This is a genomic window from Enterobacter sp. WI-ESBL-E8 (assembly GCF_053364895.1).
In genome coordinates this window covers 515,193-739,044 of record NZ_JBRWXJ010000001.1, presented here as the reverse complement: position 1 = coordinate 739,044, position 223,852 = coordinate 515,193, and the positions used below count along the sequence as shown (strand labels likewise).

The 223,852-nt window shown below is 55.7% G+C and carries 220 protein-coding genes, 4 tRNA genes and 1 pseudogene (1 of these 225 running past the window's edge); 106 read left to right on the top strand and 119 right to left on the bottom strand.

Features of this window, described 5'->3' with window-relative positions:
• Positions 1-84: 84 nt before the first annotated feature.
• From deoD to deoC, 4 genes are all read right to left on the bottom strand, one after another.
• Positions 85-807: a purine-nucleoside phosphorylase gene (deoD, locus tag ACWHWP_RS03595; RefSeq protein ID WP_010427122.1), complete on the bottom strand. Its 723-nt coding sequence runs from the start codon at positions 805-807 to the stop codon at positions 85-87.
• Positions 808-911: 104 nt separating this feature from the next.
• Entirely contained in the window at positions 912-2,135 is a 1,224-nt protein-coding gene (deoB, locus tag ACWHWP_RS03590) for a phosphopentomutase (protein WP_447855072.1), read from the bottom strand.
• Between the two features lie 52 nt (positions 2,136-2,187).
• Positions 2,188-3,510 carry a thymidine phosphorylase gene (gene deoA, locus ACWHWP_RS03585; RefSeq protein ID WP_059312624.1) on the bottom strand — a complete coding sequence of 441 codons (1,323 nt, stop codon included), beginning with the start codon at positions 3,508-3,510 and terminating at the stop codon, positions 2,188-2,190.
• Between the two features lie 109 nt (positions 3,511-3,619).
• Complete coding sequence (gene deoC, locus ACWHWP_RS03580; protein ID WP_003856543.1) at positions 3,620-4,399, bottom strand: deoxyribose-phosphate aldolase; 780 nt, start codon at positions 4,397-4,399, stop codon at positions 3,620-3,622.
• A gap of 262 nt (positions 4,400-4,661) precedes the next feature.
• On the opposite strand from deoC, the gene ACWHWP_RS03575 reads away from it, so the two are divergent.
• Both ACWHWP_RS03575 and ACWHWP_RS03570 read left to right on the top strand, forming a co-directional pair.
• Positions 4,662-6,209 (top strand): YjjI family glycine radical enzyme, encoded by a 1,548-nt coding sequence (locus ACWHWP_RS03575; protein ID WP_447855071.1) that lies wholly within the window; start codon positions 4,662-4,664, stop codon positions 6,207-6,209.
• Entirely contained in the window at positions 6,184-7,044 is an 861-nt protein-coding gene (locus ACWHWP_RS03570; RefSeq protein WP_447855070.1) for a YjjW family glycine radical enzyme activase, read from the top strand. The genes ACWHWP_RS03575 and ACWHWP_RS03570 overlap by 26 nt, the downstream gene beginning before the upstream one ends.
• Here ACWHWP_RS03570 and ACWHWP_RS03565 read toward each other — a convergent pair.
• The 8 genes from ACWHWP_RS03565 to ACWHWP_RS03530 form a co-directional block, all read right to left on the bottom strand.
• Positions 7,039-7,821: a TatD family hydrolase gene (locus ACWHWP_RS03565; protein WP_447855069.1), complete on the bottom strand. Its 783-nt coding sequence runs from the start codon at positions 7,819-7,821 to the stop codon at positions 7,039-7,041. The genes ACWHWP_RS03570 and ACWHWP_RS03565 overlap by 6 nt on opposite strands.
• On the bottom strand, positions 7,818-8,870 hold the full coding sequence (locus ACWHWP_RS03560) for a patatin-like phospholipase family protein (RefSeq protein WP_447855068.1): 1,053 nt from the start codon (positions 8,868-8,870) through the stop codon (positions 7,818-7,820). The genes ACWHWP_RS03565 and ACWHWP_RS03560 overlap by 4 nt, the downstream gene beginning before the upstream one ends.
• Before the next feature lie 120 nt (positions 8,871-8,990).
• Positions 8,991-9,152, bottom strand: a complete 162-nt coding sequence (locus tag ACWHWP_RS03555) for a DUF1328 domain-containing protein (protein WP_003856556.1) — start codon at positions 9,150-9,152, stop codon at positions 8,991-8,993.
• Positions 9,153-9,279: 127 nt separating this feature from the next.
• Positions 9,280-9,897: a molecular chaperone OsmY gene (gene osmY, locus ACWHWP_RS03550; RefSeq protein WP_028015434.1), complete on the bottom strand. Its 618-nt coding sequence runs from the start codon at positions 9,895-9,897 to the stop codon at positions 9,280-9,282.
• A 299-nt stretch (positions 9,898-10,196) separates the two neighbouring features.
• A complete protein-coding gene (gene prfC / locus ACWHWP_RS03545) occupies positions 10,197-11,786 on the bottom strand; it encodes a peptide chain release factor 3 (RefSeq protein ID WP_047346286.1) in 1,590 nt (529 codons plus the stop codon).
• A 91-nt stretch (positions 11,787-11,877) separates the two neighbouring features.
• Positions 11,878-12,555 (bottom strand): pyrimidine 5'-nucleotidase, encoded by a 678-nt coding sequence (yjjG, locus tag ACWHWP_RS03540; RefSeq protein WP_047346285.1) that lies wholly within the window; start codon positions 12,553-12,555, stop codon positions 11,878-11,880.
• Between the two features lie 19 nt (positions 12,556-12,574).
• Positions 12,575-13,018 (bottom strand): ribosomal protein S18-alanine N-acetyltransferase, encoded by a 444-nt coding sequence (rimI, locus tag ACWHWP_RS03535; protein WP_047346284.1) that lies wholly within the window; start codon positions 13,016-13,018, stop codon positions 12,575-12,577.
• A complete protein-coding gene (locus ACWHWP_RS03530; protein ID WP_028016588.1) occupies positions 12,987-13,400 on the bottom strand; it encodes a DNA polymerase III subunit psi in 414 nt (137 codons plus the stop codon). Before ACWHWP_RS03530 ends, rimI begins: the two co-directional genes overlap by 32 nt.
• 102 nt (positions 13,401-13,502) lie before the next feature.
• On the opposite strand from ACWHWP_RS03530, the gene rsmC reads away from it, so the two are divergent.
• The 4 genes from rsmC (at position 13,503) to ACWHWP_RS03510 (ending at position 15,023) form a co-directional block, all read left to right on the top strand.
• On the top strand, positions 13,503-14,531 hold the full coding sequence (gene rsmC, locus ACWHWP_RS03525) for a 16S rRNA (guanine(1207)-N(2))-methyltransferase RsmC (protein WP_047346282.1): 1,029 nt from the start codon (positions 13,503-13,505) through the stop codon (positions 14,529-14,531).
• Positions 14,532-14,703: 172 nt separating this feature from the next.
• Positions 14,704-14,790, top strand: a tRNA-Leu gene (locus tag ACWHWP_RS03520).
• A 28-nt stretch (positions 14,791-14,818) separates the two neighbouring features.
• Positions 14,819-14,905, top strand: a tRNA-Leu gene (locus tag ACWHWP_RS03515).
• Positions 14,906-14,937: 32 nt separating this feature from the next.
• A tRNA-Leu gene (locus ACWHWP_RS03510) sits at positions 14,938-15,023 on the top strand.
• Positions 15,024-15,061: 38 nt separating this feature from the next.
• Here ACWHWP_RS03510 and ACWHWP_RS03505 read toward each other — a convergent pair.
• Entirely contained in the window at positions 15,062-15,331 is a 270-nt protein-coding gene (locus tag ACWHWP_RS03505; protein WP_074170343.1) for a DUF1435 domain-containing protein, read from the bottom strand.
• 215 nt (positions 15,332-15,546) lie between these two features.
• On the opposite strand from ACWHWP_RS03505, the gene ACWHWP_RS03500 reads away from it, so the two are divergent.
• Both ACWHWP_RS03500 and fhuF read left to right on the top strand, forming a co-directional pair.
• A complete protein-coding gene (locus tag ACWHWP_RS03500) occupies positions 15,547-16,611 on the top strand; it encodes a GGDEF domain-containing protein (protein WP_059312633.1) in 1,065 nt (354 codons plus the stop codon).
• Positions 16,612-16,705: 94 nt separating this feature from the next.
• Positions 16,706-17,494: a siderophore-iron reductase FhuF gene (gene fhuF / locus ACWHWP_RS03495; RefSeq protein ID WP_063429574.1), complete on the top strand. Its 789-nt coding sequence runs from the start codon at positions 16,706-16,708 to the stop codon at positions 17,492-17,494.
• Positions 17,495-17,589: 95 nt separating this feature from the next.
• Here fhuF and ACWHWP_RS03490 read toward each other — a convergent pair whose 3' ends face one another.
• Positions 17,590-18,936 carry a PTS sugar transporter subunit IIC gene (locus ACWHWP_RS03490; RefSeq protein WP_059312635.1) on the bottom strand — a complete coding sequence of 449 codons (1,347 nt, stop codon included), beginning with the start codon at positions 18,934-18,936 and terminating at the stop codon, positions 17,590-17,592.
• Between the two features lie 328 nt (positions 18,937-19,264).
• On the opposite strand from ACWHWP_RS03490, the gene ACWHWP_RS03485 reads away from it, so the two are divergent.
• Positions 19,265-19,723: a YbaK/EbsC family protein gene (locus ACWHWP_RS03485; protein ID WP_008502085.1), complete on the top strand. Its 459-nt coding sequence runs from the start codon at positions 19,265-19,267 to the stop codon at positions 19,721-19,723.
• Positions 19,724-19,761: 38 nt separating this feature from the next.
• Here ACWHWP_RS03485 and bglJ read toward each other — a convergent pair whose 3' ends face one another.
• Both bglJ and ACWHWP_RS03475 read right to left on the bottom strand, forming a co-directional pair.
• Positions 19,762-20,397 (bottom strand): DNA-binding transcriptional activator BglJ, encoded by a 636-nt coding sequence (gene bglJ, locus ACWHWP_RS03480; RefSeq protein WP_063957445.1) that lies wholly within the window; start codon positions 20,395-20,397, stop codon positions 19,762-19,764.
• Positions 20,394-21,131 (bottom strand): helix-turn-helix transcriptional regulator, encoded by a 738-nt coding sequence (locus ACWHWP_RS03475; protein WP_063429570.1) that lies wholly within the window; start codon positions 21,129-21,131, stop codon positions 20,394-20,396. Before ACWHWP_RS03475 ends, bglJ begins: the two co-directional genes overlap by 4 nt.
• A gap of 413 nt (positions 21,132-21,544) precedes the next feature.
• Between ACWHWP_RS03475 and ACWHWP_RS03470 the strand changes: the two genes are divergently transcribed.
• The 18 genes from ACWHWP_RS03470 to ACWHWP_RS03385 all read left to right on the top strand — a co-directional run bounded on the left by ACWHWP_RS03470 (position 21,545) and on the right by ACWHWP_RS03385 (position 36,761).
• Positions 21,545-22,321 carry a threonine/serine exporter family protein gene (locus ACWHWP_RS03470; RefSeq protein WP_063429568.1) on the top strand — a complete coding sequence of 259 codons (777 nt, stop codon included), beginning with the start codon at positions 21,545-21,547 and terminating at the stop codon, positions 22,319-22,321.
• A complete protein-coding gene (locus ACWHWP_RS03465) occupies positions 22,312-22,785 on the top strand; it encodes a threonine/serine exporter (protein ID WP_020885295.1) in 474 nt (157 codons plus the stop codon). Before ACWHWP_RS03470 ends, ACWHWP_RS03465 begins: the two co-directional genes overlap by 10 nt.
• Positions 22,786-22,852: 67 nt before the next feature.
• Positions 22,853-23,494, top strand: a complete 642-nt coding sequence (locus ACWHWP_RS03460; protein WP_059312639.1) for a TetR family transcriptional regulator — start codon at positions 22,853-22,855, stop codon at positions 23,492-23,494.
• Between the two features lie 41 nt (positions 23,495-23,535).
• Complete coding sequence (locus ACWHWP_RS03455; RefSeq protein WP_059312714.1) at positions 23,536-23,988, top strand: MarR family winged helix-turn-helix transcriptional regulator; 453 nt, start codon at positions 23,536-23,538, stop codon at positions 23,986-23,988.
• 83 nt (positions 23,989-24,071) lie between these two features.
• Positions 24,072-24,500 carry an organic hydroperoxide resistance protein gene (locus tag ACWHWP_RS03450; RefSeq protein WP_023310299.1) on the top strand — a complete coding sequence of 143 codons (429 nt, stop codon included), beginning with the start codon at positions 24,072-24,074 and terminating at the stop codon, positions 24,498-24,500.
• A 148-nt stretch (positions 24,501-24,648) separates the two neighbouring features.
• Entirely contained in the window at positions 24,649-25,194 is a 546-nt protein-coding gene (gene dnaT, locus ACWHWP_RS03445) for a primosomal protein DnaT (RefSeq protein WP_047346273.1), read from the top strand.
• Positions 25,191-25,928: a DNA replication protein DnaC gene (gene dnaC, locus ACWHWP_RS03440; protein ID WP_063957442.1), complete on the top strand. Its 738-nt coding sequence runs from the start codon at positions 25,191-25,193 to the stop codon at positions 25,926-25,928. Before dnaT ends, dnaC begins: the two co-directional genes overlap by 4 nt.
• Before the next feature lie 84 nt (positions 25,929-26,012).
• Positions 26,013-26,495 (top strand): DUF2501 domain-containing protein, encoded by a 483-nt coding sequence (locus ACWHWP_RS03435; RefSeq protein WP_059312642.1) that lies wholly within the window; start codon positions 26,013-26,015, stop codon positions 26,493-26,495.
• Positions 26,496-26,765: 270 nt separating this feature from the next.
• Positions 26,766-29,057 (top strand): phosphatidylglycerol--membrane-oligosaccharide glycerophosphotransferase, encoded by a 2,292-nt coding sequence (gene opgB / locus ACWHWP_RS03430; RefSeq protein ID WP_063957513.1) that lies wholly within the window; start codon positions 26,766-26,768, stop codon positions 29,055-29,057.
• A gap of 179 nt (positions 29,058-29,236) precedes the next feature.
• The gene (locus ACWHWP_RS03425; protein WP_447856624.1) at positions 29,237-29,875 is read left to right on the top strand and encodes an EAL domain-containing protein; all 639 of its coding nucleotides are present in this window, start codon (positions 29,237-29,239) and stop codon (positions 29,873-29,875) included.
• Positions 29,872-30,414 carry a helix-turn-helix transcriptional regulator gene (locus tag ACWHWP_RS03420; RefSeq protein WP_447855067.1) on the top strand — a complete coding sequence of 181 codons (543 nt, stop codon included), beginning with the start codon at positions 29,872-29,874 and terminating at the stop codon, positions 30,412-30,414. Before ACWHWP_RS03425 ends, ACWHWP_RS03420 begins: the two co-directional genes overlap by 4 nt.
• A 32-nt stretch (positions 30,415-30,446) precedes the next feature.
• Positions 30,447-30,944 (top strand): Csu type fimbrial protein, encoded by a 498-nt coding sequence (locus ACWHWP_RS03415; protein ID WP_023334404.1) that lies wholly within the window; start codon positions 30,447-30,449, stop codon positions 30,942-30,944.
• A gap of 2 nt (positions 30,945-30,946) precedes the next feature.
• The gene (locus ACWHWP_RS03410) at positions 30,947-31,723 is read left to right on the top strand and encodes a fimbrial biogenesis chaperone (protein WP_059312645.1); all 777 of its coding nucleotides are present in this window, start codon (positions 30,947-30,949) and stop codon (positions 31,721-31,723) included.
• Positions 31,644-33,935 carry a fimbria/pilus outer membrane usher protein gene (locus ACWHWP_RS03405; protein ID WP_447855066.1) on the top strand — a complete coding sequence of 764 codons (2,292 nt, stop codon included), beginning with the start codon at positions 31,644-31,646 and terminating at the stop codon, positions 33,933-33,935. Before ACWHWP_RS03410 ends, ACWHWP_RS03405 begins: the two co-directional genes overlap by 80 nt.
• A gap of 11 nt (positions 33,936-33,946) precedes the next feature.
• Positions 33,947-34,882, top strand: coding sequence for a Csu type fimbrial protein (locus ACWHWP_RS03400; protein ID WP_447855065.1), 936 nt, complete (start codon positions 33,947-33,949; stop codon positions 34,880-34,882).
• A 127-nt stretch (positions 34,883-35,009) separates the two neighbouring features.
• The gene (locus ACWHWP_RS03395; RefSeq protein ID WP_059312648.1) at positions 35,010-35,750 is read left to right on the top strand and encodes a winged helix-turn-helix domain-containing protein; all 741 of its coding nucleotides are present in this window, start codon (positions 35,010-35,012) and stop codon (positions 35,748-35,750) included.
• A 1-nt stretch (position 35,751) separates the two neighbouring features.
• A complete protein-coding gene (locus ACWHWP_RS03390; RefSeq protein ID WP_059312649.1) occupies positions 35,752-36,225 on the top strand; it encodes a hypothetical protein in 474 nt (157 codons plus the stop codon).
• 29 nt (positions 36,226-36,254) lie between these two features.
• A complete protein-coding gene (locus ACWHWP_RS03385) occupies positions 36,255-36,761 on the top strand; it encodes a GNAT family N-acetyltransferase (protein ID WP_447855064.1) in 507 nt (168 codons plus the stop codon).
• A 92-nt stretch (positions 36,762-36,853) separates the two neighbouring features.
• Here the strand turns inward: ACWHWP_RS03385 and tsr are convergent, their stop codons facing one another.
• The 6 genes from tsr to ACWHWP_RS03355 all read right to left on the bottom strand — a co-directional run bounded on the left by tsr (position 36,854) and on the right by ACWHWP_RS03355 (position 44,767).
• Positions 36,854-38,518, bottom strand: a complete 1,665-nt coding sequence (gene tsr / locus ACWHWP_RS03380; protein ID WP_063429554.1) for a methyl-accepting chemotaxis protein — start codon at positions 38,516-38,518, stop codon at positions 36,854-36,856.
• 117 nt (positions 38,519-38,635) lie between these two features.
• Positions 38,636-39,646 (bottom strand): Ldh family oxidoreductase, encoded by a 1,011-nt coding sequence (locus tag ACWHWP_RS03375; protein ID WP_059312652.1) that lies wholly within the window; start codon positions 39,644-39,646, stop codon positions 38,636-38,638.
• 11 nt (positions 39,647-39,657) lie between these two features.
• Entirely contained in the window at positions 39,658-41,259 is a 1,602-nt protein-coding gene (locus ACWHWP_RS03370) for an APC family permease (protein ID WP_063957436.1), read from the bottom strand.
• An 11-nt stretch (positions 41,260-41,270) separates the two neighbouring features.
• The gene (locus ACWHWP_RS03365; RefSeq protein WP_063957435.1) at positions 41,271-42,878 is read right to left on the bottom strand and encodes an aldehyde dehydrogenase (NADP(+)); all 1,608 of its coding nucleotides are present in this window, start codon (positions 42,876-42,878) and stop codon (positions 41,271-41,273) included.
• Positions 42,879-42,892: 14 nt separating this feature from the next.
• Positions 42,893-43,813 (bottom strand): dihydrodipicolinate synthase family protein, encoded by a 921-nt coding sequence (locus tag ACWHWP_RS03360; RefSeq protein WP_047346257.1) that lies wholly within the window; start codon positions 43,811-43,813, stop codon positions 42,893-42,895.
• A gap of 138 nt (positions 43,814-43,951) precedes the next feature.
• Complete coding sequence (locus tag ACWHWP_RS03355) at positions 43,952-44,767, bottom strand: AraC family transcriptional regulator (RefSeq protein ID WP_047346256.1); 816 nt, start codon at positions 44,765-44,767, stop codon at positions 43,952-43,954.
• Positions 44,768-45,075: 308 nt separating this feature from the next.
• Here ACWHWP_RS03355 and ACWHWP_RS03350 point away from each other — a divergent pair, with 308 nt between their 5' ends.
• From ACWHWP_RS03350 to ACWHWP_RS03335, 4 genes are read left to right on the top strand one after another with little or no spacing between them, the layout of a single operon-like run.
• Complete coding sequence (locus ACWHWP_RS03350; RefSeq protein WP_447855063.1) at positions 45,076-46,017, top strand: 4-hydroxyproline epimerase; 942 nt, start codon at positions 45,076-45,078, stop codon at positions 46,015-46,017.
• Complete coding sequence (locus ACWHWP_RS03345) at positions 46,014-47,117, top strand: NAD(P)/FAD-dependent oxidoreductase (RefSeq protein ID WP_447855062.1); 1,104 nt, start codon at positions 46,014-46,016, stop codon at positions 47,115-47,117. Before ACWHWP_RS03350 ends, ACWHWP_RS03345 begins: the two co-directional genes overlap by 4 nt.
• Positions 47,114-47,368 carry a 2Fe-2S iron-sulfur cluster-binding protein gene (locus tag ACWHWP_RS03340; RefSeq protein ID WP_063429542.1) on the top strand — a complete coding sequence of 85 codons (255 nt, stop codon included), beginning with the start codon at positions 47,114-47,116 and terminating at the stop codon, positions 47,366-47,368. Before ACWHWP_RS03345 ends, ACWHWP_RS03340 begins: the two co-directional genes overlap by 4 nt.
• Positions 47,355-48,611: an FAD-dependent oxidoreductase gene (locus tag ACWHWP_RS03335; protein ID WP_447855061.1), complete on the top strand. Its 1,257-nt coding sequence runs from the start codon at positions 47,355-47,357 to the stop codon at positions 48,609-48,611. The genes ACWHWP_RS03340 and ACWHWP_RS03335 overlap by 14 nt, the downstream gene beginning before the upstream one ends.
• 1 nt (position 48,612) lies before the next feature.
• Here the strand turns inward: ACWHWP_RS03335 and hpaR are convergent, their stop codons facing one another.
• Entirely contained in the window at positions 48,613-49,056 is a 444-nt protein-coding gene (hpaR, locus tag ACWHWP_RS03330) for a homoprotocatechuate degradation operon regulator HpaR (protein ID WP_047346251.1), read from the bottom strand.
• A gap of 270 nt (positions 49,057-49,326) precedes the next feature.
• Here hpaR and hpaG point away from each other — a divergent pair, with 270 nt between their 5' ends.
• Genes hpaG through ACWHWP_RS03310 form a run of 4 tightly spaced genes read left to right on the top strand, consistent with a single transcriptional unit; the run spans position 49,327 to position 53,311 of the window.
• Positions 49,327-50,604, top strand: coding sequence for a 4-hydroxyphenylacetate degradation bifunctional isomerase/decarboxylase (gene hpaG, locus ACWHWP_RS03325; protein ID WP_447855060.1), 1,278 nt, complete (start codon positions 49,327-49,329; stop codon positions 50,602-50,604).
• Positions 50,601-52,067, top strand: coding sequence for a 5-carboxymethyl-2-hydroxymuconate semialdehyde dehydrogenase (gene hpaE, locus ACWHWP_RS03320; protein WP_059312660.1), 1,467 nt, complete (start codon positions 50,601-50,603; stop codon positions 52,065-52,067). Before hpaG ends, hpaE begins: the two co-directional genes overlap by 4 nt.
• A gap of 2 nt (positions 52,068-52,069) precedes the next feature.
• Entirely contained in the window at positions 52,070-52,921 is an 852-nt protein-coding gene (gene hpaD / locus ACWHWP_RS03315; RefSeq protein WP_059312661.1) for a 3,4-dihydroxyphenylacetate 2,3-dioxygenase, read from the top strand.
• A 9-nt stretch (positions 52,922-52,930) separates the two neighbouring features.
• Positions 52,931-53,311, top strand: coding sequence for a 5-carboxymethyl-2-hydroxymuconate Delta-isomerase (locus ACWHWP_RS03310; RefSeq protein WP_059312662.1), 381 nt, complete (start codon positions 52,931-52,933; stop codon positions 53,309-53,311).
• On the opposite strand, the gene ACWHWP_RS03305 is transcribed toward ACWHWP_RS03310, so the two are convergent.
• Positions 53,304-53,507 (bottom strand): hypothetical protein, encoded by a 204-nt coding sequence (locus tag ACWHWP_RS03305; RefSeq protein ID WP_447855059.1) that lies wholly within the window; start codon positions 53,505-53,507, stop codon positions 53,304-53,306. The two genes, ACWHWP_RS03310 and ACWHWP_RS03305, sit on opposite strands and share 8 nt — an antisense overlap.
• Between ACWHWP_RS03305 and hpaH the strand changes: the two genes are divergently transcribed.
• From hpaH to yjiA, 10 genes are all read left to right on the top strand, one after another.
• Positions 53,506-54,309 carry a 2-oxo-hept-4-ene-1,7-dioate hydratase gene (gene hpaH, locus ACWHWP_RS03300; RefSeq protein ID WP_042717304.1) on the top strand — a complete coding sequence of 268 codons (804 nt, stop codon included), beginning with the start codon at positions 53,506-53,508 and terminating at the stop codon, positions 54,307-54,309. The genes ACWHWP_RS03305 and hpaH overlap by 2 nt on opposite strands.
• A 9-nt stretch (positions 54,310-54,318) precedes the next feature.
• Complete coding sequence (gene hpaI, locus ACWHWP_RS03295; protein ID WP_447855057.1) at positions 54,319-55,116, top strand: 4-hydroxy-2-oxoheptanedioate aldolase; 798 nt, start codon at positions 54,319-54,321, stop codon at positions 55,114-55,116.
• 21 nt (positions 55,117-55,137) lie between these two features.
• A complete protein-coding gene (gene hpaX, locus ACWHWP_RS03290; RefSeq protein ID WP_447855056.1) occupies positions 55,138-56,490 on the top strand; it encodes a 4-hydroxyphenylacetate permease in 1,353 nt (450 codons plus the stop codon).
• A complete protein-coding gene (gene hpaA / locus ACWHWP_RS03285) occupies positions 56,462-57,352 on the top strand; it encodes a 4-hydroxyphenylacetate catabolism regulatory protein HpaA (protein ID WP_042717310.1) in 891 nt (296 codons plus the stop codon). Before hpaX ends, hpaA begins: the two co-directional genes overlap by 29 nt.
• Before the next feature lie 218 nt (positions 57,353-57,570).
• The gene (hpaB, locus tag ACWHWP_RS03280; RefSeq protein WP_049007416.1) at positions 57,571-59,133 is read left to right on the top strand and encodes a 4-hydroxyphenylacetate 3-monooxygenase, oxygenase component; all 1,563 of its coding nucleotides are present in this window, start codon (positions 57,571-57,573) and stop codon (positions 59,131-59,133) included.
• Positions 59,134-59,150: 17 nt separating this feature from the next.
• Positions 59,151-59,660 carry a 4-hydroxyphenylacetate 3-monooxygenase reductase subunit gene (locus ACWHWP_RS03275; protein ID WP_059312716.1) on the top strand — a complete coding sequence of 170 codons (510 nt, stop codon included), beginning with the start codon at positions 59,151-59,153 and terminating at the stop codon, positions 59,658-59,660.
• A 180-nt stretch (positions 59,661-59,840) separates the two neighbouring features.
• Complete coding sequence (locus ACWHWP_RS03270) at positions 59,841-60,758, top strand: helix-turn-helix transcriptional regulator (protein ID WP_047346242.1); 918 nt, start codon at positions 59,841-59,843, stop codon at positions 60,756-60,758.
• A gap of 191 nt (positions 60,759-60,949) precedes the next feature.
• Entirely contained in the window at positions 60,950-63,103 is a 2,154-nt protein-coding gene (locus ACWHWP_RS03265) for a carbon starvation CstA family protein (protein ID WP_059312666.1), read from the top strand.
• A 96-nt stretch (positions 63,104-63,199) separates the two neighbouring features.
• A complete protein-coding gene (locus ACWHWP_RS03260) occupies positions 63,200-63,403 on the top strand; it encodes a YbdD/YjiX family protein (RefSeq protein ID WP_003856610.1) in 204 nt (67 codons plus the stop codon).
• A 10-nt stretch (positions 63,404-63,413) separates the two neighbouring features.
• Positions 63,414-64,367 carry a GTPase gene (yjiA, locus tag ACWHWP_RS03255; RefSeq protein ID WP_447855054.1) on the top strand — a complete coding sequence of 318 codons (954 nt, stop codon included), beginning with the start codon at positions 63,414-63,416 and terminating at the stop codon, positions 64,365-64,367.
• An 87-nt stretch (positions 64,368-64,454) separates the two neighbouring features.
• On the opposite strand, the gene ACWHWP_RS03250 is transcribed toward yjiA, so the two are convergent.
• A complete protein-coding gene (locus tag ACWHWP_RS03250) occupies positions 64,455-65,813 on the bottom strand; it encodes an esterase-like activity of phytase family protein (protein ID WP_447855053.1) in 1,359 nt (452 codons plus the stop codon).
• A 410-nt stretch (positions 65,814-66,223) separates the two neighbouring features.
• On the opposite strand from ACWHWP_RS03250, the gene ACWHWP_RS03245 reads away from it, so the two are divergent.
• A complete protein-coding gene (locus ACWHWP_RS03245) occupies positions 66,224-66,769 on the top strand; it encodes a YfaZ family outer membrane protein (protein ID WP_063428749.1) in 546 nt (181 codons plus the stop codon).
• Positions 66,770-66,937: 168 nt separating this feature from the next.
• Here ACWHWP_RS03245 and ACWHWP_RS03240 read toward each other — a convergent pair whose 3' ends face one another.
• Positions 66,938-68,308, bottom strand: coding sequence for an NAD-dependent succinate-semialdehyde dehydrogenase (locus ACWHWP_RS03240; RefSeq protein WP_447855052.1), 1,371 nt, complete (start codon positions 68,306-68,308; stop codon positions 66,938-66,940).
• A gap of 151 nt (positions 68,309-68,459) precedes the next feature.
• Here ACWHWP_RS03240 and ACWHWP_RS03235 point away from each other — a divergent pair, with 151 nt between their 5' ends.
• The gene (locus ACWHWP_RS03235) at positions 68,460-69,203 is read left to right on the top strand and encodes an AraC family transcriptional regulator (RefSeq protein ID WP_059312671.1); all 744 of its coding nucleotides are present in this window, start codon (positions 68,460-68,462) and stop codon (positions 69,201-69,203) included.
• Between the two features lie 48 nt (positions 69,204-69,251).
• Positions 69,252-69,878 (top strand): LysE family translocator, encoded by a 627-nt coding sequence (locus tag ACWHWP_RS03230; RefSeq protein WP_059312672.1) that lies wholly within the window; start codon positions 69,252-69,254, stop codon positions 69,876-69,878.
• 42 nt (positions 69,879-69,920) lie between these two features.
• Here the strand turns inward: ACWHWP_RS03230 and ACWHWP_RS03225 are convergent, their stop codons facing one another.
• Positions 69,921-70,223 (bottom strand): BrnA antitoxin family protein, encoded by a 303-nt coding sequence (locus ACWHWP_RS03225; RefSeq protein ID WP_025912101.1) that lies wholly within the window; start codon positions 70,221-70,223, stop codon positions 69,921-69,923.
• Between the two features lie 170 nt (positions 70,224-70,393).
• Here ACWHWP_RS03225 and ACWHWP_RS03220 point away from each other — a divergent pair, with 170 nt between their 5' ends.
• Positions 70,394-71,665 (top strand): DUF445 domain-containing protein, encoded by a 1,272-nt coding sequence (locus ACWHWP_RS03220; protein WP_021240620.1) that lies wholly within the window; start codon positions 70,394-70,396, stop codon positions 71,663-71,665.
• Here ACWHWP_RS03220 and ACWHWP_RS03215 read toward each other — a convergent pair.
• The 7 genes from ACWHWP_RS03215 to ACWHWP_RS03185 form a co-directional block, all read right to left on the bottom strand.
• The gene (locus ACWHWP_RS03215; protein WP_447855051.1) at positions 71,662-72,738 is read right to left on the bottom strand and encodes a DUF2955 domain-containing protein; all 1,077 of its coding nucleotides are present in this window, start codon (positions 72,736-72,738) and stop codon (positions 71,662-71,664) included. The two genes, ACWHWP_RS03220 and ACWHWP_RS03215, sit on opposite strands and share 4 nt — an antisense overlap.
• Positions 72,728-73,795 (bottom strand): HlyD family secretion protein, encoded by a 1,068-nt coding sequence (locus ACWHWP_RS03210; protein ID WP_123138629.1) that lies wholly within the window; start codon positions 73,793-73,795, stop codon positions 72,728-72,730. The genes ACWHWP_RS03215 and ACWHWP_RS03210 overlap by 11 nt, the downstream gene beginning before the upstream one ends.
• Positions 73,792-74,262, bottom strand: coding sequence for a MarR family winged helix-turn-helix transcriptional regulator (locus tag ACWHWP_RS03205; RefSeq protein ID WP_059312675.1), 471 nt, complete (start codon positions 74,260-74,262; stop codon positions 73,792-73,794). The genes ACWHWP_RS03210 and ACWHWP_RS03205 overlap by 4 nt, the downstream gene beginning before the upstream one ends.
• Before the next feature lie 327 nt (positions 74,263-74,589).
• Positions 74,590-75,285 carry an ArsR/SmtB family transcription factor gene (locus ACWHWP_RS03200; RefSeq protein WP_447855050.1) on the bottom strand — a complete coding sequence of 232 codons (696 nt, stop codon included), beginning with the start codon at positions 75,283-75,285 and terminating at the stop codon, positions 74,590-74,592.
• Positions 75,260-75,655 (bottom strand): amino acid-binding protein, encoded by a 396-nt coding sequence (locus ACWHWP_RS03195; protein WP_447855049.1) that lies wholly within the window; start codon positions 75,653-75,655, stop codon positions 75,260-75,262. The genes ACWHWP_RS03200 and ACWHWP_RS03195 overlap by 26 nt, the downstream gene beginning before the upstream one ends.
• Entirely contained in the window at positions 75,648-75,971 is a 324-nt protein-coding gene (locus ACWHWP_RS03190; RefSeq protein ID WP_447855048.1) for an antibiotic biosynthesis monooxygenase family protein, read from the bottom strand. Before ACWHWP_RS03190 ends, ACWHWP_RS03195 begins: the two co-directional genes overlap by 8 nt.
• Before the next feature lie 152 nt (positions 75,972-76,123).
• Positions 76,124-77,539 (bottom strand): aldehyde dehydrogenase family protein, encoded by a 1,416-nt coding sequence (locus tag ACWHWP_RS03185; RefSeq protein ID WP_447855047.1) that lies wholly within the window; start codon positions 77,537-77,539, stop codon positions 76,124-76,126.
• Between the two features lie 100 nt (positions 77,540-77,639).
• Here ACWHWP_RS03185 and ACWHWP_RS03180 point away from each other — a divergent pair, with 100 nt between their 5' ends.
• Positions 77,640-78,542, top strand: coding sequence for a LysR family transcriptional regulator (locus ACWHWP_RS03180; RefSeq protein ID WP_063957414.1), 903 nt, complete (start codon positions 77,640-77,642; stop codon positions 78,540-78,542).
• On the opposite strand, the gene ACWHWP_RS03175 is transcribed toward ACWHWP_RS03180, so the two are convergent.
• Positions 78,529-79,008: a carboxymuconolactone decarboxylase family protein gene (locus ACWHWP_RS03175; RefSeq protein WP_008501331.1), complete on the bottom strand. Its 480-nt coding sequence runs from the start codon at positions 79,006-79,008 to the stop codon at positions 78,529-78,531. The genes ACWHWP_RS03180 and ACWHWP_RS03175 overlap by 14 nt on opposite strands.
• Before the next feature lie 102 nt (positions 79,009-79,110).
• On the opposite strand from ACWHWP_RS03175, the gene pdxR reads away from it, so the two are divergent.
• The gene (gene pdxR, locus ACWHWP_RS03170) at positions 79,111-80,499 is read left to right on the top strand and encodes a MocR-like pyridoxine biosynthesis transcription factor PdxR (RefSeq protein ID WP_447855046.1); all 1,389 of its coding nucleotides are present in this window, start codon (positions 79,111-79,113) and stop codon (positions 80,497-80,499) included.
• An 86-nt stretch (positions 80,500-80,585) separates the two neighbouring features.
• Here the strand turns inward: pdxR and ACWHWP_RS03165 are convergent, their stop codons facing one another.
• On the bottom strand, positions 80,586-80,747 hold the full coding sequence (locus ACWHWP_RS03165; RefSeq protein WP_059312683.1) for a DUF1127 domain-containing protein: 162 nt from the start codon (positions 80,745-80,747) through the stop codon (positions 80,586-80,588).
• A gap of 176 nt (positions 80,748-80,923) precedes the next feature.
• On the opposite strand from ACWHWP_RS03165, the gene ACWHWP_RS03160 reads away from it, so the two are divergent.
• On the top strand, positions 80,924-82,339 hold the full coding sequence (locus ACWHWP_RS03160) for an aminotransferase-like domain-containing protein (protein WP_447855045.1): 1,416 nt from the start codon (positions 80,924-80,926) through the stop codon (positions 82,337-82,339).
• A 98-nt stretch (positions 82,340-82,437) separates the two neighbouring features.
• On the opposite strand, the gene foxA is transcribed toward ACWHWP_RS03160, so the two are convergent.
• Together foxA and ACWHWP_RS03150 are read right to left on the bottom strand one after the other, a co-directional pair.
• A complete protein-coding gene (foxA, locus tag ACWHWP_RS03155; RefSeq protein ID WP_447855044.1) occupies positions 82,438-84,528 on the bottom strand; it encodes a ferrioxamine B receptor FoxA in 2,091 nt (696 codons plus the stop codon).
• 139 nt (positions 84,529-84,667) lie between these two features.
• Positions 84,668-85,621: a helix-turn-helix transcriptional regulator gene (locus ACWHWP_RS03150; protein WP_063428705.1), complete on the bottom strand. Its 954-nt coding sequence runs from the start codon at positions 85,619-85,621 to the stop codon at positions 84,668-84,670.
• A gap of 258 nt (positions 85,622-85,879) precedes the next feature.
• Here ACWHWP_RS03150 and ACWHWP_RS03145 point away from each other — a divergent pair, with 258 nt between their 5' ends.
• Positions 85,880-86,065, top strand: a complete 186-nt coding sequence (locus tag ACWHWP_RS03145) for a hypothetical protein (protein ID WP_010427252.1) — start codon at positions 85,880-85,882, stop codon at positions 86,063-86,065.
• Between the two features lie 38 nt (positions 86,066-86,103).
• On the opposite strand, the gene ACWHWP_RS03140 is transcribed toward ACWHWP_RS03145, so the two are convergent.
• The gene (locus ACWHWP_RS03140; protein ID WP_010427254.1) at positions 86,104-87,225 is read right to left on the bottom strand and encodes a ribosomal protein uL16 3-hydroxylase; all 1,122 of its coding nucleotides are present in this window, start codon (positions 87,223-87,225) and stop codon (positions 86,104-86,106) included.
• A 136-nt stretch (positions 87,226-87,361) separates the two neighbouring features.
• Positions 87,362-87,964, bottom strand: a complete 603-nt coding sequence (locus ACWHWP_RS03135) for an ATP-dependent Clp protease proteolytic subunit (protein ID WP_008501342.1) — start codon at positions 87,962-87,964, stop codon at positions 87,362-87,364.
• An 88-nt stretch (positions 87,965-88,052) separates the two neighbouring features.
• Between ACWHWP_RS03135 and ACWHWP_RS03130 the strand changes: the two genes are divergently transcribed.
• Both ACWHWP_RS03130 and ACWHWP_RS03125 read left to right on the top strand, forming a co-directional pair.
• Positions 88,053-88,439 (top strand): VOC family protein, encoded by a 387-nt coding sequence (locus ACWHWP_RS03130; protein WP_010427256.1) that lies wholly within the window; start codon positions 88,053-88,055, stop codon positions 88,437-88,439.
• A 185-nt stretch (positions 88,440-88,624) separates the two neighbouring features.
• Positions 88,625-89,242 (top strand): response regulator transcription factor, encoded by a 618-nt coding sequence (locus tag ACWHWP_RS03125; protein ID WP_447855043.1) that lies wholly within the window; start codon positions 88,625-88,627, stop codon positions 89,240-89,242.
• Positions 89,243-89,245: 3 nt separating this feature from the next.
• Here the strand turns inward: ACWHWP_RS03125 and ACWHWP_RS03120 are convergent, their stop codons facing one another.
• The 5 genes from ACWHWP_RS03120 to ACWHWP_RS03100 form a co-directional block, all read right to left on the bottom strand.
• A complete protein-coding gene (locus ACWHWP_RS03120) occupies positions 89,246-94,828 on the bottom strand; it encodes a trifunctional serine/threonine-protein kinase/ATP-binding protein/sensor histidine kinase (RefSeq protein ID WP_447855042.1) in 5,583 nt (1,860 codons plus the stop codon).
• A 9-nt stretch (positions 94,829-94,837) separates the two neighbouring features.
• Positions 94,838-95,218 (bottom strand): response regulator transcription factor, encoded by a 381-nt coding sequence (locus tag ACWHWP_RS03115; protein WP_010427261.1) that lies wholly within the window; start codon positions 95,216-95,218, stop codon positions 94,838-94,840.
• 23 nt (positions 95,219-95,241) lie between these two features.
• Positions 95,242-95,502 carry a XapX domain-containing protein gene (locus tag ACWHWP_RS03110; RefSeq protein ID WP_023334358.1) on the bottom strand — a complete coding sequence of 87 codons (261 nt, stop codon included), beginning with the start codon at positions 95,500-95,502 and terminating at the stop codon, positions 95,242-95,244.
• The gene (locus ACWHWP_RS03105; RefSeq protein ID WP_447855041.1) at positions 95,499-95,720 is read right to left on the bottom strand and encodes a DUF1427 family protein; all 222 of its coding nucleotides are present in this window, start codon (positions 95,718-95,720) and stop codon (positions 95,499-95,501) included. Before ACWHWP_RS03105 ends, ACWHWP_RS03110 begins: the two co-directional genes overlap by 4 nt.
• Before the next feature lie 61 nt (positions 95,721-95,781).
• A complete protein-coding gene (locus tag ACWHWP_RS03100; protein ID WP_447855040.1) occupies positions 95,782-96,468 on the bottom strand; it encodes a hydrolase in 687 nt (228 codons plus the stop codon).
• A gap of 217 nt (positions 96,469-96,685) precedes the next feature.
• Between ACWHWP_RS03100 and ACWHWP_RS03095 the strand changes: the two genes are divergently transcribed.
• Genes ACWHWP_RS03095 through ACWHWP_RS03080 form a run of 4 tightly spaced genes read left to right on the top strand, consistent with a single transcriptional unit; the run spans position 96,686 to position 101,432 of the window.
• Positions 96,686-98,557: an amidohydrolase gene (locus tag ACWHWP_RS03095; protein WP_447855039.1), complete on the top strand. Its 1,872-nt coding sequence runs from the start codon at positions 96,686-96,688 to the stop codon at positions 98,555-98,557.
• Complete coding sequence (locus ACWHWP_RS03090; protein ID WP_447855038.1) at positions 98,557-98,964, top strand: DoxX family protein; 408 nt, start codon at positions 98,557-98,559, stop codon at positions 98,962-98,964. Before ACWHWP_RS03095 ends, ACWHWP_RS03090 begins: the two co-directional genes overlap by 1 nt.
• A complete protein-coding gene (locus tag ACWHWP_RS03085) occupies positions 98,961-100,580 on the top strand; it encodes an MFS transporter (protein WP_447855036.1) in 1,620 nt (539 codons plus the stop codon). Before ACWHWP_RS03090 ends, ACWHWP_RS03085 begins: the two co-directional genes overlap by 4 nt.
• A gap of 30 nt (positions 100,581-100,610) precedes the next feature.
• Entirely contained in the window at positions 100,611-101,432 is an 822-nt protein-coding gene (locus ACWHWP_RS03080; protein ID WP_023293378.1) for an alpha/beta fold hydrolase, read from the top strand.
• A 41-nt stretch (positions 101,433-101,473) separates the two neighbouring features.
• Here the strand turns inward: ACWHWP_RS03080 and ACWHWP_RS03075 are convergent, their stop codons facing one another.
• Entirely contained in the window at positions 101,474-102,868 is a 1,395-nt protein-coding gene (locus ACWHWP_RS03075) for an MFS transporter (RefSeq protein WP_447855034.1), read from the bottom strand.
• Positions 102,869-102,918: 50 nt separating this feature from the next.
• Positions 102,919-104,007, bottom strand: coding sequence for a cellulase family glycosylhydrolase (locus tag ACWHWP_RS03070; RefSeq protein ID WP_447855032.1), 1,089 nt, complete (start codon positions 104,005-104,007; stop codon positions 102,919-102,921).
• A 185-nt stretch (positions 104,008-104,192) separates the two neighbouring features.
• Here ACWHWP_RS03070 and ACWHWP_RS03065 point away from each other — a divergent pair, with 185 nt between their 5' ends.
• Positions 104,193-105,200 (top strand): LacI family DNA-binding transcriptional regulator, encoded by a 1,008-nt coding sequence (locus ACWHWP_RS03065; protein WP_447855031.1) that lies wholly within the window; start codon positions 104,193-104,195, stop codon positions 105,198-105,200.
• Here ACWHWP_RS03065 and fosA read toward each other — a convergent pair.
• On the bottom strand, positions 105,186-105,611 hold the full coding sequence (gene fosA / locus ACWHWP_RS03060; protein ID WP_023303023.1) for a FosA/FosA2 family fosfomycin resistance glutathione transferase: 426 nt from the start codon (positions 105,609-105,611) through the stop codon (positions 105,186-105,188). The genes ACWHWP_RS03065 and fosA overlap by 15 nt on opposite strands.
• Positions 105,612-105,810: 199 nt before the next feature.
• Between fosA and trpS the strand changes: the two genes are divergently transcribed.
• Positions 105,811-106,812: a tryptophan--tRNA ligase gene (gene trpS, locus ACWHWP_RS03055; protein ID WP_447855029.1), complete on the top strand. Its 1,002-nt coding sequence runs from the start codon at positions 105,811-105,813 to the stop codon at positions 106,810-106,812.
• 86 nt (positions 106,813-106,898) lie between these two features.
• Here trpS and ACWHWP_RS03050 read toward each other — a convergent pair whose 3' ends face one another.
• The 3 genes from ACWHWP_RS03050 to ACWHWP_RS03040 form a co-directional block, all read right to left on the bottom strand.
• Positions 106,899-107,162, bottom strand: a complete 264-nt coding sequence (locus ACWHWP_RS03050; protein ID WP_063957403.1) for a hypothetical protein — start codon at positions 107,160-107,162, stop codon at positions 106,899-106,901.
• Entirely contained in the window at positions 107,137-107,667 is a 531-nt protein-coding gene (locus tag ACWHWP_RS03045) for a DUF2778 domain-containing protein (RefSeq protein WP_063957402.1), read from the bottom strand. The genes ACWHWP_RS03050 and ACWHWP_RS03045 overlap by 26 nt, the downstream gene beginning before the upstream one ends.
• A gap of 167 nt (positions 107,668-107,834) precedes the next feature.
• Positions 107,835-108,302: a SymE family type I addiction module toxin gene (locus tag ACWHWP_RS03040; protein ID WP_447855028.1), complete on the bottom strand. Its 468-nt coding sequence runs from the start codon at positions 108,300-108,302 to the stop codon at positions 107,835-107,837.
• Between the two features lie 300 nt (positions 108,303-108,602).
• Here ACWHWP_RS03040 and ACWHWP_RS03035 point away from each other — a divergent pair, with 300 nt between their 5' ends.
• Both ACWHWP_RS03035 and ACWHWP_RS03030 read left to right on the top strand, forming a co-directional pair.
• Entirely contained in the window at positions 108,603-109,472 is an 870-nt protein-coding gene (locus ACWHWP_RS03035; RefSeq protein WP_447855027.1) for a phosphorothioated DNA-binding restriction endonuclease, read from the top strand.
• A gap of 368 nt (positions 109,473-109,840) precedes the next feature.
• Positions 109,841-112,177 carry a UvrD-helicase domain-containing protein gene (locus ACWHWP_RS03030; protein WP_029497367.1) on the top strand — a complete coding sequence of 779 codons (2,337 nt, stop codon included), beginning with the start codon at positions 109,841-109,843 and terminating at the stop codon, positions 112,175-112,177.
• Positions 112,178-112,251: 74 nt separating this feature from the next.
• Here ACWHWP_RS03030 and ACWHWP_RS03025 read toward each other — a convergent pair whose 3' ends face one another.
• From ACWHWP_RS03025 to hxsD, 7 genes are read right to left on the bottom strand one after another with little or no spacing between them, the layout of a single operon-like run.
• Positions 112,252-112,956, bottom strand: coding sequence for a hypothetical protein (locus tag ACWHWP_RS03025; RefSeq protein ID WP_023279396.1), 705 nt, complete (start codon positions 112,954-112,956; stop codon positions 112,252-112,254).
• Positions 112,946-113,860: a hypothetical protein gene (locus ACWHWP_RS03020; RefSeq protein ID WP_223332485.1), complete on the bottom strand. Its 915-nt coding sequence runs from the start codon at positions 113,858-113,860 to the stop codon at positions 112,946-112,948. Before ACWHWP_RS03020 ends, ACWHWP_RS03025 begins: the two co-directional genes overlap by 11 nt.
• A 47-nt stretch (positions 113,861-113,907) precedes the next feature.
• On the bottom strand, positions 113,908-114,357 hold the full coding sequence (locus tag ACWHWP_RS03015; RefSeq protein WP_000841452.1) for a hypothetical protein: 450 nt from the start codon (positions 114,355-114,357) through the stop codon (positions 113,908-113,910).
• An 18-nt stretch (positions 114,358-114,375) separates the two neighbouring features.
• Positions 114,376-115,011: a His-Xaa-Ser repeat protein HxsA gene (gene hxsA / locus ACWHWP_RS03010; RefSeq protein ID WP_097410502.1), complete on the bottom strand. Its 636-nt coding sequence runs from the start codon at positions 115,009-115,011 to the stop codon at positions 114,376-114,378.
• Positions 115,008-116,120, bottom strand: coding sequence for a His-Xaa-Ser system radical SAM maturase HxsC (hxsC, locus tag ACWHWP_RS03005; RefSeq protein WP_097410503.1), 1,113 nt, complete (start codon positions 116,118-116,120; stop codon positions 115,008-115,010). Before hxsC ends, hxsA begins: the two co-directional genes overlap by 4 nt.
• Complete coding sequence (hxsB, locus tag ACWHWP_RS03000; RefSeq protein WP_007705390.1) at positions 116,113-117,501, bottom strand: His-Xaa-Ser system radical SAM maturase HxsB; 1,389 nt, start codon at positions 117,499-117,501, stop codon at positions 116,113-116,115. The genes hxsC and hxsB overlap by 8 nt, the downstream gene beginning before the upstream one ends.
• Complete coding sequence (hxsD, locus tag ACWHWP_RS02995; protein WP_172911671.1) at positions 117,501-117,773, bottom strand: His-Xaa-Ser system protein HxsD; 273 nt, start codon at positions 117,771-117,773, stop codon at positions 117,501-117,503. The genes hxsB and hxsD overlap by 1 nt, the downstream gene beginning before the upstream one ends.
• A 766-nt stretch (positions 117,774-118,539) precedes the next feature.
• Between hxsD and ACWHWP_RS02990 the strand changes: the two genes are divergently transcribed.
• Positions 118,540-118,839, top strand: coding sequence for a DUF3223 domain-containing protein (locus tag ACWHWP_RS02990; RefSeq protein ID WP_028014135.1), 300 nt, complete (start codon positions 118,540-118,542; stop codon positions 118,837-118,839).
• Positions 118,840-118,919: 80 nt separating this feature from the next.
• Here ACWHWP_RS02990 and ACWHWP_RS02985 read toward each other — a convergent pair whose 3' ends face one another.
• Entirely contained in the window at positions 118,920-120,488 is a 1,569-nt protein-coding gene (locus tag ACWHWP_RS02985) for an SIR2 family protein (protein ID WP_447855025.1), read from the bottom strand.
• A 207-nt stretch (positions 120,489-120,695) separates the two neighbouring features.
• Between ACWHWP_RS02985 and ACWHWP_RS02980 the strand changes: the two genes are divergently transcribed.
• The gene (locus ACWHWP_RS02980) at positions 120,696-121,514 is read left to right on the top strand and encodes a hypothetical protein (protein ID WP_097410466.1); all 819 of its coding nucleotides are present in this window, start codon (positions 120,696-120,698) and stop codon (positions 121,512-121,514) included.
• Here ACWHWP_RS02980 and ACWHWP_RS02975 read toward each other — a convergent pair.
• Positions 121,495-121,671 carry a hypothetical protein gene (locus ACWHWP_RS02975; RefSeq protein WP_157918888.1) on the bottom strand — a complete coding sequence of 59 codons (177 nt, stop codon included), beginning with the start codon at positions 121,669-121,671 and terminating at the stop codon, positions 121,495-121,497. The two genes, ACWHWP_RS02980 and ACWHWP_RS02975, sit on opposite strands and share 20 nt — an antisense overlap.
• Positions 121,672-121,943: 272 nt before the next feature.
• Here ACWHWP_RS02975 and ACWHWP_RS02970 point away from each other — a divergent pair, with 272 nt between their 5' ends.
• The 3 genes from ACWHWP_RS02970 (at position 121,944) to ACWHWP_RS02960 (ending at position 124,563) form a co-directional block, all read left to right on the top strand.
• The gene (locus tag ACWHWP_RS02970; RefSeq protein WP_010617511.1) at positions 121,944-122,327 is read left to right on the top strand and encodes a hypothetical protein; all 384 of its coding nucleotides are present in this window, start codon (positions 121,944-121,946) and stop codon (positions 122,325-122,327) included.
• A complete protein-coding gene (locus tag ACWHWP_RS02965; RefSeq protein ID WP_097410465.1) occupies positions 122,324-123,592 on the top strand; it encodes a relaxase/mobilization nuclease domain-containing protein in 1,269 nt (422 codons plus the stop codon). The genes ACWHWP_RS02970 and ACWHWP_RS02965 overlap by 4 nt, the downstream gene beginning before the upstream one ends.
• A 305-nt stretch (positions 123,593-123,897) precedes the next feature.
• The gene (locus tag ACWHWP_RS02960) at positions 123,898-124,563 is read left to right on the top strand and encodes a hypothetical protein (protein ID WP_032739152.1); all 666 of its coding nucleotides are present in this window, start codon (positions 123,898-123,900) and stop codon (positions 124,561-124,563) included.
• Positions 124,564-124,620: 57 nt separating this feature from the next.
• Here ACWHWP_RS02960 and ACWHWP_RS02955 read toward each other — a convergent pair whose 3' ends face one another.
• The 6 genes from ACWHWP_RS02955 to ACWHWP_RS02930 form a co-directional block, all read right to left on the bottom strand.
• Complete coding sequence (locus tag ACWHWP_RS02955) at positions 124,621-125,034, bottom strand: hypothetical protein (RefSeq protein WP_023329948.1); 414 nt, start codon at positions 125,032-125,034, stop codon at positions 124,621-124,623.
• 97 nt (positions 125,035-125,131) lie between these two features.
• The gene (locus tag ACWHWP_RS02950) at positions 125,132-125,530 is read right to left on the bottom strand and encodes a hypothetical protein (RefSeq protein ID WP_023329949.1); all 399 of its coding nucleotides are present in this window, start codon (positions 125,528-125,530) and stop codon (positions 125,132-125,134) included.
• Positions 125,531-127,162 (bottom strand): DNA-binding protein, encoded by a 1,632-nt coding sequence (locus tag ACWHWP_RS02945; protein ID WP_097410464.1) that lies wholly within the window; start codon positions 127,160-127,162, stop codon positions 125,531-125,533.
• Complete coding sequence (locus ACWHWP_RS02940; protein WP_097410463.1) at positions 127,159-128,472, bottom strand: tyrosine-type recombinase/integrase; 1,314 nt, start codon at positions 128,470-128,472, stop codon at positions 127,159-127,161. Before ACWHWP_RS02940 ends, ACWHWP_RS02945 begins: the two co-directional genes overlap by 4 nt.
• 1 nt (position 128,473) lies before the next feature.
• Entirely contained in the window at positions 128,474-129,679 is a 1,206-nt protein-coding gene (locus tag ACWHWP_RS02935; RefSeq protein ID WP_097410462.1) for a tyrosine-type recombinase/integrase, read from the bottom strand.
• 381 nt (positions 129,680-130,060) lie between these two features.
• Positions 130,061-130,264 (bottom strand): helix-turn-helix transcriptional regulator, encoded by a 204-nt coding sequence (locus tag ACWHWP_RS02930; RefSeq protein WP_016190490.1) that lies wholly within the window; start codon positions 130,262-130,264, stop codon positions 130,061-130,063.
• A 422-nt stretch (positions 130,265-130,686) separates the two neighbouring features.
• On the opposite strand from ACWHWP_RS02930, the gene ACWHWP_RS02925 reads away from it, so the two are divergent.
• A complete protein-coding gene (locus ACWHWP_RS02925; protein ID WP_029497377.1) occupies positions 130,687-131,112 on the top strand; it encodes a hypothetical protein in 426 nt (141 codons plus the stop codon).
• Between the two features lie 16 nt (positions 131,113-131,128).
• Here the strand turns inward: ACWHWP_RS02925 and ACWHWP_RS02920 are convergent, their stop codons facing one another.
• From ACWHWP_RS02920 to rraB, 8 genes are all read right to left on the bottom strand, one after another.
• Complete coding sequence (locus ACWHWP_RS02920; protein ID WP_007705344.1) at positions 131,129-132,085, bottom strand: sce7725 family protein; 957 nt, start codon at positions 132,083-132,085, stop codon at positions 131,129-131,131.
• Positions 132,086-132,131: 46 nt separating this feature from the next.
• On the bottom strand, positions 132,132-132,986 hold the full coding sequence (locus ACWHWP_RS02915; RefSeq protein WP_032679532.1) for a sce7726 family protein: 855 nt from the start codon (positions 132,984-132,986) through the stop codon (positions 132,132-132,134).
• A gap of 161 nt (positions 132,987-133,147) precedes the next feature.
• Complete coding sequence (locus tag ACWHWP_RS02910) at positions 133,148-134,017, bottom strand: DUF6387 family protein (RefSeq protein ID WP_097410461.1); 870 nt, start codon at positions 134,015-134,017, stop codon at positions 133,148-133,150.
• Between the two features lie 111 nt (positions 134,018-134,128).
• Positions 134,129-135,376: a tyrosine-type recombinase/integrase gene (locus tag ACWHWP_RS02905; RefSeq protein WP_029497379.1), complete on the bottom strand. Its 1,248-nt coding sequence runs from the start codon at positions 135,374-135,376 to the stop codon at positions 134,129-134,131.
• A 189-nt stretch (positions 135,377-135,565) separates the two neighbouring features.
• Positions 135,566-135,650: transfer RNA gene (locus ACWHWP_RS02900), tRNA-Leu, on the bottom strand.
• A 106-nt stretch (positions 135,651-135,756) separates the two neighbouring features.
• On the bottom strand, positions 135,757-136,479 hold the full coding sequence (locus ACWHWP_RS02895) for a topoisomerase II (protein WP_447855022.1): 723 nt from the start codon (positions 136,477-136,479) through the stop codon (positions 135,757-135,759).
• Between the two features lie 30 nt (positions 136,480-136,509).
• Positions 136,510-137,268: a tRNA isopentenyl-2-thiomethyl-A-37 hydroxylase MiaE gene (gene miaE / locus ACWHWP_RS02890; protein WP_447855020.1), complete on the bottom strand. Its 759-nt coding sequence runs from the start codon at positions 137,266-137,268 to the stop codon at positions 136,510-136,512.
• A 46-nt stretch (positions 137,269-137,314) separates the two neighbouring features.
• A complete protein-coding gene (rraB, locus tag ACWHWP_RS02885; RefSeq protein WP_029739283.1) occupies positions 137,315-137,740 on the bottom strand; it encodes a ribonuclease E inhibitor RraB in 426 nt (141 codons plus the stop codon).
• 99 nt (positions 137,741-137,839) lie between these two features.
• Here rraB and argL point away from each other — a divergent pair, with 99 nt between their 5' ends.
• The 3 genes from argL (at position 137,840) to xynR (ending at position 139,838) form a co-directional block, all read left to right on the top strand.
• Positions 137,840-137,935 (top strand): putative translational regulatory protein ArgL, encoded by a 96-nt coding sequence (gene argL, locus ACWHWP_RS02880; protein WP_213014347.1) that lies wholly within the window; start codon positions 137,840-137,842, stop codon positions 137,933-137,935.
• Entirely contained in the window at positions 137,905-138,909 is a 1,005-nt protein-coding gene (gene argF / locus ACWHWP_RS02875) for an ornithine carbamoyltransferase (protein WP_447855019.1), read from the top strand. The genes argL and argF (ACWHWP_RS02875) overlap by 31 nt, the downstream gene beginning before the upstream one ends.
• 170 nt (positions 138,910-139,079) lie before the next feature.
• Entirely contained in the window at positions 139,080-139,838 is a 759-nt protein-coding gene (xynR, locus tag ACWHWP_RS02870) for a DNA-binding transcriptional repressor XynR (RefSeq protein ID WP_063957393.1), read from the top strand.
• A 4-nt stretch (positions 139,839-139,842) separates the two neighbouring features.
• Here the strand turns inward: xynR and ACWHWP_RS02865 are convergent, their stop codons facing one another.
• From ACWHWP_RS02865 to ACWHWP_RS02845, 5 genes are all read right to left on the bottom strand, one after another.
• Positions 139,843-141,453, bottom strand: coding sequence for a glycoside hydrolase family 43 protein (locus ACWHWP_RS02865; protein ID WP_447855017.1), 1,611 nt, complete (start codon positions 141,451-141,453; stop codon positions 139,843-139,845).
• 11 nt (positions 141,454-141,464) lie between these two features.
• Entirely contained in the window at positions 141,465-142,847 is a 1,383-nt protein-coding gene (locus ACWHWP_RS02860; RefSeq protein ID WP_063957391.1) for an MFS transporter, read from the bottom strand.
• A gap of 226 nt (positions 142,848-143,073) precedes the next feature.
• Positions 143,074-145,041, bottom strand: coding sequence for a xylonate dehydratase YagF (gene yagF, locus ACWHWP_RS02855; protein WP_447855015.1), 1,968 nt, complete (start codon positions 145,039-145,041; stop codon positions 143,074-143,076).
• Positions 145,042-145,055: 14 nt separating this feature from the next.
• Entirely contained in the window at positions 145,056-145,964 is a 909-nt protein-coding gene (gene yagE, locus ACWHWP_RS02850; RefSeq protein ID WP_447855014.1) for a 2-keto-3-deoxygluconate aldolase, read from the bottom strand.
• Between the two features lie 238 nt (positions 145,965-146,202).
• Positions 146,203-146,655 carry a YhcH/YjgK/YiaL family protein gene (locus ACWHWP_RS02845; protein WP_447855013.1) on the bottom strand — a complete coding sequence of 151 codons (453 nt, stop codon included), beginning with the start codon at positions 146,653-146,655 and terminating at the stop codon, positions 146,203-146,205.
• Between the two features lie 675 nt (positions 146,656-147,330).
• On the opposite strand from ACWHWP_RS02845, the gene arcA reads away from it, so the two are divergent.
• The 5 genes from arcA to ACWHWP_RS02820 all read left to right on the top strand — a co-directional run bounded on the left by arcA (position 147,331) and on the right by ACWHWP_RS02820 (position 152,577).
• A complete protein-coding gene (gene arcA / locus ACWHWP_RS02840) occupies positions 147,331-148,551 on the top strand; it encodes an arginine deiminase (RefSeq protein WP_042717403.1) in 1,221 nt (406 codons plus the stop codon).
• Positions 148,552-148,561: 10 nt separating this feature from the next.
• Positions 148,562-149,473: a carbamate kinase gene (gene arcC, locus ACWHWP_RS02835; RefSeq protein ID WP_063431751.1), complete on the top strand. Its 912-nt coding sequence runs from the start codon at positions 148,562-148,564 to the stop codon at positions 149,471-149,473.
• 89 nt (positions 149,474-149,562) lie between these two features.
• Entirely contained in the window at positions 149,563-150,567 is a 1,005-nt protein-coding gene (gene argF / locus ACWHWP_RS02830) for an ornithine carbamoyltransferase (protein WP_447855012.1), read from the top strand.
• 46 nt (positions 150,568-150,613) lie between these two features.
• Positions 150,614-152,017 (top strand): YfcC family protein, encoded by a 1,404-nt coding sequence (locus ACWHWP_RS02825; RefSeq protein ID WP_447855011.1) that lies wholly within the window; start codon positions 150,614-150,616, stop codon positions 152,015-152,017.
• Between the two features lie 80 nt (positions 152,018-152,097).
• On the top strand, positions 152,098-152,577 hold the full coding sequence (locus tag ACWHWP_RS02820) for an arginine repressor (protein ID WP_059311914.1): 480 nt from the start codon (positions 152,098-152,100) through the stop codon (positions 152,575-152,577).
• A gap of 3 nt (positions 152,578-152,580) precedes the next feature.
• On the opposite strand, the pseudogene ACWHWP_RS02815 reads toward ACWHWP_RS02820, so the two are convergent.
• Positions 152,581-152,698, bottom strand: a pseudogene (locus tag ACWHWP_RS02815) (hypothetical protein).
• Here ACWHWP_RS02815 and ACWHWP_RS02810 point away from each other — a divergent pair.
• The 4 genes from ACWHWP_RS02810 to ridA all read left to right on the top strand — a co-directional run bounded on the left by ACWHWP_RS02810 (position 152,678) and on the right by ridA (position 154,683).
• Positions 152,678-152,782: a pyrBI operon leader peptide gene (locus ACWHWP_RS02810; protein ID WP_022646880.1), complete on the top strand. Its 105-nt coding sequence runs from the start codon at positions 152,678-152,680 to the stop codon at positions 152,780-152,782. The pseudogene ACWHWP_RS02815 and the gene ACWHWP_RS02810 sit on opposite strands and share 21 nt — an antisense overlap.
• A gap of 34 nt (positions 152,783-152,816) precedes the next feature.
• Positions 152,817-153,749, top strand: coding sequence for an aspartate carbamoyltransferase (gene pyrB, locus ACWHWP_RS02805; protein WP_447855010.1), 933 nt, complete (start codon positions 152,817-152,819; stop codon positions 153,747-153,749).
• Positions 153,750-153,761: 12 nt separating this feature from the next.
• The gene (gene pyrI, locus ACWHWP_RS02800; protein ID WP_028016502.1) at positions 153,762-154,223 is read left to right on the top strand and encodes an aspartate carbamoyltransferase regulatory subunit; all 462 of its coding nucleotides are present in this window, start codon (positions 153,762-153,764) and stop codon (positions 154,221-154,223) included.
• Positions 154,224-154,296: 73 nt separating this feature from the next.
• On the top strand, positions 154,297-154,683 hold the full coding sequence (ridA, locus tag ACWHWP_RS02795; protein ID WP_003863373.1) for a 2-iminobutanoate/2-iminopropanoate deaminase: 387 nt from the start codon (positions 154,297-154,299) through the stop codon (positions 154,681-154,683).
• Positions 154,684-154,734: 51 nt separating this feature from the next.
• On the opposite strand, the gene ACWHWP_RS02790 is transcribed toward ridA, so the two are convergent.
• Together ACWHWP_RS02790 and mgtA are read right to left on the bottom strand one after the other, a co-directional pair.
• Positions 154,735-157,119: a beta-N-acetylhexosaminidase gene (locus ACWHWP_RS02790; protein ID WP_447855009.1), complete on the bottom strand. Its 2,385-nt coding sequence runs from the start codon at positions 157,117-157,119 to the stop codon at positions 154,735-154,737.
• A gap of 202 nt (positions 157,120-157,321) precedes the next feature.
• The gene (gene mgtA, locus ACWHWP_RS02785) at positions 157,322-160,030 is read right to left on the bottom strand and encodes a magnesium-translocating P-type ATPase (RefSeq protein ID WP_059311883.1); all 2,709 of its coding nucleotides are present in this window, start codon (positions 160,028-160,030) and stop codon (positions 157,322-157,324) included.
• 390 nt (positions 160,031-160,420) lie between these two features.
• Between mgtA and treR the strand changes: the two genes are divergently transcribed.
• The 5 genes from treR (at position 160,421) to nrdG (ending at position 167,712) form a co-directional block, all read left to right on the top strand.
• Complete coding sequence (treR, locus tag ACWHWP_RS02780; RefSeq protein ID WP_447855008.1) at positions 160,421-161,368, top strand: trehalose operon repressor TreR; 948 nt, start codon at positions 160,421-160,423, stop codon at positions 161,366-161,368.
• A gap of 127 nt (positions 161,369-161,495) precedes the next feature.
• Positions 161,496-162,914 (top strand): PTS trehalose transporter subunit IIBC, encoded by a 1,419-nt coding sequence (gene treB / locus ACWHWP_RS02775; RefSeq protein WP_447856621.1) that lies wholly within the window; start codon positions 161,496-161,498, stop codon positions 162,912-162,914.
• A 51-nt stretch (positions 162,915-162,965) separates the two neighbouring features.
• Entirely contained in the window at positions 162,966-164,609 is a 1,644-nt protein-coding gene (treC, locus tag ACWHWP_RS02770) for an alpha,alpha-phosphotrehalase (RefSeq protein WP_447855007.1), read from the top strand.
• Between the two features lie 376 nt (positions 164,610-164,985).
• Entirely contained in the window at positions 164,986-167,124 is a 2,139-nt protein-coding gene (gene nrdD, locus ACWHWP_RS02765; protein ID WP_059311886.1) for an anaerobic ribonucleoside-triphosphate reductase, read from the top strand.
• A 123-nt stretch (positions 167,125-167,247) separates the two neighbouring features.
• Positions 167,248-167,712, top strand: coding sequence for an anaerobic ribonucleoside-triphosphate reductase-activating protein (gene nrdG / locus ACWHWP_RS02760; RefSeq protein ID WP_447855006.1), 465 nt, complete (start codon positions 167,248-167,250; stop codon positions 167,710-167,712).
• 3 nt (positions 167,713-167,715) lie between these two features.
• On the opposite strand, the gene ACWHWP_RS02755 is transcribed toward nrdG, so the two are convergent.
• The 12 genes from ACWHWP_RS02755 to ACWHWP_RS02700 form a co-directional block, all read right to left on the bottom strand.
• Positions 167,716-168,000, bottom strand: coding sequence for a type II toxin-antitoxin system RelE family toxin (locus ACWHWP_RS02755; protein WP_447855005.1), 285 nt, complete (start codon positions 167,998-168,000; stop codon positions 167,716-167,718).
• Positions 167,990-168,232, bottom strand: coding sequence for a type II toxin-antitoxin system RelB/DinJ family antitoxin (locus tag ACWHWP_RS02750; RefSeq protein WP_025759087.1), 243 nt, complete (start codon positions 168,230-168,232; stop codon positions 167,990-167,992). Before ACWHWP_RS02750 ends, ACWHWP_RS02755 begins: the two co-directional genes overlap by 11 nt.
• 77 nt (positions 168,233-168,309) lie before the next feature.
• Positions 168,310-170,220 carry a BglG family transcription antiterminator gene (locus ACWHWP_RS02745; RefSeq protein WP_063431769.1) on the bottom strand — a complete coding sequence of 637 codons (1,911 nt, stop codon included), beginning with the start codon at positions 170,218-170,220 and terminating at the stop codon, positions 168,310-168,312.
• Between the two features lie 19 nt (positions 170,221-170,239).
• Complete coding sequence (locus tag ACWHWP_RS02740) at positions 170,240-171,376, bottom strand: lactonase family protein (RefSeq protein ID WP_447855004.1); 1,137 nt, start codon at positions 171,374-171,376, stop codon at positions 170,240-170,242.
• Between the two features lie 124 nt (positions 171,377-171,500).
• A complete protein-coding gene (gene dagF, locus ACWHWP_RS02735) occupies positions 171,501-172,241 on the bottom strand; it encodes a 2-dehydro-3-deoxy-phosphogluconate aldolase (protein WP_063431771.1) in 741 nt (246 codons plus the stop codon).
• On the bottom strand, positions 172,238-173,356 hold the full coding sequence (locus ACWHWP_RS02730) for a DgaE family pyridoxal phosphate-dependent ammonia lyase (protein WP_059311891.1): 1,119 nt from the start codon (positions 173,354-173,356) through the stop codon (positions 172,238-172,240). The genes dagF and ACWHWP_RS02730 overlap by 4 nt, the downstream gene beginning before the upstream one ends.
• A complete protein-coding gene (locus ACWHWP_RS02725) occupies positions 173,340-174,473 on the bottom strand; it encodes an amidohydrolase/deacetylase family metallohydrolase (protein WP_059311892.1) in 1,134 nt (377 codons plus the stop codon). The genes ACWHWP_RS02730 and ACWHWP_RS02725 overlap by 17 nt, the downstream gene beginning before the upstream one ends.
• Before the next feature lie 42 nt (positions 174,474-174,515).
• The gene (locus tag ACWHWP_RS02720) at positions 174,516-175,157 is read right to left on the bottom strand and encodes a DUF4310 family protein (protein ID WP_014068673.1); all 642 of its coding nucleotides are present in this window, start codon (positions 175,155-175,157) and stop codon (positions 174,516-174,518) included.
• A gap of 13 nt (positions 175,158-175,170) precedes the next feature.
• Entirely contained in the window at positions 175,171-175,947 is a 777-nt protein-coding gene (locus tag ACWHWP_RS02715; protein ID WP_024907277.1) for a DUF4311 domain-containing protein, read from the bottom strand.
• A 22-nt stretch (positions 175,948-175,969) separates the two neighbouring features.
• Entirely contained in the window at positions 175,970-176,269 is a 300-nt protein-coding gene (locus tag ACWHWP_RS02710) for a DUF4312 family protein (protein ID WP_006810338.1), read from the bottom strand.
• 2 nt (positions 176,270-176,271) lie between these two features.
• Positions 176,272-176,634, bottom strand: a complete 363-nt coding sequence (locus ACWHWP_RS02705; RefSeq protein WP_023293430.1) for an SFCGS family glycine-rich protein — start codon at positions 176,632-176,634, stop codon at positions 176,272-176,274.
• Positions 176,635-176,644: 10 nt separating this feature from the next.
• Positions 176,645-176,983: a glycine dehydrogenase gene (locus tag ACWHWP_RS02700; protein WP_088208733.1), complete on the bottom strand. Its 339-nt coding sequence runs from the start codon at positions 176,981-176,983 to the stop codon at positions 176,645-176,647.
• Between the two features lie 418 nt (positions 176,984-177,401).
• Between ACWHWP_RS02700 and ACWHWP_RS02695 the strand changes: the two genes are divergently transcribed.
• Positions 177,402-177,557: a Hok/Gef family protein gene (locus ACWHWP_RS02695; protein ID WP_059311894.1), complete on the top strand. Its 156-nt coding sequence runs from the start codon at positions 177,402-177,404 to the stop codon at positions 177,555-177,557.
• Positions 177,558-177,627: 70 nt separating this feature from the next.
• On the opposite strand, the gene cybC is transcribed toward ACWHWP_RS02695, so the two are convergent.
• On the bottom strand, positions 177,628-178,014 hold the full coding sequence (cybC, locus tag ACWHWP_RS02690; protein WP_008501412.1) for a cytochrome b562: 387 nt from the start codon (positions 178,012-178,014) through the stop codon (positions 177,628-177,630).
• A gap of 38 nt (positions 178,015-178,052) precedes the next feature.
• A complete protein-coding gene (gene pmbA / locus ACWHWP_RS02685; protein WP_063430236.1) occupies positions 178,053-179,405 on the bottom strand; it encodes a metalloprotease PmbA in 1,353 nt (450 codons plus the stop codon).
• A gap of 95 nt (positions 179,406-179,500) precedes the next feature.
• Between pmbA and yjgA the strand changes: the two genes are divergently transcribed.
• The gene (yjgA, locus tag ACWHWP_RS02680; RefSeq protein WP_023334300.1) at positions 179,501-180,052 is read left to right on the top strand and encodes a ribosome biogenesis factor YjgA; all 552 of its coding nucleotides are present in this window, start codon (positions 179,501-179,503) and stop codon (positions 180,050-180,052) included.
• A gap of 102 nt (positions 180,053-180,154) precedes the next feature.
• Here the strand turns inward: yjgA and mpl are convergent, their stop codons facing one another.
• A complete protein-coding gene (gene mpl, locus ACWHWP_RS02675) occupies positions 180,155-181,534 on the bottom strand; it encodes a UDP-N-acetylmuramate:L-alanyl-gamma-D-glutamyl-meso-diaminopimelate ligase (RefSeq protein WP_047346167.1) in 1,380 nt (459 codons plus the stop codon).
• 196 nt (positions 181,535-181,730) lie between these two features.
• Here mpl and fbp point away from each other — a divergent pair, with 196 nt between their 5' ends.
• Entirely contained in the window at positions 181,731-182,729 is a 999-nt protein-coding gene (fbp, locus tag ACWHWP_RS02670) for a class 1 fructose-bisphosphatase (RefSeq protein WP_023310178.1), read from the top strand.
• Between the two features lie 150 nt (positions 182,730-182,879).
• On the top strand, positions 182,880-183,236 hold the full coding sequence (locus tag ACWHWP_RS02665) for a helix-turn-helix domain-containing protein (RefSeq protein WP_047346166.1): 357 nt from the start codon (positions 182,880-182,882) through the stop codon (positions 183,234-183,236).
• On the opposite strand, the gene ACWHWP_RS02660 is transcribed toward ACWHWP_RS02665, so the two are convergent.
• The 5 genes from ACWHWP_RS02660 to ytfQ form a co-directional block, all read right to left on the bottom strand.
• Complete coding sequence (locus tag ACWHWP_RS02660; protein WP_059311896.1) at positions 183,208-184,779, bottom strand: methyl-accepting chemotaxis protein; 1,572 nt, start codon at positions 184,777-184,779, stop codon at positions 183,208-183,210. The two genes, ACWHWP_RS02665 and ACWHWP_RS02660, sit on opposite strands and share 29 nt — an antisense overlap.
• Before the next feature lie 93 nt (positions 184,780-184,872).
• The gene (gene yjfF / locus ACWHWP_RS02655; RefSeq protein WP_059311897.1) at positions 184,873-185,874 is read right to left on the bottom strand and encodes a galactofuranose ABC transporter, permease protein YjfF; all 1,002 of its coding nucleotides are present in this window, start codon (positions 185,872-185,874) and stop codon (positions 184,873-184,875) included.
• Positions 185,861-186,886: a galactofuranose ABC transporter, ATP-binding protein YtfT gene (gene ytfT / locus ACWHWP_RS02650; RefSeq protein WP_447855003.1), complete on the bottom strand. Its 1,026-nt coding sequence runs from the start codon at positions 186,884-186,886 to the stop codon at positions 185,861-185,863. Before ytfT ends, yjfF begins: the two co-directional genes overlap by 14 nt.
• A 10-nt stretch (positions 186,887-186,896) precedes the next feature.
• Complete coding sequence (gene ytfR / locus ACWHWP_RS02645; protein WP_063430244.1) at positions 186,897-188,399, bottom strand: galactofuranose ABC transporter, ATP-binding protein YtfR; 1,503 nt, start codon at positions 188,397-188,399, stop codon at positions 186,897-186,899.
• A 104-nt stretch (positions 188,400-188,503) separates the two neighbouring features.
• Positions 188,504-189,460 (bottom strand): galactofuranose ABC transporter substrate-binding protein YtfQ, encoded by a 957-nt coding sequence (ytfQ, locus tag ACWHWP_RS02640; protein WP_014882271.1) that lies wholly within the window; start codon positions 189,458-189,460, stop codon positions 188,504-188,506.
• 309 nt (positions 189,461-189,769) lie between these two features.
• Between ytfQ and ppa the strand changes: the two genes are divergently transcribed.
• Positions 189,770-190,300 (top strand): inorganic diphosphatase, encoded by a 531-nt coding sequence (gene ppa, locus ACWHWP_RS02635; RefSeq protein ID WP_010427397.1) that lies wholly within the window; start codon positions 189,770-189,772, stop codon positions 190,298-190,300.
• Positions 190,301-190,433: 133 nt separating this feature from the next.
• Here the strand turns inward: ppa and ACWHWP_RS02630 are convergent, their stop codons facing one another.
• The 3 genes from ACWHWP_RS02630 to tamA are packed head-to-tail and all read right to left on the bottom strand — an operon-like array spanning position 190,434 to position 196,287.
• Positions 190,434-190,778 carry a gamma-glutamylcyclotransferase family protein gene (locus ACWHWP_RS02630; RefSeq protein WP_024907288.1) on the bottom strand — a complete coding sequence of 115 codons (345 nt, stop codon included), beginning with the start codon at positions 190,776-190,778 and terminating at the stop codon, positions 190,434-190,436.
• A gap of 2 nt (positions 190,779-190,780) precedes the next feature.
• The gene (gene tamB, locus ACWHWP_RS02625) at positions 190,781-194,557 is read right to left on the bottom strand and encodes an autotransporter assembly complex protein TamB (protein ID WP_447855002.1); all 3,777 of its coding nucleotides are present in this window, start codon (positions 194,555-194,557) and stop codon (positions 190,781-190,783) included.
• On the bottom strand, positions 194,554-196,287 hold the full coding sequence (tamA, locus tag ACWHWP_RS02620; RefSeq protein ID WP_063957376.1) for an autotransporter assembly complex protein TamA: 1,734 nt from the start codon (positions 196,285-196,287) through the stop codon (positions 194,554-194,556). Before tamA ends, tamB begins: the two co-directional genes overlap by 4 nt.
• Before the next feature lie 224 nt (positions 196,288-196,511).
• Between tamA and msrA the strand changes: the two genes are divergently transcribed.
• The gene (gene msrA, locus ACWHWP_RS02615; RefSeq protein ID WP_045355646.1) at positions 196,512-197,153 is read left to right on the top strand and encodes a peptide-methionine (S)-S-oxide reductase MsrA; all 642 of its coding nucleotides are present in this window, start codon (positions 196,512-196,514) and stop codon (positions 197,151-197,153) included.
• Here the strand turns inward: msrA and ACWHWP_RS02610 are convergent, their stop codons facing one another.
• Positions 197,154-198,212: a LacI family DNA-binding transcriptional regulator gene (locus tag ACWHWP_RS02610; RefSeq protein ID WP_047346156.1), complete on the bottom strand. Its 1,059-nt coding sequence runs from the start codon at positions 198,210-198,212 to the stop codon at positions 197,154-197,156.
• A gap of 192 nt (positions 198,213-198,404) precedes the next feature.
• Between ACWHWP_RS02610 and ACWHWP_RS02605 the strand changes: the two genes are divergently transcribed.
• From ACWHWP_RS02605 to ACWHWP_RS02580, 6 genes are all read left to right on the top strand, one after another.
• Complete coding sequence (locus tag ACWHWP_RS02605) at positions 198,405-199,556, top strand: Gfo/Idh/MocA family protein (protein ID WP_063430253.1); 1,152 nt, start codon at positions 198,405-198,407, stop codon at positions 199,554-199,556.
• A gap of 16 nt (positions 199,557-199,572) precedes the next feature.
• Entirely contained in the window at positions 199,573-200,757 is a 1,185-nt protein-coding gene (locus tag ACWHWP_RS02600; RefSeq protein ID WP_447855001.1) for a Gfo/Idh/MocA family protein, read from the top strand.
• Complete coding sequence (locus tag ACWHWP_RS02595) at positions 200,754-201,821, top strand: Gfo/Idh/MocA family protein (protein WP_447855000.1); 1,068 nt, start codon at positions 200,754-200,756, stop codon at positions 201,819-201,821. The genes ACWHWP_RS02600 and ACWHWP_RS02595 overlap by 4 nt, the downstream gene beginning before the upstream one ends.
• 12 nt (positions 201,822-201,833) lie before the next feature.
• The gene (locus ACWHWP_RS02590; RefSeq protein ID WP_447854999.1) at positions 201,834-202,856 is read left to right on the top strand and encodes a Gfo/Idh/MocA family protein; all 1,023 of its coding nucleotides are present in this window, start codon (positions 201,834-201,836) and stop codon (positions 202,854-202,856) included.
• Between the two features lie 78 nt (positions 202,857-202,934).
• Positions 202,935-204,482, top strand: coding sequence for an MFS transporter (locus ACWHWP_RS02585; RefSeq protein WP_063430261.1), 1,548 nt, complete (start codon positions 202,935-202,937; stop codon positions 204,480-204,482).
• Between the two features lie 194 nt (positions 204,483-204,676).
• Complete coding sequence (locus ACWHWP_RS02580; protein WP_047346150.1) at positions 204,677-206,014, top strand: hemolysin family protein; 1,338 nt, start codon at positions 204,677-204,679, stop codon at positions 206,012-206,014.
• Positions 206,015-206,091: 77 nt separating this feature from the next.
• Here ACWHWP_RS02580 and ACWHWP_RS02575 read toward each other — a convergent pair whose 3' ends face one another.
• Positions 206,092-206,298, bottom strand: coding sequence for a DUF1107 domain-containing protein (locus ACWHWP_RS02575; RefSeq protein ID WP_008501430.1), 207 nt, complete (start codon positions 206,296-206,298; stop codon positions 206,092-206,094).
• Positions 206,299-206,621: 323 nt separating this feature from the next.
• Here ACWHWP_RS02575 and ACWHWP_RS02570 point away from each other — a divergent pair, with 323 nt between their 5' ends.
• On the top strand, positions 206,622-207,179 hold the full coding sequence (locus ACWHWP_RS02570; protein ID WP_059311908.1) for a YtfJ family protein: 558 nt from the start codon (positions 206,622-206,624) through the stop codon (positions 207,177-207,179).
• Here ACWHWP_RS02570 and cysQ read toward each other — a convergent pair.
• Positions 207,173-207,913 (bottom strand): 3'(2'),5'-bisphosphate nucleotidase CysQ, encoded by a 741-nt coding sequence (cysQ, locus tag ACWHWP_RS02565; RefSeq protein WP_047346148.1) that lies wholly within the window; start codon positions 207,911-207,913, stop codon positions 207,173-207,175. The two genes, ACWHWP_RS02570 and cysQ, sit on opposite strands and share 7 nt — an antisense overlap.
• Before the next feature lie 190 nt (positions 207,914-208,103).
• On the opposite strand from cysQ, the gene ACWHWP_RS02560 reads away from it, so the two are divergent.
• On the top strand, positions 208,104-210,047 hold the full coding sequence (locus ACWHWP_RS02560; protein ID WP_063957373.1) for a bifunctional 2',3'-cyclic-nucleotide 2'-phosphodiesterase/3'-nucleotidase: 1,944 nt from the start codon (positions 208,104-208,106) through the stop codon (positions 210,045-210,047).
• An 83-nt stretch (positions 210,048-210,130) separates the two neighbouring features.
• On the opposite strand, the gene ACWHWP_RS02555 is transcribed toward ACWHWP_RS02560, so the two are convergent.
• Positions 210,131-210,517, bottom strand: coding sequence for a winged helix-turn-helix transcriptional regulator (locus tag ACWHWP_RS02555; RefSeq protein ID WP_059311910.1), 387 nt, complete (start codon positions 210,515-210,517; stop codon positions 210,131-210,133).
• 84 nt (positions 210,518-210,601) lie between these two features.
• Here ACWHWP_RS02555 and ACWHWP_RS02550 point away from each other — a divergent pair, with 84 nt between their 5' ends.
• The 3 genes from ACWHWP_RS02550 (at position 210,602) to ACWHWP_RS02540 (ending at position 213,397) form a co-directional block, all read left to right on the top strand.
• Positions 210,602-211,450 (top strand): SDR family oxidoreductase, encoded by an 849-nt coding sequence (locus tag ACWHWP_RS02550; RefSeq protein ID WP_063957372.1) that lies wholly within the window; start codon positions 210,602-210,604, stop codon positions 211,448-211,450.
• An 81-nt stretch (positions 211,451-211,531) separates the two neighbouring features.
• Entirely contained in the window at positions 211,532-212,356 is an 825-nt protein-coding gene (locus tag ACWHWP_RS02545; RefSeq protein WP_059311912.1) for an AraC family transcriptional regulator, read from the top strand.
• A gap of 75 nt (positions 212,357-212,431) precedes the next feature.
• Complete coding sequence (locus tag ACWHWP_RS02540) at positions 212,432-213,397, top strand: DMT family transporter (RefSeq protein ID WP_063957371.1); 966 nt, start codon at positions 212,432-212,434, stop codon at positions 213,395-213,397.
• A gap of 87 nt (positions 213,398-213,484) precedes the next feature.
• Here ACWHWP_RS02540 and ACWHWP_RS02535 read toward each other — a convergent pair whose 3' ends face one another.
• A complete protein-coding gene (locus ACWHWP_RS02535) occupies positions 213,485-215,134 on the bottom strand; it encodes a methyl-accepting chemotaxis protein (protein ID WP_063957370.1) in 1,650 nt (549 codons plus the stop codon).
• A gap of 244 nt (positions 215,135-215,378) precedes the next feature.
• On the opposite strand from ACWHWP_RS02535, the gene ytfE reads away from it, so the two are divergent.
• Positions 215,379-216,041 (top strand): iron-sulfur cluster repair protein YtfE, encoded by a 663-nt coding sequence (gene ytfE / locus ACWHWP_RS02530; RefSeq protein ID WP_429054784.1) that lies wholly within the window; start codon positions 215,379-215,381, stop codon positions 216,039-216,041.
• 85 nt (positions 216,042-216,126) lie between these two features.
• Here ytfE and cycA read toward each other — a convergent pair whose 3' ends face one another.
• Both cycA and fklB read right to left on the bottom strand, forming a co-directional pair.
• Positions 216,127-217,536, bottom strand: coding sequence for a D-serine/D-alanine/glycine transporter (cycA, locus tag ACWHWP_RS02525; RefSeq protein ID WP_032662435.1), 1,410 nt, complete (start codon positions 217,534-217,536; stop codon positions 216,127-216,129).
• A gap of 311 nt (positions 217,537-217,847) precedes the next feature.
• A complete protein-coding gene (gene fklB / locus ACWHWP_RS02520; protein ID WP_008502892.1) occupies positions 217,848-218,468 on the bottom strand; it encodes an FKBP-type peptidyl-prolyl cis-trans isomerase in 621 nt (206 codons plus the stop codon).
• Positions 218,469-218,701: 233 nt separating this feature from the next.
• On the opposite strand from fklB, the gene ACWHWP_RS02515 reads away from it, so the two are divergent.
• On the top strand, positions 218,702-219,340 hold the full coding sequence (locus tag ACWHWP_RS02515) for an OapA family protein (RefSeq protein WP_063430271.1): 639 nt from the start codon (positions 218,702-218,704) through the stop codon (positions 219,338-219,340).
• Between the two features lie 45 nt (positions 219,341-219,385).
• Here the strand turns inward: ACWHWP_RS02515 and ACWHWP_RS02510 are convergent, their stop codons facing one another.
• The 5 genes from ACWHWP_RS02510 to rpsF all read right to left on the bottom strand — a co-directional run bounded on the left by ACWHWP_RS02510 (position 219,386) and on the right by rpsF (position 221,906).
• Entirely contained in the window at positions 219,386-220,315 is a 930-nt protein-coding gene (locus ACWHWP_RS02510; protein WP_059311872.1) for a DMT family transporter, read from the bottom strand.
• 151 nt (positions 220,316-220,466) lie between these two features.
• Positions 220,467-220,916, bottom strand: a complete 450-nt coding sequence (gene rplI, locus ACWHWP_RS02505; RefSeq protein WP_059311871.1) for a 50S ribosomal protein L9 — start codon at positions 220,914-220,916, stop codon at positions 220,467-220,469.
• Between the two features lie 41 nt (positions 220,917-220,957).
• Positions 220,958-221,185 (bottom strand): 30S ribosomal protein S18, encoded by a 228-nt coding sequence (gene rpsR / locus ACWHWP_RS02500; RefSeq protein ID WP_000135199.1) that lies wholly within the window; start codon positions 221,183-221,185, stop codon positions 220,958-220,960.
• A gap of 4 nt (positions 221,186-221,189) precedes the next feature.
• Positions 221,190-221,504, bottom strand: a complete 315-nt coding sequence (priB, locus tag ACWHWP_RS02495) for a primosomal replication protein N (RefSeq protein WP_008502895.1) — start codon at positions 221,502-221,504, stop codon at positions 221,190-221,192.
• A gap of 6 nt (positions 221,505-221,510) precedes the next feature.
• Entirely contained in the window at positions 221,511-221,906 is a 396-nt protein-coding gene (gene rpsF / locus ACWHWP_RS02490; RefSeq protein WP_014068637.1) for a 30S ribosomal protein S6, read from the bottom strand.
• Between the two features lie 341 nt (positions 221,907-222,247).
• Between rpsF and yjfY the strand changes: the two genes are divergently transcribed.
• Positions 222,248-222,523, top strand: coding sequence for a DUF1471 family protein YjfY (gene yjfY, locus ACWHWP_RS02485; protein ID WP_047346137.1), 276 nt, complete (start codon positions 222,248-222,250; stop codon positions 222,521-222,523).
• Between the two features lie 140 nt (positions 222,524-222,663).
• Here the strand turns inward: yjfY and ACWHWP_RS02480 are convergent, their stop codons facing one another.
• Together ACWHWP_RS02480 and ACWHWP_RS02475 are read right to left on the bottom strand one after the other, a co-directional pair.
• A complete protein-coding gene (locus ACWHWP_RS02480; protein ID WP_447854998.1) occupies positions 222,664-223,350 on the bottom strand; it encodes an L-ribulose-5-phosphate 4-epimerase in 687 nt (228 codons plus the stop codon).
• Positions 223,343-223,852: the 3' portion of an L-ribulose-5-phosphate 3-epimerase gene (locus tag ACWHWP_RS02475; protein WP_047346135.1), read on the bottom strand. Its footprint extends 351 nt past the window's final position; 510 of the gene's 861 nt are visible here — the last part of the coding sequence; its start codon lies off the right edge, out of view; the stop codon is at positions 223,343-223,345. The genes ACWHWP_RS02480 and ACWHWP_RS02475 overlap by 8 nt, the downstream gene beginning before the upstream one ends.

Below are 223,852 nucleotides of genomic sequence, written 5' to 3'. Positions count from 1 at the left end.
TAAAAAGCCCGCTGGCGCTACGCTTAGCGGGCCTACAAAACCGTAGGCCGGGTCAGGCGAAGCCGCCACCCGGCACAACAGCTCTTACTCTTTATCGCCCAGCAGAACGGATTCCAGCGCGATTTTGATCATGTCGTTGAAGGTGGTCTGACGCTCGGCAGCGGTAGTCTGCTCGTGAGTACGGATGTGGTCAGACACGGTGCAGATGGTCAGCGCTTTCGCACCAAACTCAGCCGCTACGCCGTAGATACCCGCCGCTTCCATTTCCACGCCCAGAATGCCGTATTTCTCCATCACGTCGAACATCTCGCCGCCGTCCGGTGCATAGAACAGGTCAGCAGAGAAGATGTTACCCACGCGAGCCTCAACGCCCAGCGCTTTCGCCGCGTCAACCGCGTCACGCACCATGCCGAAGTCTGCAATGGCAGCGAAGTCATGGTCTTTGAAACGCATACGGTTAACTTTGGAATCGGTGCAGGCACCCATACCGATAACGATGTCGCGCAGCTTAACGTCCATGCGCACCGCGCCGCAGGAGCCAACGCGGATGATTTTCTTCACGCCGAAATCGGTGATCAGCTCTTTGGTGTAGATAGAGCAGGATGGGATACCCATACCGTGGCCCATTACGGAGATTTTGCGGCCTTTATAGGTACCGGTGAAGCCCAGCATGCCGCGAACGTTGTTCACTTCACGCACGTCTTCCAGGAAGGTTTCTGCAATGTGCTTCGCGCGCAGCGGGTCGCCCGGCATCAATACGACGTCAGCGAAATCACCCATTTCTGCATTAATGTGAGGAGTTGCCATCTTCAGTTCCTTTTCATTTGAATTTTTTTGCCCGGTGGCGCTTCGCTTACCGGGCCTACGGTTTTGTAGGCCGGGTAAGGCGCAGCCGCCACCCGGCAATGACCTCAGAACATAGCCTTGCCATATTCCATGTCAGACGTACCAAAGTATTTCGCGATAGTCTGGCCGATGTCCGCGAAGGTTTCACGGTGACCCAGCGAGCCCGGCTTCACTTTCGGGCCGTACACCAGCACCGGAATGTGCTCACGGGTGTGGTCGGTGCCGGTCCAGGTTGGGTCGCAGCCGTGGTCCGCAGTCAGGATCAGAATGTCATCTTCACCCACCAGCTCCATCAGCTCCGGCAGACGGCGGTCAAACAGCTCCAGACCGGCAGCATAGCCCGCGACGTCGCGACGGTGGCCCCACGAGGAGTCGAAGTCCACGAAGTTGGTGAAGACAATGGTCTTGTCGCCCGCTTCTTTCATCTCTTTGATGGTGGCATCGAACAGCGCATCCAGACCGGTGGCTTTCACTTTTTTGGTGATGCCGCAGTTAGCGTAGATATCCGCAATTTTACCCACGGACACCACGTGACCGTCTTTCTCTTCGACCAGCTTCTGCAGCACGGTGGGTGCCGGTGGCTCAACGGCCAGGTCGTGACGGTTACCGGTACGCTGGAAATTACCCGCTTTGTCACCGATAAACGGACGTGCGATCACGCGTCCAATGTTATAGCCGCCTTCGGTCAGCTCTTCACGGGCGATTTCGCACAGCTCGTAGAGTTTATCCAGGCCGTAGGTCTCTTCGTGGCAGGCAATCTGGAACACGGAGTCAGCAGAGGTGTAGAAAATCGGCTTACCGCTTTTCATATGCTCTTCGCCAAGCTCATCCAGAATCACGGTACCGGAAGAGTGGCAGTTACCGAGGTAGCCCGGCAGGTTGGCACGCTTAACCAGCTTGTCCAGCAGCTCCTGCGGGAAGCTATTCTCGTGATCGGAGAAATATCCCCAGTCAAACAGTACCGGCACACCGGCGATTTCCCAGTGTCCAGACGGGGTATCTTTACCGGAAGAGAGTTCGTGAGCCCAGCCGTAGGCGCCCACCACTTCCGCGTTGCCGTCCATACCGGCTGCGATTTTACCGGTAGAACCTTCATGTGCTTTCACCAGACCGAGGCGGGTCAGGTTAGGTAGAGTCAGAGGGCCTTTACGACCGTTGTCCGCTTCGCCTTTCGCACAGGCTTCCGCGATGTGACCCATGGTATCGGAACCCACGTCACCAAAACGTTCTGCATCTTCGGTTGCGCCGATGCCGAATGAGTCCAGCACCATAATAAATGCACGTTTCATAATTGTTCTCCGTACGTAGTGCTTAAAAATGATTGATCAGATCAGTATACCGCTATTCGGTGATACGGCGATAGACGGTCGGTGTGGTTTCTGGCGCTTTATCATCAAGCGCAATGGCCGCCTTCACCGCTTTCGCCGCTTCCTGCCAGCTGGCTTCGTCTTTGGCGTGGATCACCGCCAGCGGACGTTGGCCGTCAACGCTGTCGCCCAGGCGGGCCATATCGGTGAAGCCGACGCTGTAATCAATGGTGTCTGATGCCTGACGACGGCCGCCGCCCATCGAGACCACCGCCATACCCAGCGCGCGGGTGTCCATGGCGGAGACAAAACCTTCAGTGTCCGCATAAACGGCTTTGCTGAGCATCGCTGTTGGCAGGTATTTCGCGTAGTTTTCCACGAAGTCGGTCGGGCCTTTCTGCGCCGCGACCATGCGGCCGAAGATCTCCGCCGCTTTGCCGTTGTCCAGCACCGCCTGCAGCTTCGCACGCGCGTCAGCATCGTCTTTCGCCAGCTTGCCGGAAATCAGCATCTCTACGCACAGCGCCATGGTGACGTCGAACAGGCGCGGGTTACGGTATTCACCCGTCAGGAACTGCACGGCTTCACGCACTTCGACCGCGTTACCGGCGCTGGAGGCCAGCACCTGGTTCATGTCGGTCAGCAGCGCGGTGGTGCGCACGCCTGCGCCGTTGGAGACGCCAACGATCGCTTCGGCCAGCGCTTCAGAGAGTTCATAGGTTGGCATAAATGCGCCGCTGCCCACCTTCACGTCCATCACCAGCGCGTCCAGCCCTTCTGCCAGCTTCTTCGCCAGGATAGAGGCGGTGATCAGCGGGATGGAGTCAACGGTTGCGGTGATATCGCGGGTCGCGTAGAAACGCTTGTCTGCCGGAGCAAGAGAGCTGGTCTGGCCGATAATCGCCACGCCAACGTCTTTAATAATGTCGCGGAAGCGGTTGTCATCCGGGAAGATATCGAAGCCCGGAATGGCTTCCAGCTTGTCGAGCGTGCCGCCGGTGTGGCCCAGGCCGCGCCCGGAGATCATCGGGATGTAACCGCCGCAGGCTGCCACCATGGGGCCGAGCATCAGGGAGGTTACGTCGCCCACGCCGCCGGTGGAGTGTTTATCGACAATCGGGCCGTTAAGGTTGAGGCTCTTCCAGTCCAGAACGGTTCCTGAATCTCGCATTGCCATGGTCAGCGAGACACGCTCAGGCATCGACATATCGTGGAAGAAGATGGTCATCGCCAGAGCCGCAATCTGCCCTTCTGAGACGGTGTTATCACGAATGCCGTTGATAAAGAAGCGGATCTCTTCGTCGCTTAATGCATGACCATCACGTTTTTTACGAATAATTTCTTGTGCGAGAAACACGGTAACCTCCATGCGGAATCGGGGGAGTTGTGGCGGGTGGCGCTACGCTTACCCGCCCTACGATCCTGTAGGCCGGATAAGCGAAGCGTCATCCGGCATTGTCTGGCAATCAGTAGCTGCTTGCGCTCTTACCGTCGCCGTGACCCAGCGCTTTCAGCAGGCTGGCCAGCAGGCTTGACGCGCCGAAGCGGTAGTGACGGGAATCGGCCCAGTCGGCACCAAACAGCTCGTCGGCAATCGCCAGGAACTGCTGCGCGTCTTCAGCGGTACGCACGCCGCCAGCCGGTTTGAAGCCCACGGTTTTGGACACGCCCATATCGCGGATCACTTCCATCATGATGCGCGCGCTTTCCGGGGTCGCGTTCACCGGCACTTTACCGGTTGAGGTTTTGATGAAATCGGCACCGGCTTTGATGGAGATTTCAGAGGCTTTACGAATCAGCGCCTCTTCTTTCAGCTCGCCGGTTTCGATGATCACTTTGAGCAGCACGTTTGCCGCCGCGCAGGCGTCTTTACAGGCTTTCACCAGGTCAAAACCGACCTGCTCGTTGCCCGCGATCAGCGCGCGGTACGGGAACACCACGTCCACTTCGTCTGCACCGTAAGCAATCGCCGCGCGGGTTTCTGCCAGCGCAATCTCGATATCGTCATTGCCGTGCGGGAAGTTAGTCACGGTTGCAATGCGCACGTCCGGGGTGCCCTGCTCTTTCAGCGTCTTGCGGGCAATCGGGATAAAGCGCGGGTAGATACAGACGGCGGCGGTGTTACCGACGGGCGTTTTCGCCTGATGGCACAGGGCGATGACTTTTTCATTGGTGTCGTCATCGTTCAGGGTGGTCAGGTCCATCAGTTTCAACGCGCGCAGGCTGCTTGCAGTTAAATCGGTCATAACATTCTCCAACGGCAGTGCCGTATAAATTTTACCTTGCGGGTCTGTGAGTATTCTAACATCCACCCGCATCCACACTTCGACATTCATCACAGTTAATGAAAACTGCGTACAAATTTGCATTACTGTAATGCGATCTTCTTCAAACTTTATCGCGCTAACTGCTGACTAAAGCAGCGATACCCCCTGTCGGATCAAAAGCCCCAACAGGCTGGCTTTCTACAATCTGTTCATCATCCGCAGAATACTAAAGGAAGCGAACATGCCCCACGCCAGCCTCGACGCCCTGCAACAACGTTGCCAGCACATTGTGACAAGCCCGGTGTTAACGCCTGAGCAAAAACGTCATTTTCTGGCGCTGGAAGCGGAAAACGATCTGCCCTATCCCGCCCTGCCGCAGGCGGCACGCGCCGCGCTGGACGAGGGTTTTATCTGCGACATGTTCGAAGGCCATGCGCCCTACAAGCCTCGTTACGTTCTGCCGGATTATGAAAAATTCCTGGCTAACGGTTCAGAGTGGCTGGAACTGGAAGGCGCAAAAGATCTGGATGACGCCCTCTCGCTGTTAACCATCCTCTACCATCATGTTCCGTCCGTCACATCGATGCCGGTCTATCTCGGCCATCTCGATGCGCTACTGCAACCGTATGTTAGAATTCTAACACAAGAAGAAATCGATAGCCGAATAAAACGTTTCTGGCGCTATCTCGACCGTACGCTGCCGGATGCCTTTATGCACGCCAACATTGGGCCGGAAGATACGCCCATCACGCGGGCGATACTGCGTGCAGATGTAGACCTGAAGCAGGTCGCACCGAATCTGACGTTTATTTACGACCCCGAAATCACGCCGGAAGATTTGCTGCTTGAGGTGGCCAAAAACATTTGTGAATGCAGCAAACCGCATATTTCTAATGGTCCTGTGAATGATAAAATTTTCACAAAAGGACGTTATGGCGTGGTGAGCTGTTACAACTCCCTGCCGCTGGCAGGCGGTGGCAGCACCCTGGTGCGCCTTAACCTCAAAGCCATTGCCGAACGCAGCGTCTCCATCGACGACTTCTTCACCCGCACGCTTCCGCACTACTGCCAGCAGCAACTTGCCATCATCGATGCCCGCTGCGATTTTCTGTATCAACAGTCCGGCTTCTTTGAGAATAGCTTCCTGGTGAAAGAGGGGCTGATTGATGCCGATCGGTTCGTGCCGATGTTTGGCCTGTACGGCCTGGCGGAAGCGGTCAATACGCTCTGTGAAAAAGCAGGCATTGCAGGGCGTTACGGCAAAGATGAGCAGGCCAACGCGCTGGGGTATCGCATCAGCGAGCAGCTTGCGGCATTTGTTGAAAACACACCGGTGAAGCACGGCTGGAAGCAGCGCGCGATGCTGCACGCGCAGTCGGGGATCAGCTCTGATTCGGGCACCACGCCGGGCGCGCGTCTGCCCTACGGCGACGAGCCGGATCCGATAAGCCACCTGCTGGCCGTGGCTCCTCACCACAAACACTACTCTTCAGGAATAAGCGACATATTGACGCTGGATGAGACGGTAAAACGCAACCCGCAGGCGGTGGTTCAGCTGTGCCTCGGCGCCTTCAGAGCGGGTATGCGGGAATTTACGGCTAACATAGCGGGTAACGATCTGGTCCGCGTGACCGGCTATATGGTGCGATTATCGGATCTGGAGAAATACCGGGAAGCGGGTTCGAGAACCAACACCACGTGGCTGGGTGAAGAGGCCGCACGCAATACCCGTATCCTGGAACGTCAGCCGCGCGTGATAAGCCATGAACAGCAGATGCGCTTTAGTTAGTCAGGTCATTCCTTTTTCCTGCGTGGACGGGCCGGGCAGCCGCCTGGCCCTGTTCCTGCAGGGCTGCAACCTGCGCTGCAAAACCTGCCACAACCCGTGGACTATCGGCCGCTGCAACGACTGCGGAGACTGCGTCCCCCGCTGCCCGCACGACGCGCTGACCCTTCAGGCCGGGCGCGTCTGGTGGCAGGAGAGCCATTGTCAGCAGTGCGATACCTGTCTGCACCTGTGCCAGCAGCAGGCAACGCCCATGGCACACCGCCTGAGCGTGGAGGAGATCCTTTCGCAGATCCGCAAGGCCGCACCCTTTATTGAAGGCATCACCGTGAGCGGCGGTGAAGCCACGACCCAGCTGCCGTTTTTGATCGCCCTGTTCAGCGCGATCAAAGCGGATCCCGCCCTGCGTCATCTGACCTGCCTGGTCGACAGCAACGGTCTGTTAAGCGAAACCGGCTGGCAAAAGCTGCTGCCGGTACTGGATGGCGCGATGCTGGATCTGAAAGCGTGGGGGAATGAGCATCACCGCTTCCTGACCGGACGCGAAAACACGCAGATCAAGCAGAGCATCCGCTGGCTGGCAGATCGCCACTGTTTGACGGAACTCCGCTTATTGGTCATCCCAGAGCAATGTGATTATCTGGAACATCTCAAACCGCTGACGACATTTATTCACGGGCTTGGAAACATTCCTGTGCGAATCAACGCATTTCACGCGCACGGCGTTTATGGTGAGGCGGCCTCATGGCGTAGCGCGACGCCGGACGACGTGGAACCGCTGGCTGTGGCGCTGGAAGAAAAGCGGATCGCCGTGATCCGCCCGTCGCTCTATCTATAGCGTGATGCCAAATAGCGTACGCGTGTTCTCAAGCAGCGCATGGGCAATCACCGCCGCTGGCTCCGGACGCAGTTCACACAGCGCAGTAAACACACGTGCAGCCTGTTCAGGACGATTAGGCTGCCCCTGAAAACCATTCAGCGGCATATCGGGCGCATCCGTTTCCAGCAGCAGCGCTGATAGCGGCAGCCGTGCCATCACGTCACGGGTTTTACTGGCGCGCGGATAGGTAATAGTACCGCCGACGCCAATGTGATAGCCCAGCTCGATAAAACGCTGCGCCTGCTGCAGGCTGCCGGAGAAACCGTGTACGACGCCCCTGCGCGGCAGATCGATGCGTTTCAGGTGCATCGCCAGCTTATCGTGCGTGCGTCTCGAATGGAGGATCACTGGCAGATCGTGACGCTTCGCCAGCCTGAGCTGCGCGTCGAGGATCGTCTGCTGGCGCTCGAACTGCGGGTTCTCGCGATAAAGATCGAGGCCGATCTCACCGATGGCAACCAGTTTATTCTCCGCCGTCTGCAAAACAACGTCCAGCCTGTCGAGATGTTCCTCCAGATGATGTTCGATGACGATAGGATGCAAACCCAGTGCGGCATACAACGCGTCGTGACGGCGGGCGAGATCGAGCACGCGTTCGAAATACGCCGCTTCAATCGCGGGCACAATAATCGCGTCGACGCCCGCCCGTGCGGCGCGATCGATGCTCGGCACCTCGTCGCCGGTGAAGGGGGGAAAATCAAAGTGACAATGGGTATCGACAAAGCGGTGCGTCACGCCAGATCCTCGTTATCCAGTGGAACATCGTTCGCCTGGGGAATATCCACCAGCGGCATTGTCAGCGGGTCGTTGGCGACAATCGCTGGCGGGGTGATAATGCGTTTATGCCGATGCAGAGGCGGCTGTTCAGCCAGCATTTTCCCCACCGTCGCCAGGAAGTAACGTCCGCACAGTCGTCCCGTCTTGTAATCCATGCGCAGCGCAGGAATACGGCTGCCGAGCGCCATGCTCAGCAGCGGCTTCGGAGGATAAATTTCGAAGATACGCAGTTTTCCAGGCGGTTTTTCAATGAAGCGCTGCATCGCGCCGTAGGTGGTTTCATGCTGCTTCGCGATGTTCACCAGCGGCTGCAGGCTGCTGTCGCCCAGCCAGCGCTCCATGCGTTTGAACCACTGCGGCGTGTAATACATTTGCGACGGTACGGTTCGGATCACCACGATGGTTTTCGCCCCGCGTCGGGCGGCCTCCTGTACCGGCACCGCGTCACTGATGCCCCCGTCAAGATAGCTAATGCCGTCCAGCAGCGCACCGGTACGATAGAAACCGGGGATCGCGCTGGAGGCGCGGATGATATCCAGCCAGTTCTCCTTCTGCGGAGAAAAATAGCCCGGCGAATAATCATCGCCCCGGCTGGCGCACATCCAGAATTCTTTACCGCTATCAAACAGGCGTGCGGCGGAGTCCATGGCCAGCGGCATCTGGCTGGAGGTCGCTTCCAGCAGCCAGTCGAGATCGATCAGGTTGCCACCGCGCACAAAACGTATCGGGTTGAAAAATTCTTTCGCCGTGGTGTAGCGCATAATGACCTTTCGCGCGTAGCCGGGCTGGTTGCAGACATAGGCAGAGAGGTTCTGCGCCCCGGCAGACGTACCGAAGTAAAGGTTAAACGGGTTGAACTGCGCGCGCATAAATTCATCCAGCACGCCTGCGGTGAAAATGCCGCGCTGTCCGCCGCCCTCGCACACCAGCGCGAGTTGACCTGCGCGAAACGGTTTTAACGTCAGCGGCGCAATATTGCCGAGCGTAACGGGAATTCGTTGCCCCACCTCTGCTTTCCTGTTCTGGTTATTTTATGACACCACAGTAACGCACCCGGCCTGCAACGCAAATAAGAAAAAGCCAGTCGCAGTGACTGGCTTTTTTTTGTTGAAGGAATATTGCGTTTGCTACGGACGTCTACGTCCCGTAAACAGGCTGACCAGGAACAGAATAATACCCACAACGAAGACAATTTTAGCTGCCCATGCCGCTGTACCTGCCAGTCCACCAAAGCCCAATGCGGCGGCAATTAACGCGATAACCAGAAATATAATGCCCCAACGAAACATAAGCTTCTCCTTTACCATAGTTAATGTCGGCCGCTAAACGTGAGCGCTCAGGTCACTCACCGGCGTTTTTCCAGAGTCGTTCTTATTTCGCCCGCAGGCCTCAGCCTGACGGGCGAATGGTCCAGATTTACTTCGTTTTCAGATCGTTTTTAACGCTTTTCACACCATCAATGGCTTTCGCAATTGACTCGGCACGTTCACTTTGCGCCTGGGAATCTACCGTACCGGAAAGCTGAACCACACCGTCGGTGGTTTCCACTTTCACCTTACGGGACGGCACGATGTCATCCGCTAAAAGTTTAGCTTTGATTTCGCTGGTCGTAGCGGCATCACCGGCATAACCTTTCACCGACGCGTTTTTACCGTCACGTACGTGCAGTTTATCGCTTACGGATGCGACACCTTCGACACCCTTCGCCACTTTCACTGCCTGTTCGGCCTGAGCCTGGCTTTCAACAAAGCCGCTCAGTGTGACGACCTTCTTGTCGGTCTTAACGGAAATGTCGGTGCTCTTGATGGCTTCATCATCCACCAGTGCGGCTTTCACTTTTGCTGTGATTGAACTGTCATCCATAAAGTTGCCGACTTTATTCATAGAGCTATCGATTTTTTGCCCTGCGGTATCGGCCGTGGACTGTGCTTTATCCATGGTGCTGCTTTCCGCCAGAGCGGAGCCGCTCACCAGAACGCTACCCAGAGTTACAGCCAGCAGAGTTTTAGAAATCTTCAGTCTTGTCATATTCATCGATCTATTCCTGTGTTGACCCGTTATTCGGGCTACATACTTCCTTAGTAGTTATATATATTGCGAATAAACACACGGGCAAAATGGATAACCTAAAGTCATGCATTGAACAGTTAATTTATCCACGCCCGGTGCTAAACACTGAGTTAAATATAGATCACTCTCACAGAGCCGCTTTCGGATTCGGGTAAAAAACGAGCAAAAAGCGCGAAAATGCAGTGAATTAAGAACATTCCGCAAGGGATTAATAAGACAGGAATTAAAGAAGAGCACGGCGGGCGCCGTGCTCTGAGCGGGGATTAATGCTCGCGCGTTTTGCGGAACTGGACGTCAGGATAACGTTCCTGCGTCAGGTTGAGGTTTACCATGGTTGGCGCGATATAGGTCAGGTTATCGCCGCCATCCAGCGCCAGCTGAATTTCATTCTTACGCTTAAATTCTTCGAATTTCTTCACGTCAGAACACTCAACCCAGCGCGCGGTCGCAACGTTCACCGATTCGTAAATCGCTTCCACGTTGTACTCGCTCTTCAGACGCGCGACGACCACGTCGAACTGCAGCACGCCGACGGCCCCCACGATAAGGTCGTTGTTCGCGATTGGGCGGAATACCTGCACCGCACCCTCTTCGGAGAGCTGAACCAGGCCTTTCAGCAGCTGTTTCTGCTTAAGCGGATCGCGCAGGCGAATACGGCGGAACAGTTCCGGCGCGAAGTTCGGAATACCGGTGAACTTCATCATTTCACCCTGGGTGAAGGTATCGCCAATCTGGATGGTGCCATGGTTGTGCAGACCGATGATGTCGCCCGGGTACGCCTCTTCAACGTGCGAACGGTCGCCCGCCATAAAGGTCAGCGCGTCGGAGATCACCACATCTTTACCGATACGCACCTGGCGCAGCTTCATGCCCTTTTCATATTTACCGGACACCACGCGCATAAAGGCCACGCGGTCGCGGTGTTTCGGGTCCATGTTGGCCTGAATTTTGAAGACGAAGCCGGTGAATTTCTCTTCTTTTGCTTCCACTTCACGGGTGTCGGTTTTACGCGGCATTGGACGCGGCGCCCACTCCACCAGACCGTCGAGCATATGGTCCACGCCAAAGTTACCTAATGCGGTACCGAAGAAGACCGGGGTTATTTCACCGCTCAGGAACAGCTCTTTGTCGAATTCGTGAGACGCGCCCTTCACCAGCTCCAGCTCGTCGCGCAGCTGCGCGGCCAGCTCTTCACCAACCGCCGCGTCCAGATCCGGGTTGTCCAGACCTTTCACGATGCGCACTTCCTGAATGGTGTGGCCTTTACCGGTCTGATACAGGTAAGTTTCGTCTTTATAGAGGTGATAAACCCCTTTGAACAGCTTACCGCAGCCAATTGGCCAGGTGATTGGCGCACAGGCGATCTTCAGCTCGTTTTCCACTTCATCCATCAGCTCCATCGGATCGCGGATGTCACGGTCGAGTTTGTTCATGAAGGTGAGGATCGGCGTATCGCGCAGACGGGTGACTTCCATCAGCTTACGGGTACGGTCTTCTACACCTTTCGCGGCGTCGATCACCATCAGACAGCAGTCCACCGCCGTCAGGGTACGGTAGGTATCTTCGGAGAAGTCTTCGTGGCCCGGGGTGTCCAGCAGGTTCACCAGGCAGTCGTGATACGGGAACTGCATCACGGAGGTGGTAATCGAAATACCACGCTGCTTTTCCATCTCCATCCAGTCAGATTTTGCATGCTGGCTGGAACCACGACCTTTAACGGTACCCGCAGTCTGGATCGCCTGTCCGAACAGTAACACCTTCTCGGTGATGGTCGTTTTACCGGCATCCGGGTGCGAGATAATGGCAAAAGTGCGGCGCTTGGCCACCTCTTGCAGATAAGGAGACAACGTCATAATTAAATCTTCTTTTATAAGCGCGGCAGCACGCCACGCATCATGGAATACGAATTTGCGGCTATTTTACCCATCAATGGGGGGCAGGCAATCATTGTTTACACAGGAGTTGCTCCAGTTCGTTCAACGACGTCACGGTCCAGGTCGGCTCGATGCCTTCAGGCTTCACGCGGCCATGCGCATTAAGCCAGACGGTCGACAGACCGGAATTCATGCCACCCAGAATATCTGACTCTGCGGTATCACCCACCATCAGTACGCGATCGCGGTCAGGATTGCCGGCCTGCGCCAGCGCATAATCGAAAATACGCGGATCCGGTTTCGGCACGCCGACCTCTTCCGAGATCACCAGCGCGTCAAAATGATCGCGCAGGCCTGTGCGCTCAAGGCGGATCTGCTGCAGGGCGGTAAAACCGTTGGTAATGATCCCCAGTTTCACCTTGCCTTTCAACGCATTCAGCAGGGAAACCGCGCCCGGCAGTGGCGCGCAGATATCGGCCATGGCGTTCAGGAAGGCCTCGTTCAGCGTTCCAGGACTGACCTTTAAGCGTTCCGCCCAGACGTCAAAGCGCTGGTGTTGAAGCTGTAACGCGGTGATGGCACCGTTCTGGTAATCCACCCACAGCGGTTTGTTTACCGCCTGATAGTCCTGAAAATCCTCAGCGGTGAACGTCACGCTATAATCGAGAAACATCCGCTGTAGACCACCGAACGAATCGAACGTAAACAGCGTTTCGTCGGCATCAAAGAAAATCCAGTCCCATTTCATCGTTACAACCTTATTTTCGTTATCCAATCGGCAGAGCCATTATGATGGCGTCTTCACGTCCCTCTGCGGTGGGGTAGTAGTTACGGCGGATTGTCGCCTCGTTAAAGCCTAAGCTTTCATAGAGCGCGATGGCGGCGGCATTCGATGCGCGCACTTCCAGCCACAGGGTGAAAACGTCACGGGTTTCGAGCTCACGGATGAGGTGCTCAAGCAATTCTCTTCCCAGCCCGCGGCGCTGAAACGCGGGATCAACCGCGATATTAAATAGCGTCGCTTCATCAAGAACAACCTGCGTAATGGCGAAGGCGGCCATGGTGCCGTCAACGTCCAGGCGATAGTTCAGATACCGTTCGCCCTGATTGCTGGCGAAGGTCTTTTCGCTCCACGGAAACGCGTGGGCGCGTGTTTCAATCGCGAACGCTGTGGTCAGGTCAGGCGTCGTGAGGGAAGAAATCGTGTTCATATTCGCAGATTTGTTGCCATAGCGCGCTTCGCGCTTTTGGGTTGGCTTTCAGTTCGTCCAGCGCTGGCGTGCAGATCTGGCTTCCCTGAAGGGGGATCTCATTCGTCTCTCCGATACGCCAGCTGTTACAGCGGCTATCGGGAGGAAGCATAGCGACCCGTTCTGGCGTCAGCTGTAACACCTGGTCGGCCGTCAGCTTCAGGCTGCGAAGGACATCACCGATCAGGGGTTCATTCAGGGCAGGCAGTTCTTCCGCCACCATCACCAGGCGAACGTGTGCCGGGATGGAGATAGCGATTTCGCCCTGCAACGCCGTCGGGCGACGCAAAGCCCACTGGGTAATGCCCAGCTGCTGCAACTGCCAGTCTCGTCGGGATGTCATAGGGAAAACTCCTGTCTCTCAGGCGCGCAAATATAGCAAATGTGTCGAAACTGCGCCATCTACCTACTATAATCCCCGCCTGAGTTTATTGAGGAACAATTCATGTCTGCATTTACCCCGGCAAGTGAAGTCTTGCTGCGTCACAGTGATGATTTCGAAGAAAGCCGTATTCTGTTTGCCGGAGATATGCAGGATGACCTGCCTGCGCGTTTCGACTGTGCTGAAAGCCGTGCCCACACCCAATACTACCACCACTGGCAGGTGCTGAGCCGCCAGATGGGCGAGCGCGCGCGCTTTAGCCTGGTGGCAGAGCAGAGCGATATCGCCGACTGCGATACGCTGATCTACTACTGGCCGAAGAACAAACCGGAAGCCCAGTTCCAGCTGATGAACCTGCTCTCCCTGCTGCCGGTCGGCTGCGATATTTTCGTGGTGGGCGAGAACCGCAGCGGCGTGCGCAGTGCAGAACAGATGCTGGAAGCTTACGCTCCGCTGAACAAAGTCGACAGCGCGCGCCGCTGTGGTCTGTACCATGGCCGCCTGGAAAAACAGACAACATTTGATGCCAGTACCTTCTGGGATGAATACACGCTTGACGGCCTGACCATTAAAACCCTGCCGGGCGTATTCAGCCGTGACGCGCTGGATACGGGCAGCAAGCTGCTGCTTTCCACCCTGACGCCGCACACAAAAGGGAAAGTACTGGACGTAGGCTGCGGCGCGGGCGTGCTGGCAACCGTGCTCGCCAGCCATTCACCTAAAGTCCGTTTAACCCTGTGTGACGTCAGCGCGCCAGCGGTTGAAGCCAGCCGTGCAACGCTTGCAGCAAACGGCATTGAAGGCGAAGTCATTGCCAGCAACGTCTTCTCTGACGTGACGGGTCGCTTCGACATGATCATCTCTAACCCGCCGTTCCACGACGGCATGGAGACCAGCCTGGAAGCCGCACAAGCGCTGATCCGTGGCGCAGTGCGTCACCTTAACAGCGGCGGTGAGCTGCGTATCGTCGCTAACGCCTTCCTGGCGTACCCGAAAGTGCTGGATGAAACCTTCGGTTTCCACGAAGTGATCGCCCAGACCGGCCGCTTTAAGGTCTACCGCACCGTAATGACGCGCCAGGCCAAAAAGTAATCGTCATTCCTGTTTGCCGGATACGCGCAAGCGCCATCCGGCAAACAGGCGTCTCTGCTCCGACCATTTTTGCAGCAATCAATAAAACGTGCGCACTTTTCTGTTGACGTAAAGCTGAAAACATCTAGAATGCGCCTCCGTGGTTACGATACTTTTACAGTATCGATGGTATGCGAAGGTGGCGGAATTGGTAGACGCGCTAGCTTCAGGTGTTAGTGTCCTTACGGATGTGGGGGTTCGAGTCCCCCCCCTCGCACCATAAATCACGATGATATTGCTCGCACTGGGCGAAGGTGGCGGAATTGGTAGACGCGCTAGCTTCAGGTGTTAGTGTCCTTACGGATGTGGGGGTTCGAGTCCCCCCCCTCGCACCAACGAGGCAATATCAAACCAGTAAGATGACTGTGCGAAGGTGGCGGAATTGGTAGACGCGCTAGCTTCAGGTGTTAGTGTCCTTAGGATGTGGGGGTTCGAGTCCCCCCCCTCGCACCAATTATCTTACATCCCCTCTGATGTATCTTCTTTACCTGTTATTTCAAACTCATCAGTATCACCAGAATTCCACTGACCAGTGCGACACACGACGGCAATAAAACAAAGTGGCGCAGTTGTTTATGCCAGATCATGCCTGCGGTAACTAACAGCCCTGAGACAATGATGGCTTTCCAGATTTCAAGGGAGAGATCGGCAAACATCAAACCACCAAGAATGGCTCCCGGTAGCAATACCCCCCAACCACTTCCCAGCGCCCTGTTCAACATGCTCTGCCCTCTTACAACGATAATGATAACCAATATCATATGACAGGCGTTATCATTTGTCAGCTGAATGAATCAAAAACCGTCGACCTTTACCTTTCCCGTAATGACAGGAATTGCCTAAGGTGATAAATTGCCCACCTGTTAACTGCGTCTAAAGATTTTCTGATAATTACTCTTTGAGTTTTTTGCATATTTTATTGCGAAACAACACCTACTTATTTGTTTTAATTAAATTTTAATAAAAACGCACGACTATGACATCACAATCCTGGCGGTCTTTGGTCCACAGCAAATATCAATTATCGTTACGTTTATTTTTATTTCTGAACGCAACTTCGGCAGTGTTCTCGGTAACAAATCCGCTCAATTCTGTACGCCTGTTATCAGCTCCGCTGATTGCTATTTTCGCCATCAGCACCGGCCTGTTCGTCTGGCACTGGAGAAAAAGAGCGCGGAAGATAAATATTCCTGTTGTTTCAGGGATCTTCGGTATTTTGTGGGCCTGGCAAATTGACTCGAAGTTCGCCTTAATTACCCACGACCATGGTACGTATTTGTTAATTGCCCTATTAACGGTGCTTTTTATTGGAACGCTGGCATTCGCCAGTAATATCAAAGCATTTATCCTGCACTCATTGCCCGCCTTTATTGTCTGCCTGTTGCTAAGCGAACACGATATATGGCTGAGAATGTCCTATTCTTTCGCACTTCCTGTGGTGGCAATCGCTATTCATAACATTTTGCAAAGGCGTAACGATCGTTTCGCTCAGGAGCTGCTTTCACGCTTGCTGGAAGAACGAGAAACCCTTACCGATCTCAGCATGATGGACCCTCTAACCGGGCTCTATAATCGCCGCGGTCTGCAAAGCCGTCTGGAGAACCTGCCGGCGGTAGAAAATGGCGAGCACTTTGTCCTGCTGATGGATATCGACCACTTCAAAGCCTATAACGACCATTACGGCCATATGATGGGCGACCAGGCATTGAAACGCGTCTCTGCGGCAATCCGCGACGCCGTGCGTTCTCGCGATATCGTGGCGCGCTTTGGCGGGGAAGAGTTTATGGTGCTGCTGACAAATATTTCACTTGAGCATGCCCGCCAGACGGCAGAGCGGATCCGTCAGAAAGTCTACGATTTAAAAATCCCGCATCTGTTTAACGAAAGCGTCGCGACAAATGTCACCATCAGCATAGGCATTGCCATTTTCGAGGATGAAGACGCAGAGGGCGCGCTGGAAAAAGCGGACAAAGCCCTCTACGAAGCAAAGCATATGGGGCGCAATAACATTCTGTTGAGCGAAGAGCTGCAGACGGCATAAACATCACGGCACTGTCGCCAGGAAAAAGTCTTGCCATTGGTTTGAGCAATAGTTAGGATTGGCAATCATTATCATTTAGATTTCTATCTATACTATGGCCACGCATACCGCACACATTGTCGAACCCCTCCTCTGGCGAGCGCCCCTCACCAGCGGGAATGTTTCGCTTGCGGATGCCATACGGGACAAGATTGCGGAAACGCGTGCCCACCTGCTGGACTTTATCCGGCTTGATGAAGCGCACCCGCACCACGCCATGACGCTCTCAGAGTGGCGTCAACCGTCAAAACTGCAATCGCTGCTGGCCACCTATTCCGACCATATCTATCGTAATCAGCCCGACCTTACGCGGGAAAATAAACCCCTGCTCTCCCTCTGGGCGCAGTGGTATATCGGGCTGATGGTGCCTCCCCTGATGCTGGCGCTGTTAACGCAAAAAAGCATGCTGGAACTTTCGCCGGATAATTTCCACGTCGAGTTTCACGAAACCGGGCGTGCAGCCTGTTTCTGGATCGATCTCCACGAAGACCAGAACGCAGAGCATCTTACCGCTCAGGAACGAATGGAGCAGCTTATCACTCAGGCCCTGATCCCGGTTGTGGACGCGCTTGAAGCGACGGGAGAAATTAACGGGAAGCTTATCTGGAGCAATACCGGCTATTTAATCCACTGGTATTTAACGGAAATGAAGCCACTTCTCGGTGATGAGAACGTTGACGCCCTGCGTCAGTCCTGTTTCTTTGCAAAACAGCTTTCCGATGGCCGTGACAACCCGCTATTCCGTACCGTCGTACTACGTGATGGGCTTCTGGTACGTCGCACCTGCTGTCAGCGCTATCGTCTGCCGGACGTTAAGCAGTGCGGGGATTGCACGCTGAAGTAGTCAGGACCGGCCTGATGCCCTCACCCTGCCCCTCTCCCACAGGGAGAGGGAAAAAACACTATAAACGGCAACTTATGTTGCCGTTTTGCTTTTACCTAGGCCACCTGTTGATTTTCCTCTTCCGCGTTACGCTGCGCTTCCTCCGCTTCCTGCTCCAGCAGTTGCTTCTCGTACACTTTGAAGAACGGGTAGTAGATGATCGCCGATACGCAGGCCAGCACCACAACCAGGATGGCCGCGCGGAAATCCCAGCCCAGGGCCCACGCGGCACCTATCGGCGCCGGTGCCGTCCAGGGTACCACGGAGATGACGCGGCCAATCAGATCAAATGTCATCGCCGCCCAGGCCAGCACGGCGTTAACCATCGGAGCCAGCAGGAAGGGAATAAAGAACACCGGGTTCATGACAATCGGCGTACCGAAAATGACAGGTTCGTTGATGTTAAAGAAGCTGGGCACCACGCTCAAACGCCCAATAGAACGTAAATGCGCTGAACGGCTACGCAGATAGCAAATCACCAGCCCCATCGTGGCGCCCGACCCGCCAATCACGATAAAGAACGTCCAGAACGCTTCCATAAAGATATGCGGCAGAGGCTGGCTGGCGGCCAGCGCGGTCTGGTTAGCGCCCAGATTTGTCAGCCAGAACATCTGCAGCATCCCGGAGACGATAGCCGCCCCGTGGATCCCGGCGAACCACAGCAGATGACCAATCAACACCGCCAGCAGAATCGCAGGCAGCGAATCCGCCGCGGAAACCAGGGGTTTAAAGACCGACATAATCGCCTGCGGGATCAGCATGCCAAACTGCGACTGAATCACCAGGCTCAGCGGATAGAGCGTCAATACCACCACCAGCACCGGGATCAGCAGATCAAAGGAGTTTTTGATCATCGGCGGGACCTGGTCCGGCAGGCGAATACCGATGTTATGCGATTTGAGGAAACGCATCATCTCAACGCAGTAAATTGCCACCAGAATCGCAGTAAAAATGCCCGTCCCCCCCAGGCTGTCGACGGGAAGCGTGCCTTTGGTTTTCGGTGCCGCGACAAGCAGAAACGCCATCAGCGACAGCATGGCGCACATAAACGGATCCAGCTGATGCGATTTGACGTAGTGTTTACCCAGGTTATAGGCAATGGCCGCACAAATATAAATGGACATGATGCCCATCGTCATATCAAACGGCGTCAGGATCTGGCCCTCAAACTGTTTCGCCATATCCAGCCAGGCGCGCGCGAAACCCCAGGTGGTATCAGGCGAAAACGGAGGGTAAGCGAACACCAACAAAAATGAGCCCACGATCATAAACGGCATCGCGGAGATGAATCCATCGCGGATGGCCATGACGTGACGCTGGGAAGAGATCCGCCCGGCAATCGGGCTGACATAGTTTTCAACAAAACGGAATATCAGGTTAAACGCAGCATGGTTGGCAGACATGGCAGATCTCCTGTCAGACGTTTGTTACAGGCACATTTGCGCCGCACGTTGTTCCATAAATCAGCTTCACAACCTTGCTGGCTTGTGTACCCGCGGTACTGCTCAGACGAAATGGTTTCATAATTGGCTCTTATTATTGGATACAGGGGACGTTACGTACTCAGTATTAATCTACGCACCACGCTCTGCAACCGGTTACTGTAACCGGTTTCTGTGATTGTGAAGGGGATCCAGAAATTAGCCGTTCGGGATATTTGTTACCGAAGAGATATTTACAGAGCATAAATTCTTATGACAGATTACGCAGGATATTTGTCAGGAGGAAACAATGAGTTTGCAGTCCGTACAGCAGTTTTTTGCCGACAACGCGCCGGATATAGACGTTATCGAGCTTAGCCAGAGTACCGCTACTGTTGCGTTGGCTGCTGCCGCCCATCGCGTTGAGCCGGGACAAATCGCCAAAACCTTGTCGCTGAAGGTTAAAAATGAGGTGATTCTGGTGGTGGCGAAAGGCGATGCGCGTCTGGATAACAAAAAGCTGAAAGACACCTTTGGTGCGAAAGCGCGCATGCTCAGCAGTGATGAAGTGGTGACCATCACCGGCCATCCCGTTGGCGGTGTGTGCCCGTTCGGACTAGAAAACCCGCTCGCGGTTTACTGCGATATCTCTTTAAAGCAGTACGCTGAAGTGCTGCCTGCCGCAGGCGCAATTCACAGTGCCGTGCGTATTTCACCTGACAGAATGGCAGAGCTGACTTCCGCAAAATGGGTGGATGTTTGCATCTGATTGAAGCGCCAGAGTGCATCTGGCGCGTAAAAGGCAGGTTATAAAAATGTGGGCTTACCGAGTGCCAGACTTTGCGGATCTCTTGCCGGAAGATGCGTAAGAATATCCGCCGCATCAAGCAACCCTACGTCAGAATTCACTCCCAGCTTCACCATCGCATTAAACTTATGTGCCCGGATGGTCTTAATATTACGTTCAAGCTGTGCCGCGATTTCAGGAATGGAATATCCGCAGGACATATACCGCAGAATAGCCCGCTCGGTTGGACTTAACATCCTGTTTCTATTGCAGTACCAGTGGTTCAGCATATTGTCATTGATGCGCAGCGTTTCGCTCAGCAGCTCAAGGAGTTCCTTCTGCAAATGCTCAAGCGTCACCGATTTACTGACCACACCGTGCAGGCGTGACGGCGAAAGATGGCTAATGAGCCGTGCTTCTGTCTCGTCAGAAACGAGTATGATGCGCTGGATATGACCATGCGTAAACGCAAGGTCACGCAGGTGCGCCAGGCAGTTACGGCGCTCCTCTCGGGCATCGGCAAGTGAATAGATCAGCGAGAAAAAATTAACGTGATGCAGTGTACGCTTAAAGCTGTCAAATTCACTAAACAGATGAAGTTGATACTGGCTCAGGGCGGACATCGCAAAAAGATGCTGTAACCCAACAGCACTCATCGTGCAATTTTCGATGATGGCGATATGCCTTGTTGAATCGGTTTTTTCCATTCCTCGAACTCTCCATAGGCTGATATAAGACTCAGCTCTCTCATTCCCTGTGTACTGTTGATCCAGGCGTACATATCGGCGTTACTCCGTAACGACAGCCGTCGCATCGCACTGTTTTTCTGCGCACTTATCGTTTTATTGCTCTTCTTGAGCAATGTGGCGATTTGGTTAATCCCCCATCCCTTGCCTAACAGGCGTAATACCTTGCGTTCGGAGTGTGTGAGCGCGATAAAAGGTTCATCTTCATCTTCCACGCTCTGAGGTTCCGGGGTTAACAGCGTCTGGCTTATCCGCTCTGCCCGCTCGCGCCCGGCCCGGATAGCCTTGACCACGCCTTCAATCGGCTCCATATCTGAAAGCAACGTGCTTTCCGGCCGCATAAGCAACTCAACCGCAATAGGGTAAAGCGGACGCGAGACTAAGAAGATCCAGTGAGTTTCCCGGTATTGATTCAGTAAAGCGTAATACTCTTCAAGCGTGCCCCGAGGATTTCGGTATTCACCTGAAATATCAGCAATAATGACGTCTGCGCGGCGTAACTGAAGCAGGGTTAACTCCTGCAATGAGCGGCAATAGGTCAATTCAACATCGGGGAAATGGCGTGCTATAACGCCCCCCAACCCGTTTTGCATTACGGGTATCCGGCTAATGACAACGCCATGCTTACCATGCAATGACAACATAGACCCTCCGTGTCCATTTTTCATATGATGAGTAACGTTAAAACGCATCAATGTATAAGTGTTTTCGTCCCTGAGTGTAAAACTGATTAATACAAGCAGAAGATGAGAAATGTTTTTAATTTAAGAAATGCCTAAAACAGCGTTAATATCTCATAAAGCGCAAATAAATTTAATTCCGATGCCGTTAAAATAATAACAATATAAAATTAGAATAACTAAATACTAATATTCTATATTTCCGCATTAACAATTCACCACATTAATAAATGAACCCAATACCCTAACGCGACACGGGGCTGAAACTGTTTGCATAAACCTTGATCTGACCCACAGCAAGAGACACTGCACTTTGTGCTAAAAGTAATCGTTATGGGCCAGGCGGCAACTCTCCATCTTCTTCTTCAGGACAAGACATGCAGGCAGATCGGTCAACGCAGCGTGCTATCACGCGGCTATGTATAAAGTGCGGGCTTTTTCTGCTCCAGCACGGCGCAGAGAGCGCGCTGGTCGAGGAGCTTTCAACCCGGCTGGGGCTGGCGCTGGGTATGGACAGCGTTGAGAGCGCCATCTCATCCAACGCCATTGTGCTGACTACGATCAAAGACGGTCAGTGCCTGACCTCCACCCGCAAAAACCATGACCGCGGCATTAACATGCACGTCGTGACCGAAGTGCAGCATATCGTCATCCTTGCTGAACATAAGCTTCTCGATCTCAATGAGATTGAAAAGCGGTTCAACCAAATCAAGCCACTGCGTTATCCGCGCTGGCTTGTCGTGCTGATGGTGGGGCTGTCGTGCGCCTGCTTTTGTAAGCTCAATAAAGGCGGCTGGGACGGTGCGATCGTCACCTTTTTCGCCAGCAGCATCGCCATGTATGTTCGCCAGCTGCTGACACACCGGCAGCTGCACCCGCAAATTAACTTCTGCATCACCGCGTTTGTCGCCACCACGGTTTCCGGCCTGCTGCTGCGCCTGCCGCAGTTTGCCAACACCCCGACGATTGCCATGGCCGCCAGCGTGCTGCTGCTGGTCCCGGGCTTCCCCTTGATCAACGCCGTCGCCGACATGTTTAAAGGGCACATCAATACCGGTCTGGCACGCTGGGCCATCGCCAGCCTGCTCACGCTGGCGACCTGCATCGGCGTGGTCATGGCTATGACGCTATGGGGGTTACGCGGATGGGCGTGATAGATTTTCTGCTGGCGCTGGCGCAGGACATGCTTCTGGCCGCCATTCCTGCCGTCGGCTTTGCGATGGTGTTTAACGTTCCGCAACGCGCTCTGCCGTGGTGTGCGCTGCTCGGCGCGATAGGCCATGGCTCGCGAATGGTCATGATGACGGCAGGTTTTAACATCGAATGGTCGACATTTATGGCTTCCATGCTGGTCGGCAGTATCGGCATCCAGTGGTCGCGCTGGTATCTGGCGCACCCCAAAGTGTTCACCGTCGCCGCGGTGATCCCGATGTTCCCCGGCATATCGGCCTATACGGCGATGATATCCGCGGTGAAAATCAGCCATTTTGGCTACACCGAGCCTCAGATGATCCTCCTTCTGAGCAACTTTCTTAAGGCCTCGTCCATTGTCGGCGCGCTCTCCATCGGGCTTTCGATCCCCGGGCTGTGGCTGTACCGTAAGCGCCCACGCGTTTGATATTTGTGTTATTTCGCTGCCATGGAGATAATCTTTCTGGACCGTCTGGTGAAAATAAGGAAAGGATGTGGCTAACCCCGGCAGCGAACACCCCGAGCACAGTGAAGAATCCAGCCTGAAAGAGAAAATTTTTCAGAGCGCTATCGCGCTTTTTGCCGAATATGGATTGAACGGTGCCCGCATGGAGCAGATCGCGGAGAAAGCAGGCACCACCAAACGCATGGTGGTTTACCATTTTAAGAATAAAGAGAATCTCTATCTCCTCGTTCTGGAACATGTTTACACCCAAATTCGCGCCAGTGAAAAAGCGCTCAGCCTGTCGGGAATGCCGCCCGTCGAAGCGCTGGTCAGTCTGGTTGAAGCCACCTTTGACTATCATGCCGACCACCCGGATTACATCCGCATTATCTGCATGGAAAACATGCAGCGCGGCCGCTTTATGCAGCAGTCGAGCTATCTCCGCCAGGTCAACCGTAGCGCGCTCGACCTGCTGGAAGAGATCCTGCGCCGGGGTAAAGAAAAACAGCTGTTCAGCCAGACGGTTGACGCCCGCGATCTTCATCGCCTGATAAGCAGCTTCAGCTTTCACTACGTAGCCAACAGCTATACCTTTACGCTGCTGTTTGAAGACGGTGCAGACGAGCAGGCCCAGCGCCAGCACTATCGTAAAATGGCCGTTCAGGTGGCCCTGCGTTATACCTGCCCATAAAATTGCTTGCAATTAAATCGCACGCTACTTATATTCATCTCATGAACGCGAAAACACACGACCTAAACGCTGCGCTTAAGCTGGATAACCAGCTCTGCTTTGCCCTCTATTCGGCAAATCTGGCGCTTAATAAGCTGTACCGGCAGCTGCTGGCACCGCTGAACCTGACCTACCCGCAATACCTGGTGATGCTGGTGCTGTGGGAGCAGGATGACGTCACGGTGTCGGACATCGGTGAGCGGCTGTTTCTGGACTCTGCAACCCTGACGCCGCTGCTGAAACGTCTGGAAAGTGCCGGACTGATAAATCGTCAGCGCTCGCGCAAGGATGAACGTCAGGTCGCCGTCACCCTGAGTGAAGCGGGACGTGAACTTCAGCAGCAGGCAGCGGGTATCCCCCATGCGGTAGGATGCGCAGCGCAGTGTGATACCGACACGCTGCTCGCGCTTAAGCAGCAGCTGGAGCTTTTGCGACAACATATTCAGCACGCGTAAGGCTATACTTTACGCGTCTTTATTTAGCCCTATATATCGCACGCTATTTAATAGCACGTATTAATGAAAATGAGGAACCTGCCATGTCTTTAGAAAAAGTTGTTTATACCGCCAAAGCAAAAGCAACCGGTGGCCGTGACGGCCGCGCGACCTCTTCCGATGGCGTACTGGATGTAAAACTGGGCGTGCCAAAAGAGATGGGCGGCATGGGCGGAGAAGTGACCAACCCTGAGCAGCTGTTTGCGGCGGGCTACTCTGCCTGCTTCCTGGGCGCGATGAAGTTCGTGGCCGCACGCGACAAATTTACCCTGCCAAAAGACGCCTTTATTGAAGGCGAAGTGGGTATTGGCCCGCTGCCAACCGGCTTTGGTATTGAAGCAAAACTGAACATCCACGTTGAAGGTATGGATCCCGCGGAAGCCAAAAAGCTGGTGGATGCCGCACACATCGTTTGCCCGTACTCTAACGCGACCCGCGGCAACATCGACGTGACCCTGAATATCATCGCGTGATAAATGCCTGATGGCGCTGCGCTTATCTGACCTACGACTGTAGCCCCGGTCAGCGCAGCGCCACCGGGGAAATCCCCTCTATTCCCTCATCCTCTCTGTGCTACCATAAGCCCATATCACGCCCGTCGTTATCAGTAGAGTAAGCGTTATGTCCTCCAGAATTCTGACCACCAGCATTGCTGGTATTGATGCCTTTATGCGCGACCCGCGCGGTGTGTTGACCCACGCCGACGGTGGCACGGTTGCGGTTTTTGCCGACAACGCTCCGGCGTTTTACGCAATCACACCGGAACGTCTGGCACAGCTTTTGGAGATAGAAGCGCAGCTGTCGCGCCCGGCGAGCGATATCACGCTGGACAACCAGTTCTTTGATGAGCCGGTTAACGTCCCCGTGACCGTGCCGATGGGAAAATTTGCCCTGTACGCGGGCTGGCAGCCGGACGCGGATTTCCAGCGTCAAGCCGCGCTGTGGGGCATTGCGCTCACCCAGCCGGCCACCGCGGAAGAGCTCGCCGCGTTCACCGCCTGGTGGCAGGCGGAAGGGAAAGTCTTCACCCACATTCAGTGGCAGCAAAAGCTCGCGCGTCATCTTCAAATCACCCGCGCCGGCAACAATGGGCAGCCAAAACGCGATATCAACGCGTTTTCCGAACCGGATAAACAGATCCCCAGTGGATTCCGAGGTGCGAAATGAAGAACGTCGGCGACCTGATGAAACGACTGCAAAAAATGATGCCTGCCAACGTGAAGCCCGCTTTCACGACGGGGGAAGAGCTGCTGGCGTGGCAAAAAGAGCAAGGAGAGATCCGCGCCGCCGCGCTCGCCCGCGAAAATCGGGCGATGAAAATGCAGCGCACCTTTAACCGTTCCGGTATTCGTCCCCTGCATCAGAACTGCTCGTTTGATAACTACAAAATTGAGACCAACGGGCAGATGCGCGCGCTCGCCGCCGCACGCCAGTACGTTGATGAATTCGACGGCAACATCGCCAGCTTCATCTTTAGCGGCAAGCCGGGCACCGGTAAAAACCACCTCGCCGCCGCTATCTGCAACGAACTGCTTCTGCGCGGGAAATCGGTCCTCATCATCACCGTGGCCGATATCATGTCCGCGATGAAAGACACCTTCAGCAACCGCGAAACCAGCGAAGAGCAGCTGCTTAACGATCTGAGTAATGTGGATCTGCTGGTCATCGATGAGATTGGCGTTCAGACGGAATCCCGCTATGAAAAGGTGATCATAAACCAGATTGTCGATCGCCGCTCCTCGTCCAAACGCCCTACCGGCATGCTGACGAACCACAATATCGACGAGATGACTCGCCTGCTGGGGGAACGCGTCATGGACCGCATGAAGCTGGGTAACAGCCTGTACGTCATTTTCGACTGGGAAAGTTACCGCAGCCGCGTCACCGGCAAAGAGTATTAAGACAGTTCCAGGAATCGCCGGCCGGGTAGAGGTATATACTGGAACCCTTTCCGGCCCAAAACGGACCTTTTTGAGAAAGCCATTATGAAAAAACAGATTGTTATCAGCACCTTTTTAGGCGCCCTGCTGGTTACCGGCGCAGCGCAAGCGGCATCCTGGCAGGAGTCCCTCTCAAGCGCGGCAAACGAGCTAAGCAAAGAGAGCAGCAGCTCTCAGGGCGGGCTTTCCGCCTCTTCCCTCACCAGCCTGCTGGGCAACAGCAGCCAGAGCCTGAGCGCGGGCACGATGAACAACGCGGCGGGAATTCTGGAATATTGCGCTAAGCAAAAACTGGCTTCCGTAACCGACGCGCAAAACGTGAAAAACCAGGTGCTGGGTAAACTGGGTCTGGATACCCAGGAGCAGAAAGCGGATACCAACTATATGGACGGTATTCAGGGTCTGCTTAACGCGCAGAACGGCCAGCAGCTTAACCTGAGCACCCTCGGCAACTCTTCTCTTGCGAAACAGGTGAAAACCAAAGCCTGCGATCTGGTGCTGAAACAAGGCGTTAATTTCCTCTCCTGATCCGCCCCATTTTCTGCCACAACACGCCGCGTTTAATGCGATAGTCTTGCACCGCGGCGTTAAATGAGCGTTTTACCCACCTGCCACCGTCTCAGCGTCCGTTTGTCAGGATGCGACCTTCTTCATAAAAACGATTTTCTAAACCAAATCCTAACAACAGCACACTTTCGTGACACTAAAATTGCAGCTTAACGACATCGCAATTACAGTGTATGACCCAAAAAATAAACAGTTAGCCAGCGAAGCACCTGGCGTCATGAGGATATGCTGTTGTCAGAACTAATGTCCCTTATCCTTTTTCTGGCTTCCGTCGGCGTCTATGCCTGCAAAGCCGGCCGCAACACCTGGTGGTTTATCGCCACGCTGGTGGTGCTCGGCATTTTTATTATTTTAAACATTACTCTATACGCCAGCGATTACTTTACCGGCGACGGCATTAACGATGCCGTGCTCTACACCCTGACGAACAGCCTGACGGGCGCGGGTGTGGGTAAGTACATACTTCCGGGGCTGGGGCTCGTCATCGCGCTGGTGACGATTTTTGGCGCGCTGGCCTGGGTGCTGCGTCGACGTCGCCATCATCCGCACCATCATGGCTACAGCCTGCTGGCGCTATTCCTGGCGCTGGCCTCCGTCGACGCCAGCCCGGCGTTCCATCAGATCACCGAACTGGTGAAATCCCAGTCCCGCGACGGCGATCCGGATTTCGCGGCCTACTACAAAGAGCCGTCGAAAACGATCGCCAACCCGAAGCTCAATCTGGTCTATATCTACGGTGAAAGCCTGGAGCGCACGTACTTTGATAACGACGCGTTTCCAAACCTGACGCCAGACCTGGGCACACTGAAAAACGAAGGCCTCGATTTCAGCCACACCATGCAGCTGCCGGGCACGGATTACACCATCGCCGGGATGGTTGCCTCCCAGTGCGGCATCCCGCTGTTCGCGCCTTTTGAAGGTAACGCCTCAGCCTCGATGTCGACGTTCTTCCCACAGAATATTTGCCTCGGCGATATCCTGAAAAACTCCGGCTACGAAAACTATTTTATGCAGGGGGCAAACCTGCGCTTCGCCGGAAAAGACGTGTTCCTGAAATCCCACGGCTTCGATCACCTGTATGGCTCAGAAGAGTTAAAAACGACGGTTGCCGATCCGAGCTACCGCAACGACTGGGGCTTCTATGACGATACGGTGCTGGACGAAACCTGGAAGAAATTCGAGGAGCTCTCCCGCACCGGCAAACGCTTCTCGCTCTTTGCGCTGACGGTGGACACCCACCATCCGGACGGGTTCGTCTCGCGCAGCTGCAAACGCAAAAGCTATGATGTGGACGGCAAAAACAACAAATCCTTCAGCGCCGTGACCTGCAGCCAGGAGCACATCGCCGCGCTGGTCGAAAAAATCAAAGCCTCGCCCTGGTTTAAAAACACCGTCATCGTCGTTTCTTCTGACCATCTGGCGATGAAAAACAGCGCGTGGGACCAGCTCAGCAAGCAGGATCGCAGCAACCTGTTCTTCGTGCTGCGCGGCGACCAGCCGCAGCAGGAGGTCATCGCCACCAAACGCAACTCCATGGATAACGGCGCAACCGTGCTGGACATTCTGGGCGGCGACAACTTTATTGGCCTTGGCCGCAGCACGCTGTCGGGGCAATCCCTGTCGGAAGTGTTCCTCAACATGAAGGATAAAATCCTCGCCTGGAAACCCGACATCATTCGCCTGTGGAATTTCCCGAAAGAGATGAAAGACTTCACCATCGATCGGGATAAAAACACCATTGCCTTCTCGGGCAGCAATTTCCGTCTGCCGCTGCTGTTGCGCGTGTCGGAGGGCCGCGTCGAGCCGCTGCCGGAAAGCGAGTATTCCGCGCCGCTGCGCTATCAGCTGGCCGATTTTGCCCCCCGCGATAACTTCGTCTGGGTGGACAGGTGCTACAAAATGGGCCAGCTCTGGTCGCAGCCGCTGGCGCTCTCAACCGACTGGTGCGTCTCTCAGGGCCAGCTTGGCGGGGAGCAAACCGTGCAGCACGTGGACAAAGCCCAGTGGAAAGGCAAAACCGCGTTTAAAGATACGGTAATTGATACCGCGCGCTATCAGCACAACGTCGACATGCTGAAAGTCGTCGACAACGATATTCGCTACAAGGCGGACAGCTTTATCTTTAACGTGGCCGGCGCGCCGGAAGAGGTGAAGCAGTTTAGCGGCATCTCGCGTCCGGAGTCCTGGGGACGCTGGTCCAACGCGCAGCTGGGCAACGAGGTGAAAATTGAGTACGCCCATCCCCTGCCTGAACAATTTGATCTGGTGATCACGGCCAGAGCGTACGGGCCCAACGCCAACAAGCCCGTGCCGGTCCGCGTGGGCGATCGGGAGCAGACCCTGACGCTTGGAAACGACGTGACCACGCACACGCTGCATTTTGAAAACCCATCGCGCAGCAATACGCTGGTGATTGTGCCGCCAGACCCGCAGTCGACCAATGAGGGGAATATCCTGGGGCATTCACCGCGCGAGATCGGGATTGGCATGGTAGAAATCAAAATCGTCGGTACACAGGGCTAACGCGCGCGTGCCCGGCATTCCGCCGGGCACTTTTGAAAATAAATAATTCTATATAACCATTATAAATTAGATAAAAACGCTTTATATAAGCCAGTTTAATTTATAAATATCCCGCAAAAAGACAAATCCATAACATGTGCAGCTCCATGAATCACCACGGAGCATTACGCACTTTTATCATGCTAACCGGCTATAAGTTCGAATCCATCCGGGCACTGCGCAGCGAAAATGTGATTGCCTGGGAGGTACTGTCCACGGCAAAGCCCCACGTCGATCTCGAAGACTACTTTGGCTCGATGTCCCCGACGCAGCGTAAGACGCACTTCTTTGCGCAGCTTCGTCATGCCATGTTTTGCGAGGAGAGAGAAAAGTATTATCTCAACGCAACATCGGATTTGCTGCTGGAAACGGACTTCCTCGACAGGCTAAAAGAAGAGACCCCCTGCCCGGAGAGGCTTGCTATCGAGGTCACCGACCTCGATACGCTGGTACAGCTCGACGACGCGCAAAGCCGGGCTCTGCGGATATGTATCGCGACGCTCCATAAGTGGGGGATCGAAGTGTGGGCTGACGATGTCTGCGAAGATATTCTTCCCGACCTTCTGACCAGCCAAATCCGCTTCTGCGGCGTCAAAATTGACAAACATACCTTCTGGAGCGGGCGCACCGAGCAGGCGAAGTTCCTGCACCTCACCCGCCAGTGCAAGCGCGTCGCCAGCAAGGTGCTGATAGAAGGCATTGAAACCGCGGGGGATTTCGCGCTGGCCCGCGCCAGCGTGGCCGACTACGGCCAGGGCTATCTGTGGGGCAAAAAATGACGCCCTTCATTCCTAATGCTGGCTATCAGGTCATCGTTCTGAGCGACAATGCTTTTTTATGGCTTGGCCTCCATTCGATGATTTCGGCGGCCGTGACGCCCCGTCCTGAAATGTATTGGATCAACAGCGTTGATCCGCACGGGCTTACCCGCCTGCAGGAACGGCTGCTCGACACGCCCGCCGCACAGAACTGGCTGATTTTTACGGATGCTGCCTGGGTCAGCGACATAAACGCCTGGCTGCGCAGTGAGCGGGTCAGAGTGGTCGCGGACAACCTGTCTCTTGCGCAGCTGAGCCGCTGCTTTAGCGACACGACATTTTCCTTCGAAAACGCCGCCACGCTCTCGTATCAGGAGATGCGGGTTTGCATGCTCTTACATAAAGGATTCAGCCCGGTTCGTATCGCAAAAATTCTCAATAAGTCACCTAAAACGATCTACACCCACAAGCGTAACGCGATGAACAAATTTTGCTGTCACAGCCTGGCGGAATTCCATCGAAAACTCTGCCTGCTGGACGCTCAGTCATTCTCTTTGTAATTGCACTGTTACTCACGTCAGGAAATAAGATCATGAAAATTATCACCACTGCTGTATGTTGTTCCGCTCTCCTGCTTCCTGCCGCCGCTATCGCCGCGGACAGTACCGCAAGCGCGACGATGCACGTCTCACTTGAGGTCGTGAAGTCGTGCACCCTCAAAGCCAACGACCTCAATTTCGCGCGCCACGGCTCGGATGAATCAAGCGAAATCCAGGCCAGCACGCAGGTTGATATCGTCTGTACCAACGGTACCCCGTTCACTCTTTCCGCCACCAGCAACGACAGCAGCGAGAACGGCACCTTCTGGCTGAAGCCGGAAAACGGCGAAACGGGCGCACAGAAGATTGCCTGGAAACTCTTTGCTGACGAGGGCAAACAGACGCAAATCACCAGCACCGATGGGCTAACCGACACCGGCAACGGTCAGGAGCAGAAAGAGACGCTCTATGGCGTGATTGACGCAGGCGCCCTGACGACCGCACAGGCAGGGGCCTACAGCGACGACATCACCTTAAACCTGGTGTACTGATCGTGCGTCGTTATCTTCCCTGCCTCATTCTGTGGCTCACGATGCTGGCGCTGCTGTCGCGCTACGCGCTGGCCGCCACGCTGCAGGTGGCGCCCGTCACGCTCGATCTGCAAAGCGGCCAAAGAGCGACAGCGGTCACCCTCACCAACAGTGGAAAAGCGGCCATTCACGCGCAGATACGGGTATACGAATGGACCCAGAAAAACGGTCAGGATGTCTTAGCCGCCACCGATGAGGTCGTCAGCAGCCCGGCGATGACCGCGCTGGCGCCGGGTCAGCAGCAGCTGGTACGTATCATCGTCATGCAGCCGGGCATCGATGACCGGGAGCAAAGCTACCGGCTGGTCATCGATGAGCTGCCGGATACCCTTTCCCGCGCGGCCAATCCCAACGGCGTGCACTTCCTGCTGCGCTATTCGATTCCGGTATTCATTGCCGGAACCCAGAATGCCCCCGTCGGCCACGATGCCCTGAGCTGTGAACAGGCGGATAGCCCGGCGACGATCCGCTGCTATAACGCCGGAAACAGCCATATTCGCCTGAGCCATCTTGAGGCCCTGACGGCCAGTGGGCAGGTTGCGGGCTCGGTTAAAGGACTGGCGGGCTATGTACTGCCAGGACAGACCGCTCTTGTAAAACTTAAGCAAGCGTCACGCCATACGCTCAGCGCGTTACGCGTCTACCTCAACGATGACCACCATGCCAGCCAGCTACCCCTGCGCCCGCTCGCTACTCGCGCTCCTGCTTTGGCTACCGCTGATGCTGTCAGCCCGCACTGAAGGACCCGCCGACACCGTACAATGGCTGGCCATCACCGTGAATCACGCCCCGCGTGGGGATCTGTGGGCCTGCCGGGTGGTGGAAGATGCGCTGTGGATTAGCGACAGCGACATCAAAAAACTGGGGCTCCGTGCCCCGGACGATCGCAGCGGCTGGGTAGAACTGACGGCCCTGCCGGGCCTGAAGGTTGATATCGACCTGCTTGCCCAGCAGGTGTCGATTACGGCCGAGGCAAAGGCGCTCGAGGGACAGCAGCATCTGACGCTCGAAAAATCGCCCCCGCAGTACGCCTATCCTGAGGCCCAGCCCATCAGCGCGTTTACGCTCGGCTACGCCCTCTACGCCAGCGATGCGCAGGGTAAACGCCAGCTGAATGCCCAAACCGAGCTGACCGCGTCCGGGGTGCTGCCCGGGACGCTCAGCAGCAGCTTTTCAAGCCATGCCGGGGAGGAAAACAGTGCCGCCCGGCCCACCCATACGCGTCTTGAAACCCGCTGGCAGTGGGACAATACCGATTCGCTGACCACCCTGGCGCTGGGAGACAGCATCACCACGGGCACGCGCTGGAGCCGCCAGGTTCGCTTTGGCGGCCTGCACTGGGCGCGTAATTTTGAACTCGATCCGCAGCTCAATACCGAACCCCGTAGCCGCTACAGCGACACGGCGGTCCTGCCTTCAACGGTCGATCTTTACATAGACGGGCTCAGGCAGAGCAGCCAACGCGTCACGCCGGGAGCATTTACGCTGGATACTCTGCCGGCCTTCACCGGAAGCGGGCAGGCGCAGGTGGTCATTACCGACATCAACGGCCAGCGTCGCACCGTACAGCTCGACGTGTACGGCGCACCGGGAATGCTGGCCGAAGGGCTCAGCAGCGGCTCGCTGGATATCGGCTGGATGCGGCAAAACTACGCCCAGCGTTCCGACGACTATGCCGCATCGCCAATGCTCGACGCCGGCTGGCGCTATGGGGTCAATAACCACCTGACGATGGCGCTGCATACGGAGCAGCAGCGCAAGCTGCGCAATCTCGGAACGGGCGTTGACTGGTTGATATCCCCCGGTGCAGGCATTGTCAGCCAGCACGTCGCGGCGAGCGACAGTCCCTACGGTCAGGGGATGCAGTGGGGCCTTGGCTGGCAGTGGAACGGCGGCGGGACGGGCATTTCCGCCAGCACCGTGCGTACCGATGCCGCCTTCGCCGATAATGCCCGCATGAGCGGTGCCGTGCCCGTCAGGCGCAGCGATAGCGTGTGGCTGAGCCATTCTTTCTCCCATGTCGGTACGCCAGGCGTAGGCTGGGTACAACAAGACATTCAGGGCAACAAACAACGCTACCTCAATGCCTCCTGGTCCGTTTTGTTACCGGCGCATCTCGCCGCCACGCTGAGCTATACCCGCTCGTTTACGGACGCGTCGAGCAACGTTCAGCTTATGCTCTCCCTCCCGCTGGGCCGCCAGGACACCCTCTCGCTTCAGGCCAGCCAGGACTCGCCGCGCATGGACTATCGCCATCAGCCGGACGACCAGACCGGCGGCTGGTCATGGCAGCTGGGGCAAAGCGTTGGTGAACGCCGGGAAAAGTATGCTGACGTGGGCTATCTGGGCCACGCCGGAGAGTGGCATGTGGGGCTGGAGCAAGGCGCTAACGTGGGCAATCGGTATGCCTCAGCCGAAGGCAGCCTGACGCTGCTGGATAATAGCCTGCACGCCCTGCGCTACAGCGAGCAGGGCCTGGCACTGGTCTCAACGCGCGGTATCGGGCACGTGCCGGTGATGCTGGAAAACCGCCCGGCAGGCGAAACCGACGAGGAGGGGTATCTTCTGCTGACCGACCTGCCGCGCTACCACAACAGCAAAGTCACCATCAATCCGCTGGATCTGCCTTCCGATGTGATTGCCCCGGTCACCGACATGTATGCCAGACCGGATAACGGCAGCGCGGTAAAAGTCGATTTTAACGTCCATCACGCTGTGACGGTTCAGGCCAGGCTGATCGACGGCCGCGGCACGCCGCTTCCGCTGGGCAGCATCGTGTCAACGCCTCACGGCGCCACCATCGTGGGGCGCGACGGGTTTATCTGGCTTGAAGACCCGCCCCTGCCGGGTGAACTGGTGGTGAAAACCGGTCAGGGAGAATGTCGGGTGACGCTTCCGGCGCCCCGGAAGGCATCATCCGTACTAAATATTGGAGAACAACTGTGCCATTAAGAGCCTCGATAATGTTGCTGCTATTGCTGTCCCTGAAGACGATGGCGGCCGCCTGCTGGATAACCTCGCCTGCCGTCATCAACTTTGGCGCTATCGCGGCGGGCAATGCGGCCTCGACCCACGCCGAGGTCAAATTCAGCTGCCAGGCGGACAACCTCGGTACGACAGAGTATATCAATGTCTGCCTGAGCAGCATCGACGCTCCGCCCTTTCAGATGGTCTCGCCGGGGGACCAGGAGGGTAAACAATACACCCTGATTTTTCGTATTCTCAACGGCGTCGCGCGCTCCCAGGAGCTGGGTCCCGCCAGCCGCGGGGATCTTATCCAGCAGACCCTGACCGCCGACAGCAATGCCAATATCAGCGGCAGCTTTCCGCTTATCGCCACCCTCCCGGCAGGGCAAAGCCAGCTCCCGGCGTACCACTATTACAACTACAACATGAATCTGCGCATAGCGTGGCACAGCGCCTCCCGTCAGGATGCCCTGCAGAACTGTTCAGACGGCTCCGCCGAGGGCGAACAGGTGCAGGGCGGAAGCAACGCGCAGGCCGAAATTCGCGAGGGATGTTACATAGAGCACGTCACCCCGCTTAACTTTGGCACCCTGACCAGCACCGCCACGCTGCGCCCGACGCGCTCCACGGCCACCCTCACCACGAGCTGCCCGGCCGGCACCGCGTTCACGCTCGCGATGGGAAAAGGCAATCATGCCAGCGGCAACCAGCGGCAGCTGTGCAACGATGAAGGCCAGTGCCTGCGCTACGGCCTCTGGCAGGATGCGGGGACCACGCAACGCTGGGGCGACCAAAGCAGCGGCGATGCGATGCAGGTCACCAACCCCGCGGGCGGGACGCAGAATTTCACCGTCTACGGAGACGTCCCGGCGCAGCCCCTGAGCGGCACGGGGGAATTCAGCGATGACGTGATAATCACGCTGACTTATTAAACAGCGCAAAATCCTGCCTGGATCAATGTTATCGGTAACAATGGCGCTAAAATAGCCAACAGCTCTGCTTAATCAGGCGAAAGGCCTGTTCTTTTATTCGTTATCTCTGTCTGTATTACAACAACTTATGAAATACCTGCTTGCTGACGCCCTCGTCTACAACGACGAGGACGGTTCTGTTTCTCTTATCAATGCGCCGGATGAGGATGCGCAGATCCTCACCTGCACGGCCAATACCATCATGAAGCTGCTGGTGCAGCATCATGGGAACGTGGTCGAACGAGAGACGCTTCTTCAGGAGGTCTGGGACAGGCGCGGGCTGCAGGGGTCGAACAATTCGCTAAACCAGTACATCAGCATCTTACGCAAATTGCTGGCAAGCCTGCTTCCCGACGTGCTGTTTATCGTCACCGTACCTAAAACGGGCTTTATGCTCAGCGCAGACGTCACGGTCACCGCGCTGGAGGAGCCGTGTCCGGCAGCCAAAACGGCGACATCCGTAAGGCGCGTTCGACCGGATGTGCTGTTCTGCGGTGCGCTCACGCTGGCGATCGTTGCGCTGTGCATCTGGATAACGGTAATCAAGCCGGCAACCCAGCAGCGGGAGATCCACCTGCTGACCCATATTGGCACGTGTCCGGTCTACACCTTTACGCCGCTGGCGGACGTGTTCCATGAGAAGGCGATTGGGCTGGCGCAGAGTCTTCAGCAGGATGGCCATCTTCCGTGCCTGAAAAATTCTATTTTCTACATGCACATTCAGAGAACGCTTTTCTACGGCCACGAAGGGCGGCTGGTGCTCTCCCAATGTTCCCTCACGCGGGGTAAAGCCAGCGCCTGTCGTACGCTTTACTATTACGAGTGGTGATATGAGACACAAAAAAGTTTGGCTGATTCTGATCCTCAACCTGCTGCTGCTGGGCGCCGCGCTGGCGTGGTACTTTTACACGCCCCCGCTGTCGGTGGCATGCGACGGAAACCTGACCTTTTCCGACAGGCGCGACAGCCACGACTTCACCTTTGACGGCGAGATCATTATGCGTTTTCATCCCGACAAAACGGGGTACATCACGCTAAACGGCAGCGTGGTGAACGCGCCGCGCAGCTGGGAGGTTTCCCGCCAGGAGATGTTTAAATGGCGTCACGTTGAGGGCGAACTGTATGAGATTGTCATTCAAAAAGTGGAGCGTTTTAGCCACGATGCCATGCCGCCAGGGGTCTTTGAAAAGTACGTCGCGGGCCTGACGCTGGGCAATAAAAGGCTTCTGACGATAGAGCGCACGCCGGAAGACGCGCTGGTGATCAGCAATTTTTACTCACCGGTGCTGATCTGCTCGGAATAACGTCGACGGGTCAGGCTATACTTGCCGCCATGCACATTCATATTCGCCCCACTGCCCCTAGCGACGTTACCGCCCTGCCCGCCATTGAGCGCGCGGCGGCCGGACGTTTTCGTGACGTCCCGGCACTCGCCTGGCTTGCCGGGGGTGAGGTCATTTCCGTAGAACAGCACCTCGGGTATGTCGAACGCGGGCTAAGCTGGCTGGCAGCGGCGAACAATCGCCCCGTGGGGTTTATCCTCACAGAAGCGCACGCGTCGTCGCTGTTTATTGTGGAGCTCTCGGTCGATCTGGACTGGCAGGGAAAAGGAATTGGCCGGCAGCTCATCGCCCGTGCGGCTGACCATACCCGTAAGGCAGGGCTGGCGTCGCTGACGCTGACGACGTTCCGGGACGTCGCGTGGAACGCGCCGTTCTATGCACGGCTGGGGTTTGAATACGTCACCGATCTCACGCCTGAACTGCGTCAGAAAAGAGAAGAAGAGGCAGCGCACGGCCTGGCGTATGAAACGCGCTGCGCCATGCGCCTGCCTCTGTAATATCGCCCGGTGGCGCTGCGCTTACCGGGCCTACAACACCCTGAACCGTAGGCCGGGTAAGGCGCAGCCGCCACCCGGCACAACGCACAGAGTTAGAACGTTTCCCAGTTATCGCCTGAATCGACGGTCGCCGTTTTACGCGCCATCACCGGCGTGGAAACCGCTTTAGACGCGGCGAACTCGCGCGCCTTCATCTGCTCCTGCTGAATGCGGAACACTGCCACGGCCTGAGTCAGGCGGCTCGCCTGCTCTTCCAGCGCGGCCGCTGCCGCCGCAGACTCTTCAACCAGCGAGGCGTTCTGCTGGGTCACGCGATCCATCTCGGCCACCGCCAGCCCCACCTGGTCGATACCGCGGCTCTGCTCGTCAGACGCAGAGGCGATTTCACCCATGATGTCCGTTACGCGGGTGACCGCATTCACGATTTCACCCATGGTTTCACCGGCACTTTCTACCAGCGTTGAACCGACTTCCACGCGGCCCACAGAGTCTTCAATCAGGCTCTTGATCTCGCGTGCTGCCTGGGCGCTGCGCTGCGCCAGGTTGCGGACTTCACCTGCCACCACCGCAAAACCGCGGCCCTGCTCGCCCGCACGCGCCGCTTCTACCGCTGCGTTCAATGCCAGGATGTTGGTCTGGAAGGCAATACCGTCGATCACGCTGATAATGTCGGCAATTTTCTGCGAACTGCCCGCGATATCGCGCATGGTCTGCACCACGTTATCCACCACTTTACCGCCTTTCTGCGCGGTTTCAGAGGCGCTCAGCGCAAGATGGCTCGCCTGGCGGGCGTTCTCGGCGTTCTGCTTAACGGTTGCCGTCAGCTGCTCCATGCTGGCTGCGGTCTCTTCCAGGGAAGCGGCCTGCTGCTCGGTACGGGAGGATAGGTCGTTATTGCCCATCGCGATTTCGCTCGCGCCGCTGTAGATAGCATTCGCGCCGTTACGCACGTCGCCAACGGTACGCACCAGCTCGCCCTGCATATGACGCAGCGAGTCGGCCAGTTCACCCATTTCGTTCGCGCCTTCAACTTCAATGCGCTTCACCAGGTCGCCGCTGGCGATATGGCGAATGTTGTCGATCAGACGCGTCAGCGGGGAGATCAGCGCCTGCTTGATGCCCAGCCAGACGGCCACGATCACCACCAGCACCGCAATCAGCACGCTAATCAGCACCCAGATGGCCTGGCTGAAGGAGCTGTTGCTGTCCTCAACCGCAATCTGGTACAGCCTGTCGTTCTGCTGCAGGTAGCTCACATACTGCTTCTCAAAACCGTCCTGATAACTCTGGGTCGGCTGGTCGAAGAAGGCGTTGATTTTGCCTGCGCCCAGCAGCTGAATCAGCTCCGCCAGCGCGCCGTGGTAAATATCGTAGTTACGCTTGATCTCCATGGCATCCGCGTCGCTTTGACGCGGATCGCGCGGCAGGGCCTCGTAGGCAGCCCAGTTTTTTTCCGCCTGCTTCAGAGACGCAGACGCGATTTGCATCAAATCGTTAACGGTCGCGCCGCTGCCGATATTGCTCTGATCCATCATGTAGCGGATACCCGCACGGTTCAGGGTATTACGGGTTTGCAGCAACGCTACCCAGCTGCCGTTCAGCGTGGACTGTTGCTGGCGAATGGTTTGCAGAACGGTGAAATTCTCTTTGTCATGCTTAAGGGCATTGAAGAAAAGACCACCGGAGGTGAGTTGTAAAAGGCCAAATATCGCTAAAACCAGCATTAAGCTGGTGACAATCTTGATACGGTTTAACATGTTTTCTCTTTCCATCAGACAGATAACAGAATTTTCGGCCTGGAAATGGAAAACTTTACGAAAAACGTACTGGCAGGAGGGACATAATCCCTCCTGATATGTTGATGAAGCCGGCTATTATTTCGTCAAAGAGGATATATCCCTGAAAAGTGAACGGGTTATCTCCACACCTTCCCGCACAGCGCGCTCGCGAGAAACATAGCGACGCTCGCCCGGCAAACGCGCGCCCTGCTGCTGCATCCCGGTAAAAAGCGTTTCGGCACGCGCCAGGTGCTCAGAGGCGTCATGGCCGAGGAACCGGGCCGGATCCAGCGCCAGAATCAGCTCGCCGCCGTAGGGTAAACCGCCGGCGCCCTCATCCCACGACAGCGACTCCGCGCTCGTCATATCGCCAATCAGCGGCCCGGCGAGCAGTTCCACCATGGCCGCCAGCGCCGAGCCCTTATGTCCGCCAAACGTCAACATCGCGCCGTCAAGGATCGCCTGGGCATCTGTCGTCGGTTCGCCCTGAGAATCGATGCCCCAGCCTTCCGGCACCGCTTTTCCCGCCCGCTGATGCAGCTGGATCTCACCGCGCGCGGCCGCGCTGGTGGCCATATCGAAAATAAACGGCGGCTTGTCGCCCCGCGGCCAGCCAAAGGCAATCGGATTCGTACCAAATAGCGGCCGGGTGCCTCCCGCCGGGGCAACCCACGCATGGCTTGGCGTGGTCGCCAGCGCCACCAGACCGGCCTGCGTCAGCGGCTCGACGTCGGCAAACAGCGCTGAAAAGTGCACGCAGCGGTTGATGGCCAGCGCGGCGATACCGCAGTGCCGCGCCTTTTCCATCAACAGCGGCAGCGCGCGTTCAAATGCCAGCAGGGAAAACGCCCCGCCGGCATCCGCCTTCACAATCGCAGGGGCGGTATGGGTGATAACCGGCTCCGCGTCGGGGGAGACCTTGCCTTTGCGCAGCGTCTCAACGATCCCGAGCAGCCGCCACAAACCGTGCGAGGCACAGCCGTCGCGCTCGCCGTGCGTCACGTTTTCCGCCACCGCGGCGGCATGCGCCTCGCTGAATCCGTTCTCGCGCAGCACCTGATGCGCCAGCGCATAAGCCTCTGTTAACGAGAGATTTACCATCTCCATTCGCGACTCCTCTACTCTTCTTCGTCTCCGGTAAAGTTAGCCTGTGGCAGGCAGGTTCGCTCGCCCCAGTAATAAATACCCAGCGACATTACCGCTACCACAACCGTATCCCACGGGTGGCCGATCGTCCCCGTTCCCCCAAAGCTGCCAAGCCAGGAGAAAAGCATAATCAGCGCGTAGAAGGCAATGAGCCACAGGGACGATTTCACCTGCTGCGCCAGGCTCACGGCGTGCACCGGCACTTTTGATTTGCACAGCACGTAGACGACAAACATCACAATTTGTAGCCCCAGCAGCCATGACAGCGTCCCCCAGCCGGACCAGAACACAATCAGCGCGGAAATCACAAACGACACCGGGCCAATGATTCCGAAGGCGCGCACGCGGAACGGGCGCGGCAGATCCGGCGCATTACGGCGCAGCCCTGCCGCCGTGACCGGGGCGATGGCATAGCTCAGAACCAGCGCCGCGGACACCACGCTAATCAGTTGCTCCCAGGACGGGAACGGCAGCGTCCAGAAGATAGACAAGGCGAAGGTCAGCCACAGCGCAGGGCGCGGAATGCCGGATTCTTTATCAATGTGGGTAAAGGCCTTAAAGAAGGTCCCCGCTTTCGCCCAGCCGTAAATCACGCGCGGTGTCGCGTTCATGTAAATATTGCCGGTGCCGCTGGGAGAGACGATCGCGTCGCACACCACCATAAACGCCAGCCAGCCCATGCCGAGCGTAATGGCGATATCGCGATACGGCAGCGAGAATTGCTTGCTGATTTCCGCCCAGCCGCCCCCCAACATCCCGGTCGGAATACTGCCGAGAAACGCCAGCTGCAGCAGCACATAGATAATGGTCGACAGCACCACCGATAAAATCAGCGCCACCGGAATCGTCCGCTGCGGATTCTGTACTTCACTCGCCACCGAGATAATCGGCGTCAGCCCCAGGTAGGCAAAGATGATCCCGCCCGCGCTGATCGCGGCCTCAACGCCCGACATGCCAAACGGCGCGAATCCCTGAACGTGCAGGTTTTCCGGTTTAAAAAAGGTAAACAGGGTCACGACGACCGCCAGCGGCACCAAAAACTTCAGAATACTGATGATGTTGTTGGAGCGGGCAAAGGTCTTCACGCTGTAGTAATTCAGACCAAAGAAGAAACAGAGCAGCAAAAACTGCACCACCCACCCCAGCAGCGTCGGGGCGCTTGAGCCGGGCTGAGTCAGCATCGGGAACCATGCTGCCGCATACTGGCGCGCGGCAACTATTTCGATGGAGATCAGGCTGGAAAACGCAATCAGCGTAATAAACCCCAGCAAATACCCCATCAGCTCGCCGTGGGAGAAGACCGGATAGCGGATAATCCCCCCGGCGCGGGGCAGCGCCGCCCCCAGTTCGCAATAGACAATCCCCAGCAGCAGAACGGCAATGCCGCCGATGACCCAGGAGGCAATGCCTGCCGGCCCGGCAATGGACGCCACATGGCTGGCGGCAAACAGCCAGCCGGAACCAAAGATGGCCCCGAGACCAATAAACGTCAGGTCGGTTAGCGTCAGCTGCTTTTTAAATTTCCCCGACTCAACAACGCGGGACGATGTGTGATGCGTAGAGTGAATCGTCATGGTCATGCCCTTCAGTCAACAGAGGGGGAAACGGCTTCCCGGGTCCACTGCCCGTTAATCAGGCGCAGCAGGTTCAGAGGGTTAGCGTCCTGGACAGCAGGCGGCAGCAGTGCGGCAGGCACGTTTTGCAGGCACACCGGGCGTAAGAAACGTTCGATGGATTGGGTTCCGACCGAGGTGCCGCGTGCATCGGTGGTGGCAGGCCACGGACCGCCGTGCACCATGGCGTCGCACACTTCTACGCCGGTCGGATAACCGTTGAACAACACGCGTCCCGCCTTTTCACTGAGCGCAGGCAGCAGGCGCTGCGCCAGCGGCCCGTCATCCGACTCAGCGTGAACCGTAGCCGTTAGCTGGCCCTGAAGGGCGCGCAGGATGGACTGCAGCTCGGCCTCGTCAGCCACCTCCACCAGCACCGCCAGGGGGCCAAACACCTCGTGCTGCAACAGCGGATCCTGCGCCAGCAGCAGCGAAGCCGGGGCCTGATAGAGGCGAGCCTGCGCGCGTCCGCTGATAAACTCATCAGCCCCTGCCAGCCGCTGAATATCCGGATGCGCCTCAAGCGCGCGCACGTCCTCTTCGTAGTGAGCAAGGGTCGGGGCATTGAGCATTGTCTGCGCCGGCGCCGGGTTCACCGCATCCTTCAGCGCCTGAGTGAAGCGGGAAAAGCCTTCCCCTCGCAGCGCCAGAATCAGCCCCGGCTTGGTGCAAAACTGCCCGCAGCCGAGGGTGAAGGAGGCCACCAGCTCCTTCGCCAGCGTCTCCGCCCGGGAGGCTAACGCCTGGGGTAGAATAATCAGCGGATTAATGGCCGACATTTCCGCAAAGACCGGGATCGGCCGTGGACGCTGCTGCGCAATCTGCCAGAGCGCCTTACCGCCGCGCAGCGAGCCGGTAAACCCGACCGCCTGAATCGCCGGGTGACGGACCAGCTCGGCGCCAATATCGGTACCGAAAATCATGTTAAATACGCCCGCAGGCAGCGCAGATTTCTCCACCGCACGCGCTATCGCCCGGGCGGTTAACTCTGCCGTCGCCATGTGGCCCGGATGCGCTTTCACCACCACCGGGCAGCCCGCCGCCAGCGCGGAGGCCGTGTCCCCGCCTGCCGTAGAAAAGGCCAGAGGGAAATTGCTGGCGCCGAATATCGCCACCGGCCCCAGGGCGGTCAAATACTGACGCAGATCCGGGCGCGGCAGCGGCTGACGCGCGGGGAGCGCGGTATCAATACGCACGCCGAAAGCATCCCCCCGGCGCAGCAGGCCGGCAAACATGCGCAGCTGATGGCTCGTTCGGCCGCGCTCTCCCTGCAGCCGCGGCAGCGGCAGGGCCGTCTCCTGGTGGGCTATCGCGAAAAAGTCCTCGCCGAGTAAATCCAGCTCGTCGGCGAGGGTATCGAGAAAGCGGGCGCGAACCTCGGGCGACGTCTGTGAATAGAGCGGAAATGCCTGCTCGGCCGCCACCGCCGCCGCCGCGGCCTCTTCGCGGGAGGCCGGGTAAAAACGGTATCCGGTCGGCTGGTTGTCAGCGGCACGCAGGCTCGGTAGCGTCGCCTCACCGCTTGCGACGCGGCGTCCGGCGATGAACTGCTGGCCTGAAACAGTGAGAGATAAAGTCATCGTCACTCCTGCGCTTAAAGGCCAACGTCGGGCAGCTGCGGACGGGTCGCCAGCGCCTTCTCAACAATCGCAACCACTTCCGCACGGGTTTCCCCTTCCAGCGCCAGACGCGGCGGTCGGGTGACGGCGCTGCCGCGTCCCAGCAGCTCTTCGCACAGCTTGATGCACTGCACCAGATCCGGGCGCGCATCCAGATGCAGCAGCGGCATAAACCAGCGGTAAAGCGCCATCGCCTCTTCATAGCGCTGCTGTTTCGCCAGGCGGAACAGCGTCTCCCCTTCACGCGGGAAGGCGTTCGACATTCCGGAAATCCAGCCTTCCGCCCCAACGGCGATGCTCTCGACCACCACGTCATCCAGCCCGGCAAACAGTACAAAGCGGTCGCCAACGGCGTTACGCAGGTCGATAAAACGGCGGGTGTCGCCGGAAGAGTCCTTGAAGCAGACGATGTTGTCGCAGTCCGTAAGCGTCGCCAGGATGTCCGGCGTCACGTCGTTTTTGTAGATGGGTGGGTTGTTGTATACCATGATCGGCAGGTCGGTGGCGGTGGCCACGCTGCGGAAGTGCGCCGCCGTCTCGTGCGGCTTTGAAGAGTAAACCAGCGCCGGCATCACCATAATGCCGTCGACCCCCACGCGCTCGGCCTCTTTCGCCATCTTCTGCGCAAACGCGGTGGTAAATTCCGCAACGCCGGCGATAACCGGGATCTGGCCGCCCGCCGCGTCTTTCGCCACTTCGATAATCTGCAGCTTTTCCTGAGTGGTCAGAGAGGTGTTTTCCCCCACGCTGCCGCACACCACCAGGCCGGAAACACCATCCTTAACCAGGTTTTTCATCACCGCATGGGTGGCATCCAGATCGACGGAGTAATCGCTGCGAAACTGGGTGCTGACTGCCGGGAATACACCGCTCCAGTGAATGGCTTTCTTGCTCATGTTCGGTTCCTTGTCGTCAATTTGTTAAATCAAAGTGAATGAATGGTGAATATTCACTGACAGATTGACGTTTCAGGCGGCCGACGGCTTGGTGGTTTTCCTCCCCTTTGATGACGAAATTAGCACAATGCGCTGGGCTTACCCGGCCAGCGTGAGGCGAAAATCACGCGGCGTAGAGCCGGTCAGGGCCTTGAACTGGCGGCTAAAGGCGCTGTGATCGGTATAGCCGCACTGCAGGGCAATATCGGTAATCGGCGTATCACCCGCCAGCAGCTCGGTGGCTTTTTCCAGCCGGACTTTGTGTATCATCTGACGCGGGGTGAGATGAAAAATACGCTTACAGTAGCGTTCGATTTGCGCCACCGACATCCCGCTCAGCGCGGTAAGTTCCTCCATCGCGATCGGCCGGTGATAATGTTTGCGGATATGCTCGTCGACGATCGCCAGCCGCTGCCAGGCCGGGTGACGCGCCTGCGCTTCCTGCAGGTCGTGTGAAATTCCCGCCATGCCGATCACCTGACCCTGCGCATCCCGCAGCGCCAGCTTCTGGGTTAAACACCAGCCGCGCTCGCGACCGTTGTAAAGATGCATCTCCAGCTGGTCGCGCAGCGTCACGCCCTCACGCAACACCCGCATATCCTGCTCGGTATAGCCTTTCCCCAGCGCGGACGGGAACACATCGGCAGAGGTTTTCCCCAGCAGAGAAACAACGGTTTTAAACCCGCAGCGACGCGCCAGCGTCATGTTGACCATCAGATACCGGGCCTGCACGTCTTTGACAAAAAAGACCACGTCAGGAATGGCGTTGAGCAGCGGCGCAATCAGGCCCATCGCGTGCAGCAACGTCTGAATATTGTCCGGACGCTGGCGCGCCAGCCCTTCACAGATCTGGCTGAGTTCAGCCACTTCCAGCGCCGGCGATGGAGCCAGCCCGTCATCAATCACACAGGACATCATGCTTCCTCCCGATAGGTGAGCTGGATCTTTATTAACTTTTTATTAACTCATCAAGTGCCCTTACTGCGTTTTGCGATCCTGCCACAGGTTTATGATTTCCCCCGTTTCATCCACTGGCGCAGTTGCCTGATTTGGTTTACCACAGCAACAACAGAATGATTAATAAGAAATAAATATGAATTTCGCTTAAGGACAAAACCCGCTACTGTGCCGATTTCGTCATTTCTGGTGATGAAAGCGATCAAGCGGGAACGCCGGGTATGCGCCAGCATCTGGCAACAAGATGTTAACTTTCCGGAGATCCCATGACAGCGCAGCACAGTGAACTGAGAGTAATTGACTCCCACACCGGCGGCGAACCCACCCGCCTGGTTATCGACGGTTTTCCGGATCTGGGAACAGGCAGCATGGCCGAGCGCCGGACGCGCTTCGCCCGCGACTACGACGACTGGCGCAAAGCCATTATTCTTGAGCCGCGCGGTAACGACGTGTTGGTCGGAGCCCTGCTCTGCGAGCCGGTTTCACCGCAGGCCACCGCGGGGGTTATCTTCTTCAATAACAGCGGTTTTCTGAACATGTGCGGACACGGCACCATCGGGCTTATCGCTTCGCTGGCCTGGCTGGGACGCATTCAGCCCGGCAAACACGTGGTTGAAACGCCGGTCGGCGACGTGACCGCTACACTGCACGACGACGGCAGCGTTTCGGTAGAAAACGTTCCGGCTTACCGCTGGCGCAAGCAGGTGCGGGTTGAAACCGCTCACGGCCCGGTTATCGGCGACATCGCCTGGGGCGGCAACTGGTTTTTTCTCGTCAACGATCATCCCTTTGCCGTCACGCCTGCAGCTATCCCCGACCTGACGGCGTATGCCTGGGCTATCCGGGATGGGTTAGAACGTGCCGGCATTCGCGGTGAACATGACGGCATTATCGATCATATCGAACTGTTTGCTGACGATGACCGTGCGGACAGCCGCAGCTTTGTCCTGTGCCCGGGAAAAGCCTGGGATCGCTCGCCCTGCGGCACCGGCACCAGCGCCAAGCTGGCCTGCCTGGCCGGGGACGGCAAGCTCGGGGCGGGGGAAACCTGGCGCCAGGCGAGCATTATCGGCAGCGAATTTACGGCCAGTTTCGTGGCGCACGGCGACCGGATAGTCCCGACGATCCGCGGAGAAGCCTGGGTCTGCGGCGATAACCGGCTGATCCTTAATCCCGACGATCCGTTCCGCTGGGGGATTGCGCTGTGACCGAAAGCGACGTCATTGTCATCGGTGCCGGGATCGTCGGTGCGGCCTGCGCCTGGCAGCTCGCAAAGCGCGGGCAGCGGGTCACGCTGATTGACGACGGCAGTGCAGGGGCCACCGCGGCGGGGATGGGCCATCTGGTGTGTATGGATGACGATCCCGCGGAGCTCGCCCTTTCCGCCTGGTCGCTGTCGCGCTGGCGGACGCTGACGCCACGGATGCCGGAAAGCTGCGCCTGGCGCGGTTGCGGCACGCTGTGGCTGGCAGAAACGCCGCAGGAGCTGGCGCTGGCAGAGGAAAAAAAGCAGCGGATGGCGCAATACCAGGTCACCAGCGAAATGCAGACCCGTAGCCAGCTGGCCGCCCGGGAGCCCTTGCTGACCTCCCGGCTCGCCGGCGGGCTGTGGGTGCCCGGAGACGGCATTGTCTACGCCCCGAACGTCGCCCGCTGGCTTATTGACGATGCCGACATAACGCCTCTGCGGGATAGCGCCGTCTCCGTCGAGGCGCCTTTTGTCACGCTGCGAAGCGGAAAACGCCTGCGCGCAAGCGCAATCGTCATTGCCTGCGGCCTGGGCACCAACGCGCTTCTTGGCGAGAAATGGCTCCGGGCGAAAAAAGGCCAGCTGGCGATCGCCGATCGCTACGGCCCGCTGCTCAGCCATCAGCTCGTGGAGCTGGGATACGGCGCCAGCGCGCATGCGGGCGGTACCTCGGTCGCGTTTAATATCCAGCCACGCCCTACCGGACAGCTGCTGATTGGCTCTTCCCGCCAGTTCGACAACACCGACCGCGAGGTCGATTTCCCCCTTCTGGCCAGCATGCTGGCGCGGGCGCGTCATTTTTTACCCTCGCTGGAGAGCCTGAATATTATCCGCTGCTGGAGCGGTTTTCGCGCCGCATCGGCAGACGGCAACCCGCTCATCGGCCCGCACCCCACGCGCCAGGGAGTCTGGCTGGCGATCGGGCATGAAGGGCTGGGCGTCACCACCGCCCCCGCGACCGCCGAACTGCTCTGCGCCCAAATCCTGGGCGAAAACCCACCCGTTGCGCCGGATGCCTGGCTTCCCGCCCGGCTGTACAAGCAGGAGGCCATTGCATGACGACACTCAGCATCGTTATCGACGGTGAACCCTGCGACGTGCCTGCAGGCATCAGCGTTGCGGCGGCGCTGGCGTTAGCGGGCAATGGCGTGACCCGCAGCTCGGTCAGCGGCGAGCGGCGCGCCCCCTTCTGCGGAATGGGCGTCTGTCAGGAGTGCCGCGTCACGGTAAACGGACGCCGGATGCTGGCCTGCCAGACGGAATGTCAGCCCGATATGGTGATTGAAAGGAGCCAGCATGCGAACGTTTGACTGTGAGATCGCGATCCTCGGCGCAGGGCCCGCAGGGCTATCGGCGGCGCTGGCCGCCGCGCGCTGCGGAAAATCAGTGATAGTTCTCGACGACAATCCGCGCCCCGGCGGGCAAATCTGGCGCGACGGCCCGCAGGTTTCGCTGCCTCAGCGCGCCTTACGCCTGCGCCAGGCGGTCGCGGAACAGCCGCGCATTACCCTGCTTAGCGGTGCCCGACTGATTGCCCGCCCTGACTCCCAAACGATTATTTTTGAAACCGCCGACGGCTGCGGCCAGATACGCTGGCAGCGGCTCATTTTATGCTGCGGCGCACGGGAGCTCTCTCTGCCGTTTCCCGGCTGGACCCTTCCCGGCGTGACGGGAGCCGGAGGCCTGCAGGCCCAGATTAAGCACGGCCTGCAGCTCAGGGGGGAACGCGTGGTCATTGCGGGCAGCGGGCCGCTGCTGCTGGCGGTCGCCGGCACGGTGAAACGCGCAGGCGGAAATATCGTGGCCATCGTTGAACAGGCGCCGATGAACGCGCTGGTTCAGTTCGCAGCCGGGCTCTGGCGCTGGCCAGAAAAACTGCTCCAGTTCGGCGAGCTGTTCCCGGCCCGCTACCACCCGGCAAGCCAGGTTATTCGCGCCGGGGGGGAATCACAGCTCCAGTCCGTCACCGTGCGCCGCAGGGGAAACACCCGGGAGATTGGCTGCGACAGGCTGGCGATCGGCTACGGGCTGGTGCCGAACCTGGAGCCTGGCGCGCTCTTTGGCTGCAAAACGGAAAATCAGGCCATTTGGGTCGACGCAGAGCAGCGCACCAGCGTGAAGGATATCTACGCCGCCGGAGAATGCACCGGCTTTGGCGGCAGCGAACTGGCGCTGGCGGAAGGGGAAATCGCCGGTTATATCGCGGCGGATAACCCCGGAAAGGCAGAAAAAGCCCTCTCAGACCGCACGCGCTGGCAGCGTTTTGCCCGGGCGCTGCACGACACGTTCGCGCTGCCTGAGACGCTTAAAGAGGCGGTTACGCCAGTGACGCTGCTGTGCCGCTGCGAGGACGTGCGCTGCGGTGATGTGCAAAACGCCGAAGGCTGGCAAGCGGCGAAGCTGGCCTCACGCTGCGGAATGGGCGCCTGTCAGGGCAAAATCTGCGCCACCAGCGCGCGCTGGCTGTACGGCTGGCCGCTGCCGCAGCCGCGCGAGCCGCTCTCCCCCGCGCGTCTCGACACGCTGGTCCAACTGGCAAAACCGGAGGAGTGAATCACTCCTCTTCCCCGCGCCCGGCGACATGGCGGTTGCCGAGCGCAATAAACTCTTCCAGCAGCGCGGTTAGCTGCTTCATCTTCTCCGGCGTAAATTCCGCCTCAATCTGCTGATACGCCTCCTCCACCTGCGCCTGGGCGTGCTCGTACAGGGCGTTGCCCTCTTTGGTCAGCGAGACGTACAGCTTGCGCTGGTCGTTCATGGGCTTCAGGCGCAGCACCAGGCCATCGCGCTCCATCCGCGTCAGAATGCCCGTCAGGCTCGGGCGCAAAATACAGGTGCGAAACGCCAGGTCGTGAAAATCCATCGACGGATGCTCAGCCAGCACGCGCACAATCCGCCACTGCTGCTCGGTCAGGTTATGTCGCTTCACAATCGGTCGGAAGTACGACATCGCCGCTTCCCGCGCCTGCAACAGCGCGATGGTTAATGAGTCATGCATAGCCTCTCCCAGCCAGTCATTAACAGGTAAACAATCACTAAAAGATGTTTTTATAAACAACAGCTTTTCTGCCAAAAAGTCTAACAGAAACCCGTCAATTTTATTAACACCATGATTTATCTATCAATAAAAACCATTATGTAAATTTATTGTTATTCATATCACAAATTCTTCACTTCTGATTGCGAAATAAACAGCAAAAGCATAAAAACAGATCATTAACATATTAATGAAATCACAACCCGGACCGCCGGGGTGAGGAGTATGTGAATGAAAGGTACTGTTTTTGCCGTGGCGCTGAATCATCAAAGCCAGCGTGAAGCCTGGCGTCAGGCGTTCGAAAAAGCCCCCTACAACACCCCGCCGAAAACGGCGGTATGGTTCATTAAGCCGCACAATACCGTGATTCGTGCCGGCGAGCCGATTCCGTTCCCGCAGGGGGAAACGGTGCTAAGCGGCGCGACGGTCGCGCTGGTCGTGGGGAAAACCGCCAGCCGGGTGCGCGTGGAAGATGCCGCCCAGTACATCGCGGGATACGCGCTGGCCAACGAGGTGAGCCTGCCAGAAGAGAGCTTCTACCGCCCGGCCATCAAGGCCAAGTGCCGGGACGGGTTTTGCCCGCTCAGCGAACTTGTCGCCGTTGATAGCGTGGATAACCTGACCATCATCACCGAAATTAACGGACGCGAAGCGGACCACTGGAACACCGCCGAACTGCAGCGCAGCGCCGCCGAGCTGCTGAGCGCCCTGAGCGAATTCGCCACCCTGAATCCTGGCGATGCGATCCTGCTTGGCACCCCGCACGCCCGCGTGCCGCTGCAGCCGGGCGATCGCGTGCGCGTTCTGGCGGAAGGTTTTCCGCCGCTGGAAAACCCGGTGGTGGACGAGCGCGACGTGGCCACCGCTCACGGCGCGCATCCGCACCCCACGCTGTTTGCCCTAGGCCTGAACTACGCCGATCACGCCAGCGAGCTGGACTTCAAGCCGCCGACCGAGCCGCTGGTGTTTATCAAAGCGCCGAACACCTTCAACGGCGACGGCCAGACCTCGGTCCGCCCGAACGACGTGGAGTACATGCACTACGAGGCGGAGCTGGTGGTGGTCATCGGGAAGACCGCGCGCAAGGTCAGCGAAGCCGACGCGATGGACTACATTGCGGGCTACACGGTCTGCAACGACTACGCCATTCGCGACTATCTCGAAAACTACTACCGCCCAAACCTGCGGGTCAAAAGCCGCGACGGGCTGACGCCCATTTCCCCCAACATCGTGCCGAAAGCGGCCATTCCCGACCCGCATAACTTAGCCCTGCGCACCTTCGTGAACGGCGAGCTGCGCCAGGAAGGGACCACGGCGGATCTCATCTTCAGCATCCCGTTCCTGATTGCGTACCTGAGCGATTTTATGACCCTGCAGCCGGGCGACATGATTGCCACCGGCACGCCGAAGGGGCTGTCCGACGTGGTGCCGGGCGATGAAGTGGTCGTGGAAGTGGAAGGCGTGGGCCGCCTGGTGAACCGAATTGTCAGCGAGGAGACTGCAAAATGAAAAAAATTAACCACTGGATCAACGGTAAGAACGTCGCGGGAAGCGACTACTTCCACACCACCAACCCGGCCTCCGGCGAGGTATTAGCGGAAGTCGCCTCCGGCGGTGAAGCTGAAATCCATCAGGCCGTCGCCGCCGCCAAAGAGGCCTTCCCGAAATGGGCTAACCTGCCGATGAAGGAGCGCGCGCGCCTGATGCGTCGTCTGGGGGATCTGATCGACCAGAACGTCCCGGAGATCGCCGCCATGGAAACCGCCGATACCGGCCTGCCGATCCACCAAACCAAAAACGTCCTCATCCCGCGCGCCTCGCACAACTTCGAGTTTTTCGCCGAGGTGTGCCAGCAGATGAACGGCAAAACCTACCCGGTTGACGACAAGATGCTGAACTACACCCTGGTGCAGCCGGTGGGGGTTTGCGCGCTGGTGTCGCCGTGGAACGTGCCGTTTATGACCGCCACCTGGAAGGTCGCGCCGTGCCTGGCCTTAGGCAATACCGCGGTGCTGAAGATGTCTGAACTCTCCCCGCTCACCGCCGACCGCCTGGGCGAGCTGGCGCTGGAGGCGGGCATTCCGGCGGGCGTGCTGAACGTGGTGCAGGGCTACGGCGCGACGGCGGGCGACGCGCTGGTGCGCCATCACGACGTGCGCGCCGTCTCCTTCACCGGCGGTACCGCCACCGGGCGCAACATCATGAAAAACGCCGGGCTGAAGAAGTACTCCATGGAGCTGGGCGGCAAATCTCCGGTGCTCATTTTTGAAGATGCCGACATCGAGCGCGCGCTGGACGCCGCCCTGTTCACCATCTTCTCCATCAACGGCGAGCGCTGCACTGCCGGCTCGCGCATCTTTATCCAGCAGAGCATCTATCCGGAATTCGTGAAGCGCTTTGCCGAGCGCGCCAACCGCCTGCGCGTGGGCGACCCGACCGACCCGAACACCCAGATTGGCGCGCTGATCAGCAAGCAGCACTGGGAAAAAGTCTCCGGCTATATCCGCCTCGGCATTGAAGAGGGGGCAACCCTGCTGGCGGGCGGCCCGGACAAACCGACCGACCTGCCCGCGCACCTGAAGGGCGGCAACTTCCTGCGACCAACCGTGCTGGCGGACGTCGACAACCGCATGCGCGTGGCGCAGGAGGAGATCTTCGGGCCGGTGGCCTGCCTGCTGCCGTTTAAGGACGAAGCGGAAGGCCTGCGCCTGGCCAACGACGTGGAGTACGGCCTGGCGTCGTACATCTGGACCCAGGACGTCAGCAAGGTGCTGCGCCTGGCGCGCAGTATCGAAGCCGGCATGGTGTTCGTCAACACCCAGAACGTGCGCGACCTGCGACAGCCGTTTGGCGGCGTGAAGGCCTCCGGCACCGGGCGCGAGGGCGGCGAGTACAGCTTCGAGGTGTTCGCGGAGATGAAGAACGTCTGCATCTCCATGGGCGACCATCCGATTCCAAAATGGGGGATCTGATCATGGGTAAACTGGCGTTAGCGGCAAAAATCACCCACGTGCCGTCAATGTATCTCTCCGAGCTGCCGGGCAAAAACCACGGCTGCCGACAGGGCGCCATCGACGGGCATAAGGAGATCAGCAAGCGCTGCCGCGAGCTGGGCGTGGACACCATTATCGTGTTCGACACCCACTGGCTGGTGAACAGCGCGTACCACATCAACTGTGCGGACCATTTTTCAGGCGTCTACACCAGCAACGAGCTGCCGCACTTTATCCGCGACATGACCTACGACTACGACGGCAACCCGGCGCTGGGCCAGCTGATTGCCGACGAGGCGGTGAAGCTCGGCGTACGCGCCAAAGCGCACAACATCCCGAGCCTCAAGCTGGAGTACGGCACGCTGGTGCCGATGCGCTACATGAACGCGGATAAGCACTTCAAGGTGCTCTCCATCTCGGCGTTCTGCACGGTTCACGACTTCGCCGACAGCCGCAGGCTAGGCGAGGCCATCGTCAGCGCCATTGAAAAATACGACGGCACCGTGGCGGTGCTCGCCAGCGGCTCGCTGTCGCACCGCTTTATCGACGACCAGCGCGCCGAGGAAGGGATGAACAGCTACACCCGCGAGTTCGACCGCCAGATGGACGAGCGCGTGGTGAAGCTGTGGCGCGAGGGCCAGTTCAAAGAATTCTGCAGCATGCTGCCGGAGTACGCCGACTACTGCTACGGCGAGGGCAACATGCACGACACGGTGATGCTGCTGGGCATGCTCGGCTGGGACAAATACGACGGCAAGGTGGAGTTTCTCACCGAGCTGTTCGCCAGCTCCGGCACCGGCCAGGTTAACGCCGTTTTCCCCCTGCCCGCGTAAGGAGCCACCATGCCGCACTTTATTGCTGAATGCACCGACAACATCCGCGAGCAGGCCGACCTGCCGGGGCTGTTCGCCAAAGTGAACGAGGCGCTGGCCGCCACGAGCATCTTCCCCCTCGGCGGCATCCGCAGCCGCGCCCACTGGCTGGACACATGGCAGATGGCCGACGGCAGGCACGATTACGCCTTTGTGCATATGACGCTCAAAATTGGTGCCGGGCGCAGCCTGGAGAGCCGGGAAGAGGTCGGTGAAATGCTGTTTGCGCTGATCAAAACGCACTTCGCAGAGCTGATGGCGAGCCGCTATCTGGCGCTGTCCTTTGAGCTGGACGAGCTGCACCCGACGCTCAATTACAAGCAAAACAACGTGCACGCGTTGTTTACGTAGCCGTCTGCTCGCCCGGTGGCGCTTCGCTTACCGGGCCTACAACGGCCCCGAACGTAGGCCGGGTAAGCGAAGCGCCACCCGGCAACAGCAGCACCAAACCGTAGGCCGGGTAAGCGAAGCGCCACCCGGCAACAGCAGCACCAAACCGTAGGCCGGGTAAGCGCAGCGCCACCCGGCAAAAACAGGATATCGCCATGCTCGATAAACACACCCATACCCTGATCGCCCATCGCCTGCATCAGGCGGAGCAGTCCCGGGAGCAGATCCGCGCGATCTCGCTGGAATACCCGGAGATCACGATTGAAGACGCCTACGCCGTCCAGCGCGAATGGGTCAGCCTGAAGATCGCCGAAGGCCGCGTGCTGAAGGGCCACAAGATCGGCCTCACGTCTAAGGCGATGCAGGCCAGTTCGCAGATCAGCGAGCCGGACTACGGCGCGCTGCTGGACGACATGTTCTTCCACGACGGCAGCGACATCCCCGTGGATCGCTTTATCGTCCCGCGCATCGAGGTGGAGCTGGCGTTCGTGCTGGCAAAACCGCTGCGCGGCCCGAACTGCACGATCTTCGACGTCTACAACGCCACGGATTACGTGATCCCCGCGCTGGAGCTGATCGATGCCCGCTGCCACAACGTCGACCCGGAGACCCAGCGCCCGCGCAAGGTCTTCGACACCATCTCCGATAACGCCGCTAACGCGGGGGTGATCCTCGGCGGCCGTCCGATTAAGCCCGACGCGCTGGATCTGCGCTGGATCTCCGCCCTGCTCTACCGCAACGGCGTGATCGAAGAGACCGGCGTGGCCGCAGGGGTGCTCAACCACCCGGCGAACGGCGTGGCGTGGCTGGCGAACAAGCTGGCCCCTTACGACGTGCAGCTTGAGCCGGGGCAAATCATCCTCGGCGGCTCGTTTACGCGCCCGGTGCCCGCCAGCAGAGGCGACACCTTCCACGTAGACTACGGCAATATGGGCTCCATTAGCTGCCGCTTTGTTTAGGAGAGAACGATGCAAAACGCATTCAAAGCGGCGCTGCAGGCAGGCCGCCCGCAAATTGGCTTATGGCTGGGGCTGACCAGCAGCTACAGCGCGGAGCTACTGGCCGGAGCAGGCTTCGACTGGCTGCTGATCGACGGCGAACACGCGCCGAACAGCGTGCAGACCGTCTTAACCCAGCTGCAGGCCATCGCCCCTTATCCAAGCCAGCCGGTGGTCCGCCCGTCGTGGAACGATCCGGTGCAGATCAAACAGCTGCTGGACGTGGGGGCACAAACCCTGCTGGTGCCGATGGTGCAAAACGCCGATGAAGCGCGTCTGGCGGTCCGTTCTACCCGCTACCCGCCCGCGGGCATCCGCGGCGTCGGCAGCGCCCTCGCCCGCGCCTCGCGCTGGAACCGCATCCCGGATTATCTGCAGCAGGCTAACGACGCAATGTGCGTGCTTGTGCAGATCGAAACCCGCGAGGCGCTGAAAAACCTGCCGCAGATCCTGGACGTGGACGGCGTCGACGGCGTGTTTATCGGCCCGGCGGATCTGAGCGCCGACATGGGCTTTGCCGGTAATCCGCAGCACCCGGAAGTCCAGGCAGCCATCGAGCAGGCGATCGCGCAGATACGCGCCGCCGGTAAAGCGCCCGGCATCCTGATGGCGAACGAGCAGCTGGCAAAACGCTACCTTGAACTCGGCGCGCTATTTGTTGCCGTCGGCGTTGACACCACCCTGCTCGCCCGCGGCGCGGAAGCGCTGGCAGCACGCTTTATCGAAAAACCGGTTACGTCAGTTAATAACAATAAATCCGTCTACTAAACGTAAGATCTGGAGCGCACCATGACGACCTCTACCCTGCAAACCCATGATAATAAAGCTGTTGAACATCGCGTCATTAACAAACTGTTCCGGCGCCTGATCGTCTTTCTCTTTATCCTGTTTGTCTTTTCGTTTCTCGATCGCATCAACATCGGCTTTGCCGGGCTGACGATGGGCAAAGATCTGGGCCTCACCTCCACCATGTTTGGCCTGGCCGCGACGCTGTTTTACGTCACCTACGTGCTGTGCGGGATCCCGAGCAACATCATGCTGGCGAAGATCGGCGCGCGCCGCTGGATCGCCGGGATCATGGTGGTGTGGGGCGTTGCCTCCACCTGCACCATGTTCGCCACCAGCCCGCACACGCTCTATGTCTTACGCATGCTGGTGGGGATTGCCGAAGCCGGCTTCCTGCCGGGGATCCTGGTCTACCTCACCTGGTGGTTCCCGGCGTATCACCGCGCCCGCGCCAACGCGCTGTTTATGATTGCCATGCCGGTGACCATGATGCTCGGCTCGATCCTCTCCGGCTACATCCTGGCAATGGACGGGCTGTGGAACCTGAAGGGCTGGCAGTGGCTGTTCCTGCTGGAGGGGCTACCGTCGGTGGTGCTTGGCGTGGTGACCTGGTTTTACCTTAACGACACGCCGGACCAGGCCACCTGGCTGGACGACGACGAAAAGCAGGCGCTGAAAACGATGATCGCCCGCGAGCAGGAGGTCGCCGTTGCCCGGCCCGTCACGCCGAAATCCACGCTGCGCGAGGTGCTGACCCCGGCGGTGCTGCTCTACACGCTGGCCTACTTCTGCCTGACCAACACGCTCAGCGCGATCAACATCTGGACGCCGCAGATCCTGCAAAGCTTCAATACGGGGAGCAGCAACATCGTCATCGGCCTGCTGGCGGCGATCCCGCAGTTTTGTACCATCCTCGGCATGATCTGGTGGAGCCGCCGCTCCGACAGGCTGAAAGAGCGAAAAAAGCACACCATCCTGCCGTACCTGTTCGCCGCGGCGGGATGGATGCTGGCCTCCGCGACGGATCACAGCCTGATCCAGCTGCTTGGCATTATTATGGCCTCAACCGGATCCTTCACCGCCATGGCCATATTCTGGACCACGCCGGATCGGGTGATTAGCCTGCAGTCACGCGCCGTGGCGCTGGCGGTGATCAACGCCATTGGCAACGTGGGTTCTGCCGTCAGCCCATTGCTGATTGGGATCCTGCGCGACGCGACCGGCAGCTTCAGCTCCGGGCTGTGGTTCGTGGCCGGGCTGCTGGTGGTCGGCGCGCTGGTGCTGACGCGCATTCCGATGACGCAGCGGGATCAACAGAGGAACGATCGTGTGCCAGAGCCCTATCGCCAACATTGATATCAGCAAGGAGTACGACGAAAGTCTGGGCACCGACGATGTGCACTACCAGTCGTTCGCCCGCATGGCGGCCTTTTTTGGCCGCGACATGCAGGCGCATCGTCACGACCAGTACTTTCAGATGCACTTTCTCGATACCGGGCAGATTGAGCTTCAGCTCGACGATCACCGCTACTCGGTGCAGGCCCCGCTGTTCGTCCTCACGCCGCCGTCGGTGCCGCACGCGTTTATCACCGAATCCGACAGCGACGGGCACGTGCTGACGGTGCGCGAGGATCTGATCTGGCCGCTGCTGGAGGTGCTCTACCCCGGCACGCGGGAAGCGTTTGGCCTGCCGGGGATCTGCCTCTCGCTGGCCGACAGGCCGGACGAGCTGGCGGCCCTGAAACACTACTGGCAGCTGATTGCCCGGGAATCCACGGAGCAGCTGCCGGGGCGCGAGCATACCCTGGTTCTGCTGGCCCAGGCGGTCTTCACCCTGCTGCTGCGCAACGCGAAGCTCGACGACCACGCTTCGGGCGGCATGCGCGGCGAGCTGAAGCTGTTCCAGCGCTTTACCCAGCTGATAGATGCCCACTACCACCAGCACTGGACGGTGCCGGAATACGCCAGCGAGCTGCACCTGACCGAATCTCGCCTGACCGATATCTGCCGCCGCTTCGCCAACCGCCCGCCGAAGCGGCTGATCTTCGACCGGCAACTGCGCGAGGCCAGGCGGCTGCTGCTCTTCTCCGACAGCGCGGTCAGCGAGATTGCCTGGCAGCTGGGGTTTAAGGATCCGGCCTATTTTGCGCGGTTTTTTAACCGCTTAGTGGGGTGCTCGCCGAGCGCGTACCGGGCGCAGAAAGTACCGGTGTCGTAATTCCCCGGTGGCGCTACGCTTACCGGGGCTACGGTCCGTAGGGCGGGTAAGCGCAGCGCCACCCGCCGAAAAGCCGCACAGATCACAAAACCACATCCCACCCGAAAAGTACCCGCCGTTGTCCCAAACGTCCCTTCACGTTCCGCCCCTCTCAGGCTTCAATTAAACAACAAAAACAAAACATAAATTTAACAACACTATTCCGATACGAGGTCCCTATGAAGCCTGAAGATTTCCGCACTGATGCCAAACGCCCGTTAACCGGTGAAGAGTATTTAAAAAGCCTGCAGGACGGTCGCGAGATTTACATCTACGGCGAGCGCGTCAAAGACGTCACTACCCATCCGGCGTTTCGCAACGCGGCAGCCTCCATCGCGCAGATGTACGACGCGCTGCACAAGCCGGACATGCAGGACACGCTGTGCTGGGGCACCGATACCGGCAGCGGCGGCTACACCCATAAGTTCTTCCGCGTGGCGAAAAGCGCCGACGACCTGCGCCAGCAGCGCGACGCCATCGCCGAGTGGTCACGCCTGAGCTACGGCTGGATGGGCCGCACGCCGGACTACAAAGCCGCGTTCGGCTGCGCGCTCGGCGCTAACCCGGCCTTCTACGGCCAGTTCGAGCAGAACGCCCGTAACTGGTACACCCGCATTCAGGAAACCGGCCTGTACTTCAACCACGCCATCGTTAACCCGCCAATCGACCGCCACAAGCCGGCGGACGAAGTAAAAGACGTCTACATCAAGCTGGAGAAAGAGACCGACGCCGGGATCATCGTCAGCGGCGCGAAAGTGGTGGCCACCAACTCGGCGCTGACCCACTACAACATGATCGGCTTTGGCTCCGCGCAGGTGATGGGCGAAAACCCGGACTTCGCGCTGATGTTCGTCGCGCCGATGGATGCCGAAGGCGTGAAGCTGATCTCCCGCGCCTCTTACGAGATGGTGGCAGGCGCAACCGGCTCCCCGTATGACTACCCGCTCTCCAGCCGCTTTGACGAGAACGACGCCATTCTGGTGATGGATAACGTGCTGATCCCGTGGGAAAACGTGCTGATCTACCGCGATTTCGACCGCTGCCGTCGCTGGACGATGGAGGGCGGCTTCGCCCGCATGTACCCGCTGCAGGCCTGCGTGCGCCTGGCGGTGAAGCTCGACTTCATCACCGCCCTGCTGAAAAAATCGCTCGAGTGCACCGGTACCCTGGAGTTCCGCGGCGTGCAGGCGGATCTCGGCGAAGTGGTGGCGTGGCGCAACATGTTCTGGGCGCTGAGCGACTCCATGTGTTCCGAAGCCACCCCGTGGGTCAACGGCGCGTATCTGCCGGATCACGCCGCGCTGCAAACCTACCGCGTGATGGCGCCAATGGCCTACGCCAAGATCAAGAACATCATCGAGCGTAACGTGACGTCCGGCCTGATCTATCTCCCGTCCAGCGCCCGGGATCTGAACAACCCGCAGATCGACCAGTATCTGGCGAAATACGTGCGCGGCTCCAACGGCATGGATCACGTCGAACGCATCAAGATTTTGAAACTGATGTGGGATGCCATCGGCAGCGAGTTTGGCGGCCGTCACGAGCTGTATGAGATCAACTACTCCGGCAGCCAGGATGAAATTCGCCTGCAGTGTCTGCGCCAGGCGCAGAGCTCCGGCAACATGGACAAGATGATGGCGATGGTCGACCGCTGCATGTCCGAATACGACCAACACGGCTGGACGGTGCCGCACCTGCACAACAACAGCGATATCAACATGCTGGATAAGCTGCTGAAATAATGCAGCGGGAGGTTTTCATGCAATCAGAACAACGCCTGCGTTTTCGCGACGCCATGGCCAGCCTGTCGGCCGCGGTCAATGTGGTCACCACCGAGGGCGAGGCGGGCCGCTGCGGCATTACCGCCACCGCCGTCTGTTCGGTCACGGACACTCCGCCGTCGGTGATGGTGTGCATCAACGCCAACAGCGCCATGAACCCGGTATTCCAGGGCAACGGCAGGCTGTGCGTTAACGTGCTGAACCACGAGCAGGAGATCATGGCTCGCCACTTCGCCGGGATGACCGGCATGGCGATGGAGGAGCGCTTTGCCCTCTCCTGCTGGCAGAAAGGCCCGCTGGCGCAGCCGGTGCTCAAGGGGGCGCTGGCCAGCCTTGAGGGCGAGATTAGCCAGGTGCAAACCATCGGCACGCATCTTGTTTATCTCGTTGAAGTTAAAAATATCATCCTGAGTGACGCGGGACACGGCCTGATCTACTTCAAACGCCGTTTCCACCCGGTCATGCTGGAGACGGAAGTCGCCGTGTAATTCCCCCCCTCGCGCTGGCCTTTTTCCCGGCCAGCGCCGCTTTCTGCAAAAACTCCTAAGGTTTCCGCTAAATCACGCCGTTATATACCCATAAGAGAAATTTTCTGTGCCTGAATACTGACGCCGCATGTCAGTGCACCCGCATCATTCAGCGCATACCTAAATATACAGGATGACCTTATGGCTAAAACGACGCGGAGCCGCTCGGCTGAACGTCTGGTCGATATTCTCCTTGAGCTACATTTAAACGGTGTGGTCAACCGCAGTGCGCTAATGGAAAAATTTAAAATTACCGAGCGCACCGTTTATCGGGATTTAAATGCCCTCTCTCCCATTGTTGAACATACCGGTAACGGGTTATATCGGCTGATCCATTCTGCTCAATCGCCCGGTGGGCAAGGCTTACATCACACCCTTGCTAACTTCCTGAATGCCGACAGCTTTTTCCCTGACAGAAATACGGAATTTTGGCAGAAGCTGGAAGCGCGCGTTGACGAAAACCATATTCTTATTCTTGCTAATGAAGCCGAACACACGGTACAGCGCGATATTCGCCGTCATTTAACGAAAATCGAAAAATCGATTAAAAACCATAATGTTTGCCAGATAGTTTATAAGGGTAAAACCCGCCTGATTAATCCCTATAAACTCATTAACAAAAAAAATATATGGTATTTACAAGCCACCGAAAATAGCCGCCTGAAATCCTTCTCGCTGAGCCAGATTAGCTGGTTTGATATTCAGAAAACGACATTCACCCCGGAAGAAAATGTCCTCGAGCTGTTAGAAAAAAGCCTCGATCCCTGGGTGTCTGAAGATACTTTCGCGGTGAAAATATTCATCAAAGATAATATTTCACATTACTTCCTGCGCCGCGATCTTCTACCGGAACAGGAGCTGCTGGAGGAGCAGCAGGACGGCGTCACGCTGCGCTGCCAGGCGGCGCACGAGAACCAGATCCTGCCGCTGCTGTTCTACTGGCTGCCGAATATCCAGATTCTGGAGCCGAGCTGGCTGAAGGAGAAACTCATCAGGACGCTGGAGGGCTATCTGGCCGTGGAACGCAACCCGAATAATCAAGTGATCTCAATCACATAATTTTCCCCACCGGCGGCGAGCCGAAACCGCTCGTCGCCCCCTTTGACCGCTCACCCGGTACTTTCAACCACTCATTCATTTACCTTCCTTTACACGCGCGTGGATCTGGCACGATCGCTCCAGCATTAATCAATACCTCCTCACAACGAACCCTGACCCTTTTTTCTTTACATAAAAAACCAGGTCTTACTATGGATACTAAAAAACTACTGAAGCACGTGCCCTGGGCCTTACTCGGGATCCTCGGCGCTTTTTGTCTGGCGGTTGTCGCATTACGCCGGGGCGAACACGTAAGCGCCCTGTGGATCGTGGTCGCGTCCGTTTCCGTCTATCTTGTGGCTTATCGCTACTACAGCTTGTACATCGCGCAGAAGGTCATGAAGCTCGACCCGACGCGCGCCACGCCGGCGGTCATTAACAATGACGGCCTGAACTACGTGCCAACCAACCGCTACGTGCTGTTTGGTCACCACTTTGCCGCTATCGCCGGTGCAGGCCCGCTGGTCGGCCCGGTGCTGGCCGCGCAGATGGGCTACCTGCCGGGTACCCTGTGGCTGCTCGCCGGCGTGGTGCTGGCGGGTGCGGTGCAGGACTTTATGGTGCTGTTTATCTCTTCTCGCCGTAACGGCGCGTCTCTGGGTGAGATGGTCAAAGAAGAGATGGGCCGCGTGCCGGGGACTATTGCCCTGTTCGGCTGCTTCCTGATCATGATCATCATCCTCGCGGTGCTGGCGCTGATCGTGGTGAAAGCGCTGGCCGAAAGCCCGTGGGGTGTCTTCACCGTCTGCTCTACCGTGCCGATTGCGCTGTTCATGGGGATCTACATGCGCTTCCTGCGTCCGGGACGCGTGGGTGAAGTGTCGGTGATTGGTATCGTGCTGCTGGTGGCCTCCATCTACTTCGGCGGCGTGATTGCGCACGACCCGTACTGGGGACCGGCGCTGACCTTCAAGGACACCACCATCACCTTCGCGCTGATCGGTTACGCGTTTATCTCCGCGCTGCTGCCGGTCTGGCTGATTCTGGCCCCGCGTGACTACCTGGCGACCTTCCTCAAAATCGGCGTGATCGTCGGTCTGGCGATCGGCATCCTGGTGATTAACCCGGACCTGAAAATGCCGGCAGTGACCCAGTACATCGACGGTACCGGCCCGCTGTGGAAAGGCGCCCTGTTCCCGTTCCTGTTCATCACCATCGCCTGCGGTGCGGTCTCTGGCTTCCACGCCCTGATTGCCTCCGGTACCACGCCTAAGCTGCTGGCGAACGAGAAAGACGCGCGTCTGATCGGCTACGGTGCCATGCTGATGGAGTCCTTCGTGGCGATCATGGCGCTGGTTGCAGCCTCCATTATCGAACCGGGTCTGTACTTCGCGATGAACACGCCTCCAGCAGGCCTGGGCATTACCATGCCAAACCTGCACGAGATGGGCGGTGACAACGCGGCGCTGATTATGGCGCAGCTGAAAGACGCAAGCGCACACGCGGCGGCGACCGTCAGCTCCTGGGGCTTCGTGATTTCGCCTGAGCAGATCATGCAGACCGCGAAAGACATCGGCGAACCGTCCGTGCTGAACCGCGCCGGTGGCGCACCGACGCTGGCCGTGGGTATCGCACACGTGTTCCACAAGGTGCTGCCGTGGGCGGACATGGGCTTCTGGTACCACTTCGGTATTCTGTTCGAAGCGCTGTTCATCCTCACCGCGCTGGATGCGGGTACCCGTGCGGGCCGCTTTATGCTGCAGGACCTGCTCGGTAACTTCGTGCCGTTCCTGAAGAAAACCGACTCTCTGGTCGCCGGTATTCTCGGTACCGCGGGCTGCGTTGGCCTGTGGGGCTACCTGCTGTATCAGGGCGTTGTCGACCCGCTCGGCGGCGTGAAGAGCCTGTGGCCGCTGTTCGGTATCTCTAACCAGATGCTCGCAGCCGTTGCTCTGGTACTCGGTACCGTGGTCCTCGTGAAGATGAAGCGCACCAAATACATCTGGGTTACCGTGGTGCCCGCGCTGTGGCTGCTGCTCTGCACCACCTGGGCGCTTGGCCTGAAGCTGTTCAGCGCCAACCCGCAGCTGGAAGGCTTCTTCTTCATGGCCAACCAGTACAAAGAGAAGATTGCCGCAGGCGGCGCGGATCTGACCGCGCAGCAGATTGCCAACATGAACCATATCGTGGTGAACAACTACACCAACGCGGGTCTGAGCATTCTGTTCCTGGTGGTGGTGTACAGCATCATCTTCTACGGCATCAAAACCTGGCTGAAGGTGCGTAACGCCGAAGGTCGTACGGATAAAGAAACCCCGTACGTGCCGGTGCCGGAAGGCGGCGTGAAGACCTCTTCACACCATTAAAACAATGGCGGGTGGCGCTGCGCTGACCCGCCCTACAACGGTACTGTAGGCCCGGTAAGCGTAGCGCCACCGGGCTTTTTCTTATCAGGACACGTTATGTTTGGTAACTTAGGCGAAGCAAAAAAATACCTCGGTCAGGCGGCGAAAATGCTGATTGGCATTCCGGACTATGACAACTACGTTGAGCATATGAAGACCAACCATCCGGATAAGCCGTACATGACCTACACCGAATTCTTCCGCGAGCGTCAGGAAGCGCGCTACGGCGGAAGTGGAGAAGGCGGCGTCCGCTGCTGCTAAAGGAGAGACCATGACCCCGATTGCCGTTACCCTGCTGACCGGTTTCCTCGGCGCCGGTAAAACCACCCTGCTGCGCCACATCCTGAACGAGCAGCACGGCTTCAAAATCGCCGTCATCGAAAACGAGTTCGGCGAAGTCTCCGTTGACGACCAGCTGATTGGCGATCGCGCCACCCAGATCAAAACCCTCACCAACGGCTGCATCTGCTGTACCCGCTCTAACGAGCTGGAAGACGCCCTGCTGGACCTGCTCGACAGCCGCGATCGCGGTGAAATCGACTTTGACCGTCTGGTGATCGAGTGCACCGGCATGGCCGACCCCGGCCCGATTATTCAGACCTTTTTCTCGCACGAGATTCTTTGCCAGCGCTATCTGCTGGACGGCGTCATTGCCCTGGTCGATGCGGTCCACGCCGACGACCAGATGAACCAGTTCACCATCGCCCAGTCTCAGGTGGGCTACGCTGACCGCATCCTGCTGACCAAAACCGACGTGGCGGGCGAAAGCGTTAAGCTGCGCGAGCGCCTGGCGCGCATTAACTCCCGCGCGCCGGTTTACACGGTGACGCACGGCGATATCGACCTGTCTCAGCTATTCAACACTAACGGCTTTATGCTGGAAGAGAACGTCACCGCAAAACCGCGCTTCCACTTTATGGGCGATAAGCAAAACGACGTGGCGTCGATTGTGGTGGAACTGGACTACCAGGTGGACATCAGCGAGGTGTCCCGCGTCATGGAGAACCTGCTGCTGTCGTTTGCCGACAGGCTGCTGCGCTACAAAGGGATGCTGTGGATTGACGGCGAACCGAACCGCCTGCTGTTCCAGGGCGTACAGCGCCTGTACAGCGCCGACTGGGACAGGCCGTGGGGCGATGAACCGCCGCACAGCGTGATGGTGTTTATTGGCATCCAGTTGCCGGAAGAGGAAATTCGGGCGGCGTTTGCAGGGCTGAAGAAATAACCGCTATGCATCCCCTCTCCCCATAAAATATTGCCTGCACAGACGGCCCCCTCTCCCTGTGGGAGAGGGCTGGGGTGAGGGGGAAACTTATTTCACCGCCTCCGGCAACGTCACAATCCACAACTCGCTGTCAGACTCCGGCTTCTTCAGCGGCTTCACGCTGAGCGTGGTTTCAACCGGTTTATCATCAAGTGTCAGCTTGCCTTCCGCGTTCACCCGGTAATCCTTGAGCTTCTTGCCCTCGACCGGGTTTTGCATCGCCACCTTCACGCCAAAGTCGTTATCGTTCGCCACCGCAAGCGTTTTGCTGTCGATCAGCGCCAGCCCTTCGGCCTTTTCCTGCTGCCAGCCAAGGGCGCGCAAATCGACGACCTGGGATTTAGACGCAAGGGTAATGCCGCGCTGCGCCAGGGTTTTCTCATCATCAAACTCCGGGTATTCGCCCGGCTTGTCGAAGGCGCTCAGGTCGCTCGCCTTGCTAAGATCCACCTTGTAAATCAGGTTACGCATCCCGTCGTTTTTATCGCTTCCCTGCTCAATCAGCAAGATGTGCTGGTCATCGAGCGCCACGATGTCGCCGATTTTGGCGTCGCTATTTTTGTCGTAGGCCGCGCTGTCGATGGGGTAACCGTACATCGCGGTTTTCCCGGTCGCCGGGTCGAAGCTCACCAGACGCGTAAACAGCGCCTGCTTTTTGCTCTTACCGTCGATATCCAGCGTACTTTGTACGGCGGCGATAATGCGCCCGTCCGGCATGCGGGTCAGGCCTTCAAAGCCACGGTTCGGCTGGCGCCATTTGATGATGTTTGGCAGACCACCCGCGATGGATTTCTCCCCTTCTGCCGCCTGCGGCCCGTGGATCGCCAGGATCTTCCCTTGGCTGTCGACGTTAATCAGGAACGGGCCATACTCATCGCACAGCCAGTATCCGCCTTTGCCGTCCGGCGTGATGCCTTCCGTGTCCAGCCCGCGGTTGTCCCCCTTCAGCGTCTTTAACGTGTCGCTGAATGCCACTTCATTGGTGGAGCCAATCACGCCGCTTTGCAGCGGCAGCCCGTTAATTTCGCCTTTATCGTCATGCAGCGGGCGGGCGTCAGTGGCCTCTGCTTTGCCGTTCTGAACGCGGATGGTCATCAGCAGCGGCGCGAAATCCGGCGTGACAAAAATTTTGGCTTCGTTTTTCCCGCTTTTTGGCGCATCTGCGTTCGGACCGCGATCGGTCACGGTTGCAAAGGTCAGAGCATCGCCCTGCTTGCCCGTAAACAGCAGGCCAGAACCAATGCCGACAGGGAGTCCATGCGGGAACGCATCGGCAAATGCGCCGCTGTAGCTCACGTGCGAGCCTTCGGGGAAGCTGACGACATAGCGTTCAGCCGTAGGCTGTGCCGCCAGGCCAGAGAAAGAGAGCGCACAACCGATAAGCACAGGAATAATTTTTCTTTTCATATTGTTAGCATCCAGTAAGTGAAGCCAACACCGTAATGAAGAAACGTGTCAGAAAAATGACACGGAAGGGACGCTAAATAACGCAGCGGCGCGTATAGCCCTCTTCAGAAATGTAAACTTACGTCTTTATCTATGACAACTGAAACACTTTTGGAAATTATTAGAAACTTAATTAATTCATTTCAAATCGCTTTTTTCTCCTCGTTCAAACGTCGTTTAGCAAACTGTTTAAACTTTTCCTAAACGTGAATTTAATTGCCATTGACGGGTCGCCAAACAAACAATTTAGCAACAGATGAAAATTAAATAGCTAACAAAATCAGCATAAAACCGCGACATGCCTCACATTTGCAGTCATAAACATCCGTTGTTAAGGTGCCCTCAGATTAATTTGATAACGAGGAACACTCATGAAAAAGCTTAACGTACTTATCCTTTCCGCTCTGACCGCGGTATCTGGCTCCGCACTGGCAATGGGCGGCAGCATTGAGCAGGGTAAAAACTTTACCAACCTGAATGTGGAAATGGGTAAATCTACCTCCGGCCTGTATACCGAAGGCAACTGGCTGAAAAATACCGATGACGGCACCACGACCGGTGGCGTAGGTGCTGGCTACAACTTTGAAGTCGGCCCGGTGATGTTGAACGCAGGCGCTAAGGCTCTCTACGTTGGCCCGAAAAAAGGCGATAACGGCGTGGCGTTCCCAATCGGCGGCGGCGTGAACGTTGCTCTGACCGACAGCATCAAGGTCTTCGGCGAAGGTTACGTTGCGCCAGACGGGCTGAACAACAGCGTGAAAAACTATGTTGAAGCTAACGGCGGCGTAAGCTGGACCCCAATCAAACCGGTTACGCTGAAAGTGGGTTACCGCCACGTGAGCGTTGACGGCAAAGATGGTCGTCCAAACCACACCCTGATTGACGGTGCGTACGTGGGCGGCGGCGTGAGCTTCTAAGGCTGTATTACGCCCGGCGGCGCTACGCTTGCACGGGCCTACAATGAACTGTGCAATCTATTGATACTATTGCACATTGTAGGCCGGGTAAGCGCAGCGCCACCCGGCAAGAAAGGGTATAGTACTCTTCATGGAAAACCTGCCGGTTGGCAGGTTTTTTATTACCTCTTACTTACGCACCACCACCAGCTTCTGGTTTACAAACTCTTTGATCCCCAGGTCCGACAGCTCGCGTCCGTAACCGGAGCGTTTCACGCCGCCGAACGGCAGCTCTGGCGCAGTATCGGTGAGCCAGTTGATGTACACCATCCCTGTCTCGATCCGCGACGCCATTTTCTTCGCGCGTTCGATATCCTGGCTGAACACCGCGCCGCCCAGGCCGTAGTGGGAATCGTTCGCCAGGGCAACCGCCTCGTCGTCGCTTTTCACGACGTACATCTGCGCTACCGGGCCGAAGAACTCCTCGAAGTACGCCGGGTTGTCGCGCGAGATATTCGTCAGGATCGTCGGCTCGAAGAAGCTCCCGTCGCGCTGCACCGGCTTGCCGCCATAGTGCAGCGTCGCGCCGTTTTTCACCGCCTCGTTAACCTGTTTGGTCAGCGTTTCCAGCGCATCTTTAGAGGACAGCGGCCCCAGCGTGGTGCTTTCATCCAGCGGGTCGCCAATCTTCACCTGCTTAAACGCCTCGGTGAATTTGCTCAGGAAGGCATCTGCAATTTTCTCGTGCAGGATAAAGCGTTTCGCCGCGGTACAGACCTGCCCGGCGTTGTTGAGCCGCGCGTTAACGCCGATCTTCACGGCTTTATCAAGGTCGGCATCGTCCAGCACCACGAACACATCGTTACCGCCCAGTTCGAGCGTAGATTTCTTGATGTGCTTCGCCGCCTGCGCGGCCACGACGCTGCCGGCTTTTTCGGAACCGGTCAGCGCGGCACCCTGTACGCGATCGTCAGCGATGATGTTCGCTACCTGATCGGACGAGATAAACAGGTTAGTCCACGCCCCTTCCGGCGCCCCCGCCTCGCGCACCAGATGGGCAAAGGCCTCGGCGCAGTGCGGGACGATGCTGGCATGCTTCGCCAGCACGGGGTTACCCGCCGCCAGGTTCGGTGCCAGAACGCGCATCAGCTGGTAATAGGGGAAGTTCCATGGCTCAACGGCCATCAGCACGCCGATGGGGTGATGCTCCACCCACGCTTCCCCAAGTTCAGATGGGTACTTCACCGGGGCCAGGAACTGCTTCGCGTTGTCCGCATAGTAGCGGGCGATTTGCGCACACAGCCTCACCTCGCCGCGGCTCTGTGCGATGAGCTTACCCATCTCCTGGCTGGCGATTTTAGCCAGCTCCTCGGTGCGCTCGTCGATCAGGTCGGCGAGCTTATGCAGCACCGGCAGACGCTGGCTGATGTCGCCTTTCGCCCATTCTGAATGGTAGAGCGCATCGGCCGCCTTCAGCGCCGCTTCGATATCCGCGTCGGTATGTGAGGGGTATTCTTTGATGAGCTGGTTGGTGGCAGGATTTACTGTCTGATAAGCCATGTCGAATCTCCTTGTTTTACCGCTTAGGGTATTAAGGGTAGTCAACATGACTGGCTCTGGACGTAAAGTTGGGTATATCCGGAAGGTTCTTAATGAAGCGCTGCCCGACGGTTCACGGCCGTGGTATAAAAAAGCTCCAGAAGGAGCGCCAATGACCGATACCCGACACGTCCGCCAGACTTTTCACCGCGCATCAGGCCTTGAGCTGCGCAGCACCTGGCAGAGCACGCAGGCGTACAAACGCCATAGTCACCCTCAGCTCTCCATCGGTGCGATTGTGGAAGGCCAGACCTGCTGCGTCTGTCACGACAGAGAGTACATCCTTAACCCCGGGGACCTCATCGTGATCCCGTCCTGTGCGCCGCACAGCTGCAACCCCGTCGCCGGAAAGCCGCGCAGCTACCATATGCTCTATATCGACGCCGACCTTCCTCTGGCGCTTCAGGTCATCCGCACCCCTGCCCTCTTCACGCATTACCTGGAGGTGGTTGAAACCCTCTCCCCTGCGTCCGTGGACAGGCTGCTTTCAGCCCTTCCCCGCGGGGCGGATAACGCAGAGGCGCTTCGCTCAACCAGCCAGCAGGTTCAGGAGGCGTTTCTTGCCGACCTGGCCGCACCGCCTTCCCTTGACGAACTCGCCCGGCGATTCTCGCTGCGCAAGGAGACGCTGATCCGCACCTTCAGGCAGGACACCGGCCTGACGCCGGGCAGCTTCCTCAACATCTCCCGCGTGGAGTACGCCAAAGCGCGGCTGCGCGCCGGGGATGATATTGCCGACGTCGGCTACCAGAGCGGCTTTGCCGACCAGAGCCATTTTCATAGAACCTTCGTCAGCTATACCGCCGCCACGCCGCGCCAGTACGCCACGGGCCGATCAATATCCGACAATAAATAGCGTTGGCATCACCGTAGTCTGACCTCAGATTTTCACACTGAGGTCGCTATGGAACTGTTATTCCCTTCCGCTTTTCTTGCCCTGGCGCTGGCGCACTTTGTTGCCCTGCTAAGCCCGGGCCCGGATTTCTTCCTGCTGGTAGGCTACGCCGCGCGCTATCGGGTGCGCGGCAGCGCTGGACTGTGCTTCGGCATCGCCGCAGGCAACGGGGTGTACATCCTGCTGGTGATAATCGGCTGGAGCGCGCTGCGCCAGTTTACGTGGCTGTTTACGCTTATCGAACTTTGCGGCGCGCTGTACCTGCTGTGGATAGGTTCGCATCTGGTGCGCAGCCGACCTCATGTGCTGGCGCTGAATGAAACCCATCAGCGCTTTCCCTCACTGCGTAAGCAGATCCTGCTGGGGCTCGGCTCGGCGTTGCTTAATCCGAAGAATGCGCTGTTCTATCTGGCGCTGATGACGGCGCTGCTGGGGCCGGACGTTACGCTGCTTCAGCAGTCGACCTGCGGCCTCTGGATGGTGCTGGTGGTGCTGGCGTGGGATCTGGCGCTGATATCGCTGATGGGTCTGTCCGCGGTCCAGCAGAAGCTCAGCCGCTCGCTCTGGCTGATTGAGCGCACGGCAGGGGTGGTGCTGATGGCGTTTGGTGGGTGGGTGCTGTGGCGGCTGCTGTAAAATGCACGCTGAGATAGCGGGCAGCCCTACGCTGCCCGCTATTTATTTTTTGTTTTGATCGCGCAGCATCGCTTCACGCAAAATAGCATTGAGCCGCGTCTGGTAACCTTTCCCAGGCCTTTTAAGCCACTCCATCACGTCGGCGTCAATGCGTACAGATGCCTGAGTTTTGAGTGGTCGATAAAACTTTCCTCGCACCGCCCCTGACCACTGTTCATCGTCCGTGGCAGGGATATCGCTGTAATCAATCTCTGCTTCTGGTTTTTCAGCTAATGCTTTGAGCTCAGCCTCACGACGAGCGCTTACCTCAGGCGCACTACCTCGTTTATGTTTAACGATGCTCATAACGGCTCCTCTCCCTGATTGTATATACAAAAAAGCATATACAAATTGCACAAGGATTAAACCAAATATGAAAAAGAGGTGTTTAATTCCGGAAGGCAGATTCCAGAAGCGGGAATGACATAACGCTCCCTGCTTTGCACATTCCCCCCGTCTCCCTCTATCCTTAACCCATGGAAAAAATAGCTGAACTCAAACGCGCCAAGCTGCTGGCGCTGTCGCTGCTGCTGGTTGCCGCCGCGGCGTTTATCACCACCCTGTTCCTGCCGCAGACCTTCTGGGTGCGCGGCGTGAAGGCCATTGCCGAGGCGGCGATGGTCGGCGCGCTGGCAGACTGGTTTGCCGTGGTTGCGCTGTTCCGCCGGGTGCCCATTCCGTTTATTTCGCGCCATACGGCGATCATCCCGCGCAATAAGGACCGAATTGGTGACAATCTCGGCCAGTTCGTGCAGGAGAAGTTTCTGGATACCCAGTCGCTGGTAGCGTTGATCCGCCGCTATGAGCCCGCACAGATGATAGGAGCCTGGTTCAGCAAGCCTGATAACGCCCAGCGCGTCGGGCTGCATCTGATGCAGGTGATGAGCGGTTTTCTCGAACTGACCGACGACGGGCGCATCCAGCGTCTGCTCAAACGCGCGGTGCATAAGGCCATCGACAAGGTCGACTTCACCGAAACCAGCGCCGTGATGCTGGAGAGCATGACCAAAAACAACCGCCACCAGGTGCTGCTGGACGCCATCATCAACCGCCTGATCACCCTGATTCAGCGGGAAAGCACGCGGGACTTTATTGCCGACCAGATTGTCCACTGGCTGAAGACCGAGCACCCGCGCAAGGCGATGGTGCTGCCCACCGAGTGGCTGGGCGATCAAAGCGCGGAGATGGTGTCGAACGCGGTGAACACGCTGCTGGACGACATCAGCCACGACCGCACGCACCAGATCCGCCAGGCGTTCGACCGCGCCACGCTGAAGCTTATCGACAACCTGAAAAACGATCCGGAAATGGCAGCAAAAGCCGACAACATCAAGCACTACCTGAAAAACGACGAGGCGTTTAACCGCTATCTGGGAGAGATGTGGGCCGACCTGCGCCAGTGGCTGAAGGCGGATATGCAGAGTGAAGACTCGCGCGTGAAGCAGCGCATCGCCAACGCCGGGTTGTGGTTTGGCGAAACGCTAACAAACGACGCCAGCCTGCGGGCGTCGCTGAACGAGCATCTGGAACAGGCCGCGCACCGCCTCGCGCCGGATTTCGCGGCGTTTCTGACCCGCCACATCAGCGACACGGTCAAAAGCTGGGACGCCAAAGACATGTCCCGGCAGATTGAGCTGAACATCGGCAAGGACCTGCAGTTTATCCGCGTCAACGGCACGCTGGTAGGCGGGACGATTGGCCTGATCCTGTTTTTACTTTCACAACTCCCCGCCGTGCTGGGGCATTAATCCGCTTTGGGCGGCGCGATGATGTAGCGCGTCGCCTCGAAGCGGTTCAGGATCAAATGCACCAGAAAGACCATCGTCAGCGTCGCCACCAGCGAAAAGGTGACGGAGGTGATGCGATAGAGATCGCTGAACACCAGGTCGCTGTCCGGGTGCATGTTCTGCCCGAACATAATGCCGATGGTGGTAATGCTGGAGAACCCCACGCCGGCACCGACCTTCTCCATCACGTGCAGGCGCGCGCCAAACGCCAGCCCGAGGCCGATCAGCGGCATCATCAGCAGCATATGGCTGCTGTGGTCGTAGAGAATGAGCTGGACGACCAGAATATAGAGACAGCCCAGCACCACGCCGACCACGCGCCAGATGGAGCTCATCACCGCGCCGCGATAATGCATCGGGAACAGGATTAAAATCCCCGCCATCAGCGCCGAGAGCGAATCGCTTAAATCGCTCATCTGAAACACAACGAAAATCAGCGTCGCAACGGTGCCGGAGAGCAGCGACTCGTGGCGCACGCGGGCGTCGTCTTTCTCGATCAGCGGCGGTGGCCTGCGCGGCTCGACGTCCGGCAGAAGATAATTCATCAGCGCGCTCAGGCACACCGCCATCACGCTTGCTTCGATGTTGGAAAACAGCAGCGTGTGCCAGCTGGTGGTGGGGTAGCTCATAAAATTGAGCATCACGCTCTGGCACACCACGCCCATTGAACCGAACAGAAACAGCGGCCCCTTGCTCATAAAGCGAAAGCGCATCACGTACAGGGCAAACACCACCAGCGTCATGATGACCGGCCATTGCGACAGATAGCCGATAATAATCACCATTTCCACGCAGTTGAGCGATGCGCTGAAGATAAACTGCTTCGCCACGTGGCGGTTAAACACCGGGACCAGCGAAAGCAGCATGATCGGGTAGACCACAAAAAAGACGCCGTAGCTGGTGTTGTAAAAGCTGGAGATGCTGAGCGCAATCATCCCGGCAAAGACGATGCGCAGAGTCTGGCGAAAGTCGTTTGCCGTATAGACGATGTTGCCGTGCGGGGTAAATACCCGCGCCAGGGTGCTAATAGACATAGTGAAGCAGGCTCACCAGGTGGATTTGCATCCCGGAGAAAAAGCGCGCAAACGGCCCTTCGCTATTGTAAAGCTGCACGGTCGCGCGGGCGCCGGTCGGCAGATGCTTCGGCAGCGGCTCGTCCAGCGTCACGTGAATGCGCATCCGCTGGGCGTCACGTACCCAGCGGTTAGAGGTTTCTGGCTCGGAAAGCTGGCCGTTAACGGCCTCCTGACCGGCGAGGATCCCCGCGTCGCTGCTGGTCACGTGGGCGCGAAAAACGTGCCCCGGGAAGGCGTCAAACACCACCGCGGCATCGGTGCCCTGGTGGGTATGGCGCAGGCTTTTTTCACGAAAATCGGCCACGATATCGGTCTGGTTGTTCACCAGCGCCAGCGCGGCCGAGCCGGAGGTGGCATAAAAACCGGGGCTTAGCTGCAGGTTGCTGACCGTGCCGTCCGCCTGGGCGTAGACCTTCGTCCAGCCGAGGTTCAGTTCCGCTTCGTCCAGCGCGTTACGGTATTTTTGCAGCGTCACGTTGCGGTGCTCGTCCCGCTCGCCGCGCTGAATGCGCAGGTTCTGGATGTTCGCCTGAATCGAGCTCACGGACTGCTCGCTGCTCTGCCAGGTCGTGCGGACCTTATCCAGATCCGACTGCGAGACGTTCTGTAGCGTGCTCAGCTTCTGGTAGCGATCGAAGGTCACTTTGTCGTTACGCGCGGTCAGCACCGCGGTTTTCAGGCTGGCCTGCGCGGCGGCGATCTGCGCGTCCAGCTGTTCGTTGGAAAGGCGAGCCTGCTCGAGCGCGATTTGCGCCGCTTCCACTTTATTGCGAAACGGCGTGTCATCGAGCTCAAACAGCAGATCGCCCCGCTTCACCTGGCTGTTGTTGTGCACATGCACGGCCGCCACATAGCCGGAAACGCGCGGAGAAACCGGCGTTACCACGCGCATCACGGTGGAGTCCGGCGTCAGCGGGATCCAGATATCGGCGACGACAAAGTAGACAAACATCAGCAGGAAAGAGGCAATACTCACCCTTACCCAGCGGGCAAACTTTTGTTCAGGAGTCATTATTTTTCGGTCTTGTTATCTTCTTCGCGGATTGTCCGCAAATTGCAGGCGATTTGATTCAGGGTGGCGCTGAATACGTCGAGATGTTCCGGCGCGATATTTTGCGATACGCGCGTCTGAAGCGTCTCAATGACCTGGGTGAGCCTTTTAAGTACAGCTTTTCCCTCAGGCGTCAGCGTCAGAAGCCGGATGCGCTTGTCATAAGGCGATACGGTGCGCAGCAGGTAACCCTGTTTTTCCAGCTGTGTCAGGGTGCGCATCAGCGGCGGCAGTTCAATGCCCTGCACCTCCGCCAGCTCACTCACCGAGACGTTATCCCCTAGCTGATGCAGTTGCATCATCACCGTCCAGCTCGACTGGGTTAACCCGGTATCGAGAATGGCGTCGTCAATCACGGCGCGCCACTGGCGCACGATCATCGCCATCCGCATGCCCATCGGCCTGCGGCAGAACAGTTCTTCTTCACTCATGGGGAAACCTCTCGTCACACGCAGTCACGATAATAGTTATCAGGGTAAGTATCAAGAAACATGAGGTGAAAGAGCAGGAATTGTGAAAGGGATATCTCATAAAGAACTCCAGATTCTATGATCTGGTGTCCAGGTTTAGGGGTTCAGTGCAGACTGAGCCACCCTGGCACGTTCACCGATGTGGTCGTCACAGAGTAGCAGGAGACGTGAAGTGAACGGAAATACCACCTCAGCCGTATGTTCCCCTCACCCCAACCCTCTCCCCTAAGAGGAGAGGGAGTCGTCCGTGCACGCTTTATCTTGTGGAGAACCCCTCACCCAGAGGCTTTAGCGACTAAAATACTTCCTGACGGCAGCCCTTCCTGAAGCCGTCACCACCACCTCCCTGTACCCCGCCACCCGCTGGATCCAGCCTTTACTTTCCAGATGCATGAGCAGCGCCGCGCCGGCCTCACCGCCAAGATGAAACCTCCGCTCGCTCCAGTCCAGGCAGGCGCAGCAGGCCTTGCGGCGGGGATGAGAACTTAGCGGAATGCCGAGCGTCAGAAACTGCTCGCGGCCATGTAGCGTGAGCGCTGAACCGTCTGCCTCAAGCCAGCCTTCCGCCTGCATGAACTCATAGATCTGCACGGCCACCGCGCCCGCAAGATGGTCGTAGCAGGTCCGGGCTTCACGCAGGGCTTTTGGCGCCGAGGTTTCCGGCGGCGTGATGCGGCTCCAGGAGAGCCCCATCATCTGCTCGACCAGCGCCGCCACGTCGTGCCCGGCAAGGCGATAATAGCGGTGTCTCCCCTGAGACAGGCAGGTAATCAACTTCCCTTCCACCAGCCGGGCGAGATGCCCGCTGGCGGTCGACGGCGCCACCTCTGCCGCAGCGCTCAGTTCGGTCGCCGTCCACGCCCGCCCGTCCATCAGCGCGCAGAGCATCTTCACGCGCGACGGATCGGCCATTGCCGCCGCCACCGCGGCAACGGCCTGCTCCAGCGCCGCGCTGTTATCAGGGGGTAAGCTCGTCTTTAACATTCGTCGCCCAGGGTTCGGTGATCTCTGCGGCCAGCTTATCATCATCCGTCAGCAGAATAAGGTGATTCGCATGGTCGCTGTACTGGGTCAGGATTGACACGCCCTTTGCGGCCAGCGCCGCCGCAATTTCACCCAGCTCGCCGGGACGCTCCTGCTTGAGTTTTCTGATAACCGGCTTGCGTACGTCCTGCACGTTGAACCCGCCATCGGTCAGCACGCGACGAGCCTTTTCCCCCTCTTCCACCAGGAAGTGGGCATGCGTGCCAAATACGCCACCGCCTTCCAGCCCCACGCCGCTGCGCCCCAGCAGCTGTCCAAAGCGCGCCAGTTCACCGGGGATATCGCTAAAAATCACATGAACGTCATACATCGCTATGCCCTCCGGTTTCGGAACTGTACTCCCGCACCACCTGCGCCACGCGAATGCGGTAGTACGCGAAAATCGACTCCCGCCCTTCGGCCTGCGCCGCCTGGTGAAACGCGTTCTGCTTCCAGCGACGTATAGCCTCTTCGTCACGCCACCAGGAGAGCGAGAGAATTTTGCCGTCGGTGGTCAGGCTCTGAAAACGTTCGATATCAATAAAGCCGTCGATATCCGCCAGCAAAGGCTTGAGTTCGGCGGCAAGCTGCAGGTAGCGCGCCTGATGATGAGGCTCCGCTTTGGCTTCAAAAAGGACTGCAATCATGGGTGTCTCTCCGTTGTAAGGGTAAGGAGAGAATGCAGGAGGAAAAAACACAATGCTTCGGTAAGGAGCGAAGCGTTGTGCCGGATGGCGCTGCGCTTATCCGGCCTACGGGCTTATGTAGACCCGGTAAGCGTAGCGCCACCGGGCAGGGTTTAACCCAGAACCGACCTCGGCTCCATAAACGCCCGGATCCCCCATTCCCCCATCTCGCGCCCCACGCCTGAGTGTTTGAAGCCACCGAACGGCGCTTTCGGTTCATGGGCCAGGGTGTTCACCAGCACGCGGCCGGAGACGATCTGCTGCGCCACGCGTCGCGCACGGCCCGCATCGCCGCCCAGCACCATCGCGCTCAGTCCGTATTCTGTGTCATTGGCGATGGCGATCGCCTCCGCCTCATCCTGATACGGGATGACGCACAGCACCGGGCCAAAAATTTCGTCGCGGGCAATGGTCATCTGGTTGTTCACGCCGGCAAACAGCGTCGGACGCACGAACCAGCCGTCTCGCGTCCCGTCCGGTCGTCCTTCGCCGCCCGCCAGCAGGCGCGCCCCCTCTTCGATCCCTTTGCGAATATACCCCTGCACCCGCTGCCACTGCTTCTCGCTGACCATCGGGCCAACCTCTGTCGCGCTATCGCGCGGGTCGCCGGATTTCACCGCCGCCACGGCCTGCGCCAGCGCGGCTTCAATTTCTTCCTGGCGCGACCGGGGCACAAGAATACGCGTCCCGGCCACGCACGCCTGCCCGCTGTTCATAAACCCGGACTGGATCGCCAGCGAGATCGCCTGAGTCAGATCCACATCATCCAGCAGGATCGTCGGCGATTTACCGCCTAACTCCAGGGTCACGCGCTTAAAGCTCTCCGCCGCATTGCGCAGGATCGCTTTGCCGGTATTCGTCGAACCGGTAAACGAGATTTTTGCCACGTCCGGGTGACGGCTGATTGTTTCGCCCACCGTCTCGCCGCGCCCGGTGACGATGTTAAACACGCCCGGCGGCAGCGCGGCATCGCGCAGCGCTTCGGTGATAATCCGGGTTTGCAGAGCGCTCATTTCGCTCGGCTTGATCACCGCCGTGCAGCCCGCCGCCAGCGCGGCCGCTAGCTTGCCGCAGATAAACCCCGCATCGCTGTTCCACGGCGTGATCAGCCCGGCCACGCCGAGCGGCGTCATCTGCACCGTGGCGGCACCTGCGGGGGTGACAAACTCAAACGCCTCCAGCGCCTCGATGGCCTGGGCAATCACCTCCGCCGGGTAGCTGGCCATCCACGCCGAGCGCGAGGCCGGCGCGCCGTACTCTTCGATTACCGCTTCCAGCAGATCGTCGTGTCGGGCGACCACGGCGGCATGCATGCGCTTCAGCGCGGCGATGCGTTCCTGCTTTGTGGTCTGCGACCACGCCGGAAACGCCGCTTTTGCCGCCGCGATGGCGCGCTCTGCGTCGACCTCATCCGCCAGACGAACCTGGCCGATGACCCGCGCCGTCGCCGGGTTGTACAAATCAAACCACTCGGTGCCGTGCGGGGTAACAAATTCGCCGTTAATAAAGATCTGTTCGATGGTGTGCATATAAACCTCCTCAGGCTGTGTGAGCACAGTCTGGCACGGCTTCTCCGTTGCGATAATCCACGCTATGCTGCAAGGGTTGTTTCGATTTTCAGGATAATCTATGCATCGTTCAGGTCTGACAGAGCTGGAAGTCGTAATGGCCGTCGTGCGGCGCGGCAGCTTTCGCGGCGCGGCGCAGGAGCTTGGGATGTCCGCCACGGCGGTCAGCAATGCCATCGCCGGGCTGGAGAGCCGCCTTGAGACGCGCCTTTTCAACCGCACCACCCGCAGCGTGGCGCTCACCGACGCCGGGCAGCGCTACGTGGCGCGTATCGGCCCGGCTCTTCAGGAGATCCGTCTCGCCGGGGAGGAGATCCACAGCGACACCGGGGAACCCGCCGGCACGCTGCGCCTCAACGTGCCGAACCATATCGGCGCGCTGTTTCTGGACCAGCTGCTGATCGACTTCATGATCCGCTACCCGAAAATGCGCGTGGAAACGGTGAGTGAAGCGAGGATGATCGACATCGTCGCCGAAGGCTATGACGCGGGGATCCGCCTTGAAGAGTCCGTTCCGCAGGACATGATCGCCGTGCCGCTGACCGGCGAGATCCGCCAGCTTGTTACCGCCACGCCGGACTATTTCGCCCGTCACGGTATACCCGAAACGCCGGACGATCTGCTCCAGCATCAGGGGATCGGCATGCGCATGGCCCACGGCGGGATCTACCGCTGGGAACTGGCGCGTCGGGGTGAAACGTACGCGCTTGCCGTGCCGCCGCGCTTTGCGACGTCCGATCTTTTTGCCTCGATCAGCGCCGTGAAGGCGGGGTTAGGGGTGGGATTTTTGCCAGAACTCTATATTCGTGAAGAGCTTGAGAAGGGAGAGCTGGTGAGCGTCTTAGACGAGTGGGCGCAGCCGTTTGCCGGGCTGCGCCTGTACTACCCCGGCCATCGCCACGTCCCGCCGGGGCTACGGGCGCTGGTGGCGACGATCCGCGAGCGCGGGATTATTCCAGGTTAGCCTTATTCAGCCCGTAAGCCGCATCCAGCGAGCCGGGTGCCATGCGGGAGGTGATTCCCAGACGGTTCCAGGCGTTGATCGCCACGATGGCGAAGTTCAGCTCTGAAATCTCAACGTCCGAGAAGTGCTCCGCCACGCTGCGGTACAGCGCGTCGCTCACGCCGTGAACGCCAATCTGGGTCAGCGCTTCGGTGAAGGCCAGCGCGGCTTTCTCGCGGGCGCTGAACAGCGGAGACTCGCGCCAGGCCGCCAGATGGTATAGACGCAGCTCGCGCTCACCGGCGATTTTGGCCTCTTTCGAGTGCATATCCAGGCAGAAGGTGCAGCCGTTGAGCTGCGATACGCGAATGTCGATCAGGTGCTTCAGCGCCGGGTCGATGGAGGTTTTTGCCACCTCCATGCTCAGGGCGGACAGGGCGTTGGCGAGGGCAGGTGTGGCTTTGTGGTGGTTGACGCGAGTGCTCATGGTCTTTCCTCTAATTTACACTGTATGTGTCATGCGATGAGGCAAATCTACGCCGTTCATGACATAGTAAAAAGATACAAAAAGCGTGAAACGAGGTAGGACATGAAGCCGGGCTATCACGAGATTTATTCCCGCTATCGCGACAACATCACGCGCGGCGTGCTGAAGCCGGGCGATAAGGTCCCTGCCATTCGCGTGCTGGCGGAAGAGCTGAAGGTGGCGCGTAAAACCGTCGAAACGGCGTATGCCATCCTGACGGGCGAAGGGTATCTGGTAAGCCAGGGCGCGCGCGGCACGCGGGTGAACCCGGATTTACTGCTGCCGGATAAAAGTCCACCGACGGAACAGACCACCGGCACGCTTCCGGCATCACTCATCAGCCAGCGGGAACGAGCTGGGTTTCTGCGCCCCGGCATCCCTGCCCTCGACAGTTTTCCGTATAAAAAATGGCTGCTGCTGGCAGGCCAGGCGACGCGCGCCATGCGTCAGGAGGAGATGCTCAACCCGCCGGTGCTGGGCTGGTATCCGCTGCGCCAGGCCATCGCCAGCTATCTGAACATCTCGCGCGGGCTCTCCTGCACCGCCGAGCAGGTGCTGATCACCAGCGGCTACAGCGGCAGCCTGCGGCTGATCCTCGACACGCTTGCCAGCCGCAGCGACAAGGTGGTGTTTGAAGATCCGGGCTATTTTATGGGCCAGCAGCTGCTCAAGCGGATCGTGCTACGCCTGCACACCGTGCCGGTCGATCGCAGCGGTATCGACACGGAATACCTGCTCCGTCACCATCGCGACGCCCGTTTTGCCATCGTCACCCCGTCGCACCAGAGCCCGCTGGCGGTCACGCTCTCCCTGCCGCGCAAGCAGCAGTTGCTCGACTGGGCAAGCCAGAACGCGGCGTGGATTATCGAAGACGATTACGACGGGGAGTTTCACTACACCCGCAAGGTGCTGCCGTCGCTGAAAAGCCTCGACCTGCACGACCGGGTGATTTTTATGGGCACCTTCAGTAAAACCATTATGCCGTCGCTGCGCATGGGCTACGTGGTGATGCCCGCCAGCACCGTCGGGGCCTTTACCGACTGCGCGGATATTACCACCAGCGGCCAGCCGGTGCTGACGCAAAAGATCCTCACCGCGTTTCTCAACGAAGGGCATTTCTTTCGTCACCTGAAGAAGATGCGCGCCCTGTATCAGACCCGCCGCGACTGGATGATTGCCGCCCTGCAGGAGGTGTATGGCGATCTGTTTTTCACCGAGCAAAACGACGGCGGGATGCATATCGTGGCGTTTCTCACCAGAGGAAGCGGCGACCGGGACGTGGCGCGCTGCTGGCAGGAACAGCAGCTGCAGGTCAATGCGCTTTCGGAGTGGTATCGCGGGTCCGGGAAGCGCTACGGGCTGGTGATGGGCTATAACAACGTGCGGTCGTATGAAGAGGCAGTGGAATTGCTGGAAAGGCCGAAACGGCAGACGCTTGCGCTGTTGAGCTGAAAATCGCCGGGTGGCGGCTTCGCCTTACCCGGCCTACGGGATCGAGTAGGCCCGGTAAGCGTAGCGCCACCGGGCGATGACGCGGCTCATACATCATGCCGCGACAACCCAACGTCCTTGAGCTGCTCGTCGCTCATCTGGCTCAGAATGCGGCGGGTACGGTTGATGCGATACCAGTTGCAGATCGTTTTGCCGATCCAGATAAACACGATAAACGGACGTTTTGAACGATTCTCGTAGAATTCCATGATGCTCTCCTCGCTGTGTCAGTGGGGTTATCATCACGGAAAACGGCCTGTACAATACAGATTCAAAAACTTCTTTTGTTTACCATACAGATCCGCTAAAACGGTATCTGCATGGCGGTTTACCCATCAATCTGTACTGGTTTAATAATCTGTATGGTGAAAACAAAGGATACAGCATGACGCGCTACCAACATCTGGCCAACCTTCTGGCGGAACGTATCGAACAAGGGCTGTATCGCAGCGGCGAACGTCTGCCGTCGGTACGCACGCTGAGCCAGGAGCACGGCGTGAGTATCAGCACCATACAGCAGGCCTACCAGATCCTTGAAAATCTCCAGCTGATCACCCCTCAGCCGCGCTCCGGCTATTTTGTCTCGCAGCGCAAAGCCCAGCCGCCGGTACCGGCCATGACGCGCCCGGTGCAGCGCCCCGTGGACGTGACCCAGTGGGATGAGGTGATGATGCTGCTGGACGCCCGCGCCGACAAAGAGATGATCTCCTTCGGCGGCGGCTCGCCGGACATTAACCAGCCGAGCCTGAAGCCGCTGTGGCGCGAGATGAGCCGCATTGCGCAGCATAACCCGGGCGAGATGCTAAGCTATGACGTGCTTGACGGGCGGCTGGAGCTGCGCGAGCAGATCGCCCGCCTGATGCTGGACGGCGGCTCCACCGTCGCGGCAAACGAGATTGTGATCACCAACGGCTGCCACGGCGCGCTGTCGATCGCCCTGCTGTCGGTGTGCAAACCGGGGGATATCGTGGCGGTAGAATCGCCGTCTTTTCACGGCACCATGCAGATGCTGCGCGGCTTCGATATCAAGGCGATTGAAATTCCCACCGATCCCGAGACCGGGATCAGCATCGAGGCGCTCGAGCTGGCGCTGGAGCAGTGGCCTATCAAGGCGGTGATCCTGGTGCCCAACTGCAATAACCCGCTCGGGTTTATCATGCCGGAAGCGCGCAAAAAGCAGGTATTAGCCCTCGCCCAGCGGCACGACATCGTGATTGTTGAGGATGATATTTACGGCGAGCTGGCGGCGGAGTACCCGCGCCCGCGCACTATTCATTCGATGGATATCGACGGCCGCGTGATCCTCTGCAGCTCGTTTACCAAAACCGTGGCGCCGGGCCTGCGCGTCGGCTGGATTGTGCCGGGGCGCTATTACGACCGGGTGATGCACATGAAATACGCTGCGGGCGGGTTTAACGTGCCGGGCACGCAGATGGCGGTGGCGGCGTTTATCCGCGACAGCCATTACCATCGCCACGTGCGCCGCATGCGTCAGATTTATCAGCAGAATATGGAAACCTACACCTGCTGGGTGCGGCAGTATTTTCCGGCAGAGATTTGCGTCACGCGCCCGCAGGGAAGCTTCCTGCTGTGGATTGAGCTTCCGGAGAAGGTCGACATGGTGTGCGTCAGCAAGCAGCTGTGTCGGCTGAAGATCCAGGCCGCGGCCGGGTCGTTGTTTTCTGCCTCCGGGAAGTACCGCAACTGTCTGCGGATCAACGTGGCGCTGCCGCCGACGGACAAAAATCGCGAGGCGTTGAAGAAGATGGGAGAGGCGATTGTGATTGCGATGGAGGAGTAGTGCGGTTTTTTGCCGGGTGGCGGCTTCGCCTTACCCGGCCTACATCTTATCGCCCGTAGGCCCGGTAAGCGAAGCGCCACCGGGCGCTGGCTAACGGCTCAGAACGTCCACGAAACGCTGCCCACAATGCTGCGTTCTGCGCCAAAGTAGCAGTAGGAAAGCGAGTTACACGCCGCCACGTAGCGCTTGTCCGTCAGGTTGTTAACGTTCAGCTGCGCGCTGATCCCCGTCAGCCCAATCTTAGACAGGTCGTACCCCACCACCATATCCATCAGCGTGTACGACGGCAGCGTATGGGTGTTCTGACGATCGCTGGTGACGCCGTTCACATAGCGTACGCCCGAACCCACGGTCAGGCCGTCAAGCGGACCCGTTTTGACATCGTAGCTCAACCAGGCGCTGGCCATGTTACGCGGGGCATAAACCGCGCGTTTGCCCTGCTCTTCCGGGCTACTTTTCTTATAGCGAATGTCGGTATAGGTATACGCGGCCTGCATGCGCAGGCTGTCAGTCAACTGTCCAATCGCTTCCAGCTCAACCCCTTCGGACTCAATTTCGCCGATCGAACGGTACGGATCGGTTGGCTCCTCCTTGGTGGCGATGTTCTTCTGATTGATACGGAACACCGAGGCGCTGAACTGGCTGTTCATCCCCTCAGGCTCATATTTCACCCCGGCTTCCCACTGCTTGCCCTTCATCGGCTCCAGGATATTGCCCTGCTCGTCGGCAAAGCTGGTCGGCGTAAAGGCGGTTGAGTAGCTCACGTAGGGTGCCACGCCGTTATCAAACAGATACAGCAGCGCCGCGCGACTGCTGACGTTGTGCTTATCCAGATCGCTGCGGGTATGGTTAAAGCTGTCGATATTCGACACGCTGACCCGGTCGTAACGCCCGCCTAGCGTCAGACGCCAGCGATCCAGGGACATCTGATCCTGCAGGTAATACCCCGTCTGGCGCAGCTTGTGCTTTTCCTGGCTGTACTGCGTAATGTAATCCGGCTTCGCGCCGTAGACCGGATTGAAGGCGTCGATCGGCGGAAATCCGCCGTAATAACCCGTCACGTTATTCGTGCGATCCTGGTAGTCCATCCCGATCAGCACACGGTGGTTCACCGCCCAGGTGTCAAAGCTGCCGTCGATCTGGTTATCCAGCGTGATGGCATTCATCTTCTCGTCGGATCCCGAATAGCCACGGTTAAGCTCGGTTTCATTCAGCCAGCCTGCGGCATAAACCTGGTTCAATTCCACTTTGGTATGCGCATAGCGCAGCTTCTGACGCACCGACCAGCCGCTGTCAAACATGTGCTCAATGTTGTAGCCCACCATGTTTTCACGACGATCGTATTTGTCATAATCATCCTCGCCTTCAAAGAAGGTGTTGGAGATTTTCTTGCCGTAGTGCGGTACGACAGTCCCTTCATACGGCAGGCCCGAGTGGCTGCCGCCTTCCGGATCGCGGTGCAGATAGGCCATCAGTTCCAGACGGGTATTGTCAGTGATGCGCCAGGTCAGGCTCGGCATCAGCGCGTAACGCTCTTCCTTCAGCGGATCGAATTGGGAATCGGCGTAGCGGGTCATCCCGCTGAGGCGCACCGCCACGCGGTCGTTATCGTCAACCGCACCGGTGACGTCGAACATCGCCCCGCGCTGGTTATTGTTCCCGGCGAACAGCTTGATCTCCCCGCCCGGATCGAACGACGGTTTACGGGACGTAAGAGCCACAATCCCACCCGGCGATGAGCGCCCGTACAGCACGGAGGCCGGCCCGCGCACCACTTCTACGCTCTCAAGGAACCAGGGATCGATCACCAGCGAGCTGTGGGAGTTGGTGTCTCCCATCATCTTCAGGCCATCGAGATAGATGTTATCCAGGCTGCCGTCGGAGAAGCCGCGCAGCACGATATAGTCGAAGCGGTTTGAGGCACCGATCTGATTACTGTAGACCCCCGGCGTGTAGCTCACCGCCTGACGCACGCTGGTTGCGCCCTGCTCCTCGAACTGCTCGCGCGTGACGATAGAGACCGACTGCGGGGTTTCGATATCAGGGGTTTCAAGCTTAGTGGCCGCAGACTGCATCTGCGACGTCACCACCACGGTATCCGTTTTTTGGGCATCCTGCGCCAGCGCAGGAAAAACGACACTTCCGGTAACCCATCCCACCAGCAGTGCCAGACGCGTTTTAGCAAACATAACTCTCTCCAGAGATAATTCTTATTGTTAATAAGAATTATTACCTTTTTGAGAGAGCAAACGGCTATGCGTGCCGCCAGGTTACCTATGCGCGATGACAAACCGCACGGGAAGCGTTAGCAGGAAAGGGAAAAGTGCATTACTGCGTTTTACGTACCTCACCGGGTGAAATACCGTAGCGGCGACGATATGCGGTAGAGAAATTTGTGGCATGCTGGTAGCCGCACATCCACGCCGCCTGCTGTACGCTATAGCCTTCCAGCAGATATCGCCGGGCCAGCGCGAGCCGACAGTCGCGGAGATAATCAAACAGCGTGCAGCCATAGCGCTGGCGGAACTTGCTGCGCAGGCTGCTTTGGCTCATTGCCGCGAGGGCGGCCAGTTCGGCAAGGGAGTGATTCTGTTCAGGCGACTGTTCCAGCATGCACCGTACGCGTTCCAGACGCGCATGCTCCGGTCGACAGGGACGGTGTTGCTGACACTGATTCAGGCCATGGCCAAGCAGCTGATACATCAGCCCCTCTAGCAGCAGTCTGCGTGATAACGCGCATACGCCCTGCTGCTGTGCATGCTGAATGCCGGAGAGCACGAATCCGGGAACGTGCCAGACAACGGCAGGCGCATTCCGGCTTTGCCACTCCAGCAGCAATGTTTCCAGCAGGCTTTCACGCCTGGCGTCATTGGGGTACACGCCAAACGAGAGCGTCTTCAGGGCACTGTCCGCATCGTGCCGCGCGCTCATAATCTGCTCTTCACTGAGGCAGGCGCCGAAGGCCATACCCGATCGCACGACATACTCGTTACCGCGGAGCGTTAGCGTGACGCACCCTTCCAGCACGACCAGCATATAGAGCGGGCTGCTGTGGCGAGAGGTCGTTTCGTAAGGCTGTAACACGCGAACGTCGGAGTGGGTCAGGGAAATGCCCGAGGAGAGCGTCATCTCTTCCACGTCCCCCTGGAGAACGGGACTGCGGGTGGCAGCTGCATCTTTTAGCTGGGGAAAACGATAGTCGATGCCATAGCGCTCGCCGAATAGCTGAAAATCCTCAACAAAAAACAGGCGTTTCGCTGATGTATTTTCACTCTGGAGCATAATGCCAAGCCTGCATGGGGAAAAGGACAGGTCAAACAGTACCATTCACCGGGGATGGCGGCAATCTCTGGGCTTAACGGGATTATGCACCCGTGTTAGTCGAAAGATTATTACTGCCCATAAGGAAGAAAATATCCCCTTTTCATTTTCGTACCCGTTGAAAATGAGAGAAATAAAAAATTAAGAATGAGATGAATTATTACCGGATGGTTATTTCTCTTTCATAATTAAATTAACGCAACCAACGAGGAGGTATTTATGACGATTCGCAATAATCGGACAGAAATTTCACTGGCTCTTGGTGAAGCGGTATTAGACATCGTCCAGAAAGGACATGAAGTGTCGCGAGAAAATCTGGCGCAGGCGATGAAAATAAAAGCGGAAAAAGAGCGCGATGACGAACGCCTTCTGAACTACTGGAAGGCGTGTAATATGCTGGTCTAAACGAGGCGGCGTTGAGCCTCACTCAACGCCGCCCTCCGCTACTCGTCGAAGTACCAGTATCCCTGGTTAATCAGCCCGGTGAGCTCTTCAACAAACGCCGGGTTATTCAGCGCATCGCCCAGCTCAGCCTGGCCGAGTTCGGTGTAGCGGCACAGCGCATCCGCCGCCTTCGCGTCTACCGTCTCCAGCTGTTCGCTGTTGATGAAGAAGCTGCCGTTGATGTTCAGCACGCGCAGGCCGCTCAGGCGAGACAGCGTTTCGCCGCCCTGCAGCGCGTCCAGCACCTCTTCCGGCGCGTACGGCGGCTCGGCGGCTGCGATATCCAGCTCGTGGCGCGGCGTCGAAACAAAGCTGCCGAACCACTTCGTGAAATCATCTGGTTTGCTAATCATGTCGAACATCATCTGACGAATGCGATCGAGCTCGTACTGCTCCACGCGGCCAGGGTGCTCGCGACAGGTCAGATCCGGATCGCTGTAGTGCTCGCCGCCCAGATCGTTTTCCAGGGCGTAGTCGGCGAAGCTGCTGATCAGATCGCGGCCGTTTGGCCCGCGGAAGCCAACGGAGTAGTTAAGCGCCGTCTCATGGGTAAAGCCGTCGTGCGGGAATCCAGGCGGGATGTAGAGGATATCGCCCGGGGCCAGATCTTCATCGATGATTGGCTCGAACGGATCCACATGCAGCAGCGCCGGGTGCGGGCAGAACTGACGCATCGGCAGCTTGTCGCCCACGCGCCAGCGGCGGCTGCCCATCCCCTGAATGATAAACACGTCGTACTGATCGATATGCGGACCCACGCCGCCTCCCGGCACGGAGAAGGAGATCATCAGGTCATCTAGACGCCAGTCCGGCAGGACGCGGAACGGACGCACCAGCTCCGCCGCGGGCATATGCCAGTGGTTCACCGCCTGCGCCAGCAGCGACCAGCCGGTTTCGCCCAGATCGTCAAAGTGCTCAAACGGACCATTGCTGGCCTGCCATTTGCCGTTGAAATGGCTCACCAGACGGCTATCGACTTCCGGCTCCATCGCCAGGCCTGCCAGCTCGTCCGGGGTAATCGGGTCGACAAAATTCGGGAAGGCATTTTTCAGCACAACGGGTTTTTTTTGCCAGTATTTTTCGAGAAATTCCGGCCAGTTCAGGTTCAGTTGATACGCCATGGGTAGCACCAGTGAGAGGGGAAACAGGCGCGATTATAGAAGAGACGGTACGAGGGGAACTTGTCATGGGTCAAACGAGGACGTGTAGGTCGGGTAAGGCGTAGCCGCCACCCGACACGTACACGGCGATAAAACCTTAATCCAGCTTCAGCTCGTCATAATGGGTAATCAGTTTACCCACAATGCCGTAATCCAGCGCTTCTGCCGGAGACATCCAGAAGTTGCGGTCGGTGTCTTTTTTCACTTTTTCCAGAGGCTGGCCGGTGGCGTCAGCGATCAGCTTGTTCACGCGATCCAGCATGCGGATGATCTCGCGCGCTTCGATCTCAATATCCGTCGCCTGACCGCGCACGCCGCCCAGCGGCTGGTGGATCATAAAGCGGGTATTTGGCAGCGAGTAGCGGTGCTCTTTTTTCGCCGCCAGGAAGATGGTGATCCCGGCGCTCGCCACCCAGCCGGTGCCGATGACGTGCACTTCCGGGCGGATGAATTTGATGAAGTCGTGGATGGTATCGCCCGCTTCCACGTGGCCGCCCTGGCTGTTGATGTACAGCTTGATCGGATCGTTGCTGACGCTTTGCAACAGGATCATCTGGGTGATCACTTTCTGCGCCAGCTCCTGGTTGATCTCACCGGAGATCACAATCGAACGAGACTCCAGCAGTTTTTGCTGCAGAGCGCCCGCGCCGTTTGACCCTTCCGCTTTATCCTTGTCGCTTTCTTTCAGTGTGTAGTGCATTGTTATTTCCTCAGCTTGTAGCGCTCAAAACCAGAGTGTAGCCTGTTTTACCGATCAAAGTCCTCACAGACAAATAACGAGGGAGCATATGCATATTGCCCATGTCGCACTCTGGACCCGCAGCCTCGAGGCGCAGGTTCAGTTCTGGGAAACGGTTTTTAATGGCCGCAGTAACGAACGCTACGTCAGTAAAAATCGTCCCGGTTTCGAATCTCACTTTATTACGCTGGATAACGGGCCGACCATCGAGCTGATGACGCTGCCGGATCTGCCTGACGCCCCTGCCCACCCGGAGTTTATCGGCTGGGCGCATATCGCCATCAACGTCGGCAGCAAAGCGCAGGTCGACGGCATGGCCGAGAGGGCACAGGCAAACGGCACGCTGCTCAGCGCCCCGCGCATGACCGGAGACGGCTTCTATGAAGCGGTGATCGCGGATCCGGACGGCAACCGCATTGAGCTTGTTGGTGCATAAAATCAGCGTTTCGTTGCTTAACCGCCCCGGTCACGTATCGCTATACTTCATCTTCATACGGTTATCATATTGTTAAATGATAATGATAGTTAATGTGTTAAGATGAAAGTCAGCATAAACAGTCTCTTACGTAAGCGTCGGGACTGTTTGCATCCTCGACATGTCAATCAGCACCGGGGCGGTGAATGGAACACATTGTGTATGTGGTAGATGACGATGACGCAGTCAGACAGTCCGTAATCGGGCTGCTGGACTCGGCAGACCTGAACGCCGTCGGCTTTTCATCGGCAGAAGCGTTTCTTCAACACCGCTTTGAAGAGCTACCGTCGTGCGTGGTCCTCGATATGCAAATGCCCACCATCTCGGGCTTTGAGGTGGCTGACGCCCTAAAGGACAGCGGGCGCGAGATCCCGATTATTTTTCTTACCGGCCACGGCACTATCCCGATGTCGGTGCGCGCCATTAAAGGCGGCGCGTACGAATTTCTCACCAAGCCCGTCGAATCCACCGCGCTGATCGACGCCATCGAGTCCGCGCTTCAGCTGGCGCAACACAACGCCGCGCGCAATAAAGAGCACTACGCCCTGAAGCAGCGCCATCTGTCCCTCACCCCGCGTGAACACGAGGTGCTGACGCTGGCGATAAGCGGCATGCTGAACAAGCAGATTGCCGCCGAGCTTGGCGTCAGCGAGATCACGGTTAAGGTACACCGTCGCCGCGTGATGGAGAAAATGCAGGTGCGCTCCGTGGCGGAGCTGGTCAGGGCCGTTGAGCGCCTGACCAATAGCCTGCCTGCGGAGTAACCTTTACCCTTCCTGCGCCGCCAGCGGCAGCGCAAACGCGAACACCGTGCCGTACGGCTCCCGGCGTCGCGCGCTCAGCTTCCCGCAGTGCCGCTCGATGATGCTGGCGCTGATGGTCAGCCCCATCCCCATCCCCTGCGCTTTGGTGGAGTAGAACGAGTCAAAAATCTGCTCCAGCCGTTCGGGCTCAATGCCGCTCCCGGTATCGGCGATCTCGACGATCACTTTCCCGTCCGCGTTGGCGGTGCTGAGGGTAATGGTGCTGGCGCGATCCTTGACCTCGGCCATCGCCTCTACCGCATTCATCACCAGATTCAACAGCACCTGCTGGATCTGCACACTGTCGCCGGTGATAAAGCTGTCCTGCGCCCTTAACAGATAATCAACGCTAATGTGTCGCTGCTCCAGCTCGCTGCGCGAAAGCGTGATGATATGGTGGATCAGGTAGTGCATGTCGATGCGCGAGAAGGTGGGATCCTGCTTGCGCGTCAGAGACTGGATGCTGCGAATGATCTCCCCCGCGCGCGCGCCTTCCGCGGCGATCTCCTCCAGCCCTTCGCGGACTTTGTCCAGCCGGGCGGGCTCGCGGTTGAGCCAGCGCAGGCTCGCCCCGGCGTTCGAGACGATCGACATCAGCGGCTGGTTGATCTCGTGGGCGATGGAGGAGGTCAGCTGCCCGACGGTGGTGGCCCGGGACACCCGCGCCAGATCCGCCTGCGCGACCCGCATGGCATCCTCCGCGGCGCGCTGGCTGGTGATGTCGGTGATGATGCCGTAATACTCGTTCACCTCGCTGCCCACGCCCACCGGATCGCCAATCCCGAGGATGTAGCGGGTTGAGCCGTCGGTACGCTTAACGCGAAACTCCGCGCGCATGGAGAGCCCGTCGCGCACGCTCCGGGTGACGATGGCGCTGATGCGGGCGTAATCGTCCTCATGAACGAAGGTCAAAAACTCCGCCATGGAGATCATCTTTTGCTGCTCGGGCAGGCCGAGAATGCGGGCGTACTCTTCCGAGACAAACATCAGATCCTGCTCCAGCTCCCAGCGCCAGCTGCCGGTGTGGCTGATCTGCTCGCCGAGCATCAGCGAGGTCTGGCTGGATCGCAGCTCTTTCTCCACCCGTCGGCGCTGGATGTTCTCCGCCAGCAGCTCGGCGTACAGCCGCGCCGTCTCCAGGGATACCGCGGCCTGCGCGCCCAGCAGGCTCACCACGCGCGAATGCTCGGCGGTGAAGACCTCCGGCATCAGGCGGTTTTCCAGGTACAGCACACCCACCAGCCGCGCCTGTTTGAACATCGGGACGCACATCACCGCCGCTCCGGATGTCACCAGATAGGGATCCTGACTGAAAGGATGAAACTCCTCCGGCCTGCCGGTGCGGATCTCCTGCCCGGTGCGGATCACCGCCGCCAGCACCGACAGCGGCAGGTCGGTCGCCGTCGGCACATCTTTCAGGATCCGCACCCGCACGCCCTCGGTGCTGGTCCAGGCGCTGGCCTCGATCTCCGGGATGAGGCTCTCGCTCACGCGCAGCAGCAGGCCGCGCTGCGCCCCGGCGCGTTCGAGCAGGATGGTCATCAGGTTTTCGATTAAGCGCTCAAGGTTAATCTCTTCCGACAGCGCGCGGGAGGCTTTGATGACGCTTTGCAGATCGCGGATGGTCTCGTTCTGGGCGAAGGCCACCGTGTCGTAGGCGCTGGCCTGCCCGGAGGCCAGCAGGTGCGGGAAATCCTGCTCCAGCTGGCGTACCTTGGCCTGCACGCCCGCGCGTCCCCAGGCGGCAATCGCGCCGCGGAAGTGCGCGTCCGAGGCGGTCGGGTAGCCGCAGGCCAGCGTAAAGCGCCCCGCCAGCTCGTGGGCCAGGGCGTTAATCGGGTTAAACCCGCCCTCGCGGGAGAGCCGGACCGCCTTCTCATACTGCTCCAGCGCGATGCTGTTCATCCCGTCCAGACGCACGATTTCGGCGTAGATCAGCGCCTCTTTATCCGCAAACGTGCCGGGATTAATGCGCGCCCAGAGGGCGATTTTGTCGTAGTGGGCGTGAATGCTGCGGCGGTGGTTCGCCGAGAAGGTCTCCGGCGTCAGCTGACGCGACAGCGCCAGGGCGCTGTAGAGATGGTAATCCAGCAGGTGAATATGTCCCGGCGCGGACCACGCGTACCAGCCCGCCATCTCGAGATCCGCCTGCGCGTCGGCGTACTCCCCGCAGGTAAAGTGCGCCATGCCGCGATACAGCCAGTACCAGAACAGCATGGTGGCGTTCTTCTCCGGCGCCTGCTCAGGCGACGCGGGAAGCAGCGCCTCCGGCAATACCTGCGACGCGGTCCAGGTGCCGATGACCGGCGTGCGCAGGAACTCAACGTAGCCGCGCTGAACCATCAAAATGGTTTCCACGTCCTGGAAGTGGGTTTTACGCACGAACGCCAGGCCGCGATCGATGCTGGTCAGCACCCCGTCCAGGTGATCGCCCCGCGAGAGAAAGTTAATCACCTGATGGCAGGCCGCAAAGCAGGCCATCGTCATATCCCCGTGGGTCACCGCCGAGGTGAAGCAGGCCTTCGCGCACTCGATGGTAAACGATAAAGGCTGGGTCCAGACGCTGAGCTGGTCGAGCGGCAGCAGGGTTTTGGCTTCGAAGGCATCGTAGCCGTGGCGATTGACCAGCTCGCGGGCCAGGGTGCCGTACTGGAACCCGAGGCGATATTCGGCGTAGCGGTGGCCCATCAGCACGCCAAACCAGGCCATCGCCGTGGTGGACGCGCCGGTAATGCCGTGGTCGAGGGTCAGGTGCATCATGCGGCAGAGCAGCAAAAAGTGCAGGCGCGGGCAGATGAAGCTGGCGCAAATGCTGGCGCTGTAGAGCAGGTTCATCACCGCTTCGGTTTCCGGGTTATCCATCCGCGACAGCTGGGCAAACAGGTTTTGCGGCGCGTCGGCCGTGCGGTTGCAAAACAGCGCCCATGCCTCGTCGCAGTCGGCATCTTCCGGATAACGGCTAATCTGGATCCCGAAAATCCCCAGCCAGCAGAGCGCCGCCTCCAGCGCCAGACGGCTGTCCGACTGGCGAATGTAGACTTCCACCAGCAGGTTGGCCGCCAGCGCCTTTTCGGTCAGCCCGCCGGGGCAGCCGAGAATGGCGTCACACAGCTCGCGGGTGCGCTCCAGATGCCCCAGCGCAAACTCGCAGCCCGCCTCTTCGATATCGAGCATAAAGTCTGACACCGTCCCGGCGTTGCCCAGCGCTCTGGCGGTCTGGATATAGCCGAGCGCCGAAAGGTAATCTCCCGAACGCTTCGCGCGCCGCGCGGCCAGCAGGCTCAGCTCGCGGAACATCTGGCGCTGCGGCGCGGGCTGGATGCTGTCCAGCGCGGCCGTGACGTGGTGAACGGCGCGGAACAGCAGCTCGTTCCCCGCCGCCTGACGCGCGGCGTCGGCCAGCAGGCTGGCGGTGGTCAGGTGAATATGGCTTTTCTCATGGCGATCCAGCAGCGCAAAGGCCGCCTCCTGCACCCGGTCGTGGGTGAAGGCATACTTTTTTTCCGTCAGCACGATGAGCTGGGCCATTACCGCCGGGTGCAGCGCATAGCGCATTTCCGCCATCGATATACCAACCACGCGGCAGATCATCTCCATCTCGCCCGTGCCGCCGAGGCAGGCAAGGCTGCCCAGCAGGCGACGCGTCTCGTCGGGCAGCTCTTCCAGCTTCTCCAGCACCAGGGTGACGACGTTTTCGGTGTAATGCCGGGCGCGGATGGCCTGCAGATCGTAGTGCCACTTGTCCTGATATTTGTTGTGCACCACCAGGCCATCATCGACGATGCGGCGGAAAAACTCGTGCACAAAGAGCGGGTTGCCGCCCGTCTTCTCGTGGATCAGCGTGGCGAGGTCGTTCGTCGCCGCGCTGCGGGTGCGAAATACCGTCGCCAGCCAGCGCGCCACCGCTTTCACGGAAAGCGCCTGCGGGACAATCTCGCTCGCGTTTTGCGCCGCCTCCGGCAGGCCTGCCAGCAGCGCCTGCAGGGCGGCGTCGGACACGGAACTGATATCCCGGTGGGCCGCGACCACCAGCAGCGGAACCGCGCCGCAGTTCATCAGCAGATATTTGAGCGTATGCAGGCTGGCGGCGTCGCTCCACTGGAGGTCGTCGAGCACCAGCACCAGCGGACAGCCCTGCGAGGCAAAGGTTTTTACCAGCGCCAGCACCATGTGGCTAAAACGCGCCCGGGCATCAATGGAAAACGTATCCGCCGAGAATCGCGGCTTGCTCTCCAGCAGCAGGCCCAGCTCGGGCACCAGGCTAACGGCCAGCGCCTCGTGCCCCTCCAGGGCGCGGGAGAGGCGGATTTTCCACTTCGCCACGTCCTCTGCGGGCAGCCCGAGCAGGTGCAGCGTCAGGGTGCGGAACGCGGAGCTTAATACGCCGTAGGGCAGCGACGGCGAAAACTGATCGACTTTGCCCACCGCCAGCAGCACCGTACGCTGCTGCAGCGTTTTGAGCGCCGTCGCGATGATCGAGGATTTGCCGATCCCCGACGGCCCGCCGATCGTCACCAGCTCCGGCACCAGGTTCTGCCCCACCCGCTCAAACGCAGCAATGACGTCGTTCGCCTGCGGATGGGTCGCGAACAGGGAGTCCGCCAGATGGATCGCCGGGGTGCGGTCCTGCTGGCCGGGGGTAAAGGCGACGATCTCGCCCTCGCAGGTCAGCGTTGCCTGGCAGCGGCGGAGATCGGCAATCAGGCCGTCGACCGTCTGGTAGCGGTTATCGGGGTGCTTTTCCAGCAGCTTCAGGATGATGGTCGACAGCATTTCCGGCACGTCAGGGCGGATCGCGTCCGGGGCCAGCGGCGCCGAGGCAATATGGTAGTGCGCCCAGTGGGTCCGATCGTCCTCCCCCAACTCAAACGGCAGGCGCCCGGTCAGGAGTTCATACAGCACTATGCCGAGACTGTAGAGATCGCTGCGGCCGTCGACGGGGCGCTGGGTGCGGGTGGTGTGCTCCGGCGACATATACGCGGGCGTACCGCCTGAAACGGCAAGCCGGGTCTGGGTGATGGCATCGGAGAGGCTGCTGGAAAGACCAAAGCTGCCCAGACGGCAGGTGGCATCGTGCTGAACAAAAATCGTGCCGGGCTTGATATCCCCGTGGATCAGGTTTTGCAAATGCATCTGGCGCAGGGGAACGCAGATCTGGATCGCCATCTCGATAAAGCGCGCGATGCCCGAGATCGCCCTGCCCGCGCGCCGCGCCAGCAGCTCAAACGCAAACGGGGCGTACACCAGCGCGAAGCGCCCGCGGTACTGGGTGGAGGCAACGGCGCGGATGGCCCAACTGTCCTGCAGCACGTCGCGCAGCGCAAACTCGTTTTTGAGCAGCCGGGTGGCCCGCTCTTCCTCTTCGTCGCTTACCGCGGTGGCGATAATGAACGAGCCGCCGGAATGGGGATGTCGCGCGTGCATCCAGGCGATACCGCCCTCCTGCGCCAGCACGGTAAAAATCACATCCTCTTTAAGGACAAAAACCCGCCCCTGGTGAAGATTCCCCTGGGCGGGCCAGAATGCAGGCTGCTCGTGTTCGTTCATCCGCGATCCTTATTGTCGGCGGGCCAGCTCCCGCTGAAGATGATCCAGCAGAATATCGATGTTAATGGGCTTTCGCAAAAATGCAGCGGCGCCCAGATTAAGAGCGTACCGCTGCATATTTTCATCAGCATGACCGGAGATAAAGATCACGGGCGGAGGCGGTACGGCCAGCAGCCGCAGCTTGTCAAACAGCTCCAGGCCGCTCATGCCCCGCAGCTTGATATCGGCGATCACCAGCGCCGCGCCGGACAGGGCGAGAGGATGGCTGAGAAATACCTCTGCCGAATCAAACGTATCGGTCGAATACCCTTCCGACTCCAGGAGATTACTCAGCCCGCTGCGGACGGAACGTTCGTCATCAATGATGGCAATGCGCCACGGCAGCGTCATGCTGTCTTTCCTCTGGTAAATCATTAAACGTCGCGATCGTCCTTCGCGGGCGCAGGAGGCGCCGTGCCGCTGATTTTCGGTACGCATTCGTGACGAAACCAGGCGAGGGTAAGCGGTTCGCGACTCAGTAAACGCCGTCCCACCGGGATGAGCTGTTCGCCCACCAGCATGCCAAACAGGCCAAGCAGGGCGACAACCGGCGGCGCCGGGGAATGGACGTCGAGCAGAGCGTAAATTACCCCAGCAGCCACGCCGCACACCAGCGAAATTATCCATGCTTTCATGAGGACGCTCCCGTCTGCGAGTTGGCCTGCGGAACGGTTACCTGAGGAGGGGGCACGCCGTCGCGGGATAACAGATGGCGCGTCACCTGTTCACCCGCCAGCATCCCCAGCAGGCCAATCAGCGCCAGCGCGGGCGGCGCGGGGGAGCGCACCTTCAGCACGGCATACATCAGGCCAATCAACACGCCTGCCGCAAGGGATATCAGCCCAGTACTCATTGTGAACTCCAGAGAAAGAGGCAGCGGCGAGCCGGATGAGGGACCAGCCCGCCAGCGGGGCTTAGCGAGCCGGGACCGGCGCTAAGGTGCGGTGCTCGCTCTTCTGGCGAGACGGCGCTTTGTGCACCATGGTGTAGGCGTAATCCACGCCCATGCCGTACGCGCCGGAGTGCTCGCGCACGATATCCATCACCGCGGTGTAGGTCTCTTTACGCGCCCAGTCGCGCTGCCACTCCAGCATCACCTGCTGCCAGGTCACCGGGATCACGCCCGCCTGGATCATACGCTGCATCGCGTAGTCGTGGGCTTCTCTGGAGGTGCCGCCTGACGCGTCCGCCACCATATAAATTTCGTAGTCGCCTTCCAGCATCGCGCACAGGGCGAAGCTGTTGTTGCACACTTCGGTCCACAGACCGGCAACCACCACCTTCTTCTTGCCGTTGGCCTTCAGCGCGTCGCGCACCTTCTGGTCGTCCCAGGAGTTCATGGAGGTACGCTCCAGAATGTCCTGACCCGGGAACACGTCCAGCAGCTCAGGATAGGTGTTACCGGAGAAGCTTTCGGTCTCAACGGTGGTGATGATGGTCGGAATGTTGAACACTTTGGCCGCTTTCGCCAGCGCCACGGTGTTGTTTTTCAGCACCTGGCGGTCAATAGACTGCACGCCAAACGCCATCTGTGGCTGGTGGTCGATGAAAATAATCTGACAGTTCGCAGGGGTTAACACTTCGAGCTTTGAAGAGGTCATAGCATTTTCCAGTGGTTAAGGGTGAAATCGCCGCGAGCGCCGCGACGATAAAGTCACCCTCATCCTGCGGTTTTCCGTCCCTGCGCGTAATTATCTCTTCGTATAGTTAACCTTAGGTATAGTTATACTTTGGTATACCTATCCTATTGTATAACTGGATCTTTGCCGAAACAGGTTCCCATAATCCTGACCATTCCCCTCTCAGTCAGGAGCAGTTATGGTTACCCTCGGTAAAGCCGATCTCATTCTGGTTAACGGCCAGTTTCACACCGTCGATCGCGAGAACCCCGTCGCGGAAGCCGTTGCCGTGCGCGACGGAAAATTTCTGGAAGTGGGTACCGTCGCCGAGGTGATGCAACACCACTGTGACGGCACCAAGGTGGTCGACTTAAAAGGCCACACCGCCATCCCCGGCCTGAACGACTCGCACCTGCACCTGATCCGCGGCGGGCTGAACTACAACCTCGAGCTGCGCTGGGAAGGCGTGCCGTCCCTGGCCGATGCCCTGCGGATGCTGAAAGAGCAGGCCCTGCGCACACCGTCGCCCCAGTGGGTGCGCGTGGTGGGCGGCTGGACCGAGTTCCAGTTTGCCGAGCGCCGCATGCCGACCCTCGACGAAATTAACGACGCCGCGCCGGACACCCCGGTCTTCATCCTGCACCTGTACGACCGCGCCCTGCTCAACCGCGCCGCGCTGAAGGTGGTCGGCTACACCAAAGACACGCCAAACCCGCCGGGCGGGGAGATCCAGCGCGATGCCAACGGCAACCCGACCGGGATGCTGATTGCCCGTCCGAACGCCATGATCCTCTACGCCACGCTGGCCAAAGGGCCGAAGCTGCCGCTGGAGCAGCAGGTCAACTCCACCCGCCAGTTCATGTGCGAGCTGAACCGCCTGGGGCTGACCAGCGCCATCGACGCGGGCGGCGGCTTCCAGAACTACCCGGAAGATTACGAGGTGATTGCCGAGCTGCACGAGAAAAAGCAGATGACCATCCGCATCGCCTACAACCTGTTTACCCAGCGTCCGGGCCACGAGCTGGAAGACTTTGAAAAATGGACCGACATGCTCACGCCGGGCCAGGGCAGCGACTTCTTCCGCCACAACGGCGCGGGCGAGATGCTGGTCTTCTCCGCCGCCGATTTTGAAGACTTCCTCGAACCGCGCCCGGACCTCGCGCCGGGCATGGAAGACGAGCTGGAGCGCGTGGTGCGCCACCTGGTGGAGCACCGCTGGCCGTTCCGCCTGCACGCCACCTACAACGAATCCATCAGCCGCATGCTGGACGTGTTCGAGAAGGTGAACAGGGACATTCCGTTCAACGGCTTGCACTGGTTCTTCGACCACGCTGAAACCGTTACCCAGGCCAACATCGACCGCATCAAAGAACTGGGCGGCGGCATTGCCGTCCAGCACCGCATGGCCTTCCAGGGGGAATACTTCGCCGAGCGTTACGGCATCGAAGCCACCCGCCACACGCCGCCGGTGGCGAAAATGCTCGAGACCGGCGTGCCGGTGGGCTTAGGGACGGACGCCACCCGCGTGGCGAGCTACAACCCGTGGACCGCGCTCTACTGGCTGGTCTCCGGGCGTACCGTCGGCGGGATGCAGATGTACGATCACAGCGCCCGCCTGGATCGCGATACCGCCCTGATGCTCTGGACCCAGGGCAGCGCGTGGTTCTCCAGCGAGCAGAACCAGAAGGGGCAGATCAAGGTCGGCCAGCTTGCCGATCTGGCGGTGCTGAGCAAAGACTACTTCCGCGTGCCGGAAGAGGAGATCAAGGGCATCGAGTCCGTCCTGACGGTGGTGAACGGCGACATCGTCTACGCCGCAGGCAGCTTTGGCCCGCTTGCGCCGCCGGCCATTCCGGTCCTGCCCGAGTGGTCCCCGGTGGTCAAGGTGCCGGGCCACTACCGCAGCGCGCCGCCGCAGGCCGCACGCGTCGGCATGAGCCCTATCCATCACTGCAGCGGCCCGTGCGGGGTTCACAGCCACCAGCATGATTTCGCCCGCACGTCAGAGATGCCGGTGTCCGACGATAACGCTTTCTGGGGGGCGCTGGGCTGCAGCTGCTTTGCATTCTGATGAAAAACACCACTATGCCGCCCCGGGTCGACCTGGGGCTGTTTTTCCTGCGCCTGACCGGCAGCCTGCTGCTGCTGTACGTGCATGGCCTGCCGAAGGTGCTGCACTTCAGCGAAGAGCTGACGCGCATTGAAGATCCGTTCGGCTTCGGGCCCTGGGCGAGCCTGATCCCGGCGATTGTCGCCGAGGTGATCTGCCCGCTGTTTATCATTGCGGGGGTTTACACCCGCCTGGCGAGCCTGCCGATTATCGCCGTGCTGCTGGTGGCGATGCTGGCGGTCCACCCGAACTGGTCGATTGCCGAAGGGCAGTTTGGCTGGCTGCTGCTGATTATCTTCACCACCCTTGCCTTCACCGGGCCGGGCCAGTGGCGGCTGCAGCGTAAGGCAGCGGAGAGGTTCTCATGACCCAGGTTAACGACGTTCGCGACGCACACGTCGAGACGACGCCCGCACCAACGGTTTCACCCTGGCAGCCGCTGAGCCAGCCGGTGTTCCGCATGCTGTGGATCGCCACGGTGGTCTCTAACGTCGGCTCATGGATGAGCGACGTCGGCATCAACTGGAGCATGCTGACCCTGAGCGCCGATCCGCTGGACATCGCGCTGGTGCAGGCGGCCAGCAGCCTGCCGATGTTCCTCTTCGCCCTGCCGTCCGGGGTGATGGCGGACATCGTCGACCGACGTAAATACCTGCTCTTCTCCCAGCTGTGGGTGTTCATCGCCGCCGCCGGGCTGACGGTGCTCTCCTTCACCGGACACGTTACCCCCACCGTTCTGCTGGTGGCGACGTTTCTGCTGAGCGTGGGCGCGGCGATGAGCTCGCCGCCGTTCCAGGCGGTGGTGCCCGATCTGGTGAGCAAGCCCGAGCTGGGCGCCGCCGTGGCGCTCAACTCGCTCGGGGTGAACATCAGCCGGGCGATTGGCCCCGCGCTGGGCGGTTTTCTGCTCTCGCTCGCCGGGCCGTGGATGGTGTTTGCCCTCAACGCGCTCTCCGTGGTCGGCGTGGCGTGGGTGCTGTGGCGCTGGCGTCCGGCCCCGTCCATACAGCGTCTGCCGCCGGAGCACTTCTTCTCTGCGGTGCGCTCCGGGATTCGCTACGTGCACGCCGCGCCGGTGCTGCGCAACGTGCTGGTGCGCACCGTGGCCTTCTTCGTTTTCGGCAGCGCGGGCTGGGCACTGCTGCCGCTGGTGGCGCGCCGCGAGCTGGGCTTAGGCCCGGCGGGCTACGGCGTGATGCTGGCGTGCATTGGTCTGGGGGCGATTGCCGGGGCCATCCTGCTGCCCCGTCTGCGCCAGCGGCTGAACGCCGACCGCCTGATGGTGGCCGCCAGCCTGACCTTTGCTCTCACCATGCTGGCGCTGGCGTTCGTACGCCACTTCTGGCTGCTGAATCTGTTTGAGTTTTTCACCGGCTTCGCGTGGATTTCGGTGCTGTCGACCCTCAACCTCGGCGCGCAGCGCAGCGCCGCCCGCTGGGTGAAGGCCCGCGCGCTGGCGGTTTACCTGACGGTGTTCTTCGGCTCGATGACCACGGGCAGCGCCATCTGGGGGCAGATCGCTTCCCGGTTCGGCACCCCGACCTCGCTGGTAGTCGCCACGCTGGGGATGGTGCTGGCAAGCGCCACCGTGTTCCGCTGGAAGCTGGGCAAAGATCCGGACCTGAACCTCGACCTGAGCGGCCAGCCGCTGGACGGCGTGGAGATTGACCTGCCGAACGAGCGCGGCCCAGTGCTGGTATCGCACGAGTACATCATCGACCCGCACAACGCGAAGGCCTTCCTCGAGGCGGTCCACGAGCTGCGCCGGGTGCGCCGCCGCGCCGGGGCGATGAGCTGGGCGGTATACGAAGATATTGAGCGCCCCGGCCTGTTTATCGAGACCTTCCTGATGGGCTCCTGGATTGAGCATCTGCGCCAGCAGGAGCGCCACACCATGAATGACCTCCTGCTGCAGAGCCGCGTTCTGGCTTTTCATCAGGGCACAACATCACCGGCAATACGCTACCTGGTCGCGCCGGTATAACCATAATCATCACCTGCACAGGAACACACTATGGCAACGTTTAAGGCAAAAGACGGCACGCAGATTTACTACAAAGATTGCGGCGCGGGCAAACCGGTTCTCTTCAGCCACGGCTGGCCGCTGGACGGCGACATGTGGGACAGCCAGCTGAACTACCTGGCCGAGCGCGGCTTCCGCGCCATCGCCTTTGACCGTCGCGGCTTTGGCCGCTCGGATCAGCCGTGGAACGGCTACGACTACGACACCTTTGCGTCCGACATCAACGATCTGATCACTACCCTGGACCTGCAGGACGTGACGCTGGTGGGCTTCTCCATGGGCGGCGGCGACGTGACCCGCTACATCAACAACTACGGCAGCGCGCGCGTGGCCGGTCTGGCGCTGCTGGGCGCGGTGACGCCGATCTTCGGCAAATCCGACTCCTTCCCGCAGGGTGTGGATCAGAGCGTGTTCGACGGCATTCGCGACGGGCTGCGTAAAGATCGCGCCCAGTTCATCAGCGATTTCGCGACGCCGTTTTACGGCATCAACGCCGGGCAGACCGTCTCTGCCGGAGCCCTCACCCAGACGCTGAACATCGCCCTGCTGGCGTCTTTGAAGGGCACCATCGACTGCGTGACCGCCTTCGGCGAAACCGACTTCCGCCCGGATATGGCGAAAATCGACGTGCCGACGCTGGTGATCCACGGCAGCAACGACCAGATCGTGCCGTTTGAAAGCACCGGCAAGCTGGCAGCAGAGATGATCAAAAACGCCACGCTGAAGGTGTACGACAACGCGCCGCACGGCTTCGCGTTGACCCACCAGGACCAGCTCAACGAAGATCTGCTGGCGTTTGTGAAGTCGCTGTAATCCTTTAAATGCGAAGCCTGATGGCGCTTCGCTTATCAGGCCTACAAGGGCTGGTCCTGTAGGCCGGGTAAGGCGCAGCCGCCACCCGGCGCTTTCGCAGACGCGTTCCGCTCCGCCAGCAGCCGACAAATCTCCGCGTGTTTCTCCTCGGTGAAGGTAAAGCGCGACATAAACACGATGCGGATCACCGATCCAATCGCCGGCAGCAGGCAAATCCCGAAGAACAGCCCCGACAGCACGCCTGCACTCTGGATTTGCGCCTGCGGCACGTAGCCGATCATCGTCAGGAACACGCCGATTAGCCCGCCTCCCACCGCCACCGACATCTTGCCGGTAAAGGTCTGCCCGGAGAAGGTGATCGCCGCGCAGCGCTTGTGGGTGTGGTACTCCGCGTACTCGATGGTGTCGGCAATCATCGACGAGGTGAGGATGTTGGTCATCATCACGAACAGCGTGCTCAGGCCGAGCAGAATAAACAGCATCGTCACCTGCTGATACCCGACAAACCACATCACCACGCGCACCGCAACGTCCAGCGCGCAGAGGATCATAAACAGCTTCCGCTTCTGCATCCGGCGCGTCAGCATCGGCGCAACCAGGCACAGCACCGCCGCCACAATTCCCATCACGCCAATCGCCATCTGCAGGCTGCCGTCGCCCAGATTATTGATAAAGAAGTAGATATACAGCCCGCCCGCCACGTTGTGGAACACGCAGAAGAAGAACGACAGCAGGACGATAAACAGCGGTTTGTTCTGACGCAGGTTGTGGAAGGTGTCGCGGATGGTCACCTTTTCCGGGCTCGGCGGCACGCGCTCTTTGATCTGCATAAAGCCGTTGAGCATCAGCGGCAGGCCCACCAGCATCATCACCAGCGCCGCCATAAAGTAGCCTTTATCGTTGCTGTACTGGGCGAAGAACGCCGCCAGCTTCGGGAAGAAGATATTGGCGCAGGCAATCCCGGCGTTCACCCCGAGCATCGCCGCCGTCACCGCGCGGGTGCGCTGGGCGGAGTCGTTGGTCATCACCGACGACATCGACCAGAACGGGATATCGGAGATGGCGTACAGCGTCCCCCACAGGATGTAGGTCACCCCGGCGTAGAGGATTTTGGTGGTCATGTCCGCTTCGATTTTATAGAACGACAGCAGCGTGACACCGGTGATCAGCAAAGGGGCGATCAGCAAAAAGTGGCGAAACTTGCCGAACCGGCTGTTAATGGTGTCCATAATGCTGGCAAACAGCGGATCGTGAACCGCGTCCCACGCGCGGGCAATCAGGAAGATGGTGCTCGCCGCCAGCGCCGAGATCCCCAGCACGTCGGTGTAAAAATAGTTAATAAACGAACCCACTAAACCAAAGCTAAAACACTGACCTAATCCATAACCAAAATAAGACCACAGCTCGCGAGACGGTATTTTCATTGTCGTTGCCATTGATATATGCCTGCCTGTTTGCCCGGCGGTCGGCCGCCGGGTCGATATTATTAGCCTTGTGCCTTCGGGGCGATCTTGCGCAGCTGCTGCATCAGGGCGATTTCACGGCGCGAGAACGGAATGCCGTTCTCCTCGAACACGTCGTGGAACCAGAGGCGGCAGTAGTCCGTGGACTCCTTCATCACCACCGGCCACGGCAGCCACGTCTGGGTTTTGCCGCGCACCAGCCCCCACTGGTACGGCGCGACCTTCGCCGCGTACATCAGCGGGAGCTGCTCTTCGATGGTGCTGCCCACGTGGCGCGCCAGCCATTCGGTACAGAACAGCGGTCGGCCGAGCTGTTGCAGCTGCTGGATAATCGCCGTCATCCGGCCGGTGTGGGTGTAGGCGTGGAAGCTCACCACGTCCGAGAGCGCCAGCGCGGTCTGGTCCAGCGGATGCTGGAAGAACGTCTCGCCCTCCTCTTCCGGCGGCAGACGCCACGCGCAGACGGTGAGCGGCTGGGTCGGGTCTTCTTCACGCACCCACTGGAACGCGAGCTTCATCAACTCGTGCGCGCAGGTCTCCAGCTTCGCGTCGTACTGCACCTCCTGCGTGCCGGTCGCGAAAATGCCGCGGTTGCCCGGCTCGTTGTACAGATCCCACAGCAGCACGCGCTTATCGTCGCGGAACTGGCGGACAACGTCGCGGATATAGCGCTCAATCTGCGGCCAGCAGTCGGGATCGCACACTTTGTCGCGCCCCGGACTCGCCGCCGCCTGGCTGTTGTGCTTGCCCGGCACCGGCGGCTTTTGCGGGCCGAGGTACGGCTCGTCGCCGGAGAAACCGCAGTCGTCCATCAGGGTCAGCATGGTGCTGAACCCGTGGCCGTCGGCAATCGTCAAAAAGCGGTCGATGCGCGCCATCAGCCCGTCGCGGTCGTGCTCCCAGACGATAAACGGCAGGTTGATGCGCAGGGTGTTATAGCCCGCCTCCGCCGCCCAGCCCAGCTCGCGCTCGATGGTGGCGGCATCGAAGGTCTCTGCCTGCCAGATATCGGTCCAGTTCACCGCCGTCGACGGCAGATAGTTAAACCCGCACAGCCAGCCCTTCTGCTTATACCACGCCTGTGCCTGCTCCCTGCTCCACTGCTCTTTCATTACGCGTCCTCTTACTGATAATATTTAGCTAATAAATATTAGTTGCAGGATAAATGCGCAAATCGCGGCGTTTAGAAAAGCGATGCCCCTCACAAAGTTCGCGCTTCGATGAATGAGAAACGTGATCGACGGCGCTAAAGCGTGCGGTTAGGGTATGATGCGAAGTCGCGAAAGGGAGAGGACGGATGAAGCGAAAAACGAAAGTGACGATGAACGATATTGCGCGGGCGGCAGGGGTGTCGCAGGCGACGGTATCGCTGGTGCTTAACCAGTCCCGCAACATCAAGCTCAGCGATGACACCCGCCAGCGGGTCATTAATGTGGCCACCGAGCTCGGCTATGACCGCCTCCCCGCCGTTCACGCCCCGCGCAACCAGGAGGAGATCGCCCTGCTGGTCAGCTCCATGCAGAGCTTCGACCCGTTTATCGACGCCATCAGCCAGGCGCGGGAAGCCGCGTGGCGCAACGAGACACTGCTCACCGTCTACGACTACGGCGACGACATCGAGCTGGCGCTGAACATCATCCGCCAGCTGGAGAAGCGCAACTGCATCGGGATTATTCTCGCGTCCCCGGTCACCACGCTGGTGGACATGACGGCGTTCCAGGACTGCACCCGCATCCCGCTGGTGCTGCTCAACCAGCGCGACCCCGGCTCGCCGCTGCTGCCGTCGTTTATCCCGGACGACTACGCCAACGCTTTCCAGGTGACTAAGCACCTCATCGCCTGCGGGGCGACGCGCATCGCCCATATCACCGGCGAGAGTTGGATGGAGGCCTCGCGCCAGCGTCTGGCGGGCTACCAGGCGGCGCTGCAGCAGGCCGGACTCGCGTGCGACGACGGCCTGGTGCGGCAGACCAACTGGCAGTTCAGCGAGTCCTTTACCGCCACCACGACCCTGCTGGAGCTGGCCGAGCGCCCGGACGCCATCTTCTGCGCCAGCGACTGGCTGGCGATTGGCTGCTATCAGGCGCTGGCGGTGAACGGCGTGCGCATCCCGCAGGACATGCTGCTGGCGGGCTACGACGACCAGAAGATCTCCGAGCAGCTCACCCCGCCGCTGACCAGTATCCAGCTGCCCTACAGCGAGCTGGGACGGCTGGCGGTGGAGTACCTGTGCAATCAGGAAGATGCCGCCACGCACGTGACGCTGGCGGGCAGGCTGAAAGCGCGCGCCTCAAGCCTCGTCTGAGGTAAACACCATGCCCGCATAGGGCTTCTCGCGACACGCCGCCAGCCGCGCGGCGAGGCTGCCCACGTGCAGCTCCAGCTTGTGCCCGTCCGGGTCGAGAAAATAGAACGACGCCCCTTCGCTTTTGTTCTGCTTCCAGACGGTGACGCCCGCCTGCTCAAGCCTTTGCGAGAACGGTTCAAAATCCTCCTCCGCCACGGTAAACGCGTAGTGGGTGTAGTCGCTCTCCTGCGGCGGCACGTACTGGCGCGCCTCGTCGTACGACAGGCAGACCCACAGGTCGCCGCAGGTGAGATAGGCCCCGGTATTCCAGCGGGCGTGCAGCGCAAGCCCCAGCAGCTCGTGCCAGAAGGTGACGCTTTTTTGCAGGTCGCTGACCGCGAGGGTCAGATGGTTGAGTGATTGCAGCATGACGTGCCCTTTTGTTTTTCGCGCCGGACGTGGTACGGTAAAAGCATGAACATAAACCACGCCGTGCTCACCGTAAACCGCTGGTGGCTGCCTTCTTAAAGGCGGCTCGGAGTAGTTTTCCCCATTTTCAGATAGCCGCCGAAAGGCGGCTTTCTCACATCTAAGACCCCTTTCGGCATTACAACGTTAAGGAGTCTTTATGAACAAGCCAACCATCCTCACCGGCGACCGCCCAACCGGCCCGCTGCACCTCGGCCACTTCGTCGGATCGCTGCGCCAGCGCGTGGCGCTGCAACAAACGCACAACCAGTTTGTGCTGATTGCCGACCTGCAGGGGCTGACCGACAACGGCAGCAACCCGCAGAAGATCCGCGACAACATTCCCGAAGTGCTGGCCGACTACCTCGCCGCCGGCATCGACCCGAACCTGACCACGATCTGCCTGCAGTCCGCCCTGCCCGCCCTCGCCGAGCTGACGATGTTGTATATGAACATCGTCACCGTCGCCCGCGTGGAGCGTAACCCGACGGTGAAAAACGAGATTGCGCAGAAAGGCTTCGCCCGCTCGCTGCCGGTCGGGTTTATGGCCTACCCCATCAGCCAGGCGGCGGACATCACCGCGTTCAAGGCCGAGTGCGTGCCCGTCGGCGACGACCAGCTGCCGATGATTGAGCAGACCAACGAGATTGTGCACAAGATGAACAGCCTGCTGCCCGCCCCTGTGCTGCGCCACTGTAAGGCGATGCTGAGCGACACCAGCCGCCTGCCCGGCATCGACGGCAGCGCCAAGATGTCGAAATCGCTCGGCAATACGCTGCACCTTTCGGCCAGCGAAGAGACCATTCACCGTGCGGTCAGCGCGATGTACACCGACCCGAACCACCTGAAGGTGAGCGATCCGGGGCAGATTGAGGGGAACGTGGTGTTTACGTATCTCGACGCGTTTCATCCTGATAAGGACAAAGTGGCGGCGATGAAGGCGCACTATCAGGCGGGCGGGCTGGGCGACCGGGTGTGTAAGAACGAGCTGGAGGCGTGCCTGCAGGAACTGATTGCGCCGATGCGGGAGCGGAGAGCGATGTATATGCAGGACAAGGGAGAGCTGATGGCGATGCTGAAGCGCGGCACGGAACGGGCGCAGGGGGTGACGCAGGAGACGTTGAGGGAGGTGAAGGTTGGGCTGGGGGTGCCGGTGTTTTGAATAGGTGAGTTGATTGAGGTTGGGCGGCGGAGTGTGGGATTGGCATGACGCCGCTTAATTGTTTTAGAAAGCGGCTATGAAATATTTCATCCCTGCTTCAGGTTGCATATTCTTCGAATGATTATCATCAATAGCGCGGTAACGACGACCATCATCCCACCCAACACCCACAGGAATGATGGGTCTGCTTCACCATCAGCAAACCCCAAACCGGTGCGATTTAAAAAATCATTGCTGGCTTGAGATAAGTAATCGAGTAAGCCTCCCAGAGGAAACAGGACGATAAAGAAGGAAGCAATGAGGCATGCCAGACCAATCAGGATATTATTTTTTAACTTTGCATGACGCATAATCAGCCCTTCCTGTTACATCAATACGTCCATATGCCATCAACCCTTTACCACCAGGAACTCGAATCTTCTTACGTGCAAGCAAAGATTGTCTGACCAGTTGAAAATCAGGGATATTATAGAACGTTATGCATCCCCACGACTCTCCCTCACCATTCGGCCTCAATGGATGAAGTCGAAATGAGCCTCTGTCGACCCCATTCACAAATACGTTATCAGCCATGGTCGAAGCATTAAACAAGCCGAACCATTCAGAATGATCGGTCCCGCTCTTGAAGTCTTTTACAAACCGCTCTACCCGATTAGCAATACTGCCTTCCGGTGCATCAACGATCCAGTACGTACCCACAGGTAATGCTGCATTCCTGATAAAGGCGCACTCTGCAATATTGGTTACGGGTTCTATTCCTGAAAAAACGAAAAACGTCCCAACGCCATAAACGTGTAGTTTCAGCCTTCTTCCATCGGCGGAGACATCGTTGTAATCCATCCTACAAATTTGCATAGCAATCCTCCCTGTTGCTTTACGGAGAATGTTACAACCGATTTATTGGGTGCACCAGCGTAGACAGATAATTAATTTAAAAAAGAAAAAATACGGACATGTATATTCACATACGTATTAACTTATCCTTTTACAGGAATAATGAAGGGAGAATTTAGATATTATTCTTATTCTGCCAGACCATTTCTGCGCTTCACCGTAGGTATATCTCCAGTATCATTCAACGCCCCCGGAAACGTTTTTAACCACTGAGCGACTTTCTGCTTATTTATATTCACCACACTCATACCTTCCAGGCATCCCCATAATTCTCTTGTATGCTGTGGCGTAATCACGATGTAGTCTTTCATGGCGCGGATTTTCACCGGCATACCGTTGATAAAGCCTGCACGGGTTAACCATTCGCCGCCCAGGAGAAGGTATTTCATGTCTATGCGTGCATAGAGTTCACAGCAGGCGGCACTGTCCTGCGGCGTTTCCGCACGAGGATGGACGGGCGCCGCGTTGGGCGGGTTGCCGTGCAGACGGCGGGCGCTGTTTTTGCGTACCAGCTCGCGGTTTTCAATCATGCCGGTGAAAGCGTCTGATTCTGTTTTGCAAACCGTAAACTCTGGCTTAAAATTCGTCGCAGCCATTTTCAACTCCATTCTAGTTGGTTGTGGTTAGCGGTATGGGGGTGTTGCAGCACCTTCATATCGCGAATTCCTCGTTAAATATTCTTTGATACTTCCTTCGCCGTTCGGCGTAATTTCTGGTGCTTATTATACAGGGCTGAATATAAATACAGCGGTTTGGTGCGGGGTAAATTTGAAATTTGCGAGGGGGATTCAGGAAATAGTGTTGTGTGCGGTAAGCTCATGTTTTTGTTGATTGTGGGTTGATTGGTCTGGGTTTTGCGAGCATCATCGCAATTATTTACCTTCTTCCGTAACGCGATGGCTTCCAGCAAAACTCTCGAACAGGCAATTGCCGACATCACCATCTGGCGCAAAGGCGAACAGCGTGCGCCGCATAAGCCATTATTGCTTCTTTACGTGCTGGCGAACTATCAGCAGGGGCATGCGCGACTGTTTGATTACGGAACAGAGGTCCACGAGCAGTTGCTTAGCCTGCTAGAACGCTTTGGCCCACAGCGGAAGACGCATTACCCAAATATGCCCTTCTGGCGGCTTAAGAGGGATGGCTTTTGGGATCTTCAAAATACCGAGTTCTGTTCAACCACGGGTAGCAAACAGCCACCAGTAAAAGAACTTGTGGAACATAACGTCGCAGGCGGGTTTGATGAAGAACACTTTGCGCTGCTGAGTAAGAACAAAAACCTGATCGGCTCGCTGGCGCAGCAGATCCTTGAAGCGCATTTTCCTGAAAGCATTCAGGAAGAGATCGCTGATGAGATGGGTTTTGATATTCAGCAGATCCGTAAGGTTCGCGATCCGCTGTTCCGTCAGCAGGTGCTGCGTGCTTATAACTATGAGTGCGCAATCTGCGGTTTCAATATGCGGCATGATAATGCCTCCGTTGGACTTGAAGCTGCACATATCAAGTGGAAGCAGTTTGGCGGGCCGTGTGAGATCCCGAACGGACTGGCGTTGTGTGCGATTCATCATAAGGCGTTTGATAAGGGATCGATTGGGCTGGATGAGAGTATGCGGGTGCTCGTGTCTGAGGCGGTGAATGGGAATGGAATTGTTGGGAGACTTTTTTGGGATTTTGCCGGGAGGCAGATTGCTTTGCCGATGGTGAAAGGGAATTATCCAAGGGAAGGGTTTGTGGAATGGCATCGGAGGGAGGTGTTTAGAGGATGAGTGCGAAGGCCGGACTCGCACATCACTACTATCCTCATGATCTTAATACATTAAAAATTACCACAATGGGTATGATACCATCATTGATACCATCACGCGCACCTGTTTACTATAATCCACCAGGTTCAAACCAAGTATCAAGGTCAATTTTCATCAAGTATGCACTTTTTGAAACGATCTTAGTAAAATCGCAATGGGTAAGTGCCCCCTGCCATAAAGATAGGAGCTTCATTTTCACATATAATTCTACCTGCCATGATTATAGCCTAACATTGAAGCCCTCTTACACTTAAAATCGTTTACACTGCACACAACAAATATTATTCTATCTAAATATTCAAACATATTTACTAAGATAAAGGATATACATGAAATTAACTGACAGAATATTCGTAAAATTCTTTTATAAAAAAATAAAAATAATAATTCAGCGTTCGTACAAGAAAGGATATTCTCAGGGGAAAGATAAGGGTTATCGTAAAGGTCATGATGATGGTGTGTTAAAATATCACATTCGTCGCGAAATCGATACGTTCTCGATGTCCGCTATTGACAACTCGATTTATGGACCAGAAAATATTGGTGTTACGAGAGAATTAGAGCAACTCATGATTGAAAAAGTAAGAGTTGCAACTAAAGCTGGAATTATAAGTTCACCTTCCCCCTCTCAGTGGGAAATGATTTTTTCAGATCATCCAGCGACTTGCGTTGTTGCTGGTGCTGGCTCAGGTAAATCAACAACACTAATTCTTCGCGTAGTGTTTATGCATTTTTATTTAAAGATTCCATTAAATAAAATTACAGTAATATCATTTACAAAAAAATCATGTGAGGAGTTAAGTGAAAAGTTAAATAAAGTATTTACTTTTTGGGATGAAGGGTATGATAAAGAATCTGTTAATTCACTCGTCAGCACATTCCACTCTCTTATATATAGGTTTTCATTGAACTCAATGCCAGGAATAAGTGTTTTCGATTTTTTAGGCGAACATAAAAATGAGAATGAGTCTGCCTTGGAAATATCGTTAGGCAAAAAAAATAATGAGCAAATAGACATTTTGAAAAGCGTTTACACCGAGTTATATAATAATAACAAGGAATTCAAAATTTGTATTGATAAGCTTGTTGATTTTTCAATAACATCATCCTCTTCATCCGATGAAAAAGAGCAAAGAAGTTGGTTAATTAATTATGCAGCAGAGAGAGACCTTGCTCTAACAAAAAAAATTAATGATCTATGGTCTAAAGATGGGAAATGGCCTATAGAGGGAATTGTGCCTGGTCCCGTAAAGTGCTTTCATGTTAATGGAAATATTTTTTATGCTAATGGGTATGTTGAACATAATAAAATGCCGGTTTTTTTATCAGGTAATATTGGGAGTAAGAAATTATTTGATGGGAATGACTCTTTTGATCCTCATGAAACCGATCCCAAGAAAAAAGTACTTTTAAGTACTGCAATATCTATAAAAAACAAAATAGTTGCTGGATACAATAATAGAATTTCTATATTTATAAATAGCAATGACAAACTAAACTCAGTAAATAACTTTCTGAGAACATTTAAAACTGGCGAATCCCCTAGCAATTTTTCAATCAAGTTGCATGGTGAGTTAAACTCAACAAATATACTTGAACTTTTATATGACCAAGGCTCTTTTATTGAAAGTCTTGGCAAAGAAGTTGTTACGACAATATCTAATATTACGCTTTTTCGAGAAAAGGGTATTGAGTATTATTTCGCCAAGGCTTTGGCTTTATTCTGGCCATTATTTGAAGAGACTATCCATAAAAATAACATAATGACTTTCAATCGAATGTTCATAATGTTTTCAGATGAGTTAGTGTTGCAGCAAAGACGTGATTTATTCAAAAATAAATATGTTAGATTTGAAAATCTATTAGTAGATGAATTCCAGGACATTTCACCTCAAATAGCTAATTGGTTAAGGGCAATACATAAAGAAAATGCAATTTTAAGTCGAAGGCCTACGATAATGGCTATTGGTGATGATTGGCAATCAATATATTCATGGAGAGGCAGTTCTCCTGATATTTTCATGAATTTTTCAGATTTTTTCCCTGTGCATAAATCATTGGGAAAACATAAGACAGTTTTTATGATGGAAAACTATCGTTCGGATGCTGCGATTCTTAATGATGCTGAAAAAATGATGGCTTTAGTTAAAGGGAAAATCATAAAAGAATCTATATCATGCCGAAAACCTGATGGTGATGAGCATGGTGTCTATTGTTATGGGTATGATGATAAAAAAGATGATAATTCATGGAAAAATAAAGCAATTCAGCTAATTTATGAACAATTAAATATGGTAAAAAATCAAAAACATAAAGATAAAACTCATATTATAGTTTTGAGTCGAACTAATAATACACTTAAAGAAATAAGAGATTTTTATATAGAAAGATATGGCAGTATTAAAGGAATAAATTTTTTAACGATCCATAAAGCTAAAGGTTTGCAGGGGGAAGTATGTGTGATCTTTGATGATAGCAAAGCTCATATAGGACACATTTTAAGAAATGAAGTTTATAAACAGATTCCCTACTTCAAATATAGTTATGATCAAGCTATGATCGATGAGTCATATCGTTTGGCATATGTAGCTATAACACGAGGGATAAAAAGAGTATTCTGGTTTGCACCAAAAGGAAGTGATGGGGCATTCTCTCATTTTCGGTAAGGAATGAGAGGGTTTCTAGCCCTCTCTATTTCTATTGATAGATTCAGCATTTAGATTCGTATCGTTCAATTTTACTATATTCTATAAATATTAACAGGATGTTGAACAATATCCTGTTTATCATTACATGTAGTTGAAGAGACCTGATTGGCAATGCTGATATTAGGAATAAATGACATCGATGTTTGTAACAATAAGAGTAAAACAAACGCAAGAAATGTTCTAAGGAGAAGTTCATGCGTCATTTTAATACATGTTACCTTACGATTTACTCCATCTCTATTTTTTCGAACTGCACAAAGATTTTCAACAATTAAATTTTTTTTGTATGCATCTCCGGCTCCCCCCCAAATTCTAACTAAATCTATCGTGTCGATTCTATTGGAAGCTGAAACTTTTAAGGTATTAAAAGCCCATAATGCAGCTCTAAGCAAATTAGAAAGTGCATACACAAAAATTGCAAATGACAAAAAATCCACAAAGGCATTATTTCCACCACTACTAATAATACCGGGAACTAACGAGACTAATACAGGAGCAAGAGCAGTAATAGCTGTTAAATATATTGCAGCTTTACTCTCAGCTCCTACTCTTCTTTGATTTTCTAATTCATTGAGTTTTTTTGCCTCATCAAGGGCTAGTTCACTTTCATTTGTCCAGTCAGTATTTTTAATAATTAAGATATCATTATCCAGCTTTTCTTGATCTTGTCTTATTTCTTCACTATTCAGTTCAACTAAAACTGGCCAAAAGAATTCTCTGATATCTTCAAAACTCATATCTACCGATCCTCATAAGTTCATCGACTATAGAACTAGCAATAGGAAGACCTGTCTGGTTTTCTATCCATGCCCATTGACCGTTAGGATTAATTTCTAAAAACCAAAAAACATCATCTTCGTCGCAAATAAAATCTATTGCCCCAAATCGAAGATTAAGTGATTCGACTAGATCTATACACTTAGAACTCAATGATGTAGGTAGCTCTAAAGGTTTATGTTTTAAGTCAATTCGAGACCCCTTGCGCCAGTCTACCTCTGTTTCTTTATGGCTTTGGGAGTAAATTGCAACAGAAAAAACTCTTTTCCCAACTACTGTTACTCTAACATCAAACTTTTTTATTATCTCATGCTGAACTATAATAGGTACCAAAGAAAGTGAACTCGAATCGGTCTCATCTAGTTGACCTAATCTGTTGGTAAAAATGATACTTTCAGCATCATTATTTATAAATAGAGCTTGTCGTAAAGGCTTAGCGATCATTTGAAAGCTATTGCTACAACTTTTTATTTCTTCAAATGAATTAGTGATGGTTGACTCTGGAATATTAAAACCCAAACGTTTGGCAACGACCAGTTGCTTTGGTTTATCTTCAGCTAAAATTATATTAGTAGGCGAGCAAAACCAAAAAGAATCAAGTCGCGAATAAAGACTCTTAAGGAAACTATTCCATTCTCCCTGAATGTAATCAGCAATACCAGGATCAGTTATTGAGGCAGGAACTTCGGGATTCCCAGGTCTACGAAAGTAGGCGGCTTTAACATCGATACCTTTTATTGTATTTCCATTAATAGATATACTCCAATCCATAAATGATGAATCTGACATAGAACAGTATGATCTTGGCAAGTCTTCTGTATTAAGACGGAAGTACTTGATGCCTCGTTTTTTTAACTCAACCACGATATAATCCATAGTTATATCGCGCTTATTAGTCACCAACAATATCATTAAATTAAACCTTCCCTTTGGTGATCATAAGTATGCATAGAGAAATCCTCATCTCTTTCTACTGAAACAAACGTTTTAATAGATAACTCCAGAATATTTCCTGCACACCAGTTATCATCGTCTCGTTCTTGGATTGTATCTGTTTTGGTCATTAACTCTAATAGGTGGTTCATACTTAAATCGGAATCATCCCTTTCTAGTTGAGCCTCTGTTTTAGTGGTTAATTCAAGCATAGAAACTGATGAATCATCATCGCTTTCTTGCCTTACTTTAGTTTTAGTTACTGTCTGTGTAAGAGTATATTTAGAGATTATTGGGATTTCTTTACTGTCCTCTTCAACTACCCAAAGATCTTGCTCATACGAGTACCAACCGGGAATGTTTTCCCCCTCTGTTCTCTCGGTAGCGAATCGAGCCAAAAACGGTAAAGCCAAATTATTACTTTTCATTTTATGCTCCATAGAGATTTAACGAGCCAAAATATTTAAAGAATTCAAAAGTTGAGTGTCGAGTGTTTCAGTTGCAGGAATAGGTAATCCGTTCTCAATACGGTAATTTTTCACAGACTGCCTCGTAGATGGTCCCATTATGCCGTCAATATTCCCATTGTAAAATCCCTTGTCCAGCAATGCGAACTGAACACGCATGATTAAGCGCTTACGCTTCTCTGTAGCAGAAGTAAGCCCATTACTTGCACGGTTAGCTTCTGTAGTTCCAACTGAATTCGTAGTAGTAGAGTTAATATTGTCGTTAGAACGAAGCGAACGCACAGAGGAAGAGGACGATGAGGAACTTGTTCCTGAACTTGAAGACCCAGATGAACTTGGTGAGCTGTATGTTTTTGGATAATAGGGAGTGCTGCCACCATAGTACCCGCCACCTGATGATGAACGGTGAGAACTATGGCTCCGATGGGAGCTATGACTGCGATGCCCTGCAATGTAGAATGGAACTTCGGTGTTAAGTGGGGCTATCACTAAATCATGTTCATTAAGAGTCATACCAGGCAAATCACTTGCTCCGGTAGATGAATCACTTGCCCATACAGAATTATTGAGTGCCAAAAACCCCGGAAGTAGAGCAGCAAAATTAAATTTTTTCATAAAATTGGTCTCGGTGGTTGATGAAAACGGCCCGTTGAAGAACTGAAATAACCAGCACAGGAAGACTTCTGAGTGCATTCATCACATTCTTTAGGATAGTAATTTTTCCAATCAGAGATCGACTGAGCAGCAAGCTCCCAGGCTCTTTCAGGAAGATGACACAAAGGATAATTAAAAATTGTTAGAGGTATACCTGACCTGTGTGCAGCGTCTATAGCGGAGGTTATTTTCTCACTATAGCTGCTGTGTTCAATGAAGATTGTTGACCAGTTTTTTCGCGCCCAACCGATAGATTCCAACCCCATAAGGGAAATCTGATTGATGTTGGAGAAAACACGGCCAACGAACTCTACGATGTCATCCAATTCCGTATAGTTAGCCAGTGTCGGAATAACTCTAAGTTCGATATTAATCCCTGAGTTCCCTGCATTGATTAACCCCTTAACCGTTTCATTAAATGCGCCATCACTTCCTACCAAATGATCATGCACAAGTGGTCTTGATGAGTAGAGCGGTATACCAAAGGTGATTTTTATCTTTTTACTTCGCTTTGCCATTTCATGAGTAAAGTTGGTATCAGCAAATTTGCGTCCATTTGTTAAAACATGCAAAGCAGTATCTGGTGAATTCTCGATGATAAAATCAATGAAGTTAAGGATATCATCTCCATACAGCAAAGGTTCACCACCGCTGACCCCAACTACTCCATTCAACCCAAATGAAGCGATAGCAAGAGCTGATTGGGTAAGTAGCCAGTCATCATTTGATTTCTTTGGTGGCTGCGAACAAAAGAGACACAAGTTATTGCAGCGTTCCGTTACTAAGACAGTATTATGATTGGCTCTGCGGGACAGAATAACGCGGATCATATTGCCATTGTTAATTACCCCAATATCTCCATCTTCAATTGACTCAAATAATTCAGTGCTAATAACAGAGTAATCAAAGCATGGTAGAATGGCATCATTATTGCTTTCAGCAACTACCAGCAAATTGGGCAAAAAGAATAAAGGGTTCACTGGTTTTTGTTTGCATAACCGATAGAACCCTGTGGGCACATTCTTTTTTGAAGCAAAATGAAAGATATCGTTCCTGATAACCTCAGACATATGCCCATCCTTTTAGCATCTCAGCCTTCGGACCACCTTCTGAGATGCAGTTCATCAGATACCTGAACATCCCCTTGTGATACTGACAAAACGTTGAACGACTCCTATCACCGACAGGCTCACCCTGTACACTTATGTTCTGGCATGGATCTGCACCGCAAAATGGTTGATATGCACATGTATCACAACCCGGCAGAGCACAATTGAACGATGAACTCAACACTGCGTTATAATAAGGACTCTTAGAAAATGATAGCGTTTTAACCTCACCCGCACTGAACTCCGTTTCAGGGTTCACCTTCTGCAACATACGGCTCTCATCGCTACCATATACTCGACCGTCATAATTGAAAAGAATACTGTTAAGCACGACCCCGCTTGGCGACTTTAAATCCGCATAACCACTAAAGCCGGGATTGAAGATCCTTTTCAGATGAATGGAGGCCGAATGTTCCACAACCCGTATCCCTTCATTATTCATCTTGAGAATTTCATCTATCAACGAGGCATAGAAACTGAAGTATTCCTCCATAGAAAATGTGAACGATGCTTTTTGTGCAAACCCATAGGGACTGACAGGTCGGATAAACATGTCCTTGATGCCAAGAGACAAGTGAGCCTTGACAATCGATTCAGGATGCCTAATGAGATCTTTAGTAACTGTAGTAACCGTTGCAACGCGACCAGCGCCTAAAGACCGTTTGATAGCCTCTACCCCTGACACTGTTCTACTGTACGCAAGCCCATGACCAAGAATTCGATTACTGTTGTGAACAACTTCCTCACCATCAAGCGAAACAGAGAACGTTATGTTCCTATCTCTCGACCATTCAAGCATATCCTCATTCAAGACAGACAGGCTTGATGCTACCACCATCTCAAAATCGGTGCTTCCCAGCGTTTCAGCACATTGCTCATAGATAGACTGAATTAAATCGAACCGCAAGAGTGGCTCTCCACCCTGTATCTCTATCTTGTAAGGTGGAGTTGATAGTTTTTTGATAGTAGAAATGATATCAGGGATGAGAGCGGGATCTAAATCATAACCAGAGGCGTTCACTGAAGCTCGACTGACCTGACAATACTTGCAGGTATGGTCGCAACGTAATGTGGGCACAATCATGAAAATTGGCCTGATAGCCAGTTCATTCATCAATCGTTTTGCAAAAGCAGAACTTAAAGCATAGGGAGCAATAGCTGATGAGCTTTCGTTGGTTATGAACAGCTTGCTTTCAAGTGCGTTTGATTGTTCCGCACTGATTTGCTCATCAGAAAGATCAAGCAGCTCTTGCTCATCAATGAAGTGATGAAAACCAGCGAGGTTGCTTATAAACACCTGTCCATTAGGCAATCTATCAAAATTGAATGGCATCAATTCCATCACGAAAGCCTTTCATCGACACTGCGAAGCACTTTATGGACTATAGAATCTCTCAACGCCCCTGTTTTATGCTGTAGTTTTTCTCGCAAAGTGTAATCATTCAGCAGCCTCTCGAATTCATAGAGGTATTCGGGGCTATCGTTTTCAAAAGAGATTGTCCAGGAGGATATATCTTCACAAAGCTTCCACTGAGTAAGCGAAGTCATCCAGTACAGGCTATTGCGTATAACCCATTCAGAATAAACATCTTTTTTTAAAACCATTTCGCACATTGCCATTGCCCCACAAAACTAATAATCACAATCAGCAACCGCTTTAAAGCGGATTTTTCCTATAGAAATGAGGATACACTATTTGAATTAAATGTTACAGGATGTTAGCAATAGAGTACCTTTTATGGTAGTGAGGTAAGTGGAGTGAACACGAGCATAGAAAAGATGTATTCGTATCTATTAAATTAAAAACCAAATTATAAAGCTTTGAACTCCAAAATGACATTTATGAATACGGCTTTAATAATCAGTTTCTGTATAACTGCATAAGATCGTTTGATTGCAGATTTCAACTATAAAATTCATTAAGTTAATTTTAACATTCGCACTCGATATTTTTAACAGTGTAAGAAACCATCGGTTTATGAAAAAAGTAATGTAAAAACTTTAAGTTACGCTCTATCGAACTAGAAAAAATGCTAAATCGCTCCAGCTATCAAAAAATGAAAATACCTTTTAACGCAGTTAAGATTTATCTTAAAACTGGTAATGTATGTTGGTGTCTTGCATTGACACATTTAAACCTCTGGAGAAGTTAATAATGGCAAAAGCACCACTTGGAACGACTGGCACCACAGGCGGTACATGCCCTGAAAGTGGAATCTGGACTGTTGTAGGAACTCCTTCAACAACTGCCCCGATTGCCAAGAACAATCGGTTTCCACCCTATGCAGGCAAATCGGTTACCTGGAAGCTAACACAATATGCTTAACATTGAGAGACCGCATCGCGGTCTCTCATCATAACTTGATTAGGTTGTTTTCATATGGTTTATATTGTTGCTGATAAGTTCTACTCAACAAAAGAAGAGATTAAAATCGAAGCCCAGCGGATACTCAATAAAAGTGTTTTGGGAAGTAAAATAGAGGGCGATGATTATCTTTTTTTGTTAAGCTTATTTCAAAATCATAGCGAATGGGAAAATAAAAGCAAAGGTGGATTTTCCGAAATTATTACTGGCAAAGCATCGCATGGTACTACTTGTTTTTATTTGAAAAAGGAAAGGAATTTAGAGGATATATCCTTTATACATGCAATAAAATGTTTAAAGCCTAAAAAAGGATAGTAATAAATGTGAGCTTTACTAACTAATTCCATACACTCCCTAAGCGTATGGAATGCTCTCAAACCAAGAATAGAAATTAACTATAACCAGCCATACTTTAATCTATCATACAAGCAAGCCAATTTTTTAAAATATGTTGCATAACTTGAATTATCAGGGTTTATTTTTTCAATATTACCTAAAAGAAACTCATAGGTAACATCGTGATCAAGTTTATCCCAGAGGAATGGAAGATAGATTGCAGCAGATTCAGGGGTACAATGTTCAATTATATATTTAGCATCCTTACCTTTGAACTTTCTAACATATGATCTAAAATAATTAGAGCATTGATAATTTTTGTCAAATCTTAAAACCCATTTATCAAGTTTTAATGATGAACTTTTGTATTCATCTAAATTTGTAATGCCTATTTCTCTTAAATATTTAAAGATGGGGATATTTGGCGAGTGTTTGCCTGCATTAGGGATAACGTTTTCAATGATACTACTGGCGTTATAATGTTTATTATCCCTCAACAAATCTTCGAATAAATCCAAATTTTTTATTTGCGTGTACCCGATCATCCCTACTTCGTCTTCCTTTTTCTTTGCGGCTGCCACTCCCACACCAACAACAAATTCAACATCTTCATGTTTTTCGACCTCATCAATATCTACTACATAGATCTTTTTCTCAGGTTCATTAGATTGAACTAAATTATAAAGCTCTTCCTTACAATATCTTAGTATTCTTGCAGGTATTTTCCTTTTATTTTCGTCTATAGCTTCATAAATTGGTAAAAAATCATCAGTTCGGATTAACGTAATAGGAATCTGCACACCATCAATCGCAGTATAAGTATCAGAGACAGTTGGTTCGTCGATACCTTCTTCGCGCTGAACAAATATCAAATTATTTCGAAGTTGATGTAGGTTCTCGCTGCCAATACATACAGAAATTGCACTAAGTAAATCGCTAATATTTTTATCAGAAAGAGAATATCCAAGGAATACTACAGGGTGCTCGACAAAAATCGTTATCAGTTTTGCTGCAAGATAAGGGTTTTTTAAATTAAAATCCGCATAATCATAGTCAGTTAAAACCAATGATTTGGGTTTATGTGCGCTACCATGTATTTTATATATTTCGGCAATAGATTGAGGGTTAGAAAAAAGCAATTCATTCTGACCTGTATAGACTTTATAGTCAGGGAAAAGTTGCTCTAAAAAACAATCCCAGTTTGTTGTTATTAACCCATCAACATTAAGGTTAGATAGTAAATTTATTTCCTGTAAATATTGGCTTTCATTAAAAGGCTTTTGAATTGCTTTAGTCAAAATATCACATATCTCAAATCGCATAGCAGAGGTTTTATCGGTAACCTTCTTACTAAACTTATCACGGCTTGATGAATATAGATCGTCTGTCCACCATTCATTATTGAAATCTTCGGCTATAAGCCGAGCTGCTGTAGGGTAAGTACCATCACCACTTGAAAGATAATATTCAAAAGGCTTTTTTACAGTGCAAAAAACTGATAGCAATGCGGCCCAGTCAGGCAGCCCAATGTATCTCCTTGAAAATCCAGAACCTACAAAAAGGAAGGGGCCTGCACTGCGTTGTCTAAAGATATTAACTAAAATTTCTTTTAACTCATTGTTAGTCATTGTAGCGCTCCACACATAAACTCTATGGTATAACAACCCATAACCCACTGTTTTATAAGAACTAAAGCAACAAAACAAAAATAAGTCTTTACTTTCCACCCTAAATTTATAAGATAAATCTGTATAAAAATCATCATAAAATTTATGTCTTATGTCTAACCTCTGAAGTTACCTTATCTATGAAGTTACCTAAATGCAGGAAGCTATATGAGCCAAAATAAAAGCGCCAAGACTAATGAACTAAAAAAAAATAAATTTGAGAACTTAAAAAAATTAGACTCCCTTTTCATTCTTTTTATAATTGTTGGTGCATGGATTTTCGGTCAAATAATTTTAAAAGACCCTCGTTTAATATTATTTTTTGAAAAAATTGGAAACATACCCGATTTTTTAAGCCTTTTCCCAATTTTTTCTAGCAGCTTGCTTATAGCCACTTGGTTTCTTTACAGAGGTAAATCCGTCAAATCACTAAATGATATAATTCTGTTTTTTTCTGTGAGTTATGCATTATATCTTTTCCTGTTCGACAATCAAGAATATGAAAAACTAAATAATATAAAAGAAGTAGTTAGTAACTCGTCCCTTTTCTTAGCAAAAATAGCAATACTTAATTGCTCCGTTGCAAAAACAATAATTACGCTATTCGAATTCATCATTGAATGGGCTAAAGAGAATTCAGAAAAAAAGATTACTTTTCAAGAAAAACAAAATGCTGAGGACAACAAAGCATCATCCTCTTGCGATACAGATGGTAAAGTGGAAAATTTTGAATTTAATTACAAGTATGAAAAATCACAAGGAAACAAAATTGAGCATGAAGAAATTTCCATAATGAAATTTGAAAGCAATCTGCAAAAAGATAGCAACTCAAGTGTTAAAAAACCAAGCAAAGATAATCAGAACTCAACCAACGAAATAAAAACAAACCCTATCAAAGATAAATTAATAATTTCTTTAATTATATTGTCTTTGATAATTTTAGCTTTCCCATTTTTACATGGCATATTTATTCACTTTCATCGCTAGACATTATATCGCCATAAAGTATTGCTATGGCCATAGCAAAGGATAATAAATCTATAGCCACAAGGCTTTCCTTAATCTCTGGGTGAAAGAAAAGAACATAGACATTAAGCATACTAACTAAAATTATAAATATAAATGCTCTAATAAATAATCTCATAACCTTCTCCTAATAATGATCGTTTTAATATTGATAACAGTTTAATGTAAGATGTCAATATTTACAGTAAATAAATTAAAGCAAGGGCTAACTCATCGAAGCTACGCTTCTTTGAGTTCCCTTGTTTTTCGCCCTACGGTTGAAAAAGAAGATCCGGGTCAAATTCAAAATATTGACATATCACATTTTTGAAATATAAATGTACAAAGTGCTGCAACGGAATTGCTCACAATAAAAGTAATACAAAACCTAATATACGAAAAGGAGCTTCTATGAAAGAAACTATAGGATTACCATTCTGTAAGAAAAACAACAAAGTCCCAGCTAAATCATTGCGTACTCATTGTGTCAGCGCCCGATTCAACCATGAAGAACTACAGCTTCTCAACACGAAACGCGGTGATAAAAGCAAGGGAGAGTGGCTTCGCTTAGCGTCCCTGGATAAGCTTCCTTTGTCCGTTCCTGCCATCAACATAGAAGCCTGGAAATCTCTGAGCGAAATTTCACAGAAGCTGAACAAGCTTGTCGCTCATCTGGATAACAAAAGCCAGGGTAGCTCTCTGACGCAAACAGAACTATTCGCAGTTAAGCGCCAGATCTCTGAGCTTCGCATAAATCTTGTCGGTGCAGATCTATGGGGAGAAAGAAATGAATGAAAGGGATGCAAAAAATCAAAAGAGGAAAAACCTTTAATGGCCTTATTTCTTATTTATTAAAACCTGCTTCACACCACAAGTCAGATCCGTATGTAGTCGGTGGCAATGTCATAGAAAGCTTCGCAGAAGCACTAAGTGCAGAGTTCAACGCTACGAAGCTCCTACGCTCCGATGTAAGTAAACCTGTATGGCATAACTCTTTACGTCTTCCTGTTGGTGAGAGTTTACCAATGCAGAAATGGAAACAGATAGCTGATGACTATATGAAGCGTATGGGCTTCTCTGAAACGCATCTACGTGCATACGTGCTTCATGATGATAAAGATGGCCAACATATCCATATAGTAGCAAGCCGCATTGATGCTACATCGGGGAAGCTCTACTTAGGTAAAAATGAGAACCTTATCAGCACCCGTATCATCCAGGATCTTGAAAAAGACTATCAGTTAACAAGAACCAAAGGAACTGATGCCCTGAAACCTTCAACCTCACCTGCCAAACGTAAAAAATCACGTAGTGAAGCAATTATGGAGAAAAGGACTGGTGAGCTATGCCCGAAAACCATCATCCAAAACGCTCTGGAAGTATTCCTTGCCGATAAACCGTCAACCACTGAGTTTGTGCATCAGCTTGCCGCACAAAACATCAGAGCAATCCCGAACATCACTTCTACCGGACGCATGAACGGCTTCTCATTCGAATACAACGGAATTGCTTTCAAAGCATCTCAATTGGGAAAAGGGTATTCCTGGTCTGCCTTGCAAAGCAGAATCGACTACCAACAGGAACGTGATAATGCTTTCCTGTTTAAACTGAAATCATCTGTCAGAGAAACATCTGTTAGTGCAACTCATGATATGGCCATAACTACAGATGCTCCTGAAACCACGACAGAATACTTTAACCGCCCCATAGAAGCACTTATCCTCGATAAACGAGCTGCTGGTCAGGACGAATACTCTATCTCTTCTGTCGAAGCGCTTCTCCCAGAAGCTGTTGCAACTAACAAAGAAGCGATAGCAACCGAAGCGTTAAATGTAGCGCCCAAGCGAAGCGATGCAGTGTCAGCGTTCAGGTGGTTGGAATACATCCCCTACCTCGATTTAATTTATCGTATGTTGAAAAACCTCAAAATACCAACCCTTAAACGCCCTCGAAAACACAAAACCATCACTGGCGTGAGAATGATAGAGATAACATCATCACCCCCCAAAACTGCCATTGAAACACCACATAAATCGCACAGAGCTTCGCTTTCAATGTAGGGCTAGCAAGCCTTTTTTGATAGGTACAGACCAATAAGTTGATCGCTTATACCGATCGATAATCTAGCGTTGATAGCCAATATCTATCATTAATCTTTAATCGATCGGTACAAGTGATTTGCCTTTCCTGTAAACCCAGTCAAAATGTGATTTCACATCAAAGAATATAACAGACTGATTTAACTAGCCTATTTACGTATTCAACTAACATGCAGGTTTTGAAATGGCAGATACCATCTCATCTGTAGTCCCTGATTTCTTCATACATCGAATATGAATTTAATATCTAACACAAAGGAACTTGTATGAGCATCTCCACCACGAAACGCCGCAATGAAGAAGTCAACGTTGGTCTTTCTGATCGTCGGAAAGCAGAGATTACAGCCCCAAAGTTTGATCTGTTTGGTGAAACTTTCGAGTTTGCGGAAATTTTCTCTGCGACTGTCATCAGTTCCAACCCAACAAATGCTCAGATCTTGGTAAAAACAAATGATGGCGATGAAAAGCAGATTTCAGCCTATGGTATCGCGGTCAGGAACTCACACAGGATTCGTCTATACGAGCTTCGAAAGTATAGCAACGATAACTCCTGTGTCGTATATGCCGATGCGCTCATTATTAATTCAAACACGGGTGAATATAAAGTAAACTTAAACAGGAAAACCGTCATTATTCCAGCTTTTCTGACAATGCTATTTCATAATGCTTCGACAGCATCTTTCTTCAGAGTAATGCCAGTTCCGAAGTGGTTTTATATTCTCTTCACTTTGCTTTGTTTGGCTTCTTTCATTGCATTTTGCTCATTGCTTGTGGGATTCAAAGATGGATATGTGTGGGATGAGCACAAGTATATGTGGCTCACATATTTCCTATCAAGGATCGGAAGCTTCGTTTGTATCAAATGGATTAAAAGAAGAAGCGCTAGATTTGATCATGAAATCAGAAATCTTATCGATTTAGTAAAAAAATAAAAATAATAAGCAACAAAGAGTTAGCCCGTAGATTCGTACTACGGGCTTTTAAAATAATCACAACCCATATTTTCTTTTCTTCTCTTTGATGGATAACGATCTTTTTAGGGTCGAAGCCTCATATTTCCTTTTCTCATTAGCATAGACTTTCTCTGTTCGGCTACCATTACTGACTATAAAGTTAATCAATGAAGAACATACATTTTTCATACGCTCTTTGTTGATCAAATCATCATCCAGTTTATTTATATGACTATAATAAGAAAGTAGCAGAAAGGTTAAAACAACCTCCCTGTTGGAGAAGGTCATTTTTTCGATACCACTTTGGTATTTGATATAAAATCCTACACAAAAAAGATATGATTGTTCTATAATTCGTTGCTCTGAGAAACCTGATTCAGCGAGTTTATCAACGAATCGATCAAGCAGAAGTAAATACCTTTCCATTAAGTTAATATTTGTGTTATCCATAATATGCATCCTTGCAATAGTGAAATTTTGTCGCCCTGACAAGAAAATAAATAACATAATATTTTACCATGTCAATAGCTAAAACCTATCAATTCTATTAAAGGTATTTTGCAGGTAATGGATTATTAAGTTCTTCAATCGTTATTTGTTTAAGGTGAGCATTATAAAGCCATACTTTGAACTGCTCTAAATAGCGTTCATTTAATGCTTTCAAAGCTTCATTTTCTGCTTCAAGTCTTCTAATTCGTTGAGAAGCCACTTTTAAATTAGCAGGTTTTACAGTGTGTATTGCACCAGATTTGATAGTGGCTTTTTTTACACTGAAGCTTTCTGCAATCCTTACATGACTACTTAAGGATTGTCTTGATGGTCTTTTCCCAATAATCCTTACTAACCTGTCGCACAAAGCATCCCAAGTTAGTTTTTCATCTATAGACCATGTGTTAATAACATCTACAATCTTCTTCTCATAATAACCATTTATATGCTTAGCCATTTATTCTCCTTTTTTTATTCTCTTATGGAATTCATACCATCTATCAGCATTTATGTTCCCATCATTTTTATCATACAGTGTTCTTTTTAAAATTTTATCGTGAATGTTTGAAATCGTTTCGTTATCTAAACCAGAATTCTCAATCGGATAATGTTCACACGGCTTAAACGCATATGAGTGCTTGCAGTAGCCATGTTTTGATACAAGTACTGCGCCACTACTAAGTGATTCAAACTCATTAAGATCAACTACTGGAGCCTCCTTTATTCTGTGCTCGTTAACACACACTGATAACTTTTGTTCTCTAATTGCTTTAGACATTTGAAGATGCGATCTGTGGTCATAAGAAACATTTTGAGAAATAAGCTTACGTCCAGACCAGCGAGCAATACTAAATTCATCCATACCATTTATTTGAGCAAATGTGTTGAGAAGATGCCTCAGTTGATGTGTTCTCAGCAAATATGGGCTACCATCTTCATTTATATAACCATGTCTTTTAAAGATATTAAAATGTCCTTTTATATAATCAGAATCAACAATGTCAGTTTTAAAAAAACTCATTGTAGGTCTGAATAACTTATCTAACATTTTCTTTTTGTTTTGATTTAACTGTCCTTCAGTTAACAAGCAAAGCGCATTAGAATATTCAATTTTCTTCTCTCTATCATACCAAGGGAAATCTTGAGGTATATTCTCTTTAAGGGTTCCCATCGTTGAATTAGAGTGATTTTTCTGAATTTCAGCAGCCAATAACCTCGCTTGACTTGATAATTCTTTTAATCTGGTAATTGCCTTTTTAGCTACAGGTATCATTAGAGTTGGAATCCATTTTATATTACCTTCATACCCTTTTGCTGAAAAAAATCTCAAACCGTATCTTTGAATGCCCTTTCCATCACATTCTGTAATTTCACAATCCGCTGGCAAAGCTAAAATTTCTGATATCCTACTCGGTGCGCACATAAGTAAAGCAAGCACAGATGTAGTAAATATGTCTCTTAAAGATAATTGTTCATCCCTCTTTGAAAAAATCTCAGCAATCGCAATAACTGATTTGATATCAGGCAATCTAGAATGGCCTTCCAGTGTAGAATCATAACCAGTCCAAGACTGAGTAATCCTATACCTAATTGGGTTTACCCAAAATAAATAAGATAAATTAGTCATGTTATTATCACTTAGAAATGAACTCAATTTCTCAAGTTCTTTTCCAATAGAAAATGCGTGTGCTTTAGAATACTTTTCAGAGGCTATTCTTATGCATTCATCAAAAACTGAATTGTTGCAATAGCTTACATTAGCTTCCATATTGATTTTCAGTAAAACGAATTCTACAATCTTCAACATTGATAATGTTGAGTGTTTCGTCTTAGATTTATTGAATGAATGCACATGCAACATATATGCTTTAGCAAAATTAATAAAGCTATCATCTAAGCATTCTTTGCTGTTTAGGTTGTTTTTTGAGTTAAACTTAGTAAACCTATATAAACCTTTCCATTTATTGCTTTCCCAAGAAGTTGTTAAATTATTATTAGAAATAGTACTCTTACAAAACTCGATGAACTTAATAACATTATCGTCAGGGTTGTTTTTATTGCTTGGTTCAAAAATAAATATATTGTTCATAATGCTCTCCAGGGATTGAATTTTTTACACGTTAAACATTTCAAATCCTCTTTCGTATCTTCTAATAAGAAAAATGCATCTGAAACATACTTGATAAAAAAGTTCTTGTTTTCTTCAATCTCTATGCCCATAAGTATATTAGATAAGGGGTTAAAAAACGCACTTAGTCTCTTATCGATGTCATAAACGTTGTCAGGATTATTTTTTATATATATCATAGAAGAGTTTACTGATTTATGATCTAACGCTTTAGCAATCACCTCAATTGAGGCTCCTTCGTTAGCCAGTCGACTTCCTAACGTATATCTGAATCTTCTAGCATTAAGTTCTATATAGCTGTTAGTCCTTTCTGACCTAACATCGAATTTTGACGGAAAGTGTTTTAATAGTTTTGACATAACTGAATTTTTCATATGGAAAAAATCTGTTGTTAAATCAGATAAAAAATCCTCAATCCTTTTTGTTTCCGTAATCTTATCTACATTCATGAAGATTGGTAATTCGCCTCTATAGTTACTAATCCCAACACTGAATTTATCTTCAACAAACGCCTGATTTTTATTAATTAGCATTGATAAGCTGTCATATAAGAACGGTTCTATCATTACCATGTTAAATTCTTTTCTGAAACATTTTCTTTGTTTTACTTTTGGTACATTCAAAAAGCACCCTCTCTCATTTTTAATGAGATCTTTAGCTTTTAGAGATATTAATTGTAATGGCCTTCTTCCTGTTATTGCCAGCAAAAGGATATAACAATACAAAAAGCATTGAATTTTCTTCTCATGATAAAATTTTCCAACGGCGTTAATAATGTTATTGAATTCCGTTTCAGTTAAAGGTCCTTTATTTGGATCTCGTCTTTTAACTGCATCTCCTGTTTGGTTTGGAATGATTTTTATTTTCTCCAGCATTCTAATGGCAGTCGCTTCTATCCCAGGGTAATTGAGATTTTTCCATTTAGTGATGAAAGCCTTAATTAAGTTTAGTTTGTAGTTTCTTTCTGAACCTAAATATACATTCAATTGATATATTGCTTTGTCATCAATAGTATCGATTGTCATTGCACCAAACCACTTATAAAATAGATTGTTAATATTTTGTATATAAAAAGAACTATATTCAGACGCATAGTAAGCTAATGTTTTTAAGTAGCTAAGTTTCATTTTTGTAGGCATTCTATCTACAACTTTATGAGGGTATACGCAGTTTTCTTTATCAAGTTGCCATTTCTTATCTGACAGTTTGAAACTATATCTATTCATCTTAGCAAAAAAAATTTGCTCACTTTCAATACATTTTATTTCCACATTAAACCCCACTAATTATTTTACTGACTGATTTATAGACCTTTAGGACGACATCCTTCTCTTGTTGGGATATATATTTAAAATTGTATCTATTACACATGATTGACTCCTTTGACCAACCCATTAGATAATTCCTTAAATCTTTCCTTCTACTATATTCTAATTCAGCGCCTTCTATTCCTTTAGAATACATATAATTCCAAGAGTGCCTTAACCTATGACCTGAAAGATTATATAGCTTTGGACTTGCTCGTTTCAGTGTTGATATCACCTTCTCATAAGCTGAAATGCTTAAGGGTTCTCCTGCGTTTTTTCCGGTGCAATGAGCCACGAATAAGAAATTATGCTTTTTCCTTTTTGTCATTTTTTCCCTGCTATTGCTTATGTAATCAAAAATTTCACTGGCTAACTCATCAGATAACGGAATAACCCTTTCTCCAGTCTTTACTAATGGCTGATAAGCTCTTCCATCTTCTTTTGAATCATGTCTTCTGACTACACTTAAAGTGTTGTCTCTGAGATCAAAATCATCTATTTTAAGATTGAGCAACTCTCCAGCCCTTAAACCTAAATTTAAGAGCAAGGTAAATATTAGTCTGTTCCTGACCTGTACTTCCTTATGAAAAGGGTTTTCAATCCCGCCAATTTCCAATAGACGGAAAAGCACATTGATCTCTTCTTCATTTAACGATTTTTCAGATATTTCATTCATATTCAATGAACTGTTTCTTGGAATATGTGCTCTGATACTTTCAATAAATACTTCTACTTCATACTTTGCATGAATCCCCTTTGACGAATGAACTAATCCACATAACCACTTAAGGTAGCGTGAAAAAACGTGTACTCTATAACTAAAGGTTCTCTTCGCAATAAACCTATTACTTGCTGATTTTATATTTATAATTTTTTGTCTATCGAATCTTTGTTTCGCATATCTTACCAGATCATCTATTTCTGCAACGCTGAGATACTTTTTAAGCTCAATTCTCTCAACTATATTAATTTTCCTACTATCTAAGAAATTACTAAAAATTAGTAAGTTAGTTGCAACTATTTCCATAGTTGAGGCGGTTGCGCCTCTATTTCTTATGTCTGTAGTAAGAAATAGATTTTGATAGTAAGCTGGTAGATTACTATTTTTATCAAGGATCAGGCATCCTCGCTCCCCATTACTCATGATGAATTTCTTTACTTTATATCCCATTTTGACCTCATTCTTTACAAATTAATATCACTCTCACTTATTAAATATATTCCAATTCAAAATAATTCAAATTTTTTACAATGCCTTTAGTTTATTTGGTATATATATTAATGGCTTGAAAAAATTTATTTGACGTCAAATAAACAGGTACGGCTAGTTAAATGTATCCATACCCGATATTAAGAAAACCATCTTCAAGCCTTATAGCAAAAGCTCTGCTAGAAAAAAGGTAAAGAATTACGTCAAATATATTCTTTTTTTCAGATGCAAACTTTACAAAGCCTCGTTGTTTCAAACCCAATACGTAAACTCACAACATCTGTAAATTTCTTTTTCTTAATGCATTATTAAAAGTTAAAAATCGATGAAGCAGCATTTTTGTTAAGCGACATGCTTTCTTGAATTTTCGATAATTAATTGAATCCATTCATCGATTTCGCTTTCGACAAAAGCGGTAGCACGAACACCGATCTTTACTGGCTGTGGAAACCTATTTTGGCTGATAAGACGATAGATCCACGCTTTACCAAATCCAGTTTTCTTCATGACTTCTGGTAAACGGATGAGACGAGCTTGATTTTCCATATGTATGTCCTCTGTTGTTTCTACAGGGATACAGTACAAATGAATTTCGAATGGATGAAGCGAGATTACGAACACCAGAGCCATCCTTGGTTCGAAACTATGAGTCTCTGGAGATTCATATCACTCAGAATCTGAGAGTTTCATAACATCCGAAACCCTCACATCAATAGGCTACAGGTAGAAAACAGTTCTTTCATTCACCTAAATTTTCACAAGATCGAAAACCTTTACTCACTAGATTTGAGCTTAGAGAAGATAACTATCTGTTCAATTGCGTATTAAGACAGCCTCTAATTATGTTTTTTCTTCAATAAGGAGTTAGATTGAAAAATCTATTTTTATAATAAAAACCTTCTAAATTCTATTGCATAATAGTTTTGACATGTTATTTTATTATAACAATAATTATTAAGGACCCAAAAATGATTGATATAAAAGGGAACATAGACCACGTTAGAGTGTATTATTATAGTAATGAACATCTTTTCAGAAGTGAATTAATCAAACTTGGTAGTTATGAATTCTATGATAAATACCTATGTAATCTAACGCCAAGAGAATATCTTGATTTCTTACAACTTCTATTTGATGATATAATTGAACGAACAACGATAATACCAGATGAAATAACCTCTTTAATTAGTTATATGCTCGGCAAAGAAATATTAACAAAACAGGAAGATAATTCATTTGCTATATCTGAAAATATATTCACAGAGAACTATCAAGATCTGACAAAAAAATCCATTACATTAAATAACATACACACTGCTAAAAGAGAAAAAAATATAATCGAATCCAAAATTCATAACAAAAAAGCTCTAAACAAAACTAAAAAGAGGCTATAGAATAGCCTCTTTACTGTCAGATTTTTCCTGATATTACATCAATTATGTGCTGTATGTGGTGTCTAATCTGGTATTCTTTATTTTTCCCCAAACCGGGAAACGTTCTGCTTTTATAATGCTCGTTATATTTTTCTAATGCTTTATTAGAGCCGTACTCTGTGGCCCTTGTTCTAACTTCCTTTTCAATTTTATCTGTCATTTGTAAGAATTTTGACGCTACGTCGCCAATGTCTCTATCAGTGTCATTCGAAACAAAATGTTCTATCCATATATCACCGCTTGCAGGATGTTTATAAATTAAATGAGATGCAACGGCACCAGCCTTGCCACCACCAATCTCAAGTTTTTTCCCGACTATAGTGAAATCACCGATACCTAATACTGTTTTACCAATTTTTTTATGTTTATCCGTGAAAACTTCTTGACCAGAGTAATCTGCATTCTTATCTAATTTGACGAAGTTATCTTTCACTTCAATAAGTTTATTTTTAGGGATTTCATTAAATTGAAAATCGGTAACATTACCATCAATAGTGATATGAAATTCAATAAATTTTAATTTTGTTAACTTGGAAAATTCCACATCGCTAATACTTGGCTTGTTGTATATTAAAGCAACATTTGAACCTTCAAATGCTTTTAAGAAACCATTAAGGGTTTCAATTGCTACACTTGAGTCAACTATAAGGGTGGGGATAAGCGTTTTACATTTATCTAAATTATTTTTAATCGTTGCTACAAATTTTCTTCGAGCCTCTATATCTTTACTAAACTCATGTTGTTTTGGATTGATGACTAACATGACCCTCTTGTTTTTCTCTGAAAGTATCTCTAAACAACGTATAAGTTTATCGGTTTTGGTTAGCACAGGTTCAATTATCGGTATAAACAACTCAGCATTAGTACAACTTGCTGCCAATTCTCTTAGCGCTAACAGCTCAGAACCACGACCATATAGATATGGACTATACATATGACTCCCTCCAGAGAGAACAATGATCACATAAAGTTAAGCATCTCTACACTATCCCCAAAACCGTGAGGATCTTTTTACGTTGAACACTTGATAAAGCAGATGACATTCCCAACACACGAAGGCAACTAGGAAGGCAATTAACAAAGCTTACAATATCATCACTTGTCGTTCTGCCTCTCATTGCATTAATGTAAATATTGTGAGCTAAATCCTGAGGAATTTTTTTAAATATATCCTCGCAGAATGCATAAATAAGCCCGTTGGGTAAATTGATCTTCTCGCCAATGAATTTTTCTATTGCTGGAAGGTATTCACTTCTTTTCAGCATACGAAAAATATATAATATATCAACATTAGCTAAGTTTGACTCAGCATTTTTAACTATCTTAAGGCTACCTCTATTATTTAATGCAATAACACCAACTTTATCTGGAACAATCTCAGCATATTTTTCAGATAAATTTGGATGAGTAACCACATAAACTTTATCGAATGCTTTTAAATAATCTGGGGTTTGAGTTTGCAATCTACGCGGGGTGTCATATTCCGTTTTAATTTCATACGCTGTAGATGTTCCGTTAAAAATTGCAATATCAACAATAGACTTTCCGACATGAAGCTCACTTAATAATGATGAGGTCCGGGGACTATGCCTCCCAAAAACTATTCGATTTGCTACTTCTGTTTTGTAAACATACTCATTTCTATAATTCCTGGATAACTCTTTATAACATTCACTAAAAAATGTATGTAATGGTTGCCCATCCTGCTTCATTTCATCAGAGAAAGACACAAAATCCAAGACATTAGACGGTTCTCTTCCCTTGGCTAAAGCCTCGAAAACTGGGCGGCTGAACACCCTTGAAAAAACTCTTATATTATCGATACTTAGCGCCATTGGATAATCCATCATAATATTCACTGTTATATAATAGCACAATCATACCGTGAAAAAAATTGTCATATCTCGCATAATCGTTACTGCATTTCAAATCATTAAAATAGTCTATTTCCAGTAAAATCTTTCTTAAAATATATTTATCAACCATTACAACATAATCAATCGGTGTCTGTAATTTTCATTACATCATAAACGCTCATCTCTTTAATATATCTGTTTTTATTTATAAAAAAGTAGAATTGGCGTAAAAAATCATTTTCTACTACTTTCATAGCTAAAGGTCGGTCTGCATCTCTGATATGATACCCTTGTCTAATTACCTTATCGTCATCTTCATCTCTATAAATCAATCGTGATATTCTATCATCTGACAGATGCACTTTTTTTCTTTCTGACCAAGCAAGTAAATCAAGCATTGGTATTATTCTATAGCTCATTAACTTTTTTATTGTCCCATAACCAAATCTTACTGCATCAAGCGGTGCAGGTTTTACACCCTTAACTTTTCGCCATTGTGGTAATGATATTCGCAGTGCCTCTGCTATCTCATCATCACTTCCAGCCGCAAGATCGATTTCTAACATAATTGTAGTAGGAAACTGTTCAGGGATTTTTTCGGATATGTATTCGTTCTCAATAGTGGAATCAATCTTATATTGTTCTGAATTAGCTCTTATGAATAAAGCCTTTTTCATACAAGCAAAACTGATATTAGCTATTCGATCTACCGTGGTTATAAAAAAGTATGGCGGTTGATAAAGTTTATTTTCAGCATCCATATAATTCAAGTCTTTCTCTTTGATGAGAAAAGGATTACCTTCTAATATCTGCATATAATTTTTCAATACTGTTTTATGCATTCCTTCTTCTATTACTGGTTTGAAGAAATATGTCCTCGCCCATATTTCATGGTAAAGCATATTAATTGAAATGTTTTCAAACTCTCGATATCTATCCAAATCAAACCATGTTTTCACTGCTTTGGTGTCTTCTGATGTCCAACTATTCATTTTTACCCAAGATTTCATTAATGCCACTCCGTTGTAAAAAGTTTTACTTCGTAATAGCACATAAATCGAAAATAAAAAAATAACGCCTCAATTTTTTATTGAGCACGCCATTTTATTAATTAAAATCAGTTAGTTATCAAAATCAAAAGGTGCAATTCTTCTCTCAGTTGTTTCATCAAGATAATCAGCCCACCACTGCAACATCAACCTACGCTCGTCCAAATGCTCAGCTTTATGAATGTATGCGGCACGAACGGAGTTCCGCTCCTGATGGCTCATTTGCCTCTCAACAGCATCTCTCGACCACTTTCCTGACTCGATCAAAGCACTACAAGCCATCGCTCTAAAACCATGCCCACATACCTCAACAGTTGTGTCATAACCCATCGACCTTAGTGCCTTGTTGACTGTGTTTTCGCTCATAGGTTTTCTGAAATCATGATCGCCAATGAATACAAGGTCGCATTCACCGCTGATTTCTCTGATTGCTTTTAGAAGTTCTAAGGACTGACGACTTAACGGCACGAGGTGTGGGGTCTTCATTTTTGAGCCTCGATGGGAATATTTGACTCCTGGCAATGGCTCGCGTTCTCCAGGGATAGTCCACATCGCATTTTCAAAGTCGATCTCCGACCATCTTGCGAATCGGAGTTCACTGGAACGGATAAAAATGAGCAATGTCAGCTTTACGGCTAACTTCGTGAGTTTCCTACCTTTGAAGTTATCAATTCGTTCTAAGAGTTCTGAAAATCGTTCGAATGGCAAAGCAGGCCTGTGGATTCTTTTGGCTACAGCAATAGCTCCTGCCATCTCCTGAGCAGGGTTGTAATCTATCAGCCCGTTCTGGACAGCATATCGCATTACTGCCGTCGTTCTTTGCTGTAGTCGGGAAGCAACTTCCAGTCGCCCGGAAGCTTCAACAGCCTTGATAGGGGCAAGAAGATCTCTGGTATTAAGCTCGGATATTTTTCTTTTACCAATAGTAGTAAAGAGACCATCTTCCATGCTTTTTAGAACTCTCTCGCTGTGGGAATCAGACCATTTCCTTTTACAAGCAGTATGCCAGTCCCTTGCGACAGCCTCGAATGTCAAGGCTTCGCTTTGCTCGATCTTATCTGCTTTTTTCTTCTCAGAAGGGTCGATGCCATCAGATACCAACTTTTTGGCTTCATCTCGCTTCCTGCGGGCTTCACCAAGAGAGACCATTGGATAAACACCCAATGCTAAAACTTTCTGTTTGCCCCCGAAACGGTATTGGAGTCGCCAGTATTTTGAACCATTGGGATTGATCAGCAGGTGCATACCCTGCCCATCTGTGAGTTTGAAGGGTTTGTCGGAGGGCTTGGTAGTCCTAACTTTGATATCGGTGAGTGCCATCAGTTGATACCTCCAGTGTTGGTACCAAAATCAATCGAACCGGGAATACCATCAGTTATACCATCATCAGTTGGTATATGTTCAAGGAATTGAGTAGACGTGTACAGACTAAGAAAAGCCAGAAACCTGCTTAACTTACTGTTTTTATGGACTAAAGTAGACGTTAGTAGACTTGAAAAAAGCTTTGTATGGTGCCGAAGGCCGGACTCGAACCGGCACGTATTTCTACGGTTGATTTTGAATCAACTGCGTCTACCGATTTCGCCACTTCGGCACTGAAGGGGATGCGGAAACGTTGTGGATTATACCTGTCGCGCGCCGCCATGCAAGCGACGACGCGCGAAACCCGCGCTAAGTGCCCAAAAAACCAGCGCCCTTCGTCACTCCAGCTCGGACACCGCCAGCCGAATCACCCTCGCCGCCTTCTGCTCCGGCAGCGCCAGCACCTTCGCCCACATCTCCTGCACCATATCGCAAGAGAGCTTCTCTTTGCCCGCCGCCTTCTCCGGCATCTGCAGCAGCTGGATGTCCTCACCGTACTTGTCGGAAAGCGCCTTCATAATCGGCCGCACATCCTCGACAGCCGCCTCGCGCTCGGCCGGGGTCACGGTGTGGCGGTTTTTGCTGTAGGCCGCACGCATCATGTCGGCATCGGCCTGCATGCGACGCGCCATCAGGTCTTTATCCAGCATGCGCATCGGATTGATGCCGCCCTTCACCATCGGGTAGAGGAAGCGGAAGCAGGCGTCGTCGCTCACCTTCTGGATGGCGGCGGTCTGCTCCATGTTGATGGTCATGTAGTTCACCACGTTGGCGTCCGGGGCGTTTTGCAGGCGCGACATCTGCAGATGCAGGATCTGCGGCTGGATGGTGTCGATAATCTGCTGCTCCGGCTCGCCCGCTTTTTGCAGGGCGGCCATCTGGTCGAGGATGCGCTGATGCAGAACAGGCTCCTGCTCCTTAATCACCTGCCAGGCGGGCATCGCGTTGAGGGCGTTATCCATCTGCCGTTCCGGGGCGCGCTGCCTGTCGAAAAACACCCAGAACGCCACGGCGGCAGCCGCAATGACGACAATCACAATACGGGTCCACGTTTTATTCATCTCGCATCCTTATCCTTGAATTATGCCGGTTTACACCGGCACGCCGCTGTGGAAGCGAAACTCGTGGTCCGGTGTCGAGATAAGTGTGGCTTCAATTTCGCCAAAAAGCTGTATGCGCGGTGAGATATCGTCGTCGCTCACCTGCTGGGCCAGCGTCAGGTAGTCCTGATAATGGCGCGCTTCCGAGCGCAGCAGCGAGAGATAGAACTTCTGCAGGTCGTCGTCGAGGAACGGGGCCAGCGCGGCGAAGCGTTCGCAGGAGCGGGCTTCGATGTAGGCGCCGCAGATGAGCTTGTCGATCAGCGTCAGCGGTTCGTGAGTGCGCACTTCTTTCAGCATCCCTTTGGCGTAGCGGCTGGCGGTGATTTTGACGTACGGAATGTCGCGGGCCAGCATCGCCTCGCGCACCTGCCAGAAGTGGTGCAGCTCCTCTTTAATCAGCAGCACCATGCTGTCGATGAGCGCCTGGCCCCACGGATCGTTGGTTTTGGGCATCACGCTTTTGCCAATCTGCCTGTGCAGGGCGATAAAGTCCGGCTCCGGGCCGTCGCGGAAGGTGAACTGTTCGTAGGGCTTGAGCCAGTCGAGCAGCGCGTCGGCACCGCTTTCGTCGGCGACGTATTTACGCACCAGCAGCAGCGCGGTCTGGGCGGCCTTGAGCTCGCACACCATGTGGTCGGTGAGCAGCTGCGGCAGGTTCGCCGGGTCGCGGGCTTTATCAATCCATGCTTGCGGGGTCGGGCACTGGAGGAAGTTGAGTACGGGGGCGAGTATCTGCGGGTAATCCATGGTTCTGCCTTGAAAAAGCGGTGGCGCGCGCCACCGCCTGAAACGCTTAGTGACGCACGCCGTCGTCGTCTTCGTCGACGTAATCTTCGTCGTCGCCTTCTTCGCCGTCTTCACCGTTCGGATCTTCGAAGTAGGTTCCCCAGCCGTCGTATTCCACTTCAAACTTCTCGGCCAGGTTCATCAGCTGTTCGACCTGCGCGTCGATCAGCTCCGCCTTCAGCGCGCCTTCGCTCAGGATGTCGCAGCAGATGACGGTGTCGCCCTCTTCCACTTCCAGCTCTTCCGGCTCGGTCACTTCGTAACCCAGTTTAAAGGCTTCTACCGCCAGTTTTTCCAGCGCGTCGAAATCATCCGCAGAGAAATGGTGCTCGATGGTGTACAGCGCGTCCGGATCGCTACCGTCTTCCAGCAGTTCTTCAATAATCAGACGCGTCTCTTCGCGTTGCTCTTCCAGGTGTTCCGGGTTTGCCATGGCTCAATCCTCTTTAAAGTGCGGCAGATACTTCTATTTTCACACACGGACGGGTTTGCCTCCACCTTTGTTGGAAAGATTTGTGAAACGGGGTTGCAAATGAATAATTACACATATAAAGTGAATTTTAATTCAATAAGTGGCGTTCGCCATGTGAGGATAAAATGTCTGATCTGTACAAGAAACACTTTCTGAAATTGCTCGACTTTACCCCTGCACAGTTCACTTCTCTGCTGACCCTTGCCGCACAGCTCAAAGCCGATAAAAAAAATGGCAAGGAAGTACAAAAGCTTACCGGTAAAAACATCGCGCTCATCTTCGAAAAAGACTCAACCCGTACACGATGCTCTTTCGAAGTTGCCGCATTTGACCAGGGCGCGCGCGTGACCTATTTAGGGCCGAGCGGCAGCCAGATTGGGCATAAAGAGTCAATTAAGGACACCGCGCGCGTGCTGGGGCGGATGTACGACGGCATTCAGTATCGCGGCCACGGCCAGGAAGTGGTTGAAACGCTGGCGCAGTACGCGGGCGTGCCGGTGTGGAACGGGCTGACCAACGAGTTCCACCCGACCCAGCTGCTGGCGGACCTGCTGACCATGCAGGAGCACCTGCCGGGCAAGGCGTTTAACGAGATGGCGCTGGTCTACGCGGGCGACGCACGCAACAACATGGGCAACTCGATGCTGGAAGCGGCGGCGCTGACCGGGCTGGATCTGCGCCTGGTGGCCCCGAAAGCCTGCTGGCCGGAAGAGAGCCTGGTGGCGGAATGCAGCGCGCTGGCGGAGAAGCACGGCGGGAAGATCACGCTGACGGAAGACGTGGCGGCGGGCGTGAAGGGCGCGGACTTTATCTATACCGACGTGTGGGTGTCGATGGGCGAAGCCAAAGAGAAGTGGGCGGAGCGGATCGCGCTGCTGCGCGGGTATCAGGTGAACGCGCAGATGATGGCACTGACCGGCAACCCGGATGTGAAGTTCCTGCACTGTCTGCCGGCGTTCCATGACGACCAGACCACACTCGGCAAGCAGATGGCGAAGGAGTTCGACCTGCACGGCGGGATGGAAGTGACGGACGAGGTGTTTGAGTCGGCGGCGAGCATCGTGTTTGACCAGGCGGAAAACCGGATGCATACGATTAAGGCGGTGATGGTGGCGACGCTTGGGGGTTGAGTCCTCTGCGGTCTGGTGCCCTCACCCCGGCCCTCTCCCACAGGGAGAGGGAGCAAACACTAAAAAACGACAACAGGGTTGTCGTTTTTGCTTTTACCTCCATTTCATTGATTTTTCACCCCGAAAAAGGTACGTTTTCGCCTTAATTCCAGCGTGGACATGCCAGCATTATGCCGATTATTCAGTCTGTTGAACGTGCGTTGCAGATCCTCGACCTGTTCAACGAGCAGGCCACCGAGCTTAAGATCACCGACATCAGCAAACTGATGGGGCTGAGCAAGAGTACCCTCCACTCGCTGCTGAAAACCCTGCAGCTTCACGGCTATATCGATCAGAACCCGGAGAACGGTAAGTATCGCCTCGGCATGAAGCTGGTCGAGCGCGGCCATTTCGTCGTGGGCTCCATCGATATTCGTCAAAAGGCGAAGGGCTGGCTGACGGAGCTGTCCCAGCGTACCGGGCAGACCACCCATCTGGGGATCCTGGACGGGCGTGAAGGGGTTTATATCGAGAAGATTGAAGGCAAGCTGGCGGCCATCGCCTATTCGCGCATCGGCCGCCGCCTGCCGGTTCATGCCACCGCCATCGGCAAGGTGTTGATTGCCTGGCTGGGCGAGGCCGAGCTGAACGCCCTGCTGGAGGGCTATCAGTACACCACCTATACCCCTTCCACCCTCGCCTCTCGCGAAGCCTTAATGAGCGCCCTGGCGCAGACCCGCGAGCAGGGTTTTGCCCTGGATAGCGAAGAGAACGAGCAGGGCGTGCGCTGCGTGGCGGTGCCGGTGTGGAACCACGAGTCCCGCGTCATTGCAGCCCTGAGCCTGTCGACGCTGACCTCGCGCGTGGACGATGCAGAGCTGGCTAACTTCCGCGAGCAGCTTCAGCAGGCCGGGCTCCAGCTCTCACGCGCGCTGGGCTACCCGGCCTGAGCCGTTAGGCCGGCTCGTAGGTGAAGTAGTCGAAGTCCGCGTGGCAGCCGTCGCCGCTTATGTCCTCGCAGTGCAGACCCACAAACGCGCCGGTGAAGAAGCCGCGCCCGCCGATGTAGTCATCCGACAGCTTCCACGCCTCATATGTTACCGGCACGGTGTGCCACGTCTCGCCATCGAACGAGTAGCTGTAGCGGTAGACCAGCGTATCCACATCCACCCGCAGCCAGATGTTCTCCGCACTCTCCGGCACCGGAATCGGCTGCTCGTGCAGCGGCCATGACGGCACGTTGTGGTCGAGCTGAATAACCTTGATGGTTCTCCCCTTCCCCTCCTCGTAGTCCACAAAGCAGTAGCTCCAGTTTTTGCTGTTGTAGTAGCAGGTCAGCCCCGCGCTTTGCTGGAAGTGAACCGGTGAGAACTGCATCCGCGTTTCTGAGCGGAAAGCGAAGTGCTGCCAGCGGCGCGCCACGGTCGACTGGGTAAAGGTGGAGTTGAGCGAGTCGTTGCCGTAGAGCCGTAAATAGCCCGGCCGCGCGGTGAGCGAGCCGAGGGTGTCGTCGAACGGGATGCGCAGGGTCTGCAGCTCCGGGTCGAGCGAACTGGCGTCGAAATCGTCCCGCCAGCTGACCTGAACGGCAGCGGGCTGCTCGGCCACCTGCGGGCCTTTCACGGTCAGCTGCGCGTGCTTGCCGCCTTCCACGTACGGCCAGCCATCGCGCCACTCAATGCGGGCGATGCCGGTCTCGCGCCCCAGCGGGCAGTAGCCGCGTCCTCCGGAGGCCAGCAGCGGCACGCCGGGCAGGCGCAGCGGGCGGCTGGTGAGGTAGGCCATGTACCATTCCCCGGTGTGGGTCTGCAGCAGCGAGCCGTGGCCGCTCTTCTGCAGCGGGTTCTCCGGCAGGTGCCAGCTGGTCATCATCGTCACCTCCGGATGCAGCTCGTACGGCCCGTCGATGGTTTTTGAACGCAGCACCACAACCGCGTGCTCGTAGCTGGTGCCGCCCTCGGCGACCATCAGGTAGTACCATCCCGCGTGGCGATAAAGGTGCGCGCCTTCGGTGTAGCAGAGCGGCGTGCCGGTAAACAGCGTTTTGCGCTCGCGCGCGAGGGTGCCGGTTTGCGGGTCAAACTCCTGCAACACGATGGTGTTGTGCGGGTTGCTGTGGTGGCGCGGCCCCCACGGGCGGTAGATATAGTATTTGCGGCCATCGTCGTCGTGGAACAGGGACGGGTCAAACCCGCCGTTGCCCATCGGGATCGGCTCACTCCACGGGCCCTCGATGGATGGCGCGGTGACGAGGAAGTTGCGGCCGTTTTTCCACGGCGAGTCGACAATCTTCACGTCGGTGTAGAGCAGCCAGAATTTGCCGTCGGCGTAGCTCAGGCACGGCGCCCAGATGCCGCCGGAGTCCGGGTTGCCCTTCATGTCCAGCATCGACACGCGGTCCAGCGGGGTGCTGACCAGCGACCAGTTTTTCAGGTCACGGGAGTGGTAGATGCGCACGCCGGGGAACCACTCGAAGGTCGAGGTGGCGATGTAGTAGTCCTCGCCCTGACGGCACAGGGATGGGTCCGGGTTGAAGCCGGTGAGTATCGGGTTAGTGATTTGCATAGTGCCTCCGGTTAATGGGATGCGGCTGTCGCAGCGTCGGGAATGGCCTCGCCCTGCGCCGCGCGATGCTTGATCAGCTGCTGGCTGATGGCCTCCACGCGGGCGTCGGTGAGCTTATAGAACGACAGCATGATGAACATGCCCGCGTAGAGCACCACGGGCACCACGCAGAACAGAATTTTGATGGTGGTCAGCACCTCGACCGGCTGCACGCTGCTGCTGGCGGAGTAGTTCACGTACGCCAGGATCCAGCCCACCACCGCCCCGCCAATCGCCAGGCCAATCTTCAGGCTGAACAGGTAGGTGGAGAACACCAGCCCGTCGAGGCGGCGCCCGCTGCGGCTCTCTTCGTAATCCACCACGTCAGAGGCCATCAGCCACTGCAGCGGCGTGGTGGTGTTAAAGACGAACAGGAACAGAATGTTGAGGGCAAAAATCAGCGCGATGTGCTCCGCCGGGGTGATGAAAATCAGCAGGCTGATCAGCGAGTAGGCGACGATGATCCACTTGAAGGCGGTAACGCGGTCGAAGCGGCCCAGCAGGCGGGAGGAGCAGAGCGAGCCGAACATGGTGGCGAGGCTTCCGTAAAGTAAAAACTGGGTCGCCATCTCCGGGTGATCCATCACGTATTTTACGAAGTAGAGCGTCGCCCCGCCGCGCACCACGTTGGAGCAGGTCGCCATCATCTTGAACGCACACATGATGCGCCACTGGCTGTTGCCCAGCAGCAGCTTAAGGTCTTTCGCCACCGACGAGCCCGGCTGCACCTCAAAGGTGTAGCGTTCTTGGGTGGTGAAGAAGCAGACGTAGAGCAGCACCACGCCGCTCAACCCAAGCACGCACATGGCGCCGAAATAGCCCACCTGCTCGTTCCCTTTGCCGATGATGCTCACCAGCGGCAGCGCGATGCCGCTGATGGCGAGCGAGCCCGCCGCGGCCAGGAAGAAGCGCCAGGACTGCAGGGCGTGACGCTCTTTCGGGTCGGCGGTAATGACGCCCGGCATGGCGCAGTACGGCACGTTAACGAAGGTGTAGACCAGGGTCAGGAGAATGTAGGTCACGCAGGCGTAGATGATCTTGCCCTGCGCGGAAAAGTCCGGCGTGTAGAAGGTCAGCACGCAGACGATGCCGAACGGGATGGCCCCCCACAGCAGGAACGGGCGGAACTGGCCGTGACGCGTGCGGGTGCGGTCTACCAGCAGCCCCATCAGCGGGTCGGTCACGGCGTCGAGCACGCGGGAGACCAAAAACAGCGTGCCCATAATCCCCGCCGACAGGCCGAAGACGTCGGTGTAGAAGTAGGCCAGCAGGAACATCGTGGCCTGCCAGACGAAGCCGCAGGCGGTGTCACCCAGCCCGTAGCCAATTTTATCTTTCATGGTTAATTGCGTCATCAGAATTACACCCTTATGTAGTGTGCTGAATTACAACATCGTGTTAATGGAGTGTAATGAGCTGTTCAATTAACCAGCAATGGTCATATCTTATTTCCGAATTACGTTATTTTGCTTTTGTGACGCCAACGATATATCGCAACTTATTGTTTAAATTAGAAAATTACAGACACGCAAAAACCGCCCGCGGAATATTTCCCGCAGACGGTTTTATCTCAGAAAATAATTAAATGCCGAGCGCTTTTTTACCGGCGTTAATTACCTCAATGATTTTATCGGTGTCATAAATACAGCCTTTCCAGGTGCCGCCGCTCACCGACTGCAGCGCCGCCCACAGCCGGGTATCGTCCGGCAAAAAGTCGTGGGCGTGCAGGTCCGGGTGCGTCTGCCGTACTGCCAGCTCGCGCGCCCCCACTTCCGGCGTTAGCGGGTTTTCTGCGGTACCGATAAAGTTGACGCTGCCAGTTAACGTCAGACGATCCACGGCAATCTCGATGATGTCGTTGTCACGCAGCTTGCCAATCGGCCCGCCCGCCAGCGCCTCCGGCGACACGTGGCCGAAGCAGGCGCCCGTCGACACGCCCGAGAAGCGCGCATCGGTAATTAACGATACCGTTTTGCCCCACGAGATATGCTTGAGCGCGGAGGTGAGCTGGTAGGTCTCTTCCATACCGGTGCCGGACGGCCCGCCGCCGATCACCACCATGATATCGCCCTGCTTAATCTCTTCCCGCTTGATGGCCTTGATCGCCTGCGCTTCCGAGACAAACACCCGCACCCGGCCGGTGTGGCGGTACACGCCATCTTCGCCCACCACCGACGGGTCGATCGCCGTGGCCTTGATCACCGACCCTTCCGGCGCGATGTTGCCCGTCGGGAAGCAGACCGTCGAGGTCAGCCCTTTCGCTTTTGCCTTCTCCGGCGGCAGGATCACGTCATCCGGATCCACGCCGTCCTGCTCGCGCAGGCACTGGCGGAAGCGCGCCCGGCGCTCGGACGCCTGCCACCAGTCGAGGTTCTCGCCGACCGTCTGGCCAGTAACGGTCATCGCATCAAGATGCAGCAGGCCGAGATCGCGCAGGTGGAGCATCACCTCCGGCACACCGCCCGCGAGGAAGGCGCGCACGGTCGGATGATAGTCCGGGCCGTTGGGCAGCACGCTCACCAGGCGCGGCACCCTGCGGTTGACGCGCGTCCAGTGTTCAACGTCCGGAATAGTGCAGCCCGCCGCGTGGGCGATGGCCGGAATGTGCAGCAGTAAATTGGTGGAGCCGCCGAACGCCGCGTGGATCACCATCGCGTTTTCGATGGCTTTGTCGGTGAGGATATCGCGCGTGGTGATGCCGCGGTTATCCAGCTCGCTCACCGCCCGCGCCGACTGGCGGGCGATCTCCAGCCACACCGCCTGTCCGGACGGCGCCAGCGCGGAATGCGGCAGCGCCAGACCCAGCGCTTCCGCGACCACCTGCGAGGTGCCCGCCGTGCCGAGGAACTGACACCCACCGCCCGGCGAGGCGCAGGCGCGACAGCCAAGCTCGGCGGCCTCCTGCAATGAGAGTTCGTGGTTGGCGAAGCGCGCGCCGATTGTCTGCACCTTGCCCGCGTCTTCCCCCACGGTTGGCGGCAGCGTCGCCCCGCCCGGCACCAGAATGGTCGGCAGGTCGTGCATTGCGGCCAGCGCAATCATGGTGGCGGGTAGCCCTTTATCGCAGCTTGCCACCCCTATTACCGCCCGGCGCGTCGGCAGGGAGCGGATCAGGCGGCGAAAGACGATCGCCGCGTCGTTACGGTACGGCAGAGAGTCGAACATGCCGTGCGTGCCCTGAGAACGGCCGTCGCACGGATCGCTGACGAAGGCCGCGAACGGGATCCCGCCGTTACGCGTGATCTCCTTCGCCGCCGCCTGCATCTGCATGCCGATCTCCCAGTGCCCGGTGTGGTAGCCCAGCGCAACCGGGCGTCCGTCTCCGGCGCGGATCCCGCCCTGGGTACCGATAATCAGCACCTCTTTGCCGGTGAGCTTGTTGGCGTCCCAGCCCATCCCGGCGTTCTGCGTCATGCCGAACAGGTTGCCGCTGGGGGATTCCATCAGCATCTGCGGAGTCAGCGGCAGCGCGCCCTGCGGCCCCGCCGCGTGGGTGATCACCGCGTAAAACGCATCGTCCTGCGGGGTGAAAATGTTCTCGATGGTCATGGTTATCGTCCGGCTCAGCAGAGCTTGAGCTGTTGCAGCAGGTTTTTCAGCTGCGCCTTGCGCGGCTCGTCCAGCGCAGAGGCGGGCGGCAGCACGTGCGTGGAAATCGGGCGGCCGCAGAGCACTATCGCCTCTTTAATGACGTTCACAAACGGCGTATCCAGCTGATACATCTGCGGTATTTGCAGTAAGGTCTGATGATACTCAGCCGCTTTCGCCACGTCTTTATCCCGCCAGGCTTTCAGAAGATTCACCGACACCTGCGGGGCAAAGTTGCCGCTGGCCGAGATCGCCCCGTCGCCGCCGAGCAGCAGGGTATTGAACAGATGATCGTCGTAGCCGCACAGCACGGTGAAGTGCGGATGGGCTCCTTTGACGGTGTGGATCATGCTGCGCAGGTGGGCGACGGAGTCGATGGTGTCTTTGATGCCGATGATATTGCTGCGCGAGTCGGCCAGGGTTTTCACCAGCGCCGGGGTCAGATCCTGCCCGGTCAGCGCCGGGAAGTTATAGAGCATCACCGGCAGCGTGACGCTGTCGGCCACCTGCTCGAAATAGCGGATCAGGTTCGCTTCCGATACTTTCCAGTAGTAGGGGTTGATCACCACGATGCCGTCCGCGCCCGCCTGCTGCGCGTGCTGGCTCAGCGCAATGGTTTCCCGGGCGTTGGTGCCGCCGGTGCCGATCAGCACCGGCACGCGGCGATCGACATGATCGATAGCAAAGCGGGCAATGGTTTTACGCTCTTCGGCGCTGAGCTGGGAGAACTCGCCGCCGCTGCCCAGGAAGAACAGGCCGTCAACGCCTGCTGCGATCAGATCGTCGATCAGCGCGGCGGTGCCCGGCTTATCAAGCTGGCCATCGACGGTAAAAATGGTGGAGACAGGGGGAATGATTCCCGTGAACAACGCGGACTGCGGCATGAGATCTCCTTGTTGAATCATTTTGTTCTACATTATAGAACAGCGTTCATTAATTTAACGATCATACTATGACGCAGAAAAAGCACAGGTAAATGAGAAGGGAAGAAGGAGTGTGGGAAATTTAAGCTGGATCACATATTAGAGGGTGCGGTCTGGTGCCCTCACCCTAACCCTCTCCCACAGGGAGAGGGGACTTTTACACCCTCTCCCTCCGGGAGAGGGCCGGGGTGAGGGAAAATTACTCCACCAGCATTTTAACGACCACTTTCCTGACCTTAGCAGGCGCTCCCACCGCGCACAGCGGCTTATGCACTTCGCCCGGCCAGAACACCACGAAATCCCCTTCGCTCAGCACCACGGTTTTCTCCTGCTCGCCTTCCGGCAGGAACGCGATGTCTTTGTCCGCCAGCCAGTCGGTGTCCGGCGCGCCGTGCGGCAGGGTGCTGAAGGTCATCCCTTCCTGGCCCTTCAACACAATCTGGATGTCCAGATAGCGCGCGTGGAACTCGGCGCGGCGCTCGGCGAACGGTTGGGTCATGTCTTCCGAGACCAGATAAAACAGGCTGTTGCCGCTGATGTCGTGTTTCCCGAGCGGCGTGGCGTCGGTGACGTGGGCCTTAACGTGCTCGATGGCCTGACGCAGCTCGTCAGGCAGCCAGGACTGCAGATGGTGGATGTTGCCAACAATCATGTTTTAACCCTCAATATAAAACAACGTTTCATTTTTATCTTTTATACGAGAATTCTCACTGCCATACCACCGCTTTCTCGATGGGTTTTGCGCCAGCGCATGTTTATCGGGGATGGTGTTAATTTGCTGTTAACCCATCGCAGGCATTTATGCATTCATTATGCATATCTTCATTTCCTTATTATTTCTCACGCGCGCTAACCCACTGATCGCCAGGCCATAACAATAAAACTCGCTGCAGCCTCACACTTTATCACTTTGATAATTTGCGATTAAATCCCATAACTATTTATTGATTTTACTTAAGCCAAAAATAATTACGTAGCAATAGTGAATAGTCATTCCCGACAAACTTTTTATTCATTTAAAATCAACCATATAACCAAATATGTCAAGGCGTGAAATTCTACAAAACGATAACAACCTCAAATAATGTCAGCGGATCCTGCTTAGCTATTCACCTTATCAAAATAACCAATTAATCATTATCTGATGCGAATCATGCAAATGAAAACAAACCCCTTAATATCCGACTTCACGTGAGCAATATCACATTACGGATTATTTAACTGCCTAGTATAAATCACGAAATCAATTGAGCTTAGCCGCCATGCAATTAAACACATCACATGGCGCATGCCCTTTTTATTCTGAAAAACAGTTAAAGGAATAATTATGGAAAAGCATTACGTCGGTTCTGAAATTGGTCAATTGCGTAGCGTTATGCTGCACCGCCCAAATTTAAGTCTTAAACGTTTAACCCCGTCAAACTGTCAGGAGCTGCTATTTGACGACGTGCTCTCGGTTGAACGGGCGGGTGAGGAGCATGACATTTTCGCAAACACGCTGCGCGAGCAGGGTGTGGAAGTCCTGCTGTTGACCGACCTTCTGACACAAACCCTTGATATTGCAGAGGCGAAGGCCTGGCTTCTGGATACGCAAATCTCCGACTACCGCCTCGGCCCCACCTTTGCCGGCGACGTCCGCGGCTGGCTGGCGGATATGCCGCACCGCGAACTGGCGCGCAGATTAAGCGGCGGATTAACCTACGGTGAAATTCCGGCAGCCATTAAAAATATGGTGGTCGATACCCACACGGCAAATGATTTTATTATGAAGCCGCTGCCGAACCATTTATTTACCCGCGATACCTCCTGCTGGATTTATAACGGCGTCTCCATTAACCCGATGGCCAAACCGGCCCGTCAGCGCGAAACGAATAACCTGCGGGCAATATATCGCTGGCACCCGGCGTTTGCCGACGGCGATTTTATTAAGTATTTCGGCGACGAGAATATTAATTACGACCACGCCACCTTAGAAGGCGGCGACGTATTAGTGATTGGCCGCGGCGCGGTGCTGATCGGCATGTCCGAACGCACGACGCCGCAGGGCGTGGAGTTTCTCGCCAACAGCCTGTTCAAACACCGCCAGGCCGAGCGCGTGATCGCCGTTGAGCTGCCAAAACACCGCTCCTGCATGCACCTCGACACCGTTATGACCCACATCGACGTGGACACCTTCTCCGTTTATCCGGAAGTGGTGCGCAAAGACGCCCAGTGCTGGACGCTCACCCCGGACGGACGCGGCGGCCTGCTGCGCACCCAGGAAACCGACCTGCTGCACGCCATCGAGAAGGCGCTCGGCATTAGCCAGGTGCGCCTGATCACCACCGGCGGCGACGCCTTTGAGGCCGAACGCGAGCAGTGGAACGACGCCAACAACGTGCTGACCATCCGCCCGGGCGTGGTGATTGGCTACGAGCGCAACGTCTGGACCAATGAGAAGTACGACAAGGCGGGTATCACCGTGCTGCCCATCCCGGGCGACGAACTGGGACGCGGGCGCGGCGGCGCGCGCTGCATGAGCTGCCCGCTGGAACGCGACGGAATTTAAAGGAGCCATCATGGAACGAAAACCCACTCTGGTTGTGGCGCTTGGCGGCAACGCGCTGCTCAAGCGCGGCGAGCCGCTGGAAGCGGAGATCCAGCGCCAGAACATCGAGCAGGCCGCCCGCACCATCGCCGGGCTGACGGCGCAGTGGCGCGTAGTACTGGTGCACGGCAACGGGCCGCAGGTCGGGCTGCTGGCGCTGCAGAACAGCGCCTACGACAAAGTGACGCCCTACCCGCTGGACGTTCTCGGCGCCGAAAGCCAGGGGATGATCGGCTACATGCTCCAGCAGGCACTGAAAAACAACCTGCCGCAGCGCGAGGTGAGCGTCCTGCTCACCCAGGTGGAAGTGGACGCCGCCGACCCGGCCTTCAGCAACCCGACCAAGTACATCGGCCCGGTGTACAGCGAAGCCCAGGCAAAAGCGCTGGCCGCGGAAAAAGGCTGGGTGTTCAGGGCCGACGGCAGCTACGTCCGTCGCGTGGTGCCCTCTCCGCAGCCGAAGCGGATCGTCGAGAGCGACGCCATCACGGCGCTGATCCAGCGCGACCACCTGGTGATCTGCAACGGCGGCGGCGGCGTGCCGGTGGTGGAACACGCCAACGGCTATCGCGGCATTGAGGCGGTGATCGACAAAGACCTCTCCGCCGCCCTGCTGGCGCGCCAGATTGAGGCCGATGCCCTGCTGATCCTCACCGATGCCGACGCGGTGTACCTCGACTGGGGCAAACCGACCCAGCGCCCGCTGGCGCAGGTCACACCGGAGCTGCTCAGAGGCATGCAGTTCGACGCCGGTTCTATGGGGCCGAAAGTGGCCGCCTGCCGCGAGTTTGTTGAAGCCTGCAATGGGATAGCCGGGATCGGCGCGCTGAATGACGGCGCGGAGATCCTGGCGGGCGAGAAAGGCACGTTGATTCGTAACTGAGTCGTTTTCCCCTCACCCTAACCCTCTCCCACAGGGAGAGGGCCGGGGTGAGGGCATCAGACAGCTAAATTTTAAAAAGGATTTCCCACATGACCATCAACCTGAAAAACCGCAACTTCCTCAAGCTGCTGGACTACACCCCGGCAGAGATCCAGTACCTGATCGACCTCGCCATCGAGCTGAAGGCGGCCAAAAAAGCCGGGCGCGAGAAGAAAACCCTGGTCGGGAAAAACATCGCCCTGATTTTTGAAAAAACCTCCACCCGCACCCGCTGCGCCTTTGAAGTGGGCGCGTTTGACCAGGGCGCGCAGGTGACCTACCTCGGCCCAAGCGGCTCGCAGATCGGCCATAAAGAGTCGATGAAAGACACCGCCCGCGTATTGGGCCGGATGTATGACGGCATCGAATATCGCGGCTACGGCCAGGCCATCGTCGAAGAGCTGGGCGAGTATGCGGGCGTACCGGTGTGGAACGGTCTGACCGACGAGTTCCACCCTACCCAAATCCTCGCCGACCTGATGACCATGCTCGAGCACGCGCCGGGCAAAACCCTGCCGGAGCTGAGCTTTGCCTACCTCGGGGATGCGCGTAACAACATGGGCAACTCGCTGATGGTCGGGGCGGCCAAGATGGGAATGGACATCCGCCTCGTCGCGCCGAAATCCTTCTGGCCGGAAGCCGGGCTGGTTGAGCAGTGCCGCGCCATCGCCAAAGAGACGGGCGCGCGCATCACGCTGACCGACGACGTTGAAGAAGGCGTGCGGGGGACCGATTTCCTCTACACCGACGTGTGGGTCTCCATGGGCGAGCCGAAGGACGCCTGGGCCGAGCGCGTCAGCCTGATGAAGCCGTATCAGATTAACGCGCAGGTGATGAAAGCCACCGGCAACCCGAACGTCAAGTTTATGCACTGCCTGCCGGCGTTCCACAACGAGCACACCAAAGTGGGCCGCGAGATCGAGATGGCCTACGGCCTGAAGGGGCTGGAGGTGACGGAAGAGGTCTTTGAATCACCGAACTCCATCGTCTTCGACGAAGCAGAGAACCGCATGCACACCATTAAAGCGGTCATGGTGGCGACACTCGGCGACTAATCACCGCCCGGCGCGCCGCGGGGTGCGCCGGGTTAAGGAGAACATCATGGGCAAGTTCAAGTTTCCCTCCGCTTACACCATTCTCTTTTTTCTGATTGCCGTGGTTGCGGCGCTGAGCTGGATAGTCCCGGCCGGTCAGTACCAGATGGCGATGAACGAGGCGCTCGGCAAAGAAGTGCCGGTTGCCGGAACCTACGCGCACGTGGCGGCGCATCCGCAGGGGCTGGTTTCGGTGCTAATGGCACCGATTGCCGGGCTGTACGATCCGGAATCCGGCCAGGCCGGGGCGATCGACGTGGCGCTGTTTATCCTGATCATCGGGGGATTTCTCGGGATCGTCACCAAAACCGGGGCAATTGACGCCGGGATCGAGCGCGTCACCACCCGGCTTCGCGGCCGCGAAGAGTGGATGATCCCGATCCTGATGGCGCTGTTTGCCGCAGGAGGCACGATTTACGGTATGGCCGAAGAGTCTCTGCCGTTCTACACCCTGCTGGTGCCGGTAATGCTGGCCGCGCGTTTCGATCCGGTGGTCGCCGCCTCCACCGTGCTGCTTGGCGCGGGGATCGGTACCCTCGGCTCCACCATCAACCCGTTTGCCACGGTGATCGCCGCCAACGCAGCCGGTATCCCCTTCACCAACGGTATCGCCCTGCGCGTGGCGCTGCTGGTCATCGGCTGGGTCATCTGCGTGGCGTGGGTGATGCGTTACGCCCGTAAGGTGCGTCAGGATCCGTCGCTGTCGATCGTTGCGGATAAGCAGGAGGAGAACCGCGCCCACTTCCTCGGCAGCAGGGGCGAGCAGTCGCTGGAATTTACCCCGGTGCGCAAAATCATCCTCGTGATTTTCGCCCTCGCCTTCGCGGTGATGATCTACGGCGTGGCGGTGCTGGGCTGGTGGATGGCGGAGATCTCGGCGGTGTTTCTCGCCAGCGCGATTATCGTCGGCCTGATTGCCCGCATGAGCGAAGAAGAGCTGACGTCGACGTTTATCAACGGCGCGCGAGATTTGCTGGGCGTCGCGCTGATTATCGGCATCGCGCGCGGTATCGTAGTCATCATGGATAAGGGCATGATTACCCACACCATTTTGCACAGCGCGGAAGGGCTGGTCAGCGGGTTGTCCACGGTGGCGTTTATCAACGTGATGTACTGGCTGGAGGTCGTGCTGTCGTTTCTTGTGCCTTCTTCGTCCGGCCTGGCCGTTCTGACGATGCCGATCATGGCACCGCTTGCCGATTTCGCTAACGTCAACCGCGACCTGGTGGTCACGGCTTACCAGTCGGCGTCCGGCATCGTTAACCTGGTCACTCCCACCTCAGCCGTCGTGATGGGCGGTCTGGCTATCGCCCGGGTGCCCTATGTGCGCTACCTGAAATGGGTTGCGCCGCTGCTGGGGATATTAACGGTGGTGATTATGGTGGCGTTAAGCCTGGGGGCGTTGATGTAATTTGCCGGATGGCGCTGCGCTTATCCGGCCTACGGATCGGTGCGGTGTCACCGGTTATTTCGGGAACTGATATGGGAAACATGATGGATTACGAAGAGTACTCTCCCAAAGAACAACTGCAGCTCACGGTGTGCAAGCGTCTGATCGCCGAAAAGGGGTATCTTTCGCAGGAAGAGATCCGCCGCGACCTGCAGGAGAGAGGGTTTGACAGCATCAGCCAGTCGACCGTTTCGCGTCTGCTGAAGTTGCTCGGAGTCATAAAAATTCGAAATGCCAAAGGGCTAAAAATTTATTCGTTGAATCCTCAGCTGCGCCCTGCCCCCGACGCCGCGCGCACCGTTTCTGAAATGGTGGTGAGCGTCGAGCATAATAGCGAGTTTATCCTTGTGCATACCGTCGCCGGATATGGCCGCGCGGTGGCGCGTATTCTGGATTATCACCAGTTACCGGAAATTTTAGGCGTGGTGGCCGGCAGCAGTATCGTCTGGGTCGCTCCCCGGGTGGTGAAGCGTACCGCGCTGGTGCATAAGCAAATTAATTATTTACTCAGAACGAATTAATATTCATAAAGAACCGTTTGCATTGAGTAAAGCGTGCATTAAATCGCTTGATCCGAAAAGCGAGCTGCGTATAATGCCCGACAATTTGCCGGGAGGAAGCATGGTCAAGCGTGTTCGACATAACGTCTTACCGCGTCTGAAATCAGACGCTGGCCTGCCGTTTTTCTTCCCGTTGCTAAACCTATTCCCAGAGCCCCTCATTTGAGGGGCTTTTTTTTGCCCGGCGTCAGGAGATAAACATGAATCCGCTTTATCAAAAACACATCATTTCCATAAACGACCTCAGCCGCGAAGAGCTGGAACTGGTTCTGGAAACCGCGGCAAAACTGAAGGCCAATCCGCAACCGGAGCTGCTGAAGCACAAGGTGATTGCGAGCTGCTTCTTCGAAGCCTCGACCCGCACCCGCCTCTCCTTTGAAACCTCCATGCACCGCCTGGGCGCGAGCGTGGTGGGCTTCTCAGACAGCAGCAACACGTCGCTGGGTAAAAAAGGCGAGACCCTGGCGGATACCATTTCAGTCATCAGCACCTACGTCGACGCGATTGTGATGCGCCACCCGCAGGAGGGCGCGGCGCGCCTGGCAACCGAGTTTTCCGGCGGCATTCCGGTGCTGAACGCTGGCGACGGTGCCAACCAGCACCCGACGCAGACCCTGCTGGATCTGTTCACCATTCAGGAGACCCAGGGCACGCTCGAGAACCTGAACATCGCCATGGTCGGTGACCTGAAGTACGGCCGCACCGTCCACTCCCTGACCCAGGCGCTGGCGAAATTTAACGGCAACCGCTTCTTCTTCATCGCGCCTGACGCGCTGGCGATGCCGCAGTACATTCTCGACATGCTGGACGAAAAAGGCATTCAGTGGAGCCTGCACGCCAGCATCGAAGAGGTCGTGGGCAACGTGGATATTCTCTACATGACCCGCGTGCAGAAAGAGCGCCTGGACCCGTCCGAATACGCCAACGTCAAGGCACAGTTCGTGCTGCGCGCCAGCGACCTCGAGGGCGCGCGCGACAATATGAAGGTGCTGCACCCGCTGCCGCGCATCGATGAGATCACAACAGACGTGGATAAAACGCCGCACGCCTGGTACTTCCAGCAGGCCGGGAACGGCATCTTCGCCCGCCAGGCGTTACTGGCACTGGTTCTGAATCGCGAATTGGCACTGTAAGGGGAAACGACCATGACACACGATAACAAACTCCAGGTTGAAGCCATCAAGCGTGGCACCGTGATTGACCACATCCCTGCGCAGGTGGGCTTTAAGCTGCTGACGCTGTTCAAACTGACCGAAACCGATCAGCGCATCACCATCGGCCTGAACCTGCCGTCAGGCGAGATGGGCCGCAAGGATCTGATCAAAATTGAGAACACCTTCCTGACCGACGAGCAGGTCAACCAGCTGTCGCTGTACGCCCCGGACGCCACCGTCAACCGCATCGATGAGTATGAAGTGGTCGGCAAATCCCGTCCGAGCCTGCCGGAGCGCATTGAGAGCGTGCTGGTCTGCCCGAACAGCAACTGCATCAGCCACGCTGAGCCGGTATCCTCCAGCTTTGCAGTGAAAAAACGCGCTGATGACATCGCACTCAAATGCAAATACTGTGAAAAAGAGTTTTCTCATTATGTGGTGCTGGCCAACTAATTGAGGTTGGTAATGAAATCCCGGCTGTTATAATGGCCGGGAACATTCTTAACGCTGTAATTCTGGAGAAAACATGAGCAAAGTACTCGCGACGGAAAATGCACCTGCGGCTATCGGCCCCTACGTTCAGGGCGTTGATCTGGGCAGCATGATCATCACTTCAGGTCAGATCCCGGTGAACCCGAAAACCGGTGAAGTACCGGCAGACGTGGCGGCACAGGCGCGTCAGTCGCTGGAAAACGTGCAGGCGATCGTGGAATCCGCAGGCCTGAAAGTGGGCGATATCGTGAAAACCACCGTTTTCGTGAAAGATCTGAACGATTTCGCGACCGTTAACGCCACCTACGAAGCGTTCTTCACCGAGCACAATGCCACCTTCCCGGCGCGCTCCTGTGTGGAAGTGGCCCGTCTGCCAAAAGACGTGAAAATTGAAATCGAAGCGATTGCCGTACGTCGCTAATTCGCTTTGTCGACGATAAGGCAGCCTGGGGCTGCCTTTTTTTATGGCCCGCTACTGATTCCGCGTGGCGCGAAGTAGCGTCTCCAGCGGATACACCGCCGCAATGACCACCTCGTCCTGCACCTTCGCCGCGTTATCCAGCTCGCCCTGAATCGACGCGATCTCTTTATCATCCAGCGTGCCCTGACGCGCCACCAGGTCGGTGAGCCGCAGGCCAATCGAGGCCAGCTTATCCACTTCCTGAATCACCGGCTTCATCGCCTTCAGTTGATAGCTGTTTTCGCTTAGCGCCAGCGCGTCGCTGGTGTTGCTCTGCCAGCGGTTAAAGACGTGGCGCAGCGCCTCGGCGCTTTCCGTGTCTTCCGCATCGCTCACCAGACGGTCGGCCCACTTGTTCATCTGCCGCACGGTGGCGCTTTCGGCGTTCAGCGCGTCCGCGAAGCGGTTGAGCGGTTCGAACTGATGATAATTTCCCGCCTGGAACTTGAGGTGCTGACGGGTGTAATACTGCGCGGGCTCTACCGCCTGCGCGAGGATCTGCAGCGGCAGGGTATCGGCATTGTTCGCCAACCGCGTGAACTGCACCTGCTGCTGGGTATGCTGCTGCAGCCCGACCGACACCGTCGACCAGCTGTCCATCGCCTGCAGGCGGGTGTACATGTTGTCGACGTCGTTGACGTCCTGCGCGGACCACAGGCGCTCCGCCACCGCAAAAGCGCGCGGCCACAGGCGAATATCCAGCACCGGTGCCACCACGTTTTCCGCCCACAGCGCGGCCTCACCGCCGAGCAGGTTCGCCTGATTCGCGGTATCCGGCACTACCGGCGGGGTGCCTTTAGGGACCTCGTCCAGACGCGTGCCGCTAATCGGATAGCGAACGTTCCCCAGAAGGAAGTAGCCGGTGAGAGTATCGTTATTCACCGACACCACCGGGCGCGTTTCGCCCATCCAGGTGTCGACGGTGAAGGTCACCTGGCTGTCATCGCGCCATTCAATATCCTGCACCGCGCGCCGGGATTTCCCGGCAAAATCAATAAATCCGCGCCAGCCGGCATCCCCTTTCACCAGCGTGAAGCTCCCCTCAACCGGCTTGCCCTTCAGGCGCGGCATGGTGAAGGCCCAGCTCTGGACGCTGTCGGTGTCTGCAATCACATCCACGCCGTTTAAGCCCTGCGGCACGATTTCATTCCGGTAGTGGTAAGCGGTAGATTGCGGTTGGTCGAGATAGAATCCCGTCGACAGAATGCCCTTGTAGCCGTTTTGGGCCACCTGCCCCAGCGCATCCTGCCCCTGCCAGGACTGGATCAGAATGTTTTTCGGCAGATCGGGATGGTAGATCTCGTCCCAGCCGACCATCTGCCGGTGGTGTTTCTCAAGGATCGTCTCCAGCTTGCGGTTGAAATACGCCTGCAGCGCGTGGCTGTCCGAGAGCTTGTTATCGCGCATGAATTTTTGGATCGCCGCATTATCTTTCCACTGGCTGTCGTCCACCTCATCGCCGCCGATATGCAGATACGGATCGGGGAAGATCGCCGCCAGTTCGCTGACCATAGCGTCGGCGAAGGCGTAGGTTGCGTCTTTTGTCGGATCCAGCACCGGCTTCAGCACGCCCCAGTGGCGCTCCATTTCATAAGGCCCCGGGGCGCTCATCAGCTCCGGATAGGCCACGGCAATCGCCGAGGCGTGGCCCGGCATGTCGATCTCCGGCACCACGCGGATGCCGCGCTCGGTAGCGTAACGCACGACCTCGCGCATCTGTTCCGGCGTGTAGAACAGCCCATCGCTGGCAAGCTGCGTCAGCTTAGGGTAACGCTTCGAGCTGAAGCGCCAGCCCTGATCGTCTGTCAGGTGCCAGTGCAGGACGTTGAGCTTCGCCGCGGCCATGCCGTCAATCTGGCGCTTGATGTCCGGCAGCGGGATAAAGTGGCGCGCCGAGTCCAGCAGCAGCCCGCGCCACGGGAAGCGCGGGGAATCTTCAATGGTGACCCACGGCAGCGAGGTGTTTTCCGCTCCGTTCTGCATCAGCTGGAGCAGGGTTTCCATGGCGCGCAGCGCGCCGAAGCGGGTGTTGGCGGAGATATCGACGCCGTTGGCGTCCACCGTGAGCTTATAGCTTTCATCGCTGTCCGGCAGCGGCTGCGGCTTGACCTTTTTGGCAACCGCGATGCGGATGGTCGGTTTGTCTGGCTTTTCAGCCTGCGGCTGCAGCGTCCAGCCGGTTTGCAGGGCGATGCGCTGGCGCAGGCGGTTGACCGCGTCGCCCAGATCGTCGCCGCTGACGCTAACGGAAATTTTATCGTTAAGCACCAGCGCGCCCTGTGTCGTCGGGCGTTCGACCTTAGCAGGCCAGGGCATTAAAGGGAGATCGCCTGCCGGAGCGGCAAACGCAGACGCGCCGAGCATCAATCCGGCGGTTAAGAGACTGTACCGTAACATGAATGTTCCTTATCTGACGGGCCAAATAAAGGCAAAACATTCTGTTAACATGCGCTCAATTTGTCGTCAAGCGATTGCGCCGACGGAGATCACAGGTTGTTGAATTTGAGAGGAAAGCTATTGCCCGGTGGCGCTGCGCTTACCGGGCCTACGTTTCGTGAGTAGGCCGGGTAAGGCGAAGCCGCCACCCGGCAAACATAACTTACTGCCACCCATACCGACGCGCATAGAACCCTTTCACCATCTGCGTCAGCACCATATAACCAGCGAGGATCGCCACCAGCCACGGGAAGTAGCTCAGCGGCAGCGCCTGCAGCTGCAGGTAGCTCGCCAGCGGTGAGAACGGCAGCGCGATGCCGAGCGCCATCACAATCCCCGTCATCACAATCAGCGGCCACGCGGCGCGGCTCTGGATGAACGGAATGCGGCGGGTGCGGATCATATGCACAATCAGCGTCTGCGACAGCAGACCTACCACGAACCAGCCGGACTGGAACAGCGTCTGGTGTTCCGGGGTGTTGGCGTGGAACACAAACCACATCAGGCAGAAGGTCAGAATGTCGAAGATGGAGCTGATCGGCCCGAAGAACAGCATGAAACGACCAAGATCTGACGGATTCCAGCGCTGCGGCTTCTGGATCTGCTCGTCGTCCACGTTATCAAACGGGATCGCCACCTGAGACACGTCGTACATCAGGTTCTGGATCAGCAGATGCAGCGGCAGCATCGGCAGGAACGGCAGGAACGCGCTCGCCACCAGCACGCTGAAGACGTTACCGAAGTTGGAGCTGGCGGTCATCTTGATGTACTTGAGCATGTTGGCGAAGGTGCGACGCCCTTCGATGACGCCCTCCTCCAGCACCATCAGGCTCTTTTCCAGCAGGATGATATCCGCCGCTTCGCGGGCGATGTCCACCGCGCCGTCCACGGAGATGCCGATATCCGCCGCACGCAGCGCGGGCGCATCGTTGATGCCGTCGCCCATAAAGCCCACAACGTGCCCTTCGCGCTTGAGCAGGGTGACAATGCGCTCTTTGTGCATCGGCGTCAGGCGGGCAAACAGCGTGGTGCGCCGGGCAAGCTTAGCCAGTTCGTCATCGGAGAGGTGCTCAATATCGCTTCCCACCACCACGTCGCCCGCGTCCAGCCCCACCTCATGGCACACTTTGGCCGCCACCAGCTCGCTGTCGCCGGTGAGGATTTTCACCGTGATGCCGCTCGCCTTCAGCGCCTTCAGCGCCGGCGCAGTGGTCTCTTTCGGCGGATCGAGGAAGGCGATGTAACCCTCGAGGATCAGATCGGATTCGTCGATACGCTGATAGTCCCCTTCACGCGCGGGCAGGAACTTGCTCGCCACCGCCACCACGCGCAGCCCCTGACGATTCAGGTTATCGGTGACGCGCTTGATGCGGCGCAACATGGTGTCGTCCAGCGGCACGATGTCGCCGTTATGGCGAACCTGCGTCGACACGTTGAGGATCTCCTGCAGCGCCCCTTTGCAGATCAGCTGATGGACGTCCTGCTGTTCGCTTACCACCACCGACATGCGGCGGCGCTCGAAGTCGAACGGGATCTCATCCACCTTCTGCCAGCGGCCGGAGAGCGTGCGGGCTGACTCTTCATCCACCCCTTCCAGCACCGCGACGTCGAGCAGGTTTTTCAGCCCGGTCTGGTAATGGCTGTTCAGCCACGCGCTGTGCAGGACGCGCTCGCTGGTTTTGCCGGAAATGTCGGTGTGGTTCTCCAGCACGATTTTGTCCTGCGTCAGCGTGCCTGTTTTATCGGTGCACAGGATGTCCATCGCGCCAAAGTTTTGAATAGCGTCGAGGTGTTTAACGATCACTTTCTGTTTAGAGAGCTTCACCGCCCCGCGCGCCAGCGTGGAGGTGACGATCATCGGCAGCATTTCCGGCGTCAGGCCGACGGCCACGGAGAGCGCAAACAGGGCCGCTTCCCACCAGTCGCCTTTGGTGTAGCCGTTGATCAGCAGCACGATCGGCGTCATCACCATCATAAAGCGGATCAGCAGCATGCTGACGCGGCCAATGCCTTTCTGGAAGGCGTTCGGCTCGCTCTCCTGCTCGCTGACGCGTCCGGCAAGCTGTCCAAACCAGGTGTTGCCCCCGGTGGCGGTGACAATCGCCTGCGCGGTGCCGCTGACCACCGTGGTGCCCATAAAGCACAGGGTGTCGCACTCGAGAGGGTTCATCTGCTGCGGGTCACGGCTGCGCGCCACCTTTTCAACGGGCAGGGATTCCCCGGTCAGCGAGGCCTGCGCCACGAACAGATCGCGCGCCTGAATAATGCGTAAATCCGCCGGGATCATATCTCCCGCCGCCAGCTTCACCAGATCGCCCGGCACCAGCTGGTCTATGGGCAGTTCGACCCACGCGTTTTCACCGAGATCGTTGATCACGCGCGAGACGGTCGAGGTGTTGCTGACCATCGCCTTCAGGGCGTCCGCCGCTTTGGTGGAGCGGGCCTCCTGAATAAAGTTCAGCAGCGTGGAAATGCCCACCATCAGGGCAATCACCCCTGCGGCAAACAGATCTTCCGTCGCGTAGGAGATGAGGCCGAGCACGGTCAGCAGCAGGTTGAACGGGTTGCGGTAGCAGAGCCAGAGATGCACCCACCACGGAGACGGCTTTTGCGCCGGGATCTGGTTATCGCCATGCACGGCGCGGATTTTTTCCACTTCTGAAGCGTTCAGCCCTTCCGGGTGCCCGCCGAACGCGCGCCAGACTTCGTTTTCATCCATCGCCGCCACGTTCAGGCAGCGCTCGGTCAGGGACGCCGGGATCGCGGCGCCCGCCATGTTTTTGCCATTGGGCAGCGGGTCGCGTTGAACAAGACGGTGTGGCAGGTGGCGGCTCAGCATGGCCTGCAGCTGCCGGGTGATATTTTTAAACATAGTCATTCCTCCGCATCCGCAAGCGCGGACGCAGCATTTCCTTCAGGCGTGGCAAGGCCGTACCTGAGAGGCACTTAATTTTTCAAGCAGGAACGTTTAAGACGCTACTGCCTCACGCCGGTGAGACAGCAACAAAGCTGGCTTACCGGAAAGAACGCATTCTCCCGTTCAGGAGAGGTGTGGGATCGGGATCCATAAAGCCTCCGGTAAGTAAAAAATCAGGGGGTCGCCGCGCAGTATAAGGATTTAAGCATACCCTTTGTGGCGATTCGGACGGTATTATACCCCCCTGCAAATAAACCGAACGTAAACCAGACTTTGCCCATAGCGAAAACACGCTATGTCATTAGGCTCAATTAACCACTTTGTCGTTGTTACAGGGAATACAGCATGCAGAACCGCCTTACGATTAAAGACATCGCGCGTTTAAGCGGCGTGGGGAAATCAACCGTCTCACGCGTGCTGAACAACGAAAGCGGCGTCAGCGAACGCACCCGCGAACGCGTTGAGGCGGTCATGAACCAGCACGGTTTTTCCCCTTCCCGCTCCGCGCGCGCCATGCGCGGACAGAGCGACAAGGTGGTCGCCATTATTGTTTCGCGTCTGGATTCGCTCTCCGAAAATCTCGCCGTCCAGACCATGCTGCCCGCCTTCTACGAGCAGGGCTATGATCCGATCATGATGGAGAGCCAGTTCTCTGTGCAGCTGGTTGAAGAGCATCTGGGTATGCTCAAGCGGCGCAACATTGACGGCGTGGTGCTGTTTGGCTTTACCGGCATCAAAGACGAAATGCTGAAACCCTGGCAGCCGTCGCTGGTGCTGCTGGCGCGCGATGCCCACGGCTTTGCGTCCGTCTGCTACGACGACGAAGGCGCCATCGTGACCCTGATGCAGCGCCTGTACGAGCAAGGCCATCGCCACATCAGCTTCCTCGGCGTTCCCCACGCGGACGTCACCACCGGCAAGCGCCGCCATGAAGCCTATCTGGCATTTTGCAAACAGCACAACCTCTCCGCCGTGGCCTCCCTGCCGGGGCTGGGCATGAAGCAGGGCTACGAGCAGGCCGCCAGCGTACTGACGCCACAGACCACCGCGCTGGTGTGCGCCACGGATACCCTGGCGCTGGGCGCGAGCAAATATATCCAGGAGCAGCGCATCGATAACCTGCAGGTGGCGAGCGTCGGCAGCACGCCGTTGATGAAGTTCCTGCACCCGGAAATTATCACCGTCGATCCGGGCTACGCCGAGTCCGGCAGGCAGGCCGCCGCGCAGCTGATAGAGCAGATCAACGGGCGCGCTGAGCCGCGTCAGATCGTTATTCCCGCCCACCTCTCTTAACCCCCGCTCAACGGATTATTGTGATCTTCGCCTGATTTCGGGAACGTTCCCATTTTCGCCGTCACGCTGAAGGAGTAGGCTTGCGCTCAGGTCATTACACCCTTCCCATCTGTCATGAGGTTTCATGATGAGTAAAGTCAAACAAGCAGATATCGATCGGCTGATCGTCCTGGTCGGCGGCCGCGAAAACATCGCCACCGTCAGCCATTGCATTACCCGCCTGCGCTTCGTGCTGAACGACCCGGCCAAAGCCAACCCGAAGGCCATTGAAGAACTTTCCATGGTAAAAGGCTGCTTCACCAACGCCGGCCAGTTCCAGGTGGTTATTGATACCGAAGTGGGCGATTACTATCAGGCTCTGCTGGCGACAACCGGGCATTCTTCCGCCGATAAAGAGCAGGCGAAGAAGGCCGCGCGCCAGAATATGAAGTGGCACGAGCAGCTGATTTCCCACTTCGCGGAGATCTTCTTCCCGCTGCTGCCGGCGCTGATCAGCGGGGGCTTAATCTTAGGCTTCCGTAACGTCATCGGCGATGTGCCGATGAGCGACGGCAAAACCCTGGCGCAGATGTACCCCGCGCTGCAAAGCATCTATGACTTCCTGTGGCTGATTGGCGAAGCGATCTTCTTCTACCTGCCGGTGGGCATTTGCTGGTCTGCGGTGCGCAAAATGGGCGGCACGCCGATTCTGGGTATCGTGCTGGGCGTCACGCTGGTCTCTCCACAGTTAATGAACGCTTACTTACTTGGGCAGCAGGTGCCGGAGGTGTGGAACTTCGGGCTGTTTACTATCGCTAAGGTGGGCTACCAGGCGCAGGTGATCCCGGCACTGCTGGCCGGTCTGTCGCTGGGCTTTATTGAAACGCGCCTGAAGCGCATCGTGCCGGATTACCTCTATCTGGTGGTGGTGCCGGTCTGCTCGCTGATCCTGGCGGTGTTCCTGGCGCACGCCTTTATCGGTCCGTTTGGCCGCATGATTGGCGACGGCGTGGCCTTCGCGGTCCGTCACCTGATGACCGGCAGCTTCGCGCCGATTGGTGCCGCGCTGTTTGGCTTCCTGTACGCCCCGCTGGTGATCACCGGTGTGCACCAGACCACGCTGGCCATTGATATGCAGATGATCCAGAGCCTCGGCGGCACGCCGGTCTGGCCGATTATCGCGCTGTCTAACATTGCACAGGCCTCTGCGGTGACCGGCATCATCATCGTCAGCCGCAAGCATAACGAACGTGAAATCTCTGTTCCGGCAGCTATCTCCGCCTACCTCGGCGTCACCGAACCGGCGATGTACGGCATCAACCTGAAATACCGCTTCCCGATGCTCTGCGCGATGATCGGTTCCGGTTTGGCAGGCCTGCTGTGCGGCCTGAATGGGGTGATGGCAAACGGGATTGGCGTCGGCGGGCTGCCGGGCATCCTTTCCATCCAGCCCGCGTTCTGGCAGGTATTTGCCCTGGCGATGGCGGTAGCGATTATCGTCCCAATGGCGCTCACCACCGTGGTTTACCAGCGTAAGTTCCGTCAGGGCACGCTGCAGATTGTTTAACGTCTTCTTTCGGGGCGCAGTTGCGCCCCTTCGCATTTGCAGGAAAGCACTATGAATACTCTTCCTCACTGGTGGCAGAACGGCGTCATCTATCAGATTTACCCAAAAAGTTTCCAGGACACTACCGGCAGCGGCACCGGCGATCTGCGCGGCGTGACGCAGCGCCTGGACTACCTGAAAACCCTCGGCATCGACGCCATCTGGCTGACGCCGTTTTATATCTCCCCGCAGGTGGATAACGGCTACGACGTGGCGAATTACACCGCCATTGACCCGGCCTACGGCACGCTGGATGACTTCGACGAGCTGGTTGCCGGGGCGCACGCGCGCGGCATTCGCATCGTGCTGGATATGGTGTTTAACCACACCTCCACGCAGCACGCCTGGTTCCGCGAATCGCTGAACAAAGCGAGCCCGTACCGCCAGTTCTACATCTGGCGCGACGGCACGCCGGAGCAGCTTCCCAACAACTGGCGCTCCAAGTTTGGCGGCAACGCCTGGCGCTGGCACGCCGAGAGCGAGCAGTACTATCTGCACCTGTTTGCGCCGGAGCAGGCGGACCTCAACTGGGAGAACCCGGAGGTGCGCGCCGAGCTGAAAAAAGTGTGCGAGTTCTGGGCCGATCGCGGCGTGGACGGCTTGCGTCTGGACGTGATTAACCTGATTTCAAAAGATCAGGATTTCCCGGACGACAACATCGGAGACGGCCGCCGCTTCTATACCGACGGGCCGCGCATCCACGAATATCTGCAGGAGATGAGCCGCGACGTCTTCACCCCGCGCAACCTGATGACGGTAGGCGAGATGTCCTCGACCTCGCTGGAGAACTGCCAGCAGTACGCGTCGCTCGACGGCAGCGAGCTGTCGATGACCTTTAACTTCCATCATCTGAAGGTGGACTACCCCGGCGGCGAAAAGTGGACGAAGGCGAAGCCGGACTTCGTGGCGCTGAAAACCCTCTTTACCCACTGGCAGCAGGGGATGCACAACAAAGCGTGGAACGCGCTGTTCTGGTGTAACCACGATCAGCCGCGCATCGTGTCGCGCTTTGGTGACGAAGGGGAACACCGCGTGGCTGCCGCGAAGATGCTCGGCATGGTGCTGCACGGCATGCAGGGTACGCCGTATATCTATCAGGGCGAAGAGCTGGGGATGACCAACCCGCACTTCAGCCGCATCACCGATTACCGCGACGTGGAAAGCCTGAACATGTTCGCCGAACTGCGGGCCAACGGCCGCGAGCCGGACGAGCTACTGGCGATTCTGGCGAGTAAGTCCCGCGATAATGGACGCACGCCGATGCAGTGGGACGCGTCGCACAATGCGGGTTTTAGCGAGGGCGAACCGTGGATTGGCGTCTGCGACAACTATGAGACCGTGAACGCCCGCGCGGCGCTCGATGACCCGGATTCGGTGTTTTACACCTACCAGTCGCTGATTAGCCTGCGCAAAACTCTGCCGGTGCTGACGTGGGGGGATTATGAGGATTTACTGCCTGACCACCCTTCCCTGTGGTGCTATCGCCGCCGGTGGCAGGGGCAGACGCTGATAGTGATGGCGAACCTGAGCGATAAGCCTCATGAATGGACGAATGACCTCCTGAGCGGCGAGTGGCAGACGGTGATGAGCAACTATCCGTCGCCAAAGAAAACGACGCTGCGTCCGTTTGAAGCCGTCTGGTGGCTACAGGCGTAATACCTTCACCGGGCGTACCCGTTGCGCCCGGCTTACTTTACTGTTTTTGTTGAATAATTAATCAGACTTTTCCTTTCCGGATTTACAATCGCTACAGCGCCCGCCGTTTGTACTCTCGTCTTTTTACTTTGTTCTGAATCAAATAAATCGCAAACATGTTTGATGCAAATCACTATATGTAGCACTTAAAATGCACGCCGACCCAACATCTTGTATTAATCGTCTACTATTCCAACAACAAGACGGCGACTCCGCTCTCCGGAATTGTGGATAACAAGGGTCGGGAACGAGGGAAGTCTCTCACCTGGCTGACAATACAGCCTTTGAATACTTCTCCGCCTCTGTGGATAACCTGTTTTTAAAAAATGGAGTGATCATGACACCGCATGTGATGAAACGTGATGGCTGTAAAGTGCCGTTTAAATCAGAGCGCATCCAGGAAGCCATTCTGCGTGCAGCTAAAGCAGCGGGAGTCGATGACGCAGATTACTGCGCCACCGTCGCAGAAATCGTTAGCAGCCAAATGAATGAACGCAGCCAGGTCGATATCAACGAGATCCAGACCGCGGTTGAGAACCAGCTGATGGCGGGCCCTTACAAGCAGCTGGCGCGCGCCTACATTGAGTACCGCCACGATCGTGACGTGCAGCGCGAGAAGCGCGGCCGTCTGAACCAGGAGATCCGTGGCCTCGTCGAGCAGACCAACTCTGCGCTGCTCAATGAAAACGCCAATAAAGACAGTAAAGTGATCCCGACCCAGCGCGACCTGCTGGCCGGTATCGTGGCTAAACACTATGCCCGCCAGCATCTGCTGCCGCGCGACGTGGTGTCGGCGCACGAGCGCGGCGAGATCCACTACCACGATCTCGACTACTCGCCGTTCTTCCCGATGTTCAACTGCATGCTGATCGACCTGAAAGGCATGCTGACCCACGGTTTTAAAATGGGTAACGCCGAGATTGAACCGCCTAAGTCCATCTCCACGGCCACCGCCGTCACCGCGCAGATTATCGCTCAGGTTGCCAGCCACATTTATGGCGGCACCACCATTAACCGCATTGATGAAGTGCTGGCTCCGTTCGTGACGGCAAGCTTCAACAAGCACCGTAAAACGGCCGAAGAGTGGCAGATCCCGGACGCGGACGGCTACGCCCACTCCCGCACCGAGAAAGAGTGCTATGACGCGTTTCAGTCGCTGGAGTATGAGGTAAACACCCTGCACACCGCCAACGGCCAGACGCCGTTTGTGACCTTCGGCTTCGGTCTGGGCACCAGCTGGGAATCGCGTCTGATCCAGCAGTCTATCCTGCGCAACCGCATCTCCGGGCTCGGCAAAAACCGCAAAACCGCCGTGTTCCCGAAACTGGTGTTCGCCATCCGCGACGGCCTGAACCACAAGTTTGGCGATCCGAACTACGACATCAAACAGCTGGCGCTGGAGTGCGCGAGCAAGCGCATGTACCCGGACATCCTGAACTACGATCAGGTCGTCAAAGTGACCGGTTCGTTTAAAACGCCAATGGGCTGCCGCAGCTTCCTCGGCGTGTACGAAGACGAAAACGGTGAGCAGATCCACGACGGTCGCAACAACCTGGGCGTAATCAGCCTGAACCTGCCACGCATCGCGCTGGAAGCAAAAGGTAATGAAGACGCCTTCTGGACGCTGCTGGACGAGCGCCTGCAGCTGGCGCGTAAAGCCCTGATGACCCGCATCGCGCGTCTGGAAGGGGTCAAGGCCCGCGTCGCGCCCATCCTCTATATGGAAGGAGCCTGCGGCGTGCGCCTGAAGGCGGACGATGACGTGTCCGAAATCTTCAAAAACGGTCGCGCGTCGATTTCGCTGGGCTATATCGGCATTCATGAAACCATCAACGCGCTGGCCGGCGATACGCACATGTACGACAGCGAAGCGCTGCGTGAGAAAGGCATCGCCATCGTTCAGCGCCTGCGCGACGCGGTAGACCAGTGGAAAGAGGAAACCGGCTACGGGTTTAGCCTCTACAGCACGCCGAGCGAGAACCTGTGCGACCGCTTCTGCCGTCTGGATACCGCCGAGTTCGGGATTGTGGAAGGGGTGACGGATAAAGGGTACTACACCAACAGCTTCCACCTCGACGTGGAGAAAAAGGTTAACCCGTACGACAAGATCGACTTCGAAGCGGCGTATCCGCCGATCGCCAGCGGCGGCTTCATCTGCTACGGCGAGTACCCGAACATTCAGCACAACCTGAAGGCGCTGGAAGACGTGTGGGATTACAGCTACCAGCACGTGCCGTATTACGGCACCAACACGCCTATCGACGAGTGCTACGAGTGCGGATTTACCGGTGAGTTTGAGTGCACCAGCAAAGGCTTTACCTGCCCGAAATGCGGCAACCACGACGCGGCCCGCGTCTCCGTCACCCGCCGCGTGTGCGGCTATCTCGGCAGCCCGGACGCGCGTCCGTTTAACGCCGGCAAGCAGGAAGAGGTGAAGCGCCGCGTGAAGCATTTAGGGAATGGGCAGATCGGGTAAGTTCCGTGTTCTCCCCCTCACCCTCCCCCTCTCCCTCAAGGGAGAGGGAACTCTTCACCCTCTCCCATTGGGAGAGGGCCGGGGTGAGGGCATCAGCGCGCACACATTCTCTGGACATTTTCTATGCGATATCACCAGTACTACCCCGTCGACATCGTTAACGGCCCTGGCACCCGCTGCACCCTGTTTGTTTCAGGCTGCGTGCACGAATGCCCCGGCTGCTACAACAAAAGCACCTGGCGCCTCAATTCCGGCATGCCGTTTACCGCCGAGATGGAAGACAGGATCGTCAACGACCTGAACGACACGCGCATCAAGCGTCAGGGGATCTCACTTTCCGGTGGCGATCCGCTGCATCCGCAAAACGTGCCGGATATCCTGAAGCTGGTGAAACGCATTCGCCGCGAATGTGCGGGAAAAGACATCTGGGTCTGGACGGGCTACAGGCTGGATGAGCTGAACGCGCAGCAAATGGAAGTGGTGAATCTGATTAACGTACTGGTCGACGGCAAGTTTGTGCAGGATTTAAAAGACCCGTCGCTTATCTGGCGCGGCAGCAGTAACCAGGTTGTGCATCATCTGCGTTAAATGCTAAAGCCGTTTGTTTGCATCATGATAAACGGCTGATTTCTCTCTCTTCCCAATGGCAATCACAACAACCAGCACCACTTCGTCCTGAACCTGATAGGCCAGGCGATAGCCGGACGCTTTAAGTTTGATTTTGTAGCAATCAGGCAGGCCCTGTAAGCGGGCTGATTCAATCCTAGGTTTCGCCAGCACGTCGGCAAGTTTTTTCTTAAACTGGGCTTTCACCGTATCGCCCAGCTTGTGCCACTCTTTTAGCGCCCTGGGGTCAAATGCCAGCTCATAAGTCATCCAGACTAACCTTAACGCCCTTCTGCGGATTAGCCAGCCGCTCCCGGACCGTCTGTATCAGCGCATCTTCGCTGTCGCTAATCGTGACCGTTTTCACGGGCATGCGCCCTGTTTCAGCTACGTACTGAAACAGTAGTCGCACCGCTTCCGTAGGGGTGATATTGAGTTTTTCCAGCACGGCGTAAGCCTCGTTTTTGAGTTTGTCATCCAGACGGACGTTAAGCGTGGCCATTATGCCTCCAGTAAAAACGAATATGTAATGCATTTTAGCATTACATTCGCATTACATCGAATTCTGGATAACGCCTCTCAAAACCGGCTCAAACTCTCCATCGCCACCGCCTTAAACTCGGCAAAATCCCTGCAGCTACAGAGCCGTGACATCGCGCGTTCGCGCAGGAAGGTGACGAAAATATCGTAAATCGCCATCGCCTCTTCGTATTCGCTTTTGCTGATGGCGAGCAGGAAGATGACGTGCGCGGTTTCGTCGCCCCACTGGACGCCGTGCGGGGCGAGCACGGTGTAGACCACCGTTTTCTGCGCCAGCAGGCCGAGGGAGTGCGGCAGCGCGATGCCGTCGCCTAGCATGGTGCTGACGATGGCTTCACGCTCGACGACGGAATCCAGAAACGCCTCCCCGACAAAGCCTTCTTCTTCAAGCTGCTCGCACAGCTCACGGAACAGCGTTTGCTGGTCGACGGGCGTGTCAATAATGCGGAAATGGGCCGCGTCGAAGTATTTATCCAGCATCCACGGGCGGGTGCGGTCCACCAGCACCAGTTTGCCAATCTGCTCCAGCTGATAGTCGGTCGGGAACGGGGCGATCGTCACCACAGGTTTCGACTTTTCGCTGATGCGGGCGGTGGAAATAACAAAGTCTTCGCTGATGGATTCGGTCAGCTCGTACTCGCGCAGGGTGAGGGTGCGCGTCATCTCAATTTGCGGGTATTTGCGCTGCAGCACCGCCTCGATCATGCGCACCATGGCGTTACCGGCGTCGCACACCAGCAGCACGCGCGGCTGGCGCTGGTAGCCGATGTTGTAGTGGCGCTCCAGCCCGACGCCGATGTGCAGCACCAGGAAGCCAATCTCGTTTTCGCTGATCACGTACGGCGTATATTTGCCCCAGCTCGACACCGCCGCCAGCGTCATGTCCCACGCCATCGGATAGTGTTGCTTGATGTTATCCAGCAGCGGGTTCGGGATCATGATTTGATAGCGCACGCGGGTGATCATGGTTTTGATGTGCGTGAGCAGATCCGCGTGCAGCTGTTCGTCGCTGAGCAGGTTGTAGTTATAGTGGGTGTTGATGTAGCGCAGGATGTAGTTGACCAGCGCTTCGTCGTCGTCGGCGTTAATGGCGCTGGGCGCGATCTCCTGAATCTGCCGCGCGGCGATGTGGACGCACAGCCAGCTCTCCTCCGAGGGTGAAAGCGCCTTGCCCGCCAGCTGCTGGATTGTCACGGCGATATCTTTCGCCGCCTCGCGCACGTTCTCCTCCACGTCTTCGGCATGGAACTCCGGCAGCGGGTAACCTTCGCTGATGCGGCGCACCGACACCGCGCAGTACAGGCGCAGGAACAGCTCGCCCTCGTCGGTCAGGCGAATGTGATGACGCGTCAGCGCGTCGTGCAACACGGGCACCATCTGCTCCGCCACGCCCGCATTCAGCGCCACGTCGGTCACCAGCGGGTTCAGACTGTCCTGCTGCGCCAGCTCCCAGAGCAGATCTGTCAGGCACGCGCGGGTCGACATCTCGCTGCCAAACAGCTTCATCCCGTGACGCGGACGGGTTTCCAGCGTCAGGTTATAGCGGTGGAACCACTCGCGCACTTCCGCCATATCGCTTTGCAGCGTGGCGCGGCTAACGAACCACTCGTCCGCCAGATCCTCAAGCTTGAGGGAAAACGCCGAGGTGAGAAAACGCACCACCAGATAATGCACGCGCTCCGGCCCGGTCCGCGGAATGCGCAGCGCGCGCGGGTGGGAGGCCTGCAGCTGCTGATAGCGCTCGGCATCCTCAATTTTGAGCTGGTAGCCGTTGCCCCGGCTCAGGATGAACTGCGCGCCGTGGCTTGCCAGCAGCGCGTTAAGGGCGGTGATATCCGCACGGACGGTTCGCGTGGAGACCGACAGCCGCTGCGCCAGCTCGTCCTGCGGCAGCGTCTCGTTTTGCAACAGATCGAAAAGTTGCGCTAAACGTTGGTTCGGGAATCGCACGTCGTTGTCCTCTTACGGCTTAAGGTGAAATGACCATCTGGGATGGGCTGCCGACCGGGGTATAGTCTGGCTCAAAGCTCAGCTTGCCGTCCTGACCGACGCGGAAACGGGTAATGTTGTCGCTCCGCTGGTTCATGACGTACAGCCAGCGCCCCTGTTTATCGAGCGTCAGGGTGCGCGGGTAATCACCGCGCGTCCACACATCGTCCTGATGCGTCAGCGTGCCCTCCGCTGTTACGGTAAAGTGCCCGATGCTGTTATGCAAACGGTTAGCCACATACAGCTGCTTTCCGTCGGCGCTTAACGCCAGCCCGGCGGCAAAGCTGGTGCCTTTGTAACCTTCCGGCAGGGCTGAAAGCGTTTTGCCCTCTTTTAAGGTGCCGTTGGCGCTCACGGTATAATGGGTGAGCGTAGACGCCTCTTCGTTAATCAGCCACAGGGCATCGCCTTTCGGCGTAAAGACAAAGTGGCGCGGCCCGGCTCCTTTTGAGGAGGCGCTGATAAACGGCGGATCGTTCGGCGTCAGCTTGCCGGTTCGATCGTCAAAGCGGTACTGGTAGATGCGATCCAGTCCCAGATCGGTAGAAAATACGTACTTGCCGCTCGGATCGGCGGCGATCATGTGCGCGTGGGGGCCGTTATGATCGCTGATGGCAAAGCTGCCCTCCGCAGCGGCTTCCGGTTTTGCCGCGCCCGGCTCACCCTCATCCTGGTGCTTGTCCGTGGCGTCACCCAGGCTGCCGTCTGCCTTGATCGGTAAAACGGCAATCGACCCGCTGACGTAGTTGGCCACCAGCAGGTGCTGGCCGTTCGGCGTCAGCGAAAGATAGACCGGCCCCGCGCCGCCGGACGCCACCTGATTGAGCTCGCTCAGCTCGCCGTTATCGGCCACGCGCAGCGCCTGCACCACGCCCTGCTCCACTTCGCTTGCCAGGTAGAGCGTTTTGCCGTCGTGCGAGACGGCCAGCTGCGCGGCGTTCGGCAGCTTGCTCACCAGCGTTTTATTGCCGAGCGCGCCGCTTTGCGGGTCGACGGTAAAGCGGTACAGCCCTTCACCGTTGGGGTTGTAGGTGCCCACCCAGGCGTACTGCGTCTGGGCGACTGCGGCGGTAGCAAGTAAAGAGAGTGAAGCAACAAGCAGGTTACGGGTGTGCATGGTGGCTCCTTCAGGTGAGTGTGGTGCGTTTCCCCTCACCCCGGCCCTCTCCCCAAAGGGGCGAGGGAGTAATCGTCCCCTCTCCCCTTTGGGGAGAGGGTTAGGGTGAGGGGTGTTGTTTTTATTACTTCACCAGCTTCTTCGTCATCGCCAGCAGCGTACGCACGTCTTCTGGCCGCGTGTCGCCGCTGGCTTTGTCGATAATCGAGCTGTAGATATGCGGGATGATTTTGCTCACGCCCGCGTCGAGGGCGATCTGCAGGATCTCCTCATAGTTTTCCAGATCGATTCCCCCGGTCGGCTCCAGCCAGAAGTCGTGACGGGCGCAGGCTTCCGCCACCGCTTTGTACTCGTCACGGCACTTGAGGCCGCCCATCGGGAAGTATTTGATTGAGCTGCCGCCGAAATCCTTCAGCAGGGCAATCGCGGTTTCCACAGGTACGATACCGTCCGGTGCCGCGCTGCTCAGCGGGCCGGTGGAGATTTTCACCATGCCGACGGTGCCGGTCGGCGAGACCAGACCGTTGACCACGGAGTCGTTCTGCCCCAGCAGCGCGCGGCTGGTGGCGACGCCGGTAAAGACCTGGTTGACGTGCTGCGGCTGCACCTGACGGGAGATTTCGCTCACCATCGCCGACTGGTTCGGGTCGCCCGCGCCCAGGCCCACAGACAGCGCGTTATCAATCAGCGCGGCGTATTCACGCATATCGGCGACGGCGCTGTCCACGTCCGGGTAATTTTTGGAGAGCACGCCCACCAGCACATGACCTTCCGCCGCCTCGTAAATGGCGCTGGCGTTGGCTTTCGAGCCTGCCAGCACGTTCAGACAGACGCGGTCACGGTAAAAATTGGGGGTCAGTTTCATGCTTTTTTCTCCTGTCCTAACACTTCGCTAATGCGGCGGTACACGATGTTCAGCTGGTCTGCGTTTACGCTGCGCACGTCCGCTTCGATAATCCCTTCGTTAGCCTTGTAGCCGCGGAAATAAATGGCGTATTCGCCCTGCTTGAGCGCGTTCACCAGCTCGCCGGTGCCGACGCCGGTAGTAGCTTCGTCAAACTTAATCTCGGTGCGCGCGATGTCGCGTCCCGCGCTGTCCCAGACCACGCGCGCGGTGACGCCGTTCAGGGTGTTGAGCGCGTCGATAAACGGCGTCATCTTCGCCACCATCTCTGCACCGCTCTCTTTGGTCGCCGTCAGGTAGTGTTCGATGGCGCAGGTCAGGCCAAGAATGCCCTCTTTACCCACCTTCATCGCGCGGCCAATCCCCGCCGTCTGGCGCTTCACCCACTCAACGTACTGGGTCTTGCCGATCACCAGCCCGCTGGTTGGCCCTTCAATTGCCTTCGCGCCGCTGTAGATCACCAGATCGGCACCGGATCGGTAGTAGGTATGCAGATCTTCTTCCGCTGCCGCGTCGACGATCAGCGGGAGATCGTGCTTACGTGCAACCACCGCCGCCTGCTCGACGCTGAGCATGCTTTTCTGCACGCAGTGGTGAGATTTGATGTAAAGGATCGCCGCGGTACGCGGAGTGATCGCCGCCGCCAGCTGATCGGCGGAGCATTCGTTGGCGTAGCCCGCTTCCACCAGCTTACCGCCGCCCAGCGCCACCATGGTGCCCACCGGCGCGCCGAAGTTAACGTTATGGCCTTTCGGCAGGACGATTTCGTTGTTCTCAACCGGCGTAACGTGCAGATTTTCCAGTAGCCAGTCGCTGTCTTTCACCAGCACCGCCGCCACGGACTGGGCAATGCCCGCCGACGCGCAGGAGACCACCGTCGCCCCTTCCACGTCCAGCAGCTTCGCGATGTATTCCCCGGTTTTGTTAACCAGATCCTTCATCTCAAAATAGTGATTCATGCCGTCCATCGCTGCCTGCACCACTTCCGGGCGCGGCGTGGAGACGCCCAGCGCCGTCATGCGGCCGGAGGTGTTGATAACCTGCTTTAAGTTGTACTTCTCATAAATCGAAGGCATGTTCCGTGCTCCCTTGTTCGGTCATGTAGCCCTTGCCCGCGCGGATCGCGGCAAGCGGCACCAGAATGTGTTCAGCCTGCAGGCTGTCGTTTTCGGCATCCGTCAGCACCGTCGGCTGACGTTTAAGGGTGAACAGCGTCAGGTCGGCGTCGAGACCCGGCTGAATGCGGCCTTTGCGCGTCAGGCGCAGGCCGTCGGCGGCGTTGGCGGTTACGCAGTCAATCACCTGCGGCAGCGACATGCCGATGGCGAGAAACTTCGACATCACGCTTGCCAGCGAGCCCACCGGGCCGTTAATGCGGTTGCGGCAGTAGATATCCGAGCTAATGGTGTGCGGCAGAATGCCCATCGCGATGGCGCGTTTCGCCACCTCAAAGCTGAAGCTCGCCGTGCCGTGACCGACGTCCAGACGCACGCCACGCTTCAGCGCAGACGTAATGGAGGCGCGCAGCTCGCCGGAGGGCGTCAGAATGCGGTTGGGCTTGCCGTTGTAGCAGTGGGTGATGATGTCGCCCGAGCTCAGCAGCTCGGCAATTTCGTCGAGGTTCGGCGGGTTGTTGCCGATGTGCACCATCAGCGGCAGGTCGCCGTTCTCTTTCTGAATGGCTTTCGCGCGCTCCAGCGGCGTAATGCCGTTTTCACCGACCACGCTGCTGCTCATGCGCGCTTTCAGGCCAACGATAAAATCGGGGTGACGTTTAACCGCCTGTTTGACCGCGTCGGCGTCGATGTTGGCCATATTGGCCAGCTCGTTCTGGGCAATCAGCCCCACGCGGGAGATGTTCAGCAGGGCAAAGACGTCGGTTGTCGCTTTACGGGTGATTTCATAGAAATCGTCCACGTCGTCGGCCCCGGTGCTGCCTGCATCCACTACGGAGGTGACGCCGGTGGCAATGCCGACGCTGTCCGGTTCGTCGTGGTAAATCGGGGAGTTCGGGTAGCAGTGGACGTGGGAGTCAATCCAGCCTGCGCTAACGAATACGTTGCCGTTCAGCTCAACCGTTTTGCTGGCGGGAGCGTCAATGTCGCCCAGCGCCGCAATCTTCCCGTCCTGGATGGCGATATCGGTCAGGGTATCGTCGGCAAGGCGCGCGCGGCGCAGGAGTAAATCAAACATGAGGATCTCCTGATAAGGCGGGCGCCTGAGCGCCCGCGGGTATTAAAGGGCGACCGGGAACAGCCAGCCCAACAGCATGGCACCGAGGATCGCACCGCCGGTAATGGGCTTCTGCCAGATGTAGAACAGCAGTGCCCCCAGCAGAGAACCCACGCCAATCGGAATGGAGGCGGTCATGGCGCTGAGGATAATCAACGGCCCGAGGAAGCGGCCGGAGGCGTTACCCGCGCCCATCATCACGTCTGCACCGTAGGTGGAGTTGCTCTGATTGATGGTGAACTTACGCGCCAGGATAATGACGTAGCCAATCGCCAGGCCAATCACCAGGCCGGTAATCAGCGCGGCAATGAAGTTGGTCACCGGGAACATGATCCCCGCGCCCAGCAGCAGCGCCGGAACGCCAAGGCCCACGCCGGTCTGAATGGCGCCGCCGATGTCGAGAATACCGACCAGCGAGCCTTCGATAATGCGGGCGAACAGGAAGCTTGCGCCGAACGCCGCCACCGCGCCGTAGACGCCGGTATCAATCCCCGCTTTCAGCATCGCCACAAAGGCCACTTCGTTAAACGCGCCGATGCCGTAGAGGTAGTACATGTGCGTCCCGGCAAACACGCCGGAGGAGAGCAGGCCAACGAAGATCGGGAACGACCAGTCGGCATACCAAAAACCTTTATTCTGTTCCATGTAGAGGCTCCTGTTATTTACCGCTGAGCGAGTTGTGGATCATGTCGAGCCAGTTCGGCACGGTCAGATGGAAGGATTCGATCATCTTCATGTCGAAGCCGCGGAAGAAGCCGCTCAGCACGAACAGCAGGACGATAGCCGCCATCATCACTTTGGTGACGTGGTTCCAGCCGCTCTCCTCTACGCCTTTACCAATCAGGATCCCCAGCACCAGGCCCGGCACGGCGTTGCCCATAATCAGCTGCGCTGCGCCGCCGAAAATGGTCGCCCAGAAGCCCGATTTTTTACCCGCGTCGATGGCCGCCAGCCAGAAGATCACCGGCATCACGGTGTTGACCAGCAGGTTTGCCGCCGGCACCAGCACCTTGACGGCGGTGACCTGAAGCGCAGCCGGTACGGAGGAGGCGGTAAGGTTAAGGAAGGTCACGACAATCATGCCGATCAGGCCGCAGGCAATCGCCATTTTGCGCGGATCGTGCAGCGTTTCGCCGACGTTACGGTTTTTGATCATCAGTGCAGCAGCACCCCAGTTCGGGATGATGCGGTGGTCAACGTCCTGTGTGAAAGCCCCTGCGGCCACGGAAGAGGCCCAGGCGTTAAAGAAGAAACCTAACCCAAAGGAGAAGTGAGACGCTGGGTCCCCTTCGCAGGAGTTCAGTTCCCCCAACGTACGAAACGCGCCCATACCCTGAGTGGTAGGCGCATGAAACATGCGTGCAGCCCCGGCTCCGACACCGACGCCTACCAGGCCGCCGATGATGAGCGATTTTATTAATATAATTAAGAACATCAGTCTGCCCTTTTATGAATAATCAGCGTTGCGTGACGAAATCCACCTGGTCAAGATTGATAGCGGTCACGTTGACGGTCACATCCAGCTCCACGCTGTAGGTGCGTCTTTCCCGGCGCAAAAAGAAGAACAGAAAGGCTTCTTTTCGCACCGCTTCTTGCGCCTGAACGACCTGCACATCCTGTGGCTCAATACGCAGTAAGATATGCGGTGAGGCTTTCATCACCGCGGCCTGAACGTGGTTGAGCGCGTCGGCAAAAGCGCGCGCTTTGGCGTCGCCTTTGCCCTTCACTCTCACCGTGGTTGTGAACTGTTCTTTCATGCTTATGCGCCGTATTTCTTCTGCCACGCCTGTACCAGACGCTCGCCCAGCTCTTCTTTATCCATAAAGCCAAAGCCCAGCACGTTGCAGCCTTCGTTGATGGCGGTCACGCCCTCTTCCACGGAACGCATGCCGTATTTCGCTTTGTAGCCATATTTGGTTTGCGCCGTGATGGCACCCGCGCCGCCGCTGCCGCAGAAGGAGATGCCGAAGGTGGCGTTTTCCGCTTTCATCACGTCGCCGAGCTTCATATCGGCTGCCATACCCGGTACGACAACCGCGCGTCCACCTGCTTTTTCCACACCCGCAGCCACTTTCTGACCTTTACCCAGGCGATCGCCAATCACGACTGTAATCTGTTCCATGTGTTGCTCCTTAAAGGTTGTCTTTCGCGACTTCAAAGTGAACGGAGAGCAGCCAGGCTTCTTCATCAGGAAGGTTGCCAAACTGCGCTACCACTTCACGTGCCAGCCGCATTGAATCCGGTGAAATTTCGTCGAACAGTTCCGCTTCAACCTCCGGCAGCGGCTCGCCGGTCACGGACCGGTGCGCCATTGCGCGAACGTGGGAGGTCAGCATCTGTTCCTGTACCGCATTGGGGATGATGTCGTGCCGGGCCAGCAGGGCATAAACCTGCTGCAGCATAGTGTTCGCGAGCTGCTCTGTTTGCACTGCCTGTTCCCCAACGTCGTTCATTACCGCTCCGTTAATCACTGGTCTTACCCCGTTAATGGCTCTGGAATAAAACTAACGTTGAGGGGGAATTGTTTGTAGCGAGTTGTTTTCCACTTCGAAGTGGAAAGGCGAGCCGCAGCAGTGATCTGTGCCACATAAATGCGCTGAATATGGATAAATCGCTGTATTTGCGTGATGAATGTCACGCTATTAAGCGGCAATGAACAGGCAAGCAGAGTGGAAAAGTTTCCGAGCGGGCTCGTAGAAATGTGATGTGGATAAGGTTTTCTTATGGGGATTCGCTAGAGTGGCGACGGGTGCTTGAGACTGACCGTCTCAGGCATGGGACGGAAAGTGGAAAGCCCCTACCTGAATGTAAATCAGGGCGGGGCTGTAAACGACACGTCTAGCCACGTGATGTTTGCTACCTCGCCAGCTTTAAAGCAAGGAGGCATCCATGAAACGCAGAAACCCAAGTATCGGGGTTTTGATGATTATTTCTTTGACGATAATCATCTTAACGCTGGTGACGAGGAAAACACTGTGCGAGATCCGTTTTCGAAACGGCTCGCTTGAAGTGACAGCGCGGATGGAGTGTCGCTCCGACCGGTAAGGAGCAAAGATGCGGGGGCGCGTAATGCGCCTCCGCATACGGAGAAAGGACGTACAGCTCAGGCACCCAATTAACGATACTTTTTATGATACGTGTTGCGCGTAGTCACAAACTGCTCGGCCGCCGCCTGGGCTTCTTTCACTTTACCTTCGTTGGCGAGCTTCAGCGCGCCGTCGATCTGGCCGACCAGCACGTCAAAGCCGTGGCGGTAGTCTTTCATTTCAGCACTGTCTGCCGCTTTGCTTTCCAGCTTTGGCGGGGTGGCTTTTTGGGCGTCCAGCGCCGCTTCACGCATTTTGGTCAGTGCGTCTTTCATTTCAGCCGCATTGTCCGTTTTCTGCACCACCTTCAGGTTTTGACCGAGGATGCCCATGTCGTCTTCAAGATCCGCAGCAAACGCAGAAGAGCCAAGAACCAGCGTTGAAGCTGCGACGATCGCTAACAGGTGTTTACGCATTGCTCACTTCCTTTTTTATTATTAACAAAACGCTATCTTTATTGACCCGCAATTTTCATTTCGGGCAGAAGAACTGAACCACACTGTATATTGCTACGTGTTTCAATATCGTTACCGACCGTAACGATGTTGCGCCACATGTCCTTCAGGTTGCCGGCAATCGTAATTTCGCTCACCGGATACTGGATTTCGCCGTTTTCCACCCAGAAGCCCGCCGCACCGCGAGAGTAATCCCCGGTGATGCCGCTTACGCCCTGGCCCATCAGCTCGGTTACCACCAGACCAGTGCCCATCTCTTTCAGCATCTGCTCAAAGTTGAGGCCCTGGCCGGCAATCCGCCAGTTGTGGATTCCGCCCGCGTGACCGGTGCTTTTCAGCCCCAGCTTGCGCGCGGAGTAGTTGGTCAGCAGCCACTGGGTCAGAATACCGTCTTTGATGATATCGCGACGTTCGGTGCGCACGCCTTCGCTGTCGAACGGCGTGGAGGCCAGCCCTTTCAGCAGGTGCGGATGCTCTTCGATGGTCAGCCATTCCGGCAGGATCTGCTTGCCCAGCGAGTCGAGCAGGAAGGTCGATTTACGGTAAACGGAGCCACCGGCAATCGCGCCCACCAGATGACCAAACAGACCGGTCGCCACTTCGTTGGCAAAAATGACCGGGGCCTTCATGGTGGAGAGCTTGCGCGGCGACAGGCGGGACAGCGTGCGCTCGGCGCACTCTTTACCGACCCACTCCGGAGACTGTAAATCCCCCAACGCGCGGCCAATCGTGTAGGCGTAGTCGCGCTCCATGTCGCCGTTCTCTTCGGCGATGACGCAGCTGGAGAGCGAGTGGCGGGTGGAGCAGTAGCCCTGCAGCATGCCGTGGCTGTTGCCGAAAACTTTGATGCCGTAGTGGCTGTTAAAGCTGCCGCCTTCGGTATTGGTGATGCGCTTGTCAGCCTGCAAAGACGCCTGCTCTGCGCGGGCAGCCAGTTCAATCGCTTCGTCCGGCGTAACCTCTGCCGGGTGGAAAAGATCGAGATCCGGCGCATCAAACGCCAGCAGCTCTTTATCCGCCACGCCAGCGTAAGGATCCGGCGAGGTGTAACGGGCAATATCCAGCGCGGCCTGCACCGTACGGGCGATGGCATCCGGACTGAGATCGGTGGATGACGCACTGCCTTTGCGATTCTGGTGATAGACCGTGATCCCCAGCGCGCCATCGCTGTTGAATTCAACATTCTCCACTTCGCCATAGCGGGTGCTCACGCTAATGCCGGTGGTTTTGCTGACCGCCACTTCGGCGCCATCTGATTTTTCTGAAGCAAGCATCAGCGCGGTGGAGACGGCTTCTTCCAGAATCTTACGCTGCGCTTCAACTTGTGAGGTTACTTTCATCGCAAATGCCATACTGTAAGAGAGAGTTATCTGAAGTCTAACAGAGAACCGTTTTTCAGTGCGCGTCTTAACTGGTAACATTAGCCTCTTTTTTTAAGGAGCCTGACATGACTAAGCAGCCCGAAGACTGGCTCGACGACGTTCCCGGTGATGACATCGAAGACGAAGATGATGAGATCATCTGGGTCAGTAAAAGTGAAATTAAACGTGACGCCGAAGAGTTAAAACAGCTTGGCGCGGAGATGGTAGAACTGGGTAAAAACGCGCTGGATAAGATCCCGCTCGACCAGGATCTGCGTGATGCCATTGAACTGGCACAGAAAATCAAAAAAGAAGGCCGTCGTCGCCAGCTTCAGCTTATCGGGAAAATGCTGCGTCAGCGCGACGTCGATCCGATCCGCCAGGCGCTGGACAAGCTGAAAAACCGCCACAACCAGCAGGTAGCGTTTTTCCATAAGCTTGAGCAGATCCGCGATCGCCTGATTGAACAGGGTGATGACGCCGTACCGGAAGTGCTGAACCTGTGGCCGGATGCCGACCGTCAGCAGCTGCGTTCCTTGATCCGCAACGCGAAGAAAGAGAAAGAAGGGAATAAGCCGCCGAAGTCTGCGCGCCTGATTTTCCAGTACCTGCGCGAGCTGTCTGAGAACGAAGAGTAATCCGTGCGGTTTTGCGCCGGATGGCGGCGTAAACGCCTTATCCGGCCTACAAGGTCGTGCAAAATGTAAGCCCGGTAAGCGCGAGCGCCACCGGGCTTTTTTTTACGCGTCGGCGGCCGCTTCCGCTTTTTTCGCCAGACCGTCCAGCAGCTTTTGATGGATCCCACCGAAACCGCCGTTGCTCATCACCAGAATATGGTCACCGGGCTGGGCCGCTTTCACGACCATATCCGCGAGCACATCCACATCCGCACTCCAGTGCGCAGGCTGAATGCAGGCATCGGCCACTTCCGCCACCTGCCACGGAATATGCTGCGGCTGCAGCAGGAAGACCTCGTCGGCGCGTCCTAATGACGGCGCGAGATCGTCTTTGCAGATGCCCATCTTCATGGTGTTCGAGCGCGGTTCCAGCACCGCCAGAATGCGCGCGGTACCGCCGACTTTGCCGCGCAGGGCCGCAAGCGTCGCCAGAATCGCCGTTGGGTGGTGCGCGAAATCGTCGTACACCGTGACGCCGTGGGCTTCACCGCGCAGCTCCAGGCGGCGACGGGCATTGATAAACGAGCCCAGTGCATTCGCTGCATCCGCAGGCAGAACGCCCACGTGGCGTGCGGCAGCAATGGCCATCAGGCCGTTGTGCATGTTGTGCTCGCCCACCAGGCCCCACTTCACTTCGCCCACTTTTTCACCGTCGAGCAGCACTTCCCACTCGGAGGCATCGGCGTTGAGTTTCTTCGCCTGCCAGTGGCCCTGCTCGCCCACCAGCTCCTGCTCGCTCCAGCAGCCCATTGCCAGGGTCTGTTTCAGGTTGATGTCGTTTTCCGGCAGGATGATGCGTCCCTGGCCCGGCACGATGCGCACCAGGTGGTGGAACTGCTTCTGAATGGCTTTCAGATCGTCAAAGATATCCGCATGGTCGAACTCAAGGTTGTTGAGGATCAGCGTCCGCGGGCAGTAATGGACGAATTTGGAGCGTTTGTCGAAGAACGCGCAGTCATACTCGTCGGCTTCGATCACGAAGAACGGGCTGTCTCCCAGGCGGGCAGAAACGTCAAAGTTGCCCGGTACGCCGCCGATCACAAAGCCCGGCTTGTAGCCGCAGGCTTCGAGGATCCAGGTGGCCATCCCGGCGGTGGTCGTTTTGCCGTGCGTGCCGGCAACGGCAATCACCCAGCGGTCGCGCAGCACGAAATCATGCAGCCACTGCGGGCCGGACATGAACGGAATATTGCGTTCCAGTACCGCCTCGACGCACGGATTACCGCGGGTCATGGCGTTGCCAATGATCACCAGATCCGGCTCGGGATCCAGTTGGCTGGCATCGTAGCCCTGAATTAAAGAGATGCCCTGCTTCTCCAGAAGCGTGCTCATTGGCGGATACACATTGGCGTCCGAACCTGTCACTTCGTGGCCCAGCGAGCGCGCCAGCATTGCCAGTCCGCCCATGAAAGTGCCACAAATCCCCAATATATGAATGCGCATACGTCACTATCCTTCTTCAATGTGGCGCACATTTTACTCACATGTCAGCGGGTGTGAAACGCATTTCAGGAAAATCCGTATCCTGCTGGCGCGATTCACCTCTGCGCTACTATTTGAATGTTTGTTAAGATTGTTGGGCTTTAGTCGTTTTAGTGAACATAAATCGCTCTACTCACAAAGATGCAGGGAAAGTGTTATGAAAACGTTAGGTGAATTTATTGTCGAAAAGCAGCACGAGTTCTCTCATGCTACCGGTGAACTCACTGCTTTGCTGTCGGCAATAAAGCTGGGCGCTAAGATCATCCACCGTGATATCAACAAGGCCGGTCTGGTCGATATCCTGGGTGCCAGCGGTGCCGAGAACGTTCAGGGCGAGGTTCAGCAGAAACTCGATCTGTTCGCAAATGAAAAACTGAAAGCTGCACTGCGCGCGCGCGACATCGTTGCGGGTATCGCCTCCGAAGAAGAAGATGAAATTGTTGTTTTCGAAGGGTGTGAACACGCGAAATACGTTGTGCTGATGGATCCGCTCGACGGCTCCTCAAACATCGACGTTAACGTTTCTGTCGGTACCATTTTCTCCATCTACCGCCGCGTCACGCCTGTTGGCACGCCGGTGACCGAAGAAGATTTCCTGCAGCCGGGCATTAATCAGGTGGCTGCCGGTTACGTCGTTTATGGCTCCTCCACCATGCTGGTGTACACCACCGGGTGCGGGGTTCACGCCTTTACGTACGATCCTTCACTGGGCGTTTTCTGTCTGAGCCAGGAACGCATGCGCTTCCCGGAGAAGGGCAACACCTACTCCATCAACGAAGGCAACTACATTCGCTTCCCGAACGGCGTGAAGAAGTACATCAAATTCTGCCAGGAAGAAGATAAAGCGACGCAGCGCCCTTACACCTCCCGCTATATTGGCTCTCTGGTCGCGGATTTCCACCGTAACCTGCTGAAAGGCGGTATCTACCTCTATCCAAGCACCGCAAGCCACCCTGACGGAAAGCTGCGCCTGCTGTACGAATGCAACCCGATGGCGTTCCTCGCCGAGCAGGCGGGCGGCAAGGCGAGCGACGGTAAAGAGCGTATTCTGGATATCGTGCCGGAAAGCCTTCACCAGCGCCGTTCATTCTTCGTCGGCAACAACCACATGGTTGAAGACGTTGAACGTTTTATCCGTGAGTACCCGGACGCGTAATACCTTTCTTCAGGGGAGCCGTTCTGGCTCCCCTGGTCATTTATATATTTTAACGTATAAGTGTTTATAAAAAACACGCTTTAATATTCACCACTGCTCCTGCATTATTTCCATAACAGTTTGACAGATATTTCCTGGAGCAGAACCGCAATGAAAAATTATTCTCGTGCTACTACCGGTATAGATTTAAATCTTATCCCTGTATTTATTGAAATCGTCCGCTGCGGCAGCATGGCAAAAGCCTCTGTGCGCCTCGATATGTCACGCCCGGCGGTGAGTCTGGCCCTGAAGCGTTTTAATCAGCTGTTTGATGAGCCGTTATTTTTCCGCAAGGGTTTATATCTTGAGCCGACTGAAAAAGCGTTAGCCTTAACCAGCTCACTGGAAATATTAATGGGCGATATTCACGATAATATTGCGGCAGTTAATTCCGCGAGGAATAAAGCCCCGGCACAGAACGTTCCGGGGCTGGGGAATATTATGCCGCGGTCTGAGACGTCACTTTGAATGATGACATGGCTTCCATCAGCTGACGCGACTGCTCCTCAAGGGAGCGGGTCGCGGCGGAGGATTGCTGCACCAGCGCCGCATTCTGCTGCGCGGTTTCGTCCATCTGGTTCACCGCAATATTCACCTGCTCAATGCCGCGGCTCTGCTCCTGGGACGCGGTCGCAATCTCGCGCATCAGTTTAGTCATGCGCAGCACTTCTGTTGCAATCTCATCCATCGTTTCGCCAGCCTGCTGGGCCAGCTCGCTGCCCTCGTTAACGTGGGTCTGCGAATCGCTGATAAGCGAACGGATCTCTTTCGCCGCGTCGGCGCTGCGGCTGGCAAGATTTCGCACTTCGCCAGCGACGACGGCAAACCCGCGCCCCTGCTCGCCCGCGCGCGCCGCTTCCACGGAGGCGTTAAGCGCCAGAATATTGGTCTGGAAGGCAATGCCGTCGATCACGCTCAGGATGTCGGCGATCCGCGCCGAGCTGCCGGAGATATCGCGCATTTTTTCAATCACGTAGCAGACCATTTCGCTGCCGTGATCGGCCGTGTCGGACACTGACTTCGCCAGCTGGTGCGCCTGCTCGGCGTTATCGGCGTTGAGTTTCACCGTGGCGGTGATCTGTTCCATGCTGGCCGCCGTCTGTTCCAGCGAGGTGGCGGTAGATTCCGTGCGCTCGGCGAGATCCCGGTTCCCCGCCGTCAGCTCGCGGCTGCCGGTGTCAATTTGCGAGCTGGCATCACGCACCCGCAGAACCGAGTTCATCAGCGACTGGCGCATCTCCTCTATCGCCGCGTTGAGACGGTTAAACTCCTGGCTCGCTGGCGCATTCAGGGTATGGGTTAAATCGCCCGCCGCCACGTTCTCCAGTTGAGCGATCGACGCCGAGAGAGGCTTGAGCAGCATGTGGCGCAGCACCAGCCAGGCCAGCACGATAATGCCTGCCGTCAGCAGCGCCGCAACGATAATCAGGATCAGCACGCGGGTTTTACTCGCCTGCACGGCACTCACTTCCGCCTGACCCCGCGCTTCGCTCCATTTCTGAAACGCCTGCATATCGTTATCAAACTGCTTCGCAACCGGGATTAGCGCGTTCTCCAGCAGATCGTAATAGCTGTCCGCGCTCTGGTCATTCAGGGTTTTCAGCATCGGGTTGATCCCCTGCTGGTTATACGTCGCCAGGCTGGCCGCGACTTTATCGAGAAGCTGCTGCCCCTGCCTGTCGGCCACGCCGCCGTCGATCACGCCTTTGAGCGTTTTCTGGGCGACGGCCACTTCCTGATTGATGTTTTTTACCGATTTGGCCGCATCGTCCAGCATGCCGATTTCCATCATCCGGACGGCCTGGCCCGCCTCGTTGCGCGCGCGCAGGATCAGCGTATAGCCAGAATTAAGCTGCACCATCTGCTCACCCTGAAGGTGGTTGATGCGCTGCAGCGAAGAAGAACTCTGTGTGAGGGCATAAATACCAATGCCGCTGACAATCAGCAGCAGAAGGGTCATAACGGCCAGTAAAGAGAGCAAGCCGGTACGAATCGATAGCGTTTTAAGCATGATGTTATTTCCGGTAGCGAGATATTTCTTGGCGTAAAAGAAGAGTATCGGCCGCTACCGGAAAATGTTTAGACTTTAAGCAATTTCAGCGTGTTATGGCTCTGTTACTGATGTGTCTACGCGTGTAACAGGCGAGCTCTGGCGGTTCTCCCAGAGCACCGTCAGACCACGCTGCAGGGCGATAAAAATAAACAGCAAAATGCCGATGGCGATCTTCGTCCACCACGAGCTGAGCGTGCCGTCAAAGTTGATATAGGTTTGTATCAGCCCCTGGATCGCCACGCCGAACAACGTGCCCAGCACCGTACCTACCCCGCCGCTGAGCAGCGTGCCGCCGATGACCACAGAAGCAATCGCATCCAGCTCAACGCCGACGCCCGCCAGCGCGTAACCGGCCTGGGTATAAACCGAGAAGACAATGCCCGCCAGCGTCGCCAGCCCGGTCGAAAGCATATAGATGCGGATGGTGGTGCTGCGGGTGGAGATCCCCATCAGGTTGGCCGACGTGGCGTTGCCGCCAATGGCGTACACCTGGTTGCCAAACCGGGTGCGGTGGGCGAGGAAGATGCCAATCACCACCACGCCCAGCATCAGAAGCCCCATCGCGCTCAGACGGCCGCCGCCGGGGATTTTCCACGCCAGGCTGGAGAGCGTGTCGTAGATGGGGTGGTTAATCGGAATCGACTCTTCCGACACCAGATAGCTCACCCCGCGCAGGAAGAACATGCCCGCGAGGGTAATGATAAACGCCGGAATTTTTAACGCGTCGATCAGCAGCCCCATAAAGGCGCCAAACGCGCAGCCCATCGCCAGCACCAGCGGAAACGCCACCAGAGGAGAGATCCCCCAGAAGCCGATCGCCTTCGCAAGGAACACGCCCGTAAACGCGATCACCGAGCCGACGGAGAGATCGATCCCGCCGGAGAGGATCACGAAGGTCATGCCGACAGCGATGATGCCTAAAAAGGCGTTATCGGTCAGGATATTGCAAATCACGCGTGTCGATGCAAACCCCGGGAACTGGGTCAGGCAGTAGAGATACCCCAGCACAAACACGCCCAGGGTGATCATTAACGGTAAATTACGTTTTATCATGGCCACGGATCCCCTTAATGATGCTGACAAAGCGCGGTGACTGGACGATCAGCACGCAGAGAACGACCACCGCTTTCACCACCTGATTGAGTTCCGGCTGAAAACCGGAGAGCAGGATCCCGGTGTTCATGCCCTGAATGATCAGCGCGCCAATCACCGAGAGCAGCAGGTTAAAGCGCCCGCCCATCAGCGACCCGCCGCCGATCACCACCGCGAGGATCGCGTCCAGCTCCAGCCAGAGTCCCGCGTTGTTGGCGTCGGCCCCGCGAATATCCGCCGCGACGATGACCCCGGCGATGGCGGCGCATACGCCGCTCAGCACGTAGGTCAGCATGACCATCAGCCGCGTGTTGACCCCGGCGTTGCGTGCCGCACGAATATTGATCCCAACGGCTTCAATGAACATCCCCAGCGCCGTTTTACGGGTAAAGAGCCAAAAGATAACCAGCGTCACGAGGGCAATAATCACCGGCGTCGGGAAGAACAGAAGGTTGCCGCTACCGAGCCACGCGAGGCTCGGGGAATTAAAGGTGACGATCTGACCGGAGGTAATGAGCTGCGCCACGCCGCGCCCGGCCACCATTAAAATCAGGGTGGCGACAAAGGGCTGAATTTTCAGCACCGCCACCAGAATGCCGTTCCATAATCCTGCCAGCACGCCGGTACCTAACGCCGCCAGCAGCACGATCGGCAGGCTATGCCCGGCGACGGTCATTGAGGCTGCCGTGGCCCCGGCGATGGCCATCACCGCGCCGACGGAGAGATCAATCCCGCCGGTGGCGATAACCAGCGTCATTCCGATGGCCAGCAGCGCCACGGGTGCGGCACGGTTTAAAATGTCTATCGGGCTGCCAAACAGGCGGCCATCCTGAACAATAATCTGGAAGAAATGCGGTGCGACCAGGCTATCAATAAGCAGTACCACCAGCAGCGCCGCGATTTGCGGCGTGCCGGTTGGCCAGCTGAAGCGGCGCTTTGTCTCACCGGTTTGCGAAAGCGAACGGGGCATCACGATTCACTCCTTATGCCGCGATGGCATTCATGATCGCCGGAACGGACAGCTTATCCAGCGGGATCTCTGCCACCTGTTTGCGATCGCGCATGATAATGACGCGATCGGCATACCCCACCAGCTCTTCCAGCTCGGACGAAATGACCAGCAGCGCCAGCCCGTCCGCACACAGCGTTTCGATAAGGCGGATAATTTCGGCGTGCGCCCCCACGTCTATGCCGCGGGTCGGTTCGTCGAGGATCAGGAACTGGGGTTTGGTCAGCAGCCAGCGTGACAGCAGCACTTTCTGCTGGTTACCGCCGGAGAGAAATTCAATGGGCTGTTCCGCGCTCGGGGTGCGGATGCCGAGCTGGCGGATAAAGCGCTCGGCAATGGCGTTTTGCTCTTTGCGTGGGATCGGCCGTAGCCAGCCGCGCTGGGCCTGCAGGGCCAGAATAATGTTCTCCCGCACCGAGGCCGCGGCAATGATGCCATCCGTTTTCCGGTCTTCCGGGCAGAAGCCCACCCCGAGGCAAGAGGCCTGATGCGGCGATCGCAGAGTTTGCAGTTTGCCCTTGATCAGCGCGCTGCCGCTGTCCGCAGGTTTGATCCCGAAGATCACCTCGGCGGTTTCGGTACGTCCCGATCCTAACAGGCCCGCCAGACCGACAATTTCGCCCGGGCGGACCTCCAGGTTAAACGGCGAGATCACCCCTTTTTTGCCGTAATCGCTGAAGGCTGCGATCGGTTTATCGCTCAGCAGCGTGCGGCCTGCGCGCTGAAGGGCGTTGGTGTCAAGTTCACGGCCCAGCATCATTTTCACCAGCTCGATCTGCGGCAGCTCGCGGGTTTCGCGGCAGCCGACAAAGCTGCCGTTGCGCAGCACCGTAATGCGATCGCTCACCTCATACACCTGATCGAGGAAGTGCGTCACGAAGATCAGGCTGACGCCCCGATCGCGCAGCTGGCGCATCAGGGTAAAGAGCATCTCCACTTCCTGGGTATCGAGGCTGGCGGTGGGTTCGTCGAGGATCAGCACCTTTGCGGAGAGATCGATCGCGCGGCAAATCGCGACAATCTGCTGCATGGCGACGGAAAAACGGTTCAGCGGCTCGCGAACGTCAAGAGAGAAGCCGTAAGATTCCATCAGCGCTGTCGCCCGCGCCTCCATCTCTTTGCGGCGCAGCAGGCCAAAACGCCGCGGCTCGCGGCCAATAAACAGGTTATCCGCCACCGACATATTGGGCAGCAGGTTCACTTCCTGGTACACCGTCCCAATCCCCAGCTCCTGGGCATGGGCGGTATTTTTTGGCGAAATGGCGTTGCCTTCCAGCCAGATGGTGCCGCGATCGGCGTGATAAACGCCGGTCAGGGATTTAATCAGCGTCGATTTCCCCGCGCCGTTCTCGCCCAATAGCGCCATAATCTCACCGCGCCGCAGGCTGAAATCAACATTATCCAGCGCTTTTACGCCGGGGAAAAATTTACTCAAGCCCTCTGTGCGGAGGATTTCCTGGTGTTGTTCAGTGGTCATGGTTTTTCCCCTGCATCAAGCCGGATGGCGCTGCGCTTATCCGGCCTACAAAAGAGCGTATCGTAGGCCGGGTAAGCGCAGCGCCACCCGGCAATTTCACTGGATCAGTAGCCCATATTTTTCTTCTTCTCCAACTCTTCTTTCGCCGTGTCAGGCAGGTAGAGCGTGGATTTGGTGACCGTCACCTTCTCAGGCATCGTGCCGTCTTTCTTGAATTTCTCCAGCGCATCGAATGCCGGGCCGGCCATGTTTGGCGTGAGTTCCACGCTGGCGTTGGCTTCGCCGTCGATCATCGCTTTGTAGATGTCCGGCACGCCGTCGATAGAGCCAGTCAGGATATCTTTGCCCGGCTTCAGGCCCGCTTCTTTAATCGCCTGAATCGCACCGATCACCATGTCATCGTTATGGGCGTAAACCATGCAGATGTTTTTGCCGTTGTTTTCAGCCTTGATGAAGCTCTCCATGACCTCTTTACCTTTGCTGCGGGTAAAGTCGCCGGACTGAGAGCGGATAATCTTGATGTTTGGCGCTTTCGCAATGGCCTCAGCAAACCCCTTCTTACGGTCGATGGCCACGCTCGCGCCGACGGTTCCCTGCAGCTCAACCACGTTACACGGCTTGCCGTCGACCTGTTTCACCAGCCAGTCACCAATCAACTGCCCTTCAAGCACGTTGTTGGCCGTCACGGTGGTCATATAGAGAGATTTGTCTTTCACATCAATGGAACGATCGAGCAGGAAGACCGGGATTTCGGCGTCTTTCGCTTCCTTCAGGACAGGCTCCCAGCCGGTCGCCACGACGGGGGCAATAAATATGGCATCCACGCCCTGAGCGATAAAGGAGCGTACGGCTTTGATCTGATTCTCTTGTTTTTGCTGACCATCGGCGATTTTTAGGGTGATGCCGCGTTTCTGGGCCTCGCTTTTCGCCACGTTGGTTTCCGCCGCTCGCCAGCCAGATTCAGAGCCGACTTGCGAAAAACCTACCGTTAAGGGGGCGGCCATCGCCATAGACGACATGGCTGCCGAAACTGCTGTGACCAGGAGTAAGCGCTTCCACATATGAACGTCCTCGTAGGGTGAGTTATTGTTGGTTAAAAGATGTTCTGCGGAATGACTATAGCCGATGAAATATGTAACGAATTGCGTTACATCACACTTCAGAAAAGTGAATAAAACGTTAATCACAAGTTTGTAATCGCTTTCATTTCTTCATGAAAAATGCGGCTGAGTTTATGGATTTTCCTGTCATGGAATCGGTCTGAAAAGTGGGAAGAACGTGGAGATAAGGCGAAAACAGGCGGAGACATTCAGCGCGAGTTGGCTATAATACCTGCCACTTGTTTACCATCCATTTTAAAGGACACCGACATGAGCTTACTCAACGTCCCAGCGGGTAAAGAACTGCCAGAAGACATCTACGTAGTTATCGAAATCCCGGCTAACGCAGATCCGATCAAATACGAAGTGGACAAAGAGAGCGGCGCCCTGTTCGTAGACCGTTTCATGTCTACCGCGATGTTCTATCCGTGCAACTACGGTTACATCAACCACACCCTGTCTCTGGACGGTGACCCGGTTGACGTGCTGGTCCCAACGCCATACCCACTGGAGCCAGGCTCCGTCATTCGCTGCCGTCCAGTTGGCGTGCTGAAAATGACCGACGAATCCGGTGAAGATGCGAAGCTGGTTGCGGTACCGCACACCAAGCTGAGCAAAGAATACGATCACATCAAAGATGTGAACGACCTGCCAGAGCTGCTGAAAGCGCAGATCACTCACTTCTTCGAGCACTACAAAGACCTCGAAAAAGGCAAGTGGGTTAAAGTTGACGGCTGGGACAACGCAGAAGCGGCGAAAGCAGAAATCATCGCCTCTTTCGAACGCGCTGCTAAGAAGTAATTCTTACTGCCGATCGATAAAGCCCCGCTGGTCGGGGCTTTTTTGTGTCTGGAGAGTATCGCCCGGCGGCGCTACGCTTGCACGGCAAGAGGCGCAAAAAAACAACGCCACCTCACGGTGGCGTTGTTTTTTTTCAGTACTGGTCTCTGTCTAACCAGTTACCGCTTACAATCCGCGTTAACCCTTCGACCGGACGCTGGTAGACGTACATCCACGCGCTTCCGTACGGCGTCTGGATCAACTGGCGCGCGTATTCACCGCCCCTGGTGCGCAAGGCATCAAGTTCGGCAAGCGTCGCGTTATCAATACGATAAACCTCACCCTGTACCGTTCCTTCGCCGGGAACCGCGCCTGGATAGTGGCCCAGGCTGTACAACTGGTAGTTCTCGATATTGTAATTCCCCAGCAGCAGGGCATTGGTCATCCAGTGACTGTTGCCTTGCCTGGTTCTTAAACTGCCGTAGACAAATATTCGCATTGCTAAAACTCAAACTGATAGAGCAGATCAAGTGCCTGGTCTATGCCGGACACTGCTTCCAGATATAGCTTAGGCATCAGGCGATAGCGTAACGTGAGTGTTGCCAGTGAGTCAAAGATCCCCACACCATATTTTACCTGCAGACCCGGCAGTACATAGCCGCTGACCACCACCTGCGAGGAGTCACCCACGCCCTGGGTGTCCAGCGCCAGATTGCTTACGCCGAACGTCTCGCCGATTTTACCCACAACCTGCCCACTTTGTGCAACCCCCAGACCCACTAACATCGAGGTCATCGCCGCACTGTCGCTCTGACCGCTATCCAGACCTTGCCCTCGGAGCAGGTAAGAGAGGGCTTCCTGCTGCGACATCGCCGGGTCAGAGAAGATCTCCGCCTTCGGTTCGTCGGCGGAGCCGGTGACGCGGACGCCCGCGATAACGTCGTTTTCCGTTGCTTCCGGGTTACGAATCGCTTCGATGTTCAGCAAAGGCTGATCCGGTGGACCAGAGAACAGCAGCTCGCCTTTGCGGACAATCAGATCCTGACCATAGGCGTGGAAGCGCCCTTCAGGAATATTGATTTGCCCGTTCAGGCCAAGCCCTTGTTTATCCTGAGCCACTTTCAGGTCACCCGTGAGCCGCGCCTTCAGCCCAAACGCATCCAGCCGCACGTTATTCCCCACGTGCACGATAAGGTTACTATTAATCGGTATGCCTGCGCTCTTCTGTTCGACAGGTTTCAGATTTTCATTGAGCATAACTTCATCGCTTGAGACGCCAACCGCACTTTCCGGCACGTCGTGGACCACGATGCGCGCCCACGGCACGTCAACGCGTCCATCAAGCGTAAAGAGGCTTGGCGTTGCTTCAAAGACCACATCTGGCGAGACGTCCAGGCGCACCATTGGCGGTACGGTGATGCGCACCCTGCTGCCTTTCGCGGCAATACGGGCCCGCCAGTTATCGAGCTGGCTCCAGTCCGCGTCGCCGCTCAGGTTGATTTGTCCCTGCTGCGTTAATACCGAGCCGCTCAGCGTCGAGCTCATGCCGTTGAAGTTCATCGCGATCTGGCTGGGCTGCATATCGAACGGCATAAAGTTGCCGTCAATATCTACGCCGCTGAGCCGCAACTGACCGAACAGCTGAGGACTTTGCGCGTTGCCGGCCAGGCGCAGGTTAGCGTTGAGCATGCCCTCTGCTTTTTCCCCGCGGGCGAAAATCGGATTCACCATCGCCAGGTTGAAGTTACGGATGTTGACGTTGCCGCCCAGATTACGCCGTCCCTGCGGGTCGGTAATCTGTACCTGCCCGTCCAGCTGACCGTTGTTGGTCAGACGGATAAGCCACCCCAGCTCCGCGCGGTTGTTATGCAGGTCCGCGCTCAGGTTCAGGGTGTCGAATGCCACCGGCAGGGGCGCATCGTTGACCTCCTGCGTCACCTTCACGTTACGCCCGGAAAGGGTGACGCTGCCCTGCGGCAGCCCCTCTTTCGTGGTATCCCAGGCGACATCGGCCTTCCCGCTGAAGACGCCGCTGGCCTGGGTCGTGTCCGGCATAAACGGCTTCAGCATCGCCAGATCGAAGCGATTGAGGTTGATCTGCGCGCGCCCTTCCGCTCCCGCATCGATGGTCTGCGGCACGCAGAGTTCCGCATCCGGGTTGGTCCAGCAGTGTGGCCCAATGCTGATCTTCTGCTCGGCGTTTCGGTAGTCCAGCGCGATGGAGCGTGACAGAGCCAGCGGCCCAACCGGCGTGTTGAAGCGGGTGTTGTCCAGCGTTCCTTTCCAGCGTTCTTCCTTGCGGTCGAAGCTGCCGGTCAGGTGAAGCTGGCCGGAGACCGGCTCGCCCTGCACGCGCAGCTGGAGGTCGTGCTGTTTCTCGTTCCCTTTGGCGTCCAGAGTGACCAGGTTAATGTTGACGTCCGGCTGAGAAATGCGCTCCACGCGCAGGTTCAGGTTACCGCCGATCTGATCGGTGGATTTCACATCCCCTTCCACGCGGACGCGGGCAACGCTCAGCTCCTGCCAGCGCAGGTTATTGGCGGTGATATCCGCCAGCAGCTGCGGCGCGTCGACCGTGCCGCGCACTTTCACTAACCCTTTCGCCGTGCCGCCAAGGCCCGGCAGAGCGTTATCCAGGTTCGGCGCGTCGATGGTGGCATCCAGATTGAGATCTTTCACCCCCAGCTCGCCTTTGATATCCGCCGTGTTGCGGCCCAGCGCCACGTGCAGTCCCGGAATGACCCACTGCAGGTAGCTGTTGCCTTTGACCGAACCTTCAACATTAACCTTGTTCTGCTTCACGTTACCGGTGAGCTTGATTTCCGGCACGTCCATCTGCCACGTGCCGCCGTACAGGCTGCCGCGGGTTTTGATCAGGCCATCCAGTTTTGACGGCCAGTCCGGCACCTCTTTGGCGGTGTTAATGCCCGTCAGCTTAAGCTCGCCGCGCCAGCTGATCGCCTGCTGCCAGTCGAGCAACGCGGTCAGCTCGGTTTTACCTTCCAGCGCCGCGACGGTCAGCTTGTCGAGGTTGACCTGCTGTTCGTTGCCCTTCGCATCCAGCGTGATGGTTGCAGGCGGCACGCCCTGCCCCTTCACCGCGGTGCGGAACGAGAGCGTGTAATCGGTCATCTTGCCGCTCAGCTTCAGCTTCAGGTCATCGGCCTGGAACTGCTTTTCGCCGGTGAACGGCCAGTAAAGCTGCTTGCTGACAACCTCAAGATTAAGCGGCAGCCCGGCTTCCGCCAGCTGGGTTTGCGCACGCAGCACCATGTCCACCGGGCCGGAGAGATTCACGCCGACGTCCAGCTTATCGCGCAGCGCCCCGCCCACTTTGACCTTCACCTTTTCGCCTTTCAGCGGATCGATGTTGAGCGCGCTGTTCAGCGTGATATCCACCGGCCAGCTGTCGCGCAGCAGGGCATTCCCTGACGCGTTAACCGAGCCCTGGTTGGTGTCGATATCCAGCGCGTCGAGCTTCATATTGCCGTCAATGCTGCTGACCTTCAGCAGCATGGTGTAAACCGTCAGATCGGTATCGCCGGTCAGGCGCAACTGCTCGCCTTTGAATTCCTCAATGTTGAGGTTCAGCGGCAGATGAACGTCGGTCATCTCCGGCAGGACAGGCTTCGAGAAGAGGTCCTTCAGCGTTTCGCCCAGCGGCTTTTCTTCCGGCTGCGGGTTCTGGATCTTCGGCTCGACGATCTCTTCCTGCGCCACGTCCGCCACTTTCGGCAGCGCAATCAGTAAACCCTGCAGCGACGTCGGCGTCAGGGTCAGGTTTTTCTCCTGCCAGCGCAGGCCGGAGGTGAAATCCATCACCGACACGGTGGTGTCGTCGATTTTGATATTGACGTTATCCAGCGCCACCCGATAAAGCGCGATCGGATACGGGGTGGAGAGATTCAGCGGGCCGCTGTCCTCTTCCTCCACCGGCGCAGACTTCGGCATTTTTTTCGAATCTATCGCCACGTTGACATCTTTTAGCGACAGATCGTTAACGCAGAGCTTGCTGTCGCGCAGGCATCCCAGCTTCACCGCGAGGTGGAATTCGCCGGCGTTCACCGCCACGCCCGGCTGCTCATAGCGGATGTTTTTCAGGCGCAGGTCGCGCCAGCCGCCCGTCACCTGGCCGATTTCCAGCCCGGGCACCCAGCGGTTCGCGGCGTTAAACAGCAGATGCAGCCCGGTCGTCGTTCCCACCAGAAACGCCACCGTACCGAGCAGCAGCACGATAAAAATCAGCACCCCGAGGCTTATCTTCTTCCATAGACTCATAATTCAGGCCCCAGACCGATGTAAAACTGTAATCCGTGTTCTTCTTTGTCGCCCACCGGAACGGCGAAATCGAGCTTGATGGGCCCGACGGGTGACTGCCAGCGCACGCCTACGCCCGCGCCGGTTTTGAAATCGCTGCGGCGGATATCGTTCACCGCTTCACCGCCGTCAACAAACATGGCGCCCCACCACTTGCCGCTAACGTTGTACTGATACTCCAGCGAGCCGGTCGCCAGTTTTGACGCCCCGGTCAGCTGGCCTTTTTCGTTTTCCGGTGAGATCGATTTGAACTTATACCCGCGAATGCTGCGGTCGCCCCCGGCGAAGAAGCGCAGGTCCGGCGGAACGCGCTCGAAATCGCCCGTCTCAATCCAGCCGAGATTACCGCGCATCACAAAACGGTGTTTGTCATACAGCGTGCGGATCCAGACGTTTTGCGCCTGAAAGACGGAGAAGTCTACGTCGGAGCCCCAGGCGGTGTTGGAATAATCGATGGAGTAGCGCTGTGAGTCGCCCCAGGTCGGCATCAGGCCACCGCGCGAGCGGGTACGGCTGATCATCACGCCCGGGTAAAGCAGCATGGTGGTGTTGGTGACGTTGGCCTGGGTAAAGTGGTCAAGGCTCCAGCGCAGGTTAATGGCGCGCTGCCAGCCGCTGGAGAGATCCCAGAAACGCGATACCGCAAGCGTGGTCGAGTCCTGCTCGGTATCGTTTAAATCGGTGCGCTTAAAGCCGCCCTGCAGAAGGTAATACTGCTCAAGCGGATTTTTCAGCAGCGGCATTTTGTAGCTGAAATCCAGCTGCTGCTCGGGCGCAGAGAGGCTCAGGCTGGTAGTCAGGCTGTGGCCGTAGGAGTTCATCCACGGTTTTTTCCACGAGGTTTTCACGCGTGGGCCAACGTCCGTCGAATAGCCCACACCGGTCTCAATGGTGTTCTCGGTGCGCGGCGAGACAACGCCATGCAGCGGCAACACCTTGGTTTTGCGCGACTTATCAAATTCCGGTGCGACAATCACGGAGTTAAACCAGCCGGTGGCGGAGAGGCGGCGGTTCAGTTCTCCCAGGTCGCTTGACTGGTAGTAATCCCCTTTTTTGAAGGGAACGAGGTTTTGCAAGTACTCTTCGCGAATTTGCGACCCTTCAAACGTCACATCGCCAAAGCGGTAGCGCTCCCCGCTGTCGTAGTCGATATCCCAGAAGGCCTGACGTCGTTCCAGCGACACCCCAAGCTGGCTTTTGTTGAACTGGCTGTCGAAGTAGCCTTTACGCAGCGCGACGCTGGTTAAGGATTTTTTAAAATGATCGTAATCGCCGTGATTCAGCACGGTGCCTATTTTTGGACGCGTACTCAGCAGATCGAGGTAATCCCGATCCGTTCGCGCACCGCCGCGCAGCACCACGTTGGTGCCGCCAATCAATACCGGCTCGCCCGGCGAAACGCGGGCAATAAGCACCTGGCGCCCCTTCTTTGGCGGCGGACGGAGGTCAAAATCAATGGTGGGTTCGTAATAACCCAGCGCTTTCAGCCCTTCCCGGATGGCGTCATCCACGCGCGCGCGAAAACGCCGGTCCGGCGTCACCTCATCGCTCTGGATGGTCGATAGCTGCGCACGCACGTTTTTTTGTAGCGCCCCGGATAACCCCTCAACCTGCAAACGGACATTCGCCGCGCTGGCAATCCCGCTTGTCAGCAATACACTGACTAAACATAACTGGCGGATTTTTGTCACGTTTTCTCCTGAATATCCCTGTTTCCACCCTGGAAGCAAATGAAGTGCCGCTCCGCGGCAAAATACGGCCCGTTGGCCAAAAACCCAAATCGCGGGTTGAAAATGGGTGTAACACCCAAATATTTCTTATGATTAAATCTAGACTCATTCAGCGCATTTATTGTGTTCAATTAAACGCTTCGTGACAACCTTAACTGAAACATCGCACCCCGGGAGGCCCCATCGTGAGTTTATTCGACAAAAAGCATCTGGTTTCACAAGCCGATGCATTACCGGGACGCAACACCCCTATGCCTGTGGCGACCTTACACGCCGTCAATAACCATTCCATGACCAACGTTCCTGAAGGGATGGAAATCGCCCTGTTCGCGATGGGCTGCTTCTGGGGCGTTGAACGCCTCTTCTGGCAGCTGCCCGGCGTTTACAGCACGGCGGCCGGCTACACGGGCGGTTACACGCCTAATCCAACCTACCGCGAAGTCTGCTCCGGCGAAACCGGTCATGCGGAAGCGGTTCGCGTGGTTTATGACCCTGCGGTGATTAGCTATGAGCAGCTCCTGCAGGTCTTCTGGGAAAATCACGACCCGGCGCAGGGCATGCGTCAGGGCAACGACCACGGTACCCAGTACCGCTCGGCTATTTATCCGCTCACGCCGGAGCAGGACGCCGCCGCGCGCGCCAGCCTTGAGCGTTTCCAGCAAGCCATGCGCGAAGCTGGCGATACGCGCGAGGTGACCACGGAAATTGCGACGGCGAAACCGTTCTACTATGCCGAGGACGATCACCAGCAGTATCTGCATAAAAACCCCTATGGCTACTGCGGTATCGGGGGCATCGGCGTCTGCCTGCCGCCGCAGCTGGCGTAATTATTGGTCCAGCGCCACGCGAGCCGCGTGGCGCGTGGCGTTACTGACCGAGCCGTAGTCCATCACTTTGCCCTGCAGCAGCAGGTTAAAGACCGGCGCCTGCGGTCGGTTGAGCCGCGTTTGCAGCAGGTGAACGGCCTCAATCCCCAGCTCTCGGCAGGGCACCGTAACGCCCGTGATCGGTCTTTCCAGACGGTGCGCTAAATTCCAGGCAAAATCGGTCGTGATGAGCGAAATGTCTTCCGGAATGCGCAGCCCGTGGCGCGTTAACGCCCTGACCACGCCTTCCGTCATGCTGGTACTGTTCGGGAAAATCACCTCCGGCCACTGGGATCTGTCATGACTCATCAGCCACGCGTCCAGCGCCCGCTCGGCCTCGTCTGCCGTAAACCACTCCGTCACTAATAAATCGCGCTGGGGATCAAAGGCAACGTGAAAATGGCGGTATGCCTCCTTGATGCCGTCCAGACGCGCGTAGAGCGTATCCCGGCGCAGGCAGGTGAGCGTGAGCACCCGGCGATGCCCCTGCTCAAAAAGGTACTGCATGGCGGTGAAACCAATCGCCCGGTGGTCGGGCGACACGGAATCCAGCACCCGATCCCGGTCAACGGAGTTAATCAACACGCAGGGCTTATTCAGCGTGCTCGCCAGTTTAAATATGGTGGAATCATCAGTTCCAATAATGATTATCGCGTTGATATTCTTATGACTGGCCTTTTCCATAAATAATTTCACATCGGCGTGCTGTTCTTCTAATCCACAGCAGCTGACCCACACGTTGTGCGGCGCGCAGGCTTCAGCAATACCTTTGGTCACTTCCAGATAAAAAATGTCCCCACGTCCCTGAAAGGTTCTTTCCGGGGCAAAGACCGCGATGCCGTTAATCAGCAGCCGCCCGCTTGCCATCGACTCAAGCACGCCCAGCTTCCTCGCGGTACGCACAATTGCTTCTCGGGCTTTCTCGCTGGTGTACGACTTGCCGCTCAGGACCCGCGAAACGGTGCTGACGGAATAGCCCGTGAGCGCCGCGATCTCCTCCATTTTTAACCTTCCCGACATAGTGTGACCTCGCTCTCAATCAGTTTTTGCAAATATTTGCAGAAACAGCACGTTGATTTTAAAACCAAATTTCACAAAGCCTGGAGATTACTTAACCACCCTGCGAGTATTCTCACAAAAACACATTGTCGCTGCCGCTCCCCTTTCCTATTTTCCGGTCATCACTCATTTCAACTGAAATTAAGGTGTGACATGGAGAAGGTACGTTTTGGCATTATTGGAATAGGTAATATCGGTACGGTCCACGCGCGTTATTTACTGGCGGGTACGGTCAGCGACGCCTGCCTGGCGGCGGTTTGCGATAATGCAGTGGAAAAACACCCAGCCATTCGCCAGCTGGTCGGCACCCTCCCCCTTTTCAGCGACGCGCAGGAGATGCTCCAGAGCGGGCTTATCGACGCGGTGATCGTCGCAACTCCCCACTACGACCACCCGCGCCTGTCGATGCTGGCAATGCGCCACGGCATCCACACCCTGTGTGAAAAACCAGCGGGCGTGTATACCGCCCAGGTTCAGGAGATGAACGCCTGCGCCCAGGCGTGCGACGTGGTGTTCGGCATCATGTACAACCAGCGCCCGAACCCGCTCTACCAGAAGGTGAAAGATCTGATCGACAGCGGCGAGCTGGGCGAGATCCGCCGCTCCAACTGGATCATCACCAACTGGTATCGCTCGCAGAGCTACTACAACTCAGGCGGCTGGCGCGCCACCTGGAAAGGAGAAGGCGGCGGCGTGCTGCTCAACCAGGACCCGCATCAGCTCGATCTCTGGCAGTGGCTGGTCGGCATGCCGGTTCGCCTGCGCGCGTTTTGCCAGTTCGGCAAGCATCGCGATATCGAAGTGGAGGACGAGGTCACCGCCTATGCCGAGTACGCCAGCGGCGCGACGGGGGTGTTTATCACGACCGTGGCGGAAACGCCGGGGACCAACCGGCTGGAAATCGTCGGCGATCGCGGCAAGGTGGTCGTCGAAGAGGGGAAGCTGCGCTACTGGCGGCTGCGTGAGTCCGAAACCGATTTTAACGCCCGCTGGCAAAACGGTTTTGGTGAACCCGAATGCTGGGAGGTCACGCTTCCCGTCGCCCCGGAGTGCAGCGAACACCACGTCATAACCGCCAATTTCTGTGCCGCCATCCTGCGCGGCGAACCGCTCATTGCACCGGGCCTGGAAGGGATCAACGGGCTGACGCTCTCCAACGCCATGCACCTCTCCACCTGGACCGACGACTGGGTCGAACTCCCGCTCAACGAGAAACAGTATCTGCGCCTGCTTCAGCAGCGCATCAGCACCTCAGTGGCTAAAGAGACAGCCAGCGTCACGCTGGATGCCTCCGGCACCTGGTAACTCCGGAGAAGAAACGATGTTAAATGTCGCTATCGTGGGAACAGGGAATATCTCGCATAACCATATTCAGGGCTATTTGCAGTTTGGCCAGCGCTGCCGGATCGTCGCGCTGGTGGATATCTACCCGGAAAAAGCCCACGAGAAAAAAACGCGCTACGGCCTGACGGACGCCCGCGTGTATGAAAGCCACCAGCAGATGCTGGCGTCAGAGCCGAATATCGACATCGTCGACGTCTGCACGCCGCCCTACGTCCATGCGGAGATAAGCATTGATGCCCTCAATGCCGGCCGCCATGTGCTGTGCGAAAAGCCGATGGCCGCCTCGCTGGAGGAGTGCGACGCCATGCTCGCCGCGCAGAAGGCCAGCGGCAAAACGCTCGCCATCATTGCCCAAAACCGCTTTACAGACGCCTTCTGGCGCTTAAAAGCGGCGCTGGATTCAGGTCTGGCTGGCAAGGTCTGCCATGCCCAGGTGGATTCGTTCTGGTGGCGCGGACACTGCTACTACGACCTGTGGTGGCGCGGTACCTGGGAAAAAGAGGGCGGCGGCTGCACGCTTAACCACGCGGTTCACCACATCGACGCCATTCAGTGGATGCTGGGCTTCCCGTCCGAGGTGGTGGCCATGATGACCAACGTGGCGCACGACAACGCTGAAGTCGAAGATCTCAGCGCCGCGATATTTAAATACCCCAGCGGCGCGCTTACTCAGTTGACCGCCTCGGTCGTACACCACGGGGAAGATCAGAAAATCATTATCCAGGGTGACAAGGCGCGCATCTCCGCGCCGTGGCAGGCCTTTGCCAGCGTCAGTGCCGATAACGGCTTCCCGCAGGAGGATCGGGATCTGCAGCGGGAAGCGCAGCTCAACGCCGTTTTTCAGGAGACGCCGAAGCTCGAATGGACGCTGCACACCGGGCAGATTAACGACCTGCTTTATGCCATCGAGCACGGCGCGGCGCCGTTAGTGGACGGCCTGCAGGGCAAACGCTCCCTGGAGCTGATTACCGCGATTTATAAATCTGCCATTACCCGCAGCTTGGTCTCGCTGCCGATTCAGCGCGACGACCCGTTTTACCGCACCGGCGGGACGAACGCTCTCGCCCCCCGTTTTTATGAAAAATCAGCAAGCGTTGCCAACTTCAGTGAAGTCGGTGCGATTCCCCTCGGCAAAGATCTGGATGAAGGAGTGACACCATGAACAAAAATGACGGTATGAACTACGCGCCGGTCGGTAAGCCACAGCCGGTCGTGAAGGAAGGCGAATTTGTCTTTGCCGCGGCCGCGCTCGACCACGGCCATATCTACGGCATGAGTAACGGCCTGATTGAAGCTGGCGCCACGCTCAAATGGGTGTACGACCCTGACCCGGCAAAAGTGGACAAATTCATCCAGCAGTATCCGCAGGCAAAGGTTGCAGAATCCCTGGACGTGATACTCGCCGACGACGAGGTGCGTCTGGTGGCAGCGGCCGCTATACCCTCCGAGCGCTGCGCGCTGGGGCTGAAAGCGATGGCGGCAGGCAAGGACTACTTCACGGATAAAGCGCCGCTCACCACCCTTGAGCAGCTGGAAGATGCCAAAGCCATGGTGAAAAAAACGGGGCGGAAATACGCCGTGTACTACAGCGAACGCCTGCACGTTGAGAGCGCGGTCTTTGCCGGACAGCTGGTGCAGCAAGGGGCCATTGGCCGCGTCGTACAAACGCTGGGGACTGGCCCGCACCGGGAAGGGACCGGCCGCCCGGACTGGTTCTACGATCGACGCTATTTCGGGGGCATTCTGTGCGATATCGGCAGCCACCAGATTGAGCAGTTCCTTTTTTACACCGGCAACAGCGACGCCACCGTGGTGGCAAGCCAGGTGCGCAACGTTAAACACCCGCAGTATCCCGCCTTTGAAGATTTTGGCGATGCCATGCTGAAAGGGGAAAACGGCGCCAGCGGCTATTTCCGCTGCGACTGGTTTACCCCTGACGGTCTCTCTACCTGGGGCGATGGCCGCCTGACGCTACTCGGCACCGAAGGCTATATCGAAATCCGCAAATATGTCGATCTCACCCGCGGCGAGCAGGACGTGGTGTATCTCGTTAATAAAGAGGGAGAGTTCCGCTATCCGGTCGCCGGACAGGTGGGGTTCCCGTTCTTTGGCGAACTGATCCTCGACTGCTTGCATCGTACTGAAAATGCCATGACCCAGGCACACGCCTTCAGGGCGGCGGAGCTCTGCGTGAAGGCTCAGATGCTGGCCAACGCGACGGAATAACGGGAGGCGACGATGACGATCCTGAACACAGCAGTTATCGGCGCAGGGGCGATTCACGGTTGCCATGTGAACGCGCTGCGCCAGCTCCCCAACGTTGCGCTGCGCGCGCTGGTCGATATCGACAGCGTCAAAGGGCTGAAGCTGGCGATGGGCTACCAGTGCCGCTTTTATCAGGATTACCGGGAAATGCTGCTGGATGACGCCATCGACGTGGTCCATATCTGCACGCCGCATTTCGAGCATAAAAGCATGATCCTGGCGGCTCTCGCCGCCGGGAAGCATGTTTTCTGCGAAAAACCGGTGGGCATGAACAGCAGCGAACTCGTGGATATCACCCGCGCCGCTGAACGGGCGCCGGGCCTGCTCGGCGTGTGCTATCAGAACCGGCTCAACCCCACCAGCCTGCGCATTCGCCAGACGCTGGACGATGGCGGGTTGGGAAAAATGCTCAGCATCAAGGCGGTGCTGACGTGGTCGCGCGCGGGCGCGTACTACACCGAAAGCCCGTGGCGCGGGCGGCTGGCAACGGAAGGCGGCAGCCTGCTGATCAACCAGGCCATTCATACTCTCGACCTGATGCAGTGGTTCGCCGGCGGCGCAACGCGCGTGAAAGGGGTGGTCGATAGCGGTGAGCTGGCGGACGTGACCGAAGGCGAAGACAGCGCGATGGCGACGCTGCATTTTGCCAACGGCGCGCGCGGCCTGTTTTACGCCAGCAACTGCAACACCACCGACTCCCCGATCCTGATGGAGATTCACTGCGAGCGGGGCTCGCTGCTGCTGAACGACAACGTGCTCTGGCGCGTGACGCCGGGCGAGCGCGTAAGGCTGGCGACCGACGACTCGCCGGACGGCTCGGTCAAAAGCTACTGGGGGCTGGGACACGAGCAGGCGATCCGCCGTTTTTATCACGCTATCACCCACCCGGGAAACACGGGCTACACCGACATCCGTGAAGCCGGAAAATCACTCACCCTTGTGGAGGCTATTTACCGCTCATCTCAATTAAGACAATGGATAGATATCAATAATTAGAACGTAATTTGTATTCCAGCAGTAAATAAAAAAACGACCCAAATATGGGTTTATAGCTACCCTACACTGGAAATTATTATGGTCAAACCAACTGAACGTAGAGTGGGTTATGGCGTGGCGCTTGGCTACGGCATAACCGATCTTTTTGGCGGAGGCGCTTTCGCCATTATCGGCACCTGGCTGTTATTTTTTTACACCACCTACTGCGGGCTCTCGGTTATTGAAGCGGGATCTATATTTGCCATTGCCCGCGTTATCGATGCGCTGTTAAGCCCGATTATGGGGTATATCACCGATAATTTCGGCGATACCTGGCTCGGGCGTAAATTTGGTCGTCGCCGCTTCTTTTTATTACTCAGTTCCCCGTTAATGTTTTTATATGCCCTGCTGTGGATGACCGATATGGGGTACTGGTATTACCTGGGCACTTACCTCTCCATTGAATTGCTGTCGGCGATGGTGCTGGTGCCCTGGGAGACCCTGGCGGCTGAGATGACTAACCGCTACGAAGAGCGTAGCCGCCTCTCCGGCGTGCGTATGATCTGCTCCCAGCTGGGCGGTTTTCTTGCGGTTTCGGTTCCCGGCGTCATTATGCAGTTCACCGGTAAAGATAATCCGTTTACCTATACGCTGACCGGGCTGATCTTTTCCTGCATCTTCTGCATTGCGGTATTTATTACCTGGTACACCACGTGGGAAGCGAAGGATGTGCAACAGGAGTCCACGTTTAAAGTAGAGAATCACCGCAGCAGCGGGATCCTCAATCACCTGAAATATCTGGTGCTGGATCTCTTCTCCTCCTTCCGTATTCGCGCGTTCCGTCTGCACATTATTATTTATATCTTTTCGTTTACGGCGATGGACGTATTCGGGTCGGTCTTTACCTATTATGTCGTTTATTGCCTGAGCCAGGATGCGGCAGCCGTGTCGGGCTGGCTGAGCATTGCGGCTTTCGCCTCGGTGCCCGGCACCTATGGATTTATGCTGCTGTTGAACCGTCTGAACATGACGCCGTCTGCCGCCCTGCGTCTCTCCTACGGCTGTATTTTCCTGGTACTGGCCTTCCTGTTTACGGTTTACCTGACCAAAACGCAGGTGCCGACGCTGCTGTTTTCGGCGGTCTTTATCCTGCTCGGTGCCGCCCGCTCTGGCCTCTATTACATTCCGTGGAACATCTACAGCTTCATTCCGGATATTGACGAGATGGTAACCCAGCAGCGCCGCGAAGGCATTTTTGCCGGGGTGATGGTCCTGACCCGCAAAAGCACCGTGGCGATTGCCATCATGATTATTGGCCTGGTGCTGCAGGAGTCCGGCTTTGTGAAGGGCAGCGGCGCGCAGCCTGAAAGCGCGCTGGGGGCGATTATAGGCCTGATGATTTTCGCGACGGCCGCACTGCTGGCGGTAAGCTTCTTCACGACCTACAAGTTCAGGCTCACCCGCGAGACGCATAAGCTGCTCCTCAAGGAGATTGCGCGCCGCAAGCTGGGCGGAGATTATCGTGACTGCGACGCCAGGACCCGCGTGGTGATCAAACAGCTCACAGGCTATGAGTACGACCAGGTGTGGGGAGGCGATGCAACCCGACGGGCAGAAGGAAACGCCCGTTTATCCGCCGCGAAATAACCCCTCTTACCGGACAGCATCACGCTGTCCGGTCTGTTTAATGCCAAAAATGTGACCTCTGGCAGATTTACATCTCTTTACGCTATACTACCGCTGAAATAATCGGCTCAACGCTACGAGCTGACGTTCTATGTGTCTTCACACAAATGGTATCAACTCCCCTTCTGAGGATCTGGCGATAAGCCGGATAAACTATGTTAAACAGTATTTTAGTAATACTTTGTCTTATTGCCGTCAGTGCATTTTTCTCGATATCTGAGATCTCGCTGGCCGCATCCCGTAAAATCAAACTGAAGCTGCTTGCAGACGAAGGCAACATCAATGCCACCCGCATCCTGAAAATGCAGGAAAACCCCGGCATGTTCTTCACCGTGGTGCAGATCGGCCTCAACGCGGTCGCCATTCTCGGCGGTATCGTCGGCGATGCGGCGTTTTCCCCGGCGTTTTATAGCCTCTTTGTAAAGTACATGTCCGTTGAACTGGCCGAACAGCTGAGCTTTATCCTCTCCTTCTCGCTGGTGACCGGGCTGTTCATCCTCTTTGCTGACCTGACCCCGAAACGCATCGGTATGATTGCGCCAGAAGCCGTGGCTTTGCGTATCATCAACCCGATGCGCTTCTGTCTGTACGTGTTCCGTCCTCTGGTGTGGTTCTTCAACGGCCTGGCGAACGTGATTTTCCGCATCTTTAAGCTGCCGATGGTGCGTAAAGATGACATCACCTCTGACGACATTTATGCGGTCGTGGAAGCCGGCGCGCTGGCCGGGGTGCTGCGTAAGCAGGAGCACGAGCTGATTGAGAACGTATTCGAACTGGAATCCCGTACCGTGCCCTCTTCCATGACGGGCCGTGAAAACATTATCTGGTTCGATTTACACGAAGACGAGCAGAGCCTGAAGACCAAGGTGGCGGAGCATCCGCACTCTAAGTTCCTGGTCTGTAATGAGGATATCGACCACATCATCGGTTACGTCGACTCCAAAGACCTGCTGAACCGCGTGCTGGCGAACCAGAGCCTGGCGCTCAACAGCGGCGTGCAGATCCGCAACACCCTGATCGTGCCGGACACCCTGACGCTCTCAGAAGCGCTGGAAAGTTTCAAAACCGCCGGGGAAGATTTCGCGGTTATCATGAACGAATACGCGCTGGTGGTCGGTATTATCACCCTCAACGACGTAATGACCACGCTGATGGGCGACCTTGTTGGCCAGGGGCTGGAAGAGCAGATTGTTCAGCGTGACGAAAATTCATGGCTGATTGATGGCGGTACGCCGATTGAAGACGTGATGCGCGTGCTGGATATCGACGAGTTCCCGCAGTCCGGCAACTACGAGACCATCGGCGGCTTTATGATGTTTATGCTGCGTAAAATCCCGAAACGTACCGACTCGGTGAAGTTCTCCGGCTATAAGTTTGAGGTGGTGGATATTGATAACTACCGCATCGACCAGCTGCTGGTGACGCGAATCGACAACAAACCGACCGTACTGGTGCCGAAGCTGCCGGATGCGGAAGAGAAGGTGTCGGCGTAAGGTTCCTGCCCCCACAAACATCAACGGCTCCCATTGGGAGCCGTCTTTTTATCTACTACTACTGCATAGCACGTTGGTTAAGCCATCTCAGTTTGCAGACGCATAACCTGACGGTTGACTTCGGACATCACAGACAGGTGCTGTTTGTCCTTCACTTTTGGGACAAGGATCTTGCCCTTATCAAACTCAAAAGCGCCAACATCCTTGATATACAACCGTCCACGGAACAGGATCTTCACGTACTTCGCCACCTGAAGCGGGTTGTAGCGTTGGAAAATTTTCATTCTTGTATCTCCTGCGAATCATACGCTCTTGCGGTGCCACAATCGGCCCGACTGTCCTGAGCGCAAATTTTAATGCCCAATGACTATAGACCAGAACTACGTTGTTACCCAGTATGCATAAGTTTATTTACCGTTTGATTACAATTATTCAGAATAATCTTTGCAAACCGTCACTGAGGGCAGTATAAGCCGTCGTTTTTTCATGGATATGTGCGTTCACCCGCAAACTGGCATCCGGATTGCGGGAAAACCACATTGATCGCACTTATCATTAAAGCGTATGACCAAGTGGTCGGATCACCTGCAAACAATAAGGAAACGCCATGACCCTACGTAATATCCTTGCAGCAGCTTGCCTGCTGCTGCCTCTGTGGGCTTCCGCTCACAACATTGAAAAAGGACAACGTGTACCGCCAGTCGGCATTGCTGACCGGGGAGAATTGATTCTCGACAATGATAAGTTTAGCTACAAACCCTGGAATAGCGCGCAGCTCGCAGGGAAAGTGAGAGTTGTACAACATATTGCCGGTCGTACATCCGCAAAAGAGAAAAATGCCAACCTGGTGGAAGCGATCAAATCCGCAAAATTCCCCCATGACCGCTACCAGACGACCACCATTGTTAACACTGACGACGCCATTCCAGGCTCCGGAATGTTTGTGCGCTCAAGCCTTGAGAGCAATAAAAAGCTCTACCCGTGGTCGCAGTTTATCGTCGACAGCAACGGCGTAACCCGTAAGGCCTGGCAGCTGGAGGAAGAGAGTTCTGCGATCGTTGTGCTCGATAAAGAGGGCCGCGTGCAGTGGGCGAAAGACGGCGCGTTAACCCAGGAAGAGGTGCAGCAGGTTGTCGACCTGCTGCATAAGCTGTTGGCTCAATAAATAGAGACGCGGAAGCCGGGGTTGAGGAACGATTCGCGCGGGGTATAGTCCAGCGGCTTGCCCTGCCAGTCATGAACGTGCGCTCCGGCGGCCGCGGCAACCGCATGACCTGCCGCGGTATCCCAGACGTTGGTTGGTCCAAAGCGGGGGTACAGCTGCGCCTGACCTTCCGCCACCAGGCAGAACTTCAGCGATGAGCCAATCGAGGTGGTCTGGTGTTCACCCAACTGCTGCAGATACTCCTGCAGCTCGCTGTCGCTGTGCGAGCGGCTGATCACCACCAGCGGTGGACGCGCATCCCGCACCTGGATCTGCTTGCGCACGCCGCACTCTTCCTTCCAGGCCTTCCCTTCTGCGGCGCTGTACATCACCTTCATTACCGGCGCGTATACCACGCCCAGCACCGCTTTGCCTTTCTCAATCAGGGCAATGTTGACGGTGAACTCACCGTTGCGCTTGATGAACTCTTTTGTCCCGTCCAGCGGGTCGACCAGCCAGTAGCGCTGCCAGTGCTGGCGCTCGTCCCAGCTTTGCGGCGCTTCTTCAGACAAAACGGGAATGTCCGGCGTTAAGGCCTGTAACCCTTGCAGGATCACCTTATGCGCCGCGATATCTGCCGCCGTGACCGGAGAGTCGTCGGCTTTGCTGACAACCTCCATCGGTTTATTACCGTCATACACCTGCATGATGGCATCTCCCGCATCCCGTGCGAGCTGACAAATTTTATCTAGCATTTTCCACCTCTTTGTTAACGCAGTGAGGTTAACTCTTTGTTTTAGTTATATCGTAATGTGAACAATTCCGCTATCTGTGAAGCAATTCCGGTTTCAGGTCGCTTTTTTCTGTCAGGATTCACATTTCTGTAAGCAATACGCTATAGATACATACTCTTTTGTGGCATGGATCGAAAAAAGGACTCCTCTGATGATTAAGTTTAGCGCAACGCTCCTGGCGACGCTGATTGCAGCGAGCGTACAGGCGGCGACGGTCGATCTGCGTATTCTCGAAACGACCGATCTTCACAGCAACATGATGGACTTCGACTACTACAAAGATACCCCGACGGAAAAATTCGGACTGGTACGCACGGCAAGTTTGATAAACGCCGCGCGCGGTGAGGTGAAAAATAGCGTGCTGGTCGATAACGGCGATCTCATTCAGGGCAGCCCGCTCGGCGATTACATGGCGGCGAAAGGCCTGAAAAAAGGCGAGATCCATCCTGTTTATAAAGCAATGAACACGCTGGACTATGCCGTCGGCAACCTCGGTAACCACGAATTCAACTACGGCCTGAAATACCTGCATGACGCGCTGGCAGGAGCCAAATTCCCGTACGTTAACGCCAATATCATCGACGTTAAGACCCAAAAGCCGCTGTTTACGCCTTACCTGATTAAAGAAACAGAGGTAGTCGACCAGGACGGTAAAAAGCAGACGCTGAAAATCGGCTATATCGGCTTCGTACCGCCGCAAATTATGACGTGGGATAAGGCGAACCTCAGCGGCAAAGTCACCGTTAACGACATTACCGAGACGGCGCGTAAATACGTGCCGGAAATGCGTGAGAAAGGGGCGGATCTGGTGGTCGTCGTCGCGCATTCCGGCCTCTCTGCCGATCCGTATCAGGCCATGGCCGAAAACTCCGTTTACTACCTGAGTGAAGTACCGGGCGTTGACGCGATCCTCTTCGGCCACGCTCACGCGGTCTTCCCGGGCAAAGATTTTGCCAGCATCAAAGGGGCGGATATCGAAAAAGGGACGCTCAATGGCGTGCCGTCGGTGATGCCAGGCATGTGGGGCGACCATCTTGGCGTGGTGGATCTGGTGCTGAATAACGACGGCGGCAGCTGGAAGGTCACGCAGTCAAAAGCCGAAGCGCGCCCGATTTACGACGCGGCGGCTAAAAAGTCACTGGCGGCGGAAGATAAAAAACTGGTCGAGGTGCTGAAGCACGATCACGACGCCACGCGCGACTTCGTCAGCAAACCGATCGGCAAATCCGCCGACAACATGTACAGCTACCTGGCGCTGGTTCAGGATGACCCAACCGTTCAGGTGGTCAATATGGCGCAGAAAGCCTATGCCGAACACTTTATTCAGGGCGATCCGGATCTGGCAAAACTGCCGGTGCTCTCCGCCGCTGCGCCATTCAAGGTAGGCGGGCGTAAGAATGACCCGGCAAGCTATGTGGAAGTCGAAAAAGGCCAGCTGACCTTCCGTAACGCCGCCGATCTCTACCTCTACCCGAACACGCTGGTGGTAGTAAAAGCGACCGGCCAGGAGGTGAAAGAGTGGCTGGAGTGCTCCGCCGGGCAGTTTAACCAGATTGACCCGCACAGCAGTAAGCCGCAGTCGCTGATTAACTGGGACGGTTTCCGCACCTACAACTTCGACGTGATCGACGGCGTGAATTACCAGATTGACGTCACCCAGCCGGCGAAATATGACGGCGAGTGTCATGCAGTTAACCCGCAGGCGGAACGCATCAAAAACCTGACCTTCAACGGCAAGGCGATAGACCCGGGAGCCACTTTCCTGGTCGTGACCAATAACTATCGCGCCTACGGCGGTAAGTTTGCCGGTACGGGAGACAGCCACATCGCCTTCGCCTCGCCGGATGAAAACCGCTCGGTGCTGGCGGCATGGATCGGCGCCGAATCGAAAAAGACAGGGGAAATTCACCCGGCAGTAGATAACAACTGGCGTCTGGCGCCGATCCACAGCGATACGCCGCTGGACATCCGTATTGAAACGTCACCGTCCGATAAGGCAGCCGCGTTTATTAAGGATAAGGCGCAGTATCCGATGAAAAAGGTGGCGACGGATGATATCGGGTTCGCGATTTATCAGGTGGATTTGAGCAAGTAGCGGTGATTGTGCCGGGTGGCGCTTCGCTTACCCGGCCTACGAACTGCGGGTAGGCCGGGTAAGGCGAAGCCGCCACCCGGCTTTTACGCCGCACGATCGTCCCGATTCGCCATCACCTTCGGCGTATTTACCTCAATCCAGTCCGCCAGCGCGGCGACTTTCTCGCTGACCTCAATACCCAACGGCGTCAGGCTATACTCTACGTGCGGCGGCACAACCGGATACGACACGCGATCGACAAACCCGTCCAGCTCCAGCGCCTGGAGTGACTGGGACAGCATCTTTTCGCTTACTCCGCCCATTTTACGGCGCAGATCGCTAAAGCGGTGCGTTCCCGCGCGCAGGGCCAGCAGAATCAGTACTCCCCAGCGGCTGGTCACGTGTTTAAGCACCTCCCGCGAAGGACACTGTTCCGCGAAGAGATTGCCATCGCGCATTTGTTCGCTGAGCGTCGGAATCGTTGTTTTCATACTTACCTTTTTGTACGTACTTACTAAAAGTTAGCTATGGTGCTAGTGTGCCACAACACCAGACAAACACGAAGGAGATTCATCATGATCGCAATTACCGGCGCTACCGGCCAGCTTGGCCATCTCGTTATCGAACAGCTGTTGAAAACCGTACCGGCCAGCCAGATTGTAGCCATCGTACGTAACCCGGCGAAAGCGGAAGCCTTAAGCCAGCAGGGTATTGTGGTTCGTCAGGCTGATTATACGGACGAAGCCACCTTCACCGCCGCGCTGAGCGGCGTGGATAAACTGCTGCTGATCTCCTCCAGCGAAGTCGGCCAGCGCGCGACCCAGCATCAGAACGTCATTAACGCAGCCAAAACCGCCGGCGTGAAATTTATCGCCTACACCAGCCTGCTGCATGCGGACAAATCACCGCTCGGTCTTCACGTTGAACACGTCCAGACCGAAAAAGCGCTGGCAGCGTCAGGCGTGCCATATGCCCTGCTGCGCAACGGCTGGTACACCGAAAACTATCTGGCGAGCGCACCGCCGGCGCTGGAGCATGGCGTCTTTATTGGTGCGGCAGGCGAAGGCAAAATTGCCTCTGCGACCCGTGCAGATTACGCGGCGGCTGCAGCCAAAGTCGTTTCTGAGGAAGGGCACGCTGGTAAGGTGTATGAACTGGCGGGCGACAGCGCGTGGACGCTGAGCGAACTGGCTGCTGAACTGAGCAAGCAGAGCGGTAAGCCGGTGGCGTATCAGAACCTGAGCGAAGCGGATTTTGCCGCCGCGCTGAAGGGCGTTGGCCTGCCTGCCGGGCTGGCGGATATGCTGGCGGACTCCGACGTGGGCGCCTCGAAAGGCGGCCTGTTCGACGACAGCCGTACCCTGAGCAAGCTGATCGGCCGCCCGACCACAACGCTGGCGGAGAGCGTCAAAGCCATCCTGTAATTGTTAAGGACTGGTTATTTTTTGTGGCGTCCCCTCGGGTCATCTTTGATAATGAAGAGATGACCCACGAGGAGGCTTACCGTGCAAGGCGTACCGGAACAGTTCATTGATGAGAGAGACAGCGCGCGCTTTCGCCATCTGGCGCAGGTGCCGGGCATCGAGCTCTATCACGCGCATATTTCCCGCTATGCCTTTGAGCCTCACACGCACGAAGCCTTCGGTATCGGCACCATTGAAACCGGTGCCGAACGCTTTCGCTACCGCGGCACCCAGCATCTCGCCCCTGAAAAATCCGTCGTGACCATGAACCCGGACGAGATCCATACCGGCGAGTCCGCCACCGAAGACGGCTGGCGCTACCGGATGGTTTATATCGAGCCCGACCTGCTGGAAGAGGTCACCGGCCTCCGGCACTGGTGGTTTAGCGATGTGACCCGTTATGACCCGCTGCGCTCGCAGCAAATCGGCAGGCTCATTTATGGCTTGTGGCACACGGACGATCCGCTGGCGCAAAAAGGGCTGCTGCTGGATCTGATAGAGACCTTCCAGCCGTTAGCCCGCCACGCGCCGGTCGTTCACGAAGGTGCGCACCGGTTCGAACGCGTACGCGAGTATCTGCACGATAACTATATGCACGCCCTGACGCTGGACGAGCTGGCAAGCGTCGTCTCGCTGAGCCCTTACCATTTCCAGCGCCAGTTCAAAGCCCATTTTCACGTGACACCGCATCAGATGCTGATGGCCATCCGCCTGTGGCGCGCCAAAGCGTTCCTCACGCACGGCATGCCCGCAGCCGAAGTCGCTGCCGCGGCCGGGCTGACCGACCAGTCGCATTTAACCCGCGCGTTTACCCGCCGCTACGGCATTACGCCCGTGCGCTACCAGAAGCAGGTCACCCGGCGCTAATGCGCAATCTCATACAATACGCGCCCCTTTCTCCCGCCTACACTGAGCGCAACGTGAATCAATGTGGATGGAAAAATGATTAGTGGTGTGTTGTATGCCCTGCTGGCCGGGATGATGTGGGGACTGATTTTTGTCGGCCCGCTGATCGTGCCCGAGTACCCGGCAATACTGCAGTCGACCGGACGTTACCTTGCGCTGGGGCTGATTGCCCTGCCCCTGGCGTGGCTGGGACGCGCGCGCCTGCGCCAGCTCAGCCGTCAGGACTGGAGCACCGCGCTGGCGCTGACCATGATGGGCAATCTTATCTATTACGTTTGCCTCGCCAGCGCCATTCAGCGCACCGGCGCGCCGGTATCCACCATGATTATCGGCACGCTGCCGGTCGTTATCCCCGTCTTTGCGAACCTGCTCTACAGCCACCGCGACGGCAAACTGGCGTGGTCAAAAATGACGCCAGCGCTGATCTGCACCGCCGTGGGTCTGGTATGCGTCAATATCGCCGAGCTGCGTCATGGGCTGGTGGATTTTGACCTGTGGCGTTACGGTTCTGGCATTTTGCTGGCATTCATTTCCGTGGCCTGCTGGGCCTGGTATGCCTTGCGCAATGCGCGCTGGCTGCGGGAGAACCCGGACAAGCATCCGATGATGTGGGCGACGGCACAGGCGCTGGTCACGCTACCCGTCTCACTGGTGGGGTATGTCGGGGCGTGCATCTGGTTAGGCCATCAACAGCCCGACTTCGCCCAGCCCTTCGGGCCCAGACCGTGGGTGTTTATTGGCCTGATGGTGGCGATTGCGGTGCTGTGTTCATGGGTGGGCGCGCTGTGCTGGAACATTGCCAGCCAGAAGCTGCCGACGGTGATCTTAGGGCCGCTGATTGTCTTCGAAACCCTGGCCGGGCTGCTTTATACCTTCCTGATGCGCCAGAGCATGCCGCCGCTGTTAACGGCCTGCGGGATTGCGTTGCTGGTGGTAGGGGTGGTGATGGCGGTAAGGGCGAAGCCGGAAAAACCGAGGGTCGTTCCGGCGTCGGAGCTGTGATTTTTGCCGGGTGGCGGCTACGCCTTACCCGGCCTACGAGGAGCGGTATTGTAGGCCGGGTAAGCGTCAGCGCCACCCGGCATGATGTTAAAACGTTTCCCAGTTCGCTTCAGACGCAGCCGCTACGGGCTGCGCTTTAGGCACATAGGTTTTCACCGGAGCCGCCTTCACCGCCTGGCTGCGGGTGATTTTAAACACCGCCACCGCTTCGTTCAGGCGTGCAGCCTGATCTTCCAGCGCCGCCGCCGCGGCCGCAGACTCTTCAACCAGCGAGGCGTTCTGCTGGGTCACGCGGTCCATCTCGGCCACCGCCTGGCCTACCTGATCGATACCGCGGCTCTGCTCGTCAGAGGCCGAGGCAATCTCACCCATGATGTCGGTAACGCGGGTGACCGCATTCACGATCTCTGCCATCGTGGCGCCGGCTTCGTTAACCAGCTGCGAACCCGCGTTTACGCGCTCGCCGGAGTCATCGATCAGCGCTTTGATCTCTTTTGCCGCCTGGGCGCTGCGCTGGGCAAGGGTACGCACTTCACCGGCCACGACCGCAAAGCCACGGCCCTGTTCGCCTGCACGCGCCGCTTCCACCGCCGCGTTCAGCGCCAGAATGTTAGTCTGGAAGGCAATCCCGTCGATCACATTAGTAATTTGCGCTATTTTGCTGGAGCTGGTAGCGATTTCGTCCATCGTGCGCACGACGCCTTCGACCACATTTCCGCCCTTCTTCGCGGTTGAGGAGGCATCCAGCGCCAGACGCGAAGCCTGACGCGCGTTATCAGCGTTCTGCTTCACGGTTGCCGTCAGCTGTTCCATGCTGGCAGCCGTCTCTTCCAGAGAAGCGGCCTGCTGCTCGGTGCGGGCAGAGAGATCGTTACTGCCGGCAGAGATTTCGCCTGCGCCGGTGTAAATGGTGTCTGCACCTTCCCGCACCACGCCCACGGTGTTCGCCAGCGAGGTTTGCATCTCCTGTACGTTACGGGCCAGGATCGCCATTTCGTTTTTACCCTGTGCCTGAATCGGCTGGGTCAAATCCCCTGCCGCAATGGCGCGGATATGGTTAATCACCTCTTCCAGAGGCAGCAGCAGCACGCGGCGCATGGCAATCCAGCTGGAGATAATCACCACAACCACCAGCAGCATGACCGCAGAGAGGATCCACAGGATGTGCTTGTAATCACTTTCATTATCCTGAATGCCTTTATCCGTGAGCGCGGCCTGCGCTTCACGCCATTCACGATAAACCGTCTGCATCGCGTTTTGCTTTTGTTCGGCATTCTGCTTGAACATATCTTCCAGATTGCCCTGGCCCAGCAGAACGTTCATTTGCGTCAGCGTGGAAGAGTATATGCGGTACTGCTCTTCGAGCCGGTTAGCCAGGTTCTCATCCAGCCCGGGGGTATTTGGCAACGCATAATATTTATCGTAATGAACCTGGGCTTCAGCCAGCAGGTTTTTCGCCGTGGTCACCAGCTCGTTCAGCTGGCCGCCGTTAATTTGAGAGGCCATGCTACTTTGCAGACGCAGCATCCCGCGGTTCAGGGTGACGCGCGCCTGGTTCAGACTGATCCACGCATCGGTAAACTCCGCCACGTTCTTGCTGGAGAGCTGCGATACGGTGAAGTTGTCTTTATCGTTATTCAGCGCGTTGATAAAGATACCCGCGGAAATCACTTGCATGATGCCGAGCACAAGCAGCACCGAAATAAGAAGGGTAATGACTTTTATACGTTTAAACATGCGTAGCCTTTGTTATATGCAGGTTTGTCTGACGTGGATATATCGGCAGGCGCGGCGGGTTGTTTACTGTTTCTACACCTTTAAAAAGTTTCTAAACCATTTTCCTGAGCCCATTCAGGGAGTTAAAAAGGCTATTTTTTTGTGATCTGCATCTCATTTTTACCCTTCCCTCTAAAGGGGTATAGCGCCGCCTTAAAGATGCATTTAATATGCAACTTATATTATTGATGACGAGGTAACTGATATGGCCTTTCGCGACCAACCCCTCGGCGAGCTGGCGCTCTCCATTCCTCGCGCTTCTGCGCTGTTCCGTAAATACGATATGGATTACTGCTGCGGCGGTAAGCAAACCCTAGCACGTGCGGCTTCCCGCAAGGAGCTGGACGTTGAGGTGATTGAAGCAGAGCTGGCGGAGCTGGCCCAGCAACCCGTCGATAAAGACTGGCGAACCGCCCCGCTCGCGGAAATCATTGACCATATCATCGTGCGTTACCATGACCGTCACCGTGAACAGCTGCCGGAGCTGATCCTGCAGGCAACCAAAGTGGAGCGCGTGCACGCCGACAAACCTTCCGTACCGCGCGGCCTGGCGAAATACCTGACGATGCTGCACGAAGAGCTTTCCAGCCACATGATGAAAGAAGAACAGATCCTCTTCCCGATGATCAAACAGGGAATGGGTAGCCAAGCAATGGGGCCAATCAGCGTGATGGAAAGCGAACATGATGACGCCGGCGAGCTGCTGGAAGTGATCAAACACACCACCAACAACGTCACGCCGCCGCCAGAAGCGTGCACAACGTGGAAAGCGATGTACAACGGCATTAACGAAACGATCGACGACCTGATGGAACACATCAGTCTTGAGAACTACGTTCTGTTCCCGAGGGCATTAGCCGGGGAATAAAAAAGCCCGGTGGCGCTAGCGCTTACCGGGCCTACAACTCCTCGAACGTAGGCCGGGTAAGCGTCAGCGTCACCCGGCAACAGGCTTAACGCATGCCTGCCATACGTTTCTTACCGATAAACACCCAGCCCAGCCCCAGCGCGATAAACCACAGCGGCGTGACGATCAGCGCCTGACGGGTATCATCTTCCAGCGTCAGCAGAACCAGCACGAATACGAAGAACGCCATGCACACCCAGCACATCAGCTTACCCAGCGGCATCTTGTAGATCGATTTTTCATGCAGGTGTGGACGCTGCTTGCGGTACACCAGGTATGAACACAGGATGATGGTCCAGACGAACATAAACAGGATCGCAGAGACCGTGGTAATCATGGTAAACGCGCCAATCACGCTTGGGTTCACGTAGAGCATCACCACGCCACCCAGCAGGCACATGCAGGAGAAGGTCAAACCTTTCGCCGGTACCGCACGCTTAGACAGCTTCGCGAAGGCGCTCGGCGCCACGCCTTCCTGCGCCAGACCAAACAGCATACGGCTGGTTGAGAACACGCCGCTGTTGGCAGATGAAGCCGCAGAGGTCAGCACCACGAAGTTAATCAGGCTCGCGGCAGCGGGCAGGCCTACCAGCACGAACAGTTCAACGAACGGGCTCTTGGTTGGCACCACGGAGCTCCACGGCGTCACGGACATAATAATGACCAGCGCGAAGACGTAGAACATGATGATACGAACCGGAATGGAGTTAATGGCGCGCGGAAGAGACTTCTCGGGATCTTTGGTCTCTGCTGCCGTGGTTCCCACCAGTTCAATCCCCACGAAAGCAAACACCGCAATCTGGAAGCCAGCAAAGAAGCCGCTGATGCCTTTCGGGAACCAGCCGCCGTCATTCCACAGATGGGTAAACGAGGCCTGAACGCCCGTTGGCGACTGGAAATGAGTAAGAACCATCACCAGACCCACAACGATGAGCCCGACAATCGCCACGATTTTGATCATCGCGAACCAGAACTCCATCTCACCGAACATTTTAACGGTGGCGAGGTTCAGGCTCAGCAGCAGAACAATGACCGCCAGCGAAGCCACCCAGTCCGACAGCCCCGGGAACCAGAACTGCGCGTAAGCCGTAATCGCCACGACATCCGCCATACCGGTCACGACCCAGCAGAACCAGTAGGTCCAGCCGGTGAAATAGCCCGCCCACGGTCCGAGCAGGTCTGAAGCAAAGTCGCTGAAGGATTTGTATTCGAGGTTCGAGAGCAGCAATTCACCCATTGCACGCATCACGAAGAACAGCATAAAGCCGATAATCATATAAACGAATATGATTGACGGCCCGGCCAGACTGATGGTTTTGCCTGACCCCATAAACAGCCCGGTACCGATGGCACCCCCAATGGCGATGAGCTGAATATGACGGTTTGTGAGATTGCGCCGTAGCGACTGTTCAGACGACGCCTCTTCGTCGGCGACGACTTTGACCTGATCTACCATGTGATATTTTCCTGTTTATGCCTGTCTGTGTTGTTAAGGCTCTTCTGGCCTTTAAATACGTCAAAGGATGACGTTCCCTTGTAAGGGCTAATCGATATTAGGTAAGAATCGGCGGGATGAATACTATGATTTAGATATTATGTTAACAATATGTTGAAAGTGAGTGTCATATCACTCATACAGCGCGAAACAGCTCACAAAAATACACGCAACTGTTTCGTTTGCAAGATAAAATGTTGATTGCGTCGTAACTATAGGTTTTAACGCTATTTTCCTCTCCCCAACCGGGAAGAGGAAATAAGAAAAGTCGATTACAGAATTTCCAGCAGCTCGACTTCAAACACCAGGGTGCTGAATGGCGGAATGGACGCGCCAGCGCCACGTTCGCCGTATGCCAGGTTATGTGGGATAGTCAGTTCCCATTTGGAACCCACTGGCATCAGGGTCAGCGCTTCGATCCAACCCGCGATAACGCCATTCACCGGGAATTCAGCCGGTTCGCCGCGTGCCACGGAGCTGTCGAAGACGGTGCCGTCGATAAGCTTACCGGTGTAGTGTACGCGAACGTGATCGGTACGCGCCGGGATTGCGCCGTCGCCCTGGTTGATCACGCGGAACTGCAGGCCGGACTCGGTGCTGTTCACGCCTTCACGCTCACGGTTCTCTTCCAGATATTTCACGCCTTCGGCAGCCATCTCTTCAAAGCGCGCGCGACGCACGGCGTCAGCACGTTCGTGGATTTCACGCAGCGCGCGGTGCACAACGTCGACCGGAACGGCAGGCTGTTTGCCTTCCAGCGCGTCAGCGATACCCGCCACCAGCGCTTCTGGTAACAGACCTTCCAGGCCGGATTCGCTCAGCTGCTGTCCTACCTGCAAGCCGATACCGTAACTTGCCTGCGCTTCGATAGTGTCAAAAGTCGGGGTGGTCATGGGTTTTCCTTCCATCACATTTAAAGTAGCGGGCAGCATATCAGCCATGCCCTTATGGGTAAAACTTTGTCTGAAGTTAAGGTGACAAACCGCGACGAAACAGAAACAATAGAGATAACCAGGATTAATCCCGAACTGATGTCACGGATGTCGGGTTTACTACGCCGTTCAGGCAGTTAGCAAACTATACTTCGGAGCACAGGATAAAAAATACGCGGAGCAGGAGGAGTGCCATGCCCGGGCGATTTGAACTGAAACCTACCCTGGCGAAAATCTGGCAGGCGCCGGACAATTTTCGCATCATGGATCCGCTGCCTCCTTTGCATCGCAGAGGGATCATCATTGGCGCGCTGATGGTGATCGTGGGCTTCCTGCTTCCTTCCGGGGGCGATGATGTTGATAACGCGCCCGTCACCCGCAACGCTCAGCTGGACATTCAGTCGCAAACGCGGCCGCAGCCTGACGCACAGCCGATGCAGACGCAGCTCGTCGCCCCGTCTAACGATCCGGGTCAGGTCGCGCCTGTTGAGCCAGAGCCCGTTCAGGAAGAACAGCCGCAGGAGCAGGCTACCGCTGAGCCACAGACGCAGCAGCCCACCGGCATTGAGCAACAGTGGCGTTCCTATCGCGTAGAGCCGGGCAAAACCCTGGCGCAGCTGTTCCGCGACCATAACCTGCCGCCGACCGACGTATATGCTATGGCGAAAGTGGAAGGCGCGGGTAAGCCGCTCAGTAACTTGCAGAATGGTCAGATGGTGCAGATTCGCCAGAATGCCAGCGGTGTGGTGACAGGCTTAACGATTGATACAGGCAATGGTCAACAGGTGCTGTTTACCCGCCAGCCTGACGGCAGTTTTATTCGCGCACGCTAGTTCTGTAGGCCGGGTAAGGCGTAGCCGCCACCCGGCACACTGTTCTCAGGCACTCCGCTTATTCACCCACCAGATCCCCGAACAGACCAATACCAGCGCAATCGCATATTTGATATCCAGAATATTTTCCCCGAGGAAAATGGCGGATAATACTGTGCCTGCTACCGGCACAACGAAGTTAAACGGTGCAATCATACTGACGCGGTTTACTTTCAGCAGCACGCTCCACAGCGCAAAGGCTACGGATGAGAGAAGCGTCAGATACCCCAGCACGGCGATGGCCTTCATACTGTGCACTTCCAGCGTTCCGCCTGTCGCATATCCGCCCCCCACCAACACCAGTCCACCGATAGCCAGCTGCCAGCCCGTCATCACCGTGGGGTCGACGGTCTGGGAGATACGTTTTCCGTAAAGCGTGGCAGCGGAGAGAATAAAAGCAGCCAGCACCACAAACCCGTCACCATTCCAGACAAACTGGAAATCGCTTAACCCGCTGTGGAAGTTCACCAACATTACCCCGGCAAACCCGAGAATACAGCCCAGCGTTTTGTTATAGCTGAGTTTGTCGTTGTGGTAGATAAAGTGCGCCAACAGCACGCTGAAGAAGGTTCCAGTAGCGTTCATGATTGAACCATTCACCCCCGTCGTGTAGGCCAGGCCTATATAGAAGAAAGTGTACTGAATAGTCGTCTGGGTCAGGCCGAGGATGGTGAGCTGGCCAAACTGCGTGGGCGTAAGCCTGCCAATCGGTTTTCGCTGGGCCAATGCAAACAGCAGCAGCAACACACCGGCAAACAGGAAACGGTATCCGGCAAACACCACTTTCGATGGAATATCATCGGTTGCGATCTGGAAAAGCTCATAACCACTTTTAATGGCCGGGTAGGAGCTACCCCAGAGCAGACAGCAGAGCGTGGCGCAGGCATAGGCCACATTTCGGCGAGCAAAGACAGGCGTGGGCAGAGCGGCATCCATGACAAATCTCATAAATAAAATTGCGTTTCAATTAATTATCAGAGAATGCGACAGGAATAGCTACCATACAAGAAGAAATGATGAATTCTGGCCCCCCAGAAAAGCAAAACGCCGGCACAAGGCCGGCGCTTCGACGTGAGCAGAGTAAAAATTACTCAGCTACTACGTTAACAACCAGTTTAGCGAACACTTCGCTGTGAACCTGGAAGTCAACTTCGTGCTCACCAGTGGTACGCAGAACGCCGTTCGGCAGACGAACTTCGCTCTTAGCCACTTTAACGCCAGCAGCAGTTACTGCATCAGCGATATCGCGGGTACCGATGGAACCGAACAGTTTACCTTCGTCGCCAGCTTTGGAAGCGATGGTAACAGTGCCCAGTGCGTTGATTGACTCAGCGCGAGCATTAGCAGCCGCCAGAACGTCAGCCAGTTTGGCTTCCAGTTCAGCGCGACGTGCTTCGAAAAACTCTACGTTTTTCTTGGTAGCTGGAACAGCTTTACCCTGTGGAACCAGGAAGTTACGAGCGTAGCCCGCTTTAACGTTTACCTGATCACCCAGGCTGCCCAGGTTTGCTACTTTATCAAGCAGAATAACTTGCATTACCTTATCCTCTTAAAGTCGTATTAATGGACCGTGCCCGATTACTGATGACGATCAGTGTACGGCAGCAGGGACAGGTAGCGAGCGCGTTTGATAGCGCGAGCCAGCTGACGCTGGTATTTTGCACGAGTACCGGTGATACGGCTTGGGACAATCTTACCGCTTTCGGTGATGTAGTTTTTCAGCGTTGCGATATCTTTATAGTCGATCTCTTGAACGCCTTCCGCGGTGAAACGGCAGAACTTGCGACGACGGAAATAACGTGCCATATGGCTAGTCTCCAGAATCTATCAAATCAATCTGCTCGGCATGCAGAACCATTTTGCTCAGGCCGTTCTTTGCCTTGTGGCAAGAAATGAACCCCTGAACGATTACTGCGCTACCGACCGTTAAACTGTGAGTAATGGCCTGGTTTTCGTGTCCGCTAATAATAACGGGCATTTGGCACCACGCCTGCCGGTGAAAACCGGCTTCCTCTTGCACAGAACGATGCTCAAGCACGAACTGGCAATGAGGAATTCCTGATGGACTGACCTTTCGAAGGGGAGCCCTGCATACGATGCCGGACAACGCCAGACGGTTGGTCATCAGAAATTACTCTTCAGAATCCCCAGCATCAGAATCATCTGCGGTTTCGTTTGCGAAATCATCGCGACGCTCACGGCGCTCGTCTTTCGCTTTAACCATCGGAGATGCTTCGGTAACTGCGTTTTTGGTACGCATAACCATGCTGCGGATAACGGCATCGTTGAAGCGGAAGGTAGTTTCCAGCTCATCGATCACTTCCTGCGGAGCTTCAACGTTCATCAGAACGTAGTGTGCTTTGTGCAGTTTGTTGATCGGGTAAGCCAGCTGACGGCGGCCCCAGTCTTCCAGACGGTGGATCGTACCTTCTGCACCAGTGATGGCAGCAGAGTAACGCTCGATCATACCCGGAACCTGTTCGCTCTGGTCAGGATGGACCATAAAAACGATTTCGTAATGACGCATCGAATTGCTCCTTACGGATTATTCAGCCTCCTGTCTGGGTCAGCCGAGGCCCGGGGAGGCAAGGAACGTGTTAAAGGTCGGCTGAAAAATTGACGCGTCATAATACTTGCGCCCCCCAGGAAACTCAAGCTGATTGCGCAAATAATTCGCACAAAGCGCGAAGCGGGTCTAAGTGGGTGATTTAAAATTAATCGCATCAGGAAGCGTTGTTTTTTTGAACAACTGCATCAGAAATGGTCACGCATCCTCGCCGGAGGAGTGATTACACTTTAATCAGAGACCACCTGAATTCAAGAAGGAGCATCCCCCCTCTCACAGCACGCAGTCGTGGAGCGCATATCATGAAAAAAATCGCATTAGCCGTAATGGCGGCGCTTTTGCTCAGTGCAAACGCGATGGCAGCCATCAAAATAGACGGCCGGCAGGCCAGAAACATGGATGATGTGCAAAGCTTGGGCGTCATTTACATCAATCATAATTTCGCCACGGAAAGTGAAGCAGATCAGGCACTAAACGAAGAAACCGATGCGCAGGGCGCAACCTATTACCACGTGATGTTAACCCGTGAGCCCGGCAGCAACGGCAACATGCACGCCAGTGCAGATATTTACCGATAACGCTTTAACGCTAGCACCAGGAAAGCCAACAACGAGAACATAGCCATAGTTTACGTTGCCCCCTGCCCGGGGGCTTTTTTTATGAATGGCTCCGGAATACCACCGGTTACAACTGTTTTTCGGTATTCCAGAGCGCTTATTCACTTCTGCCCGTAGTAGGCATTCGGGCCGTGCTTACGCATAAAATGCTTGTTCATCAGGTAATCATCAATGCCCTGAAGCTGTGGATTGATGTCGCGGGCAATCCACGCCATTTTGGCCACCTCTTCCATCACCACGGCATTATGTACCGCGCCGTGAGCATCTTTACCCCAGGCGAACGGGCCGTGCTGGTACACCACAATCCCCGGCGTATGCAGCGGTTCACTTTCGCCCAACGTTTCGATGATGACCTTCCCGGTGTTGAGCTCGTACTCGACTTCCACTTCAGCCTGCGTTAATGCGCGCGTGCAGGGAATGTCGCCAAAGAAGTAGTCCGCATGCGTCGTCCCAAGTGCCGGTATAGGCAGACCCGCCTGTGCCCAGGCGGTGGCATGGGTCGAGTGGGTATGTACGACCCCACCAAGCGACGGATAACGCCGATACATCGCCAGGTGAGTCGCGGTATCCGACGAAGGCCGCCATTTGCCGTCAACGACACGCCCTTCGAGATCCACCACCACCATATCGTCTGCTTTCATGGCGTCATACGCCACACCGCTGGGCTTAATGACGATGAGGCCCTGCTCGCGATCGATAGCGCTGACGTTACCCCAGGTAAATGTCACCAGGCCATAACGAGGAAGATCCATGTTGGCCTCAAAGACCTGCTGCTTGAGCTTAAGCATGTTCAGCCTCCAGCAACCCCGCCCGCGCCATGCGCTCACGCACCCAGTCCCGTGCGTTTGCCACTTCTGCCGCCGGGTCGTCCGACGTTTCACTCCACATCTCAATCAGGTAAGGTCCGCAATACCCTGTCTGCTTGAGCGTCTGGAAGCACCGTTCGAAATCCACCACCCCGGTGCCGAATGGAACATTTTTGAAAACGCCAGGGCGGGTATCTTTGACGTGAACCGCCACGATATGCCCGACGCCCGCCTGCAGCTCCATCTGCACATCGTTATCCCATGCGGACAGGTTGCCGATATCGGGATAAAGCTGGAACCATGGATTATTGAGATAGTGCGCGTAGCCCAGCGCCTTACTGATGGAGTTCATCAATGGGTAGTCCATGATCTCCATCGCCAGCGTGACCTGCGCGCGGCTTGCCATCTCAACGCTCTCTTTCAGACCATCGCGGAAACGACGGCGCGTTTCATCGTTGGCTTCCTGATAGTAAACGTCATAACC

What these genes read in the sequence shown, in the direction of transcription:
- arcA (WP_042717403.1), top strand. Translation starts at nt 147,331, where the DNA reads ATGGAAAAGCATTACGTCGGTTCTGAAATTGGTCAATTGCGTAGCGTT.
- bglJ (WP_063957445.1), bottom strand. Translation starts at nt 20,397, where the DNA reads ATGAGTGCTGTTGGGTTACAGCATCTTTTTGCGATGTCCGCCCTGAGC.
- ACWHWP_RS03385 (WP_447855064.1), top strand. Translation starts at nt 36,255, where the DNA reads ATGCACATTCATATTCGCCCCACTGCCCCTAGCGACGTTACCGCCCTG.
- ACWHWP_RS03390 (WP_059312649.1), top strand. Translation starts at nt 35,752, where the DNA reads ATGAGACACAAAAAAGTTTGGCTGATTCTGATCCTCAACCTGCTGCTG.
- ytfE (WP_429054784.1), top strand. Translation starts at nt 215,379, where the DNA reads ATGGCCTTTCGCGACCAACCCCTCGGCGAGCTGGCGCTCTCCATTCCT.
- ACWHWP_RS02930 (WP_016190490.1), bottom strand. Translation starts at nt 130,264, where the DNA reads ATGGAAAATCAAGCTCGTCTCATCCGTTTACCAGAAGTCATGAAGAAA.
- ACWHWP_RS02720 (WP_014068673.1), bottom strand. Translation starts at nt 175,157, where the DNA reads ATGGAACAGAATAAAGGTTTTTGGTATGCCGACTGGTCGTTCCCGATC.
- ACWHWP_RS03225 (WP_025912101.1), bottom strand. Translation starts at nt 70,223, where the DNA reads ATGAGCATCGTTAAACATAAACGAGGTAGTGCGCCTGAGGTAAGCGCT.
- ACWHWP_RS03375 (WP_059312652.1), bottom strand. Translation starts at nt 39,646, where the DNA reads ATGGAGATGGTAAATCTCTCGTTAACAGAGGCTTATGCGCTGGCGCAT.
- ACWHWP_RS02935 (WP_097410462.1), bottom strand. Translation starts at nt 129,679, where the DNA reads ATGGGATATAAAGTAAAGAAATTCATCATGAGTAATGGGGAGCGAGGA.
- hpaX (WP_447855056.1), top strand. Translation starts at nt 55,138, where the DNA reads ATGACGACCTCTACCCTGCAAACCCATGATAATAAAGCTGTTGAACAT.
- ACWHWP_RS02825 (WP_447855011.1), top strand. Translation starts at nt 150,614, where the DNA reads ATGGGCAAGTTCAAGTTTCCCTCCGCTTACACCATTCTCTTTTTTCTG.
- ACWHWP_RS03260 (WP_003856610.1), top strand. Translation starts at nt 63,200, where the DNA reads ATGTTTGGTAACTTAGGCGAAGCAAAAAAATACCTCGGTCAGGCGGCG.
- ACWHWP_RS02550 (WP_063957372.1), top strand. Translation starts at nt 210,602, where the DNA reads ATGATCGCAATTACCGGCGCTACCGGCCAGCTTGGCCATCTCGTTATC.
- ACWHWP_RS02535 (WP_063957370.1), bottom strand. Translation starts at nt 215,134, where the DNA reads ATGTTTAAACGTATAAAAGTCATTACCCTTCTTATTTCGGTGCTGCTT.
- ACWHWP_RS03395 (WP_059312648.1), top strand. Translation starts at nt 35,010, where the DNA reads ATGAAATACCTGCTTGCTGACGCCCTCGTCTACAACGACGAGGACGGT.
- yagF (WP_447855015.1), bottom strand. Translation starts at nt 145,041, where the DNA reads ATGACCATCGAGAACATTTTCACCCCGCAGGACGATGCGTTTTACGCG.
- ACWHWP_RS03230 (WP_059312672.1), top strand. Translation starts at nt 69,252, where the DNA reads ATGGAACTGTTATTCCCTTCCGCTTTTCTTGCCCTGGCGCTGGCGCAC.
- ACWHWP_RS03360 (WP_047346257.1), bottom strand. Translation starts at nt 43,813, where the DNA reads ATGAGCAAGAAAGCCATTCACTGGAGCGGTGTATTCCCGGCAGTCAGC.
- ACWHWP_RS03270 (WP_047346242.1), top strand. Translation starts at nt 59,841, where the DNA reads ATGGCTAAAACGACGCGGAGCCGCTCGGCTGAACGTCTGGTCGATATT.
- ACWHWP_RS03145 (WP_010427252.1), top strand. Translation starts at nt 85,880, where the DNA reads ATGACGATTCGCAATAATCGGACAGAAATTTCACTGGCTCTTGGTGAA.
- treR (WP_447855008.1), top strand. Translation starts at nt 160,421, where the DNA reads ATGCAGAACCGCCTTACGATTAAAGACATCGCGCGTTTAAGCGGCGTG.
- ACWHWP_RS02990 (WP_028014135.1), top strand. Translation starts at nt 118,540, where the DNA reads ATGGTTTATATTGTTGCTGATAAGTTCTACTCAACAAAAGAAGAGATT.
- cybC (WP_008501412.1), bottom strand. Translation starts at nt 178,014, where the DNA reads ATGCGTAAACACCTGTTAGCGATCGTCGCAGCTTCAACGCTGGTTCTT.
- ACWHWP_RS03245 (WP_063428749.1), top strand. Translation starts at nt 66,224, where the DNA reads ATGAAAAAGCTTAACGTACTTATCCTTTCCGCTCTGACCGCGGTATCT.
- nrdG (WP_447855006.1), top strand. Translation starts at nt 167,248, where the DNA reads ATGCGATATCACCAGTACTACCCCGTCGACATCGTTAACGGCCCTGGC.
- osmY (WP_028015434.1), bottom strand. Translation starts at nt 9,897, where the DNA reads ATGAATATGACAAGACTGAAGATTTCTAAAACTCTGCTGGCTGTAACT.
- ACWHWP_RS02605 (WP_063430253.1), top strand. Translation starts at nt 198,405, where the DNA reads ATGGAGAAGGTACGTTTTGGCATTATTGGAATAGGTAATATCGGTACG.
- ACWHWP_RS03120 (WP_447855042.1), bottom strand. Translation starts at nt 94,828, where the DNA reads ATGAACGAACACGAGCAGCCTGCATTCTGGCCCGCCCAGGGGAATCTT.
- ACWHWP_RS03555 (WP_003856556.1), bottom strand. Translation starts at nt 9,152, where the DNA reads ATGTTTCGTTGGGGCATTATATTTCTGGTTATCGCGTTAATTGCCGCC.
- ACWHWP_RS02540 (WP_063957371.1), top strand. Translation starts at nt 212,432, where the DNA reads ATGATTAGTGGTGTGTTGTATGCCCTGCTGGCCGGGATGATGTGGGGA.
- yjfF (WP_059311897.1), bottom strand. Translation starts at nt 185,874, where the DNA reads ATGATAAAACGTAATTTACCGTTAATGATCACCCTGGGCGTGTTTGTG.
- yjfY (WP_047346137.1), top strand. Translation starts at nt 222,248, where the DNA reads ATGAAAAAAATCGCATTAGCCGTAATGGCGGCGCTTTTGCTCAGTGCA.
- ACWHWP_RS03070 (WP_447855032.1), bottom strand. Translation starts at nt 104,007, where the DNA reads ATGAAAGAGCAGTGGAGCAGGGAGCAGGCACAGGCGTGGTATAAGCAG.
- ACWHWP_RS02750 (WP_025759087.1), bottom strand. Translation starts at nt 168,232, where the DNA reads ATGGCCACGCTTAACGTCCGTCTGGATGACAAACTCAAAAACGAGGCT.
- arcC (WP_063431751.1), top strand. Translation starts at nt 148,562, where the DNA reads ATGGAACGAAAACCCACTCTGGTTGTGGCGCTTGGCGGCAACGCGCTG.
- tsr (WP_063429554.1), bottom strand. Translation starts at nt 38,518, where the DNA reads ATGTTAAACCGTATCAAGATTGTCACCAGCTTAATGCTGGTTTTAGCG.
- ACWHWP_RS03125 (WP_447855043.1), top strand. Translation starts at nt 88,625, where the DNA reads ATGGAACACATTGTGTATGTGGTAGATGACGATGACGCAGTCAGACAG.
- ACWHWP_RS02790 (WP_447855009.1), bottom strand. Translation starts at nt 157,119, where the DNA reads ATGTTACGGTACAGTCTCTTAACCGCCGGATTGATGCTCGGCGCGTCT.
- ACWHWP_RS02660 (WP_059311896.1), bottom strand. Translation starts at nt 184,779, where the DNA reads ATGCTTAAAACGCTATCGATTCGTACCGGCTTGCTCTCTTTACTGGCC.
- ACWHWP_RS02590 (WP_447854999.1), top strand. Translation starts at nt 201,834, where the DNA reads ATGACGATCCTGAACACAGCAGTTATCGGCGCAGGGGCGATTCACGGT.
- hpaH (WP_042717304.1), top strand. Translation starts at nt 53,506, where the DNA reads ATGCTCGATAAACACACCCATACCCTGATCGCCCATCGCCTGCATCAG.
- ACWHWP_RS02705 (WP_023293430.1), bottom strand. Translation starts at nt 176,634, where the DNA reads ATGGAACAGATTACAGTCGTGATTGGCGATCGCCTGGGTAAAGGTCAG.
- fklB (WP_008502892.1), bottom strand. Translation starts at nt 218,468, where the DNA reads ATGACCACCCCGACTTTTGACACTATCGAAGCGCAGGCAAGTTACGGT.
- ACWHWP_RS02510 (WP_059311872.1), bottom strand. Translation starts at nt 220,315, where the DNA reads ATGGATGCCGCTCTGCCCACGCCTGTCTTTGCTCGCCGAAATGTGGCC.
- rimI (WP_047346284.1), bottom strand. Translation starts at nt 13,018, where the DNA reads ATGAACACGATTTCTTCCCTCACGACGCCTGACCTGACCACAGCGTTC.
- ACWHWP_RS03075 (WP_447855034.1), bottom strand. Translation starts at nt 102,868, where the DNA reads ATGGCAACGACAATGAAAATACCGTCTCGCGAGCTGTGGTCTTATTTT.
- hpaD (WP_059312661.1), top strand. Translation starts at nt 52,070, where the DNA reads ATGGGTAAACTGGCGTTAGCGGCAAAAATCACCCACGTGCCGTCAATG.
- ACWHWP_RS03175 (WP_008501331.1), bottom strand. Translation starts at nt 79,008, where the DNA reads ATGAGCACTCGCGTCAACCACCACAAAGCCACACCTGCCCTCGCCAAC.
- ACWHWP_RS03220 (WP_021240620.1), top strand. Translation starts at nt 70,394, where the DNA reads ATGGAAAAAATAGCTGAACTCAAACGCGCCAAGCTGCTGGCGCTGTCG.
- ACWHWP_RS03415 (WP_023334404.1), top strand. Translation starts at nt 30,447, where the DNA reads ATGAAAATTATCACCACTGCTGTATGTTGTTCCGCTCTCCTGCTTCCT.
- ACWHWP_RS03370 (WP_063957436.1), bottom strand. Translation starts at nt 41,259, where the DNA reads ATGACGATTCACTCTACGCATCACACATCGTCCCGCGTTGTTGAGTCG.
- ACWHWP_RS03575 (WP_447855071.1), top strand. Translation starts at nt 4,662, where the DNA reads ATGCCCCACGCCAGCCTCGACGCCCTGCAACAACGTTGCCAGCACATT.
- ACWHWP_RS02515 (WP_063430271.1), top strand. Translation starts at nt 218,702, where the DNA reads ATGCCCGGGCGATTTGAACTGAAACCTACCCTGGCGAAAATCTGGCAG.
- hxsB (WP_007705390.1), bottom strand. Translation starts at nt 117,501, where the DNA reads ATGGAATTGATGCCATTCAATTTTGATAGATTGCCTAATGGACAGGTG.
- ACWHWP_RS02820 (WP_059311914.1), top strand. Translation starts at nt 152,098, where the DNA reads ATGATGGATTACGAAGAGTACTCTCCCAAAGAACAACTGCAGCTCACG.
- ACWHWP_RS03185 (WP_447855047.1), bottom strand. Translation starts at nt 77,539, where the DNA reads ATGCACACCATCGAACAGATCTTTATTAACGGCGAATTTGTTACCCCG.
- ACWHWP_RS02845 (WP_447855013.1), bottom strand. Translation starts at nt 146,655, where the DNA reads ATGATTGTTGGCAACATCCACCATCTGCAGTCCTGGCTGCCTGACGAG.
- rsmC (WP_047346282.1), top strand. Translation starts at nt 13,503, where the DNA reads ATGTCTGCATTTACCCCGGCAAGTGAAGTCTTGCTGCGTCACAGTGAT.
- ACWHWP_RS03065 (WP_447855031.1), top strand. Translation starts at nt 104,193, where the DNA reads ATGAAGCGAAAAACGAAAGTGACGATGAACGATATTGCGCGGGCGGCA.
- xynR (WP_063957393.1), top strand. Translation starts at nt 139,080, where the DNA reads ATGCCGATTATTCAGTCTGTTGAACGTGCGTTGCAGATCCTCGACCTG.
- ACWHWP_RS03095 (WP_447855039.1), top strand. Translation starts at nt 96,686, where the DNA reads ATGGTTACCCTCGGTAAAGCCGATCTCATTCTGGTTAACGGCCAGTTT.
- yjiA (WP_447855054.1), top strand. Translation starts at nt 63,414, where the DNA reads ATGACCCCGATTGCCGTTACCCTGCTGACCGGTTTCCTCGGCGCCGGT.
- ytfQ (WP_014882271.1), bottom strand. Translation starts at nt 189,460, where the DNA reads ATGTGGAAGCGCTTACTCCTGGTCACAGCAGTTTCGGCAGCCATGTCG.
- ACWHWP_RS02905 (WP_029497379.1), bottom strand. Translation starts at nt 135,376, where the DNA reads ATGGCACTCACCGATATCAAAGTTAGGACTACCAAGCCCTCCGACAAA.
- ACWHWP_RS03180 (WP_063957414.1), top strand. Translation starts at nt 77,640, where the DNA reads ATGCATCGTTCAGGTCTGACAGAGCTGGAAGTCGTAATGGCCGTCGTG.
- hxsA (WP_097410502.1), bottom strand. Translation starts at nt 115,011, where the DNA reads ATGAAAAAATTTAATTTTGCTGCTCTACTTCCGGGGTTTTTGGCACTC.
- ACWHWP_RS02920 (WP_007705344.1), bottom strand. Translation starts at nt 132,085, where the DNA reads ATGTATAGTCCATATCTATATGGTCGTGGTTCTGAGCTGTTAGCGCTA.
- hpaI (WP_447855057.1), top strand. Translation starts at nt 54,319, where the DNA reads ATGCAAAACGCATTCAAAGCGGCGCTGCAGGCAGGCCGCCCGCAAATT.
- argF (WP_447855019.1), top strand. Translation starts at nt 137,905, where the DNA reads ATGTCTGATCTGTACAAGAAACACTTTCTGAAATTGCTCGACTTTACC.
- ridA (WP_003863373.1), top strand. Translation starts at nt 154,297, where the DNA reads ATGAGCAAAGTACTCGCGACGGAAAATGCACCTGCGGCTATCGGCCCC.
- ACWHWP_RS03465 (WP_020885295.1), top strand. Translation starts at nt 22,312, where the DNA reads ATGGGCGTGATAGATTTTCTGCTGGCGCTGGCGCAGGACATGCTTCTG.
- ACWHWP_RS03530 (WP_028016588.1), bottom strand. Translation starts at nt 13,400, where the DNA reads ATGACATCCCGACGAGACTGGCAGTTGCAGCAGCTGGGCATTACCCAG.
- ACWHWP_RS03235 (WP_059312671.1), top strand. Translation starts at nt 68,460, where the DNA reads ATGACCGATACCCGACACGTCCGCCAGACTTTTCACCGCGCATCAGGC.
- ACWHWP_RS02610 (WP_047346156.1), bottom strand. Translation starts at nt 198,212, where the DNA reads ATGTCGGGAAGGTTAAAAATGGAGGAGATCGCGGCGCTCACGGGCTAT.
- ACWHWP_RS02980 (WP_097410466.1), top strand. Translation starts at nt 120,696, where the DNA reads ATGAGCCAAAATAAAAGCGCCAAGACTAATGAACTAAAAAAAAATAAA.
- treB (WP_447856621.1), top strand. Translation starts at nt 161,496, where the DNA reads ATGAGTAAAGTCAAACAAGCAGATATCGATCGGCTGATCGTCCTGGTC.
- ACWHWP_RS02970 (WP_010617511.1), top strand. Translation starts at nt 121,944, where the DNA reads ATGAAAGAAACTATAGGATTACCATTCTGTAAGAAAAACAACAAAGTC.
- ACWHWP_RS03130 (WP_010427256.1), top strand. Translation starts at nt 88,053, where the DNA reads ATGCATATTGCCCATGTCGCACTCTGGACCCGCAGCCTCGAGGCGCAG.
- ACWHWP_RS03485 (WP_008502085.1), top strand. Translation starts at nt 19,265, where the DNA reads ATGAGTTTGCAGTCCGTACAGCAGTTTTTTGCCGACAACGCGCCGGAT.
- ACWHWP_RS03165 (WP_059312683.1), bottom strand. Translation starts at nt 80,747, where the DNA reads ATGGAATTCTACGAGAATCGTTCAAAACGTCCGTTTATCGTGTTTATC.
- ACWHWP_RS02480 (WP_447854998.1), bottom strand. Translation starts at nt 223,350, where the DNA reads ATGCTTAAGCTCAAGCAGCAGGTCTTTGAGGCCAACATGGATCTTCCT.
- ACWHWP_RS03490 (WP_059312635.1), bottom strand. Translation starts at nt 18,936, where the DNA reads ATGTCTGCCAACCATGCTGCGTTTAACCTGATATTCCGTTTTGTTGAA.
- ACWHWP_RS03030 (WP_029497367.1), top strand. Translation starts at nt 109,841, where the DNA reads ATGAAATTAACTGACAGAATATTCGTAAAATTCTTTTATAAAAAAATA.
- ACWHWP_RS02695 (WP_059311894.1), top strand. Translation starts at nt 177,402, where the DNA reads ATGAAACGCAGAAACCCAAGTATCGGGGTTTTGATGATTATTTCTTTG.
- miaE (WP_447855020.1), bottom strand. Translation starts at nt 137,268, where the DNA reads ATGGATTACCCGCAGATACTCGCCCCCGTACTCAACTTCCTCCAGTGC.
- argF (WP_447855012.1), top strand. Translation starts at nt 149,563, where the DNA reads ATGACCATCAACCTGAAAAACCGCAACTTCCTCAAGCTGCTGGACTAC.
- pdxR (WP_447855046.1), top strand. Translation starts at nt 79,111, where the DNA reads ATGAAGCCGGGCTATCACGAGATTTATTCCCGCTATCGCGACAACATC.
- hxsD (WP_172911671.1), bottom strand. Translation starts at nt 117,773, where the DNA reads ATGTGCGAAATGGTTTTAAAAAAAGATGTTTATTCTGAATGGGTTATA.
- ACWHWP_RS03305 (WP_447855059.1), bottom strand. Translation starts at nt 53,507, where the DNA reads ATGGCGATATCCTGTTTTTGCCGGGTGGCGCTGCGCTTACCCGGCCTA.
- ACWHWP_RS03045 (WP_063957402.1), bottom strand. Translation starts at nt 107,667, where the DNA reads ATGCAAATTTGTAGGATGGATTACAACGATGTCTCCGCCGATGGAAGA.
- ACWHWP_RS03500 (WP_059312633.1), top strand. Translation starts at nt 15,547, where the DNA reads ATGACATCACAATCCTGGCGGTCTTTGGTCCACAGCAAATATCAATTA.
- ACWHWP_RS03025 (WP_023279396.1), bottom strand. Translation starts at nt 112,956, where the DNA reads ATGAGTTTTGAAGATATCAGAGAATTCTTTTGGCCAGTTTTAGTTGAA.
- ACWHWP_RS03200 (WP_447855050.1), bottom strand. Translation starts at nt 75,285, where the DNA reads ATGTTAAAGACGAGCTTACCCCCTGATAACAGCGCGGCGCTGGAGCAG.
- trpS (WP_447855029.1), top strand. Translation starts at nt 105,811, where the DNA reads ATGAACAAGCCAACCATCCTCACCGGCGACCGCCCAACCGGCCCGCTG.
- cycA (WP_032662435.1), bottom strand. Translation starts at nt 217,536, where the DNA reads ATGGTAGATCAGGTCAAAGTCGTCGCCGACGAAGAGGCGTCGTCTGAA.
- hpaB (WP_049007416.1), top strand. Translation starts at nt 57,571, where the DNA reads ATGAAGCCTGAAGATTTCCGCACTGATGCCAAACGCCCGTTAACCGGT.
- mgtA (WP_059311883.1), bottom strand. Translation starts at nt 160,030, where the DNA reads ATGTTTAAAAATATCACCCGGCAGCTGCAGGCCATGCTGAGCCGCCAC.
- ACWHWP_RS02725 (WP_059311892.1), bottom strand. Translation starts at nt 174,473, where the DNA reads ATGTTTGATTTACTCCTGCGCCGCGCGCGCCTTGCCGACGATACCCTG.
- ACWHWP_RS02710 (WP_006810338.1), bottom strand. Translation starts at nt 176,269, where the DNA reads ATGAAAGAACAGTTCACAACCACGGTGAGAGTGAAGGGCAAAGGCGAC.
- pmbA (WP_063430236.1), bottom strand. Translation starts at nt 179,405, where the DNA reads ATGGCATTTGCGATGAAAGTAACCTCACAAGTTGAAGCGCAGCGTAAG.
- cysQ (WP_047346148.1), bottom strand. Translation starts at nt 207,913, where the DNA reads ATGCTAGATAAAATTTGTCAGCTCGCACGGGATGCGGGAGATGCCATC.
- ACWHWP_RS02865 (WP_447855017.1), bottom strand. Translation starts at nt 141,453, where the DNA reads ATGCAAATCACTAACCCGATACTCACCGGCTTCAACCCGGACCCATCC.
- ACWHWP_RS02575 (WP_008501430.1), bottom strand. Translation starts at nt 206,298, where the DNA reads ATGAAAATTTTCCAACGCTACAACCCGCTTCAGGTGGCGAAGTACGTG.
- rpsR (WP_000135199.1), bottom strand. Translation starts at nt 221,185, where the DNA reads ATGGCACGTTATTTCCGTCGTCGCAAGTTCTGCCGTTTCACCGCGGAA.
- ACWHWP_RS03310 (WP_059312662.1), top strand. Translation starts at nt 52,931, where the DNA reads ATGCCGCACTTTATTGCTGAATGCACCGACAACATCCGCGAGCAGGCC.
- ACWHWP_RS03080 (WP_023293378.1), top strand. Translation starts at nt 100,611, where the DNA reads ATGGCAACGTTTAAGGCAAAAGACGGCACGCAGATTTACTACAAAGAT.
- ACWHWP_RS03140 (WP_010427254.1), bottom strand. Translation starts at nt 87,225, where the DNA reads ATGGCGTATCAACTGAACCTGAACTGGCCGGAATTTCTCGAAAAATAC.
- ACWHWP_RS03475 (WP_063429570.1), bottom strand. Translation starts at nt 21,131, where the DNA reads ATGTTGTCATTGCATGGTAAGCATGGCGTTGTCATTAGCCGGATACCC.
- ACWHWP_RS02810 (WP_022646880.1), top strand. Translation starts at nt 152,678, where the DNA reads ATGGTCAAGCGTGTTCGACATAACGTCTTACCGCGTCTGAAATCAGAC.
- ACWHWP_RS02555 (WP_059311910.1), bottom strand. Translation starts at nt 210,517, where the DNA reads ATGAAAACAACGATTCCGACGCTCAGCGAACAAATGCGCGATGGCAAT.
- rplI (WP_059311871.1), bottom strand. Translation starts at nt 220,916, where the DNA reads ATGCAAGTTATTCTGCTTGATAAAGTAGCAAACCTGGGCAGCCTGGGT.
- ACWHWP_RS03355 (WP_047346256.1), bottom strand. Translation starts at nt 44,767, where the DNA reads ATGTCCTGTGTGATTGATGACGGGCTGGCTCCATCGCCGGCGCTGGAA.
- ACWHWP_RS03335 (WP_447855061.1), top strand. Translation starts at nt 47,355, where the DNA reads ATGCGAACGTTTGACTGTGAGATCGCGATCCTCGGCGCAGGGCCCGCA.
- ACWHWP_RS03035 (WP_447855027.1), top strand. Translation starts at nt 108,603, where the DNA reads ATGGCTTCCAGCAAAACTCTCGAACAGGCAATTGCCGACATCACCATC.
- ACWHWP_RS02560 (WP_063957373.1), top strand. Translation starts at nt 208,104, where the DNA reads ATGATTAAGTTTAGCGCAACGCTCCTGGCGACGCTGATTGCAGCGAGC.
- ACWHWP_RS03100 (WP_447855040.1), bottom strand. Translation starts at nt 96,468, where the DNA reads ATGACCTCTTCAAAGCTCGAAGTGTTAACCCCTGCGAACTGTCAGATT.
- ACWHWP_RS03250 (WP_447855053.1), bottom strand. Translation starts at nt 65,813, where the DNA reads ATGAAAAGAAAAATTATTCCTGTGCTTATCGGTTGTGCGCTCTCTTTC.
- ACWHWP_RS02600 (WP_447855001.1), top strand. Translation starts at nt 199,573, where the DNA reads ATGTTAAATGTCGCTATCGTGGGAACAGGGAATATCTCGCATAACCAT.
- ACWHWP_RS02570 (WP_059311908.1), top strand. Translation starts at nt 206,622, where the DNA reads ATGACCCTACGTAATATCCTTGCAGCAGCTTGCCTGCTGCTGCCTCTG.
- ACWHWP_RS03195 (WP_447855049.1), bottom strand. Translation starts at nt 75,655, where the DNA reads ATGTATGACGTTCATGTGATTTTTAGCGATATCCCCGGTGAACTGGCG.
- ACWHWP_RS03470 (WP_063429568.1), top strand. Translation starts at nt 21,545, where the DNA reads ATGCAGGCAGATCGGTCAACGCAGCGTGCTATCACGCGGCTATGTATA.
- priB (WP_008502895.1), bottom strand. Translation starts at nt 221,504, where the DNA reads ATGACCAACCGTCTGGCGTTGTCCGGCATCGTATGCAGGGCTCCCCTT.
- ACWHWP_RS03420 (WP_447855067.1), top strand. Translation starts at nt 29,872, where the DNA reads ATGACGCCCTTCATTCCTAATGCTGGCTATCAGGTCATCGTTCTGAGC.
- ACWHWP_RS03265 (WP_059312666.1), top strand. Translation starts at nt 60,950, where the DNA reads ATGGATACTAAAAAACTACTGAAGCACGTGCCCTGGGCCTTACTCGGG.
- ACWHWP_RS03340 (WP_063429542.1), top strand. Translation starts at nt 47,114, where the DNA reads ATGACGACACTCAGCATCGTTATCGACGGTGAACCCTGCGACGTGCCT.
- ACWHWP_RS02925 (WP_029497377.1), top strand. Translation starts at nt 130,687, where the DNA reads ATGATTGATATAAAAGGGAACATAGACCACGTTAGAGTGTATTATTAT.
- ACWHWP_RS03275 (WP_059312716.1), top strand. Translation starts at nt 59,151, where the DNA reads ATGCAATCAGAACAACGCCTGCGTTTTCGCGACGCCATGGCCAGCCTG.
- ACWHWP_RS02950 (WP_023329949.1), bottom strand. Translation starts at nt 125,530, where the DNA reads ATGGCTAAGCATATAAATGGTTATTATGAGAAGAAGATTGTAGATGTT.
- deoC (WP_003856543.1), bottom strand. Translation starts at nt 4,399, where the DNA reads ATGACCGATTTAACTGCAAGCAGCCTGCGCGCGTTGAAACTGATGGAC.
- ACWHWP_RS03505 (WP_074170343.1), bottom strand. Translation starts at nt 15,331, where the DNA reads ATGATATTGGTTATCATTATCGTTGTAAGAGGGCAGAGCATGTTGAAC.
- ACWHWP_RS02630 (WP_024907288.1), bottom strand. Translation starts at nt 190,778, where the DNA reads ATGCGAATATTTGTCTACGGCAGTTTAAGAACCAGGCAAGGCAACAGT.
- ACWHWP_RS03160 (WP_447855045.1), top strand. Translation starts at nt 80,924, where the DNA reads ATGACGCGCTACCAACATCTGGCCAACCTTCTGGCGGAACGTATCGAA.
- ACWHWP_RS02960 (WP_032739152.1), top strand. Translation starts at nt 123,898, where the DNA reads ATGAGCATCTCCACCACGAAACGCCGCAATGAAGAAGTCAACGTTGGT.
- ACWHWP_RS03150 (WP_063428705.1), bottom strand. Translation starts at nt 85,621, where the DNA reads ATGCTCCAGAGTGAAAATACATCAGCGAAACGCCTGTTTTTTGTTGAG.
- ACWHWP_RS03400 (WP_447855065.1), top strand. Translation starts at nt 33,947, where the DNA reads ATGTTGCTGCTATTGCTGTCCCTGAAGACGATGGCGGCCGCCTGCTGG.
- dnaC (WP_063957442.1), top strand. Translation starts at nt 25,191, where the DNA reads ATGAAGAACGTCGGCGACCTGATGAAACGACTGCAAAAAATGATGCCT.
- ACWHWP_RS02585 (WP_063430261.1), top strand. Translation starts at nt 202,935, where the DNA reads ATGGTCAAACCAACTGAACGTAGAGTGGGTTATGGCGTGGCGCTTGGC.
- ACWHWP_RS03365 (WP_063957435.1), bottom strand. Translation starts at nt 42,878, where the DNA reads ATGACTTTATCTCTCACTGTTTCAGGCCAGCAGTTCATCGCCGGACGC.
- ACWHWP_RS03570 (WP_447855070.1), top strand. Translation starts at nt 6,184, where the DNA reads ATGAACAGCAGATGCGCTTTAGTTAGTCAGGTCATTCCTTTTTCCTGC.
- ACWHWP_RS03240 (WP_447855052.1), bottom strand. Translation starts at nt 68,308, where the DNA reads ATGGCTTATCAGACAGTAAATCCTGCCACCAACCAGCTCATCAAAGAA.
- ACWHWP_RS03015 (WP_000841452.1), bottom strand. Translation starts at nt 114,357, where the DNA reads ATGAAAAGTAATAATTTGGCTTTACCGTTTTTGGCTCGATTCGCTACC.
- ACWHWP_RS03190 (WP_447855048.1), bottom strand. Translation starts at nt 75,971, where the DNA reads ATGATTGCAGTCCTTTTTGAAGCCAAAGCGGAGCCTCATCATCAGGCG.
- fosA (WP_023303023.1), bottom strand. Translation starts at nt 105,611, where the DNA reads ATGCTGCAATCACTCAACCATCTGACCCTCGCGGTCAGCGACCTGCAA.
- ACWHWP_RS03135 (WP_008501342.1), bottom strand. Translation starts at nt 87,964, where the DNA reads ATGCACTACACACTGAAAGAAAGCGACAAGGATAAAGCGGAAGGGTCA.
- ACWHWP_RS03350 (WP_447855063.1), top strand. Translation starts at nt 45,076, where the DNA reads ATGACAGCGCAGCACAGTGAACTGAGAGTAATTGACTCCCACACCGGC.
- ACWHWP_RS03110 (WP_023334358.1), bottom strand. Translation starts at nt 95,502, where the DNA reads ATGAAAGCATGGATAATTTCGCTGGTGTGCGGCGTGGCTGCTGGGGTA.
- hpaE (WP_059312660.1), top strand. Translation starts at nt 50,601, where the DNA reads ATGAAAAAAATTAACCACTGGATCAACGGTAAGAACGTCGCGGGAAGC.
- dagF (WP_063431771.1), bottom strand. Translation starts at nt 172,241, where the DNA reads ATGAAACTGACCCCCAATTTTTACCGTGACCGCGTCTGTCTGAACGTG.
- ACWHWP_RS02580 (WP_047346150.1), top strand. Translation starts at nt 204,677, where the DNA reads ATGTTAAACAGTATTTTAGTAATACTTTGTCTTATTGCCGTCAGTGCA.
- yjgA (WP_023334300.1), top strand. Translation starts at nt 179,501, where the DNA reads ATGACTAAGCAGCCCGAAGACTGGCTCGACGACGTTCCCGGTGATGAC.
- ACWHWP_RS02715 (WP_024907277.1), bottom strand. Translation starts at nt 175,947, where the DNA reads ATGTTCTTAATTATATTAATAAAATCGCTCATCATCGGCGGCCTGGTA.
- ytfR (WP_063430244.1), bottom strand. Translation starts at nt 188,399, where the DNA reads ATGACCACTGAACAACACCAGGAAATCCTCCGCACAGAGGGCTTGAGT.
- ACWHWP_RS02740 (WP_447855004.1), bottom strand. Translation starts at nt 171,376, where the DNA reads ATGCACACCCGTAACCTGCTTGTTGCTTCACTCTCTTTACTTGCTACC.
- ACWHWP_RS03405 (WP_447855066.1), top strand. Translation starts at nt 31,644, where the DNA reads ATGCCAGCCAGCTACCCCTGCGCCCGCTCGCTACTCGCGCTCCTGCTT.
- pyrI (WP_028016502.1), top strand. Translation starts at nt 153,762, where the DNA reads ATGACACACGATAACAAACTCCAGGTTGAAGCCATCAAGCGTGGCACC.
- tamB (WP_447855002.1), bottom strand. Translation starts at nt 194,557, where the DNA reads ATGAGTCTATGGAAGAAGATAAGCCTCGGGGTGCTGATTTTTATCGTG.
- ACWHWP_RS02860 (WP_063957391.1), bottom strand. Translation starts at nt 142,847, where the DNA reads ATGACGCAATTAACCATGAAAGATAAAATTGGCTACGGGCTGGGTGAC.
- ACWHWP_RS02985 (WP_447855025.1), bottom strand. Translation starts at nt 120,488, where the DNA reads ATGACTAACAATGAGTTAAAAGAAATTTTAGTTAATATCTTTAGACAA.
- dnaT (WP_047346273.1), top strand. Translation starts at nt 24,649, where the DNA reads ATGTCCTCCAGAATTCTGACCACCAGCATTGCTGGTATTGATGCCTTT.
- prfC (WP_047346286.1), bottom strand. Translation starts at nt 11,786, where the DNA reads ATGACGTTGTCTCCTTATCTGCAAGAGGTGGCCAAGCGCCGCACTTTT.
- ACWHWP_RS02595 (WP_447855000.1), top strand. Translation starts at nt 200,754, where the DNA reads ATGAACAAAAATGACGGTATGAACTACGCGCCGGTCGGTAAGCCACAG.
- ACWHWP_RS02965 (WP_097410465.1), top strand. Translation starts at nt 122,324, where the DNA reads ATGAAAGGGATGCAAAAAATCAAAAGAGGAAAAACCTTTAATGGCCTT.
- ACWHWP_RS03090 (WP_447855038.1), top strand. Translation starts at nt 98,557, where the DNA reads ATGAAAAACACCACTATGCCGCCCCGGGTCGACCTGGGGCTGTTTTTC.
- ACWHWP_RS02665 (WP_047346166.1), top strand. Translation starts at nt 182,880, where the DNA reads ATGAAAAATTATTCTCGTGCTACTACCGGTATAGATTTAAATCTTATC.
- ACWHWP_RS02945 (WP_097410464.1), bottom strand. Translation starts at nt 127,162, where the DNA reads ATGAACAATATATTTATTTTTGAACCAAGCAATAAAAACAACCCTGAC.
- treC (WP_447855007.1), top strand. Translation starts at nt 162,966, where the DNA reads ATGAATACTCTTCCTCACTGGTGGCAGAACGGCGTCATCTATCAGATT.
- hpaG (WP_447855060.1), top strand. Translation starts at nt 49,327, where the DNA reads ATGAAAGGTACTGTTTTTGCCGTGGCGCTGAATCATCAAAGCCAGCGT.
- ACWHWP_RS02730 (WP_059311891.1), bottom strand. Translation starts at nt 173,356, where the DNA reads ATGCCTTCGATTTATGAGAAGTACAACTTAAAGCAGGTTATCAACACC.
- ACWHWP_RS02910 (WP_097410461.1), bottom strand. Translation starts at nt 134,017, where the DNA reads ATGAAATCTTGGGTAAAAATGAATAGTTGGACATCAGAAGACACCAAA.
- fbp (WP_023310178.1), top strand. Translation starts at nt 181,731, where the DNA reads ATGAAAACGTTAGGTGAATTTATTGTCGAAAAGCAGCACGAGTTCTCT.
- ACWHWP_RS03040 (WP_447855028.1), bottom strand. Translation starts at nt 108,302, where the DNA reads ATGGCTGCGACGAATTTTAAGCCAGAGTTTACGGTTTGCAAAACAGAA.
- yagE (WP_447855014.1), bottom strand. Translation starts at nt 145,964, where the DNA reads ATGCCGCAGTCCGCGTTGTTCACGGGAATCATTCCCCCTGTCTCCACC.
- ACWHWP_RS03115 (WP_010427261.1), bottom strand. Translation starts at nt 95,218, where the DNA reads ATGACGCTGCCGTGGCGCATTGCCATCATTGATGACGAACGTTCCGTC.
- foxA (WP_447855044.1), bottom strand. Translation starts at nt 84,528, where the DNA reads ATGTTTGCTAAAACGCGTCTGGCACTGCTGGTGGGATGGGTTACCGGA.
- ACWHWP_RS02975 (WP_157918888.1), bottom strand. Translation starts at nt 121,671, where the DNA reads ATGAGATTATTTATTAGAGCATTTATATTTATAATTTTAGTTAGTATG.
- ACWHWP_RS02955 (WP_023329948.1), bottom strand. Translation starts at nt 125,034, where the DNA reads ATGGATAACACAAATATTAACTTAATGGAAAGGTATTTACTTCTGCTT.
- mpl (WP_047346167.1), bottom strand. Translation starts at nt 181,534, where the DNA reads ATGCGCATTCATATATTGGGGATTTGTGGCACTTTCATGGGCGGACTG.
- hxsC (WP_097410503.1), bottom strand. Translation starts at nt 116,120, where the DNA reads ATGTCTGAGGTTATCAGGAACGATATCTTTCATTTTGCTTCAAAAAAG.
- ACWHWP_RS03085 (WP_447855036.1), top strand. Translation starts at nt 98,961, where the DNA reads ATGACCCAGGTTAACGACGTTCGCGACGCACACGTCGAGACGACGCCC.
- fhuF (WP_063429574.1), top strand. Translation starts at nt 16,706, where the DNA reads ATGGCCACGCATACCGCACACATTGTCGAACCCCTCCTCTGGCGAGCG.
- ACWHWP_RS03425 (WP_447856624.1), top strand. Translation starts at nt 29,237, where the DNA reads ATGCTAACCGGCTATAAGTTCGAATCCATCCGGGCACTGCGCAGCGAA.
- ACWHWP_RS02895 (WP_447855022.1), bottom strand. Translation starts at nt 136,479, where the DNA reads ATGAATAAAACGTGGACCCGTATTGTGATTGTCGTCATTGCGGCTGCC.
- ACWHWP_RS03215 (WP_447855051.1), bottom strand. Translation starts at nt 72,738, where the DNA reads ATGTCTATTAGCACCCTGGCGCGGGTATTTACCCCGCACGGCAACATC.
- hpaR (WP_047346251.1), bottom strand. Translation starts at nt 49,056, where the DNA reads ATGCATGACTCATTAACCATCGCGCTGTTGCAGGCGCGGGAAGCGGCG.
- deoB (WP_447855072.1), bottom strand. Translation starts at nt 2,135, where the DNA reads ATGAAACGTGCATTTATTATGGTGCTGGACTCATTCGGCATCGGCGCA.
- rpsF (WP_014068637.1), bottom strand. Translation starts at nt 221,906, where the DNA reads ATGCGTCATTACGAAATCGTTTTTATGGTCCATCCTGACCAGAGCGAA.
- ACWHWP_RS03435 (WP_059312642.1), top strand. Translation starts at nt 26,013, where the DNA reads ATGAAAAAACAGATTGTTATCAGCACCTTTTTAGGCGCCCTGCTGGTT.
- ACWHWP_RS03450 (WP_023310299.1), top strand. Translation starts at nt 24,072, where the DNA reads ATGTCTTTAGAAAAAGTTGTTTATACCGCCAAAGCAAAAGCAACCGGT.
- deoD (WP_010427122.1), bottom strand. Translation starts at nt 807, where the DNA reads ATGGCAACTCCTCACATTAATGCAGAAATGGGTGATTTCGCTGACGTC.
- ACWHWP_RS03105 (WP_447855041.1), bottom strand. Translation starts at nt 95,720, where the DNA reads ATGAGTACTGGGCTGATATCCCTTGCGGCAGGCGTGTTGATTGGCCTG.
- argL (WP_213014347.1), top strand. Translation starts at nt 137,840, where the DNA reads ATGAATAATTACACATATAAAGTGAATTTTAATTCAATAAGTGGCGTT.
- ACWHWP_RS03050 (WP_063957403.1), bottom strand. Translation starts at nt 107,162, where the DNA reads ATGCGTCATGCAAAGTTAAAAAATAATATCCTGATTGGTCTGGCATGC.
- pyrB (WP_447855010.1), top strand. Translation starts at nt 152,817, where the DNA reads ATGAATCCGCTTTATCAAAAACACATCATTTCCATAAACGACCTCAGC.
- ACWHWP_RS02755 (WP_447855005.1), bottom strand. Translation starts at nt 168,000, where the DNA reads ATGACTTATGAGCTGGCATTTGACCCCAGGGCGCTAAAAGAGTGGCAC.
- ppa (WP_010427397.1), top strand. Translation starts at nt 189,770, where the DNA reads ATGAGCTTACTCAACGTCCCAGCGGGTAAAGAACTGCCAGAAGACATC.
- nrdD (WP_059311886.1), top strand. Translation starts at nt 164,986, where the DNA reads ATGACACCGCATGTGATGAAACGTGATGGCTGTAAAGTGCCGTTTAAA.
- yjjG (WP_047346285.1), bottom strand. Translation starts at nt 12,555, where the DNA reads ATGAAATGGGACTGGATTTTCTTTGATGCCGACGAAACGCTGTTTACG.
- ACWHWP_RS03205 (WP_059312675.1), bottom strand. Translation starts at nt 74,262, where the DNA reads ATGAGTGAAGAAGAACTGTTCTGCCGCAGGCCGATGGGCATGCGGATG.
- ACWHWP_RS02915 (WP_032679532.1), bottom strand. Translation starts at nt 132,986, where the DNA reads ATGGCGCTAAGTATCGATAATATAAGAGTTTTTTCAAGGGTGTTCAGC.
- ACWHWP_RS03455 (WP_059312714.1), top strand. Translation starts at nt 23,536, where the DNA reads ATGAACGCGAAAACACACGACCTAAACGCTGCGCTTAAGCTGGATAAC.
- rraB (WP_029739283.1), bottom strand. Translation starts at nt 137,740, where the DNA reads ATGGCAAACCCGGAACACCTGGAAGAGCAACGCGAAGAGACGCGTCTG.